Origin of the sequence: Sulfitobacter sp. 1A13368, from assembly GCF_043557275.1 — a bacterium.
In the GTDB taxonomy this organism is placed as follows: domain Bacteria; phylum Pseudomonadota; class Alphaproteobacteria; order Rhodobacterales; family Rhodobacteraceae; genus Sulfitobacter; species Sulfitobacter faviae.
This window is the reverse complement of record NZ_JBIFFR010000004.1, coordinates 109,193-331,623: the sequence shown is the minus strand read 5'-3', so window position 1 is coordinate 331,623 and position 222,431 is coordinate 109,193. Positions and strand designations below refer to the sequence as shown.

Annotated in this window: 225 protein-coding genes and 2 tRNA genes (1 of these 227 cut by a window edge); 119 read left to right on the top strand and 108 right to left on the bottom strand. The window is 62.8% G+C overall.

All coding sequences use genetic code 11. The features are described 5' to 3' along the window. Position 1 precedes the first annotated feature (1 nt). The 3 genes from ACGYK4_RS11050 (at position 2) to ACGYK4_RS11040 (ending at position 2,855) form a co-directional block, all read left to right on the top strand. Complete coding sequence (locus tag ACGYK4_RS11050) at positions 2-697, top strand: c-type cytochrome (protein WP_394456502.1); 696 nt, start codon at positions 2-4, stop codon at positions 695-697. Positions 698-781: 84 nt separating this feature from the next. Next, complete coding sequence (locus ACGYK4_RS11045) at positions 782-2,203, top strand: TrkH family potassium uptake protein (protein WP_394456500.1); 1,422 nt, start codon at positions 782-784, stop codon at positions 2,201-2,203. 10 nt (positions 2,204-2,213) lie between these two features. Continuing rightward, positions 2,214-2,855 carry a potassium channel family protein gene (locus ACGYK4_RS11040; RefSeq protein ID WP_394456498.1) on the top strand — a complete coding sequence of 214 codons (642 nt, stop codon included), beginning with the start codon at positions 2,214-2,216 and terminating at the stop codon, positions 2,853-2,855. Positions 2,856-2,861: 6 nt separating this feature from the next. Here ACGYK4_RS11040 and ACGYK4_RS11035 read toward each other — a convergent pair whose 3' ends face one another. Genes ACGYK4_RS11035 through ACGYK4_RS11000 form a run of 8 tightly spaced genes read right to left on the bottom strand, consistent with a single transcriptional unit; the run spans position 2,862 to position 11,138 of the window. Then, positions 2,862-3,578, bottom strand: a complete 717-nt coding sequence (locus ACGYK4_RS11035; protein WP_394456496.1) for a cytochrome c oxidase assembly protein — start codon at positions 3,576-3,578, stop codon at positions 2,862-2,864. Positions 3,579-3,594: 16 nt separating this feature from the next. Further along, on the bottom strand, positions 3,595-3,924 hold the full coding sequence (locus ACGYK4_RS11030; RefSeq protein ID WP_067267230.1) for a hypothetical protein: 330 nt from the start codon (positions 3,922-3,924) through the stop codon (positions 3,595-3,597). After that, positions 3,921-6,458, bottom strand: a complete 2,538-nt coding sequence (gene ctaD, locus ACGYK4_RS11025) for a cytochrome c oxidase subunit I (protein WP_394456493.1) — start codon at positions 6,456-6,458, stop codon at positions 3,921-3,923. The genes ACGYK4_RS11030 and ctaD overlap by 4 nt, the downstream gene beginning before the upstream one ends. After that, positions 6,455-7,396 carry a cytochrome c oxidase subunit II gene (coxB, locus tag ACGYK4_RS11020; RefSeq protein ID WP_394448885.1) on the bottom strand — a complete coding sequence of 314 codons (942 nt, stop codon included), beginning with the start codon at positions 7,394-7,396 and terminating at the stop codon, positions 6,455-6,457. The genes ctaD and coxB overlap by 4 nt, the downstream gene beginning before the upstream one ends. Next, entirely contained in the window at positions 7,393-7,893 is a 501-nt protein-coding gene (locus ACGYK4_RS11015) for a c-type cytochrome (protein WP_394456491.1), read from the bottom strand. The genes coxB and ACGYK4_RS11015 overlap by 4 nt, the downstream gene beginning before the upstream one ends. An 8-nt stretch (positions 7,894-7,901) precedes the next feature. Then, the gene (locus ACGYK4_RS11010) at positions 7,902-8,720 is read right to left on the bottom strand and encodes a c-type cytochrome (protein ID WP_394456489.1); all 819 of its coding nucleotides are present in this window, start codon (positions 8,718-8,720) and stop codon (positions 7,902-7,904) included. A 22-nt stretch (positions 8,721-8,742) separates the two neighbouring features. Further along, positions 8,743-10,527 (bottom strand): GMC family oxidoreductase, encoded by a 1,785-nt coding sequence (locus ACGYK4_RS11005; protein WP_394456487.1) that lies wholly within the window; start codon positions 10,525-10,527, stop codon positions 8,743-8,745. Beyond that, positions 10,527-11,138 carry a gluconate 2-dehydrogenase subunit 3 family protein gene (locus ACGYK4_RS11000; protein ID WP_231886308.1) on the bottom strand — a complete coding sequence of 204 codons (612 nt, stop codon included), beginning with the start codon at positions 11,136-11,138 and terminating at the stop codon, positions 10,527-10,529. Before ACGYK4_RS11000 ends, ACGYK4_RS11005 begins: the two co-directional genes overlap by 1 nt. Before the next feature lie 207 nt (positions 11,139-11,345). On the opposite strand from ACGYK4_RS11000, the gene ACGYK4_RS10995 reads away from it, so the two are divergent. The 9 genes from ACGYK4_RS10995 (at position 11,346) to ACGYK4_RS10955 (ending at position 23,137) form a co-directional block, all read left to right on the top strand. Continuing rightward, complete coding sequence (locus ACGYK4_RS10995; RefSeq protein WP_394456485.1) at positions 11,346-12,362, top strand: sodium:calcium antiporter; 1,017 nt, start codon at positions 11,346-11,348, stop codon at positions 12,360-12,362. Positions 12,363-12,454: 92 nt separating this feature from the next. After that, the gene (locus ACGYK4_RS10990) at positions 12,455-13,222 is read left to right on the top strand and encodes a PRC-barrel domain-containing protein (RefSeq protein WP_394456483.1); all 768 of its coding nucleotides are present in this window, start codon (positions 12,455-12,457) and stop codon (positions 13,220-13,222) included. Between the two features lie 60 nt (positions 13,223-13,282). After that, positions 13,283-14,884, top strand: a complete 1,602-nt coding sequence (locus ACGYK4_RS10985) for a sodium:solute symporter (protein ID WP_394456481.1) — start codon at positions 13,283-13,285, stop codon at positions 14,882-14,884. Between the two features lie 3 nt (positions 14,885-14,887). Beyond that, a complete protein-coding gene (locus ACGYK4_RS10980) occupies positions 14,888-16,015 on the top strand; it encodes a mechanosensitive ion channel family protein (protein ID WP_394456479.1) in 1,128 nt (375 codons plus the stop codon). 48 nt (positions 16,016-16,063) lie between these two features. After that, positions 16,064-17,674, top strand: a complete 1,611-nt coding sequence (locus ACGYK4_RS10975; protein WP_394456477.1) for a BCCT family transporter — start codon at positions 16,064-16,066, stop codon at positions 17,672-17,674. A 395-nt stretch (positions 17,675-18,069) separates the two neighbouring features. After that, positions 18,070-19,641, top strand: a complete 1,572-nt coding sequence (locus tag ACGYK4_RS10970; protein ID WP_394456475.1) for an ABC transporter substrate-binding protein — start codon at positions 18,070-18,072, stop codon at positions 19,639-19,641. Between the two features lie 82 nt (positions 19,642-19,723). Beyond that, positions 19,724-20,680 (top strand): ABC transporter permease, encoded by a 957-nt coding sequence (locus ACGYK4_RS10965; RefSeq protein ID WP_067268104.1) that lies wholly within the window; start codon positions 19,724-19,726, stop codon positions 20,678-20,680. Positions 20,681-20,682: 2 nt separating this feature from the next. Beyond that, the gene (locus ACGYK4_RS10960; RefSeq protein ID WP_394456473.1) at positions 20,683-21,501 is read left to right on the top strand and encodes an ABC transporter permease; all 819 of its coding nucleotides are present in this window, start codon (positions 20,683-20,685) and stop codon (positions 21,499-21,501) included. A 19-nt stretch (positions 21,502-21,520) separates the two neighbouring features. Further along, entirely contained in the window at positions 21,521-23,137 is a 1,617-nt protein-coding gene (locus ACGYK4_RS10955; protein ID WP_394456471.1) for an ABC transporter ATP-binding protein, read from the top strand. Between the two features lie 10 nt (positions 23,138-23,147). Here the strand turns inward: ACGYK4_RS10955 and ACGYK4_RS10950 are convergent, their stop codons facing one another. Genes ACGYK4_RS10950 through ACGYK4_RS10930 form a run of 5 tightly spaced genes read right to left on the bottom strand, consistent with a single transcriptional unit; the run spans position 23,148 to position 29,472 of the window. Then, on the bottom strand, positions 23,148-24,479 hold the full coding sequence (locus ACGYK4_RS10950; protein WP_394456469.1) for an aspartate aminotransferase family protein: 1,332 nt from the start codon (positions 24,477-24,479) through the stop codon (positions 23,148-23,150). Positions 24,480-24,482: 3 nt separating this feature from the next. Continuing rightward, positions 24,483-25,595: a phosphotransferase gene (locus ACGYK4_RS10945; RefSeq protein ID WP_394456467.1), complete on the bottom strand. Its 1,113-nt coding sequence runs from the start codon at positions 25,593-25,595 to the stop codon at positions 24,483-24,485. Next, positions 25,592-26,881, bottom strand: a complete 1,290-nt coding sequence (locus ACGYK4_RS10940) for an ArgE/DapE family deacylase (protein ID WP_394433967.1) — start codon at positions 26,879-26,881, stop codon at positions 25,592-25,594. The genes ACGYK4_RS10945 and ACGYK4_RS10940 overlap by 4 nt, the downstream gene beginning before the upstream one ends. A gap of 17 nt (positions 26,882-26,898) precedes the next feature. Further along, positions 26,899-28,461, bottom strand: coding sequence for an acetolactate synthase large subunit (locus tag ACGYK4_RS10935; protein ID WP_394456465.1), 1,563 nt, complete (start codon positions 28,459-28,461; stop codon positions 26,899-26,901). Between the two features lie 39 nt (positions 28,462-28,500). Continuing rightward, complete coding sequence (locus tag ACGYK4_RS10930; protein WP_394456463.1) at positions 28,501-29,472, bottom strand: histone deacetylase family protein; 972 nt, start codon at positions 29,470-29,472, stop codon at positions 28,501-28,503. On the opposite strand from ACGYK4_RS10930, the gene ACGYK4_RS10925 reads away from it, so the two are divergent. From ACGYK4_RS10925 to ACGYK4_RS10850, 16 genes are all read left to right on the top strand, one after another. Further along, a complete protein-coding gene (locus tag ACGYK4_RS10925; protein WP_394456461.1) occupies positions 29,437-30,255 on the top strand; it encodes a GntR family transcriptional regulator in 819 nt (272 codons plus the stop codon). The two genes, ACGYK4_RS10930 and ACGYK4_RS10925, sit on opposite strands and share 36 nt — an antisense overlap. Before the next feature lie 99 nt (positions 30,256-30,354). Further along, a complete protein-coding gene (locus ACGYK4_RS10920; protein WP_394433959.1) occupies positions 30,355-31,929 on the top strand; it encodes an ABC transporter substrate-binding protein in 1,575 nt (524 codons plus the stop codon). A 75-nt stretch (positions 31,930-32,004) separates the two neighbouring features. After that, a complete protein-coding gene (locus tag ACGYK4_RS10915) occupies positions 32,005-32,976 on the top strand; it encodes an ABC transporter permease (protein WP_271689234.1) in 972 nt (323 codons plus the stop codon). Beyond that, on the top strand, positions 32,973-33,812 hold the full coding sequence (locus ACGYK4_RS10910) for an ABC transporter permease (RefSeq protein WP_271689235.1): 840 nt from the start codon (positions 32,973-32,975) through the stop codon (positions 33,810-33,812). The genes ACGYK4_RS10915 and ACGYK4_RS10910 overlap by 4 nt, the downstream gene beginning before the upstream one ends. Then, positions 33,809-35,431, top strand: coding sequence for an ABC transporter ATP-binding protein (locus tag ACGYK4_RS10905; protein ID WP_394456459.1), 1,623 nt, complete (start codon positions 33,809-33,811; stop codon positions 35,429-35,431). The genes ACGYK4_RS10910 and ACGYK4_RS10905 overlap by 4 nt, the downstream gene beginning before the upstream one ends. Positions 35,432-35,470: 39 nt before the next feature. Next, positions 35,471-36,217 (top strand): SDR family NAD(P)-dependent oxidoreductase, encoded by a 747-nt coding sequence (locus ACGYK4_RS10900; RefSeq protein WP_394456457.1) that lies wholly within the window; start codon positions 35,471-35,473, stop codon positions 36,215-36,217. 155 nt (positions 36,218-36,372) lie between these two features. Then, positions 36,373-36,843: a (2Fe-2S)-binding protein gene (locus tag ACGYK4_RS10895; RefSeq protein WP_394456455.1), complete on the top strand. Its 471-nt coding sequence runs from the start codon at positions 36,373-36,375 to the stop codon at positions 36,841-36,843. A 4-nt stretch (positions 36,844-36,847) separates the two neighbouring features. After that, complete coding sequence (locus tag ACGYK4_RS10890) at positions 36,848-39,148, top strand: molybdopterin cofactor-binding domain-containing protein (RefSeq protein WP_394456453.1); 2,301 nt, start codon at positions 36,848-36,850, stop codon at positions 39,146-39,148. Between the two features lie 244 nt (positions 39,149-39,392). Further along, a complete protein-coding gene (locus ACGYK4_RS10885) occupies positions 39,393-39,728 on the top strand; it encodes an Hpt domain-containing protein (RefSeq protein WP_394456451.1) in 336 nt (111 codons plus the stop codon). A 12-nt stretch (positions 39,729-39,740) separates the two neighbouring features. Further along, complete coding sequence (locus tag ACGYK4_RS10880; protein ID WP_394456448.1) at positions 39,741-41,684, top strand: cellulose biosynthesis cyclic di-GMP-binding regulatory protein BcsB; 1,944 nt, start codon at positions 39,741-39,743, stop codon at positions 41,682-41,684. A gap of 6 nt (positions 41,685-41,690) precedes the next feature. Beyond that, positions 41,691-43,583, top strand: coding sequence for a glycosyltransferase family 2 protein (locus tag ACGYK4_RS10875; protein WP_394456446.1), 1,893 nt, complete (start codon positions 41,691-41,693; stop codon positions 43,581-43,583). Then, complete coding sequence (locus ACGYK4_RS10870; RefSeq protein ID WP_394456444.1) at positions 43,580-44,995, top strand: hypothetical protein; 1,416 nt, start codon at positions 43,580-43,582, stop codon at positions 44,993-44,995. Before ACGYK4_RS10875 ends, ACGYK4_RS10870 begins: the two co-directional genes overlap by 4 nt. 4 nt (positions 44,996-44,999) lie before the next feature. Beyond that, positions 45,000-45,965: a PleD family two-component system response regulator gene (locus ACGYK4_RS10865; protein ID WP_271692089.1), complete on the top strand. Its 966-nt coding sequence runs from the start codon at positions 45,000-45,002 to the stop codon at positions 45,963-45,965. Then, entirely contained in the window at positions 45,952-47,955 is a 2,004-nt protein-coding gene (locus tag ACGYK4_RS10860; RefSeq protein WP_394456442.1) for an ATP-binding protein, read from the top strand. Before ACGYK4_RS10865 ends, ACGYK4_RS10860 begins: the two co-directional genes overlap by 14 nt. After that, a complete protein-coding gene (locus tag ACGYK4_RS10855; RefSeq protein WP_394456440.1) occupies positions 47,952-48,311 on the top strand; it encodes a response regulator in 360 nt (119 codons plus the stop codon). Before ACGYK4_RS10860 ends, ACGYK4_RS10855 begins: the two co-directional genes overlap by 4 nt. A 47-nt stretch (positions 48,312-48,358) precedes the next feature. Beyond that, complete coding sequence (locus tag ACGYK4_RS10850) at positions 48,359-49,072, top strand: hypothetical protein (protein ID WP_394432671.1); 714 nt, start codon at positions 48,359-48,361, stop codon at positions 49,070-49,072. A 16-nt stretch (positions 49,073-49,088) separates the two neighbouring features. On the opposite strand, the gene ACGYK4_RS10845 is transcribed toward ACGYK4_RS10850, so the two are convergent. Then, positions 49,089-49,994, bottom strand: coding sequence for a LysR family transcriptional regulator (locus ACGYK4_RS10845; protein ID WP_394432669.1), 906 nt, complete (start codon positions 49,992-49,994; stop codon positions 49,089-49,091). A 157-nt stretch (positions 49,995-50,151) separates the two neighbouring features. Here ACGYK4_RS10845 and ACGYK4_RS10840 point away from each other — a divergent pair, with 157 nt between their 5' ends. From ACGYK4_RS10840 to ACGYK4_RS10790, 11 genes are all read left to right on the top strand, one after another. After that, positions 50,152-51,138, top strand: a complete 987-nt coding sequence (locus ACGYK4_RS10840; RefSeq protein WP_394432667.1) for a zinc-dependent alcohol dehydrogenase family protein — start codon at positions 50,152-50,154, stop codon at positions 51,136-51,138. A gap of 288 nt (positions 51,139-51,426) precedes the next feature. Beyond that, positions 51,427-52,407: a TAXI family TRAP transporter solute-binding subunit gene (locus ACGYK4_RS10835; protein ID WP_394411033.1), complete on the top strand. Its 981-nt coding sequence runs from the start codon at positions 51,427-51,429 to the stop codon at positions 52,405-52,407. Between the two features lie 111 nt (positions 52,408-52,518). After that, complete coding sequence (locus tag ACGYK4_RS10830) at positions 52,519-54,762, top strand: TRAP transporter permease (protein WP_394456438.1); 2,244 nt, start codon at positions 52,519-52,521, stop codon at positions 54,760-54,762. A gap of 120 nt (positions 54,763-54,882) precedes the next feature. Next, the gene (locus tag ACGYK4_RS10825; RefSeq protein WP_394456436.1) at positions 54,883-55,794 is read left to right on the top strand and encodes an AEC family transporter; all 912 of its coding nucleotides are present in this window, start codon (positions 54,883-54,885) and stop codon (positions 55,792-55,794) included. Between the two features lie 120 nt (positions 55,795-55,914). Next, on the top strand, positions 55,915-56,505 hold the full coding sequence (locus ACGYK4_RS10820; RefSeq protein ID WP_394456434.1) for a TetR/AcrR family transcriptional regulator: 591 nt from the start codon (positions 55,915-55,917) through the stop codon (positions 56,503-56,505). A gap of 2 nt (positions 56,506-56,507) precedes the next feature. Continuing rightward, entirely contained in the window at positions 56,508-57,587 is a 1,080-nt protein-coding gene (locus ACGYK4_RS10815; RefSeq protein WP_394456432.1) for an efflux RND transporter periplasmic adaptor subunit, read from the top strand. Positions 57,588-57,591: 4 nt separating this feature from the next. Then, on the top strand, positions 57,592-60,642 hold the full coding sequence (locus ACGYK4_RS10810) for an efflux RND transporter permease subunit (RefSeq protein ID WP_322329152.1): 3,051 nt from the start codon (positions 57,592-57,594) through the stop codon (positions 60,640-60,642). 186 nt (positions 60,643-60,828) lie between these two features. After that, positions 60,829-61,743 carry an ABC transporter substrate-binding protein gene (locus tag ACGYK4_RS10805; RefSeq protein ID WP_271692077.1) on the top strand — a complete coding sequence of 305 codons (915 nt, stop codon included), beginning with the start codon at positions 60,829-60,831 and terminating at the stop codon, positions 61,741-61,743. A gap of 98 nt (positions 61,744-61,841) precedes the next feature. Further along, positions 61,842-62,927 (top strand): ABC transporter permease, encoded by a 1,086-nt coding sequence (locus tag ACGYK4_RS10800; protein ID WP_394432681.1) that lies wholly within the window; start codon positions 61,842-61,844, stop codon positions 62,925-62,927. Continuing rightward, positions 62,924-63,859 (top strand): ABC transporter ATP-binding protein, encoded by a 936-nt coding sequence (locus ACGYK4_RS10795; protein ID WP_394432658.1) that lies wholly within the window; start codon positions 62,924-62,926, stop codon positions 63,857-63,859. Before ACGYK4_RS10800 ends, ACGYK4_RS10795 begins: the two co-directional genes overlap by 4 nt. Then, entirely contained in the window at positions 63,856-64,590 is a 735-nt protein-coding gene (locus ACGYK4_RS10790; protein ID WP_394432656.1) for an ABC transporter permease, read from the top strand. Before ACGYK4_RS10795 ends, ACGYK4_RS10790 begins: the two co-directional genes overlap by 4 nt. 3 nt (positions 64,591-64,593) lie before the next feature. Here ACGYK4_RS10790 and ACGYK4_RS10785 read toward each other — a convergent pair whose 3' ends face one another. The 3 genes from ACGYK4_RS10785 to ACGYK4_RS10775 form a co-directional block, all read right to left on the bottom strand. Next, positions 64,594-65,289 (bottom strand): haloacid dehalogenase type II, encoded by a 696-nt coding sequence (locus ACGYK4_RS10785; RefSeq protein WP_394456429.1) that lies wholly within the window; start codon positions 65,287-65,289, stop codon positions 64,594-64,596. Between the two features lie 71 nt (positions 65,290-65,360). Continuing rightward, positions 65,361-66,665 (bottom strand): NAD(P)/FAD-dependent oxidoreductase, encoded by a 1,305-nt coding sequence (locus ACGYK4_RS10780; protein WP_394456427.1) that lies wholly within the window; start codon positions 66,663-66,665, stop codon positions 65,361-65,363. Then, positions 66,665-68,014, bottom strand: a complete 1,350-nt coding sequence (locus tag ACGYK4_RS10775; protein ID WP_394456425.1) for a glutamine synthetase family protein — start codon at positions 68,012-68,014, stop codon at positions 66,665-66,667. The genes ACGYK4_RS10780 and ACGYK4_RS10775 overlap by 1 nt, the downstream gene beginning before the upstream one ends. Positions 68,015-68,138: 124 nt before the next feature. On the opposite strand from ACGYK4_RS10775, the gene ACGYK4_RS10770 reads away from it, so the two are divergent. The 3 genes from ACGYK4_RS10770 (at position 68,139) to ACGYK4_RS10760 (ending at position 71,050) form a co-directional block, all read left to right on the top strand. Further along, a complete protein-coding gene (locus ACGYK4_RS10770; protein ID WP_394456423.1) occupies positions 68,139-68,855 on the top strand; it encodes a GntR family transcriptional regulator in 717 nt (238 codons plus the stop codon). A gap of 104 nt (positions 68,856-68,959) precedes the next feature. Next, positions 68,960-70,042 carry an alpha/beta hydrolase gene (locus ACGYK4_RS10765; RefSeq protein ID WP_394432646.1) on the top strand — a complete coding sequence of 361 codons (1,083 nt, stop codon included), beginning with the start codon at positions 68,960-68,962 and terminating at the stop codon, positions 70,040-70,042. Between the two features lie 90 nt (positions 70,043-70,132). Further along, positions 70,133-71,050, top strand: a complete 918-nt coding sequence (locus tag ACGYK4_RS10760) for an MYG1 family protein (protein WP_394456421.1) — start codon at positions 70,133-70,135, stop codon at positions 71,048-71,050. Between the two features lie 30 nt (positions 71,051-71,080). Here ACGYK4_RS10760 and ACGYK4_RS10755 read toward each other — a convergent pair whose 3' ends face one another. From ACGYK4_RS10755 to motA, 4 genes are all read right to left on the bottom strand, one after another. Beyond that, positions 71,081-71,419 (bottom strand): peptidoglycan-binding protein, encoded by a 339-nt coding sequence (locus ACGYK4_RS10755; RefSeq protein ID WP_067262423.1) that lies wholly within the window; start codon positions 71,417-71,419, stop codon positions 71,081-71,083. Positions 71,420-71,602: 183 nt separating this feature from the next. Then, positions 71,603-72,028: a hypothetical protein gene (locus ACGYK4_RS10750; RefSeq protein WP_394432642.1), complete on the bottom strand. Its 426-nt coding sequence runs from the start codon at positions 72,026-72,028 to the stop codon at positions 71,603-71,605. Beyond that, positions 72,025-72,282 (bottom strand): hypothetical protein, encoded by a 258-nt coding sequence (locus ACGYK4_RS10745; RefSeq protein ID WP_394456419.1) that lies wholly within the window; start codon positions 72,280-72,282, stop codon positions 72,025-72,027. Before ACGYK4_RS10745 ends, ACGYK4_RS10750 begins: the two co-directional genes overlap by 4 nt. After that, positions 72,279-73,145, bottom strand: coding sequence for a flagellar motor stator protein MotA (gene motA / locus ACGYK4_RS10740; protein ID WP_067262415.1), 867 nt, complete (start codon positions 73,143-73,145; stop codon positions 72,279-72,281). Before motA ends, ACGYK4_RS10745 begins: the two co-directional genes overlap by 4 nt. A 93-nt stretch (positions 73,146-73,238) precedes the next feature. On the opposite strand from motA, the gene ACGYK4_RS10735 reads away from it, so the two are divergent. The 6 genes from ACGYK4_RS10735 (at position 73,239) to ACGYK4_RS10710 (ending at position 78,925) form a co-directional block, all read left to right on the top strand. Beyond that, positions 73,239-74,339 (top strand): hypothetical protein, encoded by a 1,101-nt coding sequence (locus ACGYK4_RS10735; protein ID WP_394456417.1) that lies wholly within the window; start codon positions 73,239-73,241, stop codon positions 74,337-74,339. Between the two features lie 186 nt (positions 74,340-74,525). Then, positions 74,526-74,996: a MucR family transcriptional regulator gene (locus tag ACGYK4_RS10730; protein ID WP_394432636.1), complete on the top strand. Its 471-nt coding sequence runs from the start codon at positions 74,526-74,528 to the stop codon at positions 74,994-74,996. Between the two features lie 43 nt (positions 74,997-75,039). Further along, positions 75,040-75,969 (top strand): flagellar motor protein MotB, encoded by a 930-nt coding sequence (locus ACGYK4_RS10725; protein WP_394456415.1) that lies wholly within the window; start codon positions 75,040-75,042, stop codon positions 75,967-75,969. A gap of 276 nt (positions 75,970-76,245) precedes the next feature. After that, complete coding sequence (locus ACGYK4_RS10720; RefSeq protein ID WP_209217519.1) at positions 76,246-76,875, top strand: hypothetical protein; 630 nt, start codon at positions 76,246-76,248, stop codon at positions 76,873-76,875. 53 nt (positions 76,876-76,928) lie between these two features. After that, the gene (locus ACGYK4_RS10715; RefSeq protein WP_394456413.1) at positions 76,929-78,245 is read left to right on the top strand and encodes a flagellar hook-length control protein FliK; all 1,317 of its coding nucleotides are present in this window, start codon (positions 76,929-76,931) and stop codon (positions 78,243-78,245) included. An 11-nt stretch (positions 78,246-78,256) separates the two neighbouring features. Then, entirely contained in the window at positions 78,257-78,925 is a 669-nt protein-coding gene (locus ACGYK4_RS10710; RefSeq protein WP_067262400.1) for a flagellar hook assembly protein FlgD, read from the top strand. Between the two features lie 19 nt (positions 78,926-78,944). On the opposite strand, the gene ACGYK4_RS10705 is transcribed toward ACGYK4_RS10710, so the two are convergent. The 5 genes from ACGYK4_RS10705 to flgF all read right to left on the bottom strand — a co-directional run bounded on the left by ACGYK4_RS10705 (position 78,945) and on the right by flgF (position 82,591). Further along, positions 78,945-79,523 (bottom strand): hypothetical protein, encoded by a 579-nt coding sequence (locus tag ACGYK4_RS10705; RefSeq protein ID WP_394456411.1) that lies wholly within the window; start codon positions 79,521-79,523, stop codon positions 78,945-78,947. Positions 79,524-79,603: 80 nt separating this feature from the next. After that, positions 79,604-80,374, bottom strand: coding sequence for a flagellar basal body L-ring protein FlgH (locus tag ACGYK4_RS10700; protein ID WP_394456410.1), 771 nt, complete (start codon positions 80,372-80,374; stop codon positions 79,604-79,606). Next, positions 80,371-81,030, bottom strand: coding sequence for a flagellar basal body P-ring formation chaperone FlgA (gene flgA / locus ACGYK4_RS10695; RefSeq protein ID WP_271689274.1), 660 nt, complete (start codon positions 81,028-81,030; stop codon positions 80,371-80,373). The genes ACGYK4_RS10700 and flgA overlap by 4 nt, the downstream gene beginning before the upstream one ends. Continuing rightward, the gene (flgG, locus tag ACGYK4_RS10690; RefSeq protein WP_067262392.1) at positions 81,030-81,815 is read right to left on the bottom strand and encodes a flagellar basal-body rod protein FlgG; all 786 of its coding nucleotides are present in this window, start codon (positions 81,813-81,815) and stop codon (positions 81,030-81,032) included. Before flgG ends, flgA begins: the two co-directional genes overlap by 1 nt. 32 nt (positions 81,816-81,847) lie before the next feature. Beyond that, complete coding sequence (gene flgF, locus ACGYK4_RS10685) at positions 81,848-82,591, bottom strand: flagellar basal-body rod protein FlgF (RefSeq protein ID WP_067262389.1); 744 nt, start codon at positions 82,589-82,591, stop codon at positions 81,848-81,850. Between the two features lie 134 nt (positions 82,592-82,725). Between flgF and ACGYK4_RS10680 the strand changes: the two genes are divergently transcribed. The 11 genes from ACGYK4_RS10680 (at position 82,726) to ACGYK4_RS10630 (ending at position 93,037) form a co-directional block, all read left to right on the top strand. Continuing rightward, the gene (locus ACGYK4_RS10680; RefSeq protein WP_394456408.1) at positions 82,726-84,450 is read left to right on the top strand and encodes a hypothetical protein; all 1,725 of its coding nucleotides are present in this window, start codon (positions 82,726-82,728) and stop codon (positions 84,448-84,450) included. A 98-nt stretch (positions 84,451-84,548) separates the two neighbouring features. Then, positions 84,549-85,817, top strand: coding sequence for a flagellar hook protein FlgE (locus ACGYK4_RS10675; RefSeq protein ID WP_394456407.1), 1,269 nt, complete (start codon positions 84,549-84,551; stop codon positions 85,815-85,817). A 12-nt stretch (positions 85,818-85,829) separates the two neighbouring features. Further along, on the top strand, positions 85,830-87,245 hold the full coding sequence (flgK, locus tag ACGYK4_RS10670; protein ID WP_394456405.1) for a flagellar hook-associated protein FlgK: 1,416 nt from the start codon (positions 85,830-85,832) through the stop codon (positions 87,243-87,245). A gap of 7 nt (positions 87,246-87,252) precedes the next feature. Next, positions 87,253-88,314 carry a flagellin gene (locus ACGYK4_RS10665; RefSeq protein WP_394456403.1) on the top strand — a complete coding sequence of 354 codons (1,062 nt, stop codon included), beginning with the start codon at positions 87,253-87,255 and terminating at the stop codon, positions 88,312-88,314. 15 nt (positions 88,315-88,329) lie between these two features. Further along, a complete protein-coding gene (locus tag ACGYK4_RS10660) occupies positions 88,330-89,430 on the top strand; it encodes a flagellar basal body P-ring protein FlgI (protein ID WP_394456401.1) in 1,101 nt (366 codons plus the stop codon). A gap of 9 nt (positions 89,431-89,439) precedes the next feature. Further along, positions 89,440-89,742, top strand: a complete 303-nt coding sequence (locus tag ACGYK4_RS10655) for a rod-binding protein (RefSeq protein WP_394456399.1) — start codon at positions 89,440-89,442, stop codon at positions 89,740-89,742. Continuing rightward, entirely contained in the window at positions 89,739-90,116 is a 378-nt protein-coding gene (locus ACGYK4_RS10650) for a hypothetical protein (RefSeq protein WP_394456398.1), read from the top strand. The genes ACGYK4_RS10655 and ACGYK4_RS10650 overlap by 4 nt, the downstream gene beginning before the upstream one ends. Positions 90,117-90,223: 107 nt before the next feature. Continuing rightward, on the top strand, positions 90,224-91,270 hold the full coding sequence (locus tag ACGYK4_RS10645; protein WP_394432613.1) for a flagellin: 1,047 nt from the start codon (positions 90,224-90,226) through the stop codon (positions 91,268-91,270). A gap of 105 nt (positions 91,271-91,375) precedes the next feature. Continuing rightward, a complete protein-coding gene (flaF, locus tag ACGYK4_RS10640; RefSeq protein ID WP_067262368.1) occupies positions 91,376-91,780 on the top strand; it encodes a flagellar biosynthesis regulator FlaF in 405 nt (134 codons plus the stop codon). A gap of 1 nt (position 91,781) precedes the next feature. Beyond that, the gene (locus ACGYK4_RS10635; protein WP_243261237.1) at positions 91,782-92,207 is read left to right on the top strand and encodes a flagellar biosynthesis repressor FlbT; all 426 of its coding nucleotides are present in this window, start codon (positions 91,782-91,784) and stop codon (positions 92,205-92,207) included. Further along, positions 92,204-93,037 (top strand): DUF1217 domain-containing protein, encoded by an 834-nt coding sequence (locus ACGYK4_RS10630; protein WP_168612842.1) that lies wholly within the window; start codon positions 92,204-92,206, stop codon positions 93,035-93,037. Before ACGYK4_RS10635 ends, ACGYK4_RS10630 begins: the two co-directional genes overlap by 4 nt. A gap of 6 nt (positions 93,038-93,043) precedes the next feature. Here the strand turns inward: ACGYK4_RS10630 and ACGYK4_RS10625 are convergent, their stop codons facing one another. Genes ACGYK4_RS10625 through fliF form a run of 5 tightly spaced genes read right to left on the bottom strand, consistent with a single transcriptional unit; the run spans position 93,044 to position 97,737 of the window. After that, on the bottom strand, positions 93,044-94,093 hold the full coding sequence (locus ACGYK4_RS10625) for a flagellar motor switch protein FliG (protein WP_168612843.1): 1,050 nt from the start codon (positions 94,091-94,093) through the stop codon (positions 93,044-93,046). A 22-nt stretch (positions 94,094-94,115) separates the two neighbouring features. Then, a complete protein-coding gene (fliP, locus tag ACGYK4_RS10620) occupies positions 94,116-94,952 on the bottom strand; it encodes a flagellar type III secretion system pore protein FliP (protein WP_394432610.1) in 837 nt (278 codons plus the stop codon). After that, positions 94,939-95,388, bottom strand: a complete 450-nt coding sequence (locus tag ACGYK4_RS10615) for a FliM/FliN family flagellar motor switch protein (protein ID WP_394456396.1) — start codon at positions 95,386-95,388, stop codon at positions 94,939-94,941. Before ACGYK4_RS10615 ends, fliP begins: the two co-directional genes overlap by 14 nt. Beyond that, the gene (locus ACGYK4_RS10610; protein ID WP_394456394.1) at positions 95,375-96,037 is read right to left on the bottom strand and encodes a FliH/SctL family protein; all 663 of its coding nucleotides are present in this window, start codon (positions 96,035-96,037) and stop codon (positions 95,375-95,377) included. Before ACGYK4_RS10610 ends, ACGYK4_RS10615 begins: the two co-directional genes overlap by 14 nt. Further along, a complete protein-coding gene (gene fliF / locus ACGYK4_RS10605) occupies positions 96,034-97,737 on the bottom strand; it encodes a flagellar basal-body MS-ring/collar protein FliF (RefSeq protein ID WP_394456392.1) in 1,704 nt (567 codons plus the stop codon). The genes ACGYK4_RS10610 and fliF overlap by 4 nt, the downstream gene beginning before the upstream one ends. A 182-nt stretch (positions 97,738-97,919) precedes the next feature. Between fliF and fliL the strand changes: the two genes are divergently transcribed. The 4 genes from fliL to ACGYK4_RS10585 are packed head-to-tail and all read left to right on the top strand — an operon-like array spanning position 97,920 to position 100,405. Beyond that, a complete protein-coding gene (fliL, locus tag ACGYK4_RS10600; protein ID WP_394456390.1) occupies positions 97,920-98,453 on the top strand; it encodes a flagellar basal body-associated protein FliL in 534 nt (177 codons plus the stop codon). Continuing rightward, positions 98,450-99,397, top strand: coding sequence for a FliM/FliN family flagellar motor switch protein (locus ACGYK4_RS10595; RefSeq protein ID WP_168612849.1), 948 nt, complete (start codon positions 98,450-98,452; stop codon positions 99,395-99,397). Before fliL ends, ACGYK4_RS10595 begins: the two co-directional genes overlap by 4 nt. Beyond that, positions 99,381-99,779 (top strand): flagellar motor switch protein, encoded by a 399-nt coding sequence (locus ACGYK4_RS10590; protein WP_394456388.1) that lies wholly within the window; start codon positions 99,381-99,383, stop codon positions 99,777-99,779. Before ACGYK4_RS10595 ends, ACGYK4_RS10590 begins: the two co-directional genes overlap by 17 nt. Beyond that, entirely contained in the window at positions 99,776-100,405 is a 630-nt protein-coding gene (locus ACGYK4_RS10585) for a MotE family protein (protein WP_394456387.1), read from the top strand. The genes ACGYK4_RS10590 and ACGYK4_RS10585 overlap by 4 nt, the downstream gene beginning before the upstream one ends. 7 nt (positions 100,406-100,412) lie before the next feature. Here the strand turns inward: ACGYK4_RS10585 and flhB are convergent, their stop codons facing one another. The 8 genes from flhB to flgB are packed head-to-tail and all read right to left on the bottom strand — an operon-like array spanning position 100,413 to position 106,646. Next, positions 100,413-101,531 (bottom strand): flagellar biosynthesis protein FlhB, encoded by a 1,119-nt coding sequence (gene flhB, locus ACGYK4_RS10580; RefSeq protein WP_394456385.1) that lies wholly within the window; start codon positions 101,529-101,531, stop codon positions 100,413-100,415. A gap of 3 nt (positions 101,532-101,534) precedes the next feature. After that, positions 101,535-102,290 (bottom strand): flagellar biosynthetic protein FliR, encoded by a 756-nt coding sequence (locus tag ACGYK4_RS10575; RefSeq protein WP_168613101.1) that lies wholly within the window; start codon positions 102,288-102,290, stop codon positions 101,535-101,537. A 2-nt stretch (positions 102,291-102,292) separates the two neighbouring features. Continuing rightward, on the bottom strand, positions 102,293-104,377 hold the full coding sequence (gene flhA, locus ACGYK4_RS10570; RefSeq protein ID WP_394456383.1) for a flagellar biosynthesis protein FlhA: 2,085 nt from the start codon (positions 104,375-104,377) through the stop codon (positions 102,293-102,295). Next, positions 104,374-105,189, bottom strand: coding sequence for a lytic transglycosylase domain-containing protein (locus tag ACGYK4_RS10565; protein WP_394456381.1), 816 nt, complete (start codon positions 105,187-105,189; stop codon positions 104,374-104,376). The genes flhA and ACGYK4_RS10565 overlap by 4 nt, the downstream gene beginning before the upstream one ends. A gap of 14 nt (positions 105,190-105,203) precedes the next feature. Beyond that, positions 105,204-105,473 (bottom strand): flagellar biosynthesis protein FliQ, encoded by a 270-nt coding sequence (gene fliQ / locus ACGYK4_RS10560; RefSeq protein WP_067630399.1) that lies wholly within the window; start codon positions 105,471-105,473, stop codon positions 105,204-105,206. 3 nt (positions 105,474-105,476) lie between these two features. Next, positions 105,477-105,809, bottom strand: a complete 333-nt coding sequence (locus ACGYK4_RS10555; RefSeq protein ID WP_067261033.1) for a flagellar hook-basal body complex protein FliE — start codon at positions 105,807-105,809, stop codon at positions 105,477-105,479. Positions 105,810-105,821: 12 nt separating this feature from the next. Next, on the bottom strand, positions 105,822-106,232 hold the full coding sequence (flgC, locus tag ACGYK4_RS10550; protein WP_067261031.1) for a flagellar basal body rod protein FlgC: 411 nt from the start codon (positions 106,230-106,232) through the stop codon (positions 105,822-105,824). Positions 106,233-106,241: 9 nt separating this feature from the next. Continuing rightward, positions 106,242-106,646 carry a flagellar basal body rod protein FlgB gene (gene flgB / locus ACGYK4_RS10545; RefSeq protein ID WP_067261029.1) on the bottom strand — a complete coding sequence of 135 codons (405 nt, stop codon included), beginning with the start codon at positions 106,644-106,646 and terminating at the stop codon, positions 106,242-106,244. 70 nt (positions 106,647-106,716) lie between these two features. Between flgB and ACGYK4_RS10540 the strand changes: the two genes are divergently transcribed. Next, the gene (locus ACGYK4_RS10540; RefSeq protein ID WP_209217492.1) at positions 106,717-108,057 is read left to right on the top strand and encodes a FliI/YscN family ATPase; all 1,341 of its coding nucleotides are present in this window, start codon (positions 106,717-106,719) and stop codon (positions 108,055-108,057) included. A gap of 189 nt (positions 108,058-108,246) precedes the next feature. Here ACGYK4_RS10540 and ACGYK4_RS10535 read toward each other — a convergent pair whose 3' ends face one another. The 6 genes from ACGYK4_RS10535 to ACGYK4_RS10510 form a co-directional block, all read right to left on the bottom strand. Next, positions 108,247-109,395, bottom strand: coding sequence for a lytic murein transglycosylase (locus tag ACGYK4_RS10535; RefSeq protein WP_394456379.1), 1,149 nt, complete (start codon positions 109,393-109,395; stop codon positions 108,247-108,249). 117 nt (positions 109,396-109,512) lie between these two features. Continuing rightward, complete coding sequence (locus tag ACGYK4_RS10530) at positions 109,513-109,977, bottom strand: CreA family protein (protein ID WP_394456377.1); 465 nt, start codon at positions 109,975-109,977, stop codon at positions 109,513-109,515. A 53-nt stretch (positions 109,978-110,030) separates the two neighbouring features. Next, positions 110,031-111,755 (bottom strand): SulP family inorganic anion transporter, encoded by a 1,725-nt coding sequence (locus ACGYK4_RS10525; protein WP_394456374.1) that lies wholly within the window; start codon positions 111,753-111,755, stop codon positions 110,031-110,033. A gap of 49 nt (positions 111,756-111,804) precedes the next feature. Further along, a complete protein-coding gene (locus ACGYK4_RS10520) occupies positions 111,805-112,722 on the bottom strand; it encodes an MBL fold metallo-hydrolase (protein WP_394456372.1) in 918 nt (305 codons plus the stop codon). Then, complete coding sequence (locus ACGYK4_RS10515) at positions 112,722-113,162, bottom strand: DUF6691 family protein (protein ID WP_394456370.1); 441 nt, start codon at positions 113,160-113,162, stop codon at positions 112,722-112,724. The genes ACGYK4_RS10520 and ACGYK4_RS10515 overlap by 1 nt, the downstream gene beginning before the upstream one ends. Before the next feature lies 1 nt (position 113,163). Continuing rightward, entirely contained in the window at positions 113,164-113,598 is a 435-nt protein-coding gene (locus ACGYK4_RS10510; RefSeq protein WP_394456368.1) for a YeeE/YedE family protein, read from the bottom strand. A gap of 92 nt (positions 113,599-113,690) precedes the next feature. Here ACGYK4_RS10510 and ACGYK4_RS10505 point away from each other — a divergent pair, with 92 nt between their 5' ends. Continuing rightward, positions 113,691-113,996 carry an ArsR/SmtB family transcription factor gene (locus ACGYK4_RS10505; protein ID WP_394456366.1) on the top strand — a complete coding sequence of 102 codons (306 nt, stop codon included), beginning with the start codon at positions 113,691-113,693 and terminating at the stop codon, positions 113,994-113,996. A 27-nt stretch (positions 113,997-114,023) separates the two neighbouring features. On the opposite strand, the gene ACGYK4_RS10500 is transcribed toward ACGYK4_RS10505, so the two are convergent. Further along, positions 114,024-114,482: a beta-lactamase hydrolase domain-containing protein gene (locus ACGYK4_RS10500; protein WP_394456364.1), complete on the bottom strand. Its 459-nt coding sequence runs from the start codon at positions 114,480-114,482 to the stop codon at positions 114,024-114,026. 279 nt (positions 114,483-114,761) lie between these two features. Between ACGYK4_RS10500 and ACGYK4_RS10495 the strand changes: the two genes are divergently transcribed. Genes ACGYK4_RS10495 through ACGYK4_RS10475 form a run of 5 tightly spaced genes read left to right on the top strand, consistent with a single transcriptional unit; the run spans position 114,762 to position 117,621 of the window. Further along, complete coding sequence (locus tag ACGYK4_RS10495) at positions 114,762-115,208, top strand: hypothetical protein (protein ID WP_394456363.1); 447 nt, start codon at positions 114,762-114,764, stop codon at positions 115,206-115,208. Then, entirely contained in the window at positions 115,208-115,894 is a 687-nt protein-coding gene (locus ACGYK4_RS10490) for a MotA/TolQ/ExbB proton channel family protein (protein ID WP_067264877.1), read from the top strand. Before ACGYK4_RS10495 ends, ACGYK4_RS10490 begins: the two co-directional genes overlap by 1 nt. Then, positions 115,887-116,264, top strand: coding sequence for a biopolymer transporter ExbD (locus ACGYK4_RS10485; RefSeq protein WP_394456360.1), 378 nt, complete (start codon positions 115,887-115,889; stop codon positions 116,262-116,264). The genes ACGYK4_RS10490 and ACGYK4_RS10485 overlap by 8 nt, the downstream gene beginning before the upstream one ends. 2 nt (positions 116,265-116,266) lie before the next feature. Beyond that, positions 116,267-116,656: an ExbD/TolR family protein gene (locus tag ACGYK4_RS10480; RefSeq protein ID WP_394456358.1), complete on the top strand. Its 390-nt coding sequence runs from the start codon at positions 116,267-116,269 to the stop codon at positions 116,654-116,656. After that, a complete protein-coding gene (locus ACGYK4_RS10475; protein WP_394413677.1) occupies positions 116,653-117,621 on the top strand; it encodes a TonB family protein in 969 nt (322 codons plus the stop codon). The genes ACGYK4_RS10480 and ACGYK4_RS10475 overlap by 4 nt, the downstream gene beginning before the upstream one ends. 16 nt (positions 117,622-117,637) lie before the next feature. Here ACGYK4_RS10475 and ACGYK4_RS10470 read toward each other — a convergent pair whose 3' ends face one another. Next, positions 117,638-118,972 (bottom strand): aspartate aminotransferase family protein, encoded by a 1,335-nt coding sequence (locus tag ACGYK4_RS10470; RefSeq protein ID WP_394456356.1) that lies wholly within the window; start codon positions 118,970-118,972, stop codon positions 117,638-117,640. A gap of 173 nt (positions 118,973-119,145) precedes the next feature. On the opposite strand from ACGYK4_RS10470, the gene ACGYK4_RS10465 reads away from it, so the two are divergent. From ACGYK4_RS10465 to gap, 6 genes are all read left to right on the top strand, one after another. Beyond that, entirely contained in the window at positions 119,146-120,153 is a 1,008-nt protein-coding gene (locus ACGYK4_RS10465; protein ID WP_394432568.1) for a BMP family protein, read from the top strand. Further along, positions 120,154-121,701 carry an ABC transporter ATP-binding protein gene (locus tag ACGYK4_RS10460; protein WP_394432566.1) on the top strand — a complete coding sequence of 516 codons (1,548 nt, stop codon included), beginning with the start codon at positions 120,154-120,156 and terminating at the stop codon, positions 121,699-121,701. It begins immediately after the preceding gene. After that, positions 121,691-122,740 carry an ABC transporter permease gene (locus ACGYK4_RS10455; RefSeq protein ID WP_394456354.1) on the top strand — a complete coding sequence of 350 codons (1,050 nt, stop codon included), beginning with the start codon at positions 121,691-121,693 and terminating at the stop codon, positions 122,738-122,740. Before ACGYK4_RS10460 ends, ACGYK4_RS10455 begins: the two co-directional genes overlap by 11 nt. Then, entirely contained in the window at positions 122,740-123,684 is a 945-nt protein-coding gene (locus tag ACGYK4_RS10450; RefSeq protein WP_394432562.1) for an ABC transporter permease, read from the top strand. Before ACGYK4_RS10455 ends, ACGYK4_RS10450 begins: the two co-directional genes overlap by 1 nt. 127 nt (positions 123,685-123,811) lie before the next feature. Then, positions 123,812-125,092 carry an amidohydrolase family protein gene (locus ACGYK4_RS10445; RefSeq protein ID WP_394456352.1) on the top strand — a complete coding sequence of 427 codons (1,281 nt, stop codon included), beginning with the start codon at positions 123,812-123,814 and terminating at the stop codon, positions 125,090-125,092. A gap of 147 nt (positions 125,093-125,239) precedes the next feature. Continuing rightward, a complete protein-coding gene (gene gap / locus ACGYK4_RS10440) occupies positions 125,240-126,241 on the top strand; it encodes a type I glyceraldehyde-3-phosphate dehydrogenase (RefSeq protein WP_394456350.1) in 1,002 nt (333 codons plus the stop codon). A gap of 39 nt (positions 126,242-126,280) precedes the next feature. Here gap and ACGYK4_RS10435 read toward each other — a convergent pair whose 3' ends face one another. Beyond that, on the bottom strand, positions 126,281-126,808 hold the full coding sequence (locus ACGYK4_RS10435) for a winged helix DNA-binding protein (RefSeq protein WP_394432556.1): 528 nt from the start codon (positions 126,806-126,808) through the stop codon (positions 126,281-126,283). Between the two features lie 198 nt (positions 126,809-127,006). Here ACGYK4_RS10435 and ACGYK4_RS10430 point away from each other — a divergent pair, with 198 nt between their 5' ends. After that, positions 127,007-128,074, top strand: coding sequence for a Hint domain-containing protein (locus tag ACGYK4_RS10430; RefSeq protein WP_394456348.1), 1,068 nt, complete (start codon positions 127,007-127,009; stop codon positions 128,072-128,074). A 36-nt stretch (positions 128,075-128,110) separates the two neighbouring features. Here the strand turns inward: ACGYK4_RS10430 and ACGYK4_RS10425 are convergent, their stop codons facing one another. Beyond that, the gene (locus ACGYK4_RS10425) at positions 128,111-128,680 is read right to left on the bottom strand and encodes a TlpA family protein disulfide reductase (protein ID WP_394432552.1); all 570 of its coding nucleotides are present in this window, start codon (positions 128,678-128,680) and stop codon (positions 128,111-128,113) included. Positions 128,681-128,703: 23 nt separating this feature from the next. Between ACGYK4_RS10425 and argH the strand changes: the two genes are divergently transcribed. From argH to ACGYK4_RS10395, 6 genes are read left to right on the top strand one after another with little or no spacing between them, the layout of a single operon-like run. Beyond that, positions 128,704-130,095, top strand: coding sequence for an argininosuccinate lyase (argH, locus tag ACGYK4_RS10420; protein ID WP_394456346.1), 1,392 nt, complete (start codon positions 128,704-128,706; stop codon positions 130,093-130,095). Beyond that, a complete protein-coding gene (locus tag ACGYK4_RS10415) occupies positions 130,092-130,271 on the top strand; it encodes a hypothetical protein (RefSeq protein WP_271689320.1) in 180 nt (59 codons plus the stop codon). Before argH ends, ACGYK4_RS10415 begins: the two co-directional genes overlap by 4 nt. Before the next feature lie 8 nt (positions 130,272-130,279). Next, positions 130,280-130,429 (top strand): hypothetical protein, encoded by a 150-nt coding sequence (locus tag ACGYK4_RS10410; RefSeq protein WP_156505620.1) that lies wholly within the window; start codon positions 130,280-130,282, stop codon positions 130,427-130,429. Continuing rightward, on the top strand, positions 130,429-130,746 hold the full coding sequence (locus ACGYK4_RS10405) for a DUF2834 domain-containing protein (RefSeq protein WP_394456344.1): 318 nt from the start codon (positions 130,429-130,431) through the stop codon (positions 130,744-130,746). Before ACGYK4_RS10410 ends, ACGYK4_RS10405 begins: the two co-directional genes overlap by 1 nt. A 27-nt stretch (positions 130,747-130,773) precedes the next feature. Then, positions 130,774-132,039 carry a diaminopimelate decarboxylase gene (lysA, locus tag ACGYK4_RS10400; RefSeq protein WP_394456343.1) on the top strand — a complete coding sequence of 422 codons (1,266 nt, stop codon included), beginning with the start codon at positions 130,774-130,776 and terminating at the stop codon, positions 132,037-132,039. Between the two features lie 35 nt (positions 132,040-132,074). After that, positions 132,075-134,618 (top strand): DUF4175 domain-containing protein, encoded by a 2,544-nt coding sequence (locus ACGYK4_RS10395; RefSeq protein ID WP_394456342.1) that lies wholly within the window; start codon positions 132,075-132,077, stop codon positions 134,616-134,618. Between the two features lie 6 nt (positions 134,619-134,624). Here the strand turns inward: ACGYK4_RS10395 and ACGYK4_RS10390 are convergent, their stop codons facing one another. Next, positions 134,625-135,581, bottom strand: a complete 957-nt coding sequence (locus ACGYK4_RS10390) for a zinc-ribbon domain-containing protein (RefSeq protein WP_394456340.1) — start codon at positions 135,579-135,581, stop codon at positions 134,625-134,627. 162 nt (positions 135,582-135,743) lie between these two features. Between ACGYK4_RS10390 and ACGYK4_RS10385 the strand changes: the two genes are divergently transcribed. From ACGYK4_RS10385 to ACGYK4_RS10375, 3 genes are read left to right on the top strand one after another with little or no spacing between them, the layout of a single operon-like run. Beyond that, positions 135,744-136,421, top strand: a complete 678-nt coding sequence (locus ACGYK4_RS10385) for a cell division ATP-binding protein FtsE (RefSeq protein ID WP_067261931.1) — start codon at positions 135,744-135,746, stop codon at positions 136,419-136,421. Continuing rightward, entirely contained in the window at positions 136,418-137,326 is a 909-nt protein-coding gene (locus ACGYK4_RS10380; protein WP_394456339.1) for a cell division protein FtsX, read from the top strand. Before ACGYK4_RS10385 ends, ACGYK4_RS10380 begins: the two co-directional genes overlap by 4 nt. Further along, positions 137,323-138,060 (top strand): lysophospholipid acyltransferase family protein, encoded by a 738-nt coding sequence (locus tag ACGYK4_RS10375; RefSeq protein WP_394456337.1) that lies wholly within the window; start codon positions 137,323-137,325, stop codon positions 138,058-138,060. The genes ACGYK4_RS10380 and ACGYK4_RS10375 overlap by 4 nt, the downstream gene beginning before the upstream one ends. A 415-nt stretch (positions 138,061-138,475) precedes the next feature. On the opposite strand, the gene lpdA is transcribed toward ACGYK4_RS10375, so the two are convergent. The 15 genes from lpdA to ACGYK4_RS10300 form a co-directional block, all read right to left on the bottom strand. After that, positions 138,476-139,864 (bottom strand): dihydrolipoyl dehydrogenase, encoded by a 1,389-nt coding sequence (lpdA, locus tag ACGYK4_RS10370; RefSeq protein ID WP_394456335.1) that lies wholly within the window; start codon positions 139,862-139,864, stop codon positions 138,476-138,478. 94 nt (positions 139,865-139,958) lie between these two features. Continuing rightward, on the bottom strand, positions 139,959-140,354 hold the full coding sequence (locus tag ACGYK4_RS10365; RefSeq protein ID WP_394456333.1) for an MAPEG family protein: 396 nt from the start codon (positions 140,352-140,354) through the stop codon (positions 139,959-139,961). After that, positions 140,351-140,614 carry a hypothetical protein gene (locus ACGYK4_RS10360; protein WP_271691988.1) on the bottom strand — a complete coding sequence of 88 codons (264 nt, stop codon included), beginning with the start codon at positions 140,612-140,614 and terminating at the stop codon, positions 140,351-140,353. The genes ACGYK4_RS10365 and ACGYK4_RS10360 overlap by 4 nt, the downstream gene beginning before the upstream one ends. 11 nt (positions 140,615-140,625) lie before the next feature. Continuing rightward, the gene (locus ACGYK4_RS10355) at positions 140,626-141,009 is read right to left on the bottom strand and encodes an MAPEG family protein (protein WP_271691987.1); all 384 of its coding nucleotides are present in this window, start codon (positions 141,007-141,009) and stop codon (positions 140,626-140,628) included. Between the two features lie 79 nt (positions 141,010-141,088). Next, positions 141,089-142,672, bottom strand: coding sequence for a 2-oxoglutarate dehydrogenase complex dihydrolipoyllysine-residue succinyltransferase (gene odhB / locus ACGYK4_RS10350; protein WP_394456331.1), 1,584 nt, complete (start codon positions 142,670-142,672; stop codon positions 141,089-141,091). Positions 142,673-142,675: 3 nt separating this feature from the next. After that, positions 142,676-145,636 (bottom strand): 2-oxoglutarate dehydrogenase E1 component, encoded by a 2,961-nt coding sequence (locus tag ACGYK4_RS10345; RefSeq protein WP_271691985.1) that lies wholly within the window; start codon positions 145,634-145,636, stop codon positions 142,676-142,678. A 305-nt stretch (positions 145,637-145,941) separates the two neighbouring features. Further along, entirely contained in the window at positions 145,942-146,829 is an 888-nt protein-coding gene (sucD, locus tag ACGYK4_RS10340; protein WP_067261915.1) for a succinate--CoA ligase subunit alpha, read from the bottom strand. Positions 146,830-146,881: 52 nt separating this feature from the next. Continuing rightward, positions 146,882-147,568 carry a hypothetical protein gene (locus ACGYK4_RS10335; RefSeq protein WP_394456330.1) on the bottom strand — a complete coding sequence of 229 codons (687 nt, stop codon included), beginning with the start codon at positions 147,566-147,568 and terminating at the stop codon, positions 146,882-146,884. Between the two features lie 73 nt (positions 147,569-147,641). Next, entirely contained in the window at positions 147,642-147,935 is a 294-nt protein-coding gene (locus ACGYK4_RS10330) for a hypothetical protein (protein ID WP_322329219.1), read from the bottom strand. Positions 147,936-148,068: 133 nt separating this feature from the next. Continuing rightward, positions 148,069-149,262 carry an ADP-forming succinate--CoA ligase subunit beta gene (sucC, locus tag ACGYK4_RS10325; protein WP_067261910.1) on the bottom strand — a complete coding sequence of 398 codons (1,194 nt, stop codon included), beginning with the start codon at positions 149,260-149,262 and terminating at the stop codon, positions 148,069-148,071. A 223-nt stretch (positions 149,263-149,485) separates the two neighbouring features. Beyond that, positions 149,486-150,517, bottom strand: coding sequence for a MaoC family dehydratase (locus ACGYK4_RS10320; protein ID WP_394456328.1), 1,032 nt, complete (start codon positions 150,515-150,517; stop codon positions 149,486-149,488). Then, a complete protein-coding gene (locus ACGYK4_RS10315) occupies positions 150,517-150,720 on the bottom strand; it encodes a DUF1737 domain-containing protein (RefSeq protein ID WP_394456327.1) in 204 nt (67 codons plus the stop codon). The genes ACGYK4_RS10320 and ACGYK4_RS10315 overlap by 1 nt, the downstream gene beginning before the upstream one ends. 14 nt (positions 150,721-150,734) lie before the next feature. Next, positions 150,735-151,292 (bottom strand): NnrU family protein, encoded by a 558-nt coding sequence (locus tag ACGYK4_RS10310; protein WP_067261905.1) that lies wholly within the window; start codon positions 151,290-151,292, stop codon positions 150,735-150,737. After that, entirely contained in the window at positions 151,289-152,155 is an 867-nt protein-coding gene (locus ACGYK4_RS10305; RefSeq protein WP_394456325.1) for an HpcH/HpaI aldolase/citrate lyase family protein, read from the bottom strand. The genes ACGYK4_RS10310 and ACGYK4_RS10305 overlap by 4 nt, the downstream gene beginning before the upstream one ends. A 77-nt stretch (positions 152,156-152,232) precedes the next feature. Then, on the bottom strand, positions 152,233-152,427 hold the full coding sequence (locus ACGYK4_RS10300; protein WP_394456323.1) for a hypothetical protein: 195 nt from the start codon (positions 152,425-152,427) through the stop codon (positions 152,233-152,235). Positions 152,428-152,459: 32 nt separating this feature from the next. On the opposite strand from ACGYK4_RS10300, the gene ACGYK4_RS10295 reads away from it, so the two are divergent. The 10 genes from ACGYK4_RS10295 to ACGYK4_RS10250 all read left to right on the top strand — a co-directional run bounded on the left by ACGYK4_RS10295 (position 152,460) and on the right by ACGYK4_RS10250 (position 161,144). Beyond that, on the top strand, positions 152,460-152,786 hold the full coding sequence (locus tag ACGYK4_RS10295; protein ID WP_394456322.1) for a hypothetical protein: 327 nt from the start codon (positions 152,460-152,462) through the stop codon (positions 152,784-152,786). 177 nt (positions 152,787-152,963) lie between these two features. Next, positions 152,964-154,079 carry a PRC-barrel domain-containing protein gene (locus ACGYK4_RS10290; RefSeq protein ID WP_394456320.1) on the top strand — a complete coding sequence of 372 codons (1,116 nt, stop codon included), beginning with the start codon at positions 152,964-152,966 and terminating at the stop codon, positions 154,077-154,079. Positions 154,080-154,233: 154 nt separating this feature from the next. Further along, positions 154,234-155,196: a malate dehydrogenase gene (mdh, locus tag ACGYK4_RS10285; protein ID WP_394456318.1), complete on the top strand. Its 963-nt coding sequence runs from the start codon at positions 154,234-154,236 to the stop codon at positions 155,194-155,196. Between the two features lie 251 nt (positions 155,197-155,447). Continuing rightward, entirely contained in the window at positions 155,448-155,831 is a 384-nt protein-coding gene (sdhC, locus tag ACGYK4_RS10280; protein ID WP_394456316.1) for a succinate dehydrogenase, cytochrome b556 subunit, read from the top strand. A gap of 11 nt (positions 155,832-155,842) precedes the next feature. Continuing rightward, positions 155,843-156,214, top strand: a complete 372-nt coding sequence (gene sdhD, locus ACGYK4_RS10275) for a succinate dehydrogenase, hydrophobic membrane anchor protein (RefSeq protein WP_132446572.1) — start codon at positions 155,843-155,845, stop codon at positions 156,212-156,214. A gap of 28 nt (positions 156,215-156,242) precedes the next feature. Then, the gene (gene sdhA / locus ACGYK4_RS10270; RefSeq protein ID WP_322329225.1) at positions 156,243-158,048 is read left to right on the top strand and encodes a succinate dehydrogenase flavoprotein subunit; all 1,806 of its coding nucleotides are present in this window, start codon (positions 156,243-156,245) and stop codon (positions 158,046-158,048) included. Then, a complete protein-coding gene (locus tag ACGYK4_RS10265; RefSeq protein WP_067261893.1) occupies positions 158,048-158,383 on the top strand; it encodes a hypothetical protein in 336 nt (111 codons plus the stop codon). Before sdhA ends, ACGYK4_RS10265 begins: the two co-directional genes overlap by 1 nt. Before the next feature lie 10 nt (positions 158,384-158,393). Then, the gene (locus ACGYK4_RS10260) at positions 158,394-159,173 is read left to right on the top strand and encodes a succinate dehydrogenase iron-sulfur subunit (protein ID WP_067261891.1); all 780 of its coding nucleotides are present in this window, start codon (positions 158,394-158,396) and stop codon (positions 159,171-159,173) included. 53 nt (positions 159,174-159,226) lie between these two features. After that, positions 159,227-159,442: a hypothetical protein gene (locus ACGYK4_RS10255; protein ID WP_067261889.1), complete on the top strand. Its 216-nt coding sequence runs from the start codon at positions 159,227-159,229 to the stop codon at positions 159,440-159,442. 52 nt (positions 159,443-159,494) lie between these two features. Then, on the top strand, positions 159,495-161,144 hold the full coding sequence (locus ACGYK4_RS10250; protein WP_394456314.1) for an FAD-binding dehydrogenase: 1,650 nt from the start codon (positions 159,495-159,497) through the stop codon (positions 161,142-161,144). A 191-nt stretch (positions 161,145-161,335) separates the two neighbouring features. On the opposite strand, the gene deoD is transcribed toward ACGYK4_RS10250, so the two are convergent. The 3 genes from deoD to ACGYK4_RS10235 form a co-directional block, all read right to left on the bottom strand. Then, positions 161,336-162,040, bottom strand: coding sequence for a purine-nucleoside phosphorylase (gene deoD / locus ACGYK4_RS10245; protein ID WP_394434297.1), 705 nt, complete (start codon positions 162,038-162,040; stop codon positions 161,336-161,338). A gap of 199 nt (positions 162,041-162,239) precedes the next feature. Further along, positions 162,240-162,563: an H-NS family nucleoid-associated regulatory protein gene (locus tag ACGYK4_RS10240; RefSeq protein ID WP_394456312.1), complete on the bottom strand. Its 324-nt coding sequence runs from the start codon at positions 162,561-162,563 to the stop codon at positions 162,240-162,242. 103 nt (positions 162,564-162,666) lie between these two features. Then, the gene (locus ACGYK4_RS10235) at positions 162,667-164,634 is read right to left on the bottom strand and encodes a methylmalonyl-CoA mutase family protein (protein ID WP_394434293.1); all 1,968 of its coding nucleotides are present in this window, start codon (positions 164,632-164,634) and stop codon (positions 162,667-162,669) included. Positions 164,635-164,799: 165 nt separating this feature from the next. Here ACGYK4_RS10235 and ACGYK4_RS10230 point away from each other — a divergent pair, with 165 nt between their 5' ends. The 4 genes from ACGYK4_RS10230 (at position 164,800) to ACGYK4_RS10215 (ending at position 170,286) form a co-directional block, all read left to right on the top strand. Next, complete coding sequence (locus tag ACGYK4_RS10230) at positions 164,800-166,197, top strand: 1-acyl-sn-glycerol-3-phosphate acyltransferase (protein WP_394434291.1); 1,398 nt, start codon at positions 164,800-164,802, stop codon at positions 166,195-166,197. Positions 166,198-166,322: 125 nt separating this feature from the next. Beyond that, positions 166,323-167,603, top strand: coding sequence for a crotonyl-CoA carboxylase/reductase (gene ccrA / locus ACGYK4_RS10225; protein WP_209217441.1), 1,281 nt, complete (start codon positions 166,323-166,325; stop codon positions 167,601-167,603). Between the two features lie 344 nt (positions 167,604-167,947). Beyond that, positions 167,948-168,667, top strand: coding sequence for an autoinducer binding domain-containing protein (locus tag ACGYK4_RS10220; protein ID WP_394456311.1), 720 nt, complete (start codon positions 167,948-167,950; stop codon positions 168,665-168,667). An 80-nt stretch (positions 168,668-168,747) separates the two neighbouring features. Further along, a complete protein-coding gene (locus ACGYK4_RS10215) occupies positions 168,748-170,286 on the top strand; it encodes an ATP-dependent RecD-like DNA helicase (protein WP_067261876.1) in 1,539 nt (512 codons plus the stop codon). Here the strand turns inward: ACGYK4_RS10215 and ACGYK4_RS10210 are convergent. The 12 genes from ACGYK4_RS10210 to ACGYK4_RS10155 form a co-directional block, all read right to left on the bottom strand. After that, the gene (locus ACGYK4_RS10210) at positions 170,283-171,050 is read right to left on the bottom strand and encodes a TIGR02186 family protein (RefSeq protein WP_271689357.1); all 768 of its coding nucleotides are present in this window, start codon (positions 171,048-171,050) and stop codon (positions 170,283-170,285) included. The two genes, ACGYK4_RS10215 and ACGYK4_RS10210, sit on opposite strands and share 4 nt — an antisense overlap. Then, positions 171,047-171,961: a sulfite exporter TauE/SafE family protein gene (locus ACGYK4_RS10205; RefSeq protein WP_394456310.1), complete on the bottom strand. Its 915-nt coding sequence runs from the start codon at positions 171,959-171,961 to the stop codon at positions 171,047-171,049. The genes ACGYK4_RS10210 and ACGYK4_RS10205 overlap by 4 nt, the downstream gene beginning before the upstream one ends. 114 nt (positions 171,962-172,075) lie before the next feature. Continuing rightward, positions 172,076-173,044, bottom strand: coding sequence for an ABC transporter permease (locus ACGYK4_RS10200; RefSeq protein ID WP_394413137.1), 969 nt, complete (start codon positions 173,042-173,044; stop codon positions 172,076-172,078). Positions 173,045-173,079: 35 nt separating this feature from the next. Continuing rightward, positions 173,080-174,216, bottom strand: coding sequence for an ABC transporter permease (locus tag ACGYK4_RS10195; protein ID WP_394419152.1), 1,137 nt, complete (start codon positions 174,214-174,216; stop codon positions 173,080-173,082). A gap of 1 nt (position 174,217) precedes the next feature. Beyond that, positions 174,218-175,819, bottom strand: a complete 1,602-nt coding sequence (locus ACGYK4_RS10190; RefSeq protein ID WP_394456308.1) for an ABC transporter ATP-binding protein — start codon at positions 175,817-175,819, stop codon at positions 174,218-174,220. Positions 175,820-175,955: 136 nt separating this feature from the next. Continuing rightward, positions 175,956-176,957: a BMP family protein gene (locus ACGYK4_RS10185; protein ID WP_271689361.1), complete on the bottom strand. Its 1,002-nt coding sequence runs from the start codon at positions 176,955-176,957 to the stop codon at positions 175,956-175,958. 107 nt (positions 176,958-177,064) lie between these two features. Beyond that, positions 177,065-177,520, bottom strand: coding sequence for a GNAT family N-acetyltransferase (locus tag ACGYK4_RS10180; RefSeq protein WP_394456306.1), 456 nt, complete (start codon positions 177,518-177,520; stop codon positions 177,065-177,067). Then, positions 177,517-178,140, bottom strand: a complete 624-nt coding sequence (gene tsaB, locus ACGYK4_RS10175) for a tRNA (adenosine(37)-N6)-threonylcarbamoyltransferase complex dimerization subunit type 1 TsaB (protein WP_394456304.1) — start codon at positions 178,138-178,140, stop codon at positions 177,517-177,519. Before tsaB ends, ACGYK4_RS10180 begins: the two co-directional genes overlap by 4 nt. Continuing rightward, the gene (locus tag ACGYK4_RS10170) at positions 178,133-178,693 is read right to left on the bottom strand and encodes a NifU family protein (protein WP_067261530.1); all 561 of its coding nucleotides are present in this window, start codon (positions 178,691-178,693) and stop codon (positions 178,133-178,135) included. Before ACGYK4_RS10170 ends, tsaB begins: the two co-directional genes overlap by 8 nt. 114 nt (positions 178,694-178,807) lie before the next feature. Next, complete coding sequence (locus ACGYK4_RS10165; RefSeq protein ID WP_040700546.1) at positions 178,808-179,266, bottom strand: universal stress protein; 459 nt, start codon at positions 179,264-179,266, stop codon at positions 178,808-178,810. Positions 179,267-179,363: 97 nt separating this feature from the next. Then, on the bottom strand, positions 179,364-180,242 hold the full coding sequence (locus tag ACGYK4_RS10160; RefSeq protein WP_394402573.1) for a branched-chain amino acid aminotransferase: 879 nt from the start codon (positions 180,240-180,242) through the stop codon (positions 179,364-179,366). A gap of 10 nt (positions 180,243-180,252) precedes the next feature. Further along, positions 180,253-180,483, bottom strand: coding sequence for a hypothetical protein (locus ACGYK4_RS10155; RefSeq protein ID WP_067261534.1), 231 nt, complete (start codon positions 180,481-180,483; stop codon positions 180,253-180,255). 132 nt (positions 180,484-180,615) lie between these two features. On the opposite strand from ACGYK4_RS10155, the gene ACGYK4_RS10150 reads away from it, so the two are divergent. Together ACGYK4_RS10150 and ACGYK4_RS10145 are read left to right on the top strand one after the other, a co-directional pair. Further along, positions 180,616-181,341 carry a M48 family metallopeptidase gene (locus tag ACGYK4_RS10150; RefSeq protein ID WP_394413156.1) on the top strand — a complete coding sequence of 242 codons (726 nt, stop codon included), beginning with the start codon at positions 180,616-180,618 and terminating at the stop codon, positions 181,339-181,341. A gap of 4 nt (positions 181,342-181,345) precedes the next feature. Beyond that, positions 181,346-181,702 carry a YigZ family protein gene (locus tag ACGYK4_RS10145; RefSeq protein ID WP_394419157.1) on the top strand — a complete coding sequence of 119 codons (357 nt, stop codon included), beginning with the start codon at positions 181,346-181,348 and terminating at the stop codon, positions 181,700-181,702. On the opposite strand, the gene ACGYK4_RS10140 is transcribed toward ACGYK4_RS10145, so the two are convergent. The 3 genes from ACGYK4_RS10140 to ACGYK4_RS10130 all read right to left on the bottom strand — a co-directional run bounded on the left by ACGYK4_RS10140 (position 181,699) and on the right by ACGYK4_RS10130 (position 183,801). Beyond that, on the bottom strand, positions 181,699-182,319 hold the full coding sequence (locus ACGYK4_RS10140) for a hemolysin III family protein (protein WP_209217431.1): 621 nt from the start codon (positions 182,317-182,319) through the stop codon (positions 181,699-181,701). The two genes, ACGYK4_RS10145 and ACGYK4_RS10140, sit on opposite strands and share 4 nt — an antisense overlap. A 69-nt stretch (positions 182,320-182,388) precedes the next feature. Further along, on the bottom strand, positions 182,389-182,772 hold the full coding sequence (locus ACGYK4_RS10135; RefSeq protein WP_394456302.1) for a hypothetical protein: 384 nt from the start codon (positions 182,770-182,772) through the stop codon (positions 182,389-182,391). Positions 182,773-182,910: 138 nt separating this feature from the next. After that, positions 182,911-183,801 (bottom strand): LysR family transcriptional regulator, encoded by an 891-nt coding sequence (locus tag ACGYK4_RS10130; RefSeq protein WP_394456300.1) that lies wholly within the window; start codon positions 183,799-183,801, stop codon positions 182,911-182,913. 95 nt (positions 183,802-183,896) lie between these two features. Here ACGYK4_RS10130 and ACGYK4_RS10125 point away from each other — a divergent pair, with 95 nt between their 5' ends. Next, positions 183,897-184,391, top strand: coding sequence for a lactoylglutathione lyase family protein (locus tag ACGYK4_RS10125; RefSeq protein ID WP_067261541.1), 495 nt, complete (start codon positions 183,897-183,899; stop codon positions 184,389-184,391). An 18-nt stretch (positions 184,392-184,409) separates the two neighbouring features. Here ACGYK4_RS10125 and rimO read toward each other — a convergent pair whose 3' ends face one another. Continuing rightward, a complete protein-coding gene (gene rimO / locus ACGYK4_RS10120) occupies positions 184,410-185,783 on the bottom strand; it encodes a 30S ribosomal protein S12 methylthiotransferase RimO (RefSeq protein ID WP_394434267.1) in 1,374 nt (457 codons plus the stop codon). Positions 185,784-185,845: 62 nt separating this feature from the next. Here rimO and ACGYK4_RS10115 point away from each other — a divergent pair, with 62 nt between their 5' ends. From ACGYK4_RS10115 to ACGYK4_RS10090, 6 genes are all read left to right on the top strand, one after another. After that, positions 185,846-187,783: an AsmA family protein gene (locus tag ACGYK4_RS10115; RefSeq protein WP_394456299.1), complete on the top strand. Its 1,938-nt coding sequence runs from the start codon at positions 185,846-185,848 to the stop codon at positions 187,781-187,783. A gap of 96 nt (positions 187,784-187,879) precedes the next feature. Beyond that, entirely contained in the window at positions 187,880-189,112 is a 1,233-nt protein-coding gene (gene trpB / locus ACGYK4_RS10110; RefSeq protein WP_067263216.1) for a tryptophan synthase subunit beta, read from the top strand. Between the two features lie 434 nt (positions 189,113-189,546). Continuing rightward, positions 189,547-189,795 (top strand): tryptophan synthase subunit beta, encoded by a 249-nt coding sequence (locus ACGYK4_RS10105; RefSeq protein ID WP_394456297.1) that lies wholly within the window; start codon positions 189,547-189,549, stop codon positions 189,793-189,795. A gap of 51 nt (positions 189,796-189,846) precedes the next feature. Continuing rightward, complete coding sequence (locus ACGYK4_RS10100) at positions 189,847-190,113, top strand: hypothetical protein (protein ID WP_067263221.1); 267 nt, start codon at positions 189,847-189,849, stop codon at positions 190,111-190,113. Between the two features lie 39 nt (positions 190,114-190,152). Continuing rightward, positions 190,153-190,419, top strand: a complete 267-nt coding sequence (locus tag ACGYK4_RS10095; RefSeq protein ID WP_394456296.1) for a tryptophan synthase subunit beta — start codon at positions 190,153-190,155, stop codon at positions 190,417-190,419. A 202-nt stretch (positions 190,420-190,621) separates the two neighbouring features. Continuing rightward, complete coding sequence (locus tag ACGYK4_RS10090; RefSeq protein WP_209217422.1) at positions 190,622-191,155, top strand: LuxR C-terminal-related transcriptional regulator; 534 nt, start codon at positions 190,622-190,624, stop codon at positions 191,153-191,155. A 15-nt stretch (positions 191,156-191,170) separates the two neighbouring features. On the opposite strand, the gene ACGYK4_RS10085 is transcribed toward ACGYK4_RS10090, so the two are convergent. The 8 genes from ACGYK4_RS10085 to trpA form a co-directional block, all read right to left on the bottom strand. Continuing rightward, positions 191,171-191,749, bottom strand: a complete 579-nt coding sequence (locus ACGYK4_RS10085; RefSeq protein WP_394456294.1) for a DUF4893 domain-containing protein — start codon at positions 191,747-191,749, stop codon at positions 191,171-191,173. A gap of 2 nt (positions 191,750-191,751) precedes the next feature. After that, the gene (locus ACGYK4_RS10080) at positions 191,752-192,135 is read right to left on the bottom strand and encodes a DUF2237 family protein (protein WP_394434257.1); all 384 of its coding nucleotides are present in this window, start codon (positions 192,133-192,135) and stop codon (positions 191,752-191,754) included. 16 nt (positions 192,136-192,151) lie between these two features. Beyond that, positions 192,152-193,327, bottom strand: a complete 1,176-nt coding sequence (locus ACGYK4_RS10075) for a serine hydrolase domain-containing protein (RefSeq protein WP_394456292.1) — start codon at positions 193,325-193,327, stop codon at positions 192,152-192,154. Positions 193,328-193,429: 102 nt separating this feature from the next. Next, the gene (gene pth, locus ACGYK4_RS10070; protein ID WP_394456290.1) at positions 193,430-194,128 is read right to left on the bottom strand and encodes an aminoacyl-tRNA hydrolase; all 699 of its coding nucleotides are present in this window, start codon (positions 194,126-194,128) and stop codon (positions 193,430-193,432) included. Between the two features lie 175 nt (positions 194,129-194,303). Further along, on the bottom strand, positions 194,304-194,957 hold the full coding sequence (locus ACGYK4_RS10065) for a 50S ribosomal protein L25/general stress protein Ctc (RefSeq protein ID WP_271689377.1): 654 nt from the start codon (positions 194,955-194,957) through the stop codon (positions 194,304-194,306). Positions 194,958-195,070: 113 nt separating this feature from the next. Beyond that, complete coding sequence (locus ACGYK4_RS10060) at positions 195,071-195,691, bottom strand: hypothetical protein (protein WP_394456288.1); 621 nt, start codon at positions 195,689-195,691, stop codon at positions 195,071-195,073. Next, complete coding sequence (locus ACGYK4_RS10055; protein WP_394456287.1) at positions 195,685-196,875, bottom strand: L-lactate dehydrogenase; 1,191 nt, start codon at positions 196,873-196,875, stop codon at positions 195,685-195,687. Before ACGYK4_RS10055 ends, ACGYK4_RS10060 begins: the two co-directional genes overlap by 7 nt. 139 nt (positions 196,876-197,014) lie before the next feature. Continuing rightward, positions 197,015-197,806 carry a tryptophan synthase subunit alpha gene (trpA, locus tag ACGYK4_RS10050; protein WP_394434247.1) on the bottom strand — a complete coding sequence of 264 codons (792 nt, stop codon included), beginning with the start codon at positions 197,804-197,806 and terminating at the stop codon, positions 197,015-197,017. A gap of 156 nt (positions 197,807-197,962) precedes the next feature. Between trpA and ACGYK4_RS10045 the strand changes: the two genes are divergently transcribed. Continuing rightward, the gene (locus ACGYK4_RS10045; protein ID WP_067261693.1) at positions 197,963-198,154 is read left to right on the top strand and encodes a hypothetical protein; all 192 of its coding nucleotides are present in this window, start codon (positions 197,963-197,965) and stop codon (positions 198,152-198,154) included. A 59-nt stretch (positions 198,155-198,213) separates the two neighbouring features. Further along, positions 198,214-199,311 (top strand): redox-regulated ATPase YchF, encoded by a 1,098-nt coding sequence (gene ychF, locus ACGYK4_RS10040; RefSeq protein ID WP_271689380.1) that lies wholly within the window; start codon positions 198,214-198,216, stop codon positions 199,309-199,311. 86 nt (positions 199,312-199,397) lie between these two features. On the opposite strand, the gene ACGYK4_RS10035 is transcribed toward ychF, so the two are convergent. Next, a complete protein-coding gene (locus tag ACGYK4_RS10035) occupies positions 199,398-199,700 on the bottom strand; it encodes a hypothetical protein (RefSeq protein WP_394410728.1) in 303 nt (100 codons plus the stop codon). A gap of 434 nt (positions 199,701-200,134) precedes the next feature. Between ACGYK4_RS10035 and ACGYK4_RS10030 the strand changes: the two genes are divergently transcribed. The 3 genes from ACGYK4_RS10030 to ACGYK4_RS10020 all read left to right on the top strand — a co-directional run bounded on the left by ACGYK4_RS10030 (position 200,135) and on the right by ACGYK4_RS10020 (position 202,398). Next, positions 200,135-200,224: transfer RNA gene (locus ACGYK4_RS10030), tRNA-Ser, on the top strand. A gap of 222 nt (positions 200,225-200,446) precedes the next feature. Continuing rightward, on the top strand, positions 200,447-200,668 hold the full coding sequence (locus tag ACGYK4_RS10025; protein ID WP_209217413.1) for a hypothetical protein: 222 nt from the start codon (positions 200,447-200,449) through the stop codon (positions 200,666-200,668). 143 nt (positions 200,669-200,811) lie between these two features. Further along, positions 200,812-202,398 carry a gamma-glutamyltransferase family protein gene (locus ACGYK4_RS10020; RefSeq protein ID WP_394456285.1) on the top strand — a complete coding sequence of 529 codons (1,587 nt, stop codon included), beginning with the start codon at positions 200,812-200,814 and terminating at the stop codon, positions 202,396-202,398. A gap of 60 nt (positions 202,399-202,458) precedes the next feature. Here the strand turns inward: ACGYK4_RS10020 and ACGYK4_RS10015 are convergent, their stop codons facing one another. Next, positions 202,459-202,848 carry a DoxX family protein gene (locus ACGYK4_RS10015; RefSeq protein WP_271689384.1) on the bottom strand — a complete coding sequence of 130 codons (390 nt, stop codon included), beginning with the start codon at positions 202,846-202,848 and terminating at the stop codon, positions 202,459-202,461. 276 nt (positions 202,849-203,124) lie between these two features. Here ACGYK4_RS10015 and ACGYK4_RS10010 point away from each other — a divergent pair. After that, a tRNA-Asn gene (locus ACGYK4_RS10010) sits at positions 203,125-203,199 on the top strand. Between the two features lie 516 nt (positions 203,200-203,715). Here ACGYK4_RS10010 and ACGYK4_RS10005 read toward each other — a convergent pair. The 13 genes from ACGYK4_RS10005 to ACGYK4_RS09945 form a co-directional block, all read right to left on the bottom strand. Continuing rightward, a complete protein-coding gene (locus ACGYK4_RS10005; RefSeq protein ID WP_394456283.1) occupies positions 203,716-204,771 on the bottom strand; it encodes a phage portal protein in 1,056 nt (351 codons plus the stop codon). Positions 204,772-205,305: 534 nt separating this feature from the next. After that, the gene (locus ACGYK4_RS10000; RefSeq protein WP_394456282.1) at positions 205,306-205,821 is read right to left on the bottom strand and encodes an HK97 family phage prohead protease; all 516 of its coding nucleotides are present in this window, start codon (positions 205,819-205,821) and stop codon (positions 205,306-205,308) included. 97 nt (positions 205,822-205,918) lie between these two features. Continuing rightward, positions 205,919-207,160, bottom strand: coding sequence for a phage major capsid protein (locus ACGYK4_RS09995; protein WP_394456280.1), 1,242 nt, complete (start codon positions 207,158-207,160; stop codon positions 205,919-205,921). Positions 207,161-207,229: 69 nt separating this feature from the next. Beyond that, positions 207,230-207,517: an HNH endonuclease gene (locus ACGYK4_RS09990; protein ID WP_394456278.1), complete on the bottom strand. Its 288-nt coding sequence runs from the start codon at positions 207,515-207,517 to the stop codon at positions 207,230-207,232. Next, positions 207,514-209,109: a terminase large subunit domain-containing protein gene (locus ACGYK4_RS09985; protein WP_394456276.1), complete on the bottom strand. Its 1,596-nt coding sequence runs from the start codon at positions 209,107-209,109 to the stop codon at positions 207,514-207,516. Before ACGYK4_RS09985 ends, ACGYK4_RS09990 begins: the two co-directional genes overlap by 4 nt. Positions 209,110-209,175: 66 nt before the next feature. Then, positions 209,176-209,640: a hypothetical protein gene (locus ACGYK4_RS09980; protein WP_394456275.1), complete on the bottom strand. Its 465-nt coding sequence runs from the start codon at positions 209,638-209,640 to the stop codon at positions 209,176-209,178. An 82-nt stretch (positions 209,641-209,722) separates the two neighbouring features. Then, complete coding sequence (locus ACGYK4_RS09975) at positions 209,723-210,070, bottom strand: hypothetical protein (protein ID WP_394456274.1); 348 nt, start codon at positions 210,068-210,070, stop codon at positions 209,723-209,725. A gap of 237 nt (positions 210,071-210,307) precedes the next feature. After that, complete coding sequence (locus ACGYK4_RS09970) at positions 210,308-211,405, bottom strand: AAA family ATPase (RefSeq protein WP_394456273.1); 1,098 nt, start codon at positions 211,403-211,405, stop codon at positions 210,308-210,310. Positions 211,406-212,038: 633 nt separating this feature from the next. Next, entirely contained in the window at positions 212,039-213,274 is a 1,236-nt protein-coding gene (locus ACGYK4_RS09965; protein ID WP_394456272.1) for a tyrosine-type recombinase/integrase, read from the bottom strand. A 357-nt stretch (positions 213,275-213,631) separates the two neighbouring features. Then, positions 213,632-214,384: an ABC transporter ATP-binding protein gene (locus ACGYK4_RS09960; protein ID WP_394456270.1), complete on the bottom strand. Its 753-nt coding sequence runs from the start codon at positions 214,382-214,384 to the stop codon at positions 213,632-213,634. Beyond that, positions 214,381-215,325 (bottom strand): iron chelate uptake ABC transporter family permease subunit, encoded by a 945-nt coding sequence (locus ACGYK4_RS09955; protein WP_394456269.1) that lies wholly within the window; start codon positions 215,323-215,325, stop codon positions 214,381-214,383. The genes ACGYK4_RS09960 and ACGYK4_RS09955 overlap by 4 nt, the downstream gene beginning before the upstream one ends. Next, positions 215,315-216,262, bottom strand: a complete 948-nt coding sequence (locus ACGYK4_RS09950; RefSeq protein ID WP_394456267.1) for an ABC transporter permease — start codon at positions 216,260-216,262, stop codon at positions 215,315-215,317. The genes ACGYK4_RS09955 and ACGYK4_RS09950 overlap by 11 nt, the downstream gene beginning before the upstream one ends. A 4-nt stretch (positions 216,263-216,266) precedes the next feature. Then, a complete protein-coding gene (locus tag ACGYK4_RS09945; protein WP_394456266.1) occupies positions 216,267-217,157 on the bottom strand; it encodes a siderophore ABC transporter substrate-binding protein in 891 nt (296 codons plus the stop codon). 104 nt (positions 217,158-217,261) lie between these two features. Here ACGYK4_RS09945 and ACGYK4_RS09940 point away from each other — a divergent pair, with 104 nt between their 5' ends. Continuing rightward, positions 217,262-217,549, top strand: coding sequence for a DUF2218 domain-containing protein (locus ACGYK4_RS09940; protein ID WP_271691913.1), 288 nt, complete (start codon positions 217,262-217,264; stop codon positions 217,547-217,549). 83 nt (positions 217,550-217,632) lie between these two features. Here ACGYK4_RS09940 and ACGYK4_RS09935 read toward each other — a convergent pair whose 3' ends face one another. Beyond that, complete coding sequence (locus ACGYK4_RS09935) at positions 217,633-219,612, bottom strand: TonB-dependent receptor domain-containing protein (RefSeq protein ID WP_394456264.1); 1,980 nt, start codon at positions 219,610-219,612, stop codon at positions 217,633-217,635. Between the two features lie 448 nt (positions 219,613-220,060). Here ACGYK4_RS09935 and ACGYK4_RS09930 point away from each other — a divergent pair, with 448 nt between their 5' ends. The 3 genes from ACGYK4_RS09930 to ACGYK4_RS09920 form a co-directional block, all read left to right on the top strand. Then, entirely contained in the window at positions 220,061-221,122 is a 1,062-nt protein-coding gene (locus tag ACGYK4_RS09930) for an extracellular solute-binding protein (protein ID WP_394419725.1), read from the top strand. Between the two features lie 61 nt (positions 221,123-221,183). Beyond that, complete coding sequence (locus ACGYK4_RS09925; protein WP_394456262.1) at positions 221,184-222,269, top strand: ABC transporter ATP-binding protein; 1,086 nt, start codon at positions 221,184-221,186, stop codon at positions 222,267-222,269. Continuing rightward, positions 222,269-222,431, top strand: the 5' end (the start) of a protein-coding gene (locus ACGYK4_RS09920) for an ABC transporter permease (RefSeq protein ID WP_209217402.1). Its footprint extends 695 nt past the window's final position; 163 of the gene's 858 nt are visible here — the first part of the coding sequence; the start codon lies at positions 222,269-222,271; its stop codon lies beyond the right edge, outside the window. Before ACGYK4_RS09925 ends, ACGYK4_RS09920 begins: the two co-directional genes overlap by 1 nt.

Sequence of the window (222,431 nt, the reverse complement as noted above, 5' to 3'; positions counted from 1 at the left end):
CATGCGACTCTCAATTCTTGTTCCCTTTGCCACCTTCATCGCCTGTGCCGCTGCGGCGCAATCTCCGCCACCGCTCTTTGACGATGCCGATGATGGCGGCGTGGAACGTGCCCCGGATACCGCTTTGGGCCGCACCGTCGCCTCGGGTGGCGCGCAGCAGGGCGGCGTCGGCATGAAATGCATGGCCTGCCACGGGCTGGATGACGCAGGCGCAGGCTTGGGCGAAATGCCCGGTCTGGCCGGGCTGCCCGCCGAGTATATCGAAGCGCAGCTTCAGGCCTTCATGGCGGGTGAACGGTTTTCCCCGATCATGGTGCCCATCGCCACGCAGTTGACCGAAGAAGAGCGTTTGGCCGTGGCGGATTACTACGCCTCCGTCGCGCCGAAACTGTCCAAGTTCGATCACGGTGCCCCGACCGATGTGGTGCAACAGGGCGGCGCGCTTGCGGCTTCTGGCAGTGACAGCGTGCCAGCCTGCAACCAATGTCACGGTGGCAGCGACACAAGCGGCGCGGCGATCCCGCGTTTGGCGGGGCAATCGGCGCAGTATATCGCCGATCAACTGGTGGCTTGGCAGAACGGCGACCGGGCGAATGGGCCGCTTAACGTCATGGAAGACATCGCCAAATCGCTTAGCGATGAGGAAATCCGCGCGGTTGCCCTATACTACCAGCAGACGCCGCCTGATGCGGAATAAAGCTACACCACAACGGATACAGATGGCCCCAAGCTGATGGCAATTCGCCCGGCCTCTTTCTTCCGGTCGGGATCCTCGACCGTGATGACCGTCGCGCGGCCGCGTGTGATTGCGCTGACCCTCGGCAAACACGCGCCGATTTTTGGCGCGCTGTGCCTGCCACCCGGCGCTTGGGCATTGGCCGAGGGGGATTTGCTGCTGGCGCTGGTCCTGCTCGCGCCTGTTGTCTTCTCGGGCGTGGTGCATGTCGCGGTGCGGTCGCGCCCGCTGCCCGATGATCTGCGCGGGATGGAAGCGATGATGACCGTGGCTTTGGTCTTTCTCATTGCCGCGCTGTTGACCACACCCGCTTTCGTCACCCTTGGTATGCCCCCCATAGATGCGTTTTTCGAGGCGGTGAGCGGCATCACCACCACCGGCCTTACGGTCGCGCAGGAGGCGGAAAGCTGGCCCTTCGCGGGGCACGTCCTGCGCGGCTGGATGCAATGGTGCGGCGGTCTGGTGATCGCTACGGCGGTGCTTGCCTTGCTGCTGCCGCGGGGGCGACCTGCGCGGCGTCTGGGGCGGGTCGATATCCAGCAGGGGGATCGCATTTCCTCAACCCGAGAGCAGGCGCGGCAGCTTCTGACCGTCTATAGCGCGCTGACCTTGGTCATGGTGCTGCTGACCATGCTGGTGATCCCCGATTGGCGCGAGGCTCTGGTGCTGACCCTCGCCGCCATCTCGACCGCAGGATTTTCGCCGCGCGCCGACAGTCTGGCGAGCTATTCTCCGCTGGGGCAGGGCATGGTTATCCTGTCCTGCGTCTTGGGCGCGATATCGCTGCTGGTCTTTGTCTTTGTCGGCCAAGGGCGGCACCGTGAGGCTTGGAAGCTCGGCTCGGTCCAGCGCGTGCTCGTGGCGATTGCACTGGCCTTGGTCATTTACCTTGCTGCGGTGCTGACCACCTCCCAAGATCGTGAGCTTACGCTCTACGCCCATGCGCTGAACCTGATTTCGGGGCTGACGACGGCGGGGTTTTCCACCGGGCCGGTCTATGATGCCGGTCCGGCCTTGCTGATCCTGTTGCTGGCGATGCTCTGGGGCGGAGATGCCGGATCGACGGCGGGGGGGCTTAAGCTCAGCCGTCTGCATGTCTGTATCGGCGCAGTGGTCCATGCGGTGCAGCATGTGCGGCTCACCGAACATGCCATCGCCCCCCTGCGCCACAGTGGCCAGCCCGTCTCGACCGAAGCGGTCGTGTCGCTTTTGGCGCTGGTGCTCATCTATTTCAGCTTTGCGGGGCTCTTGTGGTTTCACTTCGTGGCCCATGGCTACCCCCCGTTGCCCGCTTTGTTCGACACGATTTCAGCGCTTTCGACTGTGGGCCTCTCGACCGGGGCGGTGGGGGCGGACATGCCCGGCGATCTGAAGCTGTCCGTCGCCTTCGCCATGTGGCTGGGCCGGTTGGAATTCATCGCGGTGCTGGCGCTTTTGCTGCCACGCAGTTGGACTCGTCCAAGTTAGGAGATTACCCATGCGTATCGTCATCATCGGCGCGTCGAGCTTTGGCCTCGCCATTGCGGAGGAGTTGATCGAAACCGACCGCGAAGTCGTGTTGATCGACAAGTCGCGCGAGTTCTTGGAGCAGGCGGCAGAGCGGATCGACTGCGGAATGATAGAGGGTGATGGCAGCAACCCAGACGTGCTGCGCGAAGCTTTTCGCGACGAAGACGACGTGTGCATCGCCGTCACCAACGCCTCCGAGATTAACATCCTCGCGGCGCTCATTGGCCGCTCTATCGGCTATGGGCGTGTGATCCCGCAGATCACCTCGAATGCGCTGCTGCGGGTCTGTTGCGAATTGGGTTTAGACGATGTGATCAACCCCCATGCCAAGGTCGCCGAAGACATCGTGGATATGCTGACCGGCGATGACGACGCGATGAAAGAGCCGCTGCTACAGGACGATCTGCTGCTGACCCGTGTCACCGTGCCCGAGCGTTTGGCCGGGGAGCGGTTGGACCTGCCGGGCCAAGGCCGCCTTGTCGCGCTGATCCGGGATGGGGAAGAGCAGTTGCCGGGGCGGGATGTCACCCTGCAAGAGGGCGACGTTCTGATCGTGGTGCTGCCGCGCGACAGGCAGGAAGACCTGACCAAAGCCTTCGCGGCAGGCTAACCCCGCTCAGCCCGCGCTTTGGGCCAGTGTATCTTGCCGCAACAGTTGCCGCACCTGTAACGCCACCAGCACCATGAACAGGCCGCCGCCCGCGACCCACATCAACGCGCCCGCCAGTTGCTGATCGGCCAAGGCGGAAAGCCCATAGGGCAGGGCGGTCAGCTCGTGCCAGCCATGCCACGCCGTGGGGGCGAGGGTGAGGGTCACCGCAAAAGCCGTCAACTGTGCTGCGGTAAAGACCGCAGGCACCGCCGCCTGCGCCCCGGCACCGCGAAACCCCATGAAGAGCGCAATCGCGCAGCCCGTCAGCGACAGATGCATCGCCCAATAGACAAGGTCGGACTGCAGGGTCGCCGCATAGGGCGTCGGGCTGTGCCACCCCCAAAACAGCAGGGCGAAGACCAAGGCGAGGGGCCAGAGCGGCAGCCGTACTTTCGGCAGCGCCGCCGCGATCATCGGTGCGGCAATCAGCGTGAGCAGAATATGCTGCCCCACCCGGGCCGAGAACAGCGCCATCGAGGCCGCGCAGAGCGGGGAGATGAACAAGAAGGCCACCAGCGCCGCACCGCTCAGCGCTTGGCCCCGCCGCTCGGCCCGCATACAGAGCAGGGCCGCAAATGCCACCAGCCCGACCAGCAGAAAGGGGTCGAGGGTCCAGCGGGTCAAAAGCTCTCCGGGGAGGGGCGGTGTGCCGCAGAATGGGGTATAGGCGTCCTGTTGCATGAGGGGTCTCCTCTCTCTATCCGTGGCAGCCGGGCAGGATCAGCACCGGGGTTAGATTGGCCAGCGTGGCGATGAGCGAGATCAGCCCGGTCCACCATCCCGCGCGCAGAAGGGCGGTCTCATCCCGGTTCAGGTCCGACCGCCGACCGCTATGCGCGCCCCGCCACATCCAAAAGATTTGCACCATTGCCATGGCAAGCGTCAGCACGACGGCGGTGATCAGCAGATGGTCCTGCCCCAGCAGCGCGCGCGGCGCGCAGGCGGCCGAGATCAGCGCGTAGATCAGCGTGAAATGCAGTGCCCAGAGCAGGGCCGGTTTGGCGATGCCTTTGGTCAGACCTCTCATATCGCGCCTCCTGCCAGCAGATAGGCCGCCGCGGTGACGCCGCCCATGATGGCCACCACCTTGGCGAATGTGGCGATGAGGAGGTTGGGCAGCATCTGCCCCGGCTGGACCGCGCCCACGGCTTTGCGCAGCGCATTGATGAGCGACCAGTAAAGCACCACGGCAAGGTATCCCGCCACGAAGGCGAAGAGCGCCCAGCCCACGGCGGCATAGGCCGACCCATAGGGATCGACCTCTTGGATCGACAGGAACAACAGCGCGCCCAAGGCGATGGCCCCCACGGCCAGTCCCAGATCGACGGCGATGACCGATTTGACCTTGGCCCCATAGGCCGCCCGGCGGCTGGCCCAGCTGAACAGCAGCAGGCCCAGAGCGGCGAGGGCTGCCAGACCCGCCATGAGCGGATCAGCGGCGGGTGTCGTCTCGGCCCAATGGGGCTGGGTGTTCCACAGGTAAAGCCCGGCAAAGAGCAGTGAGGCAAAGAGCGCGGCGGAGATTAGCATCGTGCCCACCACCGCCAAATGCAGGTGACTGCGCGGGTCGACGATATTGACCGGCAGGCGCAGTTTGCCCAAGCCGCTGTCGCGCAGCACGCCGCTGTCCGACGGCTCCCAAATCCACGCGGTGATCCCCGCCAGCGCGATGGTGAAACCGACCGCCACCAGCCAATAGGCCGAAGCCAGCGTCGCGCCAAAGCCAAGCGCCAGACCGAAGGCGGTGATTAGCGGCACCCATGTCGGATGCGGCAGGCGCACGATCTGCATCGGCGCGCCGGTCACGGGGTCATTGCCCATAGTCTCGCGCCGGTGGTCGGTGGTGGGGCGCAGCGCGCCTTCCACCTTATGCGCCGGGCGGTCCAGCAGCTCGGGCTGATCCCAAAGCGGCTCACGCGAGCGGACGGTGGGAATGGCGTGAAAGTTGAACCCCGGCGGGATCGGCGGATAGAGCCATTCCAGCGTGCCCGCGCCCCAAGGGTTGCGCCGCGCGCGTAGCCCGTTGCGCTGGTGCCAGAAGAAGTCGAAGACAAAAAGCACCACGCCCGCGGCCAGAATATAGGAGCCGATCGACGACAGCATGTTAAGCCGGTCCCAGCCCAGCCCCTCGGGGTAGCTGGCGATCCGCCGCGGCATGCCACGCATGCCCGTGAGATGCATCATGAAGAAGGTCACGTTGAACCCGATGAACATCAGCCAAAAGACCCAGCGGCCCAGCGTGTCCGACATCATCCGCCCGGTGAAATGCGGCATCCAGTAGTAGAGCGCGCCGAACATCGGGAAGACGAAGCCGCCGATCAGCACATAGTGCAGATGCGCCACCACGAAGTAGCTGTCATGGGCCTGAAGGTTGAAGGGTACCGCGGCCACCATCACGCCGGTGAGGCCCCCCAGCACGAAGATGAACAGGAACCCGAGGATGAAAAGCATCGGCACCTCCATCCGCGGCTTTCCCTGTGCCAGCGTGGCGAGGAAGCAGAAAATCTGTACCCCCGTCGGGATCGCCACCATCGTAGAGGCGGCGGAGAACAGCGTCAGCGACATCACCGGCAGGCCCGTGGCGAACATGTGGTGCGCCCAGAGGCCGAAGCTGAGGAAACCCATCGTCACCACCGCCGCCACGGCAAACCCATAGCCGAAAAGCGGCTTGCCCACGAAGGTCGGCAGCATCGTGGCCACCATGCCCGCGGCGGGCAGGAAGATGATGTAGACCTCAGGGTGACCGAAAAGCCAGAACAGGTGCTGCCAGAGCAGGGGATCGCCGCCAAGCGCGATGTCGAAGAACGGCAGGCCCAGAAGGCGCTCGGCCTCTAGAAGGATCGAGCCGATGATCAGCGGCGGGAAGCCCACGGCGATCATGAAGGCGGTGATCAGCAGATACCACATCAGGATCGGCATCTTGGTCAGGCTCATCCCCGGCGCGCGGGTACAGAGGATCGCGGCGATGATCTCCACCGCCGCGGTCACGCTGGCGATCTCGGCGAAAGTGATGCCGATGAGCCAGAAATCCGCCGAGAGGTCCTGCGTATAGGCGCTGGTCGAGAGCGGTACATACATGAACCAGCCCCCCGCGGGGGCGGCGTCAAAGACGAAGGACGACAGCACGATGATGCCGCCAAACAGGTAGCAGTAATAGCCAAAGGCCCCGAGCCGCGGAAACACAAGGTCGCGCGCGCCCACCATGAGCGGGATGAGATGCACCGCGAAGCCCTCCAGCATGGGGATCGCGAAAAGGAACATCATGATCGTGCCATGCATCGTGAAGACCTGATTGTAGGTCTCGGAATCGAGGAAAGTATTGTCCGGCACGATAAGCTGGGTGCGCACCAGAAGGGCGAGGAAACCAGCGATCAGGAAAAAGACGAAGCCGGTGACGAGGAAGCGTTTGCCCACCACCCGGTGGCTGACCGAGGACAGATAGCGGATGCCCGGCGGGGCGTCCCAGATCCGCTCGAACCCTTTGTCCGGCGCGCCCTTGGCGCTGCCGGAATAGGTCTGATCCTCGGGCAGATCCACGACATATGCTTTACGGTCCGTCATTTAAGGCTCGCCAGATAGGCCGAGAGCGCGCGCAGGTCGGGCCCCGGCAGATGGTTGTAAGAAGGCATCTTGGCCCCCGGTTTCATCGCGGTCGGGTCCGCGATCCAGCCCGCTAGCGTGCCTTGGTTCATGCGGTACATCCCCGCGCCAAGACTGCCGCGCGCGCCCACGCGGGTCAGGTCAGGCCCAAGCGTTCCGGTCTCAGCCACGCCGCGGATGGTATGGCAGGCGGGGCATCCCGCCTCGACAAAGACATCGCGCCCGCGGGTCAACTCCGTGGTGGCCGCGTCTCGCGCCTCGCCACTGCTGCGCTGCATCCAAGCGTCGAAGTCTTCGGGCTCCATCACGACGACCTCAAAGGCCATCTTGGGGTGCGACAGCCCGCAAAACTCAGCGCATTGCCCGCGGAAACGCCCTGTTTCGGTCGCCATGACCGGCAAGCTGTTCACCCGGCCCGGAATCATATCCATCTTGCCGGTAAGCTTGGGCACCCAGAAGGAATGGATTACGTCGCTCGATTTCAGCCGAAAGGTTACCGGGCGGCCTTTGGGAATGACGATCTCATTGGCGCCGCGCATGGCCCAGCCTTCGGGGTCATAGACCACGTCCCACCAGAATTGCTTGCCGGTCACTTCAATGACCAGCGCTTCTGGGTCTTCCAAGGTGATGCGTTGCAGAATGACGGTGGAAAAGCCCATCAGGATCAGAACCGAGACGAGCGGCAGGGCAATGCCCCCCGCCCAGATCCACCATTTGCGCGGCGCGAGCTTACCGGCCAGGACGCCCCAGACGAAGAGCAGCAGCAGCACGAAGACCACGCCGAAAGCGATCGTCATGCCGATGGTCAGCCCGTTGATCGCCGTGGCGCCGACTCCCTCTGGCGCCAGGGCGGATTGCACGCCGTATTCGCCAAGCGTGGACTGTGCGGTCTCGCTCATTCGCGCACCTCCGATCCCAGAAGATAGGCGGCAATGTCGCGCGCTTCGTCGCGTTTCAGACCAAGGTTCGGCATAGCGGTCTCAGGGCTATGGGCGGGCGGGTTCATCAACCAACGGGTCAGATCGCCGGGGCGGTTCGGCAGAACGCCCGCGACATAGGATTGTCGGGCGAAATCATGCAGGTCGGGGCCAACGGTGCCTTGGGCATCGCGCAGCCCCGGCACGCGGTGGCAAGCGCCGCAGCCATGAAGCCGGATCAGGGCAACCCCGCGCTGCGGGTCGGCATCCAGAAACCGGCGCGAGGCGGCTTCGTAATCCGGGGTCTTTTCCACCAGACCTTGGCGAATGTTGATCCGGGCCCAGTCCGACACCTGCCGCGAGGCTTCTCGGATCGGGCCTGACATAGCGGCGGCAAGGCTGCTTTGCGGCGGCAGGGCCGACCAGACCATCGCAAGGCCGGTCAGCAGCAGAACCGATATGACGGTGAAGACGCGCATGCCTCAGCTCACTGCGTCGGCGCCGTGGAAGGCTCCAACAGCGGTGATCTCTCGGGCGGCAGCGGCTGCGTCGGGCGGACACGGTTGTAATAGGCGCTGACGGCTTCGATGTCTTTCTGGGTCATCTTCTTGGCGATGGCGGACATGACATTGTCTACGTCATTGTCGCGCTTGCCCTCTTTCCACATCTGCAATTGATGCGCCATGTAGCTGGCATATTGCCCGGCAAGGTAGGGCACCGAAGGCGGGTTGCCGAGGCCGCTTGGTCCGTGACAATTCACACAAGCGGGCACGCCGCGCTCAGCCGAGCCGACAGCGCCAAGCTGGCCGCCCCATTGCAATGTCATGCCGTCCACATCGCCCAAGGGCGGGGTGTAGGGAGCCGAGATCGTGGCGTAGTAGGCCGCGACTGCCTCCATCTCTTCTTCGGTCAACTTCTTGGCGATGCCCGACATGACGCGGTTCTGACGGTCGCCCGAGGCATAGTCCTTGAGCTGCTTATAGGTGTACCACCCGGCCTGACCGGCCAGCCGTGGGAAGGCGCCCGAGCCGTCGCCCGCGCCATCGCCGCCGTGGCAGGTGATGCAGGCCATACCGCTGTCGCCCGCCTCGGATCCGCCCATGGCCACCAGCCGGCCAAGCTCCAGCACATCGTCGTCGACCTCGGTGTTCACCGTCGCGTTGAAGCGCAGAACGTCGTCTTGCAAACGTTGCTCCATCGCCGAAATGCCGGGGGCGGCCTCGTAATTCTGGGCGCGGATGAAACCGGCGGAAATGCCGAGAACGGCGATCGCGCTACAGGTCGTCAGAACGGTACGGAATGTCATAGGGCGGTCCTTTCGATCTGTCTTAGGCATCCATCAAGGGGCCGGGGTTCGGCAGGTAGTCGCGTTTCATGTGTTCAAGCGTCCAATAGGCGAGGCCCATCAGCGGCCCGGTGGGGTTGTAGCCAAGGTTCTGCGGGAACAGGCAGGCACCGAAGACGAAGACGTTGTGATGGTCCCACATCTGGCCATAGCGGTTGACCACGCTGGTTTCGGGGTCGGTGCCGATCACCGCGCCGCCGACGTTATGGGTGGTCTGATAGGGGACGATGTCATAGTGGCTGTCGATCGCCGCATTGTTGCTGCCGCTAACGGAAGTCACATTGTCCATCTCGCGGGCGACCTCCATCGCGCGCTGCATCACATAGTCCGACATCTTGCGGTCATTTTCGGGGAAATCGAAGGTCATGCGCAGCAGCGGGCGGCCGTAGGCATCGGTCCATGTCGGATCGAGGTCGAGGTAATTCTCGGGCGTCGAGACCGAAGAGCCATGCACCACCAGATCGGCGTGATGATTGTAATTCTCGCGCACCGCGCGTTTCCACTCCGCGCCCCATTTCGGCGTGCCTTCAGGCACCGGCTGATAGCCGATGGGCCGGCCATGGTATTGTTTGCAGGCGATATAGCCGCCGCCGACGAAGCCCAGATCGCTATGGTCGAAATTGTCGCCGTTGTAATCGTCGATCACCACCCCAAGCGCGCCCGCGCCCATATAGGGGTCGGTCTTCACACTATCGTCGAAGAAGGCATCGACCCCGGCGACGGTTTGATAGCTGTAATTGCGCCCAACGACGCCGGTGCGGGTCTCAGGGTCATAGGGTTTGCCCAAGCCCGAGACGAGCATCAGATGCACATTCCACAGGGCATAGGCATTCATGCAGATCGTATCGGCAGGCTGGAAGACCTCTTCGCCGTTCTCATCGAGATAGATCGCGCCGGTGGCGGTCTTGCCGTCTTCGCTTTTCTCGATCCGCAGCACCTGTGCGTTCAGGCGGATCTCGAAGTTCTCGTGGTCCTTGATCCTGTCATAGACGCAGATGATCGGGTCGGCCTTGGCATAGTAGCCGCAGCCGAACCTCTCGCAGAACCCGCAATAGGTGCAAGGGTGCAGCTGCGCGCCATAGGGGTTCACATAGGCTTTGGTCACATTGGCCGAAGGCATGGGGAACGGGTTCAACCCCATCCGCTCAGCCGCCTTGCCAAAAAGCGTGTTGGAGATGGGCTGGCGCATTGGCGGGTTGGGGTAATCCGCGCTGCGCGGCCCCTCAAAAACGTTCCCCCCGGCAAGCGCCTCGCCGTTTAGATTGCCAGCCTGCCCGGCGGCTCCGCAAATCCGTTCGAAGAAATCGAGATGGGGTTCAAGCTCGTCATAGGTGACGCCCCAGTCCTGAATGCTAAGCTCGGGGCCGATGAAATCCTTGCCGTAGCGCTCTTCGTAATGGCTGCGCATTTCAAGGTCAGAGGGCAGGGGTCGCCAAAGCTGGCCGTTCCAATGGATGCCTGCACCGCCCAAACCCGATCCGGGCAGGAACGACCCCAGCCGCCGCATTGGCAGTGCCTGTTGGTCACGGTTGTTGCGAAAGGTCAGCGTCTCTTTTTTGACGTCGACCATATGTTCGTAGCGGTGGGCGTATTTGAGTTCGTCATGTTCCTCGGGCGCGCCGAAGGATGTGGCGGTATGGCGCTGCTTGCCCCGCTCCAGCACGACGCAGCGCTGCCCGGCGTGGGCCAATTCGTAGGCGGCGGTCAGGCCGGTCCAGCCACCGCCGATGATCAAAACATCGGTTTTGGGAAGCTTTCTGGGTGCCATCAGTCAGACCCTCCGCCAATCGCGCGGGGCGGGTAGGGGGAGCCGCCACGATCATGGGCAATGCCGCGCGGCGGCGGCGTGACCGAACGTTCGTGTTCGTCCACCCGCTCAGTGTAATAGGCATGCGCCCCCGGGAACCCGACCATGCGCCAGCCGGCGTAATCATGATTGCCCAGATAGATCGGATCGGCGAAATACCCCTGCCGCGTCAGCTTCCACAATTCGGCGATCAGAGTGCCGATAAAATCGTCCCGGTTCGATAGTTCTTCGACATGATCGGCGCGGGCGGTGGCATCCATCGTGGCAAAGTCCCCCAATTGGCGCGCCTGTTCTATCCCTTGGCGGAGGAGTTGGGCCGGTGTGAATTCAAGCTGATATCCCTGTTCGGCCACGGCCCCATCGGGAAAAGGCGGCTCAAGGTAGAGCCCTTTCCCCGCGCCATAGGCCGTGGCCATCTGGTAATCGATAAAGTCGACCACACCGGCTTGCGAGGCCGAGGGAAACTCATCTTGGGGAATGAAAACATCGACCACGGCGGCCATCCACCGCGCTTCGTCATTCGTGAAAAACGCCCAAGGCCGGTCATCGCGGGCGGCGAAGGCGTGTTGCACCGGCAATCCGACAGTCGCGGCACCTGTACCAAGTGCGATTTGGGCTAAAATAGCTCGCCGTGAAAAGAGCTTTGCCATAAATTGCGGCTCCGCTTGAAATTTTGGTCTGCATCACATCAACGGTAAACTTCCCGTGGGGTTCCGGAACTTTGTGAACTTTTTCACTATCTCGGGCGAACGGATCGCCCCGTGGAGCGTTGAGCGGGCATGTTTGCCAGCTTTTCTACCCCGATCCTTTTCGCGCTTGGTGGCCTTGCCGGGCTTGTCATTCTTGTGACCGGCTACCGCATGACGGGGCTGAGCGACCAGATCGCCGACCGCACCGGCTGGGGCGAGGCGCTTGTCGGCGCGGCGCTGCTGGGGGCCGCGACCTCCATGTCCGGCACGGTCGTTTCTCTGACCTCGGCTTTGGATGGGCGGGCGTCTTTGGCTTTCTCAAACGGCATCGGAGGCATCGCGGCACAGACGGCATTTCTGGCCTTGGCCGATATGATCTACCGGCGGGCCAATCTGGAACATGCGGCAGCCGATCTGGCGAATGTCTTTCAGGCGGGGCTTTTGCTGCTGCTGCTAACGGTGCCGCTGATGGCCTTCACCGCGCCGGAGGTTGCCTTTTGGGGCATCCACCCGGCCAGCATCGCGCTGTTTGCGCTTTACGCCTATGGGATGCGCGCCACCGCTCGCCTGCGGGAAGAGCCGATGTGGCACCCAGTGTCCACCTCGGACACCCGCGCGGATGAGCCTGAGGACGACGAAGAGGCTGCAAAACCCGTCGGCGCTTTGGTCGTGCCGTTTTTGATCTTGCTGGTGCTGATGGGCCTCTCCGGTTTCGCCGTGGCACGGATTGCGGCGGAAATCTCGGACCGGTTTAACCTTTCTGATACAGTGGTTGGGGCGACTATGACGGCGGTGCTTACGTCTCTGCCTGAGCTTGTCACCACCTTGGTCGCGGTGCGGCGCGGGGCGCTGCAATTGGCCGTGGGCGGGATCATCGGCGGCAATACGTTCGACACGCTGTTCCTGACACTATCAGATATCGGCTATCGCGACGGATCGCTCTATCACGCGATCACGGCGGATGACCTGTTCTGGCTCACCGTGGCGATGATGATGACGGCGGTTCTGATCCTTGGCCTGATATTTCGCCAGCGCAAAGGGATCGGTTGGGAGAGCATCGGACTGTTGGTGACCTACGCGGGCGCGCTCGCGGTGCAGGTTCTGTAAATTCACGTAACAAGGGAACTATCTCATCAAAATCCCGTTATCCCCATGATGCTACCGGCCTTGCCCGCCCGAATTTTCAGCAGGAGATAATCATGAGAAACGCGCCGCTTTTAGCAATTACGCTGATTGGCAGCCTCGCCGCCACGACACTGCGATCCGAGACTGAGACACCGCAATTCATTCCCCAAGACACGATGATCGCCTTGTCGAGCCTGAATGGCCACAAGCTGTTTTTGCCCGCAAAGGATGAGCCGCTGGCCGAGATCGACCTCGAAGAATTGAAAGAACCCATGGAAGGCTGGACCATGGCCGGGCAGGTGTCCGAAGTCGTCATCAGCCGCGATGGGACACTACGCGGCATCATCGTCGATGCAGGCGGGTTTCTCGGCAAGGGGGCCACGCGGGTGCTGTCCCTTGATGATCTGCGTTTCCTGCCGGATGCGGATGAAGAGAACGAGTTCTTCCTGCTCTATACCGGGCAGAAAGAAGACCTGAAGGCCGCCCCGGAATACAACGAAGACGACGTGCGTCTGCGGGCCGCCGATATGCGCGAAGGTGGCGAAAAGATCGAGATCGTTAAATTGAGCGATCTGGATTCGGAAGAATTTCTAGGACTCGCGGCCTTTGGCCAGAACGACAATTGGATCGGTGAGATTTCGCAGGTCACCTTTAGCGAAGATGGCCAGATCAAAATGGTGATCCTCGACATCGGCGGCTTTCTTGGCTTGGGCGAAACGCAGGTCGCCGTACCGCTGGATATGATCGAGTTGCGCCGTTTGGGCGGGGACGATCTGCGGGCCTATGTCTCGGCGACGGAGAAGGAATTGCAGGAAATGGAGCCTTGGGAAGAGGATAACTGAGCCAGTGGCCGCGCGGGCCAATCTCAGAATTAGGCGCAAAGAATATTTTAGGAGAGCATGATGGAGAGCGCGAAATTTGACCTGCACCTGATCGACTATGCGATTGTGGTGGCCTATTTTATCGGTGTCGTTGCCCATGGCATTTACGTTTCGCGCAAACAATCCGGCGGGTCCGAGGATTACTTCCTCGCTGGGCGCTCCCTGCCTTGGTATCTGATCGGCTTCTCGCTTTTCGCCTCCAACATGTCCGGCTCCAGTTTTGTGGGGCTGATGGGCGGGGCCTATGCGAATGGCGTCGTGATCTTCAATTACGAATGGACTGCGGCGCTGGTCTTGATCCTATTCGCGATCTTCATTCTGCCGTCTTACCTGCGGGCCAAGATCTCGACCGTGCCGGGATTTCTGGAAGAGCGCTATGACGTTCGCTCGCGCCGGGCCTTTTCGCTTTTCACCATCCTCGCCATCATGTTCATCGACACGGCAGGCGCGCTATATGCGGGCGGGTTGGTGATCTCGAATGTCACCGGCTACCTCAACCTTTGGGCCGCCGTCGCCGTGCTGGCTTTGGTGGCGGGCATCTACACCATTCTGGGCGGTCTTTCGGCAGTGGTCGTGACCGATACGGTGCAGGCGATCTTGCTCATCATCGGGGCCGCCGCCCTGTTCTGGATCGGCCTTGATGAGATCGGCGGCTGGGAGGAACTGTTCACCGGCACGCCCGAAGATATGACCCATATGATCCTGCGGGCGGACGATGATTTCCTGCCGTGGACGGGGCTTTTGGGCGTTATCCTGCTCGGCTTTTACTATTGGACGATCAACCAGTTCGTCGTGCAGCGGACGCTGGGCGCGAAGGACCTGAAAGAAGGGCAGATTGGGGCCATCTTCGCCGGTTTCCTGAAACTGCCGAACATCTTTTTGATGGTGCTGCCAGGGGTGATCGCGCTCAAGCTCTACCCCGATCTTGAAACGCCTGACCTTGCTTTCCCCACGCTGGCGTTTGAGCTGATGCCGATTGGCGTGCGCGGCCTGATTATGGCGGCACTGATCGCGGCGATCATGTCTTCGCTCGACTCTGCCTTGAACTCTGCCTCGACCTTGGTGGTAAAGGACTTTGCCGAGCCGATGTTCAAGGTGAGCGAAGACCGTCAGGTCTGGATGGGCAAGCTGGTCACCGCGGGCGTCATGGTCTTCGGCGCGATCTATGCGCCGATGATTGCCGGGTTCGAGAGCCTGTTCAGCTATTTCCAATCTTCGCTGTCCTATATCGTGCCGACCATCGTGGTGGTCTATATCCTCGGCCTGATGTTCAAACGGTTGAACGGCAACGGCGCGTTTTGGACGATCATGTTCGGCCTCATCATCGGCATTCCGCTTTTCGTGCTGAAAGAGGTGACGAATTACTGGGCCTATATGGGGCTGCCGGAAATCCACTATACGGTGATGTCCTCGATCATGATGGCCATCGGGATCATCCTGCATTTCGGTATTTCCTACGCCACCTCGCCGAAGGAAAAAGAGAATATCGAAGACCTTGTCTGGCAGGGGGAAGAAGCCAAGGAGATCTTTACCCAATGGGAGAAACCGCTGTGGCAGGATCGCACCCTCTGGGCCGGGCTGCTTGTTGTGGCCACGCTGGCGATGGTGGTTTGGTGGGCCTAAGCGATGGAGACGCTGGACCGCATAGCGACAGGTGTTGCAACGCAGCTTGAGGCCGCGCCCGATTTCGTCAGCCCCCTTCTTGCCGTGCTTCTGGCCTGTGCGGCGGGGCTGGCGGTGCATTGGATCGGATACCGTATCCTCGACCGCGTAATCTCGGAAAAGAACATCACCGGGCGGTCCTTGCTGCGCCGGGCGCGTAGGCCGCTGCGCCTCGCCGCCGTGGTCGCAGCACTCGCTTGGGTTCTGCCCAATGTCCGGCTCTACGGCTGGCAGGACGGGGCGGCGCATCTGTTTCTGGTCTTGCTGATCATCCTCGTCGGCTGGACGCTGATCCTGCTGACCAATCATTTCGCGGAACGCGCCGTGCGGCGGCATCGGTTGGATGTCGAAGACAATCTTTCGGCCCGCAAGTTCGTGACCCAAGCGCGCGTGCTGCGCCGGACCGTGACCATCATCTTGGGGATTTTCACCGCCGCTGGGGTGCTGTTGACCTTTGAAAGCGTGCAGAAATACGGGGCCGGGCTTTTCGCCTCGGCCGGTGCGGCGGGGCTGGTCGTGGGGCTGGCGGCCCGCCCGGTGTTGACCAATCTGATCGCGGGGCTTCAGATCGCCATCACCCAGCCGATCAGGCTCGAAGATGTGGTGATCGTCGAAGACGAATGGGGCTGGGTCGAAGAGATTTTCGCGACCTATGTCGCCGTGCGTCTGTGGGATTGGCGGCGCATGGTGGTGCCGCTGTCTTATTTCATTGAAAAGCCGTTTCAGAATTGGACCCGCGAAAGCGCGTCGATCATCGGCACGGTGTTTTGGTATCTCGATTACACGGTCCCGATTGGCGAAATGCGCGCCAAGCTTGAGGAGCTGGCCAAAGCCTCGCCTCTATGGGACGGGCAGGTGGTCAACCTTCAGGTTTCTGAGACCGAGAAAGACAGTATCGCCGTGCGCGGTCTTGTTAGCGCCCGGACCTCACCACAGGCATGGGATCTGCGCTGTGAAATCCGCGAGAAGATGATCGACTGGCTTCAAAAAGAGCATCCCCAAGCCCTGCCGCGTCTGCGCGGGAATATGGAGATACGCAGCCATGATGAGCCGGGCATGTCATCCAAAGGCGAGGCTCCGGTCACGCCCTAGAGGGGGCGCAGAGCCGACCAAGGAAACGAACAATAAGGGGAAAAATAGGTGGAAAATCTCGCACGGCGTCTTGGTCTGAAAACGGACCCGGTCATCTTTTTCATTTCAGCCGGGCTCGCCGCGCTTTTCGTTCTGCTTTTGATCGCGGTCCCCGAACCCATCGGAGACATCTTTGCCGTGGGCCGGGCTTGGGTCGTGACCAATCTTGGCTGGTTCTTCATTTTGGGCGTGAATGTCTGGCTGGGTTTTCTGATCTGGGCCGCCGCGTCGCGCCACGGCCATATTCGATTGGGGCCGAAAGGGTCTGAGCCGGAGTATTCGAACCTGTCGTGGTTCACCATGCTTTTCGCCGGGGGCATCGGCACCGTTCTCATGTTCTGGGGCGTGGCCGAGCCGATCAGCCATTTTCAGAAACCACCCCTGCCGGGGGTGGAGCCCTATTCGGAACAGGCGGCGAAAGATGCGATTTCAATCGCGATTTATCACCTTGGGCTGCACACTTGGGCGATTTTCACGCTGCCCGGTCTGGCCTTCGCCTATTTCATCAACCGCTATGATCTGCCGGTGCGCGTCAGCTCGGTTTTTTATCCCCTGCTGCGTGAGGGTATTCACGGGCCGGTGGGCAAAGCCATTGATATCGTGGCCATCTTGGGCACGATCTTCGGCGTGGCGGTGTCCCTCGGTCTCGGCTCTTCGCAGATCGCGGCAGGGCTGTCCGAGCTTTTCGGCTGGGATGCTTCGACCTTTTTGAAGATCATGATCCTCGCCGTGCTGACCATGGTCGCCGTCGGCTCGATCGTGGCGGGGCTCGACAGCGGGGTGAAGCTCTTGTCGAATATCAACATCGGCATGGCGGTCCTCTTGATGCTCTTTGTGCTCGTGACCGGATCGACCCTGTTTCTCTTGCGCGGCATTGTCGAAACTGCGGGGCTTTATCTGCAAAACCTGCCGCGGCTGGCCTTTTGGAATGACATGCTGGCCAATCGGAACCCGTCAAACGGGGATTGGGGCTGGCAGGGGGATTGGACCGTCTTTTACTGGGCGTGGACCGTGACCTGGTCGCCCTTCATCGGGCTGTTCGTGGCGCGGATTTCGCGCGGCAGGACCATTCGCGAATTCGTCTTCGGCGTTCTGCTTGCGCCCACGGCCTTCACGCTGATCTGGTTCTCGATCTTCGGCTGGCAGGCCATCGGCTTTGACGGCATCGGCACGGCGGCGCGGGAAGCGATGGGCGATCAGGCGGGCGAGATCAGCCGGGCGGTGGCAGAGAGCATCCCCCTCGCGCTTTTCGTCTTCCTTGAGCATTTCCCCTTCACGCTCTTCGTCCAAGGCGTGGCGATCATCATCGTCGCGATCTTCTTTGCCACCTCGTCGGACTCGGCCTCTCTGGTCGTCGATATGCTCTGCACCGGCCATGCCAAACCCGGCCCTGTGCGCCAGCGGGTTTTTTGGGGCCTTGCCGAAGGGCTGGTGGCGGCAATGCTGATCCTGTTGACGGGCGACACTGGGCTGACCGCCTTGCAGCAGGTGATCACCGTGGTGGGGCTGCCGATCTTTGTGCTGGTCTGCATGATGATACCGTCCTTGGTACGCGGCTTTAAGCTTGAGGATATCGACAATGTTTCGGTCAACGGGCGGCCAAAGCTAAGGGATTTCTAAGGCGGCTTGTAGCCCCGACCGACCGCCGGTTTGCAGCGGTCGCGGGAGGGGGCGGCGGGGGAGGTCTCCCACCCGCCACCCCTTAACATCTTGATCTTCCCGTAAAACATCACTAGCCGTTACGTAACTTCGCGACAGGCGACCGGGGTATCTATACCCCGGCGTCGGAACCGGCTATGCCTATGGCCAAGATCGTTGCGGCGGGCGAAATGCCGCGACGGATCGCAGCGCAGAGGGGCGCGCGCCATCCTTTGGCCGCGTGTTTCGACAGCGCCTGCAGCTGGGCAGAGCGCCCACGCCAGTGCGAGGGCGGCGGCCAATGACGCGGCACCGCAGCAAGACGCCGAGCGCTTTGTCAGAGCGTTCGAGCAAGAAAACAAACAAAGGGGGATACAATGACCAATTTCACAAACCGTCAAACCGGCCCGAGCCGTCGCAGCTTTCTAGCCGGGACCGCCGCCGCCGTGGGGGCGGGGCTGATCCTGCCACGCGGGGTGCGGGCACAGGCGCAACCCAAGAAGGGCGGCACCCTGCGGGTGGGCTTTACCCAAGGCTCCACTTCCGACAGCCTTGATCCGGCGACCTTCAACAACGACTTTATGTTCGCCAGCGGCTATGCTGTCTTTAACACATTGACTGAGATCGCCCCCGACGGCACCGCCCAGCCCGACCTTGCCGAGAGCTTTGAGGCCAGCAGCGATGCGGCCACATGGACCTTCCGCCTGCGCGACAATGCGCAATTCTCGGACGGCAAGACGGCCACGGCGAATGACGTGATCGCTTCGATCCGTCACCACATGGGGCCCGAGTCCAAATCCGGTATCAAACCGCTGCTTGAGCAGATCACCGATATCCGCGCCGATGGCGATAAGGTCGTGATCTTTGAACTGGCTGCGGGCAACGCGGACTTCCCGTTCATCTTCAATGATTACCACCTCGGCATTCGCCAAGACACCGGCGATGGTACGATCGACCCCAACAGCCGCATCGGCACCGGCGGCTATGTGATCGATGTCTTCGAGCCGGGCGTGCGGGTCGAACTCTCGCGCCGCGATGACTACTGGAAAGAAGGCCGCGCGCACTTCGACAAGGTCGTGATCCTGAAAGTCGGCGATCCGGCTGCCCGGATGAACGCGCTGATGACAGGGGAAGTAGACCTTATCGACCGGCCCGACCTCAAGACGATCAACCTGCTGGGCCGCGCGCCCAATGTGAAAATCCACACCCAAGACGGCACGTTGCATTACATCATGCCGATGCAGACCAACACAGCCCCGTTCGATGACATGAACGTGCGCATGGCGCTGAAATACGGCATCAACCGCGAAGACATGATTGAGAAGGTTCTGCGCGGCTATGGCACCGTGGGCAATGACCAACCGATCTCGCGTTCCATGCCTTATTACAACGACGATCTGGAGCAGATCACCTATGATCCGGAACGGGCGAAGTACCATCTGAAACAGGCGGGACTGGAAAGCCTCGACGTGACGCTCTCGACCTCAGATGCGGCGTTCAACGGGGCGGTGGATGCCTCCGTGCTCTTTGCCGAAAGCGCGCGGCCTGCTGGCCTGAACATCGAAGTGAAGCGCGAGCCGGATGACGGCTATTGGTCGAACGTTTGGCTGCAAAAGCCCTTCTGCTGCTCCTATTGGGGTGGCCGCCCGACGCCTGACCTCATGTTCTCGACCGGTTATGCCGCCGATGCGGAGTGGAACGAGACCAAATGGGACAATGAGCGCTTCAATGAGCTGCTGTTGCAGGCCCGGCCCGAGCTGGACCAGACCCGCCGCGCCGAGATGTACGGCGAGATGCAGAAGATCGTGAAAGAGCAGGGCGGCGCGCTGATCCCGGCCTTTGGTCAATATGTCTCGGCCATGAGCGAAAGCGTTCAGATGCCCGAGGAAGTGTCCGAGATGTGGGATCTCGACAGCCAGCGCTTCATCGAACGCTGGTGGATGTCCTAAGCCACAGCTTCACGCGGGCGGCCCCCAAGGGCCGTCCGTTTCCCGCACCAATGGCCCGCCCCGGGCCGGAGAAAACCTTAAAATGTCCCGGCTTCAGAAGCTTGTTATCGGCCGAGTGTCCCTCGGCATTCTGACCCTCTTTGTCGTATCCGCCCTCATGTTCGTTGGCATCGAACTCTTGCCCGGTGATCTGGCGCAGCAGATCCTTGGCCAATCGGCGACTGAATCGACCCTCGCGGCCTTTCGCGCCGAGCTTGGCCTCGATCAGCCTGCGCATCTTCGGTATTTCGATTGGCTCGGCGGTGTGCTGCGCGGCGATTTCGGCACCTCTCTGGCCTCGGGGCGCGAGGTGTCTGAGCTGTTGGGCCCGCGGCTTGCCAATACCATGTTTCTGGCCGTCTATGCCGCCGTCATCGCCGCCCCGCTTGCGGTGATCCTTGGGCTGCTGGCGGCGCTGTGGCGCAACACGCTGTTTGACCGCGGCGTCAACCTGACCGCGCTTTCCGCGATCTCCATGCCCGAGTTCTTCGTGGGCTACGTTCTGATCCTGTTTCTGTCGATCAAGGCGGGCGTCTTTCCCACGCTGGCACGGATCGATAGCGCCACCGGGCTTTGGGACGCGCTCTATCGCAGCTTTCTGCCCGCGCTGACCCTTATTCTGGTGGTCGTGGCGCATATGATGCGGATGACACGGGCGGCCATCATCAACGTTCTGGCCTCGCCTTATATCGAGATGGCGCGCCTTAAGGGGGTGCCGCGCTGGCGTATCATCCTGCAGCACGCACTGCCCAATGCGCTGGCGCCGATCGTCAATGTGGTGGCGCTGAACCTTGCCTATCTGGTGGTCGGCGTGGTGGTGGTCGAGGTCGTCTTTTCCTACCCCGGTCTGGGCCAGTTATTGGTCGATGCGGTTTCCAGCCGGGATTTCCCGGTGGTGCAGGCCGTGGGGCTGTTCTTCGCCGCTGTCTATATCACGCTGAACGTTCTGGCCGACATCATCTCGATCATGTCGAACCCGCGTCTGCGGCACGGGAGATAACGATGAAATCTTTGCTGAAATCCGCGCCCCCTTCGGCGATCTTTGGCATGGTGGTGCTGGTCCTGGTGGCGATTACCGGGCTTTTCGCCCCGTGGATCGCGCCCTATGGCGAGACGGAGGTGGTGGGCGACGCCTATCTGCCGTGGAGTGGTGCGCATCCGCTTGGCACCGACAATCTTGGCCGCGATATGCTGTCACGCATGATCTTTGGCGCGCGCAATACGGTCGGGCTGGCGCTGCTGACCACGGCCATTTCCTTTTCGGTCGGGGCCACGCTGGGGATGCTGGCCGCGCTCAAAGGGGGTTGGCTGGATGAAGTCCTGTCGCGGCTCGTCGACGTGTTGATGGCCGTGCCGCCGCTGATCTTGGCGCTGATGCTCTTGGCCATTGTCGGCCCCTCGATCCCCAATATGGTCGGGGTGATCGCGGTGATCTATGTGGCGCCGGTCTACCGCCTGTCGCGCGCGGCGGCGATGAATGTGGTGGGCCTCGATTTTGTCGAGGCCGCCAAGCTGCGCGGAGAGCGCACGCCGCGGCTGCTCTGGCGTGAGATTTTGCCCAATATCTGGTCCACCCTAATCGCTGAATTCGGCGTGCGCTTTTGCTTTGTGTTTCTCTTTATCGCGGCGCTGTCCTTTCTTGGCATCGGGATTCAGCCGCCCACGGCGGATTGGGGATCGATGGTGAAAGAGAACGCCACCTTGATCAGCTTTGGCGATATCACCCCGCTGATCCCGGCGGCTGCCATCGCCTTGCTGACCGTCGCGATCAACCTGATCGTCGATTGGATGCTGCATCGCGCCAGCGGTCTGAAAAGTTAACCGAGCAGGGGCCAAGCATATGGGAAATCTTCTGAATATTCGCGGTCTCCGGCTTGAGGCAGGCAGCCGCGCGCGGCCCAATGTGATCATCAAAGGGCTCGATCTGGAACTGGACCGTGGTGAGGTGCTGGGCCTTGTCGGCGAAAGCGGGGCGGGCAAAAGTTCCGCCGGCTTGGCGGCGATGGGCTATGTCCGCGACGGGGTGCGCTTTGCCGGGGGCAGCGTTCAATTCGACGGGACCGAGTTGATTGGCATGGGGCGCGGGCAATTGCGCCGGTTGCACGGCAAGCGGATTGCCTATGTCGCACAGTCTGCGGCGGCGAGCTTTAACCCCGCCAAGACGCTGATCGACCAATATACCGAAGCACCCCGTCTGCACGGTGTCTCGGGCCGCACGGCGGCAGAGCAGGACGCCGTCGCGCTCTACCGTCAGATGCAATTGCCCAACCCCGAAGAGATCGGCTTTCGCTACCCCCACCAAGTGTCGGGCGGCCAGTTGCAGCGGGCGATGACGGCGATGGCCATGGCCTGCCGCCCCGACCTGATCATCTTTGACGAGCCGACGACCGCCCTAGACGTCACCACCCAGATCGAAGTGCTGGGCGCGATCCGCGATATTGTGGAGCAATATGACACGGCGGCGATCTATATCACCCATGATCTGGCGGTGGTGAGCCAGATGGCCGACCGCATCTGCGTGATGAAGGATGGCGCGGCGGTGGAGACCGCGCCGACCAAGACCATGCTCGACGCCCCGCAAGAGGATTATACCCGCTCGCTCTGGGCCGTGCGCTCCTTCCGCCGCCCCGATGCAGAGGCGGGGGAGGCTCCGGCGCTGATCCGCTGCGAGGGGGTTTCGGCGGCCTATGGGCCGATGACCGTGCTGGATAATCTCAACTTCACCTTTCCGCGCGGCCAGACCACGGCGGTGGTGGGGGAAAGCGGGTCGGGTAAATCAACCCTCGCCCGGGTCATCGCAGGCCTGTTGCCCCCCGTCGCCGGGCAGTTTTTCTGGAACGACGCGCCGCTTGAGCCGCAACTGGCCAAACGCGGGGCCGAGACGCTGCGCAATATCCAGATGATCTATCAATCGGCGGATACCTCGCTGAACCCGCGCCACAGTATCCGCGAGATTTTGGCCCGCCCAGTGCGCAAGTTCACGGGCCGCAGGGGGCACGAGCTTCAAGCCCGGGTGGCGGAACTGATGGATTTGGTCGATCTCGACCGCGCTTTCCTTGACCGCAAACCCAGCGAACTTTCGGGCGGACAGAAGCAGCGCGTGGGCATCGCGCGGGCGCTGGCAGCCGAGCCGGAGTTCATCATCTGTGACGAGGTCACCAGCGCGCTGGACCAATTGGTGGCCGAAGGGATCCTGCGGCTTTTGGTGCGTTTGCAGACCGAGCTGGACCTGACCTTCATGTTCATCACCCATGACTTGGCCACGGTAGAGGCGATTGCCCATAAGGTGATCGTGCTTAAGGATGGCCAGATCGTAGAGCAGGGCGGGCGTGATGAGATCTTTGGCGACCCAAAGCAGGCCTATACCAAGCGGCTGCTGACATCGGTGCCGCAGATGGACCCGGAATGGCTGACCGAGGCCCGCGCGCGGGAGCGGTCCCTGCGCGAGGCGCAGTAGGGTCGCAGGGTTAAACCCCCTCGGCCCGCGCGGCGGCGAAGGCGGCTTCTGTCGCGTCGAGGAACAAAGTCGCCTCGGCCTGCTGCAAGACAAGCGGGGGGCGGATTTTCAGCACGTTGGCCCCCGGCCCGGTGGCGCTGATCAAGACGCCATTCTGGCGCAGATGGTTGACCACGAATTTGGCGCGGGCGGCATCGGGGGCGTTGGTCTCGCGCGCGGTGACGCATTCGACCGCCAGAAACAGCCCCGCGCCGCGCACATGGCCGATCTCGGGGTAGCGGGTGGCGATGTCTTGCAAGCCTCTCTTGAGGAAATCGCCGACGGCTGTGGCATTGTCCTGAAATCCCTCATCCGCGATCACGTCGAGCACCGCCATGCCTGCGGCGGCGGCCACGGGGTTGCCGCCAAAGGTGTTGAAATACCGCGCCTTTTCGCCAAATTCTTGCACCAGCTCTGGCCGCATCGCGGTGCCGGAAAGGGGGAAGCCATTGCCCATCGGCTTGCCCATCGTGACCATGTCAGGCACCAGCCCGTGGCGCTGGAACCCCCAGAAGGCATCGCCGGTGCGGGCAAAGCCAGGTTGCACTTCGTCGGCGATGAAAAGCCCCCCCTCGGCGCGGATCAGATCGACCGCCGGTTGCAGGAACCCCGCCGGATCGGGATGCAGCCCGTCACTGGAAAAGATCGTATCGACGATGAAGGCCGCAGGCTCGATCCCATCGGCGCGCATCTCGGCAATCGCTTGGGCGAGATCGGCGGCGAGTTTGGCACCCTGTTGCGCCTCGGGGATGCGCAGCGTGTCGGGCGCGTCGATCAGCCGGATGCGCGGGCTGCGCGGGGTGAATTCGCCCAGAGAGGGGGAGAGTTCGGCCACCGCTTCGGTCAACCCGTGATAGGCAAGGCGGGTGACGATGACGCCCTCGCGCCGAGTATAGCTGCGGGCGATGCGCAGGGCGATGTCATTCGCCTCGGACCCGGTGCAGGTGAACATGACATGACCAAGCGCCTCGGGCATGGTGGCGAGCAGCCGTTCGGCGTAAATGACAACGTTTTCATGCAGATAGCGGGTGTGAGTGTTCAGCACGCCCAACTGCTGGGTGATCGCCTCGACCACGCGGGGGTGGCAATGGCCGACCGATGCGACGTTGTTATAAGCATCGAGATATCTGCGTCCGTCCTTATCCCAAAGCCAGACACCCTCGCTGCGCGTGATATGCAGCGGCTGGTCGTAGAACAGCCGGTAGGCGGGGCCAAGCGCCTTGGCGCGGCGGTCGATCAGGGCGCGGTCTGCGGGGCTGAGGGCCTCGGCCTGGGCGCTGTGATAGGCGTTGATCATGGTCATCGGTCACTCCGTTCCCGCAGCATGATGCAGGGCTTTGATCGCGGCGGCGTCGCCCACATGGTCGAGCGCGGCAAGCCCGCGTTGCGAGGCGGCGGCGTTGCGCAGGATATAGGGGGCATTGTCGGGATAGCGCCGCGCGCGGGAGGCGCCGATCGCTAGGGTGGTGGCATGGCGCAGGCGGATCAGACTGGGCAGAAGCGCGACCTCTTCGGCCTCCAGCGGCAGCCGTGCGGCGAAGCCCGCGACCATCTCGCAAATGGCGGCCAGCGGGTCTGTGCCTTGGCCGAGTTGATAGGAGCAGGCCACCGCCAGATCACAGGCCAGCGGCGTATGCACCATATCGCCGAAGTCGATCAGCCCGATGGGGTGCTGCGCCTGTGGCGCGTCGACCAGAATGTTATGGGGGTTGAAGTCATTATGCACGATCTGCGCCCGCAGATGCGGCAATCGAGGGGCGGTTTCCGCGTCGAACTGGTCAAGCCTATGCTGCAACTGCTGGCGCAGCGCGGCGTCCTGCACATCTGCCAAGAGGGGGCGCAGGTGGCTCGCTTGTTTGATGTCCCACTGCAAAAAATGCCCGCCCGCAGGGTGAAAGAAGCCGCGCAGCCCAAGGGTGACCCGCGCGTGAAAATCGCCCAAGGCGTGGTAGAGGCCGGGCTGCGGGGTCGCATTGCTGAGCACCGTGCCGCCGAGGAAGGACATCAGGCGGACGACATGGGGCTGCCCATCGGCGGCGGTGGCGACCTCGGCAGCTTTGCCGTTCAGGCTGGCGCAGATGCGTTGCACGGGCAGTTCGGGATCGGCGGCAGCCAGATGCATCAGTGCCGCGGTCTGCATGTCGGTTACCGCACGGTCTTCGGCGGCGTTGGTGATCTTTAGCAGGGCCTTTTCGCCCGTGGTCAGGGTGATCAGGAAGTTCGCGTCTTTCTCGGCGGCAAGCGGTTCGATCTCTCCCGAGATACCATAGAAACGCAGCGCGACCTCTGCCGCGCGGGCCGCGTCAACGGCAGGCGGGTCTTGTGCCAGCAGGTCGGTCTGGGCCCCGGCCTCTTCGGCCAGCACACCGCTGAGGAAGGGGGGCAGGCCGCCATGGGGCGTGATCCCGGCCTCGGTCATGGGGCGGTGCCTTCGGTCCCGCACCATTCGGCGATGAAAAGCGCCATGGCTTGGGTGATCTTCTTGACCGAACTGAGGCTGACGGATTCGTTGATCCCGTGAATGTTGCGCGATTTCGGCCCGTAGCAGAGCGCGGGGATCTTGTTGTACAGCGCATAGACCCGCGTATCGAGGTAGCCCGCCGTCATGAAGGACTGCAGCGGCGCGCCGATGGCCTCTTCATGGGCGCGTTCCAAGACGGCTTCGGCCTCGCTGCCCGGCTCCAGCACATAGCCTTCGGCGTGGAAACCGTTGAAGACCACCTGGGGCGGGTTGTTCGACAGGAAGTTGTCGCTTTGGGCGAAGGCCTTGACCCGCTCCGTGATCTCCCGCGCGGCATCCTCGGCGCTGCGGCCCGGGTAGATGGAAACGCGGCAATCGATGTTGCACCATGACGGCACCGATGACGCCCAATCGCCGCCTTCGATCTTGCCGATGTTAAGGTTGATCGGATGGGCTTCGTCTTCGAAATGCGGATGCTGGCCCTTTTCCGCGTTCCAATCCTCCTCCATCTCGCGCAGGGCGGTGATGACGCGGGTGGCGGCATCAATGGCATTGGCCCCTTCGCCCATTTCGCGCACATGGACCGGCACGCCGCGCAACTGCACCTGAAACCAGATGACGCCGGTGTTGGCGCGGACCAGCATTTCCTCTTCGGGTTCGGGGATGAAGACCGCATCGGCGGTGTAGCCTTGCAGAAAAGTCTGCAAAGCGCCGTTGCCGGTGGATTCCTCCTCGACCACGGATTGCACATAGACGGTCGCCGCCGGTTGCAGCCCGATGCGGCGCAGCGCGTCGAGCGCAAAGATATTCGCAGCCGCGCCTGCCTTCATATCGCCCGCGCCCCGGCCATACATCCAATCGCCGTCGATCTTGGCCGAATAGGGCGGATCGTCCCACATGTCGTGCAAGCCTTCGGGCACCACGTCGAGATGCGATTGCAGAATCAGCGAGCGGCCCCGCTCATCGCGCGGGCGGTGGATGCCCACGACGATGGGCGCGTCGGAATGATCGTCGGAGTATTTCGACCCGCCGGGATGCGCCTCGATCGCAGCGCGGTCCATCTTGAAGCGGTCCATCGCGTAGCCACGGCTTTGCAGGCTGCGAAACAACAGGTCTTGGATCGCATGTTCATGGCCGCGCAAGGAGGGCATTTGCACGAGCTTTTGGGTAAAGCTCACCTGTTCGGCAAATCCGTCTTCGACAGCCTGAAGGATGCGAGACTTGAGGTCAGGATCAAGGGGCATGGCGTGTCCTTTCGGGGTTACAGCATCGCTTCGATGAGGAAGGGACCGGGCTCTTTCGCGGCCTCTTCGATGGTGCGCATCAAGTCGGCGATGTCTTCGACCCGTTTGCCGGGCACGCCCATGCCCTTGGCCATGGCCACGAAATCCAGTTGCGGGCGGTCGAGGTTCAGCATGCTCAGCGCATCGGGGCCGGGCTGCGCGCCGACGTTGTGCAGCTCGCCCTTGAGGATCTCGTAGGATTGGTTAGCTAGAATGATGGTGGTGACGTTGGAGTTCTCACGCGCTTGGGTCCAGAGCGCCTGAATGGTGTACATGGCCGAGCCATCGGCTTGCAGCGTGATCACCGGGCGGTCGGGGCAGGCGATGGCGGCCCCGGCGGAAAGGGGGATGCCAATGCCGATCGACCCTCCGGTCAGCGCGAGCCAAGTGTTCGGCGCGGCACTGTCGCCCGCCGGGAAAGTGGCCCCGCCGGAAGAGACGGCCTCATCCACCACGATTGCGTCTTCGGGCAGCGCATTGGCCAAGGCCGCGCCGAGGTTTTGCAGGCTGATGCCTCCCGCCTGTGGTGCCGCGGGCCGTGCGTGGTCGCGCGGGGTGGCGGGTTTCGCACCGATGCGGTCCGCCAGCGCGGCCAATGCGGTGGCGCCATCCGCATCGACGGGGGCGAGCGTCACGTTATGGCAATCGACCGGCAACAGCAGGCTCGGCTTTTCGGGGTAGGCGAAAAAGGCGACCGGCGGCGGCGTTTCGATCAGGATGGCGCGGCGGTAGGGGGCAAGGCATTCGAGCGCCGCGTTGATCGGATAGGGGATTTTGTTGACGGCAAACCGCCCCTGTCCGCGCTCCAACCGGCGGTTCGAAGTCGGGGCGAGGATATCGGCCCCGGTCTTTTCCGCTATACCATGCAGCAAGGCCATCGCCTCTTGGTTTTCCAGCACACCGCTGCCGACCAGAAGCACGGTCTTCTCACCGCTTTCCAAGGCTTTGACCGCGGCATCAAGCGCGGCTTCGTCCAGCGGGGCAGGGGCTGCGGGGGGCACGACCTCGGCCATCTGGCCGCCCGCGTCCCAGCCGATGTCGGCGGGTGCGATCAGCGTGGCGACCTTGCCCGGCTTGCCTTGGGCGACCGCGAGGGCGGTCATCGCATCGGCGGCAAAGCTGCCCGCGTCACGGCCCGAACGTACCCAATCGCTGAAGGGCGCACAGGCGCCTTCGACATCCGCCGACAGAGGCGCGTCGTATTTCTGATGCCGCAGCGCGTGATCGCCCACAAGGTTGACCATGGGCACCCGCGCCTTGCGGGCGTTGTGCAGGTTGGCGGCGGCATTGGCGAAACCGGGGGCAAGGTGCAGCAAGGTCACCGCCGGTTTGCCCGCCATGCGCGCATAGCCATCGGCGGCGCCGGTCACCACCCCCTCGAACAGGCCCAGAACGCAGCGCATCAGTTTGGTGCGGTCCAGCGCGTCGACGAATTGCATCTCGGAGGTGCCGGGATTGGCGAAACAGACCTCCACCCCGCCCGCATGCAGGCTGCGCACAACGCTTTCCGCGCCGTTCATTTCTTTGGGGGTCTTGTTCATGCTGTGGCCTCGCGGAATGTTGTGAGAAATGATTTTGCGTTATCGGCAAGGGAGGGGCCAAGGTAGCCGCCCTCTTGGAAGGTTCAGCGCCGCCAAGCGCCGTGCCATTAGGGCAAAGCCGTCAGGGTAGACCTTCACGGCTGCAAGCGGATCGTCGGCGGCCATGTCAAAGCCCAGCGAGACGACCAGCGCCTCGGCTCCGAAATCACGGATCGCGGCGATGCCCTTGTCGAGCAGGGCCAGCACCTCATCTTGGCTCGCGCCCTGCTCCAGCAGCAAGTTCAGCGATTTGCCCGCCCCGTCGCCTTCGCCCGTCTCATCGGCATGGCCAAGGTAGAAGGTGGGGTAGGTGGCCGGATCGGGATGCAGCGAGCAAAAGAAGATGTCGCCGCGTTCATAGAGGATGTCGAGCGAGCCATTGCCGGTGTGCACGTCGATGTCGATCAGCGCGACCTTTTTGAAGGTCTGGGTCAGGTGCTCTGCCGCGATACAGGCGTTGTTGAAAAAGCAAAACCCGTTCGAGCAATCGCGCATTGCGTGGTGGCCGGGCGGACGGCAGAGCGCATAGGCCGCGCGGGCACCCGTCGCCACCGTTTGGGCCGTCTCAATGGCGGTTTGGGCGGACCAATAGGCCGCATCCCATGACCCTTCGGTCAGCGGGGTCGAAGTGTCGGTCATCCACCAGCCCAATTGACCGTGAATGTCCTTGGGCTCTTTCCCGCGCCGCACGCCGGGGTGCATTGTAGGGATGGCCAGCGCATCCGGCCCCGCGCTTTCGACGAAACGGGCATGGGCATCGGGTAGGAAGTCAACGTAATCGGGGTTGTGCACCGCCTTGATCGGCGCCAGCCCGTGGTCTTGGGGTTTGCTGATCTCAAACCCTTCGCCGATTAACATATCGCGTAGAATTTCAGCACGTTGTGGCTGTTCTTGATGCGGCATCGCCGCGCCGCGCCGAAAGTAATGTGTCGGCGCATGGCCAAGCTGGCGTTCGTCGAAAAAGACTTTCATCACATTCCCTGTGGTCTGATGTCGTTGTGGCGGAGCATTGCAGTTTTAATTTGCAGGCTCAATAGAAATGATGCATCATGCATCAAAACTGGCAGCAAGTCGGCCAGTAAGGATGAGGGCGCGATGGCCGAGATCAATCAAGTTTCATTGGGCGATGCGATCTATGATCGGGTCTGTCAGGACTTGGTGGAAGGCAGGCTGCGCCCGAATGAAAAGGTCACCATTCGCGGCTTGGCAGAGCGGTTGGGCACCAGTTCGACCCCTGTGCGCGACGCGGTGCAGCGGCTCTTGCGGGATGAGGCTTTGGTCCAGCGCAGCGTGCGCGATGTGCGCGTGCCGGTGCTGACAGAGGCGCAGTATCTTGAAATTGCGAGCATCCGGCGCGAGCTGGAGGGCTTTGCCGCCGGTCGCGCCGCTGAGATGGTCGGCCCCAAGGAAATCCGCCGCCTGAAAAAGATCGTGGAACGGAACGAGGCCGCAGCGGTGGCCGGGCGCTGGCCGCAGGCGGTGAAGTATAATCAAGAGTTCCATTTCGCGCTGGTCGAGGCGGCAGAGATGCCGATCCTGCTGGCCATCCTCAGCGGGCTATGGCTCCGCATGGGGCCGCTAATCGCCGGGTACTATGCGCAAGAGCAGATGGGGCTGGTTCGACATCATCAGGCAATTATTGCAGCCTGTGAGAATCGCGATCCCGCGGCCGCGGCTGCGGAAATGCGCGCAGACATCGATGACGCAAAGGAGGGGATCATAAGATACATCCAATCATTCACCACAAGTGAATGAGCCACCAAGACGCCGCCTATCGCGCGGCGACCACCCAAGCGACTGCAAAAAGCCGACGTCAGATCGGACGCTGCCCTTGGGCGAGTTTCAGCAAAACCAATGGGGATTTACATGCTAAAAACCACTAAATTAACCGCAGCCGTTCTGGCGCTGGCGATGGCCGGGCCTTTGGCCGCGCAGGATGGTGAGCCGAAGTCCGGCGGCACGCTTAACGTCGTGATCCAGCCCGAGCCGCCCAGCCTGATGATCGGCCTTGTGCAGAACGGCCCGACACAGATGGTCGGCGGCGATATCTACGAAAGCCTGCTGCGCTATGATTTCGACCTCCAGCCCGAAGGGCAGTTGGCTGAATCATGGGAGATTTCCGAAGACGGCAAGACCTATACCTTCAAGCTGCGCGAGGGCGTGGTGTTCCATGACGGTGAGCCCTTCACCTCGGAGGATGTCGAATTCTCCATGGACAAGTTCCTGCGCGAGAGCCACTCGCGGATGCGCACCTATATGGAACATGTCGAAAGCATCGAGACGCCCGACGATCACACGGTGGTCTTCAACCTCAAACAGCCCTTCGGCCCCTTCATCGGTATTTTTGAGCCCGGCACCGCGCCGATGATCCCAAAGCACATCTATGAAGGCACGGATTTCGCCAATAACGAGGCGAACAATACGCCCATCGGCACCGGCCCCTTCAAGTTCGACAAATGGGAAAAGGGCAGCTTCATCCATCTGGTGAAGAACGAAGACTACTATATGGAGGGGAAACCCTACGTTGACGAAGTCTATTACCATGTGATCCCCGATGCGGCCTCCCGCGCCGTGGCCTATGAGACCGGCAAGGTCGACGTGCTGCCCGGCGGCTCAGTCGAGAATTTCGACGTGGCGCGCATTCAGGCAATGGAAAACACCTGCATCACCGACAAGGGCTGGGAATACTTCGGCCCGCTGTCTTGGATGTGGGTGAACAACGACAACAAACCGCTCGACGATGTGAAGGTGCGCAAGGCGATTATGCATGGCGTCGACCGCGAGTTCGCCAAGGACGCGCTGTGGAACGGTCTGGGCAAAGTTTCGACCGGGCCGCTGTCCTCCTCTACGCGTTTCTATGACGGCGACACGCCGGATATCTCCTATGATCCGGAAAAGGCCAAAGCCCTGCTGGAAGAGAGCAGCTATGACGGCGAGACCATCCGCATCTTGGGCCTGCCTTACGGTGAGACTTGGCAGCGCTGGGCCGAGGCGGTCAAACAGAACCTGAGCGAGATCGGCATGAAGTCCGAGATCGTGCCCTCGGATGTGGCGGGCTGGAACCAGAAGGTTGCCGACCGCGACTTCGACCTCGCCTTTACTTATCTCTACCAATACGGCGATCCGGCGCTTGGCGTTTCGCGGACCTATATGGGCGACAATGCCGCCCCCGGTTCGCCTTGGAACAACGTGGCGAACTACCAAAACCCCGAGACCGACAAGCTCTTTGCCGAAGCGGCCCTGATGGCCAGCCCGGAAGAGCGCAAGGCCGCCTATAAGGAGATCCAAGACGCGATCGTCGAGGATGTGCCGAACATCTGGCTTTTGGAACTGGGCTTCCCCACCATCTACCGCTGCGACGTGAAGAACCCGGTCAACACCGCCTTCGGCGTGAACGACGGTTTCCGCGACGTATGGCTCGATAAGTAACAAGAGCGACAACGCTCATGGCCCAAGCCGCCACGGCGGCTCGGGCATCTAACAGAACAACACGGGGCGGATAGCGTGATACGTTTCATATTGGGCAGGTTAGTCAAGGCAGTGTTTATCCTGCTGGCGATCCTTGTCTTCAATTTCCTGCTGATCCATGCGGCACCGGGTGACCCTGCGGCGGTCATGGCGGGCGAAGCCGGGGCGGCGGACGAGAAATTTCTTGCAGACCTGCGGGCGCGTTTCGGCTTGGACCAGCCGCTCTACATGCAGTTGTGGATTTACATCAAAGGCGCGGTGCAGCTCGACCTTGGCTATTCCTTCCGCCAGCAGATGCCAGTGGCCGAGATGATCGGCGACCGCCTGCCCGCGACGCTTTTGCTGACCGGCGTGGCCTTCGTGCTGTCGCTGGTGCTGGGCGTGACCGCCGGTGTTGCGGCCTCTGCCCGGCAGGGGCGGTGGGGTGACACGATCATTTCGACCTTCGCGCTGCTGTTCTATGCAACCCCGCTCTTTTGGGTGGCGCTGATGGCGACGCTGGTGTTCTCGGTCTGGCTCGAATGGTTGCCGGGCTTTGGCTATTCCACCATCGGCGCGGGTTATACGGGCCTCGCCCATGTGTTGGATGTGGCGAAACATTTGATCTTGCCGGCTTCGACGCTGGGGCTGTTCTTCACGGCGATCTACATGCGCATGACGCGGGCCTCGATGCTCGAAGTCTCGCGGCTGGATTTCGTGAAAACCGCCCGCGCCAAGGGGCTGAACCGCGGCGTGATCCAGCGGCGGCACATCCTGCGCAATGCGCTCTTGCCGGTGATCACGCTGGCCGGGCTTCAGGCCGGGCAAATCTTTGGCGGGGCCATCCTGACCGAGACCGTCTTTGCATGGCCCGGCATCGGGCGGCTGATGTTCGAGGCGATCAACCAGCGGGATTACAACGTGATCCTCGGGGTCTTTTACATTTCGGCGGCCATGGTGCTGCTGTTCAACCTGATCACGGATGTCATCTATGTCATTGTTGATCCGCGGATAAGGCTGACGACATGATGAGTTTTTGGAAACGTTTCAGCTATAACCGTGGCGCGGTAATCGGCTTGGTCATCCTGACCTTCGTCATAGCCGCCGCCATCCTTGCGCCCATCCTCTTTCCGCAGAGCCCGTGGAAAATGGTGCAACGCCCCTTCCTGCCGCCCTTCACCCAAGACGGGCTGCTTCTGGGCACCGATGCGCTTGGTCGCGATGTCATGGCGGGGCTTGCCCATGGCGCTTATGTGAGCCTGCTGGTCGGGCTGGTCTCGACCATCGTGGCGCTGGCCATCGGCGTGCCGGTGGGAGCCGCAGCGGGGTATTTCGCAGGCCGGATCGACGACGCGCTCATGCGCTTTACCGAGTTCTTTCAGACCATCCCGAGCTTTGCGTTGGCGATCGTGCTGTTGGCGATCTTCCAGCCCAGCCTGACCTTTGTGATCATCGCGATTTCCATCGTGTCATGGCCCCCGGTCGCGCGTCTGGTGCGGGGCGAGGTGTTGTCGCTCAGAACCCGTGAGTTCGTCGAGGCGGCGAGCCTGTCGGGCCTCGGCAACCTTCAGATCATCACCCGCCACATCCTGCCCAACGCACTACCGCCAATCATCGTGCTGGCCTCGCTCATGGTGGCGCAGGCGATCCTGCTGGAAAGTTCGCTGTCCTTTCTGGGGCTGGGCGATCCGAACATCATGTCTTGGGGCTATATGATCGGGGCTGCACGCACCGTGATCCGCACCGCATGGTGGCTGTCCTTCTTGCCGGGCATGGCGATCCTGTTGACCGTGCTGGCGCTGAACCTGATCGGCGAAGGTCTGAACGACGCGCTGAACCCGCGATTGACGAGGAAATCCGAATGACCCTGCTTAGCATCCGTGACCTGTCTATCGCTCTGCCCATGGGGGCGGATCGGCTCTATGCCGCTAAGGACATCAACTTTGACCTCGCCCCGGGGGAGATCCTTTGCATCGTGGGCGAAAGCGGATCGGGCAAATCCATGTCGGCCAATGCGGTGATGGGGCTGTTGCCGCAGGGGGTTCTGCCCGACAAGGGCAGCATCACCTTTGACGGGCAGTCGATCCTTGGGTTGTCTGAGAAAGAGATGCTGAGACTGCGCGGCAGCCGCATTTCGATGATTTTTCAAGAACCCCTGAGCGCGCTGAACCCGCTGATGCGCATCGGCGCGCAAATCGCCGAGGTGTTCGAGGCCCACGGCGCGCTCACCGGGGCCGAACGCCGCGCGCGGGCGCTCAAGCTGTTGGAGGAGGTCGGCATTCCCGACCCCGAAGCAGCGATCCGGGCCTATCCCTTCCAGCTTTCGGGCGGGCAGCGGCAGCGGGTGATGATCGCGATGGCCTTGGCGTTGGAGCCTGACATCCTGATCGCGGATGAGCCGACCACCGCGCTTGATGTGACCACGCAGGCGCAGATCCTCAAGCTGATCGAAGACCTGCGGCGCAAACGCGGTATGGCGGTGATCTTCATCACCCATGACTTTGGCGTGGTGGCCGATATCGCCGACCGGGTGATCGTCATGAAAAAGGGGGAGATCGTCGAGGCTGGCCCGGCCCAAGAGGTGCTGCTGAAGCCCCAACACCCCTATACCCGCGACCTCATCGACGCGATCCCCCGGCTGACCAAGACCGAAGCTGCGGCAGAAGTCGAACGCAGCCCACTTTTGAAAGTCGAGGGTCTGCAAAAGACCTTCTCCACCGGTTCTGGCACGCTTTTTGGTAAACGTCGGGTGGTGAAGGCCGTGCAGGACGTGAGTTTCGAGCTTTATGCCGGCGAAACCATCGGCATCGTGGGGGAGTCCGGCTCGGGCAAATCCACCGTCGGGCGCTGTCTGGTGCGGCTGCTCGACCCGGACGGGGGGCGCGTGTTGATGGACGGTGTCGACATCGCCGAGATGTCGGGGTCAGAACTGCGGGCGCAGCGGCGCAAGTTGCAGATGATCTTTCAAGACCCGTTCTCGTCACTCAACCCCCGCGCGCGGGTGTCGCGCATCCTTACCGAGGGGCTGGTTGCCTATGGCACGCCGGATAAGGAGGCCAAGGCCAAGGCGCGCGAGTTGCTGGAACTGGTCGGGCTGGACGAAAGCGCGATGAAACGTTTCCCGCATGAGTTTTCGGGCGGGCAACGGCAGCGGATCGGCATCGCCCGTGCATTGGCGCTGGACCCGTCGATCATCATCGCGGATGAGGCCGTCTCGGCCCTCGACGTCTCCATTCAGGCCCAAGTGCTCGACCTCTTGGCCGAGTTGAAAACCCGGCTGCATCTGTCGATGCTTTTCATCACCCACGACCTGCGCGTCGCGGCGCGGATTTGCGACCGGATCATCGTGATGCAAAAGGGCCAGATCGTTGAGGCGGGGCCGGTCAGCAAAGTGCTGCACGACCCCGATACCGCCTATACGCGCAGCCTGCTCGACGCTATTCCGGGGCAGGACTATGAACGCGCGCTGGCGGCGGCCGATTAGGGCGCTACCTCAGCCGCTGCGCCCAAGATGGATCAGACAATGAAACCTGCGGAAAACGACCAAAAGACGCTGCTACTGACCGGTGCCAGCCGGGGCATCGGTCATGCCACGGCCAAGGCTTTCGCCGACAAGGGCTGGCGGGTGATCGGCTGCTCGCGGCAGGCGTTTTCACCCGAATGCCCTTGGCCGGGCGGGGCGCAGGACCATGTGCAGGTCGATCTGAGTGACCCGAACCAGACGATAGAGGCGGTCGCGCAGGTCAAAAGGCTGTTGGGCGGTAACCCTTTGCATGCTCTGGTGAACAACGCGGGCGTCTCGCCCAAGGGTGAGGATGGCGCCCGGCTCAGCACGCTCGACACCGATTTGCGGACGTGGGGCGAGGTGTTTCATGTGAATTTCTTCGCCTCCGTGGTGCTGGCGCGCGGGCTTCAGGATGAGCTTTCCGCCGGGCGCGGGTCAGTGGTGAATGTCACCTCCATCGCCGGGTCGCGGGTGCATCCCTTTGCCGGGGCCGCCTATGCGACCTCAAAGGCGGCGCTCGCCGCACTGACGCGCGAGATGGCTCATGATTTCGGCCCGCTTGGCGTCAGGGTCAACGCCATTGCACCGGGCGAGGTTGAGACGGCGATCCTCAGCGAGGGCACCGACAAGATCGTACGCGACATCCCCATGCGCCGCCTCGGCCAGCCTGATGAGGTCGCGCGGGCGATCTATTTCCTGTGCAGCGAGGAAAGCTCTTACGTCTCTGGGACCGAGATTGAGGTGAACGGCGGGCAGCACGTCTGAGGCCACACGCGCGCGCCTTCGTTCTGACAATTCCGTGATGACGTCAATCTGGCGCTGTGCCTGCGCTGCATTAAACCTATGTACAGCTCCTCATGTCAGGGCAGCTATACGCGCGCTCCCCTCAGGCAAATCATACCCCAAGGGACAACCACTTCATGATAAAATTCGAATTGAACGGGCGGCAGATCTCTGTCGACGCAGACCCGGACATGCCCCTACTGTGGGCGATCCGCGATGAAATCGGTCTTACCGGCACCAAGTTTGGCTGCGGCATCGGCGCATGCGGCGCTTGCACCGTGCATATCGACGGCACCGCCACACGGTCCTGCATCACCTATCTCGCGGATGTAGAGGGCCTGTCGGTCACCACGATTGAAGGGCTGGACGAAGAGGGCAAGCACCCGGTTCAAGAAGCATGGCGCAACCTGCGCGTGCCGCAATGCGGCTACTGCCAGTCGGGCCAGATCATGCAGGCGGCGTCTTTGTTGAAAGACACGCCCAACCCCAGTGACGAAGACATCGACGCGGTGATGACCGGCAACCTTTGCCGTTGCATGACCTATCCCCGTATCCGCCAAGCCGTGCGCGACGCCGCCACCGCAATGGGAGGCTCCGACAATGGCTAATCTGATGTCCCGCCTGAAAGGCTCCGACGCGCAACCGCAGATGACCCGCCGCGGGTTTCTGGTGTCGATGACCGCCGCGGGCGTTGCCTTTGGCTTCCCGCAAGCGTCGGATGCCGCGATGAACCCTGCCGTGCCCGATGGCACGCCGATCGCGCCCAATGGTCAGCCCTTTGAGCCGTCTATGTGGTACTGGATTGATGCCGAAGGTCAGGTCAACGTCAACATCATCCGCGCTGAGATGGGTCAGCACGTCGGCACCGCCATCGCCCGCATTCTGGCCGATGAGTTAGAAGTCGCTTGGGAAGATGTGCATATCACCCATGTCGACACGGCTGAGAAATGGGGCCTGATGGTCACCGGCGGCAGCTGGTCGATCTGGCAAAGCTGGCCGGTCTACCGTCAGGCGGGTGCTGCCGGGCGCACCGCGCTGATCGAAGCGGCGGCGGCCAAATGGGGCGTCGATGCCGCCGGTCTGACCGCGCGCGACGGGGCCGTGACCGATGGCACGCAGAGCATCAGCTACGGCGATCTGGTGGCCGAAGGCCTTGACCGCAGCTTTACCGAAGACGAATTGGCGGCCCTGCCGCTGAAACCCCATGCCGATCTGCGGCTTGTGGGGCAGGACGTGCATCCGCTTGATCTGGATACGAAAACCACGGGGCAGGCGATCTATGGTCTGGATGCCAAGGTCGATGGCATGGTCTACGGCGTGCCGATGCTGCCGCCAACGCGCTATGGCGCCAAGGTGAATTCCGTCGATGACAGCGCCGCGAAAGAGGTCAAAGGCTACCTTGAGACCGTGGTGCTGGATGATCCCTCGGGCACCGTGCCGGGCTGGGTCGTGGTGTTGGGCAAAACGCTCCACGCCGCGCGGATGGCCACCTATGAGATCAGCGTCGATTGGACGGCGGGCGAGACGGCGGATGTCTCAGAAGACGATATCCAAGCCCGCTCACGCGAATTGATCGACAGCGATGCCGGGTCGATCCTGCATACCGAGCAGCCCGAGACCCGCGCCGCTTTCGATGCCGCCGCCGAGACGCTAGAGGCTGAATACACCACGCAATCCGTGCTGCACTTCCAGATGGAGCCGGTCAACGCGACCGTCTTCCAAAACACCGATGGCGTTTGGGAGACCCATGCAGGCAACCAGTGGCAATCACTGATCCTGCCGACGCTGGCCGCCGCGCTGGAGGTGCCTGCCGACAAGATCGTGATGCGCAGCTATATGCTGGGCGGTGGCTTTGGCCGCCGGTTGAACGGGGATTACATCGTGCCCGCCGCGCTGGCCTCCAAGGCCGTGGGCAAGCCGGTGAAACTGGTCTTCTCCCGCGAGGAAGACGCCCAGTTCGACAGCATCCGCTCACCTTCGGTGCAAAAGCTGCGCATGGCTTTCGATGAGGGCAAGGCCATCACCGGGATGGAGCATCACGCCGCCGCCGGTTGGCCGACGCAGGTAATGGCACCAGGCTTCATGCCCAAGGGCGTTAACGAGGAGCCCTATGACCCCTTTGCCATCGACGGCGCGGACCACTGGTATTCGGTCGGGGCCCATCGCGTGCGGGCGATTTCGAACGATCTGGCCAATGCGACCTTCCGCCCCGGTTGGCTGCGCTCGGTCGGGCCGGGCTGGACCAACTTCGCCGTGGAAAGTTTCATGGATGAGGCGGCGCATAAGGTCGGCGCCGATCCGTTGCAGTTCCGTCTGGATCACCTGAAGGCCGAGGGTCTCAACGCAGGTTCCGCCCCCAATGCGGTGGGCGGGGCGTCGCGGCAAGCCGCTGTTTTGCAGCGCGTGGCCGAGATGTCAGGCTATGGCCAGACAGAGTTGCCCGAAGGCACGGCAATCGGGATCGCCACCACCTTTGGCCAATCGCGCACCATGCCGACTTGGACCGCCGCCGCCGTGAAACTGGCGGTGGATGCCGAAACCGGTGACGTCGCGGTCGAGAAGATGTGGCTGGCCTTCGATTGCGGCACTGTGGTCGACCCCGACGGCGCGCGCGCGCAATGCGAAGGCGCGGCGCTTTGGGGTCTGTCGATGGCTCTGCATGAGGGCACGCGGATCGAAGGCGGCAATGTCGTCGACCTGAACCTTGGGTCTTACACGCCGCTGCGGATGGTCGATGTGCCTCAGATCGAGGTCGCTTTCGTCGAGAGCACGGAAGTGCCCGTGGGTCTTGGAGAGCCGGGGACCACGGTCATCGCCCCGGCGATTGCCAATGCGATCTTCAACGCCACCGGGGCGCGGGTGCGTCATCTGCCGATCACTGGCGATGCGGTTCTTGCGGCGCTGGAAAGCTGATAGGAGAAGGCGGGCGCGGCATGTCGCGCCCGCCTTTCATTTGGTCTGAGGGCGCCGACTAGTGAGGCGGGCTGCGCATTCGCTGGGCAGCGCGGCGGTTGCCTAATTTCAACGGCTCAAATTTTGGGCATTCACGCTTAAAAACTTAGAAAATCGCCCATTGCGCCATAATTCTGACAGGTTTCGAACAATAATCTAAACGAGCTATCTGGGCTTCTTTGCGGGCGGGTACGAAGGACGATCTGTGGCACCTACCGAGACATATGAACAACGCGTCGCCGCGACGCGAAAGCGCTTTATCGAAGGGATGCCGGAGCGGTTGCAGGCCGTGGCCGATGCGCTGCGCGAGACGGATGGCGCTGACCCGCGCGAGACCAAGGCGCGCAAGGTCCACCGCATGCTGCACGATCTGGCTGGCAATGCCGCGATGTTGGAATATGCTGAGATTGAAGGCTGCCTGCGCAAGGGGTTGCGCGTTGCCGAAGATGCCGATGAATCCTCTTCGCCGTTGTCGACTGACGATATTCGTATAATTAAGATGGCTCTGTCTGATGCCCGCAGCGTCGCTGAAAAAATTTAAGAAAGCCTCTCCATGAAGTATCCCGCAATCGGTTTGTTGGCGGCTCTGCTGCCGTTTCAAGTTCACGGCCAAACAACCACGGGTGAGGGCGCGGTGAGCGTCCCTGCTGAGCAGACTCAGGAGGGGCTGATCGCGCGGACCTTCGATCTGGCGGAGCTTGGCTTTCAAAACGGTCTGTCCTTCCGGCAGCTTTCGGGCAATGCGACGATCTATATCCCGCTGCCCAACCCGGATGCGCTGAGTTCGGGCAGCTTGCAGCTTGAGCTTGAACATGCCTCCACCACCGAGGTGGACCGCTATTTGCAAGTCTCGGTCGCGGGCCGTCCGGTGACCTCGCAGGCGTTGCCCGATGGGGCAGGGCGGCTGAGCGTTCCGGTCCCGCTTAGCCCCGAGGACGTGTCGGGCGGGTTTATCGCCGTGGGCCTGTCCTATTCCGGGGCTTTCAGCGATCGGGTCTGCGTGGACGAACGCGCTTCGGGCGATTTTCTTGAGATCACGGCGGCTTCTTCCGTGACCTTGCAATTGGACCCGTCTGAGATCGACACATCGGCGGCATTCGCCGGGCTGCGCCCTGCGGACACGCGTCTGGCCATCGGGGGCAACGACTCCCTCGCCGCCTTGGCCGCTGCGACCCGCGCCGCAGCGCTGTTTGACGCTGAGGCCGGGCGGCTGACCTTTGGCGGTGACGGGGTCAGCACATCGGGTGCATGGTCCGAAGGGGTCATCGAACTGGACGTGACCACCTCGGGCGCGGCGAGCGAGATGGCCGTGGACAATGTAGCCGGGCTGCCCGTCTTGAACCTGCGCGGCAGCGATCCGCAGGTGGGGCTGTGGCAACTGGTCTCGGAATGGTCCGCCCTGTCGAACGAAGGCGCGACCGTTGTCGATGTGGCCGGGGGACCGGCCCGCTTTGACGACCGTTTGCCGCTGTCGGCGCTGGAGGGCGACCTCACCCCGCGTCCCGTGGTCTCGACCGAAGACTTCTTCGTGCCGTTCCAATCCTCCGACCTTCCGGCGGGCAAGGGTGTGTCTGGCGTGAGCCTGCATGTCGCCGCAGCGCTTGACCCCGAAGGGCGGGGGGCGACGGCTTCGGTCTTTCTGAATGACACGCTGTTGGGCAACCGCCCCCTTGGCAGCGGCAAGCCCGAGCAGCTGACCTTTTCGGTTCCGAACGGCCTGCTGGGCCGGGATAACCTGCTGCGCGTGTCGATCCAGCGCCAGCCCTCGGGCGGCGAATGTCGTTTCAAACCGCAGGGCTATCCGGCGCAAATCCTGCCCGGCAGCGCCCTGCTGCTTTCGGATTCCACAGCGCAGGATCGGGACTTCTTTACCCTGAGACAAGAATTCGCCGATGGCGTTCAAGTCGTGCTCGACCCCGCGCTTTCGCTTGATTTCGCGCAGACCCTGCCGTGGCTGGCAGGTGTCGCGGGCAGTGTGATCCCGGACCGCGCCCCTATTCTGCCGCGCGCCTCTGTCGAGGCGCTTGAGGGGGATGAGCCTTTCTTTGTGATCTCTGACCAGAACCCCGGCGATGCAGAGCCACTGATCACCTTCAATCAGGGCCGGATCGAGGTGCGCGACCGTCAAGACAACCTGATCTATTCGGGCGAAGACCTGTCGCGGCTTGGCGTTGTGCAGATCGTCACCCGGGGCGACACCCGTGGCCTGTGGCTGCGTCCGGGCAATGGCCCTGCACCAGAGCTGACGCCCGAACGCCCCATGATGTTGGACCGCGGCGATCTGGCGCTGATCGGGCAGGAGGGGGTGATCCTTGCCACCGCCACCGACCGCAGCCCGCTCGTTGATGTCGTCTACCCCGACCGCACCAGCCTTGCACAGATGTTGGCCAAGTACCGACCCTGGATCGTGGGGGCCATCTGGGTGCTGGTGACGCTGCTTGTGCTGATCGTGTTCCAGCGCGTCTACCGCGCCCGTCGCGGCAAAGACGAGACGTAAGCCACCGTGCCGTTGGATGCCGAAAGCGAAGCCATTGGTTCGCTGCTGCTTGACCGTGGCGCGCTGACGGCGGAACAGCTCGACGCGGCAGAGGATTTGGCCGAGGAGTGGAATGTCTCCTTGGTCAAGGTTCTTCTGTCGCGGCGCTGGCTGACCACGCAGACACTCTACCGCGAGATCGCCTTTTACCACGGGCTGACGCTGGTCGATCTAATCGAAGATCGCGCCGATGACGATCTGATCCGCCAGTATGATCCGGTGGTGATGAACCAATTCATGACGGTGCCGATTGGCCGGGCAGAGGATGGCACGCTGACGGTCGCCACCTCGCGCCCCGGCCCGCGCACGCTGCTGCACATCCGCGAGGTCTATGGCTCTGGCGTGACCATCGTCGTAGCCTCGCATTTCGATGTATCATGGCAGCTACAGCGCGCCTTCCGCGAGAAACACTCGCATGAGGCGGTCTTTGCACTGGCCGAGCTTGACCCCGACATGTCGGCGCAGAACGTCGTCACGCCGCCGCAGATACTGGTGATCTACCTCATGATCTCGGCGCTGCTGCTGGGGCTGGCCTTTGCGCCCGTGGTCACGCTGATCGTGCTGAACGTCCTGCTGACGGTGTTCTACACCGGCAACTTCCTGTTCAAAGCGCTGCTGGTCTGGCTCGGCGGCGCTGCACAAGAGACTTCATCGCGGGCCATCGCGGCCGAGGCATCGCTGCTGCGCGACGAAGACCTGCCGATCTATACCGTGCTGGTGCCGATGTTCCGCGAGCCCGAGGTGCTGCCGATCCTTGCCCAAGCGCTGCGCAACCTCGACTATCCGTTGGCCAAGCTCGACATCAAGATCGTGCTGGAAGAGGGCGATCACGAGACCATCGACGCGGCGCGCAAGCTCGACCTTGAAGGCGTGTTCGAGATCATCCGCGTGCCGGCCTCCCATCCGCAGACCAAGCCCAAAGCCTGCAACTTTGCGCTGCGCTATGCGCAGGGTGATTTCCTCGTGATCTTCGACGCCGAGGATAAGCCCGAACCGGATCAGCTGAAAAAGGTCATCGCCGCCTTCAACCAATCCGCGCCCAATACCGCCTGCATTCAATGCCGTTTGAACTATTACAACGCGCGGGAGAACTGGCTGACGCGGATGTTCACGCTGGACTATTCGCTGTGGTTCGACCTGATGCTGCCTGGGTTGGAGCGTTTGGGCGTGCCGATCCCGCTGGGCGGCACTTCGAACCACTTCCGCATGGACGTGCTGCGCGAATTGAACGCATGGGATCCCTTCAACGTGACCGAGGACGCCGATCTGGGCATTCGTCTGACGCAGAAGGGCTACCGCGTGGGCGTCATCGATTCCACGACCTTTGAAGAGGCCAATGTCTCGATCCCGAACTGGGTGCGCCAGCGCTCGCGCTGGATCAAAGGCTATATGCAGACCTTCCTCGTCCACAGCCGCAGACCCATTCACCTGTGGCAATCGGTCGGGGCGGCGGGCGTCTTTGGCTTTGTCTTCTTCATCGGGGGCACTGTGCTCTCGGGCCTGTTGAACCCGGTCTTTTGGTCGATCTTTGCCATTTGGCTGATCTTCGGGACCGAGGTGATCACCCCCTATTTCCCGCTGCCGGTGCTCTATCTGTCGTTAGTGAACCTCTTGGCGGGCAATGGGCTGCTGATCTATCTCACGATGGTCGCACCCTTCCGGCGCAGGTGGACCGATCTGGCCCCTTGGGGGATCACCGTGGTAGGCTATTGGGTGCTGATGACCGTGGCCTCTTACAAGGCGCTGTCGCAGTTGATCTTTAACCCGTTCTATTGGGAAAAGACCCAGCACGGCCTGTCCAAACACACCGCCAATGAGGTGGCCGAAGCCAGTGCCGAAGCGACGGAGGCCGCGCAATGATCCGCGCCGCCTCATGGTCTTTCGGCTTTGTCGCGCTGGCGCTGGTGCTTTTGCTCACCCTCGGCTGGACCGAGGCGCATGGCTTCCTGTCGATGGACGTGACCGACCTTTGGGCCAAGTCCATCGTGCAGATCGAGGGGCCGGCGCAGTTCAAGGCAAGCGATGCTTTCTACCCGCCCGTGCCCTATGCGCTGTCGCTTTTGGGGCAGGCGGTCTTGCCCGATACGCAGGTGCCGGTGCCCTTCGTGCTTTCCGCGCTGGTGGGGGCAGGGCTGCTGGTCTTGTGGTTCCTCAACCTGCGCGATACGGGCGGCTTTTCGGGCATAACCTCGGCGCTGGTGGTACTGCTTTTGGCGCTGAACCCGTTTTTCCTGCGCGCCTTGGCCGATGGGCCAGAGACGATGTTTTGCATCTTGGGCACATGGCTTTTCGCGCGCGGGATCGTCAATCTGCGCCTCACGGGCAACGCGCCGGATATGATGAAAGTGGCCGTGGGGCTTTTGGTGGTGGCCCTATCGGACAGCTATGGCCTGATGCTCTGCCTCGGGGCGATGCCCTTCATGATCGTCGCGGCACGGCCCAGCATGATCGCGGTCTCCTCGACCGGCTATCTGGTGGCGATGTTCTATCCCGTGGCCGCCGCCGTGGGGGCGCTGATGTTCGTCAGCATGATCTTCGACAGCCGCCTGATCCCGCTTTTGTCGGAAAGTGCCACGCCGCTGACCTTGGGGGAGCATCTGCTCATTCTGGCCGGGCTGGGCCCGGCGGCCCTTATCGCGATCCTGCGCAATATCATGGTGCCGCGTCTGTTCATGCCGCTCTTGGCAGCGGTCGGGGCGGTGCTGGGCGGCTATACGCTTAACGTCTTTTTCCATGTCGAAGGCGACCCGGCCATGGCGCTGGCGCCCATGTTGGGGGTCTTGGTCGCCGCGATCCGCTTTTGGCCGAACCTGTCCTTGCGTGAGCCGATTGCCATCGCGTTGATGGCGCTGTCGCTGCTGACCTCGGCGGTTGTGATGCGCCATGTCGCCCATGACGAGACCCGCGCTTGGACCAACGCGATGCTCGGCGCGGAAAACGCAGCGTCCCGCCCCGCGCGAGAGGTCGTTTCATTCTTGCGCGACAAGTCTGATATAATGGTAGATGTTGAGAGAAACCCCGAGATCGTCGTCGGTCTGGGGAATATCGACCGGCTGGTGATCGCCGGAGAGCCTGCCTACGACTGGGCGCTTGAGGGGGGCGTGCCGCGCACAAGGTACATCGTGGTCCCGCAACAGGCGGAAGGGCAGGCCACAGCAGACAGAATTCTGCGCAGGTTCCCGCAGCTGAAGCAATCGCAGATGCCGGGGTATGAGGAGGTTTTTCAAAACAGCCGATGGCGTGTTTTTGAAAGAGTTAACGAGTGGAATTAAAATCATGAGCCCACGAATTATCGCAGTCGACGACTCGGATATCGCGCAGGATTTCATCAGCGCGACGCTTTCTGAGCTTGGCTTTGACGATGTCGTCAGTTTCATCGATCCGCGCAGTGCACTCGACGCGATCGAAAGCGATGAGGCCACGGCGGACCTAATCCTGATGGACATAATGATGCCCGATATCGATGGTATCGAGCTTTGCGCCCGTATCCGTGCCTTGGACAGATGGAGCGATGTGCCGATCATTATGCTGACCAGCCGAACAGACATGGGGTCTCTCTCCGAAGCCTTCATGGCGGGGGCCAACGACTATGTCACGAAACCCTTCAACCGGATCGAGCTTCAGGCCCGTATGCGCAGTTGCCTGCGGCTGAAATCCGAGTTGGACCGCCGCCGTTCGGGCGAAAACCGCAGCGCGCGCCGCCGTGCCGCGCCGAGCGTGTCAGAGGCCACGGTGCCCAGCCTTTTGGGCAGCAAATCGGGGTTTCAGGGGCATCTCATGTCGCTGTCGCCCGCGATGCAAAAAGACCTTGGCCTGATCGTCTTCCGCATTGATGGCGACCGTGACCAATCCGACGCGGCGCGCGCGCAACGGCAAGAGCTTCAGCGCCGCGTGGCGGGGCTTTTCGGCAAGGTCGAAATCCCCGCGCAAGACGGGTTCGCCCATTGGGAGGATGATCTTTTCGTCTATGGCGCGCTCCACGCGGATCGCGCCCAGCTTGAAGCGCGGGCGCATCAGTTTATCTCAGCCGTGGCTGAGGCCTCGGCCACCGTGAAAGAAGGCTGGACCTCGCGGCCCTTGAGCGTCAGCGCTTGTGTCGTGCCGCCCTCGGATGCGGCTGTCGCCACCTCGCTTGCGCGGGGCATTCAAGGCGTCGAAAGTGCTGGAATAACAAGCGCGCCGGGCAGCATTTGCCTTGCCGCCAATGACATAGGACACCAAGCCGAGAATGGTCAGCACTGAGCCCACCAACAAAGCTGATGCGGAACCGTCTTCGCGCGCGCAGACCCTGTTCTGGGCGCTGATTTCGGCTGCCGTGCTGATCTATTTCGTGGGGCTCGCGGTCCTGACCTGGTCGGACTACAAACGCGCCACGACCCGGGCAGAGGTGGAGCTTGAGCATTTCGCAGAGCTTTACGAGCAGGCGGTCGATGCCTCCCTCTCGGTTGCGAATGTGCGGATGTGGGGGCTGATCGATGAACTGTCTACCGCGCGTCTGAGCAACCCTGAGCAGTTCGAGGCGCAATACGGTGATCTATTGAACGCCGCCGTGCGAGAGACCGAGCAGGTCGATGCGCTTGTGCTGATCGGCGCCGATGGGATCGTGCTTTGGGCCACGATCAAACCCCTGATGGGGCAGTACCTTGGGGACCGGGCCTATTTTCAGGCGGCGATTGGCCTTGATGTCGATGAATACACGGTCGGGGTGCCTATCGTGTCGCGTGCCGGTGGGCGGCGGCTCACTCCGATTGCATGGCCCTTGATCGGCATCGATGGCCGGGCAAGGGGGGTCTTGGCTTCCTCCTTGGGCGAAGATTACTACTCGGAACTGCTTGCGATAGATGGGCTGCAACAGGACATGTATGTCGAGGTGGTGACCTCCAACGGAGAGCGGGCCTTTGTTTCGGGGCGGCCTCCACGCGACCCCGATACGCCCGTGTTCCGCGCCCGCAAGGAGATCCCGGCGCTGGACCTCTATATCGACGTGACGCGCAGCAAGCCGGCGGTGCTGCAAAATTACTGGCAGCGCACCTTGGTTTTCGTGGGGCTTGCCACGATCCTGTTCCTGACGGTGATCAACGCGGCGATCCGCGCGCGGCGGCAGTCGACCCAATTGGCGCAGGCCCTGCGCACTTCCGAACGGCACCGCGAACGGATCCGCGTGGCGCAGAGCGAATTTGACGCGATCTTTGAAAATGTCGGCGACGGGCTGATCGTCTATAACGACAACAACAAGCTGCACCGCTCCAACCGCAAGGCGCGTGAGTTGATGGGCGTGTCCTCAGATATCGAAGCCGTGCAAAAGCTGCGCGGCATGGTCCCGCCCTTTTCGCAGATGGACGAAGACGTCGCCGTTCACCGTATTCAGATCACCACCGCCGAGAACGAGAGCGTTGCGGTGCAATGCCGGGTGATGAAGCTGCATCTGCATGGGGATTACATCGCCTATAACGTGCTTCAGGACATTTCTGCCGAAGAGCGGCTGGTGGCGGCGCGCACGGCCTTTGTCACCTCGGTCAATCACGAGCTGCGCACGCCGCTCACGTCCCTCGCCGGGTCGCTCGAAATCCTGCATGACCGCTTTGGCGACAGCATGCCAAAGAACGCGGGCAAGCTGTTGTCGATGGCCACCCGCAATGCCGACCGGCTGTTGGTACTGGTCAACGATATCTTGACCCTTCAGGCGATCGACCAACGCCAACTCAGCATCCAGACTGAGCGGGTCGCGGTGTCGGAGGTGCTGTCGGAAGCCATCGCGGCCAACACCGGCTATGGGGTAAACCGCGACGTGCAACTCGACATCCACACAGGCCCCGACGCGGCGCAGGAGGCCTATGTGCGGGTCGATACCGTGCGCATGCAGCAAATCTTCTCCAACCTCATTTCCAACGCGGTGAAATATACCCCGCGCGGCGGTACGGTAAAAATCGGTGCCGAGGTGGACGACCAATGGGTCACGTTCTATGTCTGCGATGCAGGGCCGGGCATACCCAGAGCCGCCCATGATCGTATGTTCAAAAGGTTCGCTGACCCCGTGCATTCCCGTGAAAATCAAGCGAATGGGACGGGGCTGGGGCTGGCCATCACGCGGGAGTTGGTGTTGCGACAAGATGGCGATGTGAGCTTTGAGACACGCTCGGAAGAAGACGGCGATGAGAACCCCGGCACCACGTTCTATGTGCGTTTCGCCCGGGATACAGACGCCGCGCCCAAGCAGGGGGCATCGGCATGAGAGTGTTGTTCGTCGATGACGAGGATGACATCCGCGAGTTGATCGAGTTTGCGATCATGACCGAAGATGACATCGAACCGACCTTTGCGGCGACCGGGCTCGACGCGATTGCTACGATGGAAACGCAGGCGTTCGACGAGATCATGCTGGATGTAATGATGCCACCCCCCGACGGCATGGAGGTGCTGCGCTGTGCGCGGGCCAATGCGGATTTGGACGACACGAAGATCGTGATGTGCACCGCCAAAACCTCGCCCGAGTCGGAGAAGAAGTTTCGCGACCTCGGGGCAGATCACATTCTGCACAAACCGTTCAAACCGCTGAAGCTCGCGGATTTCATTCGGTCGATCGTTTAATACCTCATCGCTCAGCCTCTCGCGGCTCTGAACACGCGGAACTTACCATGCGCAAAACAGCGAAAATGCCTTCTGACCTCACGCGGCGGTTCTTACCCCGCCTTGTTGTCCTCTCGGCCATCGGTACCATCGCCCTCCCGGCAAGTGAGGTGGCATCGGCGGCGTGGCCGCGGGGCGAAGACAAAAGCTTTGTCACCCTGTCCTATGAGACCACCGCAGACGGCCCCGACTTTGGTAATTTCGGTGCGTTTTACTACGAATACGGGGTGACCGAGAAACTGACTTTTGGCCTCGACATCGGCAAGAGTCAAAGTGGGGGGCAGGTCAGCGCCATCGCCTTTCTGCGCTATCCGCTTGAGCTCTCTGGCGGGGACAATGTTTTCGCCGCCGAAGTCGGTCTTGGCTGGGCCGAACGGGATGGCAGCGCGGTGGCGGCTCTGCGGCCCGGCCTGTCTTGGGGGCGTCCGGTATCGGGGGCTTGGGGCAGCGGCTGGCTGGGGGTGGAAAGCACCTTTGCCATTTACGAGGACGGCGAAACACTGGGCAAGATCGACAGCACCTTCGGCATCAACCACGAGAATGGCAACCTGTCGATTTTCAAGCTGGAGTTCGCGGCCCCGTCAGACGGAGATGAGACATTGGCCTTTGCGCCGTCGCATGTGATCAAGGTCTCGGAAAACAGCTTTCTGGAACTGGGTCTTTCGCATGAATTCACCGACGCTGTGACCAAGGTCAAAGTCGGGGTCTGGCACAGCTTCTGACGCGCTTCGGGTCTGCTTAATCCCGCCAATCGGGGCGGTTGCCGAGGTGGGCAATCAGAAAGTCGATGAAATACCGCGTCTTGGGTGTCAGCACGTTCGAGCGCGGATAGACCAGCCAAAGCACCGACCGGTCGTTCATCCGCCAGCCCGGCAACAGCCGCAGCAATCGGCCCGAGGCAAGCTCGTCCGACACGCTCCAAAGCGAGTTGATCGAGATGCCAGCCCCCGCGATGGTCGCTTCGCGTTGCGCATCGCCATCGTCCATGATCACGCGGCAGGTCATCTCATGCGGGTTGAGCGTGGCGGCTTCGCCCTCCGGCCCGATCAGCGCGCGGGGCTCAAGATCGCCCCAAGCGATCAGGTGATGATCCCGCAGCGCAGCGGGGGTCTTGGGCAAACCGTGGGCCTCCACATAAGACGGCGCGGCGCAAAGAACGCGGGTGTCATCGGCCAGCTTGCGCCCCCGCAGGCTGCTGTCGGTCAAGGGCGCGCTGCGCAGGGCAAGGTCAAAACTGCCTTCGATCGCGTCGAACCGGGTGTCGGAGAGGCGCAGATCAAGCGTGAGCTCGGGGTAGGTCTCGTGGAATTCCGGCAGCAGCGGCATGATGTGACGCTGCGCAAAACTGCTGGGGGCGGCGAAGCGCAGGATGCCCTTGGGCCCCGCCTTGGTCCCGCCCAGAATGGCCCGCGCGGCATCGGCTTGGGCCAATATCTCGCGCGCATAGGGCAGAAAGTCAGACCCATCGAGCGATAGCGAGACCTTCCGCGTCGTGCGCCGCAAAAGCTCAACCCCAAGTTCTTGTTCCAGCTTGGCCAAACGCGCGCTGGCGACTGCCGGGGCCATCCCCAAAGCGCGCCCGGCGGCTGAAATGTTCAGCCGTTCGGCAGCCATGACGAAAAGGCGAAGGTTGTCGATATCCATGGGCCGCGGTCCTTGCTGCGGATCATCCGCCGGGGCAGTATATAGGGCTTGGTATTATATTCAATAACGAGAAACTGAACTCAAGTTTCATCCGATTATCTGGCACGCCATGTTGGCCTATCTCTGTCTCAACGCAATGTTAACGGGAGATAGACCGATGAAATCCATGACCCTCACCAGCTATGGCGCAGAGGCGCCTTTTGTCGAAGCCGATTTGCCACGCCCCTTGGCCACCCCCGGCCATGTGGTGCTGCGCGTCAAGGCGACCAGCGTGAACACCATCGACACGATGATCAAGAACGCGGGCAAAGACCTGCCTCTGTCGCCTGACCTGCCTGCCGTTCTGGGCATGGATTTCGCCGGGGTGATCGAAGAGATTGGCGAAGGTGTCACCGGTTTCGCCGTGGGTGACGAAGTCTACGGCTGCGCCGGTGGTCTGGCCGATTTGCAAGGGGCTTTGGCTGAATTCATGCGCGCCGACGCGCGGCTCATTGCCCATAAACCCAAGTCGCTGTCGATGCGCGAGGCGGCGGCCCTGCCGCTGGTAGGCATCACCGCTTGGGAAGGGCTGCACCGCGCGGGCGTCGCAGGGGGCCAGAAGGTGCTGGTCCAAGGCGGCGCGGGCGGCGTGGGCCATTTGGCGGTGCAACTGGCAAAGCACATGGGGGCCGAGGTCTCCTCGACCGGCACCGGGGGTGACCAAATGGCGGTGATCGAAGGCTATGGCGCGCGGGCCATCGACTTCAAAGCCGAGAAGATCGAAGACTATGTGGCCGCCCATACCGCAGGCCGCGGTTTCGATGCTGTTTTCGACACTGTGGGCGGGGCCAATCTGCCGAACTCTTTTGCCGCCGCTGCGCTGAACGGCCATGTGGTCACGACCGTGGCCCTGTCGGCGATCGACCTGACCCCGGCGCATTTCAGCGGGCTGTCCTTACATGTGGTCTTCATGCTCTTGCCGATGCTGCATGACGTGAACCGCGCGGTTCATGGGGAAATCCTTAGCAATCTCGCCACGCTGGTCGACGAGGGGGCGGTGAAGCCGCTGCTCGACGAAAAGACCTTTGATCTGAGCGCGGTTGGCGATGCCTATGCGCGGCTGCAAAGCGGGCAGGCGATCGGCAAGGTTGTGGTCGACGTCTAAGTCAGGCCGAACACTGATTAATATCACGCCCCGCTGCGCCTCCCGCGCGGCGGGGCTTTTAACGGCCTGCGCCTTCCCTCAACAACTGCCGCTGGCGCGCAACTGCCAAAGAATGCGCCATTGACCCAACGGTAGGCTGCCTCTTTCTCTCTCATCCCCGGTTTCACGGCAAATTCGGACTTGCCTCTGCCTGTCAGTGTACAGTTAATTGGCCGGACAAGCTGAATACAGCGGCGGCGCGCGGCACCCTGTGCCGACGCCCGTTAAGAGCAACCAAGGGAGAGAGACATGAAATTCACCGCAATCCTCGCCGCAAGCACCATTCTGGCAGGCGCTGCCGTCGCTCAGGACATGGATAAATCCGACTGGCCGAGCAGCTTCACCGTGGGCACGGCCAGCCAAGGCGGCACCTACTTCGCCTATGGTTCGGGCTGGGCGAACCTTGTGGCCAAGGAACTGGGCCTGACCGGTGGTGGCGAAGTCACCGGCGGCCCGATGCAGAACATGGCGCTGGTCCACACCGGCGAGGCGGCCTTCGGCATGACCACAATGGGCCCGGCGGCGGAATCGCTGGCTGGCACCAACCCCATCGCCCCCGGTTTGGAAATGACCCAAGCCTGCGCGATGTTCCCGATGTATCAGACACCCTTCTCCGTGACCGCGCTGTCGTCCTCGGGTATCTCCTCGGTCGCCGACATTCCGGCAGGTGCAAAGATCGGCTTTGGTCCGGCGGGCTCCACCTCAGACACCTATTTCCCGCGCATGATGGACACGCTCGGCGTCGAGTATGAGCGCCGCAACGGCGGTTGGACCGATCTGGGCGGCCAGTTGCAGGACGGTCTGCTGGACGTGATCGCCTTTGCTGCCGGTGTGCCGGTGCCTGCGGTCAGCCAGCTTGAGGTGCAGACGGATGTGAACATCATCGAGTTCACCGAGGAAGAGCAGGCCAAACTGCTCGAAGAATTCCCGGTGTCCGAGTTCACCATCGACGCAAGCACCTACACCACGCTGGAAGAGGGCGCGCGCTCGGTCTCCATGTGGAACTTCGCGATTGCCAACTGCGATCTGCCGGAATCCTTCGTCAAAGCGGCTGTGGATGTCGTCATGTCCGACAATGAGCGGATGAAAGGCATTCACAAGGCGGCGGCCTCGACCCTGCCTGAGAACTGGGAGAAGAACACCGTTCTGAAATGGCATCCCGGTGCGGCAGCTTGGTTCAAAGAGAACGCGGATGCCGATATTTCCGACGATATGATCTACGGCAACTAAGCGAACGCCTAGACAAACTTGCATGCCGTCCCTAATCGGGGCGGCATCTTGCCATCATCCCGCCTGATTGTCGGGACAGATCCCGCGCAGATATCGGGAAAGGAAGCCTCCATGACAGACCAGCATAGCGCCGCCGATCCGCAGGGCCCGATTGTCGCCGAAGGGGTGGATGACGAACCGGTAGAAAGCAATCGCCGCATATTCACCGGGCGCACCTATCTGGTCGTTGCGGCCATGTCGGCGATCTATGCCTTCTTTCACATGGCGGCACTCAACGGCATGTCCATCGGTGAGTTGACAGGCATCCGCATCCCGCTGTTGCCGACCTTCCCGATGGAGACATGGAATTTCCGCATCGTGCACATCGCGGGCGCGCTGATTCTTGGCTTTACCCTCTATTCCGCCCGCGCCTTTGTGGATGAGGGCGCAGGGCAGGGCCGTCACCCGCTGGATTTCGTAGCATGGGCTGCAATGATCCCGGCGCTTTATTCGATTTGGACCGCGTGGAGCATCGCCAGCCAGATCAATTCCGGGGTGCAGTGGAACGGCATGAGCCCCGAGTTCAAGAACCTCGAAATTTACCACTACGGCTTGCCGCTGGTGGCGGCCACGGCCATCGGCATCGTCGTGGGCTGGCTGCGCGGGCGTGAGCGGGGGCAGGTTTCCCCTGCGGACCTGCTGCTGTCCATCTGCGGGGTGGCCGTGGCGATCTACCTGATCACCATGTACGGCACCTTGATGCGCAACTCGACGGGCACGCCCTTTGCGCCCATCGGTATCTCCATCGCCGCAGTTGCAGGCACCGCGCTGATCATGGAGCTGACGCGCCGCGTGGCGGGGCTTGCGCTCATCGTGATCTCGGGTGTCTTTCTGGTCTATGTCTTCGTCGGGGACATGCTGCCGGGCTTCCTGAACGCGCCCAACATCCAGTGGACCCGCTTCTTTAGCCAAGTCTACACCGATGCGGGCATTCTGGGGCCGACCACGGCGGTGTCATCGACCTATATCATCCTCTTCATCATCTTCGCGGCCTTCCTTCAGGCGTCGAAGGTGGGGGACTATTTCGTCAACTTCGCCTTTGCCGCGGCGGGCCGCTCGCGCGGGGGGCCAGCCAAGGTCGCGATCTTTGCCTCGGGTCTTATGGGGATGATCAATGGCACCTCGGCGGGCAATGTGGTGGCGACAGGCTCGCTGACCATTCCGCTGATGAAAAAGGTGGGCTACCCGGCCCGGACCGCAGGCGCGGTCGAAGCCGCCGCCTCGACCGGGGGGCAGATCATGCCGCCGATCATGGGGGCGGGTGCCTTCATCATGGCCGAGATCACGGGCATCCCCTATACCGATATCGCCGTGGCGGCGATCATCCCGGCGGTGCTCTACTTCGTGTCGATCTACTTCATGGTGGATTTCGAAGCGGCCAAGCTGGGCATGCGCGGGATGCGTTCCGAGGAACTGCCCAAGCTCAAGGACATGCTGCGGCGGGTGTTCCTGTTCATCCCGATCATCATCCTGATCTACGCGCTGTTCATGGGCTATTCGATCATCCGGGCGGGCACGCTGGCGACGGCGGCAGCGGCGGTTGTGTCGTGGTTCACCCCCTTCCGCATGGGGCCGCGCAGCATTGTCAAAGCCTTTGACCTTGCAGGGATCATGTCGATCCAGATCATCGCGGTCTGCGCCTGCGCGGGCATCATCGTGGGCGTGATCAGCCTCACCGGCGTCGGGGCGCGCTTCTCCTCGGTCCTTCTCGGGCTGGCGGAGGCGAGCCAGTTCCTCGCCCTATTCTTCGCCATGTGTATCGCCATCCTTCTGGGCATGGGTATGCCCACGACAGCGGCCTATGCGGTGGCGGCCTCGGTCGTGGCCCCGGGTCTGGTGCAACTGGGCATTCCACTGCTGACGGCGCATTTCTTCGTCTTCTACTTCGCCGTCGTCTCGGCCATCACGCCACCCGTGGCGCTGGCGAGCTATGCCGCGGCGGGGATTTCGGGCGCCAACCCGATGGAGACTTCGGTGGCCTCCTTCAAGATCGGCATCTCGGCCTTCATCGTGCCCTTCATGTTCTTCTACAACGGCGCGATCCTGATGGACGGCACGTGGTTCGAGGTGATCCGCGCGGGCGTCACGGCGATCTTTGGGGTCTATCTGCTGTCTTCGGGTATGCAGGGCTGGTTCGCGGGCAGCGGTGCGGCTTGGTTCATCCGGCTGGGCCTGATCCTCGCGGCGCTTTGCATGATCGCGGGTGGTCTGATGACCGACCTCATCGGCATCGCAGTGGCGGCGGTGATCTTTGCGGTGCAGTGGAAGTTCCGCCCCGCACCCGACGCCCAAATCGCAGTGCACGGCAGCGATTGATCCGTGATTGATCCATGTCCCGGCCCTTTGGGGCCGGGGCCGCCCGTTTGAGGCAAGGCTCCCTGTTGCATCTGGGCCAAGCCGCGCCTAGGGTCCGCGCGATCCTTCCGGGCGGTTAATATGTTCACTATCTTTCTGGCCATCGCGCCGGTCTTCGCGCTGATCCTCATGGGCTATGGCCTGCGCCGGGGCGGTATCCCTTCGACCAAGTTCTGGAACCTGAATGACCGGCTGGTCTATTGGGTGCTGATGCCCGCGCTGTTCTTTGCCAAGATCTCGGCGGCGGACCTCAGCGGCGGCTTGGGCGACTATGCGCTGCTGCTCTACGCCGGGTTCTTTGCAGCGATCTTTTGCGGCTGGCTGTTCGGTCGGGCCTATGCCGCGCCGCAGGGCAGTTCGCTGATGCAGGGCAGCGCAAGGTTCAACACATTCATCGGCCTCGCGATTGCCGAAGCCGTCTTTGGCACGGCGGGGCTACAGATTGCCGTGCTCGGTTCGGCCCTGCTGGTGCCGGTGGTGAATGTGACGGTGGTGACGCTGATGACCCGGCAGTTGGGCGGCGGCGGCAAATCTATCGTCAAAGGCTTGGTCAAGAACCCGCTGATCCTCGGCATTCTGGCGGGGGTGCTCTTCAACTTCGCGGGGCTGCACCATGTGCCCGTCTTGCATGAAAGCGCGCGCATCTTGGGGGATGCGGCGCTGCCGATCATGCTGCTTTGCGTCGGCGCCAACCTGCGGCTGCGCGGGTTGTCGGGCTCGGTCTCGGTGATCGGCCTGTCGATCATCGGCAAACATCTGGTGAACCCGCTGGCGGTGCTGCTGGCCGCGCTGGTGCTGAACCCTGCGCCGCTGACGCTGCAAATCGCGCTGATCTTCGCGGCCCTGCCAACCGGGGTGGCCAGCTATACGCTGGCGCGTGAGATGCGCGGCGATGCGCCCTTGATGGCCGCGATCATCACCACGCAGACGCTGCTCAGCTTTTTCACCCTGCCGCTCACGCTCTATCTCGGCAGTCTGATCTCCGCGCCCTAGACCCCGTTCCATGTGCAAAACGCGATTGTGATCTGCGCAGGCCGCATGGCGGCGGATTTACAGGTTGACATATTTGGTTCGAATGTCCAATTGCGCCTTGACCAATGCCAAGGAGCCCGCATGACCGAACTTGAAAAGACCGTGCTGGACGCTGCGCTGCATGTCTTTTCCCGCTATGGGGTCAAGCGCACCAGCATGGGCGATCTCTGCGAAGAGGCCGGTGTTTCGCGCCAGACCCTCTACAATCGGTTTCGCAACAAGGACGACATTCTTCGCGGGCTCATCGCGCGCTATACCGAACTGGCGCTGGAAGAGATTGCCGAAGAGATGCCCAATGCGCCCGATCTGGCGGCGCAGCTCGATCTTATTTTCGATCGGATGGTGGTGCGCGGCTATGACACGATGCAGGCGATGCCCAATGCGCAGGATTTCATCGCCGGGGCCAATGCTGTCAGCCAAGAGGCGCTGCAATGTTCCGCCGGGCGCTTTCGCGACGTGATCGCTAAGGTGCTGATGCCCTATGAGGCGTCGATCACCCGCAATGGCTTGAGTGTCGAGGCGCTGGCCGATTTCATCCAACGTTCTGCCAAGGCCGCTGGCATGCATGCGCTAGACCGTGACCACTTTCTCGCGCAGTTGCGCACCCTCAAACAACTTAGTCTGACCGCCGCCCTTGGGCCCGTGCCGGATGCTATTCATAAGGAAGACTGACCATGGCCAAGTGGCTTGTTGAGACGACGCGCGGGACCGGCGCGGGGCGGGTGTTGGGATTTGCGCTGGCCTTGGTCGGCGGTATCGCCGCGCCGATGGCCGCTGCCGCCGAAATGCCGGTGGTGAAGCTGCAAACGGTCAAGGCCAGCGATGCCGAGATGGAGCGTGTGTTCTTTGGCAAGGTGGTTGCACGTGAAACCGTGGACCTTGCCTTTCAAGTCGGCGGTCAGATCGAGGAATTCCCCGTCGAAGAGGGGGCCACGGTCAGTGAAGATACGGTCGTCGCCCGGATGGATCTGGAGCCGTTTCAACTGGCGCTAGAGCAGGCGCAGGCCAATGACGCGCAGGCGCGCCGGACGATGGAACGTTATCAAAAGCTCGCCGGGTCTTCGGTGGCCGAGGTCAATCTGCAAGATGCGGAAACCGCCGTGACGGTCAACGATATCGCCGTGCGCAACGCCGAGCGCGACCTTGAGAACGCAACCCTCCATGCGCCCTTCGATGCGATCGTCGCCTCGCGGCTGGTGCCCAATTACTCGACCGTCAGCGCGGGCACGCCGGTGGTGCGTCTGCATGACATGTCCGAGTTGCGGGTCGAGATCGACGTGCCCGAAACCCTGTTTCTGCGCGCAGGGCGCGACCCCAGCGTGCGGTTCATGGCCAAGTTTCCGGCCAACGCCAATACCTACCCGATGCAAATACGCGAATACAACGCCGAGACGGCGGATGTCGGTCAGACCTATAGCATCACCCTTGGGGCGGAATTGCCCGAAGATTTCGTGCCGCTGCCCGGCGCCTCGGTCGAGGTGCGCGCCACGCTGAACATCGGCGGTTCGAGCATCATCGTGCCCGACACCGCCATCGTGGTCGGCAATGACCGTGGCACCTATGTCATGGTCTTCGACCCCACCGGCGCGCGCGAAGGCACCGTGACCCGCACCGCGGTTGAGATCACCCCCACCGCGCGCGGCGATGTCAAAGTCGAAGCCGGGCTTTCCGATGGGCAAGAGATCGTGGTGAGCGGCGCAAGTCAGCTTGAAGACGGTGCCGCCGTGCGCCGCTTCGTCGGTTTCGGAGACTGAGCGCATGGATATCGCACGTCTGTCGATCAACCGCCCGATCTATACTTGGATCATCATGCTGACCTGTCTTTTGGGCGGCATCTGGGGGTTTGCCACCCTTGGCCGTCTCGAAGATCCGGCATTTACCATCAAAACCGCCGTGGTCGTGACCCAATACCCCGGTGCCTCTGCCGAAGAGGTCGCCCTTGAGGTCACCGAACCGCTGGAATCGCAAATCCAGAAGATGTCCGAGATCAAGGACATCGAATCCATGAACCAGCCCGGCCTTTCGTGGATCACGGTCAATATGCAGGACACCTTTGACGGGTCGGAACTGCCGGAAATCTGGACCAAACTGCGCAACCGCGTCAATGAGGCGGCCCTGCCGAGCGGGGCCACGCAGCCCTATGTGAACGACGGTTTCGGCGATGTTTACGGGCTTTACTATGCCGTGACGGCTGAGGGCTATTCCGACGCCGAGGTCAACGAACTCTCCAGCTATCTGCGGCGCGAATTGCTGCTGGTCGATGGTGTGTCGGATGTGGCGCTTTCGGGCCTGCCCAATGAGGTCATTTATGTCGAGCCGCAGCTTGCGCTGAGCACCACGCTCGGCATTCCGCCCTCGGCCATTGTCGGCGCGGTTTCGAGCGCGAATGAGATCGTCGACGGCGGCGCCATTCAAGACGCGGACGGGCGCACGCTGATCCAGCGGCCCGAAGGCTCTGACAGCGTGTCCGAGATCGCCGCCTTGTCGGTGGGGGTTGGCGGTCAGGTGATCAACCTTGCCGATGTGACCAACATCTACCGCACCCGGGAGGCAAACCCCGATCTGGTGATCCGCCACAACGGGCAGGAGGCCTTTACCCTCGGGGTGGCCGGGATCGCGACCGAGAATATCGTCGATATCGGCAAGCGGGTGGACGACAAGCTTGCGCAGCTGCGCGAAACGCTGCCCTTGGGCATCTCGATCGAGTCCATCTACCGCCAGCACGCGGTGGTCGAAGAGGCGTCGAACGCCTTTTTGCTGAACCTCGCCATGTCGGTCGCCATCGTTGTGGCCGTGCTGGCCGTCTTCATGGGCTGGCGCGCGGCGGTGGTCGTGGGCTCGACCCTGTTGCTGACGGTGGTGGGGACGCTCTTTTTCATGGCGCTCGGCGCGATTGAGATGGAGCGTATCTCACTCGGGGCGTTGATCATCGCGATGGGGATGCTGGTCGATAACGCCATCGTTGTGGCCGAGGGGATGCAGATCTCCATGCAGCAGGGCAAAAGCTCGCGCGAAGCGGCGACCGAGGCGGCGAGCAAGACGCAGATCCCGCTTTTGGGGGCGACCGTCATCGGCATCATGGCTTTCGCCGGGATCGGGCTGAGCCCCGATGCCACGGGCGAATTCCTCTTCTCGCTCTTTGCCGTGATCGCGATTTCGTTGTTGCTGTCTTGGGTGCTGGCCATCACCGCCACGCCGCTTTTGGGGCACTACTTTTTCAAACGCGGAGTCGAAGGCGGGGCTGGCGGCTATGATGGCGCGATCTTCAAGGGCTATGCCGCCGTGCTGCGTGCCTCGCTCAAGCTGCGCTGGCTGGTGATCGTGGCGCTGATTGCCGGGACGGCGGTGTGCTATGCCCTCTTTGGTCAGATCAAGCAGCAGTTCTTCCCCGACAGCAACACGCCGCTTTACTTCGTGCATTACAAACTGCCCCAAGGGTCGTCGATCCATCAGACATCCAACGATCTGGCCGTGCTCGAAGACTGGCTGGTGGCGCGGGACAATGTCGAAGACGTGACCTCCTACGCGGGGCAGGGGGCTGCGCGTTTCATGCTGACCTATCAGGCCGAAGACCCTAACCCCAGCTATGGGCATCTGATCGTCCGGGTGTCTTCGCTTGAGGTGATCCAAGACGAGATGAACGCGCTTGAGGCTTTCGCCGCAGATGCGGTGCCGCAAGGGGAGTTCCGGGCCAAGCGCTTGGCCTTTGGCCCCGGCGGCGGTGCCCCGATCGAGGTGCGCTTCTCGGGCCGCGATCCCAATGTGCTGCGCGATCTCGCGGATGAGGCGATGGACCGGATGCAGGCGGCGTCGGACAATATCATCACCCCGCGTCAGGACTGGCGCGAGCGTGAATTGGTGCTGCGTCCGATCTATGCCGAAGAACGCGCGCAGGACGCCGGCATCTCGCGGACCGAGATCACGGAGACCCTCAAATTCGCCACCGAAGGCACCAGCGGCGGCACCTTCCGCGAGCGGGATCGTCAGATCCCCATCGTGATCCGCGCTCCGCAGGATGCCGATTTGGCGCTGACGGATCATGTGATCTATGCCCAAAACACCAATGCGCTGGTCCCGATGGAGCAGGTGATCGACGGTTTCCGGTTCGAGCCGCAGGACACGCTGCTCTACCGCCGCGACCGGGCCGATGTGATCACCGTGGGCGCGGATATCCCGCGCGGCGTCACGGCGGCACAGGTGCAGGCCGAGGTGCAGGAAACCATCGAGGCGATGGAAATTCCCGAAGGCTATGCCATGGAATGGGGGGGCGAGTTGGAAAGCGCGGGCGAGGCGCAGGCCGCCTTGGGCAAGCAATTGCCCTTCAGCATCATCATCATGGTTCTGATCTCGGTCCTGCTGTTCAACGCGCTGAAACAGCCGATCATCATCTGGCTCTTGGTGCCGATGGCGGTGAATGGGGTCAGTCTGGCGCTTTTGGGGACGGGTCTGCCCTTCACCTTTACCGCGCTTCTGGGGCTCTTGTCGCTCTCGGGGATGTTGATCAAGAACGGCATCGTGCTGGTAGAAGAGATCGACCTCACCCGCGCCGCCGATCCGACGCTTGACCTGAAAGAGGCTATCGTCACCGCCTCGACCTCGCGTTTGCGCCCGGTCTTCTTGGCCGCCGCGACGACCATTCTGGGGATGCTGCCGCTGTTGTCGGATGCCTTCTTCCAGTCGATGGCCGCGACGATCATGGGCGGGTTGGCCTTTGCCTCGGTCCTGACGCTGATCGCGGCACCGGTGCTCTACTTCCTCTTCTTCAAGCGCAGCGCCGCGCGGGAGGCGGAGGCTGCCCGCGCCGCCTGACCGGCGCGTGGCGGCAAGGCAAAGGGCGCGTCCGGCCACTCCGGGCGCGCCCTTTGTCGTACCCGGGCGGTAAAAATTCCGCGCCGCCGTGCAATCCCGCCTTGGTTTCGCGAAATGGCCAGCTACCTTACCGTTTTCAAACGGCATGTCGCCGTGTCAGGCCATTGTTTCAAGGAGTTCTCGCCCATGGGTCCCCGCATTCTTTCCACTGCCGCCGCCGCTGGCCTTGCCGCCACTCTGGCCTCTGCCGCCTCGGCTGAGATCACCGTATCGTCGAAGATCGACACCGAAGGCGGCCTGTTGGGCAACGTCATCGCACTGGCGCTCGAAGATGCGGGCCTGCCGGTAGAGCGGCGTCTGCAACTCGGCGGCACGCAGGTCGTGCGCGAAGCGATCCTGTCGGACCAGATCGACATTTACCCCGAATACACCGGCAACGCGGCCTTCTTCTTTAACGAAGCGGAAAGCGATGTTTGGAAAGACGCGGCCAAGGCCCATGCTCGTGCCAAGGAATTGGACGGCGGTGAGAATAACGTCACATGGCTCGACTCCGCACCGGCCAACAACACTTGGGCCATCGCCGTGACCGGCCCGGTGGCCGAGGAAAATGACCTCACCACCATGTCCGATTTCGGCGCATGGGTGGCCGAGGGCGGTGAGGTGAAGCTCGCCGCCTCGACCGAGTTCGTGTCCTCTCCGGCTGTCTTGCCCGCGATGCAGGAGACCTATGGCTTCGAGCTCAGCCAAGATCAGACCGTAATCCTGTCGGGCGGCGACACGGCTGCGACCATTCAGGCGGCGGCGCGTGGCACATCGGGCGTGAACGCGGCGATGGTCTACGGCACCGATGGCGGCGTGGGGGCCACGGGTCTGGTCGTGATGGAAGACGACAAGGGCGTGCAGCCGGTCTATGAACCCGCCCCCATCGTCCGCGCCGAGGTGTTGGAGGAATACCCCCAGATCGCCGAAGTGCTGAACCCGATCTTCTCCGGGCTCGACATGGCGACGCTGCAAAAGCTGAACGGTCGGATTCAAGTCGGCGGGGAGCCGGCGGAAGCCGTGGCACGCTCCTATCTGACCGAGACCGGGGTGCTGGACTGATCTCCGCCGCCCGCACAATAACTGGCCCCGGCGCAGGGATTTCTGCGCCGGGGCTTTTGTTCGCTGTGCTGGGCGCGGCAGCGCTTTGCGTGCCTTTCATGACCCTTGCCGCCAACCGGATCGTGGCGGGCGAAGGGGTGATGGCATGGGGCGTGGCCAGCCTGCCGGTGGTGCTGCCGGGGCTTGCGGCGATCGGGGCGGGGCTGCTGATGGGGCTGCCTGCGGGCCGTAATGGTCTGCGTATTGCCGGGGCGGCTTTGGGCTTGGGCGGGCTGTTGTGGCTGTTGACCCAAGGCGCCTCCGGCCTGCTGGCCGAAGCGGGTGACTATGCCCGTGTCTCGCCCTCAGTAGGCTTTTGGTGTCTGCTGGTTGTCTTCATGTTGCTCATGGCAGATGCGCTTGCCGCAATGGCACCGGGGCCGCTGATGCGCGGGGCCGTGCTGGCGGGCGTGCTTGCGGTGCTTGGCGCGATCCTGTGGTCGGGGGCGCTGTCGGAGCTTTCGGTGATGCAGGAATACGCCAGCCGGGCCGATGCCTTTGGCCGGGAGTTCCTGCGCCATCTCGGGCTGGCCTTCGGCTCTCTCGCCGCGGCGGCGGTGATTGGCTTCCCGCTTGGCGTGCTCTGTCACCGTCTTGTCGGGCTGCGCGGCGCCACCTTGCCAGTACTGAGCTTTTTGCAAACCATTCCCTCGCTGGCCATGTTCGGGCTGATGATCCCAATCCTCGGCTGGGTGGGGGCCAATTTGCCGGGCGCGCGTGCGCTTGGCATCGCTGGCATCGGCTTTGCGCCCGCCTTTCTGGCGCTGGTGCTCTATTCACTGCTGCCCGTGGTCGGCAATACCGTGGCGGGTTTGGCCTCTGCCCCGCCTGCGGCGCTTGAAGCCGCGCGGGGCATGGGGATGACGCCGCTGCAACGCCTGTTGCGGGTGGAACTGCCGCTGGGCCTGCCGATCATCCTCACCGGGCTGCGCATCGTCTTGGTACAGAACATCGGGCTGGCCGTCATCGCCGGGCTGATCGGCGGCGGCGGGTTCGGCACGTTCGTCTTTCAGGGGCTGAACCAAACGGCGACCGACCTGATCCTGCTGGGTGCCCTGCCAACCGTGGTGCTGGCCCTGACGGCGGCCATCGTGATGGACATATTGGTCGAACTGACCCGCAAGACCCCAAAGGACAGCGCATGATCGAGATCGACCGCATTACCAAGACCTATGGCGACATCCGCGCGGTGGATTCCGTGTCGATGACGGTTGAGACGGGCACGATCACGGTGATCGTCGGCACCTCAGGCTCAGGCAAGACCACGCTGTTGCGGATGATCAACCGGTTGGAGGAACCGACCTCGGGCGAGGTGCGGATCAACGGCGACTCCACGCTGTCGGTCAAGCCGCATGTCCTGCGGCGGCGCATCGGCTATGCCATTCAGGGCCACGGGCTGTTCCCGCATCACAAGGTGGGGCGCAATATCGGCGCGGTGCCGCAATTGTTGGGCTGGCCGCGCGAGAAGATCGCGGCGCGGGTGGATGAGCTGCTTGCGCTTTTCTCGATGGACCCCGCGCAATTCCGCGACCGTTATCCGGCGGAGCTTTCGGGCGGACAGCAGCAGCGGGTTGGCGTGGCGCGAGCCTTGGCCTCAAGGCCCGATCTGTTGCTGATGGACGAACCCTTTGGCGCGCTCGACCCAATCATTCGCACCCGCGCGCAGGAAGACCTGCGGCACATCCAGCAGCGGCTGGGGTCGACCATCATGCTGGTGACCCACGACATGGAAGAGGCGATCCGGCTGGGCGACCGGGTGGCAGTCATGGACGGGGGGCATCTGGTGCAGCACGGCACCCCCGCCGAGATCATCGCCGCACCCGCAACGGATTTCGTGGCGGATATGGTGGGCGATGTGGAGCGGCCCCTGCGGCTTCTTTCACTGATCCCCGTCGCCGAATTGGTGGAAGAGGGCAGCGCCGAAGGCGAAGCGCTGCCCGCCGATGCCAGCCTGCGCGACGCGCTCTCGGCCTGCCTGTGGACAGGGCGCGCGGCGGTGCCGGTGGCGAAAGACGGGGTGCCGATGGGCCGGGTGACCCTTGATGCAATCCGCGCCCGGGCCGGGCAGCACGCATGAGGATCGGCTGGATCCTGCGGCCGCTTCTGGTGGCGGTGCTGCTGGCGCTGGTCCTGCGGCCTGAGTGGTTCACGCCGCTGCTGGCCCCCTTGGCCCCGGCGAATGGCCCGGTGATCTACACCCGAGCCTCGCTCTTGTCGCTGTCGCTAAGCCATCTGGCGCTGGTGGCCATGGCCTCGGCTGCAGCGACGGTGGTGGCGGTGACGCTGGCGGTCCTTGTCACCCGGCCTGCGGGGGCGGCGTTCCGCCCGTTGTCACGCACCATCACCAACATGGGGCAGACCTTTCCGCCCGTCGCTGTTCTGGCGTTGGCCGTTCCCGCCTTGGGCTTTGGCGCAGGGCCAACGCTGGTGGCGCTGTTTCTCTATGGCCTGCTGCCGATCTTCGAGAATGCGGTCACGGGCCTCACCAACCTGCCGCCCGCCACGATGGAGGCCGCGCGCGGCATCGGGCTCAGCCGTTGGCAGCGGCTCTGGCGGGTGGAGCTGCCGCTGGCCCTGCCGGTGACGCTGACGGGCATTCGGCTGTCGGTGGTCATCGCGCTTGGGACGGCGACCATCGGCTCGACCGTGGCAGCGCGGACCTTGGGCGAGGTAATTATCGCGGGGCTTTTGACCAATAACACCGCCTTTGTGGTGCAGGGCGGGCTGGCGGTCGGCCTGTTTGCGGTTCTGATCTATGACGCCATGGTCCAGCTTGAAACGCGGCTGGCGCGGCGCATGGGCGGCTGAGGATCAGCGCCCGTTCGCGGCGATGATCTGCTCGGCCAAATCGTCCAGGTCGTCCGAGAGGTAGTGCGGCTGCGGCACGTTTTCGGCCTCGATCAGATTGTTGTTGGGGCGGGTCAGAAAAGCCCCCTGACAGCCCGCCGCCTGCGCGCCGATGGTGTCCCACAGGTGGCAGGCCACCATGCAGAGATCATCGGTTTGCAGATCAAGCGCCTCGGCCACCATCTGATAGGTCGCGGGATGAGGTTTGAATTTTGCGACCGCGTCGATGCTAAAGCTCCGCTCGAAGAAATCGGCGATCCCGGCTTTCTTCAGCGGGGTCGGGGCCGGGGACGGGGGCGAATTGGTCAGCGTGACCAGCCGAAACCCCGCCTCTTGCAGCCTGCGCAGGGCAGGGGCGACATCCGCGTGGGCGGGCATGGAGCCGATGCGGGATTTCAACTCGGCCAGGTCCTCCTCCGTCACCGCCACGCCTTTGTTCGCGCCGACCATTCGCAAGACGCCACCCGCCAGCGCGCCGAAGGGCGCGTAGCGGCCTGAGAGGGTCATGGTCTGGGAATAGAGGATCAGCTCGGCGAACCATTCGCGCAGCACCGAGGCGTCGCCGAAGAGGCGCGTGAAGAGCGGCTCCAACGTGGTGATGTCGAGCAGGGTCTCATTCACGTCGAAGACGATCACGGACGCGGGCTTTTGATCGGGCATGGGGGTCCTTCCACTCATGACGTGCGCCGTGCCCGCCACTGTGAAGAAACCCCCAGCCCTGTCAAAAGGTTTCAGACACCCAAACGGTCGCGCAGCCCGTACCACCACGACCCCACGACCGAATAGGGCACGCGGAACATGCGCCCGCCGGGGAAGGGGAACCATGGCACATTGGCGAAAACGTCAAAGCGGGTGAGGTCGCCGTCGATCGCCTCGGAAAGGATACGCCCGAAGGTATGCGATCCGGTCACGCCGTGGCCGCTGTAGCCATGGGCGAAATAGGTGTTGTCACCGATCCGGCCCATCTGCGGCACGCGGCTGAAGGAGAGGGCGAAATTCCCGCTCCAAGCATAGTCGATCTTCACGTCTTTCAACTGGGGGAAGACCTTGTCCATATTGCGTTTGAGCTTGACCTTGATGTCGCGCGGGTCCGCGCCGCCATAGACGGTGCCGCCGCCAAAGAGCATCCGTTTGTCACCCGACAGGCGGTAGTAGTCGAGGATATAGCGAATGTCTTCGACGCAGGCATCGGTGGGCAGCAGCGCATGGGCCTGCGCCTCGCTCAGCGGTTCGGTGGCCATTACTTGGGTCGAGACGGGCATCACCCGCGGGGCCAGCGTGGGCACCACGTGGCCGAGGTAGGCATTGCCGCAGAGCACCAGTGTCTTGCAGGTCATCGTCCCCTTGGCCGTGCGGACCACAGGGCGGGCAGCCTCGTGATCGACATGGGTGACCGGGGACATCTCATAGATCGTGCCGCCGTTCTTCTCAAATGCAGCCGCTTCGCCGAGGGCGAGGTTCAGGGGGTGCATATGGCCGCCCGAATGGTCGATCAGCCCGCCCTCGTAGAGGTCGGAATTGACGTGGGCGCGCAGCTGGTCCTTGTCCAGCATCTCTTGATTGTCGATGCCGTAGCTTTGCCAGAGCTTCTGCCGCTCCTCCAACTCGCGCATATGCGCCGTGGTGAGGCCGGTGAAGATGTTCTTGTCCTTGAGGTCGCATTGGATGTCATAGGTGCGAACCCGCTCGCGGATGATCTCGCCGCCCTCTTGCACCAGACCGGCGACGAAGGTCGCAGTGTCCTGCCCATAGCGGCGCTTGATCGTTTGGAGGCTCGCGTTCAGCCCGTTGACGATCTGTCCGCCATTGCGCCCCGAGGCCCCCCAGCCCACGCGCGCGCCTTCGATGATGGAGACCTTATAGCCCTTTTCGGCCAGATGCAGGCCGGTCGACAGCCCGCTGTAGCCCGCGCCGACGATGCAGACGTCGATCTCGTGATCGCCCTGCAATTCGGGGCGCGCGGGGGCGGGGTTGGCCGAGGCGGCGTAGTAGCTTGACGTATGGCTGCCGTCTCCGGCGTAGGGATGGCGCGACATCAGACGATCTCCAGATAGGTGTCATATTCGAAATGGGTCACTTGCCGCGCGAATTTGCGCAACTCCTGCGTCTTGCATTCGACCATCATGGTCTGCAACCGGGCAGAGAAGAGGCCGGGCACATCCGGCCCCTTGCGGAAGGCGTCGATGGCCGTGGCCCAGTCGAGCGGCAGGTTGTCGAGCTTCATTGTATAGGCGTCGCCGGTGATCGGGGCGACGGGCTGCATGTCTTGCTCGATCCCCAACAGCGCGCCGCCCAAGATGCTGGTCAGCACCAGATAGGGGTTGGCGTCGGCCCCGGCGACGCGATGCTCGATGCGGCGGGCCTTGGGGTCGCCGCCCGGGATGCGGATTGCCGCGGTGCGGTTCTCATAGCCCCAAGCGACATTGGTTGGCGCATGGGCACCCGGCAGCAGGCGGCGGTAGGAGTTTTCATGCGGCGCGAAGGTCAGCGTGTTTTGCTGCATTGTGGCCAGCAGACCGGCGACGGCGTTGAGCATCAGGGGTGTGCCTTCCTCCCCGCCGTTGTCGAAGACATTGACGCCGTTTTCATCCACCAAGGAAAAGTGAACGTGAAAGCCGCTGCCCGCCAGATCGCCATAGGGTTTGGCCATGAAGGTGGCGGCGAAGCCGTGTTTGCGGGCGATGCCGCGCACCAGACGTTTGAACAGCACCGCGTCATCGGCGGCGCGCAGCGGGTCGTCCACATGGCGCATGTTGATCTCGAACTGCCCCGCCCCGTTTTCCGAAATGGCCGCATCCGCCGGGATGCCCTGCAATTCGCAGGCGTCATAGACCTCGTTCAGGAACTCGTCGAAATGCTGCAACTCGTCCAGCGACAGCGCGCCGTCGGAATCCAGCCGTTTGCCCGTGACCGGAGAGCAGGGGGCCTGCGGGTGATCCTCGGTCGGGTCGAAAAGGTAGAACTCCAGTTCCGTGGCGACCACGGGGGTCAGACCGCGTGCCCTGAACTTGGCCGCCACTTCGGCCAGCGCGCGGCGGGGATCGCCGGGGAAGGGCTTGCCGTTTTCCTGACGCATCCAAAGCATGGCCAGCGCCGTGGGGCGCGTGGTCCATGTGATCGGCATCAGGGGCCGCCCGGTGAAATCGCAGAGCCCGTCGGAATCCCCGGTCTCGAACACCAACTCGCTATTTTCGACATCCTCGCCCCAGATATCCATGCCGACGATGGACAGCGGCAGGCGGAGCCCGCCTTCGACGACTTTGGACACCTGATCGGCGGGCACCCGTTTGCCGCGCATGGTGCCGTTGAGGTCACAAACGCAGGCAAAGATCGATTCGATCTTGGGATGTTGCGCCAACCACGCTTCGGCTTTGCTCTCGGACATGGGGTTCCTTTCGATATCGAACCTAAAAATGTGATACCATTTATTGTAATGTCATATCACTATCCGCTTGTCTGTCAATTGTCCCCGCGCGTATGGTCAGCGGCGAAAGACCAAAGGCGGCCAGATGATCGACACCGATAACGATGCGCTCAACATTCCCGAAATCCCCGAAATCCCGGGCGGGACGACGCAGGAATATGTCTATGAGCGGCTGCGCAACGCGATCATGCTGGGCGCGATCACGCCCGGCACCTCGCTGACCATGCGCGGCATTGCGGAGCGGCTCGGCCTCAGCCCGACCCCGGTGCGCGAGGCGGTGCGGCGGCTGAGTTCGGAACATGCCATCCAGATCAAGGACAACCGCCGCTTGACCGTGCCGCTGATGACCCCCGAGCGGTTTGAGGAACTGGTCGCCCTGCGCATCGCGGTTGAGACCCACGCCGCCCTGCGCGCCTTGCCCTATATCTCGGACATCGTGATCGACCGGCTGACCGAGATCGACGGCAGCATGGACCGCTTTGTGGCCGAGAGGGACGCAGATCAACTGACGCTGCTGAACCAAGCCTTCCACCGGATGCTCTATTCCGTGAACCCCGCGCAAGCGTCCTTGCCGATGATCGAAAGCATCTGGCTGCAACTCGGCCCTTTCCAGCGGCAGGTCATCACCGAGGTGGCGGAATACTATCAGATCGACCGCCACAAAGAGGTGTTGGCGGCCTTGTCCGCGCGCGATGGCGCGGCGCTGAACGCCGCGATTGCCAATGACATCGTCGACGGGGTGCTCGACACGGGCCGCAAGCTGCTGGCGGCAGAGGGGGGCAGAGAGATGGGGCTTCCGTAGGTGAAAAGCGGGGCTGTTTCGTCGCAGACGCAGGGGCCTTTCGTCTATGACTTTATGCGCCGATTGGGCTAGAACTGCGCCGAACGAAGGGCCGGGGGGGCGTTATGCAGGGACATGGGATTGGGGGCCGGGGGCTACAGACGCTCTGCGCGGTTGCGGTGGTCTTGCTGTCGGCCTGCGCACCGCGCCCGGGCGGGGAGACTTTGACCGTGGTGCCCGAGGCCGAAGCTGCGCAGAGTTTGGCGATCACCGTGGCCTCGACCCGCGGGCGCGATCCGCAGACCGGCACCTATACCGACGCCCGCGCGCGGGCGCTGAATTACGAGCGGTTCACCATCGCCATCCCGCCCGACCATGAGGCCAGCAAGATCGAATGGCCCAATGAGAAGCCAGACCCGAACCGCAGCTTTGCGGTGACCGCCCGCGATCCGCTGCCCGCGCTCGATATCCACCGCAGCGGGCGGGGGCGGCAGGATGTGATGGTCTTTGTCCACGGCTATAACCAGACCTTTCCGGAATCTCTGTTCCGTCTGGCGCAGGTGACGGCGGATGGGCATTTGCCCGAGCAGCCGATCCTGTTTGCTTGGCCCTCTGCGGGGACCGTGGTGGGCTACGTCGCCGATAAGGACGCGGCGGCCTATTCGCGCGATGAACTGGCCGCCATGCTTGCCACCCTCGCCGCCGATCCCGACGTGGGGGAGATCACGCTTTTTGGTCACAGCATGGGCGGCTGGCTGGTGGTAGAGGCGTTGCGGCAGTTGCGCCTGTCGGGGCAGGACAGGGTGATCGCACGGCTGAGCGATGTGGTGCTCGCGGCCCCCGATATTGACGTGGATGTCTTTCGCAAACAGGTCGAGGTGATCGGGCCGCTTGATCCCCCCATGGCCATCCTTGTCGCGCCGGATGATCGGGCGCTGCGCATCTCGGCGGGGCTTGCCGGGGCGCGGCCTCGGATCGGGCGCACCAGTGCCAGCTCCCCCGCGGTGCAGGCGCTGGCCAAACGCTATGGCGTCTTGCTGGTCGATATCTCGGCCATTGGCGCGGTGGACGGCACCCATCACAACCGCTTTGCCTCTCTCGTGCAGTTGATGCCCGAGCGGCGCGATGGGTTGGCGCAGGCCCGGGCGCAGGTGGGGGCCTTCATCCTCGACCCCGTCTCGGCCACGCTGGTCGCGCTGTCGCGCTAGGGCGGGCGGCTTGCACTTGGCCCGCGCCGCGCAGTATGGGGGCGCAAGCCACCATTGACCGATTTCCCCAGCCGCAGCGGAGCCAGCCCCATGACCATCACCCATCTCGTTACCCATTCGGGCGGCTTTCACGCGGATGAGCTTTTGTCCTCCGTCATTCTGACGCGGCTCTACCCGGAGGCGACGCTGGTGCGCAGCCGCGATGCCCAGTGGATCACCCCCGGCGCGGGGCGGATCATCTATGACGTGGGCCGCGACTATGACGCCGACGCGCTGATTTTCGACCACCACCAACGCCCCGGCCCGCTGCGCGAAGATGGCCAGCCCTTCAGCTCTTTCGGGCTGATCTGGCAGCATTATGGCCGCGACTATCTGCGCAGCTTTGACGTGCCCGAGGCGGATGTGGGTGATATCCACCAGAGTTTCGACCAAGGCTTCGTGTTGCCGGTCGACCTGATCGATAATGGCGCGCTTGAACCCTCGGTCGCGGGGCCGCTGGCGGGCATGACCCTGCCGGTGCTCTTGGAGACGCTAAAGCCCGTTTTCGACGAACGTGGTGAGGATGCCGACGACCGCGCCTTCATGGCCGCCCTGCCTGTCGCGCGGGCCTTTGTGGAGGCCGCGATCAAGGGCAAAGCCGCCAAACGCCGGGCCGAGGCGATGGTGATGCAGGCGATCGCGGCGGCAGGCAGCGGGTGCGTCTTGGAACTGCCCTCGGGCATGCCCTTCCGCTCGGCGGTGGAAAAGGCCGGGGCCGATCACCTGCTCTTCGTCGTGCATCCGCGCGGGGACGATTGGGCCCTGACCACGATCCGCAAAAGCGGTGATAGCTTTGAGGCCCGCGCCGATCTGCCCGAGGCTTGGGCCGGGCTAACGGATGCCGATTTGGAGGCCGCAAGCGGCGTGCCGGGGGCGAAATTCTGTCACAACGCGCGGTTCATCGCCGTGGCGGCAAGCCGCGACGCGGCGCTGCGCATGGCCGAACTGGCGGTCGCGGAGGCGGGGTAAGGCCGAGGCCCGAAAGGGCCTCGGGCGCAGTCACATATAGGCGTCGGAGGTCAGGAAAAACATCGTTTCGCTGACCTGAACCTCATGGGCAAACGTCCATGTCGGCGCGTGGCGTTGGTAGCGGTCGGAGGCCATGAGCGCGCGAAAGGCGGCTTCGGTCCCCGGCCCCCATGCGCCGTCGATGGCCCCCTTGTAATAGCCCTCGTGTTTCAGGCTGTCCTGTACCATCCGGCGCGCGCCAAGGTCGCGGCTTTGGAACAGGGCGCGCACCTCGGCAAGGGTCACCTCCGCCGATTGCGCGCAGAGCGGGCTGACGCTCAAAGACGCGGCACCGATCGCGGCGGCGGTGAAAAATCCTCTTCGCTTCATCGTAAATCCTCACAAACTATGCCGAAGCCGGAATAAAAACGCGGTGGCCTCGGCGCCCCCCTCCCCTGGGCGGCATTTTCAATGGGGCTTTGATGGAATCGAATTGCGGTTTTTTCTTGTCCGGTATTCGCTATTTAGGGGAATTTTTGGAAATAGTTCCCGTAAATGGATATGGCCGTGTAATTATCGTTGATCGTCCAGCCAGATCGACAGAAACCCTTCGGCTTGGGCGGCGGTCTCGGCTTTTTGCAGGGCATGCCTGCGGGCCTCGGCCCGGCGGTTGCGGATCAGGTCGATGCGCTTGGCCTCGGCAAAAAGCCCGTTCAGCCTGTCGTGGATGCCTGCGCTGTCGGCGCGCAGGCGCTCGGCCTCGGCCTCTTTGCGATGGATGGTTTCCGAGACGTTGCGGATAAAGGCCGAAACCACCCGCGTTGATTCCACCGCATCAGGATCGCCCCGGTCGTTGAGCTGTTCCATCAGGCTGTGGCGTTCGTTCTCGATCTGGGTCAGCGCGCGGTTGACCTCGGCCATCTCCAGCGCGACATTCTCCATCTCAAAGCGTTTCAGCCGCGAGAGTACCGCCAGCCCGTCGCCGCGCTTTGGCTTCACTGCTCTGCGGCCTGTGACAGAACGATGAGCCGCTCACGCATCCGTTCCAGAACCTCGGCGTCGAGCAGCGGAAGCCCCTCCATTGGGGGGACATGGCCGATGACACCGTGGCGGCGCATGGAATTGGGCAGCCGGGCCTCTGCTTCGGCGGTCTTGTCGACCTCTTTCGCGTCTTTTTCCTTGGTCGGTCCCGCCGCCAGCCCCGGCCCGGCAAGGAGCGCGATCAGCGCGATCAGGGGCAGGGGGCGCATCATACCGCGGGCAGTTCGCGCTGCGAGGCCTCCACGGCGGAGAAGTTCGGCTGTTTCGTCGTGGGAATGTTGCCGCGGCCCAATTCGATGCAGATGCTGGGCGGATGGCCCGCCACGATGGCCACGATGACATCACGGATCACCGTATACATCGCGCCGTCTTCTTCCTCGATCTGCTCCAACCGGCCTGCGATGGGCTGCACCATGCAATAGGCAAGGAAAACCCCAAGGAAAGTGCCGACCAAGGCACCGCCGATCATCGCGCCAAGGATCTCTGGCGGCTTGTCGATCGACGACATGGTTTTGATCACCCCCAGAACAGCCGCGACGATGCCGATGGCGGGCAGGCCGTCCGCCATGCTCTGGATCGCGCGGGCCGAAACGAGCGCCTCATGGTGGTGCTTTTTGATCTTTCGGTTCAACACGTCTTCCATCTGGAAGCGGTCGTCAAATTGCATCGACATCATGCGAAAGCTATCGGCGATGAGGTCGGTCAGGAAGTGGTCTTTCATCAGCTTGGGGTAGCGCTGAAAGATCGGGCTGGCCTCGGGGTTTTCGATATGCTCGTCCATCGCGACGATGCCCTTGGTCTTATAAAGACGTGCCAGTTCGAACATCAGCGCCAGCAGATCGTTGTAATCCGCCGCCTTCCAGCGCGGCCCCTTGATCACACGCATCACCCCGGCCAGCGATGACTTCACCACCGAGAAGGAGTTGGCGATCACGAAGGCCCCCAGAGAAGCGCCGCCGATCATCATGCCCTCGTAGGGGAGGGCGTGCAGGACGATGTCCATATTGCCCCCCGACAGCATGAAACCGCCAAAGACCAGACCGAAGACCATTACAAGACCAAGCAAGAGTGTCATTGCTGCACACGCCTCCAAAAAGAAACTATTCTTACTTTATCCTTGAGTGGATGGGCCTATACAAGTATTATCTAGGAAAGAACTTGGGTTTCTATGATGAATAGTGGTTTTTCGGTCAAAGAAGAGTTGAAGGGTGATATCGACGCTCTGCAAGAGCCCGATGCCTTCGCCTATTTCGTCGATCCCTCCGAGCTTTCGGTGCTCGTGCCGGGCTGGCCCGAAGAGATGCGGCTGCTGCTGTGCATGGATGCCGCCGGTCTTTGCGAGTTCGTGGTCTTTCACAATGACGAAGAACATGCAGTTTTCGATCGGGTGGCGGATATCCTCGACCGTCCCGTGGGCAGCTTTGCCGTCAGCCCCGAGGTTGAGGGACACCCCTGCCGTAGGCTGTTGTTTTCTGAGGAAAATGCGCTGTTGAAGGCCATTCAAGACAGCAAAACGCTTGAGGAAACGGCGGCGGATTATCTGATCAACTACAATTTCGCCCGCGAAGAGGGGCTGGATTTCGACGAGTTGATGCGCCAGCGGCCCGAATTGGACCAGTTCCAACGCGTCAGCACCAACAAGATCTTTCCCATCGGCAACCGCAAGCGCCGCAAGCTGCGCTCGGGCCCGCCCGAAGGCTATATGCCCTCTGCCGAGGTTCAGCCGGGGGAGTGTTTCTATGTCCGTCTTGAGATGTGGCTCGCCGGGGGGCGGATGCGAATCGCCTCCAACCCGGAGCAGCCGCTGCCCATGGTGCCGACCTTGGTGCGTGACATCGCTTTTCGGGATGATTTCGCCTCGGTCTATATCCCCCGTGACACGCTGGCGGCAGAGTGGCGGCCCAAGGATGACATGGTGATCGACATTCCGGCCGAACTCTTCCCTGCGGGCTTCAGCGACAGCTGTGCGCGGCGCGAGGTGAAGGTCGCGGTCATGCCGCGCGGCATCTTTGTGGAGTTCGGCGCGCCGATCGAGGTGCCCCCGGCGCCCGAGCCGGAGTTGCTCGACCCCGCCGCATTGGCACCGCAGCCGCCCGCGCCCCGCAAGAGCCTGTGGAAGTCCCTGCATGTGCCGCTGATCGCGGTGGCAGGGCTGGGGGTGACCGGTCTGTTCAGCACAATCATCGCCCAGACCACCGGAAATGACGTGGCCCCCGATCCGGCCCCGAAAAGCGCGATCTTCAAAACTGTCGCGCAGATGGAGCCGTGATGCATTCCGCACGATATGGCGAAAAAGTGCTTGCCAATGCTTGCGCGGGTTCCAAATACAATTCGAATCGTGATAAGAATAAACGGCGAAGAATTATTTATCTTTGCTGCGTCCCTTGCGAAGCGCTCTTTGAATGCTTCGCGAACCTTGCAGAAGGCAAGATTAACTTAACAAGGAAGTTGCTTCATGCCTAATGTACCCCCCAAGCAGAATCTGAGCGATACCGCGATTGCGACCATCGTTTCGGGGTTCGCCAGCCGCAACGACGTGACCATCGACGATATCCTGACCTTGGTCGAGCGTCTGCGCGCGACCCCCGCTGAGGCTCCCGCCACCGCATTGGCCAATATCCCCGCCGCCGCCGTGGCCCCCGTCGCGCCCAAGGCGCAGGGCATGACCGCCGCACCGGGCGAGCAGCCGATGACCGAAGACACGATTTTTTGCCTGTGCTGCGGCAAGGGGTTCAAGATGCTGAAACGTCACCTCGGGGCCGAACATGGGCTGACCGAAGCGGAATACCGCGTGATGTTCAACCTGCCTGCCGACACGCCGCTGGTCGCGCCAAGCTATTCCAAGCGCAAGGCCGAATACGCCAAACGCGCAGGGCTGGGCAAATACAGCCGCGACAAATCGGACAACAACGCAGAGCTTTCCTGATCTGGCCCCCGTGCCCGGTCTTGCGTAATCGGGAGGCCGCGTGATGGCTGACAAGAAGAACGCGATGATCATCATCAAGCGCTACGACGCGGAGGGCGGCCACGCCCACCACGGCGGCGGTTGGAAGGTGGCCTATGCGGACTTCATGACCGCGATGATGGCGTTTTTCCTGCTGCTGTGGATCCTCGCCGCCTCGGATGAGGAAAAGCTGCGCGGGCTGGCCAATTACTTTACCCCCACGGTGTCGGACGGCGGATCCTCTTCGGATGCGGCGGCGGACCTGCGCCCGCTGATGGCCGCAGGGGTGATGACCGGCGCGGTCGACAACACCGGCAATGTGCAAAAGCCGACCTTTGGCCGCGACAATCCGATGATGGTCTTCGACAGCCGCCTGCGTGACAAGCCCGCCGCCGTGGTCGTGGAATATGCCGAAGCGCCCGAGCCCGCGGCGCCCGCCGATCCCGCCACACTCGCCGCGATCGAGGAAACCGAGCGCCGCCAGTCCGAGATCGACCGCATGGCGGAGGACATCGCCGAGCGGATCACCTCTGACAGCACCCTGAATGATCTGGCGCGCAATGTCCGGCTGGAGAAATCGAACGGGGCGCTAACGGTTCAGGTCTTGGACCAAGATGAACGGTCGCTCTTTGCGCGGGGCAGTGCCGAAGTGACCCCGAAGACCCGCGAGCTGTTGCTGGCCATCGGCGATGTGATTGCCGAACAGAACCAGCCGGTCGAGATTGTGGGCCATACCGATGCCGCCGCTTTTGGCGCGAACAATGGCTACACGAATTGGGAGCTTTCGGCAGACCGCGCCAATGCCACGCGCCGCACGTTGATGGCCGCAGGCATCGCAGGCGCGCGCTTTATGCGGGTGTCGGGTGTGGCCGACACGCAACCGATCAACACGGTCGATCCCTTGGCCCCGGAAAACCGTCGCATCTCGATTCGCTTGGTCTATCAAGCCGAGTAGACCTTGTTTTCAAGGCTCTATCGGCCCGGTTGTGCGAGATTTCCATCCTAGGCAAAAGTGCGACATCCCTGCCGCTGATTCCCAAAAAAATGGCACGGTCTTGTAAAATTGTTGACGGTCAAGGTCTTGCGATCTAGACCTTATGTAATAATCGAGCACCGGGCACCTAAAAAACTCTTAAAAATCGCCCGGATAAACCATGGACAGAACGTCCTGAACGAGGCGGAAATGCAGGTAAACTCACTTATAGGTGGCATCTGGAAGGGTGCCTGCCACATGGATTCATCGGCCGATGGCCGTCATTTCAACATGCTGATCCGGGCGCTGATTCCGGTTCAAGCTTCGGTCTTCGAGATGCAGGATTGGGCCGGTCATCCGGTTGCAATGCCAGATTGCATCGAACCGATCCCGGGCATTTGCCTTGGCGATATCCTTGCCGAAGAACTCGACGCCGATGTGCCGTATGGCTCGCTCGTCGTTATTCGCAAAAGCGACAATTTCACCAATATCTCCCAAGCCGCCGGTGCGCTGGTGGGCGAAGTGCTGATCGGGATCATCGGGCGCGGCCTGTTCCCGATGATGGACGAAGACAGCGTTCTGCACGCTTTGGGGCAGGCCTACCATCACGCCGCTGAGGCGGATGAGCTGCTCAAGCTGGGGCTTGAGCCTGCGGCCTTCCGCATGGGGCTGAGCGCGGTTTTGGGGCAGTACTGGGGCCGTCCGGTCGACAGTCATTCGGTCTTTGCAGCCCCCGCGGAGGGCGCGCAGATCTCGCTTCGTGCGCTGACCGGGACAGAGACGCCCGTGACCCTTAACCAGTGGACCCTACGGCTGAAAGCCCTCGTCGAGGCCCGCAGCGCACGCCGCGCCTTTGAAGATCAGCGCGGGAACGTGCGGATCTCCTGATCCTACAAGAGCCTTCGGAATCCCGCCGTGGATCCCAAGTTGGAGGACGTCAGATGATCGCTCAACTTCAGGCAGCACCTGCGGTGCCGAATGCCGCAGGTCTCGGGCAGCCCTCGGAGAAGGGGGCTGCCGAAGGTTTTGCCGCCCTGATGCAGGGGTTGGCCGGGCAGGGGGCCGCGTCGGAGGCGCAGGGCCAAGACGTGCAAGCCGCCGCGCCAGAGGTGGAAGCCGCTCCCGATCCGCTGCCCGAGGACATCGACCTTGAGACGGCAGAGGGGCTGATGGCCCTGATGGATCACACCCTCGCGGGGTTGGAGGAGACCAGCCAGCAAATCACCCCGAAAGCTGCCCTCGCCGCATTTGCCGAAGCCTTGGGCGAAGCGCCGCCTGAAAACCTCGGCGCGCTGGAGGCGGTGGCGCAGTTGGATGATCCTAGCCTTGAAGCCGCATTGGAGGAGAGGATCGCCGGTGCCCTGCGCCTGCCCACCCCGGCGAGCCAATTGAGCATCGCCTCGGCCGCGCTGCCGGTTGTGGGACGTATGGCCATGGGGCAGGCTCAGCTGGGCGCGCGCGTGATTGCCTCCGAAGGGGCCGCGCCAGTGTTGCAGGCCGAAGGCCCTGCCGAACAGAGCGGGTTTAAAACGGTCCTGCCGAGTGAGGGACCGGCCCCGAGAGCCGCCACCGTAGGGGCGACAGAACCGCCCCTCACAGCGAAGGTGGACTTGAGCATTGAAGCCGCGGACCCGCGCCTCACCGCTGCCGCCGAGCGTTTCAGCGCCGCTGTCGATGCCGCCAAGGTAGCCCAGCCCGGCACAAATGCCCCGGCAGCAGAGGCCGTCCTGCGCGAGGTCGCCGCTTTGACCGCGCCGCAGGCACCGCAGAGCGAGGGGCTACGCCTCAGCCCGCCGCAGCCCACACCGGCCCCCGCGCCGAACCCTGCCGCCGCGCCGGAAGAACAGCTTCGCCAACACGTCAGCCAACAGATCCGCAGCCTTGATACGGCGGACAACAAGCTGCGTTTCTCGCTCTCCCCCTACGGTATGGGAGAGATCGAGATCGAGGTGGTGCGCAGTGAGGCGGGGCGCATGCAAATCGCCATGACCACCGAAAGCGCCTCGGTCCTGAACATGCTGCGGCAAGACCGTGAGCAACTGCTGGACGCGCTGCAATCGCGCGGCATCAGCGCCGAGAATGCGGACCTCGATTTCCAGACTTTCGGCGACCGCGGCCGCAATGGCGGACAGCAACAGGGCCCGGCGTTCACCCAGACCACAGCACAGGCCGATGATGCGCAGGGCGGTGACGCCGCGCCCACGGCCCAGACCCCCAGCCCGCGCCTTGGCGCCGGGCAGCTAGATATCCTCACCTGAAAGGCGAGACCATGATCGACGCGACCACAGCAAGCACCCTGAGCACCGCCAACACTTCGGCGGCGGCGACCTCTTCAGCCGAGCTTCAGGAAAGCTACAACAGCTTTCTCACCCTGCTGACGGCGCAGATTTCGAACCAAGACCCTCTAAACCCGGTGGATTCGACGCAGTTCGTCTCGCAATTGGCGCAGTTGACCCAAGTGGAGCAGAGCATCGCCACCAACGCGAGCCTTGAGCAAATCTCGACCATGCTTTCCACCGTGGGCGCAATGTCGGACCTGCAATTGATCGGGCGCGACGTGCTGGTGCCCTCGACCCAAGTGCGCATGACCGAAGATGAATTCCCGCTGAGCTACCAGCTCAACGCCGGGGCGGAGGAGGTGACCGTTCGGATCTTCTCCGAAGACGGCACCCTGATCCGCGAGATGCCCGGCCCCTCCACCGCCGAAGGGGAGGTGATCGACGTGGAGTGGAACCGCCTCGATTCCGTGGGCCTGCCGGTGCCGCCCGATACCTTCCGGGTTGAGATCACGGCAACGGATGCCGAGGGCAACGATGTGGGCGTTACCCCGCTGACCCGGTCCGAAGTGACGCGGGTGAACTTCACCGCCTACGGGCCGGAGTTGGAACTGGATAACGGGGAATCCGTGCTGTCGAACGTGGTGCGTTCGGTTCTTTAAGCCTGCGCTGTGGCGCGTGTCAGAGCCGCGCCACATCTTGTTTGTAGAGCGATACGAACATCACATCATCGACGCCCTTATGCTCTTTGCTGATCAGATCCCGCAGCAGCCGCGACAGGGCTTCGCTGTCGATCGCCACGCCGCGCAGCACGGCGCTTTCGGCGGCTAGGTTCATCGCCTGCAAGAGCGAATCGCGCATCCGCGTCGCGTCTTCCACGCGGCGGTAGCGTTCGGCCAATTCCAGTGACCCCATCTTGAGCGCGAAATCCGCGACCACATAAGAGACGCTGTTGGTCTTCTCCACCGGGATCGTCATCTGCCCAAGACGCACCACCGTGCGGTCCTTGGCCAGTTCATAACTGTCCAGCGGCGCGTGATCATCACCCTTGGCGGATTTCTCACCTTTCTCGCCATGGGCGTCTTTCTCGGGCGCATGGGCGGCGTCCTTTGCCGTCTCCTTTGCGTCATAAGCGGTCTTGTCATCACTCTTTGTCCCCGCCGCTTCGGCTGGGGCAGGGGCGAGGGCCAGACCGGCGCCATAGCCCGCACCCATGCAAAGCAAGGGGAGTGCTATAAATGCGATTGCTGCCTTTTTCATGTTCGACCTTTCCTGAGCTTTCGTCAGGTTTAACGGTCGATTGCGACGGCAATGGTCTCACTTTGTGACCAAGTCAGGAATTAATAGGGCAGGATCACATCCATCGCGTCTTCGCCGTAGCTGCGCTCTTGCGCGCGCGACAGCGTGCCTCTGCCGCCATAGGCGATGCGGGCCTCGGCGATCTTGTCGTAAGAAATGGTGTTGTCATCGCGGATGTCGGCAGGGCGCACGATCCCGGCCATGCGCAGCTCGCGCAGCTCCTGATTAACCAGTATTTCTTGACGTCCGGCGACGACGAGCGTGCCGTTTGGCAGCTTGTCGATCACCAAAGCGGCGACTTTCAGCTCGATCCGTTCATTGCGCGAAATGGCACCCGACCCGCTGGCCTCAGAGGCCGATCCCACCTCGACGATATCGCCACTCGGCAGATCGGCGGCGCTGATTCCGGGCAGAATTGCGGCAATTTTCGCGCCATAGCCAAAGAATGTCGGGAATCCGACCGAGCTTGCCCCCTCGCGCTCACGGTCCGTCGAATTGCGCAGCTGTGCGCGGTCGTCGATGGAGATCACGACCGTAACGATATCGCCGATGTCATCGGCGCGTTGGTCGGAAAACAACGGCTGGCTGCGCGCGGTAAAGAGCGAGGCTTTCGCACTGCCGCGCCGGGGCGGCTCCATCGCGACGGCGGGCATCGGCACCTGCACGCGGGAGACCTCGGGGATGGCTTGGCCATCCACCACGATTGGGGAGGGCTGTGGATCGCGGTCGAAATGATCGGCGGTATCGCAGGCGGACAGGGCAAGGGCGGCGCCGAGCATCAAGACAGAGGGGCGCGCGAAAGCGGTGGTCATCGAATGATCTCCACGGTCCCTTCGCCGGTGGCGATGCCGGTGACCGTTTTGTTGCTGACAAGGTTCACGATACGGATTTCCTGCCCCTCATGCGCGTCATCAAGCGCGCGCCCGGGTGAGGAAAGGGCCAGAAGCCCGTCGCTGAAATAGATCTCCACCCGCTCGCCCCGGTTGATAACCAGCGGCTGGATGATGGACTGCGTCTGAATGGGCCGCCCCGGCGTCAGCACGCGGCGCACCTGTTTGCCGACGACCTCTTCCATGTCCGTCATCACATAGGCGCCGATCCTGCCCACGGGCAGGCGCATCACGGTCAGGTCGTCTTCCATGATGATGTCATCGGGCAGCAGGCGGGTGATGGGCACAGGGACCGGCATGGTGACAAGGGCGTAGCCCGCGATGCGCTGCACCTCGCCCGTCTCAAGCACCGCATTGGCCAGAAACTTGCCGCTGCGCGGGTCCATCCAGAACTCGGCCAGCGTCAGCACCTCTTCGGCGGGGGCGTCCTTGACCGTGATCTCGAAGGCACCCTCTTGCGGCAGGCTGTCGGCGTAGTCCACCCGCGCGCGTTCCTCGACCAATACGCCGATGGGCGCCGAAAGGGCGGGGCCCGTCAGCGCCATCAGGCCAAGGAAGAGGGCGGCGAGCCGTCGCATTAGCGGATTTGGTTCGCAGCCGAGAGCATCTGGTCTGCGGTCTCGATTGATTTGGAGTTCATCTCATAGGCGCGCTGTGCCGAGATCAGATCGGTGATCTGCTGGATGACGTTCACGTTGGACGCCTCAAGATAGCCCTGACGGATCATCCCCGCGCCCGGATCGCCGGGGTTCACCACCTGCGCTTCGCCCGAGGCTTCGGTCGCCAGTAGGAAGTTGTTGCCCACCGGACGCATCCCCGGCTCGTTAACGAAGGTGGTCAGGTTGAACTGGCCCAGTTCCACCGGCACGGGATCATTCTCAACATAGGCCATGACGACGCCCTGTTCGTTGATCTCGACCGCCGTGGTGTTCTCGGGCACGACCATGCCGGGCTCGACGCGGTAGCCCTGCATCGTCACGATCTCACCCTCGGGGGAGAGTTGGAACGACCCGTCGCGCGTATAGGCGGTACCGCCATCCGGCAGCGTGACCGAGAAATAGCCCCGCCCGTCAATGGCGACGTTAAGCTGGTTTTCCGTGGCCACCATGCCGCCTTGGGTGTTCAGCCGCACGGTGCCGGCGGTCTGCACGCCCATGCCGATGTCGATGCCCACGGGGCGGGTCGATCCGGCCTCCGATGTGACGGCGCCTTCGCGTTGCATGGATTGATAGATCAGGTCTTGAAAGGCGGCGCGGCTGGCCTTGAACCCGGTGGTATTCGCGTTGGCGATGTTGTTCGAGATCACATCGACATTGGTCTGCTGCGCCATCATGCCGGTCGCTGCGATGCTGAGTGCCTTCATTGTCTCGTTCCTTCCGTTCTACGGATGCCGGGTCAGACCGCCTGCGCGATCCGTTTGAGCGAGTCGCGGCGCAGGTCGTCCGCATTGCCCATCATGGTATTGGTGCGCTCATAGGCGCGCTGCACGTCGATCAGCCGCGTCATCTCGCGCACCGGGTTCACGTTGCTCAGCTCAAGCGTGCCTTGGCGCACCTGCACGGCTTCGGCCACGCCCGGTTTGGCGGCCCCCTCGGGTGCGACGAGCATGCCGCCACCAAGCCGTTTGTAGCTTTGAATCTCGGGGATATCGAAGACGCCGATCCGGCCCAGCGGGCCGGTCTCACTGCCCGAAATGGTGCCATCTTCGGATATGTTGATATCGCCCATGCCCGCAGGGGGCAGTTGGATCGGCGCACCGCCCGCGTCGAGCACTTTGGCCCCCGACAGCAGCGTCAGATTGCCCTCAGGGTCGATCGCAAAGCTGCCATCGCGGCCAAAGGCCTGCTGCCCGTCGGCGGTTTGATAGCTGAACCACCCCTCGCCATGCAGCGCCACGTCCAGCGGGTTACCGGTTTGCGACAGCGCGCCGGGGCGCGTGTCGATGTACGAGCCGGTATCGCTGACGAAAGCCGCCTGATCGTCGCCAAGCGCGGTGTTGTCCTGCAACAGCGCCTCGAACACCACATGTTCGCCCTTGTAGCCCGCGGTGCTGGCGTTGGCGATATTGTTGGCGGTGATGTCGAGTTGGCGCTGGAGGGAAGTCGCCAGCGACATGCTGATATGGCTGGTTTCCGTCATAACGGGCCTCAGTTTGGGCAAGGATGGCGTGACATTATGAAGATCAGTGTGAAATAAAGAATGGATCTTTACAAGAATAAAGTGCATCTATTCATATAATGAAGCATCTGCACAACATTGTTCTTGGCCTGTCTTTGCTCCTGGCCCCGGCCGCGACGGCGGAGGAGGGTGCTGTCTTTGCGCCTTTGACCTTGGCCGAGCAGGGGGAGCAGGACTTTCTCGCCGCGCGCGAAGGATTGATGACGCAGCTGGCAGAGGTCTCCCCACCGGAGGATCCTGCGCGGGCCGAGGTGTTGCTGGGGCTGGCGGAATTGCACCTTGCTTGGATGATGCGCCCCGAGGCGGCGGGCTTTCTTGAAGCCCTCGACGACGAAACCCTCACCGGCGATGCCGCGCGGCGGCATCGGACCCTAAGCCTCGCGCTCGCCCTGCTCGACGAGGGTGCGGGTGGCGATCTGGGGCAGGCGGTGTCATGGTCCGTCGGCTGGGGGCAGGGGCAGGCCCTGCGCGCAGCGGCCTTTGCCCGGCTGGGCGCGGTGGAGGAGGCGGCCCGCTTGATGCCGCGCACCTTGGAAAGCCTCGCCGACCTGCCGCCAGCCATTCAAGCCGCCGTCCTGCCCGATCTGCTCGAAGCGGCGCTGGAGGCCGAGGATTGGGAGGTGGCGCAGGCATTGGCCGCGCAATTCCCCGACCATGCCGAGCTGCGCGATGGCCCCGCCTATCGCTACCTTCTGGCCCGCGCCTCCGAAGTGTCGGGTGATCTTTTGATGGCTTTCGAAGGCTATGTCCAAGCCGCACAGGGCCGCGATGCCTATGCGCAACGGGCGCGACTCGCGCTGGTCCGGATGGGGCGCGAGACCGAGACCCTACTGGGACAAGACGCGCTGTCGCTATTGAAAACCGCGCGTTGGATGTGGAGCGGGGATGCCCTCGGGCGCGAAGGCGCGCAGCTTTTGGCAGAGGTCGCCGCAGAGCAGGGCGACACGGATACCGCCTTGTGGGCGCTGCATAATTTGCTGCGCACCGCCCCTGAAGAGGAGGCCGGGGGGCTACGCGTGCAGGCACGGGCGATCTACGGTGCCTTCTATGCCGCAGGGGCGGCGGGGGAGATCGACCTTGGGCCATTCCTTGAAGGGCACACCCGTGTCAGCGCCCGCTGGCGTTTCGATCCGGGTTTTGTCGGCCATGCCATGGCCGTGCCGCAACGCCTGCTGGATACCGGGATGACCGCCCTTGCCGCGCGGGAGTATCGCGCCCTGCGCGAAATGGCCCAGACCTTGGAGCGGGGCGGGGCGACTGCCCCCGATGCCAGTCTTATGGCCCGCTTGCGGCGCGGTGAGGCCCGCGCGCTTTTGGCAGGTGGGCAGGCGGATGCGGCAGTGGACCTGCTCAGCGGCTATGCCGACGATCAGGGCGCCGAGGCCGAAGCGCTTTTGGTCGAAGCCTTGGCGCAGGCGGGCCGGTCGGATGAACTCGCCGCCCTGCGCCTGCGCGCCCAAGACATGGACCTGCGCCGCAGCCGCGCCGTGGCCCTCTACGAGACCGGCAAATGGGGCGCTGCACGGCAGGCCTATCTTGAGATGTGGGAGGCGCACCCCCAGCAATTTGCCTTTGCCGATGCCACGCGCCTGACCCTTGCTGCCTATCAGGCGGGCGACAGTGCCACGGTCTCAAGGGCCGCCACGGCCTTTCCTGCGCTGGCCGACCTGCCCGGCTGGGCCGAGATCGCCACAGGGCTGGGCGCGCGCCCTGCCGAAGAGGGGCAGCTGGGGTCAGACGTGATGCGGCTGAGCATGGAGAGCGCGGACCGTATCCTAGATGCCGTGACCAAAGTGACGGACGTCAAGGAAAGTCAGTGACATAAATATCAAATAAAAATTTTATTCTTGCTTTAGTCATGAAGAATCGGCTTTCTCATGTATAAGTCAAGAATAACAAGAACGAGCAGGATCAAGTCATGAGCATTACAAGCGCCCTTCAGATCGGGGTCAGCGGGTTGCAGGCCAACTCCTCCCGCGTCCAGAATATTTCTAGCAATATCGCCAACGCCAATACCGTAGGCTACCGGCGGACCTTCTCGGAATTCGTGACACAGAACACCGGGTCGACGCAGGCGGGGGTGCTGACGGATGTGCGCGCCGATATCTCGGCCAATGGCAATATCATGGGCACGGGGCGCTCGACCGATCTTGCGGTGCAGGGTGACGGCTTCTTCGTCGTCTCGCGCAACCCCAACGATCCTGTCGAATCCAACTACTACCTGACCCGCGCCGGTTCCTTCACCCCGGATCAGAACGGCAACCTGCGCAACTCTGCGGGCTATTTCCTCTCGGGCTTCCCCACGGATGCCAGCGGCGCCACGGGCAGTGTCAGCAGCACCAGTTACAACGACCTCAGCACCGTCAATGTGGCGAGCTATCAGGTGCAGGGGACGCCCAGCACCCGCGTTGGCGTTTCGGGCAATGTCCCCGCGCAGGAGACCGGCGCTGGCACCACCGGCACGGCCTTTGAATCCACCCTGCGCTATGTGAACCAATTGGGCGGCAGCGATGCGCTGAACCTGTCTTGGACACCGGGGGCCACGGCCAACGAATGGACTGTCAGCATCAGCGATGAAGCGGGCAACAGCTACGGCGATGCGACGGTGAATTTCACCGACAGCGGCGTCAACGCGGGCAGCCCGGCGAGCTACACGCCCGGCAGCCTGCCGATTGATCCCGCGACCGGTGTGGTGACCCTGCAAATCAACAACGGCGGCACCCCACAACCGCTTGAGATCGACTTCGGCGCGCCCGGCACCTTTGAGGGGATGACCCAATTCTCGGGCGATTACACACCCCCGGCCTTTTCGGATGACGGCACCGAGACCGGCAGCCTCGAGCGGGCCGAGATGAGCGACAGCGGCATCCTTTACGGCGTCTTCGACAACGGCCAGCGCCGCGCGCTGTTCCAAGTGCCGCTTGCCAATGTCGCCAACCCCGACCAGATGCGCTCGGTCGACGGCAACGCCTATGTGGCGACCCGGGATTCCGGCGCGGTGAGCATCGGCAACCCGATGTTGAACGGTCTGGGCAGCATCAACAGCGGGGCGCTCGAAGGCTCCAACGTGGATATCGCGGAAGAGCTGACCGACCTGATCCAGACGCAGCGGGCATATTCCTCCAGCGCCAAGATCATCACCACCAGCGATGAGATGCTGAGTGAAACGCTAAGCATCAAACGCTAACCCGGTGCATGAATGAGCATCTCATCTGCCTTTAGCATTGCCCGCAGCGGGCTGAGCACGACAGAGGGTCGCGCCAACCTTGTTGCGGGCAATATCGCCAATGCGCAAACCGAAGGCTACGTCCGGCGCGAGGCCGCGCAGGTCACGACCAACGGTCAAAGTGGCACGGTAGAGTTGCGCATTGCGCGGCAAGTGGATGAACGCCTTGCAGGCATGTCGCGGAATGCTTCGGCTGAATTGGGCCGCGCCTCTGCCACCAGTGAGATACTCGGCAGCTATCTGATCACTCTGGGTGAGCCGGGCGATGAAGTCTCCCCCGCCGCCCGTCTGGCAGAGTTTCAGGCAGGGCTCGACCTTCTGGCCAACAACCCCTCCGACCCCGCCGCGCAGAACGACCTTTTGTCGCGCAGCGAGACCTTGGTGCACAGCATCAACGAGGCCGCCATCGGGCTTGAGGCCAGCCGCGCGCAGGCTGGTGACAGCCTTGTGGCGAGCGTGGCCGAGGTGAACGCGGCGCTCTCGGATATCGCCGCCTTGAACGAACGTCTGGCCCTTGCCGGGACCGATCCCACCGGCACCAGCGGGCTGATGGATGAGATGAACCGCCGCCTTGATGCTTTGGGCAGTCAGATGGATTTCCAAAGCCGTTGGGAAGCGGATGGAACGCTGACGCTGCACACCACCGGCGGCACGGAATTGGTCCATGGCGAAACCGCCGTGCCGCTCAGCGCCAACCCCGAGACGGGGCGGCTGATGGCAGGGGACATCGACATCACGCCAAACAGCGCCACCGCGCGCGGGTCCGACAGTGGCCGCCTTGCGGGGCTGAGCGGGTTGATCGCCAATGACCTGCCGCAGATGAAGCTGCAATTGGATGAACTCGCCCGCGGGCTGGTGCAGAGTTTCGAGGCCGCAGATGCCTCCCTCGGGGCCGGGCAGCCGGGGCTCTTCTCTGATGCAGGCGGGGCTTTCGATCCGGCGCAGTTGGACGGGCTGGCCGGGCGACTTGCGCTCAATGACAGCGTCCAGCCCGACAAGGGCGGTGCGCTTTGGCGTCTGCGCGACGGTGCCGGAGCCACATTCCCCGGAGAGCCGGGCGACACCACGCAATTGAACGCCTTTGTCGACGTGCTTGAAACGGGCATGGCTTTTGACGCGGCCACGGGCCTCAGCACCAATGCGCGTTTGGGGGATTACGCCGCCGATCTGGTCAGTCAGCAAAATGTGCTGCGGGTCGGGGCGGACGGGCAGGCCGAGACGGCCCGCGTGCGGCTCATCACCTTCGAGGACAACCGCAGCAGCATCGAGGGCGTGAACGTCGATACCGAATTGCAAAAGCTTCTGGAAATCGAACAGGCCTATGGCGCGAATTCGCAGGTGCTCACCAGCCTGAGCGATATGCTCGACACCCTTTTGGCCAGCGTGTGAGGATAGGATGACCGAGATTTCCCGCACCGTCTCCACCGCCTTGCAAAGCCTGCGCCAGCGCGAACAGACCAGCCGCCTCGCCGCCGAGATCTCGGACGTGTCGAAAGAGGTGACAACCGGGCTGAAGGCCAACCCCTATGACGATCTGGGCCACCGCTCTGCCGATGCCATCGCCATTCGCATGCAGATCACCCGCAACGATGGTTTCTTGACCTCCAATGCGCTTTTGGACCGCCGTTTCCTCGCCGTCGAAACATCGCTTGGTGCCATGCGCGACGTCGGTCAGAGTGTGCTTGAGCAAGCCTTCACCACCGACAACGCGGGCGGGCTTTCGGCGACCTATCTGTCGCAGGCGGCACGCACGGCGCTTGACCGGGTGTTGGAGCGTGCGGCGGTCAGCGACAGTTCGGGCTTCCTGATGTCCGGTACCCGCAGCGACACCAACCCGCTGCAAGCATGGGACGAGGTCAACCCGCGCACCGGCGAATCCCCGGCGATTGCGGTCGATCACATGATCGGCGGCCCTCTGACCGATGTGGCGGATGTGCAGCGCGCCATCGATGACCTCAAGGCGGGCTTTGGCGACAGTTCGGTGTTTCCCAACCATAATTTCGAGAACACTTTTTACAACGGCGCGCCGTCGGGCAATCCGCCGCTGACCTCGCGCACTTCTGAGACCCAGACCCTGACCCAAACCGCCCAAGCCAATGATCCGGCAATCCGCGATCTGGTCCGCGGTCTGGCCATGCTGAGCGCGTTTAACCCCAGCGACATTCCCGATGAGGCCGCCCGCGATGCGTGGCTAACCGAGGCGCGCAGCGCCATCGGGGCGGGGCTTGAAGGGCTGACCGATCTGGAAACCCAGACCGGCCTGAAACGCGCACAGCTGGCCGATACGATCGCGGCTCAAGAAAGCCGGGCGCTGTTTCTGGATGGGGAGGTGATGAACCTCGAAGGGGTCGACCAATATGACGCGGCCACCCGTCTGACCCAATTGCAGAACCAACTCGACTCCAGCTTTGCTATCACCGCGCGGCTCTCGCGCCTGTCCTTCCTGAACTACCTCTAACCGGAACCGCAACCCATGAACGCCTTGTTTAAACTTTTGCTGATCGGCCTCACCTTCGCGCTCGCCGCGCCGGCGGCAGCACAGGTGCGGATCAAGGATATCGTCACCGTCGAGGGCGTGCGGTCGAACCAATTGGTCGGCTACGGGCTGGTCGTGGGGCTGAACGGCACGGGCGACAGCCTGCGCAATGCGCCTTTCACTGAACGCGCCATCGAAGGCATGTTGGAGCGTCTCGGCATCGGCAACCTGACCGAAGACCAGATGCGCACGGCCAATACCGCCGCCGTCATGGTCACCGCCTCCCTGCCGCCCTTCGCGCGGGCCGGTAGCACCATCGACGTGGTGGTCTCTTCGCTGGGTGATGCGTCTTCGCTGCGCGGCGGTACGCTGATCGTCACCCCGCTGACCGCGGCCGATGGTGAGATCTACGCCGTGGCCCAAGGCCCGATTGCCGTCGCCGGTTTCGCGGCACAGGGGCTGAACGCCTCCATCGTCGAAGGCGTGCCGACAGGCGCGCGGATCGACAATGGCGCCATCGTCGAACGTGAGGTCGATTTCGACTTCAGCGAGATGAACAGCATCAAACTGGCCCTGCGCAACGCCGATTTCGTCACCGCACAGCGGGTCGAGGCCGCGATCAACCAAGCCATGGGCCCGATCGCCAAGGCCATCGATTCGCGCACCATCACCGTGTCGGCTTACGGCAAGGGATCGTTGATGGAGACGATGGCCCTGATCGAACCGCTGCAAGTTCAGCCTGATCAAGTCGCCAAAGTGGTGATCGACGCGCGCTCCGGCACCATCGTCATCGGCGCCAATGTTCGCATCGACCGCGTCGCGGTCAGCCAAGGCGGGCTGACCGTCACCGTCCGCGATGATTTCAACGTCAGCCAGCCCGAATCGCTGTCCATCGGCGGGACGACTGTGGTGGTCCCGAACTCCTCGGTCGGCGTGGAAGAGAAAGACGCGAAATTCGCCGTCATCGACGGGTCGGTCAGCCTGCAACGGCTCGTCGACGGGCTGAACGCCATCGGCGTCGGCGCGACCGAGACGATTTCAATCCTTCAAGCCATCAAGGCGGCGGGCGCTCTGCATGCCGACCTTGAGATCATCTAGGGGCAGGTCATGGAATTCGCATCTTTCCCAATTCCCGTGCCGACCCCGGCGGCCAAACCGGCAGCCCCGCAGGCCGATGCCGTCACCGCCGAAAAGGCGCAGGAGTTCGAGGCGATGTTCCTCGGCCAGATGGTCGATGAAATGCTCTCGACCGTAGACATCGGCAGCTTCGGCGGCGGCCATGCCGAAGAGACTTGGCGCAGCTTTCTGTCCAACGCGATTGGCGAAAGCATCGCCGAGCAGAGCAGCACCGGAATCGCCCGTACAATTGAAACCGCCATGCAGCGCTATCAAACGGGGGCCGACCGATGAGTGATCCGCGCAAAGCACTCGCCGCCGTTGACGCATTGGGCAATCTGCTGCGCCGCGAAATCGCCGCGGTGGAGGGCGGGGCGTTCAACCAATTGGTCGAATTCGCCAGCGAAAAGGCCCGACTCACCGCCGTCTTGGAAGAGCAACTCAGCCACGACCCCGAGGCGGTCAGCAAAGATAAATTGCGCGATCTGAAAGATCTGATCGCGCGCGATCATGACCACCTGCAATTGGCCCGCCAAGCCACGTCTGAGATGATCTCACAGGTTTCTCAAATCCGGGAAAAGCACAGCATTGCAGGCATTTACGGCCGAAGCGGTGCGAAACGTGACAACCGCGCAACACTGATGGCAACCGTGGACAAAAGTTTCTGAATTGCCTCAATGTTGCCAGTTTTTCGCGTAAAAACGTAATTAAGCGGGTTCGCCCCGCAGTTGTCAGAAAGACGACATGACGAACTAGAATAGTCTGGAATAAGAATATGTCTTCGATCAATACAAACAACTCCGCAATGAATGCTCTCGCGACTCTGCGGAGTGTCAACTCGAACCTTAACCAAACGCAAGACCGCATTTCGACTGGCTTGAAGGTCAGCTCGGCAAAAGACAATGCATCCTATTTCGCGATTTCCGAAGGGATGAAAGGCGACAGCGGGATGACAAAAGCGGTCAACGAGGGGCTAACTCTCACAAAGAACTCCATCGCCACTGCCCGAGTAGGGGCCGATTCGTTCAAAGATCTCGCAGCACAATTTGCTGAGAAAGTTCTTACTGCAAAGAACAACAGCACAGGTCTGAGTGAAATCGAAACTGACCTAAAGGCTCTTGTTGCTTCGATGGAGACAACGATTACCCAGTCAACATTTGCCGGTGATGACTTGGTAAACGCGGCTGGAACTGCAAAACAATATAACGACGGTACAAATGACGTTGATGTTGTCGTTAAAATGACTGCTGCAGGTGAACTGCAGTATGAAGATCCCGCTGCAGCAGGTACCGCAGTTACACCCACTATCGAAACTACTGAAACTCGGTCCGTGACCACAGGGATTACGCGAACCGGTGGGAGCATCGGCACTACGTCTCTCGATGTGCAAACAGTCGATCTTTATGATATGATGAGCAAGTTCAAAGCCATCGCAGAGAACTTCGAAACGAATGCAAGCGCCGCATTTGCATATACTGAAGCGGGTGGGGATGCGAACGCCTTCGATGAAGGTATAGATACTGTAACCGCAGGCGGGGAGTATTTTCTGAATGGGGCATTGAAAGAAGCTGACGCGCTTGCCAGCTCCGCGATCGATGCTTCGACCAGCCTCGGTATCGCTGAAAAATCCATCGAGAACCAGCAAGAGTTCCTGACCAAGCTCTCCGACAACCTCGACTCCGGCGTTGGCGCGATGGTTGACGCCAACATGGAAGAAGAAGCCGCCCGTCTTCAGGCGCTTCAGGTTCAGCAGCAGCTGGCATCGCAGTCTCTGTCGATTGCCAACCAGGCGCCGCAGAACATCCTGAGCCTGTTCCGTTAAGGATTAGGGTTTTCGGGGCCGGAGCCTGGCGCTCTGGCCCCGATCCAACCGCCTCAGAATTTGCGGTTGGCAGGCAGCAAACGATAAAAACAAGGAAGAATTCCTATGGGGCTGGCAGCATACAAACGAACAATTCGCGAAAGCGAAACCCCGCGGCAGATCGAGCGCCGCATCCTGAGCCGCGTTACACATGACCTTGCCGAAAAGGGCCAAGGCTTCGATGCGACAGACGATAAGAGCGAACGGTTGAACATCCTCGCCTCCGGTCTGCGCGACGCGATCTACGAAAATCAACGGTTCTGGTCGGCCCTGCGCTTTGACCTGTCCGAGCCGGAAAACAAGATGCCCGACGGGTTGAAAGCCTCGCTCATTTCCATCGCGCTTTGGGTGGACCGTCATAGCACCGCGCTGATGGCCGGCGAAGGCCGCTTGGCGGGTCTCGTCGAGATCAACGGCAATATTGCCGCCGGTTTGGCCGGGCAGGCCGCGCCGCAGATGCAGGAGGTGTAAGATGCTGAAACTCACCCTCCGCCCCCGCGAACGCGTTGTTGTAAACGGCTGCGTCATCCGCAACGGCGACCGTCGCCAAGCGCTGACGGTCGAGAACCGCGCCGACATCGTGCGCGAGTCCGATCTGTTGAAGCCGGATGCGGAATCCACGCCTGTTTCCAAGGTCTATTTCTTGGTACAAACCGCGCTGATCCGTCCCGATACACGCGATCAAATACTGCCGATGATCCAGCAGGGCTTGGCCGATCTGGCCTGTTGCTTTGGCGCCGAGATGCGCAGCCGGATCATGGAAGCGGCGAATTTCGTCTCCATGGCCGATTTCTACAAGGCTATGAGCGAACTGCGCGCGGTCCTGAAATACGAGACCGAACTCATGCAGCTGCGCCCGGTGCCGCCCGCCTCTAGCCATGAGGCCGCGCACGCATGATTTCGCTGGGCGGCATGGGCACGCAGGTGGCGGTCAAACTGTTTGACGCAACGCGCGACAAACAGCTCGACCTTGCCGCCAGCAACGCCCTGAACGCCCGGCAGATCGAAGCCTTTGAAGAGCGTATCGGCAGCATCTCTTCCCCGGAGGAACTGATTGCCGATACGGAAGTCTATACTTTCGTCATGCGGGCCTTCGACCTTGAAGATCAGATCTTTGGCAAGGCGATGATCCGCAAGACGTTAGAGAGCGATATCACCGACAGTTCCGCGCTGGTGAACCGCCTCAGCGACCCCAAGATTCGCGAGATGTATCTCACTTTGGGCTTCACGCCCGGAGGGGGAAGCAGTGCGAACCTTGATAAGGTCGATTGGCAGGCCGAGATGATCGACCGTTTCAAGGAACGTTTCGTGCTGAACGAGGCCGGAGAGGACAACGAAGGCGCGCGCATCGCCTTGGAGTTCAAAGCTAAGGCGGCTGAGATCGACTCTTGGCTCGACGTGCTGAAGGACGAAGACCTCGGCAAATTCATGCGCCGCGCGCTTGGTGTGCCGGATGAGGCGATTCAGGTCGATCTCGACCGTCAGATCGCGCTCTTTGAGCAGAAGTTCGACATCGAAAAGCTGCAAGACCCGGCGGAGGTCGACAAGCTCGTCTCGCGGTTCTCGGCGATTTACGATGCGGTCGAAGGTGTCTCTTCGTCGTCGAGCACGGTGCTTTCGCTGATGCAGGGGGCTGTCTCGATCGGGCAGGGCGGCAGCTTTACGGCCGCGACCATTGACATCCCCACGATCACCGGCGGCTATAGCGCGTCGAGCGTCTACCGCTGACCCCCATTATTCGATGAATTCGTCGTCATCGGCTGCCGAGGGCAGTTCGATCACGCCTTGATCGGCAAGGCTTTTGGCATATTCCACCATGGCGGCCTGTGCCGCGCGCACGTCGCGGCCCCGGACCGGGCCGGTGGCGGCCATCTCGTCCATCAGCATTTGGCGCGAGCGTTGCGGCAGGCATTCCATCAGGTGGTCGCGCTGCTCTTTCTTGGCCCCGCGCATCGCCATCGGCAGGGTCGCCCCATCGAGCCCGCGCATGACCTGCGCCAAGTCCTGCATCGGCAGTTTGAACAGGTCGTCAAAGACGAACATGCGCTGTTTGATGGCTTGGAAAGCGTCCGGAATACGCGCGTCCAGCGCGCCGGAAAGCTCCTCAAAGGCCTGCACATCCAACTGGTTGAACAGATCCGCCATGCGCTGATGCGTCTCGACCGAATTGGTGTGCATCGCATTCGACAGGATATCTTGTTTCAACGTCTCTTCGATCTGCTGCATCATATGCAGTGGCACGGCCTCCATCGCGATCATGCGCTCGGCGATGTCTTGCATCCGCTCAGGGCCCAGCAGCGGCAGCACCTTGGCGGCCACGCCGGTATCGACGTTGTTGAGGATCGCCGCGGCGGTTTGGTCATGCTCGCCCTTAAGGTAATTGGCGATCACGGTCTCATCCAGCGCGCCAAAGCCGCGCCACATGGCGCTTTCGCGCTCGCTGTTCTTGAGGCCTTCCATGATGCTGGTCACCTGCTCTTCGGGCATGAATTTGCGCAACATGGATTCCGCCGTCGACAGCGACCCCACGACCGATCCGGTGCCGCTGACGACCTTTTGGGTGAACTCTTTGAGCACATGTTCCACCACCTCCGCCGGGATCGGGCCGAGGCGGCTCATGGCGCTGGTGATACGCTCGATCTCGGCGGTGCCGAGCTTTTGCATGAGTTCCGATCCGGTCTGCTCGCCGAGGCAGAGAAAGGTGATGGCGGCTTTGGTCGGACCGTTCAGATCCTCCACCGTGATGGGCTTTCTGCGGGATTTGGAAAGGGCATTGGTCGACATGGAGAGATCCTTTCAGTGCAGGTCAGCCACCGGCAAGCGGCACATAGCTTTCAATCAGCGATCCCGCCAGCATGTACCAACCGTCGATCAGCACGAAGAAGATCACCTTGAACGGCAAGGAGATCAGCACCGGGGGCAGCATCATCATCCCCGCGCTCATCAAGACCGAGGCGACGATGAGGTCGATGGCGACGAAGGGCAGGTAGATCAGAAAACCGATGGTAAAGGCGCGGCGCAGTTCCGAGATCATGAAGGCGGGCACCAGATGGCGGAAGGTGGCCTCTTCCGCCGAGGCGGGCAGGGGGCTTTCTTCGGCCTCTTCATCCGCGGGCGCGATGCGCAGGAACAGGGCGTAGTCTTCGGGCCGCGTGTTGACGTACATGAAGGTCTTAAAGGGCGCGGCGATCCGCTCCAGCGCCTGCTCTTCGGCGATGGCGTTTTCCAACAGCGGTTCCACCCCGGCCTCATAGGCGTCCTCAAACACCGGCTGCATGACGAAGAAGGTCATGAATAGCGCCAGCGAGGTCAGCACGATATTGGGCGGGGTCTGGTTCAGGCCAAGGGCCGAGCGCAGCATCGACAGGACGATGACAAAGCGGGTGAAGCTGGTCATCACCACCAAAAGCCCAGGCGCGATGCTGAGCACGGTGATCAGCGCGATAAACTGGACGATCCGGCCCGAAAGATTGGCGTTTTCGTCACTGCCGGGCGCGGTATCGCCGATCACATCCGACAGGGTGCTGAGAAACCCGCCGTCTTGGGCCACGGCCATGCCGCCGCTGGCGAGAAGCACCAGCAGGGCAAGGCCCATCCGGCCCGACGCATGGCTGCGCAGAGAGGGGCGGTCAGTCAGGGACATAGTCCTTGACGATCTGGGTCAGGGACACGCCCAGCCGGTCTTCACCGACCTTTACGAGATCACCGCGCGCCACCAGACGGTCCGAGACCATGAGATCCACCGGTGCGCCGATCTTGCGGTTTAACTCCACGATAGAGCCGCGGGTGAGTTCCAGCAGACGCGAGATCGGCATACGGGCTTGGCCCAGCACGATCTGCACGTCGAGGCCGACGTTCAGCATCGCGTTGATGCCCGCGCCGCCTGCATCGGGGCGGGGGGCCAGCGCGTTGCGCGAATCTTCGGTGTCAAGCTGCGGGAAGACGCCCGCATCATCGCCGCCTGCGCTGGCGGCGTTGCCAAAGGCATCGGCGCGCGGCTGCTCTGGCGTGGCGTCAGGCGCTTTGCCGTCTGTGGCTTTGTTGTCGTCTTGGGGGGATTGCAGGTCAGGCTTGTCCATTTCCGTCCTTCTCCTTTTGTGCTTTCAGCGCCCGCGCATGGGTGTCGCGCAATTCGGCGAGCAGGCGGTCGCAAATCTTTTTGAACCCGTAATCAAGGCTGCCGTGGTCCCATTCCATGCGCGCATCGCCATCGGGCAGGTCGGCATCGGCCCGCAGGTCCAAGACGCCATCGCATTTGTAATAGACCGCGCGTTGGCGCAGGTCGGGGCCGATCTGGTCCAGCGTGGCGGGCGACAGGCGCACTTTGATATGGCTCGACCCGATGGCCATTTTCAGCGATTGGGTCACGGTCTTTTTCACCCGCTCGGTCGACAGCCGTTCGATCACCTCGGGCAGGACGATCTCGCAGGTTTGCAGGGTAAAGCCTACGATCTGCGCCATCAGCGCGTCTTGATGGGCCTGCATCGCATCTGCCAGCCGCGCCAATTCCTGCGCGAGCTTTTCGGCCATGGCGGCGTGTTCGGCCTGCATGGTCTGATGCATCTCGGCGCGGCCCGCATCGGCCCCGGCCAGATAGCCTTCGATATGGCCCTGCTTATGGGCCTTCTTGATCTTCGCTTCGATCTCTTCGGGGGTGGGCAGCGCCGGGTCTTGCGGCTTGCTCTTGCCGTCTTCGTCGAAGTTCTGAAGCTTGAGGCTCGTGATCACAGATCATCCCCTTCCGACAGCCATTCGCCCAGAACGCGCAGGGCGTCATCGGTGTTGTCCTCGGCCAGTTCGGCCACGGCGCGCAATTGGCTGTGCTGAACCGCCCCCTCGACCGAGGCAAGGTGTACCATGTCGCGGGGCATCTCATCCATCGGGCCGAGCACCGCACCGGTCTGCGCCCCTGCCGGGGTGGGCAGGCGGTTCTGCGGGGTCTCTGTCTGGGTGCCGCCGGTCAGCGCCTTGGGCGCGTGATCGTCCTCAGGACCGCCCAACAGTGCGGCGTCAGCGCCAGCACCGGCCAGCGCGGGTTGGGGCAGGGTGGCATCCAGCACCATGCGCAGCGGGCGGGCGCCCAGCACCATGATGATTGCCACCAGCGCCAAGGCAAAGAGCGAACGCAGGATGGTCATGGCGTTATCCGCCAGCACCGCGCCCAAGCCACGGCTGGCGGGGTTGCTGAACTCGGAATCGAAATCGAGGAATTGCAGGCTGTCGACCTGCACCTGATCGCCCCGGGCCTGATCAAAGCCGATGGCCGTGCTGACCAGCTGCGTCAGGCGCGCCATCTCCTCGGGGCTGCGCTCGATATAGCCTTCGGAGCCATCGGGCAGGGTGCCATAGCTGCCGTTGACCAGAACCGCGACCGAGATACGCTCAATATCGCCCGGCTCGCGCACCAATTCGCTCTGAACCGAGCCGATCTCATAGTTGATGATCTCATCGTTTTCCGAGCGGGTGGACTGGCCTGCGGCCCCGCCCGCATCGTCGCGCAGCTCATCGGGGATGTTGTTGGCCACATCCACTGTGGCCGCCGCCGGGTCGGTCTCGTTCGAGTTGCGCACGCGGGTTTCGATCGACCGGGCGACCTGCTGGGCGGGATCGAAGCTGCGCGAGACGCGGACTTCGCGCTCGGTCGTCAGATCGACGCTGACCCGCACGCGGGCATTGCCCGGCCCAACCCGGGCGTTGAGGATCGATTCAACCTTTTGCGCCAATTGCTCTTCGATCATGCTGCGCTGCCCTTGCAGCGAGAAGTCGGAGCTGCCGCCCTCATCCTTGGCCAGGATCGTCTCGCCCGAGGCTGACAGGACGGTCACGTTCTGCGCTTCCAAATCCGCCACGGCGGAGGCCACCAGCGCTTGGATCGCCTGCGCCTGACGGCGGGTCATGCTGGTATTGGCCTGCGACCGCACGATGACAGAGCCGCTGGCCTCGGCCCGGCTGCGCGAAAAGGCGGCGCGTTCGGGCAGCACCAGATGCACCCGCGCGGCCTTGATGCCGCTGATCGTCTGGATCGACCGGGCCAGCTCACCTTCCAGCGCGCGCAGGCGGTTCACCTTTTGCATGAAGGAGTTCATCCCCATGCCGGACATATTGTCGAAAATCTCCCACCCCGGGACGCCTTCACCGGGCAGCCCCGCATCGGCCAGCGCCATGCGGGCGCGGGCGATGTCGGTCTCGGCGACCGAAATGGTATCGCCGTTGCGCGACAGATCGACCGTCAGCCCCGCCTGTTCCAGCGTCTGCATCATCTGCGAGGCGGTGCCGGGGCTCAACTGGCTGTAAACCGGGACATAGGTGGGGGCGAGGATGGTCCGCGCGCCGATAAAGATGGCCGCGGTGATCGCCAGACCGATGCCGCCGAGGAGAGCCAGCCGCTTTGGACCCAAATCCTTAAGGTTTTCAACGATCTGATTCACGGCCCCTCACTCGGTTGTATGGCCCGAGCATTCTCCACTCGGCCCTCACTATGCAAGCATATATCGATTTATACTTGGCCGATCCGAAAAATAAACAGGTTTCTGTTGCAATAAAGCTTGTTTGAAGATGTATTTGTTCTTGCATGTGGCGCTTCGCGCGGGATCCGATTAAGAGTGAAAGAATGAAAAAGCCTCTCGCTATCCTTGCTGTCGTCTTGCTCTGCCTTCTTGCGGGTCTGGGTGGGGTCACGCTGGCCATCGGCCCTTCGGGGCTGCTTGAAATGGCCGGGCTGGGGGGTGAGGAAACCGCCGAAGAGACCGTTGAGACGGCTGAGAACGATCACGGCGAGAAGGGCGGCGAAGACGGCCACGGCGCAAAGCCAAAGACCGAAGTCAAAATGCCGGTCATGCCTTTTCCTGAGATCATCGTGAACGTCACCGACACCGGCCCGCAGGGCGGGCAGACCAGCCGCTTTCTCAAGCTTAACATGCTGATGGTCTATGACGAAACCGCCGAGGGCGCGGACCGTTTGATCGCGCGCGAGATTTACCTGCGCGACAGTTTCCAGGATTTCCTGCGCCAGTTGCATGTCAGCGACCTGTCGGGCAGCTATGGGCTGGCGATGCTAAAGACCGAACTGCTGCGCCGGGCGCGGGCTGTGGGGCACACCGACGCGCCGCATGAAATCCTGATTGCCGATATGGTGGTGCAATGACGATAGCGGCCTCCCCCGATGCGCTGAGCCTCGAAGAGACGATGATCCGTCAGGCGCGCGAAAGCTTCCAGCGCCTGCCCACGCTTGAGATCATCATCGACCGTCTGCTGCTGGCGCTGGTGCCCGACCTCAAGTCCTATTGCACCGTCGCCCCCGAGATCGAGCTGAGCTCGCTTGAATACATGCCCTATGAGGACGCGATGGAGAGCATCCAGTCGCCCTCGCTCATCGCCATTGCCAATGCGGAAAGCTGGGGCAGCCAGATCGCCTGCGTGGTCGAGCCTGACCTGCTGTTTTCGGTGCTTGAGATCATGCTGGGTGGCCGTCGCGCCACCAGTCAGCAGTGGAAACCCCGCGGCTTGACCGCGATTGAGCAGAAACTGGGCCGCAGGCTGGCGGAATTGTCGCTCAAAGGTTTGGCGCATTGCCTGCATGATGTCAGCCCGGTGCAATTCGACATTCAATCGCTCGAATCCAACCCCCGCTCGGTCATGCTGGCCGCGCCGCGCACCGCGACGGTGCTGGTCCGCTTGCATATGCAATTCGAAGACCGCAGCGGCCATATGGCGCTGGTCTTGCCCTATGGCACGCTGGATGAGGTCAGCGCCCAGCTTGCGCAGCCCTTCCTTGGCGGGCGCTCGCCAACCGACAGCAACGCGCGCAAGGATATGAACAGCCAGATCTCCAGCACCACGGTCACCATTACCGGCGTGCTGCAGCAGGTGACGATCCCGCTGCATGAGGTGCTGGAATGGAAGCCCGGTCAGGTGATCGATCTGGGCATGACCGTCGATACCCCCGTGGTTGGCATGGTGAACGCCCAGCCGATGTTCCAAGCCGCCTTTGGTCAGCGCAGCAATGGCGCTTTGGCGCTGCGGGTGATCCAATCCCTGCTCCCTAAGGAAAATCAGGAGGACAGCGACGATGATGCCGGCCTTGATTGATATCCTCATCATCGTGCTGCTGGTCGGCACGTTGGTCTATGCCTTTATCCTCGACCGCCGCGTTCGCGCCCTGATGGCGACCCTGAAAGAGATGGAGCCGATGGTCGGGGCCTTTTCCAATGCGGTCGATCAATCGGCGAAATCGGTCGAAGACCTGCGTGACCTCAGCACCAAGGTACAGCGCCCCGAGCCGCCAGTGCAGCGCGAGGCGACGCCGTCCCGTCAAGCCGGGCCCGAGCCTGCTCCGGCAGGCCAGAGCCCTGCTCAGATGCGCGCCGCGCGGCTCAAGGGCCGTGCGCAGGTCCGGGGCCAAGCGGCGGTACAGGGCAAATCCGAACTGGTCCGCACCTTTTTCGACATCACCAAGGAGCGTAAGGAATGAGCCGTATTTCCCTGCCCAAGATCGCGCTTTTTGGCCTTGGCGTGGCTGGTGTGCTCAAACTCACGGTTGAGTTCATGCCGATGATGGCCATTGCCAAAACCCCCGATGACACGCCCCCGGTCCCTGTTGAGCTTGCCGCCGCCCCCGCGCCACCCAGCTATGACGCCAGCGCCCCGGGCGAGAGCGGCATGTGCGAGCCAAGCCATCTGATCGCCGAAGCCATCGCCGAAGAGCGGGCGCTGCTGAAAGAGCAACGCGACACGATTGCCGACCGCGAAGCCAAGCTTGCGCTGGCCGAACAGAGCCTCAAGGCCGAACAAACCCGCCTCGCCAGCCTGCGCGACGAGATCGGCGCGCAGCTTAAGGTGATCGAAGAGGCGAACAATCAGGACATGACCAAACTGGTCGAACTTTACCGCAACATGAAGCCGCAGGTGGCGGCAGGCATCATGGATGAGATCGACGTGGAAACCGCTGTGCAGGTCATCGGTGCCATGCCCGAACGGGACGCCGCGCAGATCATGGGCTCGTTCAGCCTTGTCCGGGCGCGGTTGATCACGAAAATCCTGCTGGAGCGCTCCAAACTCCCCGCCGACCGCAACCTCGAAGGGCTGCGCCTGCGCTGAACGCGCATCACTCCTCGCGGATTGACGACCCGGCAGGGGGCTTGCGGCGCACGTTGCGGCGCAGGTCCATGACAAAGCCGATAATCTCGGCCACGGCCTGCCAATGCTCCATCGGGATGCGGTCGTCGACCTCCACCGCCGCGTGGAGGGCGCGGGCCAGCGGGCGGTTCTCGATCATCGGAATGTCGTGTTCCTTGGCCAACTCGCGGATGCGGTGGGCCATGACATCGGCCCCTTTGGCCACGCAGACCGGCACGTCATCGACGCCCTGTTCATATTTCAGCGCCACGGCGTAATGGGTCGGGTTGGTCAGGATCACGCTGGCATTGGGGATGGCCTGCGCGATGCGCTGGCGGGCCCGGGCGCGGCGCAATTCGGCGCGGCGGCCCTTGATCTGCGGATCACCCTCGCTGTCTTTATGCTCGTCGCGGATCTCCTTAAGGCTCATCATCTGTTTCTTTTTCCACTGCGCCCGCTTCCAGATGATGTCGGCGATGGCGATGGGCACCAGAAGCACGGTGGTGACCAGAAAGATCCAGCGCACCTTTTGCAGGGTCGCTTGCAGCAGCGTCTCGGGAATGAAAGCCTGCGTCTGGCCCAGTGACTGCGCGATGTCACGCACGGGCCAGACGGTGATGAAACCGATCACCAGCACCTTGGCCGTATTCTTGGCAAACTCCACGAAAGCTTCGGCCGAGAACAGCCGCTTGAACCCCGACAGCGGGTTCAGCTTGGAGAACTTCGGTTTGATCCGCTCGGCCGAGACGACAGTCTCGCCTTGGATTAACACGCCGAAGAGGGCTGCCAGCACCATGATCCCGACCACCGGCATCATCGCCAGCCCAAGCGTAAAGCCAAGCGATTTCAACACCTGGCCCGCTTCTGCAACACCAGTGCCGCCGGTGCCGATGGCGGTGACACCCGCCCCCAAAAGGGGGCTTTGTAGCGCCGCCACGATCCCGTCGATCGAGGCGGGCAGCACGAAGATCAGGATCATCAGCAGGGCAAAGACCAGCATCGCGGTGCCGGTCTCGCGCGATTGCGGCACGTCGCCTTTCTTGCGCGCGTCGCGGAGCTTTTTCTCCGTCGGCTCTTCGGTCTTACTGCTCTTGTCCTCTTCCGACATGGGCTAGAATCCGTAGGTGGTAAGCCAATTCGCGAAAGGCTCAAGAAACCCGCGCATCATGGTCGGAACCGCCAGCACCATCAAGGCCAGCCCGGCGGCGATCAGCAAGGGCTGGGCGATAAAGAAGACCTGAAGGCTCGCCATCATGCGGTTGGCCAGACCCATCCCGACGTTCAGCACCAGACCGGCGACATAGAAGGGGGCTGCGATGGACAGGCCAAGATAGAGGCTCACCTGCGTCGCCCGCGCGAATTGGTCGGTCAGATCGGCCAGCATGAAGGTGCCGGGCACGAAGACCTGATAGGACATCAGCAGCGATTCAATGATGAGGTGGTGCAGGTCGGTGATGAAGATCAGCGCCGTGGCCCCGATCAACAGCATCGCCGCCATAGAGGTCGCCCCCTCGAAGGCGCCAATGTTCGGGGCCAAAGCATTGGCCAGCCCAGACATCAGGGCCATCTGATAGCCCGCGAATTGCAGCGCCGAAAGCAGCGTGCGCGCCACCAGTCCGATCCAAAGCCCCACGGTGATCTCAGAGCCAAAGATCAGCAGCAGCGCGGCGGGGCGATCCTCGGCCACCGGGCCGAGGCCGGTCACGGGATAGAGCGCGGCGCTCAGGATCAGGCCAAAGAACAACCGATGCCGCATCGGCACCGAGGTCTCCCCGAACCCCGGCATGAACACAAGCGCGCTGCCGATCCGGGCAAAAACGACGAAATACCCCATTAGGGCGTCGGTCAGGAGGGCCGAGAGGTCCATCCCTAGCCCCCGATGGTGGCGACGGTCCGCAGGGATACCTTGCGATGGATCTCGGCGTTGGAGATTACCGGCGTCATCGGGCTGACCCGTTCCAGCATGGAGCGCACATAGGACCGCGCCTCGGGGTTGACCATCAGCGCGGGCCAACTGTCTTCCGAGGCGAAGCGCTGGATCTGCTGGCGCGCTTGCAGCACGAATTCCTGCACCCGTTTGGGCGACATGACAAAGGTGCGGTCCTCACCTACGATCTTGACCGCCTCGATGAACTCCGCCTCCCATGAGGGCGATAGGGTGATGACCGGCACGAAGCCCTGCCCATCGGCCAGACCTTGGCAAATCTGGCTCGACAGGCGGCGGCGCACGTTCTCCAGCACCAGCGCGGGCTTGGAAGTCTGGCGCGTGGCCTCGGCCATCGCCTCGACGATCAGCGGCAGATTGCGGATCGAGACGCGTTCAAGCAGCAGTTCCTGCAAGACCTGCTGCACGAGGATCGCGGGGGAGGGGACGGGCAGGTCGTTGACCAGCTTTTGATAGTTCCGGTCCAACCCTTCGATCGCCTCTTTCGCCGAGCCGTAGGTGAGTAGTTCCGACATGTTCTCTTTGACGACTTCGGTCAGATGGGTGGTGATCACGCTTTCCGGGTCCACCACCGTATAGCCCTGCGCCTCGGCCTGATCGGCGACCTTGCTGTCGACCCAAAGCGCATCGAGCCCGAACGTCGGCTCGCGCGTCGCCTCACCCGGCAGTTGCAGCGGCGCGCCTTCGGGATTGATCACCATCATCTGGTTGGCCCGGATGTCACCCTTGGCCGCGTCGACGCCGTGGATTTGGAAGGCGTAGCTGTTGATCGGCAGGCTCACGTCATCCTTGATCCGCACCGAAGGCATGGGAAATCCGAACTCTTCGGCGAAATGCTTGCGCAGGGATTTGATCTTGCTCGGCAGTACCGCGTCGGGGCGGTTGGCCAGCGCCACCAGCCCTTCGCCCAGCACCAGCCGCAGCTCATCCAGATGCATCGGATTGTTGTCGACCTCTGGCAGGTCCTGCTGTTTCTGCGCCTCGGCATCGGCCTTCGCCTTGGCCTCTGCCGCCTCGGCCGCGCCGCGCTGGATCATCAGCCCCAAGCCCACCATGGCCGCGGCCAGAAGGGCAAAGACCAGCAGCGGGAAGCCGGGCAAAAGACCGATGCCAAAGAGCAGCAGAGCGGCCATGTAAAGCGCCTTGGGGAAGTTCGAGAGCTGATCGAATACCGCCTCATTGGCGGCCCCCCGCGTGCCGCCTTTTGTCACGATCAGACCGGCGGCGAGCGAGACGACAAGCGCCGGAATTTGGCTCACCAGCCCGTCGCCGATGGTCAGCGAGGTAAAGACGTTGAAGGCATCGCCCACGCCCATGCCGCGCTGCACGACGCCGATGAGGATGCCGCCGATCACATTGATCAGCGTGATGATCAGCCCCGCCACCGCATCGCCGCGCACGAATTTCGAGGCACCGTCCATCGCCCCGAAGAAAGCGCTTTCGTCCTCAAGCTCCTTGCGGCGGCGGCGGGCCTCATCCTCGTCGATCAGCCCCGCGCCCATGTCGGCGTCGATCGCCATCTGCTTGCCCGGCATCGCATCCAACGAGAACCGCGCGGCGACCTCGGCGATACGGGTCGAGCCCTTGGTAATCACGACGAAATTGATGATCACGAGGATGGCAAAGATCACCACACCGATGACGAAATTCCCCGCCACGATGAATTTGGAGAACCCTTGAATCACATCCCCCGCCGCATGCATCCCCGCATGGCCTTCGCTGAGGATCAGCCGGGTTGAGGCCACGTTCAGCGACAGCCGCAGCATGGTGGTGACGAGCAGCAGCGTCGGGAAAGAGTTGAACTGCAAGGGTGACGGAATCCAAAGCGCCACCATGAAGATCAGCACCGAGAGCGAGAGCGACAGCGCCAGCCCGAAATCCAAAAGGATCGGCGGCAGCGGCAGGAAGAGCACCGCCAGCACCAGCGCCATGCCGACGGCAAAGCTCACGTCCTTATTGGCGCCAAACATGCTCAATTGCGGCAGAAGGGTATTGGGTTTCGTGCTCATCCCGCATCCTCCGCAGGGACGGTGGTGAACTGCGGCAGGACCGGCTGCATCTCATGCGCCGAGTAAAGCGAGCGCCGCGCGTTCGCCGCCCCGCCGATCTGCGCGCCCCATGTGGCCTTGGCCGCCAGCCTGTCATAGCGGCCCGCCTCACGCCGCGCCGTTTTGCGCGGGCGGGCGGGGGATGGGCTGGCACTGGCCAGGGCCTGAAGCTCCGGCAGCCGCGCGTTGGCGGCGGAAATGTTCTTTTGCAAACGGTCGAGGTAGGTGTCGCGGTATTCCGGCTCAAAGGAATGATACGACCCAGCCGCCTGTAGCCAACTGCCCGTGCGCCTGTGCAACCGCTTAAGGAAGCGCGCCGCGTAATCGACATTCACCCGCGGATCGAACCCTTGGGCGGGGCTGTCAAAGGCATCCGGGTGCCAGCGCATGTTGATCTGCATACAGCCCACATCGATAGAGCGGATACCGCTTGCCTGACGCTCTGCAATCCAATCCAGCGCGGCAGTGCGGCTGTCAAACAGCCGCCCTTCGCCCGCGGCGTTGACCGCATAGGGCCAGACCGTGAAATGCCCGTTGTGGCGGGTGCCTGCCTCTTGCAGGCCGATGGCCAGCAGCAGATTGTCGGGGATGCCATGGCGGGTTTGGGCGGCGAGGATCTCGCGGATGCAGACGCCTTCGGGCCCGCCCTTGGCGGCCAGCGTCCGCGCAGTCTTGGTCACCGCTTTTTTCTGCGATGGCTCATAGAACGACCCCCAGCCTTGGGCGAGTGCAGGGGTGGCAAGCACCGCCCCCAGCAGCGCCGCGCGGGCCATATGCCAAAACACCCTCACAGCCCACCGTTCTGCACGAGGTCAAAGACTGTATCCGACAGGTTCTTCAGCGTGGCATACATAAACGGCGTCGCCGCCAGCAGGGTGACAAAGATCATCACAATCTTGGGCACGAAGGTCAGCGTCATTTCCTGAATCTGCGTCAAGGCTTGGAAAAACGCGATCACCAGACCAATCGCCAGCGCCACCCCCAACACCGGACCCGAGGCCAGAAGCACGGCCCAGACGGTAGCAGAGATGATGTCATAGGTCTGGGTTTCGGTCATGGCCTAGATCGGCATCCGCAGAATTTCCTGATAGGCTTCGACAAAGCGGTCGCGCACGGAGACGGCCACTTTGACGGTGGATTCCATCGCCAGCATGGCTTCGACCACCTGCTGGGTATCCGCCTCACCGCGCAGCCCGGCTTGGGCCACGGCTTCGCCCTCACGCACCGTTTCCAGCGCGCTTTCCGAGGCTTGCTGCACCATATTGGTGAAACTATTGGCGCTGGCGCCTGCCTCTTCGGCGATGGCTTCGCCCTTTTGCGCCGTCAGAGATTGCGAGGTGCGATAGGCACCGCGAACCGCGGCGGTCGAGATCAGGGAGGCGGGATCGCTCATCTCAGGTCAGCCTCACTTCAGCAGGTCGAGCATCTGACCGCGCATCCGGCGGCCCGACTCGAACATGTTCATATTGGCCTCATAATTGCGCGAGGCTTCGCGCATGTTGGCCATCTCGATGATCGGATCGACATTGGGGCGTTTGACATAGCCGGTTTCATCCGCCGCCGGATGCGCCGGGTCATAATCGCGCCGAAAGGGGGATTGGTCGCGCCCGATACGGTCGACCTCCACCAAGGAGCCGCCGCCATTGCGGTCAATCAACTCTGAGAAACTGATGGTCTTGCGGCGAAACGGATCGGCGCCGGGCGTGGTGCCCGTTGAATCGGCATTGGCCACGTTTTCCGAGATCACCCGCAAACGCGCGGTCTGCGCGGTCATCCCGCTGGCGGCGATTTTGGCGATGGACTGAAGCGGATCCATGGGCTTTCCTTACCTGTTTCCGGTGACGGCCATGGTCAGCATGTCATAGCTTTTGCGGTAAAGCTGTGCGGCCAACCTGTAGTGATCGCCGATCTCGGCGGCTTTCACGGCCTGTTCTTCAAGGTTCACGGTATTGCCATCCAAAGTGGTGCCCTTGGCGTGGCCATCCGTCACCTCGCGCACGCCGGGCGTGCCATGGGCGACGCCGGTGAAATGTTTGTCATGGGTGGTCACCAGCCCGGTGTCGCGCGACAACTCGCCGCTGAGCATCGATTCAAAGGACGATACATCGCGCGCCTTGTAGTTCGGGGTCGAGGCATTGGCGACGTTTTCAGACACGACCTTTTGCCGGGCCGAGAGCCACTGCATCCGGTCCGACGCAAGTCCAAGAATAGAAAGATTAGACAAGTTCATTCTTTTGCCTATAGCCTGTTTAATCCTTGTATAGTAAATATTGCCCCGCGCTCCTAGAGGAAATTTATCCATGCAGACACTCTTTTCCGAGCTGACCAGTTTCGCCCGCGAGGCAGGCGAGGCCGAGATCACCGGCGAAGTGCGCGCGATCACCGGCATCACGCTGACCGCCGTGGGGTTGGAGCGGGTCTTGGGCATCGGCGAGCGTTGCATCGTGCATGGCTCCGATGGGCCGGTCCATGCCGAGGTGGTGGGGCTGGGCAGCCACGGCACCGAATTGCTCCCCTTCGGCTCATGGCGCGGGGTGGCGGCGGGCGACCGGGTCGAGGTCGCGATTGGCCGCGATGTGATCCGCCCCGATGAAAGCTGGAAGGGCCGGGTGATCAGCGCCTCGGCTACGCCGCTCGACGGGAAGGGGCATCTGCCCGAGGGCAACGACCCCCGCCCGCTGCGCGCCGCCCCGCCGGGCGCTTTCGACCGCAAGCGCATCGGGCCGAAACTGGCGACCCATGTGCGCGCGCTGGATGTTTTCACGCCGCTTTGTCAGGGCCAGCGCTTGGGCATTTTTGCAGGCTCCGGCGTCGGGAAATCGACGCTCATGGCCATGCTGGCACGCTATACGGACTGCGATGTGGTGGTGATGGCACTGGTCGGCGAACGCGGACGCGAGGTGCAGGATTTCATCGCCTCCGACCTCGGCCCCGAGGGGATGGAGAAGGCGGTTCTCGTCGTCGCCACCGGGGACGAGCCGCCGCTCACCCGCCGCCAAGCCGCTTGGACCGCCATGGCCGTGGCCGAGCATTTCCGCGATCAGGGCCAGCATGTTCTGCTCTTGATGGACAGCGTTACCCGTTTCGCCATGGCGCAGCGCGAAATCGGCCTCGCCTCGCGCGAACCGCCCACCGCCAAGGGCTATCCGCCGACGGTTTTCTCGGAGCTTCCGCAGATGCTGGAGCGCGCCGGGCCGGGGCCGGTGGGCAAGGGGGATATTACCGCGATTTTCACCGTTTTGGTGGATGGCGACGACATGAACGACCCGATCGCCGACGCGGTGCGCGGGATCACCGACGGGCATATCGTGCTTGACCGCAAGATCGCCGAAAAGGGCCGCTACCCGGCGATTGACCTGCTGGCGAGCGTCTCGCGAACGTTGCCGGATTGCCACAGTGATGTGGAATATACGCTGCTCACTGCCGCCCATAAGGCGCTGGCGGCCCACGCGGATATGGAGGAATTGATCCGCATCGGGGCCTACCGCGCGGGCAGCAACCCCGAGCTTGACCGCGCCATCGCCTTTGCCGGGCCATGTGAGGCGTTTCTCAGCCAGCGCAAGGCCGAACACACCCCGCCACAATCCTCTTTTGCCGAGGTGGCAGGGATGCTCGACCGGGCAGGCATCAGCCCGGGCTGAGCTTTACCGCAGATTGAACTTCTAGGGTCGCCCGGCTGCAGGCCGGGCAGCGCCGACCCGCCCCCCTGGGGCGGCGCTTTCAGCACCACCCCGCGGGTCGGCGCTGCCCTTCGTGGTATAAAAAATCTCGCCCCGATTGCCTCGCCGCCACCCCCAGCGTGGAGGGTGGGAAAGGCCGACCTACGTCGCCTACTGCAACCGCCGCAGCAACTCGACCGAAGGTTCACCCGTCGCAGGCAGGCCCACGCTGGCCTGATAGGCGCTGATCGCCTTGCGGCTGTTCGGCCCGATCACCCCATCCGCGCCATCGGTATCGAACCCCCGCGCGGTCAGCCGTTGCTGCAACGCGATCCGGTCGTCCTTGGTCAGCCCATTGGCATCCGGCGGGAAGCTGCCGCGCAGCGGCCCGCCGCCCGCAATCCGGTCGGCCAGATGGCCCACGCCAATCGCATAGCTGTCGGAGTTGTTGTAGCGTTTCAGCGCGCGGAAATTGCTGGTCACCACGAACTGCGGCCCGCCTGCCTGCGGCTGGATCACTGACCCGGCGCTCGCGGGGATACTGCCCAACTCGCCGCCCCATTTCACGCCCCGCGTCCAACCGTTGCGCGACAGATAAGCGGCGGTCGAGGCCAGCGCATCGCTGGGGTCTTCCGACCAGATATCGCGCCGCCCGTCGCCGGTGAAATCCACCGCGAAGGCTTGGTAAGAGGTGGGAATGAACTGCGTATGTCCCATGGCCCCGGCCCATGACCCGGTCAGTCGGTCGGCAGTAATATCGCCGTTTTGCAGGATCTTCAGCGCCGCGATCAACTGCTTTTCGAAGAACGCCCCGCGCCGCCCATCATAGGCCAATGTCGAGGTGGCCGAGACGACAGGCACATTGCCGCGCCGCTCTCCGAAATAGCTCTCGAGCCCCCAGACCGCCGCGACGATCTCTGCCGCCACGCCGTAGCGGCTCTCAATCGCGTTCAAAGTGCTGCGGTGGCGGGCAAAGGCGGTGCGCCCCTTTGACACCCGCTCGTCCGAGGCGGCGATTGACAGGTAATCTTCCAAGCTGCGGCTGAATTCCGTCTGATTGCGGTCGCGTTTCACCACCCCGGGCAGATAGCCCGTGCCGCGGAATCCGCGGGCCAAAGTGCTGGCGGAAATCCCCTGCGCCGAGGCGCGGTTTTTGAAAGCCGCGACCCATGCGTCATAGCCCGCGTTGGGCACCGGGCGCAGATCGTCCGGCACCCCCGCCGCCGCCGCGGGGCCCAGCGCGCCGCCCCCGGTCGAACAGGCCGAGGTCAGGCCCAATGCGGCAAGGCCGAATGCGAATGTTCTGCGTGAATGTCTCATAAAACCTGCCTGTCGCTGCGTTGTTGCCTTTTGCGAGCATATCGCAGGCAGGTCGCCCGACAAGGCGGGATCGCCCCAATGGCAAGGCTTTGCCTAAGCGAACCTTGGCTTTCCGTCCTACTGACCCGGCTGGTACAGGGGCACCGTCGACATCGATGTTTTGGCCGAGCCGTCTTGCACCCGCTGGCTGTGGCTGATGTAGATCAGCGTGTTGTTCGCTTCGTCGTAAATACGCTTCACCTTCAATGTCTTGAAGATGATCGAACGGCGCTCGCTAAAGACGTTTTCGCCTTCGTCGCCACGGTCGATATCGCCGATCTCAATCGGGCCAGTCTGACGGCAGGAGATCGAAGAGTTCGACGGGTCTTCGAACCAGTTGCCCTTTTGCAGCCGGTCGATTAGCCCGCGTTCGAAAAAGGCCAGATGGCAGGTCACGCCCTTCACCTTGGGGTCGGCCACGGCTTCGACGATGATGTCATTGCCCAGCCAATCCACATCCACCTTGCCGACCTCTTCGGCGCTGGCAGCGGTGGCGAAAATACTGGCGGAGAGGGCGGCGGCGCGGGCAAATGTCTTATTCATGGCAAGCAAACGCGCAGCGGGCGGCGCGGTTCCCGAAATTTTGCACGGCGGCGTCACCGGGGGTGTTTGGCCAGCGCACAGGCCGCCTCATGCTGGCTGAGAAAGACCTCCCCGGTCAGCTCTTCCAGAAAATGACTACGCTTCAGCCGGTCCATCACCGGGCCTTTCACCTCGCTCAAGTGCAGGCGGATGTCGGCGTCCTTCAGCCGGGTGTTGATCGCCTCAAGCGATTCCAGCGCCGAAAGGTCAATCTCATTCACCGCAGGGAACATCAGCACCACATCCGTCAGGTCCGGCTTGTCGGCGGCATATTGGGCCAGTTGATCCTCCAAGAACCGCGCGTTGGGGAAATAGAGGCTCTCGTCCACCCGCAGGCTCAGCACATGGGGCTGGGTCTCGACCTCGTGGCGCAGCACGTTGCGGAAATGCTCGGTCCCCGGCACCCGGCCCACCACGGCCATATGCGGGCGGGAGGTCTTGTAAAGATGCACGAGGATCGAAGTCACGACGCCTGCGCTGACACCGGCCTCGACGCCGAAGATCAGCGTCAGAAGGATCGTCACGCTGACGGCGGCGAAATCGGCATGGCTGAAGGCCCATGCGCGTTTCAGGATAGAGAAATCGACGAGGCTCAGAACCGCGACGATGATCGTGGCGGCCAGCGTGGCCTTGGGCAGGTAGTGGATGAGCGGCGTGAGGAACAGTGCGGCAAGGGCCAGTCCAACGGCCGTAAATGCACCGGCGGCTGGGGTCTCTGCGCCCGCGTCGAAATTCACCACCGAGCGTGAGAACCCCCCGGTGACCGGAAAGCCGCCGGTAAAGGCCGCGCCAAGGTTGGCGCTGCCGAGACCGATCAACTCCTGATCCGGGTCGATCCGCTGGCGCTTCTTCGCCGCCAGGGTCTGCGCCACACTGATGCTCTCGACAAAACCGATGACGGAGATCAGCAGCGCCGGGACAAACAGTTGCGACAGCAGGTCAGGGGAAAAGGAGGGCAGGGTGAGCGGCGGCAGGCTCTGCGGCACTTCCCCCACGATCGCAACACCCCGCGCGCCCAGATCGAAGCCCCAGACCGCCAGCGTCGTGGCCAAGATCGCCAGCACCGGCCCGGTTTTGGCCCCGATATCCGCCATCCGCGGCCCCAGCCCCATGCGCCGCAGCAGCGGTTTCAGCCCGCCGCGCACCCAGAACAGGAAGGCCGTGACGGCCAAGCCCAAGCCGAGGGTGATGACATTGACCTCCCCCAGATGCGCCCAGAGGCTGGACAGGATCTGCGGCAGCGTGTGCCCCTCGGCCTCGATCCCGAGGATATGCCGCAACTGGCTGGCGGCGATCAGGATGCCGGAGGCGGTGATGAACCCCGCGATCACCGGGTGCGACAGGAAATTCGCCAGAAACCCCAGCCGAAACAGCCCAAGCGCCAGCAGCATCGCGCCCGACAGAAAGGCCAGCGTCAGCGCCGCCGTGACATAGCCCGCCGTGCCGCTTTGCGCGATCTCGCCCACCGCCGCCGCCGTCATCAGCGAGACCACCGCCACCGGCCCCACTGCCAGCGCCCGGCTGGTGCCGAAGATGGCGTAGAGCACGATGGGCGCGATAGAGGCATAGATGCCAGCCTCGGGCGGCATCCCCGCCAAAAGCGCATAGGCCAGCGATTGTGGGATCAGCATGATCGTGACGATCACCGCCGCGATCATATCCCCGGTGAATTGGCCGCGGTCATAGCGCCGCCCCCAGTCGAGGATTGGCAGGTAGCGCGAAAGCGAAGGGAAAGGCATGGGCGGCGATCCGTTAGAAAGGGGGGGCCCAAGGGGCCACCCGGTTGGCTCAGTCGAAACGGTTCACGGGCAGTTTCAGGTAGTGATGGCCGTCATCCTCCGCCGGAGGCAGCCGCCCGCCGCGCAGGTTGATCTGCAATGCCGCGAGGATGCGGTTGGGCAGCGACAGGGTCGCGTCGCGTTTCTGACGGCGCTCGATATAATCTTCGCGCTTGGTGCCATCCTTGACGTGGATGTTATGGGCGCGGTGCTCGTCCACCGTGGCCTCCCACCGCGGCTCGTCACGGTTATCGGTGCCGTAGTCATGGCCGATGTAAAGCCGCGTGTCGCCGGGCAGGGCGAGGATGTCTTGGATCGAGTCCCACAGCTCCTCAGTCGTGCCGCCGGGGAAATCAGAGCGCGAGGTGCCGGCATCGGGCTGCATCAGCGTGTCATGCACAAAAGCCGCATCGCCACAGACATAGGTGATCGACCCCAGCGTATGCCCGGGCGACAGCATCACCTTCGCGTCAAGCTCGCCAATCTTGAAGGTCTCGCCCTCCTGAAACAGGTGGTCAAAATCGCGGTCCGGGTCAAAGGCATCGGGCATGTTGTAAAGATCGGCCCAAATCTTGGCGATCTCGGGCACCAGTGCGCCGATGGCATTGGGCGCGCCGGTGCGCTCTTTCAACCGGGCCGAGGCCATGACGTGATCTGCATGGGGGTGGGTATCGAGCACCCATTCCACGGTGAGGCCATTTTCCTTAACCAGATCAAGCACCTGATCCATGCTTTCGGTCGTGAACTTGTAGTTCTTCGGGTCGAAGTTCCACACCACGTCGATTAGCGCGGCCTTCTTCGTTGCCGGATCGGCGCAGATGTACTGGATCGAGCCGGTGTCGGGTTCATAGATGCCCCAGACATCGGGGCTGCCCGCCCCTGTTGAGGGGGAGTGGCGCACGACGGGTGAATTGAGAGGGTCGCTCATCAGGCTGGTCCTTTCTTGGTTTTAGAGGTCAAATCAGGGCTGTGTCGGGCGATCCACATGCCGCCCAGCATAAAGGGGACAAAGATCAAAGTGCCGCTGACCGCGATGGGCAGGGCGGTCAATGCCGGGCCGGGGCAAAAGCCGCCCAAGCCCCAACCGATGCCGAAAATCGCGGCGCCGGTCAGCAGTTTCGGCTCAAGATCGTTGCGGGTGGGCAGGCGGAATTTATGGTCGAAAAAGGGGGTCTGACGGCTGCGGAACAGCCATGCGAACCCCGGTGCCGTCACCGCGATGGCGCCGCCCATGACAAAGGCAAGGCTGGGGTCCCATGTGCCAAAAACATCGAGGAAGTTCAGCACTTTGGCCGGGTCGGCCATGCCGGAAACGATCAGGCCTATGCCGAACAAAAGGCCGGAGAGGAGGGCGAAGAACTGTTTCATGTCACCCTCCGATCACATGGCGCATGACAAAGACGGTCACGAATGCCGTCGCCATGAAGGTCACCGTCGCCACGATCGACCGCACGGAGCCACGGCTGATCCCGCAGACCCCGTGGCCCGAGGTGCAGCCGTTGCCATAGGTCGCGCCAAAGCCGACGAGCAGCCCGGCCACCGCCATCAGGACGGGGTTCGAAGGCACCCATTGCTGCGGCCATCCGCCCGAGGTGATCAACCAAAGCGGCGCCGCGAGCAAAAGCCCCAACACGAAGAAAAACGACACACCCCGCGCTTCGCCGTCGCTGTCGCGGGCGAAAAGCCGAGAGGTCAGCCCGCTGATCCCCGCGATGCGCCCGTTCGTGGCCATCAACAGCACCGCCGAGGCCCCGATCATCGCGCCGCCGCCCAGCGACAGCCATGGTGTGAATTCGGTTTCCATCTCTCAACTCCTTACGGCCCGCCAAGCGGCTTGCTTGTGTCAGACTGTAAATCAGTATATATTACTCCATCATAATATTCAATGATGCTAATATGAAAAACGCGGACGACTTTCTGGATGGCGATATCGCCGGGGCTGCGGCGCTTATGACGATGCTTGCGTCAGAGGCGCGGTTGCAGATCCTGTGCCGTCTGATCGGTGGGGAGCGCTCGGTCGGGGATTTGGCGCAGGCCTGCGGTCTGTCGCAATCCACCATGTCGCAGCAGTTGAAAAAGTTGAAAGACGCCGGTCTGGTCGACAGCCGCCGCGCTGGGCAGACGATCTTTTACCGGGTAAAGGGGCAGGAGGCCGTGGCCGTTCTGGAAACGCTGCATGGCCTCTACTGCGCGCAAAAGTAAAACGCCCGGCAAAACCGGGCGCTTCTCTTACGCTTTGCTATCTGCGTAGGATTTGACCAACTGACCGATCTTCTCTTCGGTCAGGTCGATGCCGCGGGCCTTGCCCTCCTGCAGGGCCGTGTCACCGTCCCAACCCTTATCCGCCGCAAGGGCCATCAGGGTCATCGCCCCCGCACGTTTGCCCGAAGCGCAGTGCAAAAAGACCGGCTGGGGCAGGTCGTCTAGTGACTTGCGGAATTCATCCACCGTCTCGGGGCCAAGGGTGTCTGGCGTCACCGGATGGTGCAGGTAGTTCAACCCCAGCTTCTCGGCCACCAGCCGCTCTGCATCGGGGGAGAGGCCGCCTTTCTCATCCGAGGCGCGGAAGTTCACCACCGTTTTCATCCCGGCTGAGGCCGCTTGCTCCAGCGCTTTTGCGTCCGGCATGAACAGAGCCACGTTATGGGCAGGGTCGATGGTCGCGATCTTTTGGCTGTCGTCGGTCATTCTGGCCTCCTTCTCTGCGCGGATGCGGTCGCCCGCGCGTGGTGGTTTCAGCGGCCCAACCCCAACCCGGCGCAACTGTTCCCCGCTTAGCAGAACGGGCCGCGCTGCGCAGATATAATCCGAGTATTAAAGTCAGGATTGTCACCGCCGCCCGGTTTTGCTAGGCAGCAGACAGAAATTCCGCTTGGCGCAAGAGGTGCTGCGACGATTCTGCCCCGCTGTGGCAGGCGCCCCAGACCTGCGCCGTGATCAAAGACAAACCCATCGGGAGCCACCCCCATGCCGCATTTTCGTTCCGCGTTCCTCGCGGCCCTGTCCCTGACCATCGCCCAAGGCGCTGCCGCCGAGACGCCCGCCGCCACACCGGCAAGCGCGACACCCGCGCTCAAGGTTGAGTTGAACGCCGCCGACACCACGGATGCCAATTGCAAGCTGACCTTCCTCATCACCAACGAACTCTCCGCCCCGCTCGACAAGGCAGTCTATGAAACCGTGCTGTTCGACCGCGAAGGCACCGTGAACCGGCTGACACTTTTCGATTTCGGCGAACTGCCCGTTGGCCGCCCGCGCGTGCGTCAATTCGTGGTGCCGCAGACCACCTGCGAAAACCTTGGCCGCATCCTCTTTAACGGCGCGCAAAGCTGTGACGGCGCGGGGATCGAGGCGGGCACCTGCGAAAGCGCGCTGGCCCCGGCAACCCGGACCGAGATTGAGGTGCTGGGCTGATGGATCAACTTGACGCGCTGCTGACCCCGCTGCGGGGCATTGCCGAAACCGGTGGCCCGGTGGTGGTGATCCTGATGGCCGTGGCCGTGCTGACCCTTGCGGTCGCGCTTTATAAGACATGGCAGTTCCGCGCCGCCGCCGTGGGCCGCCACCGGGCGCTGTCCGAAGCGGTCAACGCATGGGAGCGTGGCGATGCCGCCGCCGCCCGCGCGGCGCTGGGCCGGTCGAAAAGCTACCTCGCCCCGGTGATCGAATTGGCCATGTCCGCGCCTGAGGCGGGTGCTTCTCGCTTGCAGGCCGAGGCCGAGATGCGTTTTGCCAAGCTAGAGCGCGGCTTCCGCCTCCTCGATTCCGTGGCGCAGCTTGCCCCGCTCTTGGGTCTCTTCGGCACGGTTCTGGGCATGATCGAAGCCTTCCGCGCCTTGCAGGATGCGGGCTCTCAGGTGGACCCGTCGATCCTCGCCGGTGGCATCTGGGTGGCGCTTCTGACCACTGCCGTGGGGCTTGTCGTGGCCATGCCGACCGCGCTGGTGCTCAGCTGGCTTGAGCAACGCATGGAGAACGAGCGCGTCATCGCCGACAAGGCGATCCTCACCGTGCTGCATCCCGGCCAGAACGCGGCCCCCGCCGCTGCGCCCGCCGCCACCCCCTTTGCCGCCGCCGCGCCCCGGCCAGCCCATGGCTAGGCCACGCCGGCGGCGCAACCGCCTCTCCATGACCTCCCTGATCGACGTGATCTTTTTGCTGTTGTTGTTCTTCATGCTGACCTCGACCTTCTCAAAATTTGCCGAGATCGAATTGGCAACAGCGACATCCGGGGCAGGGGCCGAGACGGGGGCGAAACCCTATTTCCTGCAACTGACCACCGAGGGGCTGCGCCTCAACGGCGATGCGCTGACGCTTGACGCGCTGACCGCCAGCCCCTTGGCCGAGGCCGAGGAGGGCACCCCGCTTCTGGTATCGCTCGGGGCCGAGGTCGAGGCGCAGGCGCTGGCCGATCTGCTTATCGCGCTGCGCGCCCTGCCGGGGCTCAGCGTCTCGGTTTTGGAGGGCTGACCATGCGACCCATCGCCAAGGCCAAACCGCAACGCGAACCGACCATCGCGCTGATCAACATCGTCTTTCTGATGCTGGTCTTCTTCATGGTCGCAGGCACCCTGTCGCAGCCGCTCGATTCCGATCTCAACCTCGTCGAAACCCGCGAGCTTGAGGGCCGCGCCCCGCCGAATGCGCTGGTGGTCCATGCCGATGGCCGCATGACCTACGCAGGCCAAGACCGCGCCAGCGTGGCCGATTTCATCGACGCGCTGCCCGAAGAAGAGCGCGGCACCGTGCGGCTTCTCCCCGACCGCGCGCTGCCCGCCCGCCGCCTTGTCGAACTGACCCGCGAATTGCGCGGGGCAGGGGCCGCGCGCGTCATGCTTGTCACCGAAAGGGCGCTGCAATGATCCCCCGTTCCGGTCTCGTCAAAACACTTTCCATCGGCGTCGCGGCCAGCCTCGTCGTGGGCGTGTCGCAACTCGCCCAGATCGACGACAGCGCCAAGATCGCAGGCGGCGGCGCGCCCGCCGCGGCCCAGCTTGGCACGCGGTTTGAGGATATGGCGGTCGGCACATTGGATGCCGAACCGGTGGAAGAGATCACCCCAACCCCCGAACCCGAACCGCTGGAGACCGCAGAGGCACTGCCGCCGACGCCTGCGCCCGAGCCCACGCTCACCCCCACGCCTGCGCCCGTCGCAGAGCCGGTGCAGACGGTTGAGGCCGAGCCCATGCCCGTGGCTCCGCCCGCCGCCGCGCCGACAGAGACGCCGGTCTTGCCCGCCTTGACCCCGGTCGAAACCCCGCCTGAGACGACTGAGGCCACGCCAACGATCACGGCTGCCGCCCCGGTGCCGCCGGTCGAAACCCTCACCGCCGAGGCCGAGGATGACGCGCCGCGCCTGTCGCAGCGCCCGCAGCGCCGCGACCCCGAACGCGCCGCCGAAGCGGCCAAGAAGGCCAAACCCAAGCCACAGCCGAAACCCAAGCCCAAACAGACCACGCGCGGCAATGCGAAGCGCAACAACACCAAGGGCGCGCAGACCGCCAGCCGCGCCGGCAACGCCGCGCAATCGGGCAGCCGCCAACGTGCCGCCGCGCCTGCGGGCAATGCGGCGGCCAGCAACTATCCCGGCAAGGTGATGAGCCGCATCGCCCGCGTCGGCAAGCCGCGCGTCCGTTCCCGCGGGACGGCTGTCATCGCCTTCTCGATCGGTGGGGGCGGGCAGTTGGCAGGGGTCCGCGTGGCCCGCAGTTCCGGGTCGGCGGCGCTGGATCAGGCGGCGCTTGGCATCATCCGCAAGGCCGCCCCATTCCCGCGCCCGCCCGCCGGGGCACGGCGCAACTTCTCGATCCAGATCAAAGGCCGGTAACGGGCAGGCGGAGGGCTCAGCCCTCCACGATCACCCCGTCGACCGCCGCGCCCAGCATCTCGACCGTCATCTCGATTTCCTCGGGCGGGGAGGTGAAGGCCGGGGCCAGCAGAACGTGATCCCCCGCCGTGCCATCGGCGCAGCCCTGCGAAGGGTAGCAGATCATCCCGGCCTCCATCGCCGCGCGCTGGATCTTGCCCGCGAGGTTGCGGCTGACGTCGAAGGGCGTCTTGCTGTCGCGCTCGGCCACCAGTTCGATGGACCAGAACAGCCCGCGCCCGCGGATGTCGCCGACATGGGGATGCTCGCCAAAGCGGTCGCGCAGTGCGGTTTCCAATTGCTGCCCCCGCGCGCGCACCGCGCCCAGCAGATCGCGGCACTCGACCTCTTGCAAAACGGCCAAGGCGCCGGCTGTGGCCACCGCATGCGACATATAGGTATGCCCGTTCCACAGGCTGCCGCTGCCCGCCATGATCGCGTCAATCACGCTTTCGCGCGCCATCACCGCCGCGATCGGCTGGTAGCCCGCGCCGAGGCCCTTGGCCATCGTGGTGATGTCGGCGCAGATCCCTTCCTGCTCCAACGCAAACAGGCTGCCGGTGCGCCCCATGCCGCACATCACCTCATCGGCGATGAGCAGCACGCCGTGGCGGTCGCAGATCTCGCGCACATGTTTGAAATACCCCTCGGGCGCGGGCTGCGAGCCGAGCGAGGCGCCGACCACCGGCTCGGCCACGAAGGCGGCGACCGTCTCTGGCCCAAGTTCAACGATACGGTCCTCCAGCTGATCCGCCAGCCGCCGCGCGAAATCCGCCGCGCTCTCGCCCTCGCGTTGCAGCCGGTAGGCATAGGCGGCGTCGATATGTTCCACCTCCATCAGCATCGGGGCAAAGGGCTTGCGGCGCCCGGCATGGCCGCCCACCGCCAAGGCGCCGAGCGTGTTGCCGTGATAGCTGGGCTTGCGCGCGATGATCTTGGCGCGCGCCGTGTCGCCGCGCTCCAGATGGTACTGCCGCGCCAGCTTCAGCGCCGCCTCCATCGCCTCGGACCCGCTGCCCAGATACATGACCCGGCCTTCGCCCGTACCCTCGGGCGCGCGGGCGATCAGATGGTCGGCCAGCGCCTCTGCCGGGGCGTTGGTGAAAAGGCCGGTATGGGCAAAGGCGAGCTTGTCCATCTGCGCGGCGACGGCGGCGCGCACGGCGGCATTGTCATGCCCAAGGCTTGATACAGCCGCACCGCCACAGGCGTCCAGATAGCGCTTCCCTTTGTCATCAATAAGGAAATTTCCTTCTCCGCGTACGATCACAGGTTGCGTGGCGCGCAGGTTACGGTGCAATACATGGCTCATCGTAGAATCCGATCCTTGGGGTCGACCCTATTTACCGCTTCGCTTGCTGACTGCCACATTAATCAGCACCACGCGCGTATTCGGAAAAGCTTGGGCTGACCTAGGGTCAGGAGAAGCTTGACAGGTAAAATATTTTATCAAACGGTAAAATACCTAACCAACGGGGGATAAAAATGACACAACGCAATTTCACACGCCGCTTCCTATTGGGCACGGCGGCCATGCTGGCGGGTGCCAGCCTTTTGCCGCAGGGCGCGCTGGCCGCCGAGCCGATCAAGGTTGCGGGCGTTTACACCGTGCCGGTGGAGCAGCAGTGGGTCAGCCGCATTCACAAGGCTGCCGAGGCGGCGCAGGCGCGCGGCGACATCGAGTATACCTTCACCGAGAATGTCTCCAACACCGACTACGCCCGCGTGCTGCGTGAATACGCCGAGGCCGGCAACCAGTTGATCGTGGGCGAAGTCTTTGGCGCCGAAGCTGAGGCGCGCGAAGTCGCCGCCGATTACCCCGAGGTCGCCTTCCTCATGGGCTCCAGCTTCAAGCAGGACGATGCGCTGCCGAATTTCGCGGTCTTCGACAACTATATTCAAGACGCGGCCTACCTGTCGGGCATCGTAGCAGGGTCGATGACCGAGAGCGGCAACATCGGCATGGTCGGCGGCTTCCCGATCCCGGAAGTGAACCGCCTGATGCACGCCTTCATGGCGGGCGCGCAGGAAATGAACCCCGACATCAAGTTCCAGGTGAGCTTCATCGGCTCCTGGTTCGACCCGCCCAAGGCCAAGGAAACCGCTTTCGCCATGGTCGAGCAGGGGGCCGATGTGCTCTATGCCGAGCGTTTCGGCGTCTCGGACGCGGCGCAGGAGAAGGGCGTGCTGGCCATCGGCAACGTGATCGACACGCAAGCCGAATACCCCGAGACGGTCGTCGCCTCTGCCCTGTGGCACTTCGAGCCGACGCTCGATGCCGCCATCGCCGCCGTGAAGGCCGGGGAGTTCAAGGCCGACGACTACGGCCGCTATTCCTTCATGGCCGAGGGCGGCTCCTCGCTCGCCCCTCTGGGCACCTTCGAGGGCAAAGTCCCGCAGGAGGCGATGGACCTCATCGAGGAGCGCGAGAAGGCGATCCGCGACGGGTCCTTCACGGTCGAGATCAACGACGAAGAGCCGAAGTCCAACTAAATGACCGATCAAAACCCCGAGGCGCAGGTGGTCCTGCGCCTCGATGGCATTACCAAGCGATTTGGCAAACTCACCGCCAATGACGCGATCAGCTTTGATCTGCGGCAGGGCGAAGTCATTGCCCTGCTGGGCGAGAACGGCGCGGGCAAGACCACGCTGATGAATATCCTCTTCGGCCACTACACGCCCGACGAGGGCCATGTGGAGGTTTTTGGCGAGCGTCTGCCCGCCGGTAACCCCCGCGCCGCGCTGGCCGCTGGCGTCGGCATGGTGCACCAACATTTCACGCTGGCCGACAACATGAGCGTGCTGGAGAACATCGTCCTCGGCACCCGCTCGATCTGGCGGCCGGGCTTTGGCAGGGCTCAGGCGCGGCAGCGGATCGTGACGCTCATGGACGACTACGGTCTGCGCGTCGATCCCGACGCACAGATCGGCAGCCTCAGCGTCGGCGAGCGGCAGCGGGTCGAGATCCTCAAAGCCCTCTACCGCGAGGCACGTATCCTGATTTTGGACGAGCCGACCGCCGTGCTGACCCCGCAGGAGACCGAAGACCTCTTTGCCACCATGCGCAAGGCCGTGGTACTTGGCCTCTCGGTCATCTTCATCTCCCACAAGCTGCATGAAGTCATGGCGATCTCCTCCCGCGTCGTCGTGCTGCGTCACGGCAAGCTGGTGGCCGAGGCCAAGACCGCCGAGACCGACCGCGCCGCAATGGCGCAGATGATGGTGGGCTCCGAAGTCGCCGCGCCGGTCGTGCGCCGCGCCGATCCGGGCGAGGCCTTGGTCACGCTTGCAGGCGTCTCCACGCCCGACAACGGTACTGCACCGGGGCTGAAGACCGTCGACCTCGATTTGCGCGCAGGCCAGATCACCGGGCTGGCCGGGGTCTCCGGCAACGGCCAAACCGCCCTTGCCGACCTGATCGGCGGGCTCATTCGCCCCGCCTCGGGTACGTTTCAAGTGAAAGGCGACGCGCCCCGCGGCTGGTCGCCCCATGCCGCCATCGGCGCAGGCATCGCCCGCATCCCCGAGGACCGGCACAAGACCGGCACCATCGCTGATTTCGACCTTACCGAGAACGCGGTGCTCGAGCTTTATTCCCGCCCCGGTTTTTCCCGCCACGGCTGGATGAACTGGCACACGGCGCGCGATTTCGCCGCGAAGATCATCCAAGGCTACGACGTGCGCTGCCTCGGCCCGGAAACCCGCATCCGCCTCCTGTCGGGCGGCAACATGCAAAAGCTGATCTTGGGCCGGGTGCTGGAAACCGCGCCTTCGGTGGTGCTGGCCAACCAACCGGTGCGTGGCCTCGACATCGGGGCGCTCACCTACGTGCACGAACAACTCTTGGCCGCCCGCGACCGGGGCGCAGCGGTGCTGCTGATCTCGGAAGATCTCGACGAGGTCACGGCGCTGTCGGACGTGATCCACGTGATCTCCGAAGGCCGCCTTTCGCCCGGTTTCGCCCGCGGCGCGCTCACCCCCGCCGAGCTGGGCGTCTGGATGGCGGGCGATGGATTCGAGGAGACCTCCCATGCGGCTTGAACCCGTCGCCAACCCCACATGGACCCGCTCGCTGGGCCTGCCTGCGCTGGCGCTCTTCGCCACGGTGGTCGTCGCCTCGCTCTTGGCGATGGTCGCGGGCGCGCAGCCCTTCTCGGTGCTGGGACTGATCGTCAAGGGCGCCTTCGGCTCCAAATTCGCGCTGCTGGAGACGCTCAACCGCGCCACGCCGTTGATCTTTACCGGCCTCGCCGTCGCCGTCGCTTTCCGGGCGAAGCTGTGGAACATTGGGGCCGAAGCGCAGCTCTACATGGGCGCGGTGGTGACGGTGGTATTGGGCACCGGCGCGTTGGCATGGCCCAGCTTCGCGCTGCTGCCGACGATTGCCCTTGCCGCGATGCTTGCCGGGGCCGTGGTGCTGCTGGTACCGACCTTCCTGAAAACCCGCTTCGGCGTTGATGAAGTGGTAACCACGCTGCTCTTGAATTTCGTCGTGCTGCTCTGGGTCTCCATGCTGCTCGAAGGCCCGCTGAAAGACCCGATGGGCCTCGGCTGGCCCAAATCCGCAAGGCTGATCGGCGAGGCGCGGCTACCCCGCATCGCCGAGGGGTTGCGCCTGCATTGGGGCTTCGGCCTCGCGCTGATCTCGGCGCTGGTCGTCTGGGTGATCCAGCGCCGCAGCACGCTGGGCTACGAGATGCGCGCCGTGGGGCTGAACCCTGCTGCCGCGCGTTTCGCGGGCATCCCGGTGAACGCAGTGCTGATTAAAACGGCGCTGCTCTCGGGTGGCCTCGCCGCGCTTGCGGGCTTTTCCGAGGTGGCGGGGCTCAAAGGCAGCCTCACCTTGGATATCTCGCCGGGCTTTGGCTACACCGGCATCATCGTCGCCATGCTGGCGCTGCTGAACCCGCTGGGCGTGGTCGTCGCCGCGCTCTTCGTCGCGGGCATCTTCGTGGGCGCCGACAGCATGAGCCGCGCCGCCGGGGTGCCCACCTACCTCGCCGATATCATGCTGGCGCTGGCGCTTTTGGCGATGGTGCTGGCGATCATGCTTACGAAATTCCGGGTAAGGCGCGACTGATGGATATTTTCGACATTCTCCTTCAGGCGAGCTTTTGGACCGCCGCCATCCGCATCGCCTCGCCGCTGATCTTCGCCGCCTTGGGCGAATTGATCTGCGAGCGCGCCGGGGTGCTGAACCTCGGCATCGAGGGCATCATGGTCGTCGGCGCCTTTGCCGGCTGGCTCACCGTCTACTTGGGCGGAGGGCTGTGGTTCGGGGTCGCCGTGGCGATGCTTTCGGGCATGGCCTTCGGGTTGGTGCATGGCGTGCTGACGGTGCCTTTCGGCCTCAGCCAGCATGTCGTCGGCCTCGGCATCACGCTTTTGGCGACCTCGCTCACCTACTATTGCTACCGTCTGGCGCTGCCCGAGGTGACCTCGCCGCCCAAGATCGAGGCTTTCCGCCCTTTGGAAATCCCGCTTCTGTCCGACATTCCGGTGATCGGTCCCGCGCTCTTTTACCAGACCCTGCTGACCTATCTGGCCTTCGCGCTGGTGCTGGTGGTGACGCTGGTGCTCTACCGCACGCCGATGGGCCTCGCCCTGCGCGCGGCGGGCGAGAATCCGGCGGCGGTCGAGGCGCAGGGGCTCAGCGTCTCGGCAATCCGCATCGGCGCGGTCATGGTTGGCAGCGGGCTGATGGCCGTGGGCGGGGCCTTCCTGACCATGTCGGCCTTCAACTCGTTCTTCTTCGAGATGGTCAACGGCCGCGGCTGGATCTGCATCGCGCTGGTGGTCTTTGGCTCGTGGAAACCGGGCAAGACGCTTCTGGGCGCGGTGCTGTTCGCGGCCTTCGACGCCCTTCAGATCCGCGTACAACAAACGCCGCTTGGAGCCGACATTCCCTACCAGATTTTCCTGATGGCGCCGTATATCCTGTCGATCCTCGCACTCGTCGTCATGTCACGTCGGGCGCAGGTACCCGCTGCCCTTATGGTGCCGTTTAACAAGGGTGAGCGCTAAACGTTTCGCTATAGATCGCTAAGGGCTGCTCCCGGCCGCGGGTGGCGGCGAAGCCCCCGCCCGGGGGGGGCGGCCGGGGGCTGCCCGGCCTGCGCCCGGGAGGGGCATAACTGAAAAGGACCAAACCATGTTCGACCTCATCATCAAAGGCGGCACACTTCCCGACGGCCGCACCTCCGACATCGGCATCAAGGGCGACAAGATCACCGCCATCGAAGACCTCTCCACGGCGCAGGCCCGCGAGACCATCGACGCCAGCGGCGACCTCGTCAGTCCGCCCTTCGTCGACCCGCATTTCCACATGGACGCCACGCTTAGCTACGGCACCCCGCGGATCAATGCCTCGGGCACGCTTCTGGAAGGCATCGGCCTCTGGGGCGAGTTGAAGGAGGTGATGACCCAGGACGAGGTCAAAGCCCGCGCACTGGAATACTGCGATTGGGCCGCCTCGCTGGGCCTTCTGGCGATCCGCAGCCATGTCGACACCTGCGACGACCGGCTTCTGGGCGTCGAAGCCCTGCTCGACGTGCGCGAGACGGTGAAGGACTACATCGACCTGCAACTCGTCGCCTTCCCCCAAGACGGCCTCTACCGCGACCCCACGGCCCATGAAAACACGATCCGCGCCCTCGACATGGGCGTCGACGTGGTCGGCGGCATCCCGCATTTCGAGCGCACCATGGCCGATGGCGCCCGTTCCGTCACCGCGCTCTGCGAACTCGCTGCCGAGCGCGGCCTCATGGTCGACCTCCATTGCGACGAGACCGACGACCCCAATTCGCGTCACATCGAGACGCTGGCCTACGAGACCCAACGCTTCGGGTTGCAGGGCAGGGTGGCTGGCTCGCACCTTACCTCGATGCATTCGATGGACAATTACTACGTCTCGAAACTGCTGCCGCTGATGGCCGAAGCGCAGGTCGCCGCGATCCCCAATCCGCTGATCAACATCACCCTGCAGGGCCGCCATGACACCTACCCGAAACGCCGCGGCCTGACGCGGGTGAAAGAGATGCAGGCCATGGGCATCGACGTCGGTTGGGGGCAGGACTGCGTCATGGACCCCTGGTATTCCATGGGCACCGGCGACATGCTCGACGTGGCCTTTATGGGGCTGCACGTGGCGCAGATGACCTCGCCCGAGGAGATGCGCCGCTGTTTTGACATGGTGACGAATGTGAACGCGCGGATCCTCGGCTTGCCGGACTACGGGCTGCGCGTTGGTGCGACGGCCTCGCTGGTGGTGCTGGACGCGGGCAACCCGATCGAGGCGTTGCGCCTGCGGCCCGACCGGCTCTGCGTCGTGGCCAAGGGCCGCGTGATCTCACAACAGGCGCGCAATGACGCGCGGCTCAGCCTGCCGGGGCGGCCCGACAGCGTGCGCCGCCGCCATAGCGCGCATTCGTAAACCCGGGCTGAAAGCAGGCCCAAAATCGGCGCCTTGAAACCGGGTGCCGATTTCCTACTTCTGGCCAATTGAACTCCGTCACACCCAGTGCTATGTTAGCGCTAACCGCGCCAATCCGCCCGAAACCGGGCCACCGGAGGACTCACCATGACCACTAAAATCGCCATCAACGGCTTTGGCCGCATCGGACGCTGCGTGCTGCGCGCGCTGATCGAGAACGGCTTTGACGGGATCGAAGTCGTTGCCATCAACGACCTGACCGATGCCGAAAACCTGCTGCACCTGCTGAAATACGACTCCGTCCATGGCCGCCTGCCGGTGGATGCGGAATTGAAGGACGGCACCCTGCATGTGGCGGGCCAGAGCATCCGCATGACGGCAGAGCGCGATCCGGCGAAGCTGCCTTGGGGCGACGTGGATGTGGCCTATGAATGCACCGGTTTCTTCACCGCCCGCGAGGCGGCGGCGAAACATCTGGAGAATGGCAGCAAACGCGTGTTGATCTCGGCCCCCGGCAAGGGTGTGGACCGCACCGTGGTCTACGGCGTCAACCATGATGAGTTGACCGGCGAAGACATGATCGTCTCCAACGCGTCCTGCACCACCAACTGCCTCGCCCCCGTGGCCAAGGTGCTGGACGATACTTTCGGGATCGAAACCGGCTATATGACCACGATCCACGCCTATACCGGCGACCAGCCGACCCACGACAGCCCGCACCGCGACCCGTATCGTGGCCGCGCCGCCGCCCTGTCGATGGTGCCCACCTCAACCGGGGCCGCCGCCGCGATTTCTGAGGTGATCCCGCACCTTAAAGGCGTGCTCGAAGGCTCCGCCGTGCGGGTGCCGACGGCCAATGTCTCGCTCGTGGACCTGTGCATCATGCCCAAGAAACCTGCCACGGCAGAGGCGGTGAACGCCGCGATGCAAGAGGCCGCCAATGGTGCATTGAAAGGCGTGTTGGCCTATGAGCCCGCGCCGCTGGTCTCGACCGATTTCAACCACGATCCGCATTCCTCGACCCTCGCGCCCGATCAGACGCGGGTGACCGATGGCGGCATGATCCGCGTGGTCAGCTGGTATGACAATGAATGGGGTTTCTCGAACCGCATGAACGACACTGCGCGCGCCATTGCCGCGCTGATCTAAGCTATTGCTGGCGCGGGGGGCAGCCCTTGCGCCCGCGCTCTACAGCGAGGCCGCCGCGCGGCTCGCTTGGTCATATTGCCCCGACATCGCCCGTAGCTGCGCCGCGATCTTGCGCAGTTCCTCGCCCGAGATATCGGTGCGCGGCAAGCCATCCAGAAAACACGCCTGACGGATCGCGCGATAGGCTTCGCACAGCTCGGCGCCCGCAGGCGAGGTGCGATAGAACACCTCCTTGCCGCGCTTCTCTGCGCTTAGCAATTCGGCCTTCACCAGCTTGCGAAGGGCGTAGTTCACCGTATGCGTGTCTTCGATGTTGAGCAGGAAGCAGATATCCGTCAGCCGCTTCTCCCGGCCCCGGTGGTTGGCGTTGTGCAGCACCAGGATTTCCAGCGGCGTCAGGTCGCCGTTCCCCGCCGCCGCCATGCAACGCGACATCCAGCGCGTGAAGGCGTTGTAGGCGATGATCATGCCGTATTCGAGTTCCGAGGCCTCCCAACCATCCCCTTCGGCAAGGTGCCGCGAAGAGACGATCCGGCGTGACGGGCTGGGGGGTACTTCTTCCGACATGCGGTGCCTCCGGCTGTTTGACCCCTCTGACGTTACCAAGACGCTGACAATTTACAAGCGTTTCGCGGCGCATCTCCGGTGCGGCAGGGGCAAAGATCAATTTGCAACAGGTTGCGCCGCCACATTCGCGCCATCTTTCGCGCGGCCCCCGGCTTTGCTAGGCTGCTTGCAATAATACACGAGGCAGGCAGAGCAGTTATGAAAACGGGCTTTCGGGGCACGTTTGTCATCAGCTGGTCGCAAACAGAGATCGACGGTCTGGAGGCCGCGCCGGTGCAGTCGCTCGAACTGGGCTCGGCCTGGGCGTGGCGCGGGGATACCATCCGGGTGGATGGGCCGAATGATGTGCTGCGGCTGGATATGGCGGATGGGGCAGAGCGGCTGCGCAAACGCGCGGCCCGCAAAGTGCAGCGCCTGATCGGGGCGGCACTAGAAGAGGGGGGCATGCTGCCGCCCGCGCCGCGGCGCGATCTGGGCACGGCCCCGCTGCCCGACGACAGCTTCATGGTCACCAATGGCGCGCGGACCTACACCGTCACCCTGATTGACGCAGGCCCGGGGCGGATGCCGCTGCTGATGTTCGTCGATGAGCTGCCCCCGCGCGACAGTGAGCTTTGGGTGATGCACAGCACCTTGACCCCCGCGCGCGCTGACCGGCCCGAGCGCGGCGGGGTGATCTGTTTCACCCCCGGCACCAGCATCCGCACGCCCAAGGGCAGCGCCCTGATCGAAGAGTTGCGCGAGGGCGATCTGATCCAGACCAAGGACAATGGGGCACAGCCGCTGGAGTGGATCGGCAGCCGCCGGATGACCGGCGCGCGGCTGCATGCCATGCCGCATCTGCGCCCCGTGCGCTTCCGCCCCGGTGCCTTGGGGATTGCCCGGCCTGATGCCCCGCTGCTGGTCTCCCCCGATCACCGGATCGTGCTGCAAGGTGCTCAGGCCCGTGATCTGTTCAACTGTGACGAAGTGCTGGTCGCCGCCAAGGATCTGATCAACGGCCACAGCGTGGCCAGCGATATGTCCCTGCGCGAGGTGACCTATGTCCATGTGCTGCTGGCCGAACATCAGGTGATGTGGGCCAATGGGGTCGAGACCGAGAGCTTTCATCCCGCCTCCGCCCCCCTGACCAGCCTTGGCACGCAGGACCGGGCGCGGCTGCTGGCGGCCTATCCGCAGCTTGAGACGGACCCGCACAGCTATGGCGGTTTCGCGCGGCGCAATCTCAGCACTTCGGAGGCGGCGATCCTGCGGCATGTGGCGTGAAGGCCGGGCCCGGGCGGCCGGCCTTGCGTTGGGCGCTTAGCTTTCGGCGCCTTCTTCGATCAGGGCCGCGATGATCGCCCGTGCGCTGTCGGAATCCCATTTCGCATCGCCCTGCAACCGTGCAATCTCGCGCCCTTCACGGTCTAGGATCACGCTGATCGGCAGGCCGAACACGCCCATCTGGCTGGCGAGCTTTTGTTTTGGGTCTTGGTGGCGGGGCAGGCTGTCGACGCCCGCTTCCTCGAAGAACCGTTTGATCCCTTCCTCAGAGTTGCGCCCCGTGGCGATGGTCAGCACCTGAAAATCATCGCCGCCGAATTCCTTTTGCAGGGCATTCAACTGCGGCATTTCCTTGCGACAGGGCGCGCACCATGTGGCCCAGAAATTCACCAACACGATCTTGCCTTCGTAATCCGCCAGCGACATCGCCTCGCCGTCGTCCTCACGCTCAAAGGTCACGTCAGACGCCGCCTGCGGCGCGTCATGGATCACGAGTTTCTTCATATCCCCGTCGCGCAGCCCCGCGATGTCAGCCGTTCCGGCAAGGGCGGGGTTTGCACCTGCGACAAGCAGCGTATAAACGAGGCCGAGCACAAGATTTTTCATACGTCCCTCCAAGGGTATTCAACATGACCGACACGACCTCGAACAAAATGTGGGGCGGGCGTTTCGCCGCCGGACCGGATGCGATCATGGAGGCGATCAACGCCTCGATCGGGTTCGACAAACGGATGGCCGCGCAAGACATCAAAGGGTCGCGTGCCCATGCCGCCATGCTGGCAGCCACAGGCATCCTGACTGATAACGACGCTGACGCGATACGGGAAGGGCTTCTCACAATCTTGTCAGAGATCGAAGAGGGCCGGTTCGAATTCTCCGCCGCGCTCGAAGACATCCACATGAACGTGGAGGCGCGGCTGAAAGACCTGATCGGAGAGCCCGCAGGCCGCCTGCACACGGGCCGCAGCCGTAATGACCAAGTCGCGACCGATTTCAAGCTCTGGGTGCGCGACCAGTTGGACGCCGCCGACGAGGGGCTGCAAGCCCTGATCCGCGCGCTTTTGTCTCAGGCCGAAGCGGGGGCCGATTGGGTCATGCCGGGCTTTACGCATTTGCAAACCGCCCAGCCGGTCACATGGGGGCATCACATGATGGCCTATGTCGAGATGTTTGGCCGTGACCTGTCGCGCATCCGCGATGCGCGGGCGCGGATGAACGAATGCCCGTTGGGGGCCGCCGCACTGGCTGGCACCTCCTTCCCGATCGACCGCGAGATGACGGCAGAGGCGCTTGGTTTCGACCGCCCCACCGCGAACTCCCTCGACGCGGTGAGCGACCGCGACTTCGCGCTGGAATTCATGTCAGCCGCCAGCATCTGCGCCATGCACCTGTCGCGCTTCGCCGAGGAACTGGTGATCTGGTCCTCCGCGCAGTTCCGTTTCGTGGCGCTGTCGGATCGCTTCTCGACCGGCTCCTCGATCATGCCGCAGAAGAAGAACCCCGATGCCGCCGAGCTCATCCGCGCCAAGGTAGGCCGCATCTTCGGCGCGAACACCGCGCTGATGATGGTGATGAAGGGGCTGCCGCTGGCCTATTCCAAGGACATGCAAGAGGACAAAGAGCAGGTCTTTGACGCTGCCGACAACCTGATGCTGGCGCTGGCCGCGATGACCGGCATGGTGGGCGACATGACCGCCGAGCGTGAGAACCTCGCCGCCGCCGCGGGCTCGGGCTTTTCCACCGCCACCGATCTGGCCGATTGGCTGGTGCGGGTCCCGAACCTGCCCTTCCGCGACGCGCATCACGTGACCGGCACGCTGGTCGCCATGGCCGAAGCGCAGGGTTGCGATTTGCCGGACCTGACGCTGGAGCAGATGCAATCGGTCCATGCCGAGATCACTGCGGATGTTTTTGATGTGCTTGGCGTCGAAAATTCGGTAAACTCGCGCATGTCCTACGGCGGCACCGCGCCTGCGCAGGTGCGTGCCCAGATCGCGCGTTGGAAGGAAATCCTGAAGTGAAACGCCTCCTTGCGGCCCTTTCCCTGTTAAGCCTTGCCGCCTGTGGCGCGGATGGCGAACCGGTGCGGCCCACGGCGAGCAGCAGCATCACCATGTCCTCGTCGGGCGTCTCGGTAGGGACGGCGGTTGGGCTGCGCCGGGGGCCGTTCTCCGTCTCGCTCGGGGCCGGGTCGTGAGGCCGCTGTTGCAGATCACACTGGTGGCCGGGGCGCTTGCCTTGGCCGCTTGCACCCCGCCGCAGCCCAGCCCACGGCAGGCCGCGCCGACACCGCCGACCGAGCCGGGGATCAGCCTGTCGGGCTATGCCACCGTCGGCGTGGTCAAGAGTTTCTGATGTCGCTTTTGCGGATGCTCTACCTCGCCCTCGCGGTCTGGGGCGCGGTGCATCCGATGTATTACTTCGTCACATGGTTCAACGCCGAAGGCTGGAGCCTGAGCGCCATGGTGGACGCATGGCACGCCAATGCCGCCACCAGCGGGCTGGTCTGGGATCTGACCATCGCTGCCGTCACTTTGACCATCTGGATCATTGCCGAGGTCGCCGTGCGGCGCAATTTCCTCAGCCTGATTGCCATTCCCGCCACGTTCTGTATTGGGGTGAGCTGTGGCCTGCCGCTCTATCTGTTCCTGCGGACAGCGCCCATCAGATAAGCGGCGACGACATGGGGCCAAGCGCAGATGGATCATTTTCTCTATAAAGACGGTGTGTTGCACGCCGAAGACGTAAGCCTGGCCGAGATTGCCGCCGCCGTGGGCACGCCCGTCTATGTCTATTCCACCGCCACGCTGCTGCGCCATTTCCACCTTTTTGACGACGCGCTGTCGGGGATGGACCATCTGGTCTGCTACGCGATGAAGGCGAACTCCAACCAAGCCGTCTTGCGCACGTTGGCGCAGGCGGGCGCGGGGATGGATGTGGTCTCGGGCGGGGAATACCGCCGGGCCAAGGCGGCGGGCGTGCCGGGCGACAGGATCGTCTTTTCCGGCGTTGGCAAGACCCGGGAAGAGATCGAATTGGCGCTGACGGGGGGCATCCGCCAGTTCAACGTCGAGAGCGAGCCAGAGATGATCCTGCTGGATGTCGTGGCGCGTGAATTGGGCAAAGTGGCCCCGATCACCATCCGCGTAAACCCGGATGTCGACGCGAAGACCCACGCCAAGATCGCCACCGGCAAGAGCGAGAATAAGTTCGGCATCCCCATCGCCCGCGCCCGCGAAGTCTATGCCATGGCGGCCAAACTGCCGGGGCTCAAGATCGTCGGCATCGACGTGCATATCGGCAGCCAGTTGACCGATCTTGCCCCCTTTGAGCAAGCCTACGGCAAGGTCGCGGAGCTGACCGAGGTCCTGCGCGCCGATGGCCATGAGATCCGGCGGCTCGACCTCGGCGGGGGGCTGGGCATTCCCTACGAGCGGTCCAATTCCGCCCCGCCGCTGCCCACGGATTACGGTGCGATGGTCCAGCGCACGCTGGGGCATCTGGGCTGCGAGGTCGAGATCGAGCCGGGCCGCCTGATCGCGGGCAACGCAGGTGTGCTGGTGAGCGAGGTGATCTATCTTAAATCCGGCGAGGGCCGCGATTTTCTGATCCTTGATGCCGCGATGAACGATCTGATCCGCCCCGCGATGTATGACGCATGGCATGACATCGTGCCGCTGAACGAACCCGCCCCGGGGGCCGAACCGCGCCCCGTCGATATCGTGGGCCCGGTCTGCGAATCCGGTGATACTTTTGCCAAACAGCGGATGATGCCGGTGCTCGGCTCAGGCGATCTGGTGGCCTTCCGTTCTGCCGGGGCTTATGGCGCGGTGATGAGCAGCGAGTATAATTCGCGACCCCTGATCCCCGAGGTGCTGGTGAATGGCGATCAATTCGCGGTTATCCGCCCACGGCCAAGCTTTGACGAAATGATAAACCGCGATACCATCCCTGAATGGCTTTGACGGCATCCCGCCGCCGGGCCACCGGAGCGTGACGCATGGAGAGATCCACTGACAGGACAGACGGGCTGCGCGCTTTGCGTTGGCCCCTGCGGCTGACCTGGGCGGGGATGCTGGCCGAGGCCATGGTGCAGGCGTTCTGGCCCATGCTGGCGCTGGTGCTGGCGGTGCTGATGATGGGGGCGCAGGATGCTTTGGCGGGCGGCGCGCTTTGGGCGGTGCTGGCCGTCATCAGTCTTGCGGCCCTCTTTACTCTGATCTTTGCGCTGCGCCGTTTCCGTCTGCCATCCCGCGCGGCGGCGCTGGCGCGCTTGGATGCCAGCCTGCCGGGGCGGCCCATTCGGGCGCTCTTGGACGATCAGGCGATTGGCGCAAGCGATGCCGCCTCGGCGGCGGTCTGGCAGGCGCATCAGCGGCGCATGGCTGCGCGGGCGGCTGCGGCCAAGCCGGTGAAGGGCGACCTTCGGGTCGCGCAGGCCGATCCCTATGCGCTGCGCTATGTGGCTTTGCTTGGGTTCATCGTGGCGCTTGTCTTCGGCTCCGTCTGGCGGTTGGGCGAGGTGACGCATCTGGCCCCCGGCGGGACGGGCGGCACGCTCGCCTCCGGCCCCGTTTGGGAAGGCTGGGCCGAGCCGCCGCGCCATACCGGCAAGCCGACGCTCTACCTCAACGATCTTGAGGCCGGGGCGCTGTCGCTGCCTGAGGGCACGCTGATCACCCTGCGGCTCTATGGCGAATTGGGCGCGTTGACGGTGGCGGAGAACGTCTCGGGCCGCGAGGTGGCGGCATCCTCGGAACCCGCGCAGGATTTCACCCTGCGCCAAAGCGGTGAGATCAGCATCGACGGGCCGGGGGCGCGGGCGTGGCAGATCACGCTTTTGCCCGATGCCGTGCCGCAGGTCGAACGGCTCGGCCCGCCTGAGGTGACCGCCTTGGGAGAGATGAGCCTGCCGTTCCTTGCGCGCGACGACTATGGCGTCGAAGCCGGAGAGGCGCGGATCAGCCTCGATCTGGCCTCCGTCGACCGACGCTATGGTCTGACCGTCGACCCCGAGCCGCGGCCTGAGATCGTCGTGCCGCTGCCCATGCCGATCAGCGGCGACCGGCGGGATTTCGAAGAGACGTTGATCGAGAATTTCTCGAAACACCCATGGGCCAATTTGCCGGTGTCGCTGCAACTTTCGGTCTTGGACGCCTCCGAACAGCAGGCCGTGACCGAGTGGACCCAGTTGACCTTGCCGGGGCGGCGCTTTTTCGATCCGGCGGCAGCAGCGGTGATTGAGATGCGGCGCGATCTTTTGTGGTCGCGCGCCAATGCACCGCGCATCGCGCAGGTGCTGCGCGCCGTGACCTACGCCCCCGGGGATGACCTGCGCTCGGAGGTGACAGCACTGCGGCTCAAGCAGGTAATCCGGCGATTGGAACTGCGGGCGCGCTACGGGCTGGATGAAGAGGTGCAGACCGATCTGGCCGAAGACCTCTGGGCGCTGGCGATTGAGTTGGAAGAAGGCGTGTTGGCCGATGCGCTTGAGCGGATGCGCCGCGCGCAGGACCGGCTGAACGAGGCGATGAAGAACGGTGCCTCTCAGGCCGAAATCGCCGAGTTGATGGACGAGTTGCGCCGCGCCACCGAAGACTACCTTGAGCAACTCCAGCGCCAGCAGGCGCAGGAGGGCGCGGGCGAAGACCAGCAGCCGCAGGGCGAGGCGATGCAGATGACCCAAGACGATCTGCAACGCATGATGGACCGCATTCAGGAGTTGATGGAGCAGGGCCGCATGGCCGAGGCCGCCGAGGCGCTGCGCCAGTTGCAGGAAATGATGGAGAACATGCGCGTCACCGAAGGCCAGCCGGGTCAGGGCGGCAATTCGCCCGGTGAGCAGGCGATGGAGGGGCTGTCGGACACGCTGCGTGAGCAACAGGGGCTGAGCGATCAGGCCTTCCGCGACCTGCAAGAGCAGTTCAACCCCGGCACCGGCGCGGGCGAGAGTGACGGCAACGAAGGGCGCAACGGCGGGCAGGGGCGCGGCGAGAGCCATGAAGGCCAGCGCGGGCAGGGCGGCCCCTCTGGTGAAGAAGGGGGCGAGGAAGGGCTGGCCGGACGCCAGCAAGCACTGCGCGACGAGCTGCGCCGCCAGCAAGGGCGTTTGCCCGGGCAGGGCACGGCTGAGGGGGACGTGGCCCGCGACGCGCTGGACCGCGCGGGCGAGGCGATGGACCGCGCCGGAGAGGCGCTGCGCCGCGATGAACTGGCCGAGGCGATCGACAATCAGGCGCAGGCGATGGAAGCGCTGCGCGAGGGCATGCGCGCCCTCGGTGAAGCGATGGAACAGGAGCAACGCGCAGGCCAGCCGGGCCAAGGCACGGCAGAGGGCGGCGATCAGCGCGGCGAGGGGCGCGATCCGCTTGGGCGTGAGCAGGGCGGCAGCGGAGCCAATAGCTCGGACGCGCCGCTGGCGCAGGGGCCGGACGATCAGGGCCGCGCGCGGCGGTTGCTGGACGAAATCCGCCGCCGCTCGGGCGAGGCGGAGCGGCCCGAAGTGGAGCGGGATTACCTCAACAGGCTGTTGGATCGGTTCTGATCGGGCCTAGCCCTGCGACTGGGTCGCCACGGTGTCGAGCCAGACCAGCAGGTCTTGCAACTGCCCGTCGAGCCAGAGCCGCGCATCGTCCATCCATGCCACATAGGACGACAAATAGGGATCGGCCTGCGGCAGGGATTGCGCGATCTCGGGCGCGTAGACATAGACCGCCGCGAGCAGGGCCGCCAAGACGATCATTATGGTGAACCCCCGCATGAACCCGCCGGATTTCTGCGGCTTTTCGGGGCGGTCGAGCGCGGCGGTGGGGGTGGGCCCGGCCTGCGCGCCCTCTTGCCCGTCATGGCGCAGGGTCGAGTTAATCTCTTCGATATCGGGCAGAAGATCGCGGCGCGAGGCGCTGCCATAGGCGTCAACTTCGCTTTCCGGGACCGGCTCTCCGCGCATCTTGGCCATGCGCAGCCGGGCCTCATGGGCGCGGCGGGCGTCTTCATCCTCGGGCACATGGTCTTCTGCCGCAATCTCAGCCCTTTGCTGCGGCTGGGGCCGGGGCGCGTCTTCTAGGCCGAGGTCCGGCTGGCTTTCCAGCGGTTCCGACTGGCGACGGCGGCGGGCTTCTTGCTCTGCCGCGGCCTCTTGGCGGAGGATCTCGGCGATGGCGGGGTCGAGGGGGCGGCGCACCGGCGCGGCGGGGGCGGGTTGGGGCGTTTCCTCCTCGGGGTCGAATTCGTCTTCGAAGGGCGCGTCTTCCTCTTCATCGCCGAAGGGCTGCAAATCGGGCAGGCTGGCCGCTGCGGCGGCTTCCGTGTCCTCATCCGGGCCGCGCTGCTTCATCCGCATCACGTCGTCGGCGAAATCATCCTCTTCGGCCTCCGGCGCGTTGTCGGGGTGATGCTGGAACCACGTCTGCCCACAGTTGGAACATTGCACGTCACGCCCTGCAGCCGGCATCACATCGTCGGGGACTTCGTATTGCGCGTCGCAGTTGGGGCAGATCAGCCGCATGGTCATTCCTGGGTTCGTTCGGTGCTCTGAGATCGTAACGGGCAGCATATGTCCTAGAATAACGTAGGAAAAGTGATATCTGGGCAGGGTGCTGGGGTTCTGAGTGATTGAATCCTTTCCGGTGCTGAGGCACAACAGGTCGAAGTTTTTTAAGGTGGATGCGTGATAGAGCTCGAAAATGTGGCCTACAGCTATGGCGGGGGCGAATTGCTGTCCGACATCACGCTGAAACTCGCCCCCGGATCCTTCCATTTTCTGACCGGCCCCTCGGGCGCGGGCAAGACCACCTTGATGAAGCTCTGCTACGGGGCGCTTTTGCCCACGGCGGGGCATCTGCGGATGTTCGGGCAAGACGTGCGCGGGCTGGGACGCGATGACATCGCGCTGATGCGCCGCCGCGTCGGCGTGGTGCATCAGGACGTGAAATTCCTCGACCACCTCCCGCTGACCGAGAATGTGGCCCTGCCGCTGAATGTCTCGGGCCGTGGGGCCGAGGCGGGGGGCACCGATCTGGAAGAATTGATGTCTTGGGTTGGCCTTACCAACCGCGCCGACGCCCTGCCGCCTGAGCTTTCGGGCGGGGAGCGGCAGCGGGCCGCATTGGCGCGCGCGGTGATCATGTCCCCCGATGTGATCTTGGCGGATGAGCCGACGGGGAACATTGACTGGGAGATGTCCCAGCGGCTGCTGCGCCTGCTGATCGAGTTGAACCGCATGGGCAAGACCGTGTTGATCGCCACCCATGATCTGGGCCTCATCCGCGCCACCAAGGCGCATGTGCAGGCCCGCGTGCTGCGTATCGCGAACCGGCGCATCCAACTGGCGGGGGCGGATCTGTGAAGCGCTTCGATCTGGGCGCCCTGCGCGCGATTTTCAAAGGTGATCGGCAGGCCGACCGCGTGGTGCCGCCTTCAGGGTTCACCGCGCAACTGACGCTTTTCGCAGCGGGGGCGATGGCCTTTCTGGCGGTCTTTGCCTTGGCGCTGTCGCTGGCATCGGGCCGTTTGGCGCAGGTCTGGGGGCAGGAGTTGGCGCAGTCGGCGACGGTGCGGATCGTGGCGCCGCTGGACCAACGTGCGGCCCAGACGGAGGCGGCTTTGAAGGTGTTGCAGACGACCAAGGGTGTGGCTTCGGCCCGTGCCCTGACGGATGCGGAGCAAGAAGTGCTGCTCGCCCCGTGGTTTGGCCCGGAATTGGCGATGGAGAACCTGCCGGTGCCGCGCCTGATCGAAGTGGTCGAGGAGGGCGAGGGGTTGGACCCCGTGGGCCTGCGCCTGCGTCTCTCGGCTGAGGTGCCGGGCGCGGTGTTGGACGATCACAGCCGTTGGCGCGCGCCGCTGGTGGCGGCAGCGAGCCGTCTGCGCCTCTTGGGCTGGATTTCGACGCTGTTGATCGGGGCTGCGGTGGCCGCGATGGTGACGCTTGCCGCGCAAGCGGCGCTTGCGGCCAATGCGCAGGTGATCGCGGTGCTGCGGCTGGTGGGGGCGACCGATGACTATATCGCGCGGGCCTTCATCCGCCGTTTCACCCTGCGCGCGCTGCTGGGTGCGGCGGCGGGCGCGACTTTGGGCATGATCGCGGTGGTGTTGCTGCCTGACGCGGGCGAGGCGGGCGGATTTCTGACCGGCTTGGGCTTCCAGGGCTGGCATTGGGCCGTGCCGCTGATGGTGCCGCTTCTCGTCGGCGCGGTCGCCTTTGCCGCCACCGGGGCCGCCGCGCGGCGTACATTGAGGGAGTTGACATGAAGCTGCTGCAGTGGGTCCGCTCGATCCTTTATATCGTGCAGGTGACCGTGGCGATGCCGGTGATCGGGCTGGCCTTCGCGCCTTGGGCGATGTTTTCCAAACGCGGGGCCTATGCGGGCTGCAAAGCCTATGCCGCTTGGGCCATGTGGACGGCGCGTTGGCTGATCGGGCTGCGCTGCGAAGTGCGCGGCCAAATCCCCGAGGGTGAGGTTCTGATCGCGGCCAAACATCAATCGTTCCTCGATATCATCATGATCTTCCACGCCCTGCCGCGGGCCAAGTTCATCATGAAGCGCGAGGTGCTTTGGACGCCGGTGATCGGGCAATACACCAAGCGGATGCAAATGATCGCCGTGAACCGGGGCAAGCGCGGGCAGGCGATTACCAAGATGATGGAAGACGTGAACGCGGGCCGGGTGGAGCCGGGGCAGATCGTGATCTATTCCCAAGGCACCCGTGTCGCCCCGGGGCTCAGCGCGCCTTACAAGGTCGGCACGGCGGTGCTTTACGATCAACTGGGACAGGTCTGCGTGCCTGCGGCGACAAATGCGGGCTACTTCTGGCCGCGCCGGGGGCTCTACCGCCGCCCGGGCTTGGCCGTGGTGGAGTTTCTGGAGCCGATCGAGCCGGGGCTGGACAAGCGCGCCTTCATGGCGCGGTTGGAGCAGGAGGTGGAGAGCCATTCCGACGCGCTGCTGCGCGAGGCGGGGTGGCGGCCTACGGAGGCGGAATAGGCGCGGCCCGCTCGCCTTTATTGGTCTTCGAGGGGCTCTCGGAATGACCCGCCCGGCCGCAGGCCGGGCAGCGCCGACCCGCCCCCCTGGGGGGCGCTTGCAGCACCATCCCGCGGGTCGGCGCTGCCCTTTGCGATTTGTCGGCATGCTGTAGTGCCCGCTGAAACGATGGTTTCGTGGGATGCAATCTCAGATATTTAGGAAGCCGTTGAAAGTAGCGGCGCCGCCGGGGGAGGTGGAAAAGACAGGCGTCACCCTGCATGTCTCTACGTATCGACATGACCCGCAAGGGGCCTCGTCTTCCGTGAATGTCGCGACGGGGGAGGTTGTAGGGCAGGGTGGTTAATGCGCGATAGCCGCAGCGTGCGCCGCCTGCGCAACGAAAAGGGGCGGACCCTTGGCCCGCCCCGTCGTCTTACATGTGGATCGGCCCGTCGCCGCAGGCCAGTGCGGCTTCGCGCACGGCTTCGGAATAGGTCGGATGCGCGTGGCAGGTCATCGCCAGATCCTGCGCCGAGGCACCGAATTCCATCGCCACGCAGACCTCGTGGATCAGATCGCCCGCGCCGGGGCCGATGATGTGGCAGCCGAGGATGCGGTCAGTCTCCTTATCCGCGATCAGCTTGACGAAACCGTCGCCGGCAAAGACCGCTTTGGCCCGCGCGTTGCCCATGAAGGAGAATTTGCCGACTTTATAGGCCCGGCCCGCTTCCTTCAGCGTTGCCTCGGTCTCGCCCACGCTGGCGACTTCCGGGTGGGTGTAGATCACGCCGGGGATCACGCCGTAGTTCACATGGCCATGCTTGCCCGCGATGACTTCGGCGGCGGCCATGCCTTCGTCCTCGGCCTTATGGGCCAGCATCGGGCCTTCGATCACGTCGCCGATGGCATAGACGCCTTTGACGGAGGTCTCCCACTGGTCGTTGACGGCGATCTGGCCGCGCTCGGTCATCTTGATGCCGAGATCGTCGAGCCCCATGCCTTTGATCACCGGCTTGCGGCCTGTGGCGACGAGCACGGCATCGGCTTCGATCTCATGTTCGCTGTCGTCCTTGCGCAGCTTGTAGCTGACCGTGGCCTTGCCTTTGGCGACTTCGGTTTTCTGCACGGCAGCGCCCATGACGAAGTTCAGCCCCTGCTTTTTCAGCATGCGCTGGAAGGTCTTTTGCACCTCGGGGTCCATGCCGGGGGTGATCACGTCGAGATATTCGACGACCGTAATCTCGGTGCCGAGACGGGCATAGACGCTGCCCAGTTCCAGCCCGATCACGCCTGCGCCGATCACCACCATCTTCTTGGGGATCTTGCCCAGTTCCAGCGCGCCGGTGGAGGTGACGACGGTTTTCTCGTCGACTTCGACGCCCGGCAGCCCTGCGGCTTCAGAGCCGGAGGCGATGATGATGTTCTTGGCCTCATGGACCTCATCGCCGACCTTGACCTTGCCCGCCTCGGGGATCGAACCCCAGCCCTTGAGCCAGTCAATCTTGTTCTTTTTGAACAGGAATTCGATGCCTTTGGTGTTGGTCTCGATGGTCTTGTCTTTGTAGGTCAGCATCTGCTTCCAATCGACGGTCGGCGCTTTCGCCTTGAGACCCATCTCTTCGAAATTATGCTCGGCCTCATGCAGCATATGCGTGGCGTGGAGCAGCGCCTTGGAGGGGATGCAGCCCACGTTGAGGCAGGTGCCGCCGAGGGTCTCACGGCCTTCGACACAGGCGGTTTTCAGGCCCAGTTGCGCGCAACGGATGGCGGCGACATAGCCGCCGGGGCCGGAGCCGATCACGATGACATCATAGCTCGACATGGGGGGTCTCCTTAGCAGTCGGGTGGTGCAGGCAAGGTATGAGGCGCGGGTTTCAGGTGCAAGCGCCGCTGCCTGCGGGTGTTTGGGGATAGGGTTAAACGAGGGCCGCCAGCAGCATCAGCATGGTCGCGGCGAAACCGATGATCCAGATGAACGACCGATGCGGGCGCAGGCCAAGCGCATAGGCGGGAATATAGAGCAGCCGGGCGATGAGATAGACCCAAGCGCAGGCGGCGGTGAAGGCGGTGTTCTGGCCCGACATCTGCACCACGCCCACGGCGATGCCGAAAAGGATCAGCCCTTCGAAATGGTTGTCGAGCGCGCGGCCCAGACGGGCGGTGCGGTCGCTCATCGCGCGCGACGGCTCACGGTCGCGCGCCGACATGGTGTAGCCGGGGCCAAGCTCCCGGTTGGCGGGCACGGCGTAGAGCACGAATTGCAGCCCCTGTAGCAGGGCCGCGAGGGTCAGGACGGTCAGCTCGGCGCTCATGCGGATTTCACGAAATAGGCGGTGGAACTGGTCACGGTGCCCTTGTCATCGCTGCTCAGCGCATCTGATCGGGCGAGCCAGTCATCGGCCTTTTTGCGGTCGTTCACATCCAACAGGACAGAGGCTTTCGTGCTGCTGTCGGCGTGTTGCCAGATTTGCAGCACCGAGAGCCCCGCATTGCGCCGCGCTTCGGCATCGGCGTCGAATGCGTCTTTCCAAGCGGCGAAATCGGTGACGTCGAAGTGGCAGATCATCTGCATGGGAATGCCTTTCAGAGCGCGTGGAAATAAAGAACGGCGGTGGCGGCATAGCCTGCGAGCCACGCCAGCGTGCGGATCGTCGGCACGCCGAGGGCGTAGACGATCAAATAGATGATCCGCGCCAGCAAAAAGACCTGTGCGGCGAGCAAGGTGGCGCTGTTGTTGCGGCCCATGATCTCGACCAGCAGCACGGCGGGGGCGAAGATCGCCATGGCCACGACAGAGTTATCAAGCGCGCGGCCCAGACGGGCGGTCATCCCGGTTGTGGTGCGCGTCTCGTCGCGCGAGGACATCAGGTAGCCCATCGAGAGTTGCCGGGTCGCGCCCAACACCTGCAAGAGGATCGTAAGCATGACCAGAAGGCCATAGGCGGCGAGGAGGGTGGTTTCACTCATGGTCTGTGTCCTTTCGCTATGTGGGAAAACCCACGGGTCCACAGGTAGATAGGGCGGGGGTCGCCCCCCGCCCATAGTATCACAGATCCATCAACAGACGGCGCGGATCTTCCAGCATCTCTTTGACGCGGACGAGGAAGGTCACAGCACCTTTGCCGTCGATCAGGCGGTGGTCGTAGCTGAGCGAGATATACATCATCGGACGGATCACGACCTCACCGTTGATCGCCATCGGGCGGTCCTGAATCTTGGCCATGCCGAGGATGCCGGACTGCGGCGGGTTCAGGATCGGCGCGGTCATCAGCGAGCCGTAGACACCGCCGTTGGAGATGGTGAAGGTGCCGCCGGTCATGTCGGCCATGGTCAGCTTGCCGTCACGGGCTTTCTTGCCCATGGCGTTCACGGCCTTCTCGATCTCGGCAAAGGACATCGCGTCGGCGTCCTTGATCACCGGCACCACGAGGCCCGTGGGCGTGCCTGCGGCGACGCCCATATGGACGTAGTTCTTGTAGATCACGTCGGTGCCGTCGATCTCGGCGTTGACCTCGGGGATCTCTTTCAGCGCGTGGCAGCAGGCCTTGGTGAAGAAGGACATGAAGCCCATCCGCACGCCGTGCTTCTTCTCGAAGTCGGCCTTGTAGGCGTTGCGCAGGGCCATGACCTCGGTCATGTCGACCTCGTTAAAGGTCGTCAGGATCGCGGCGGTGTTCTGCGCTTCCTTTAGGCGACGCGCCATGGTCTGCTTGAGGCGGGTCATCTTGACGCGCTCTTCGCGGGCGGCGTCATCGGGGGCGGAGGCGGCGCGCGGTGCTGCGGGTTTCGCCTCGGCTTTCGGCGCGGAGGCGCCTGCGGCCACGGCTTTGGCCACGTCTTCCTTCATCACGCGGCCATCGCGGCCCGAAGCTGTGACCTGATCGCGGCTGATGCCTGCTTCGGCCATCGCTTTCTTGGCGGAAGGCGCGTCTTCGACATCTTTGCCATCGGCGGGCTTGGTCTCAGGCGCGGCACCGGCACCGGATTGCGCGTCTTCACCCTTGGGGGCAGCAGCGCCTGCGCCGGTGGTCAGCGCGGCCAGTGTGGCGGATGCTTCGACTGTGCTGCCTTCTTCGGCAAAGATTTCGGCCAGCACGCCTGCGGCGGGGGCGGGGACTTCGACGCTAACTTTGTCGGTCTCCAACTCGCAGAGCATCTCATCGGCTTCGACCTTGTCGCCGACCTTTTTGAACCAAGTGCTCACGGTCGCTTCGGTCACCGACTCGCCCAAGGTGGGCACTTGCACGTCGATGCTTTGACCTTCGCGGGCGGCGACTTCGGTAGCGCCTGCGTCGATTGCTTTGGGCGCATCGCCGCCACGGTCGGACTGGGAGGCGGTGCCAGAGTCTTCGGCGGCTTCCTTGGCCTTGGGCGCGGCCGCCGAGCCGCTGTCGCCTTCGCTGACATTGGCCAGAAGGGCGTCGACGCCCACGGTGTCGCCTTCTTGGGCCACGATCTCGCTCAGGGTGCCTGCGACGGGGGAGGGCACCTCGACAGTCACCTTGTCGGTTTCCAACTCGCAGAGCATTTCATCCACCGCGACGGTATCACCGGGTTTCTTGAACCATGTGGCAACGGTGGCTTCTGTGACGGATTCGCCCAGCGTTGGGACGCGTACTTCGGTTGTCATGGTTTACTTTCCTTTGATGGTCAGCGCCTCGTCAACGAGGGCGGCTTGTTGTGCTTTGTGCTGGCTGGCCAGACCCGTGGCGGGCGAGGCCGAGGTGGCGCGGCCCACATAGGAGGCGCGGCCATGTTTCGCGTCGATGCGGCCCAGAACCCATTCGATATTGGGCTCGATGAAGGACCATGCACCTTGGTTCTTGGGCTCTTCCTGACACCAGATCATCTCGGCCCCTTTGAAGCGTTCCAGCTCCTTCACGGCGGATTGCGCGGGGAAGGGGTAGAACTGCTCGAAGCGCAGGAGGTAGATGTCGTCGATGCCGCGGGCGTCACGCTCTTCCAGCAGGTCGTAATAGACCTTGCCCGAACACATCACCACGCGCTTGATCTTGTCATCCGCGACCAGTTTGGTGTCGGAGTTGCCCTTTTCGGCGTCATCCCAAAGCACCCGGTGGAAGCTTGACCCAGTGGTGAATTCATCGGCCTTGCTGATGGCCAGCTTGTGGCGCAGCAGCGACTTGGGCGTCATCAACATCAGCGGCTTGCGGTAGCTGCGGTGCAGCTGGCGGCGCAGGATGTGGAAGTAGTTGGCGGGCGTGGTGCAGTTCGCCACGATCCAGTTGTCGCCACCGCACATGGTGAGGAAACGCTCCAGACGGGCCGAGGAGTGCTCGGGCCCCTGACCCTCATAGCCATGCGGCATCAGGCAGACGAGGCCCGACATGCGCAGCCATTTGCTTTCACCGCTTGAGATGAACTGGTCGAACATGATCTGCGCGCCATTGGCGAAGTCGCCGAACTGCGCCTCCCAAAGCGTCAGCGCATTGGGTTCGGCCAACGAGTAGCCGTATTCAAAGCCCAGCACCGCATATTCGCTGAGCATGGAGTCGATGACCTCATATTCGGCCTGACCTTCGCGGATGTGGTTCAGCGGGTAGTAACGGTCTTCGTTCTCTTGGTTGATGAAGGCCGAGTGCCGTTGGCTGAAGGTGCCGCGCGTGCTGTCCTGACCCGACAGACGGACCTTGTACCCCTCGGTCAGCAGGGAGCCGAAGGCGAGCGCCTCAGCCGTGGCCCAGTCAAAGCCCTCACCGCTTTCGAACATCTTCTTCTTCGCGTCGAGCAGGCGACCGATGGTTTTATGCAGGGGGAAGCCCTCGGGCGCGGTGGTGATCGCCTTACCGACGTCTTGCAGCGTCTCGGGGGCGATGGCGGTTTTGCCGCGCTGGTAGGACTTGTTCTTTTTGTCCATGCCGGACCATTTGCCGTCCAGCCAGTCGGCCTTGTTCGGGCGGTAGTCTTTTCCGGCTTCGAACTCATCATTCAGATGGTTCTGGAAGGCGGTCTTCATGTCTTCGATCTCACCCTCGGGGATCAGACCGTCGGCCACCAGACGCGAGGTATAAAGGCTCAGCGTGGTTTTCTGTTTCTTGACGCTCTTGTACATCACCGGGTTGGTGAACATCGGCTCGTCGCCTTCGTTGTGACCAAAGCGGCGGTAGCAGAAAATGTCGATGACCACGTCCTTGTGGAACTTCTGGCGGAACTCGGTCGCGACGCGGGCGGCGTGAACGACCGCTTCGGGATCATCGCCGTTGACGTGGAAGATCGGCGCCTCGACCACAAGCGCGTTGTCGGTCGGATAGGGGGAGGAGCGCGAGAAATGCGGCGCGGTGGTGAAGCCGATCTGGTTGTTCACCACGATATGCATGGTGCCGCCGGTCTTATGGCCCTTGAGGCCCGAAAGCGCGAAACATTCGGCCACGACGCCTTGGCCCGCAAAAGCCGCGTCACCGTGCAGGAGCACGGGCATGACGGCGGTGCGGTCTTCGTCGTTCAATTGGTCCTGCTTGGCGCGGACCTTGCCCAGCACCACGGGGTTCACCGCTTCAAGGTGGGAGGGGTTCGCGGTCAGCGACAGGTGCACGGAGTTGCCGTCAAACTCACGGTCGGACGACGCGCCGAGGTGGTATTTCACATCGCCCGAGCCATCCACATCGTCGGGTTTGAAGCTGCCGCCTTGGAATTCGTTAAAGATCGCGCGGTAGGGCTTTTGCATGACGTTGGCAAGGACCGAGAGGCGGCCCCGGTGGGGCATCCCGATGACGATGTCCTTGACGCCCAACTGGCCGCCGCGCTTGATGATCTGCTCCATCGCCGGGACAAGGCTTTCGCCGCCATCGAGGCCGAAACGTTTGGTGCCCATGTATTTGACGTGGAGGAATTTTTCGAAACCTTCGGCTTCGACCAGCTTGCTCAGGATTGCCTTGCGGCCTTCCTTGGTAAAGGCGATTTCCTTGCCGTAGCCTTCGATCCGCTCTTTCAACCAACCGGCCTGTTCGGGGTCGGAGATATGCATATATTGCAGCGCGAAGGTGCCGCAGTAGGTCGAGCGGACGATGCCGACGATCTGCTTCATGGTGGCCACTTCGAGGCCGAGCACATTGTCGATGAAGATCGGGCGGTCCATGTCGGCATCGGTGAAACCGTAGGACTTGGGGTCAAGCTCGGGCTGTTCGCCCATGTCGCGCATGCCCAGAGGGTCGAGCGTGGCGGCGAGGTGGCCACGAATGCGGTAGGCGCGGATCAGCATGAGCGCGCGGATACTGTCGAGCACGGCGGCGCGGATTTGATCGTCGGAAACGGGCACGCCCTTTTCCTCGGCCTTTTTCTTGATCTTCTCGCCTGCGGCCTTCGCCTCGGTCGGTTCGGGCCAGACGCCGGTCAGCGCGCCCATCACCTCGCTCTGCGGGGCGGGGGGCCAATCGGGGCGTGCCCAAGAGGGGCCAGCGGCCTCGGCTTGCGCGGTTTCGGCGTCATCGCCCATCGCCGCAAAGAACGTTTGCCATGCCTCGTCAACCGCGTTGGGATCGTTGGCATAGCGGGCGTACATCGCCTCAAGATATTCCGCGTTGTCGCCTTCCATAAAGGAAGAGGCGTGGAATTGTTCGTTGGCGGGTTGGTCGGTCATTGGGTCACCTTTGTTCGGCGGGGCAGACGGGACAGGGTCAGAATCAGGGTCGGTCTATAGTCAGGCCCGGGGCGGGGGGCCATAGGTATCGAAGGCGGAGGTGCAGGGCCCTGCGAGGCCGCCGGATCGGGCGTTTGCCCGCGGGCCGGCGCCGGGCGAAAGCGGGCAGAGATTGACCGCGGTCTGAATGTGCATCTTGCCCTCCTTCGCTGTCGGCGACGCCGGGTGGTTTTTATCAAGACCCCGCAAAACATAGTGCTTTGCGGAGTGGGTCAATGGGCGGGCCATGGCCCGCCCGGCAGGCATCAGCCTTTGTCGATCGCTTCTTTGACCGCTTCGCCCAGTGTGGCGGGGCTGTCGGCGACCACGATCCCGGCTTCTTTCATCGCTTCGATCTTGCTCTCCGCGTCGCCCTTGCCACCGGCGACGATCGCGCCTGCGTGGCCCATGCGGCGTCCGGGAGGGGCGGTCCGGCCTGCGATGAAACCAGCGGTGGGCTTCCAGCGGCCCTTCTTCTTCTCATCGGCGAGGAACTGTGCCGCTTCCTCTTCGGCGGAGCCGCCGATTTCGCCGATCATGATGATCGACTGTGTTTCGTCATCGGCAAGGAACATCTCCAGCACGTCGATATGCTCGGTCCCTTTGATCGGGTCGCCGCCGATGCCTACGGCGGAGGACTGGCCGAGGCCCATGTCGGTGGTCTGCTTCACGGCCTCATAGGTCAGCGTGCCCGAGCGGGACACGACGCCGACGGAGCCGCGACGGTGGATGTGGCCCGGCATGATGCCGATCTTGCAGGCGTCGGGTGTGATGACACCGGGGCAGTTCGGGCCGATGAGGCGCGACTTGGAACCTTCGAGCGCGCGGGCGACGCGGGCCATGTCGAGCACCGGGATGCCTTCGGTGATGCAGACGATCAGCTCCATCTCGGCGTCGATTGCCTCAAGGATCGAGTCGGCGGCGAAGGGGGGCGGGACGTAGATCACGGAGGCATTGGCCTCGGTCGCGTGTTTGGCTTCGTGCACGGAGTTGAAGACCGGCAGGTCGAGATGCGTTTGACCGCCTTTGCCCGGGGTCACGCCGCCGACCATCTTGGTGCCATAGGCGATGGCCTGTTCGGTGTGGAACGTCCCCTGAGAGCCGGTCAGACCCTGACAGATGACTTTGGTGTTTTCGTTGACTAGTACGGCCATGATTTCTTCCTTGGTCGGTGATGTTTAATCCCGGGGGCAGGCCCCGGGGGCGTCAGACGCGGTGCGCCCGGTTGGTGGGATGGGCCGTGGCAGGCGCAGGGCCGGGCCACAGCAGGATGGCGGCGAGGAACATGACCGGGATGCCAAGCTCCCCGATCTCCTCGACGACGAAGGCGGTGCGTTCGGCATCGGCGGAAATCTCGATCCCCAAGGGGGCGAGTTTGCGCGCGATGCCGTCGAGCAGTTTGTAAGCGACGGTGAAGCCGATCCCCAGCAGGACGGCCCCCGCCCAAGCGCGGCCCCGAAACAGGGCCGTGAGATAGGGCCGGGCGTGACGCCGAAGCATCAGCAGGATGGCGGTGACGATCAGCGCAAGGATCAGCGCGGCGATTAGCCGCTCGCCCAGCGGGACACCCTCACCGGTATACTGCCGGGCTTTAAACAGGCCGCGGGTGAACAGGCTTTTGTCGAGGTCCAATTCGCGCGCTGCCATGACCGCCAGCACCAGCGGCAGATACCAGACCCGCAGCACCGCGCCGCGCAGGGTCCAGGCCAATGCGAGAATGCAAAGGATGTAACCCACGACGGAGAGGCTTTCGTAAAAGCCGCCTTCGGCCAGCAGGGTGGTTTGGGTGGCGGCGGGCAGGCCGTTCACAACGACCATCTGCGCGGCAAAGGCCAGGATCAGGGCAAGGATCACCCACCAGCCCGCGCGGGAAGAGGCAAGCGCCTGTGTCATAGGCCCGCCTTTCGCGGGGCGCTGTCGGGCTTGGCCGCATGTTGAGTAAAGGGGGCGAGCGACAGCACGGGCATCAGTAAAGCTGCTCATCTTGATCGACCAGCAGGTCCAGCACCCGCAGGGTCAGCAGGCCCGCACCCATGATCATCAGGCTGCGGCCAATGGAGCCGGTGAGGTTCGACGGCAGGATCATCGCCAGCCCGTCACGGGATTTCCGCGCGGCGCGGCGCAATCCACGGTCATGGCGCCGGTGGTTGACCGGTTCGGGCAGGCGCAGGGCGCCGGGTTGCCATTGCCGGATCAGAATGCCCGCCCCCAATAGCGCAATACCCGTCAAAACGGGGGAGGATTTGGGAGATTGATCCATACTGACCTCATTGCGTGATCGGGTGGGCGCGGCGCGGTGTCGTCGCATCTGCCCCCGCCGCCGCAGGGCGGCGGGAACGGTGATATCGGCCATGCCCCCGGGCGCGAAGCCCTGCGGGCTTGGCCAAAAAGGCTTAGCCTTTGACCGCTTTCACGATCTTCTGCGCGCCATCCTTCAGGTCGTCGGCGGCGATGACGTCGAGACCGGAGTTGTTGATGATCGCCTTGCCTTCTTCGACGTTCGTGCCTTCGAGACGGACAACTAGCGGCACTTGCAGGCCGACTTCTTTCACCGCGGCGACAACGCCTTCGGCGATGACGTCACAGCGCATGATGCCGCCGAAGATGTTCACGAGGATGCCTTTGACGTTCTCATCGGAGGTGATGATCTTGAAGGCTTCGGTCACTTTCTCTTTGGTCGCGCCACCGCCCACGTCGAGGAAGTTGGCAGGCTCCGCACCGTAGAGCTTGATGATGTCCATGGTCGCCATCGCAAGGCCCGCGCCGTTCACCATGCAGCCGATCTCACCGTCGAGCGCGATGTAGTTCAGGTCATACTTGGAGGCTTCGAGTTCCTTAGCGTCTTCCTCGGTCTCGTCGCGCAGGTTGGCGATGTCGGGCTGGCGGTACATGGCGTTGCCGTCGAAACCGACCTTGGCGTCGAGCACCTTGAGTTCGTTGCCGGGCATGACGATCAGCGGGTTGATCTCCAGCATCTCCATGTCCTTCTCGATGAAGGCTTTGTAGAGCTGACCCATCAGCTTGACGCATTGCTTGACGGCGGCGCCCTCAAGACCCAGCGAGAAGGCAACGCGGCGGCCATGGTAGGGCTGGTAGCCGGTGGCCGGGTCGACGGAGAAGCTGAGGATTTTCTCAGGTGTCGCTTCAGCGACTTCTTCAATGTCCATGCCGCCTTCGGTGGAGCAGACAAAGGAGATGCGGCTGGTCTGACGGTCGACCAGCAGGGCGAGGTACAGCTCACGCTCGATGTCGGAACCGTCTTCGATGTAGATGCGGTTGACCTGCTTGCCTGCCGGGCCGGTCTGGTGCGTGACCAGTGTCTTGCCCAGCATCTTCTTGGCTTCCTCGGCCGCTTCTTCCACGGATTTGGCAAGGCGCACGCCGCCCTTTTCGCCAGCGGCGGCTTCTTTGAAGCTGCCCTTGCCGCGACCGCCTGCGTGAATCTGCGCTTTGACAACCCAGAGAGGCCCGTCCATTTCGCCGGCTGCGTTCTTGGCGTCTTCTGCCTTCAGCACAACGCGGCCGTCGGAGACAGGGGCGCCATAGCTGCGCAGGAGGGCTTTTGCCTGATATTCGTGGATGTTCATGAAAACGGTCCCGTTTCTGTTCCAGTTGCCCCGTAGTATGGGGATGACTTTCGTTCCTGTAAGGGTTTTTTCGGAGAAAGCCGGGTTTGACCAGCTAAAAATGAGTTTTGTGATCACACGATAAATACGTGTGATCACATTTCCGCTCAGCGGCTCCGAATCGGCTGATTTTTGCTTGAATAAGGGGGGATAGGCCGCCCCACCGAAGGGGCGGACCGGCTGTTTAGCGCGGCATGAGCGCCCAGTAATCGAGGTCAAGCAAAACCTCGGGGCGGTATTTCCCGGCCTCGTCGCGCATCTCGAAGGGGGCGCCGCCCTTGGTCGCCACAAGGCGCAGACGCAGCGCACCGACACCGGGGGCCGACGTCTCGGCCTTGTCGAGCACTTCGGTCCAGGCACGCACGGTATCGCCCGCAAGGCAGGGATTGGCATGGGCGCCGCCGTTCAGCCCCACGACCATCTGCGCATTGGCCAGCCCGTTGAAGGACAGCGCGCGGGCCATGGAGATCACATGACCGCCATAGATCAGCCGCGAGCCGTCGGGGCGGGCGGAGGTGTCAAAATGCACCTTGGCGGTGTTCTGCCACAGGCGCGTGGCCATCATGTGTTCGGCTTCCTCGATCGTGACACCGTCGACATGGTCGATCTTTTCGCCGACCTCATAATCGCCCCAGCGGTGCGGCTCCCCGGCGCGGGCGAAGTCGTAATTGGTAAAGTCGAGGCCCTGCGGGATGTGCAATTGATCCACGGTCAGCGCATCGGGCAGGTCCGGCAGGGTGGTCTCGGGCGCGGGGGCGTCGAGGTCGCCTTTGCGCACCATGACCCAGCGGACATAGTCCAGCACCGTTTCGTCATTCTGGTTCAGCCCGGTGGTGCGGACCCAGACGACGCCGGTCTTGCCGTTGGAGTTTTGCTTGAGGCCGATCACTTCGCTTTCGGCGCGCAGCGTGTCACCGGGCCAGACGGGGCGCAGCCAGCGGCCTTGGGCATAGCCCAGATTGGCCACGGCATTGAGCGAGACATCCGGCACGGTTTTGCCAAAGACGATGTGAAAGGCGATCATATCGTCGAGCGGGCTGGCCTTCAGCCCGCAGGACTGGGCGAAACTGTCGGCGGAATAGAGCGCGTGCCGGGCGGGGTAGAGCGCGTGATAAAGCGCGCGTTCGCCCGCGCCGACTGTGCGGGGCACCGCGTGATGCAGCACCGCGCCCAGTTTGTAGTCTTCGAAAAAGCGGCCCCGGTTGGTCTTGCTCATCACTGCGCGCCCAATTTGGTGTCGGGCGAATAGGTGCCGGGGGCGTCTTTCACCACGGCTTGGCCGCAGCGCATGACCCCGGCCTTGTGGTCCCATGTTTGGGTGGGGGAGCCGTAAAGCTCCCAGCCTTTGTTCAGCGCGTCGGTGACCTTGTGGCAAAAGGCGGATGTGTCTTCTTCGGAGAGGAAGCGGTAAACTTTCATGGAAGGCTCCGGGGTCAATGGGGGAAGGGGATGACGCCGAGCCATGTGTGAATGCCGGCGACGAGAACGAAGAGGATCGTTGAGATCACGATGAGGCGGATATAGGTGGCGCGGCCTGCGTGGGGCGGGGGTGTCCAGCCCGGCTCGGCGCGGTTGATCAGGATGACCTCGCTCACTGCCCAGCCGAGCATGGTGCCAAAGAGCAGGATGGAGGCGAGATCGCCGTTGACCAGAAGGTGTGCCGTGGCCCAGATCTTCACGGCCAGCAGTTGCGGGTGGCGGGTTTTATAGGCGGGCCATGCCTTGGCGCCCTTGGCCGCGCTGGAGCCGAAGACCCAAAAGGCCAGTACCATCAACAGGTTGTTGATGTGGATGAAGAAGCTCGGCGGGGTCCAGACCGGAATGAATTCCGCCGCGCGATAGCCCCAGATGATGAGGGCTAGCGCCACGACCAATGCGGCGGCCACCGCGCCTCGGCCTGCGGTGCCCATCTGCGCCCGTTGGGCGGGCATCAGGCGTTTGAAAAGATGGGCGCCGATCCAAAGGATCAGACCGAGGATAAGGATTGTCATGGCGAGGGCTCCGGGCTCATGGCTGCAATTGCCGCCAGTTTTGCCAGTGTTTCGCGGGCGGTGGCAACATGGAGATTTTCCACGATCTTGCCATCCACGACCGCCACACCTTGGCCTGCCGCCTGTGCCTCTTCATAGGCGTCGATCTGACGGCGGGCGAGGGCGGCTTCGTCTTCGGATGGGGTGAAGGCGGCATTGGCGATGTCGAGCTGCGCGGGGTGGATCAGGGTTTTGCCGTCAAACCCCATGTCGCGGCCCTGTGCGCATTCGGCGCGCAGCCCGTCTTCGTCTCTAAAGGCGTTGTACACCCCATCGATGATCGCCACGCCATGCGCTTTGGCGGCGAGCAGACAGAGGCCGAGCCCGGTAACCAGCGGCAGGCGGTCGGGGCGGAAGCGGGTTTGCAGGTCTTTCGCCAGATCGTTGGTGCCCATGACCATGGCCTGCAACTGGCGGTGCCCGGCGATGGCGGCGACGTTGAGCATGGCGCCGGGGGTTTCCATCATCGCCCAAAGGGGGATGTCGCCCACGATCTCGGCCAGCGCTTCGAGATCGGCGGGGGAGCCGACTTTGGGCAGGAGAATAGCATCGGGGTTCATTGCGGCGGCGGCGCGGGCGTCATCGGCGCCCCATTCGGTATCGAGCCCGTTGATCCGCACCACCCGCATCCGCGCGCCGTAGCCGCCCTCGGCCAGTGCCTCGGCCAATGTTTCACGTGCAGCGACCTTCTCATCGGGGGAGACGGCATCTTCGAGGTCGAAGATCACCGCGTCGCAGGCCAATCCGCGGGCCTTGTCCAAGGCACGGGGCTTGGAGCCGGGAATGTAGAGAACGGAACGCAGGGGGCGGGTTGTGGCGGTCATGGAAGGCTCCTCAGGCAGGGCGGCGCGCTGGCCGCCTAACATTGTTGCGCACAGAGGGGCATTTTTGTGCGAAAACTTCAAGGCAAAACATGCCGCGACGCAGCGAAGCTGTTGCGGTGATTTCCGAGCGGCGGATTAACCAGTCTTTCAGCCTTGGGACGCACTGTCAGTTGCATCGCATCTGCGGCAGTTTCCAGCGCAGCGGATGCAGTCATTTCAACCAAGGCTGCTTTGGGGGCCGGTGCGAAAGACGGCGCATTGCCATCCTCCAAGGATCACGCCTTTCGATACGAAGGCAGATGCTATGACAGGTTTCGTTAAATTTCTTCACCTCGCGGCGCTCACCGCCGCTTCGGCGATTGTGCTGGCCACCACGACCGAGGCGCAGACGCCGCGCAATTGCGCGCCGCGCGATCATGTGGTGCTGCGGTTGGCCGATGGCTATGGCGAGATGCGCCAGTCCATGGGGCTGGGCGGCGATAATGCGGTGGTTGAGGTTTTCGCCTCCGACCAGACGGGCAGTTGGACGATCACGGTCACCGGGGTCAACGGCATCACCTGTCTTGTCGCCTCGGGCCAAGGTTTCGAGGCGCTGGCGGAGGAGTTGCCCGCCAAGGGCGAAGACGTCTGAGGGCGGAATATATCGTGGAAGCGCGGGCGGCCTAGGGCCGCCTTTTCTATGTTTGGGGCTTGCCGCTGCTTGGGCGAAGTCCCGCCATTTATTTGTGCCGCCGTGGAACTGGAGAGGGCCATCCGGGTTGTGGTTCCAGAAGAGCAAGCAACGCTCATTTTTGGAAGGAGACCTACAATGAAACGTTTTCTGAGCACCACGGCCATCGTATTGACCATGACCGGCGCAGCCTTTGCTGACGCGCATTCCGAAGGCTTTGGCAACGTTGCCGTAGAGCAGACAGATTTCCTTGCATCCGACCTGATCGGCATGCGCATCTACAACTCCGAAGCCGAAGTTGACGCGGCTACCCCCATCGCCGATGGCGCCGAGCAGGAGTGGGATGATATTGGCGAGATTAACGACATCATCCTGTCGCAGGACGGCGAAGTGACTGCCGTGATCCTCGGCATCGGCGGCTTCCTTGGCATGGGCGAACGTGACGTTTCCATCTCCATGGACAAGATTCGCATCCTGAACGACGAAGGCGGCGAGCGCTTCCTCGTTGTGAACACCTCGAAAGAGATGTTGGAGCAGGCGCCTGAGTTCGAACGTCCCATGATGGATGGCGAGCAGATGGAAGGCGACGCCATGAACGAGACTGACGCGAACGTCACCGTCATCAACGGCGAGACCGAAGCCGAAGAGATGGCGAACGATGTCGAAGCCGAGACCGAGGAAATGGCCAATGACGTAGAGGCCGAGACCGAGGAACTGGTGCAAGACACCGAGAACACGGCCGAGAACCTTGAAGCCGAGACCGAAGAGATGGCCAATGACGTAGAGGCCGAATCCGAGGAAATGGCGCAAGAAGCCGAAACCATGATGGAGAACGCCGAAGCTGAGACAGAAGAAGCTGTCAACGAAGCCGAAGCCAACACCACCGTGATCACAGGTGACGAAACCGTTGAGCGTGAACTGCTGCCGCGCCCCGAAGTTGAGCGTGAAGGCTATGCCAATGCCGAAGCCGAGATGATCGAGCAGATGAGCGCCGAAGACCTCGAAGGCTCCTATGTCTATGGTGCCAACGATGAGACCGTCGGTGAAATCGACTCGCTCCTGATCGGCGACAACGGCCAGATTGACCGTGTTGTTATCAACGTGGGCGGTTTCCTTGGTCTGGGCGAAAAGCCGGTGGCCGTGACATTTGACGAACTTCAGGTTTTGCAAAACGTGGAAGGCGACGACGTGCGCATCTACATCGACAGCACCGAAGAGCGTCTGGAATCGCAGCCTGAGTACCAAGGCGACTAATTCTTCGCCTTAAAGTTCAGCAATTGGCCGCCCCTCGGGGCGGCCTTTTTCGTGGTGAGGGCAGGGGTTAGCCGCCCGCCAATGCTGCAACTTGCACGGGACCGTGCATTTCGGTATCTCCGGCGCAAATGAAACCTCTGTCGGAGACATGACCATGGCCAGACCCAAAATCGCGCTTATCGGCGCGGGGCAAATCGGCGGCACTCTCGCCCATCTCGCAGCGTTGAAGGAATTGGGCGATGTCGTCCTGTTCGACATTGCCGAGGGCACCCCTGAGGGCAAAGCTCTCGATATCGCGTCGTCGGGCCCCTCGGGGAAGTTCGACGCCACCATGTCGGGCACGCAAGACTACGCCGACATCGCCGGCGCGGACGTCTGCATCGTCACCGCCGGTGTGGCGCGCAAGCCGGGCATGAGCCGCGACGACCTCTTGGGCATCAACCTTAAGGTCATGAAATCCGTGGGCGAGGGCATTGCCAAACACGCCCCCGACGCCTTCGTGATCTGCATCACCAACCCGCTTGACGCGATGGTCTGGGCCCTGCGCGAATTCTCGGGCCTGCCGCACAACAAGGTTTGCGGCATGGCTGGCGTGCTCGACTCCGCGCGTTTCCGCCACTTCCTCGCGACCGAATTCAACGTGTCCATGAAAGACGTCACCGCCTTCGTTCTGGGCGGTCACGGCGACACGATGGTGCCGCTGGTACGTTATTCCACCGTCGCAGGCATCCCGCTGCCGGATCTGGTTAAGATGGGCTGGACCACGCAGGACAAGCTCGACGCCATCGTGCAGCGCACCCGTGACGGCGGCGCCGAGATCGTCGGCCTGCTGAAGACCGGTTCCGCCTTCTACGCGCCTGCTACCTCCGCGATTGAGATGGCCGAAGCCTACCTCAAGGACCAAAAGCGCGTGTTGCCCGCGGCGGCGTATGTCGATGGGGCCTACGGCTTGAACGGCTTCTATGTGGGCGTGCCCACCGTGATCGGCGCAGGCGGTGTTGAGCGTGTCGTCGAGATTTCGATGAACAAAGACGAGCAGGCGATGTTCGACAACTCCGTCAACGCGGTCAAAGGTCTGGTCGAAGCCTGCAAAGGCATCGACGAGAGCCTCGCCTAAGCCTCAAGGCATACGAGTTTTGAAGCGCGTCCCAATCGGGGCGCGCTTTTTCGTTCGGGGTGGAGTAGTTTTGTGATCACGCGATAATCTGCTGTGATCACAAAAGCGGGCAGGACCACATCACTCTGTCATTTTTCCACCGAAACACCGACCAAACCCCGCAGATTCCCCGCAGTTCCCCGTGACAGTCCTGTAAAAACCGCTATCAAGATGCAAAGCACAGGACAAAGCACAGGACAAAGGACCGCGCCATGGCCGATGTGAACCGGGGTAACCGCCCGCTTTCCCCGCATTTGACGATTTATCGCCCCCAATTGACTTCCATGACGTCGATTCTCACCCGGATCACCGGCAACGCGATGTTGATCACCGCGCTGCTGATCGCTTGGTGGTTCCTCGCCGCGGCCACGTCGCTTGAGTATTTCGACACGGTGAACGGGATCATGACCAGCTGGTTCGGTGATCTGGTCTTTACCCTGTCGCTCTTGGGCCTGTGGTATCACACGCTGGCCGGTGTGCGGCACCTGATCTGGGATACGGGCCGCATGCTCGATATCCCCACCGCGGAAAAGCTGGGCTGGACCGTGCTGATCGGATCGGTCGTGCTGACCATCCTGACCATCATCATCGTTTGAGGAGCGACACCATGGCATACATGACAGATCGCAAACGCGCCCGCGGCCTTGGCTCAGCGAAAACCGGCACAGCGCATTTCTGGGCGATGAAAGTCTCCTCGCTGGCGCTGTTGGTGCTGATCCCGCTGTTCGTCTTTACCTTCGGCAGCGCGCTTGGCGGCACATATGAAGAGATCCTTGCCTATTACGCGCGGCCCTTCCCGGCCATCGTGGCGGCGCTGACGCTGATCGTGGGCTTTAAACATTTCAATGACGGCGTGCAGGTGCTGATCGAGGACTATGTCCATGGGCTGGCCAACAAAGTCGCCCTCATCGTGATGACCATCATCAGCTACGGCGCAGCAGCGGTTGGCGTTTTCGCCATCGCCAAGCTCGCCCTGTAACAATACGCCCAAACGGGAGACCGATTAAATGGCAGCATATGAATACGAAACCCACGAATATGACGTTGTCGTGGTGGGGGCAGGCGGTGCTGGTCTGCGCGCGACTTTGGGCATGGCGGAGCAGGGGCTGCGCACGGCCTGTATCTCTAAGGTATTCCCCACCCGCAGCCACACCGTGGCCGCGCAGGGCGGCATCGCCGCGTCCTTGAGCAACATGGGCCCCGACAACTGGCAGTGGCATATGTATGACACGGTCAAGGGCTCGGACTGGCTGGGCGATACCGATGCGATGGAATACCTCGCCCGCGAAGCGCCCAAGGCGGTTTACGAGCTTGAGCATTACGGCGTGCCCTTCTCGCGCACCGAAGAGGGAAAAATCTATCAGCGTCCCTTCGGCGGCCACACCACGGAATTCGGCGAAGGCCCGCCTGTGCAGCGCACCTGTGCCGCCGCTGACCGGACCGGCCACGCGATCCTGCACACGCTTTACGGCCAGTCGCTGAAGCAAAGCGCGGAATTCTTTATCGAATATTTCGCCATCGACCTGATCATGTCGGACGACGGTGTCTGCCAAGGTGTGCTCTGCTGGAAACTCGACGACGGCACCATGCATCTGTTCAGCGCCAAGATGGTCGTGCTGGCGACAGGCGGCTATGGCCGCGCGTACTTCTCTGCCACCTCCGCACATACCTGCACCGGCGACGGCGGCGGCATGGCGGCCCGTGCGGGTCTGCCGCTGCAAGACATGGAGTTCGTCCAGTTCCACCCCACCGGCATCTACGGCGCGGGCTGCCTGATCACCGAAGGCGCGCGCGGCGAGGGGGGCTACCTCACCAACTCCGAGGGCGAGCGCTTCATGGAGCGCTATGCGCCGACCTATAAGGATCTGGCCAGCCGCGACGTGGTTTCGCGCTGCATGACGATGGAAATTCGTGAAGGCCGCGGCGTGGGTGAGAATAAGGATCACATCCACCTGCACCTCAACCACCTGCCGCCGGAAACGCTGGACCTGCGCCTGCCGGGCATCTCGGAATCCGCACGCATCTTTGCCGGTGTGGACCTCACGAAAGAGCCGATCCCGGTGCTGCCCACCGTGCACTACAACATGGGCGGCATCCCCACCAACTACTGGGGCGAGGTGCTGAACCCGACCGCCGACAACCCCGATGCCATCGCACCCGGCCTGATGGCCGTGGGTGAGGCGGGCTGTGCTTCGGTGCATGGTGCGAACCGTCTGGGCTCCAACTCGCTCATCGACCTCGTGGTCTTTGGCCGCGCCGCCGCAATCCGCGCGGCCAAGATCGTCGATGCCGACAGCCCGGTGCCCGCGCCGAACCTCAAATCGGTCGAGAAGGCTTTCGATCGCTTCGACGGTCTGCGCAATGCCAAGGGCGGCACGCCGACAGCCGAACTGCGCCTTGAGATGCAAAAGACCATGCAGGCCGATGCCGCCGTCTTCCGCACCGACAAGACGCTGGAGGAAGGCCGCAAGAAGATGATCGACGTGGCCGACAAGCTGAACGATCTGCATGTCACCGACCGCAGCCTCGTGTGGAACTCGGACCTGATGGAGACGCTGGAGCTGACCAACCTGATGCCCAACGCCACCGCCACGATCACCGCCGCCGCCGCGCGGAAAGAGAGCCGCGGCGCGCATGCGCATGAGGATTACCCGGACCGGAACGACGACGAATGGCGCAAACATTCGCTGGCGTGGTTCGACGGTAACGATGCCAAGCTGACCTACCGCGCCGTGCACCTTGATCCGCTGACCAAAGAGGATGAAGGCGGCATCGACATGAAAAAGATCGCCCCCAAGGCACGGGTGTATTGATGGTCCGCACAGCACTCATCGCGGCCACACTGCTCGGCCTGTCGGCCTGTGTCGAGGTTCAGCAGGCGGTGGATGACACCGCCCGCCAGACCTCCAAAGGCGTGGTGACCGAGGTTCTGGCCACCCGTTTCCCGCAGGTGCCGAAAGAGCTGATCACCCCCTTCACCGATTGCATCATCGACAATGCCGACGCGCTGGAGCTGCGCGAATTGGCCCGCGCCACCGTGGTTGGCGTGGATGACACAACAGCGGGCACCGTGCGCACCATCCTGTCGCGCCCCGAGACCCGTACCTGCCTGCTGGCCGCCGCGCCCGCAGCCGGTCTGACGCTTTAGGAGACGCATAATGGTTCAACTGACGCTTCCGAAAAACTCCCGCATGACCAGCGGTAAGACATGGCCTAAGCCCGAAGGGGCGACCAACCTGCGCGAGTTCCACATCTATCGCTGGAACCCCGACGACGGGAAGAACCCGGCGCTCGACACCTATTTCGTCGATATGGACGATTGCGGGCCGATGATTCTCGACGCGTTGATCAAGATCAAGAACGAGATCGACCCGACGCTGACCTTCCGCCGCTCCTGCCGCGAGGGCATCTGTGGCTCTTGCGCGATGAACATCGACGGGATCAACACGCTGGCCTGCACTTACGGCATGGAAGAGATCAACGGCGTGGTGAAGATCTACCCGCTGCCGCATATGCCGGTGGTTAAGGACCTGATCCCCGATCTGACCCACTTCTACGCCCAGCACGCCAGCATCCAGCCGTGGCTGGAGACCGATACGCCCGAGCCGCGCAAGGAGTGGAAACAGTCGATCGACGACCGCGCCAAGCTCGACGGTCTGTATGAGTGCATCATGTGCGCCTGTTGCTCGACTTCCTGCCCCAGCTACTGGTGGAACGGCGACCGCTACCTCGGGCCAGCGGCCCTGCTGCATGCCTACCGCTGGATCATCGACAGCCGGGACGAGGCGACGGGCGAGCGTCTGGATGACCTCGAAGACCCCTTCAAGCTCTACCGCTGCCACACAATCATGAACTGTGCCAAGACCTGCCCCAAGGGGCTGAACCCGGCGGCGGCGATCGCCAACATCAAGAAACTGATGGTCGAGCGCACCGTCTGATCCCCCAAGCTGACAGGAAGGCCCGGCCAAGCGCCGGGCCTTTGGTTTTTCCCATGATCCTGCCCTTTGTCATCGTTATCGTCTTTGTGATCGTGCTGATCTTTGCCCGTCGCAACGCGCCCACGCGGGACTGCCGCTGGCGCGAAGACCGGGCGGGGGACAAGGGCGCGCTGCGCAAATACCACTGCGTCGCCTGCGGGGCCGAAGCCTACCGCAGCGAAGGCCCGCCCGACCGCTGCCTCAAAGGGCTCGACACCCCGCGTCTGTGACTTGCTTTTGCCCCCAGCCCGCCGCAAGCTTGCGGGAACAGGGGAGGCAGCAATGGGTGAGCGTTTCAAAGCAGATGTGATCGTCGTGGGGGCGGGTCTGGTCGGCATGATCGCCGCCCATGAGGTCGTGCTACGCGGCCGCCGCGTGCTGCTCATGGACCAAGAAGGCCCGCAAAGCCTCGGCGGGCAGGCGTTCTGGTCGCTCGGCGGTCTCTTCATGGTCGACACGCCCGAACAGCGCCGCATGGGCATCCGCGACAGCGCGGAACTCGCCTATCGCGACTGGATGGGCTCGGCGCAGTTCGACCGGGCAGAGGACGCCAATCCCCGCAAGCTCGCGCAAGGGTTCATCGACTGGGCGGCAGGCGACATGCGCGCTTTGCTGCACCAGATCGGCCTGCGCTGGTTCCCGGTCGTCGGCTGGGCCGAGCGCGGCGGGGCAGGTGCCCATGGCCACGGCAATTCGGTGCCGCGCTTCCACATCACCTGGGGCACCGGCACCGGCGTCGTCGGCCCCTTCGCCCGGCTGATGCAGGAATACGCGGCAGCGGGCAGGCTGCGCCTTGCCTTCCGCCACCGCGTCACGAGGCTGGTCACAACGGATGGCGCGGTCACCGGCGTGGCGGGCGAGGTTCTGGAAGACAGCGACGCCCCGCGCGGTCAGAGCACATCACGAAATGTCACCGGCGACTTTGAGCATACCGCCGAGGCTGTCATCCTCACCACCGGCGGCATCGGCGCCAACCACGATCTGGTGCGGCAACACTGGCCCAAAGACCGACTCGGCCCCGCGCCGCGCCACATGGTCAGCGGCGTGCCCGACTATGTCGACGGCAAGATGCACGCCATCGCCGCCGACGCCGGGGCGGGGCTCATCAACGAAGACCGCATGTGGCACTATTGCGAGGGCGTCCAGAACTGGGACCCGATCTGGCCCAACCACGGCATCCGCATCCTGCCCGGTCCCTCGTCGATGTGGTTCGACGCGCAGGGCAATCGGATGGAGGCGCCCTGCTTGCCCGGCTTCGACACGCTCTCGACCCTCAAACGCATCCTGCAAGCAGGCGAACACAGCTGGTTCATCCTCACGCAAAAGATCATCGAAAAGGAATTCGCCCTCTCGGGATCCGAACAGAACCCCGATCTCACCTCCGGCAAATGGGGCGAAGTCCTGAAAGCACGGCTCGGCAAGGGGGGGACTGCCGCAGTCGAGGCCTTCAAAGAAAAAGGTGCGGACTTCATCGTCGCCGAGGATCTGGAAAACCTGGTTGCCCGCATGAACGCCCTCACACCCGCGGCCCCCGTCGCCCTAGAGCACATCCGCGCCCAGATCGAAGCCCGCGACGGCCAATTGGGCAACCCCTTCGCCAAAGACGCTCAGATCACCGCGATCCGCGGCGCCCGCAACTACCGTGGCGACCGTCTGATCCGCACCGCCAAACCCCACGCCATCCTCGACCCGGCCAACGGCCCGCTCATCGCCGTGCGGCTCAACATCCTCACCCGAAAATCCCTCGGCGGGTTACACAGCGACACCCAAGGCCGCGTGCTCACGCCTGCGGGCACCATCCTCCCCGGTCTCTTCGCCGCCGGAGAGGTCTGCGGCTTCGGCGGCGGCGGCTACCACGGCTACAACGCCCTCGAAGGCACCTTCTTGGGCGGCTGCCTCTACTCCGGCCGCCTCGCCGGCCAACACGCCTGAAAGACGCGCCACACCCCCTCCCTTCATCCTTTCCCAAATACCTTCCGCACTCTCCTCACACGCGAGCGCCAACCAACGAAGCACCCCCCTCGCTCACACCACCCGCCAAGCCACGAAAAAAGGCGCGACCCCCGCCGCGCCCCTTCATCCTTTTTCAAATACCAATCCCGCCCTCTCAGCAGGCGCCGCACTCAGGCAAAAGCCGCCTCCAGCGCAATCTCGACCATATCGCCAAAACTCTTTTCGCGGTCCTCCGATGGCAACGCCTCGCCGGTCTGCAAATGATCGCTCACCGTCAACACCGCCAAGGCACGCCGCTTGTGCCGCGCGGCCAGCGTGTAAAGCTCCGCCGCTTCCATCTCGACACCGAGGATGCCATGGCGCACCATCTGCTCATCGAGATCGGGGCGCTCCGCATAGAAAACATCTGAGGAATAGATTCCCCCCACATGGGTCTTGGCCTCCAGCTTTTCGGCGGCGGCCACGGCGGCGCTCAACAGGCCGTAATCGGCGCAGGGGGCGTAGTTCAATTCGCGGAAAATGCCGGAGGAGGGCGAGGTGATCGTGCTCGCCGTCATGGCGATGATCACGTCGCGGATGCCGACATGGGATTGCATCCCGCCACAAGAGCCGATGCGGATCAAGGTCTGCGCGCCATATTCGGTCATCAACTCATTGGCGTAGATCGACAGAGACGGCATGCCCATGCCCGAGCCTTGGATCGTCACCCGGTTGCCGCGCCATGTGCCGGTAAAGCCGAGCATGCCGCGCACTTCGTTGACCAGTTCGGGCCCTTCGAGAAAGGTCTCCGCCGCCCATCTTGCGCGGTAGGGGTCGCCGGGCATCAATACGGTTTCGGCGATATCGCCGGGTTTCGCGCCAATATGGACGGTCATTTCTGTCTCCTGATGTTTGGCGCATTTTGCCCGCGCAAGGCGGGCTTCACAAGGGCTGCAGTGGGGCAGGGGGCGTGACGTAAACTTCCGCTCGGCGCCGTGCAGGGGATGGGTGCCGAATTCACATTTCCGTTAGCAATAAAAAAGCGCCGGTGAATTGCTATTCAACCGGCGCGAAATTCCCGTATTTCGGGAAGTATTAAACCCGCATCGTTTCCGGATCGGCACCATTCTCTACTTGGGCGCGGAACCAATTTGGCTGGCGGCCTTTTCCAGTCCAAGTCTGGGACGGGTTTTCTGGATTGGCGAACTGAGGCTTCGATTTCGGACCGGCGGGCGCTTTGCGCGGCTTCTTGGCCTTCTTGGGCGCGGGGGACTCATCAGCTAACTCATTCAGGGAAAAGCCATATTCCGCCGCTGCCTTTTGTGCTGCCTTGCGTGCGGCGCGGCGTTCGCGCGCCTGTGCGGCCTGCAATGCCTTTTTGACATCCGACAGAAGTTTCTCCAGTTCCTTGCGGCTCATGGATTTCAGGTTTTTTCCATATCTGATATTCCCTTTCCAGATTGTGCTGGTAGAGGGAATTATAGAGGCAATAAGTTAATTGCACGATGTATTTTGTGTCAGCCTATTCCGCCGCCACCGCTTTGGGATCGGCAAGCGTAATAATATCCTGCATGATGACGTTCAATTCGAAGTCCTTCGGCGTATAGACCTGCGCCACCCCGGCGGCGCGCAAACGGGTGGCGTCGGCCTCGGGAATGATGCCGCCGACGATGACGGGAATATGGGTCAACCCGGCCTCGGCCATGCGTTTCATCAGGTCTTCGACCAGGGGCACGTGAGAGCCCGAGAGGATCGACAGGCCGACCACATGGGCGGCTTCCGTTTGTGCTGCTTCGACGATCTCCGCAGGCGTCAGACGGATGCCTTCATAGCTGATATCCATGCCGCAATCGCGGGCGCGGACGGCGATCTGCTCGGCCCCGTTTGAGTGGCCGTCGAGCCCTGGTTTGCCGACAAGGAATTTTAACCTGCGGCCCAATTTGTCGCTGACCGCGTCTACCGCATTGCGCAGGTCGTCCAGACCTTCGGTCTTGTTGGACTGGCCTGCGGAAACCCCTGTGGGGCCACGATATTCCCCGTGAACGGCGCGCATCTGCGCGGCCCATTCGCCGGTCGTCACCCCGGCTTTCGCGGCGGCGATGGAGGCGGGCATGATGTTCTCGCCCGCCTGCGCCGCTGCGCGCAGATCGGCCAGCGCCTGTTTCACGGCACCCTCGTCGCGCGCGCTGAGCCATGCGTCGAGCCGAGCGAGCTGGTCGGCCTCGGCGCCGGGGTCGGATTGCATGATATCGCCCGCGCCGGTCATCAGGGGCGAGGGCGCGCCTTGCTGCCATTTATTGACGCCAACCACGACGGTTTCGCCGCTTTCGATACGCCGCAGCCGGTCGGCATTGCTTTCTACCAAACGTCCTTTCATGTAATCGATCGCGGAAATCGCGCCGCCCATACCGTCGAGATTCGCCAATTCCGCCCGCGCGCCTTCTTTGAGCAATTCGACCTTGGCATCGACCGCCGGGTTGCCGTCGAATAGATCGTCGAATTCCAAAAGATCCGTTTCATGGGCCATGATCTGCTGCATCCGCATCGACCATTGTTGATCCCAGGGGCGGGGCAGGCCGAGGGCTTCGTTCCATGCGGGCAATTGCACGGCGCGGGCGCGGGCTTTTTTCGACAGGGTCACGGCCAGCATTTCGATGAGAATACGGTAGACGTTATTCTCGGGCTGTTGTTCGGTCAGCCCCAGCGAATTGACCTGCACCCCATAGCGGAAACGACGGAATTTTGGGTCTTCAACCCCATAGCGCGCGCGGCAAATCTCGTCCCAAAGATCTACAAAGGCGCGCATTTTGCACATTTCAGTGACGAAACGGATGCCTGCGTTCACGAAGAAGGAAATCCGGCCAACCAATTTCGGGAAATCCTCTGCCGGGACGCGGGGTTTCAGCGCGTCGAGCACGGCGGTGGCGGTGGCCAGTGCGAAGGCCAATTCCTGTTCCGGCGTCGCACCCGCCTCTTGCAGGTGGTAGGAACAGACGTTCATCGGGTTCCATTTCGGCACATTCGTATAGCAGAATTCGGCCACATCCGCGATCATCTTGAGCGATGGCGCGGGCGGGCAGATATAGGTGCCGCGGCTGAGGTATTCCTTGATCAGGTCGTTTTGCACCGTGCCTTGCAGCTTTGAGACATCCGCGCCCTGTTCCTCGGCCACCGCGATATAAAGCGCCAGCAGCCAAGGGGCCGTGGCGTTGATCGTCATCGAGGTATTCATCTGCTCCAACGGGATGCCGTCGAACAATGCGCGCATATCGCCGAGGTGATTCACCGGCACGCCCACCTTGCCAACCTCGCCCCGGCTGAGCACATGGTCGCTGTCATAGCCGGTCTGGGTCGGCAGGTCGAAGGCCACGGAAAGCCCGGTCTGCCCCCGCTCGAGATTCGAGCGGTAGAGCGCGTTAGACGCGGCGGCGGTGGAATGGCCCGCATAGGTGCGAATGAGCCAGGGGCGGTCTTTCTGCGGTTGAGTCATCGGGGCCTCTTGAATCTGGGTTGCAATAAAGTTGCGTCATGACGTTGATAGGGGAAATAATATGCCTCTGTCAATTCGCTGCGTTGCGGCATCACTCGGGCCGCTTGGGCGGGCGGGAAACAGATAAATATTGTCCTCTCGCCCCTGCACTGTAAGGGTTAAGCCATGACGCAGACTGTGCAATTGCCCCTTTGGCTGTTCATCCTCATCGTGGTTTTCGCAGCCGTCACGGCGCTGAGCCACTTTTTGCTGCCTTCGGTGCGTTGGTTCTTTCGCCGGCGGCTTGAGCGGGGAGTAGCACGGTTGAACAAGCGGCTGACGCGGCCCATCGAGCCCTTCAAACTGGCGCGGCGGCACGACATGATCCAACGGCTGATCTATGATCCGGAGGTCAGCCAAGAGATCGTCAACTATGCCCGCAGCAACGGCGTGCCGGAAAACGTGGCCTTTCAAAAGGCGCGGGAATATGCGCGCGAGATCGTGCCGCGGTTTTCGGCCTTCGCCTATTTCAGTTTCGGCATCCGCTTGGCGCGGCTGTTGACCAATACGGTCTACCGGGTCGAGACGGCGGTGAGTAACGAGACAACATTCGCCGCGCTGCCGCGGGATGCCACGGTGGTCTTTATCATGAACCACCGGTCGAACATGGATTACATGCTGGTGACCTATCTCGCCGCGCGGTCTTCGGCGCTGAGCTATGCAGTGGGGGAATGGGCGCGGGTTTGGCCGCTGAGCACGCTGATCCGCTCCATGGGGGCCTACTTCATCCGCCGCCGGTCGCGCGGGGCGCTCTATCGCAAGGTCTTGGCGCGCTACGTGCAGATGGCCACGACGGGCGGGGTGACGCAGGCCTTCTACCCCGAGGGCGGCTTGAGCCTGACCGGGGCCTTGCAGCCGCCGAAGGTCGGGCTTCTGTCCTATGTCGTGGATGGGTTCGACCCCGAGGGCGAGCGAGACATCATCTTCGTGCCCGTGGCGATTAACTATGACCGGGTGCTGGAAGACCGCGTGTTGATCGCCGCCGGGCAGCGCGGGGACCGGCGTTTCGGAGCGCGGATCACGGTGGTTGTAGGCTTCGTGCTGCGCAAGATGTGGCGGCGGCTGCGCGGGCGCGACACCCGTTTTGGCACGGCGGCGGTGACCTTTGGCGATCCGCTGTCGTTGCGTCGCACCGGGGCCGGGGTGCCGGTGTCGGAGTTGTCCGAAATGTTGATGGACCGGATCGCGCAGGCGATGCCGGTGCTGACCGTGCCGCTGATCGCGCGGGTGATGTTGCAGGCCGCCCGGCCGATGAAGGAGGCCGATCTGCTGGCCGAAGTGGCTGCCACTTTGGAGAAAATGCCACCGCGCAACCGGGTGCCGAAGCCGGACGTCCTGCCCGAACGGGTCGCCCGCGCCGTCGCGCGGCTCAAGAAACGTGGCGTCATTTCCGAAGGCCCGGAGGGGCTGGAGATCGTCGAGGGGCAGGAGCCTGTTTTGGCCTTCTACGCTAATTCCATTGCACATTTCCCCTCGAAGGATGCTGCACCTGCGGCAGAAATTGCTGCGACTGCTGGGTCATAAAATTACAAAAGGCGGCATCTAGGGGTTGCATTGTTGCGCGGTGGATCATATCCCGAAAGGGAGCCGCCGCGATTCTGCGGTGCGGCACAGACCTTGTAGACACCGATCACCGGCAGGAGGCCCACATGGCACTGGATACGAAACACGCCGAATATGACGCCCCGCAAAAGGACCTCTATGAAGTGGGCGAGATGCCCCCGATGGGGCATGTCCCGAAACAGATGTATGCCTGGGCGATCCGCCGCGAACGGCACGGCGACCCGGACAGCGCGATGCTGCAAGAGGTGGTCGACGTGCCTAAGCTCGACAGCCAAGACGTGCTGGTCCTCGTGATGGCGGCGGGCATCAACTACAACGGTGTCTGGGCCGCGCGCGGCGTGCCGATCAGCCCCTTCGACGGCCATGGTGAGCCTTACCACATCGCGGGCTCCGATGCCTCGGGCATCGTCTGGGCGGTGGGCGACAAGGTGACCCGTTGGAAGGTCGGCGACGAGGTGGTGATCCACTGCAACCAAGACGATGGCGACGACGAGGAATGCAACGGCGGCGACCCGATGTATTCTCCCAGCCAGCGGATCTGGGGCTACGAGACGCCCGACGGCTCTTTCGCGCAGTTCACCCGGGTGCAGAGCCAGCAGCTGATGCCGCGCCCCAAGCACCTGACATGGGAGGAAAGCGCCTGCTACACGCTGACGCTGGCCACCGCCTACCGGATGCTCTTTGGCCATGAGCCGCATGACCTGAAGCCGGGCCAGAACGTCTTGGTCTGGGGCGCCTCCGGTGGCCTCGGCTCCTATGCGATCCAGCTTATCAACACTGCGGGCGCAAATGCGATCGGCGTGATCTCGGACGAGAGCAAGCGCCAGTTCGTGATGGATCTGGGTGCGAAAGGCGTGCTGAACCGCAAGGACTTCAACTGCTGGGGCCAATTGCCCACCGTGAACACGCCGGAATATGCCGAGTGGTTCAAGGAGGCGCGGAAGTTCGGCAAGGCGATCTGGGACATCACCGGCAAGGGCGTGAACGTCGATATGGTGTTTGAGCACCCCGGCGAGGCGACCTTCCCGGTCTCCACTTTCGTTGTGAAAAAAGGCGGCATGGTCGTGATCTGCGCTGGCACCTCCGGCTTCAACCTGACCTTCGACGTACGCTATATGTGGATGCACCAGAAACGCTTGCAGGGCAGCCACTTCGCCCATCTGAAACAAGCAAGTGCCGCCAACAAGCTGATGATGGAGCGGCGGCTCGACCCCTGCATGTCAGAAGTCTTTAGCTGGGCCGACCTGCCCGAGGCGCATATGAAGATGATGCGTAATGAGCATAAGCCGGGGAATATGTCGGTACTGGTCCAAGCGCCGACGACCGGGCTGCGCACGTTGGAAGACACGCTGGTCGCCCGCGACTGAGCGACACGGATCGGCTAAGATGAAACCCCCGTGGCTTCGGCTGCGGGGGTTTTGCGTGGGCCCCGTCGAAACAGAGGCTTAGCGCCCGAAGCCCCGCTATTTATGGGGGGGCAGAAAGCGCGGATGGTGCAAAATTTCGTACATGCTATGGTTGTATTAATCTGCCATTAACCAAAGCTGGGCGACCCTCATGCGAGATGATTGGATATTGGACGTTTTGGCCGATCTCAGGGCTTTTGCCATGGCGAACCAACTGCCGCGCACGGCGGAACAGTTGGACGACGCGGCGCTGATCGCTCTGGCTGAGATGTCCTTGCAACGCGAAAGGGCCATAGGCCGGACGCATGAGGATAGAGCCGCATCTGGAACGGATTTGGGAAAGGCTGGCGCAGGCTGATGGCCAGCCCGCCCTTGGGCAGGCCTGCAAAGACCTGCGCGATCACTATGGCATTCTGCACGTCGTCTATCACTGGGTCGACACGGCGGGGGTGCAATATGGCTGCGGCACCTATGGCGCGCTTTGGTCTGAGCGCTATCAGGCGCATAACTACCTGCGCATCGATCCCGTGGTCGCGGGCTGCTATCGCCGGTTCGAGCCGGTGGATTGGAAAGACCTCGATTGGTCCTCTCGCGCGGCGCGGCAGTTTCGCCGGGATGCTTTGGACCATGGGGTTGGCGATCAGGGGTTCTCGGTCCCGATCCGGGGGCCGCATGGGCAATTCGCGCTTTTCACCACGAACCACAGTTGCACCGATCGGGTTTGGGCTGCTTTCACCGCGCGGCACCGGCGCGATCTGATCTGGGCGGCGCATTGCTTCAACGAAAAGGCGCTGGCGCTGGCCCCAGAGCGGGCGCCGGGTACGGTGCAGGCACTTTCCCCGCGCGAGGTGGATGCGATGACCCTGCTGGCGGTGGGCTATAGCCGCGCGCAGGTGGCAGACCGTCTGTCGATCTCGGAACATACGCTGCGGGCCTATGTGGAAAGCGCCCGCTTCAAACTGGGGGCGTCCAACACCACCCATGCGGTCGCCCGCGCGCTGAGCCGGGGGCTGATCGTCGTCTGAGGCGGATAATCCACCAGAATCGCAGGCGCGCGGGGCAAAGCCATCTGGCCCCCGGCGCGGGGCTCATTTAGGGTCGCCCAATGACATCTACCGCGCTCACCTATTCCGAAGACCAAGCCGCCGCCCATGACAAGGTGGCCGATATGCTGCGCTCTGCGGGCATCGATCTGGACGACTCGCTTTTGATGCCGCCTGCGGGCGGGCCGGATCAGGTGATGGCGGTGACCGGCAAGGCCGGATCGGGCAAGACCCTGCTGCTGGCCGAGCTTTACCGCGCGCTGGAAGGGGCCGGGGTCGAGATCGTCTCGGGAGATTACGAATCGCGCAAGAAGCGCGAGAAGCGCACCTTGGCGATCCTCGCGCCCACCAACAAGGCGGCGAGCGTGCTGCGCCTGCGCGGGGTGCCCGCGACGACGATCCACCGCATCCTCTATACGCCGGTCTATCACCCCGAGTACGAGCGCATCGCCGAATGGCTGACCGGCAACGGCGAGAAGCCAGAGATTGAGGGCCTCAGTGAAATGGCGCTGGACCGCGCGGCGGCGTTTTTCGCGAACAACAAGTCGGTGCCCGGTGCGCTGGCGGCGGCGGGGCTGCGTGGCAGCGACTTCATCACCGGCTGGAAGCGGCGGGAAGAGCCATTGGACATCGGCTTTGTCGACGAAAGTTCGATGCTGGACGACAAGCAGTTCGAGGATTTGAAAGAGATCTTCCCGACTCTGCTGTTGTTCGGCGACCCGGCGCAGTTGGCACCGGTGGGGCAATCGGGCACGATGGTCTTCGAGAAACTGCCCGAAAAGCGCGTCTTGAACCTCAACCGCATCCACCGGCAAGAGGCCGACAACCCGATCCTTGATCTCGCCCATGCGCTGGCCGATCCGCAGTTGGAGTTTCATGACTTTGAGCGGATGATCGAAGACGCGGCGCGCAAGGATGACCGGGTGGTCTGGGGCCAGCGTGTCGAAGTCGATCTCATGGCGCGCAGCCCGGTGCTGGTCTGGCGCAACGCGACGCGCATCCGGCTCATCAATGCGTTCCGCAGCGTACATGGCGCGCCTGAGGATGCGTTGCTGGCCGGTGAGCCGCTGATCTGCGACGGGATCGAACTGCCGCTGAAACACCGGAAGAAACGGCTGGACCTTGAAGCGCGCGGCCTGATCAAGGGCGCGCAGGTGGTCTATCTGGGCGAGGGGCGCAAGCCCGGCTTCAGCCGCTTGCATGTGATCGGCGCCGAAGACCCGCAGGTGAGTGCCGCCTCAATCGTGAAGATCGAGAAACCCGACGAAGAAGAACCCTTCATCCCTTTCGCCGCCCGCATGGGGGCGACTTTTCTGCACGGGGCGGCGGTGACGATCCACAAGGCCCAAGGCAGCCAGTGGGAGAATGTGCAGGTCTTCGCCCCCGATCTCTATGCCGCCGCGCGGATGGGGCGGAGCGAGGCGGGGCAGCCGCTGTGGAAGCGGCTGGCCTATGTCGCCATCACCCGCGCGCAGGAACGTCTGATCTGGGTGGTGCGCAACCGGCTGAGCAAGCCTTCGGGGCCGCTGCGGGTGGATGATCTGCGGGCCGCGCCAGCGGCGGCGCTGACGCTTGAAGCGACCGAGGATGGCGCGGCTTAGCGGCGCATGAGGCCGAAGACGGCAGAGGCGCCCCAGCCCGCGGCAACCGCGATAAAGAGCGACAGCAGCCCGTAGAGAAACGCCTGTTGATGGGCGAGGTTGAACAGCCAACGCTCCATCCCGACTTTGCGCACGTCGATGATCGTCTCATATTGCGCCACCACATCGCCGCCGCGCGTGAGGAAAATCCGCGTGTCATAGGCCCCTTCGGTGAGCGAGGCGGGCAGGGCGACGGCGGCGCGGAAGAGGGTTTGCTCATCCACCTTCACCCCGTCTTCGATAACTTGGTACAGGTTCGCATCCTTACGCACGCGGATCAGCGCATCGGTGAATTGGGTGGGGTCCGCGATCTCCATCGGGGCGCCGACCGACCGGATGGCGCGGGGGATGGAGATGCGGTGACGCAGGTCTTCGATGCGTTTGAGCACCTCGGCCAGCGGGCCGGAGGTGACCACGGCGTAGAAGCTCGGCGCGCGGTCGACCTCAACCGCGGCGGTGTTCACCCAAATGCCAAAGCGCCGCTCTTTCCGGCGCACCATGACCGGGGCCGAGGGGCCGGAGACGGTAATGACGACTTCGAGCGGCGCGCCATCGGGGATCGGGGTTTCGCGCTTGACGGCCCCGTAGACGAGGATCTCGGACCCGTCGAAATTGGTGGTGATGGAGACTTCGGCCTGGCTGAGGCCAAGCACGATTTCCTCTTCCGCCGTGGCGGTCAGGGCCGTGAAACACAGGCCAAGGAAGGCGATTAGCGCGCGCATCATTCCGCCGCCACCGGGTTGAGGGAATAGAGTTCTGCTGGTTCCAGCAACAGGTCGAGCGCTAGCTTGCCGCAGACCGCCAAGACCAGCACCGCCAGCAGAATGCGCAGCTGTTCGGCCTGCATCCGCACGCCGATCCGCGTGCCCACCTGCGCGCCGAGCACGCCGCCCACCAGCAGCAGCACCGCCAGCACGATGTCGACCGTCTGGTTGGTGGTGGCATGGAGCATGGTGGTGAAGCCGGTGACGAAGATGATCTGCAACAGCGAGGTGCCGATCACCACTTTGGTCGGCATGCCGAGCAGGTAGATCATTGCAGGGACCATGATGAAACCGCCGCCCACGCCCATGATCGCCGAAAGCATCCCGACCGCCGCGCCGACCAGCACCGGCGGGATCACCGAGATATAGAGGCCCGAAACCCGAAAGCGAATTTTGAACGGCAACCCATGCACCCAATAGTGCTTCTTGCGTTTGACCCGGCCCCCCTTGCGGGTGCGGCGGATGGCGCGGAGCGATTCCACGAACATCAGCCCGCCGATAATGCCAAGGAAGACGACATAGCAGAGCGTCACCAGCAGATCGACTTGGCCGAGCGATTTCAGGTAGTTAAAGATGGACATGCCGATGCCGGAGCCGATCAGGCCCCCGGCCAGCAGCACCCAGCCCATTCGGAAATCGACCGTCTTTCGCTTGAGATGCGCCAGAAGCGCCGAGAAGGAAGAGGCCACGATCTGATTGGTAGAGGTCGCCACCGCCACGGCGGGCGGGATGCCGACAAAGAACAGCAGCGGCGTGATCAGAAACCCGCCGCCGACGCCGAACATGCCCGACAGGATGCCCACGATGCCGCCCAAACCCAAAAGGAGGAAGGCGTTGACCGATACTTCGGCAATGGGCAGGTAGATTTGCATGACGTTTCCTAGCCCCGAACGGCCGCGCAGTTCAACATAGCTTGTCGCGGTGAGGCGACCACTTTGACAGGTTGCGCCGATCCGGCCCTCGGGTGCAAGGGCCGGAAGGAAGTGTCAGCGTTCTTTCACATAGGGCTCGCCACCCGCGCGCGGCGGGATCGCTTTTCCGACGAAACCGGCGAGGATCACCACGGTCATCAGGTAGGGCAGGGCGCCCAGAAGCTGGCCCTGCACCTTGATGCCGATGACCGATTGGATCACGTCCGGACGGGTCTCCAGCGCGCCGAAGAGGCCGAAGAGCAGCGTGGCCCAGAGCGCGTACCAAGGACGCCATTTGGCGAAGATCAATGCCGCCAGCGCGATGAAGCCACGGCCCGCCGACATGTCCTTGACGAAACCCGCCTGCAGCGCGGTGCTGAGGTAGGCCCCCGCCACGCCGCAGAGCAGCCCCGCGATGGCCACCGCGGCATAGCGCAGACCCACGACCGAGACACCGGCGGTGTCGACGGCGGCAGGGTTCTCGCCCACCGCGCGCAGGCGCAGGCCGAAGCGGGTGCGGAACAGGATCCACCATGTCAGCGGCACCGCGAGGAAGGCGGCGTAGACGAGGATCGAATGGCCCGAGATCAGCTCTTCGTAGAGCGGGCCGATGACGGGCACGCTCTCCATCGCCTCGGCGAAGGGCAGGGTGATCGGCTCGAACCGCGCGCCGCCAAAGAGCGAGGGCGTGCGGCCGCCTTGGGCGAACCAGTCCTGCGCGATCAGCACGGTCATGCCGGCGGCGAGGAAGTTGATCGCCACGCCGGAGATGAGCTGGTTGCCGCGGAAGGTGATCGAGGCAAGGCCATGCACCGCGCTGAGTGCCAGCGAGGAGGCGATGCCCGCGGCCAGACCCAGCCAGACCGACCCGGTGAGCGAGGCCAGCGCCGCCGAGAAGAAGGCCGCGGCCAGCATCTTGCCCTCGAGCCCGATGTCGAAGACGCCCGCGCGTTCGGAGAAAAGACCGGCAAGACAGGCCAAGAGCAGCGGCGTCGCGAGCCGAACGGTGCTGTCGAGCAATTGGATGAGCGTGATGTAGTCCATAGGTCAGACCCGCTTTCTCAGGGGGGTATAGGGGCTCATTCCGCGCTCTCCGACTGGGCGCTGCGGGGGCCGGGTTTGGGCGGGCCGGGGCGGCGGAACATCAAGAAGAGACGCTCCAGCGGCATCCGCACCATATTGTCGAGCGCCCCGGTGAAGAGGATCACGAGCGCTTGGATGACGACGATCAACTCGCGTGGGATCGAGGTCCAGAGCGCCAGTTCCGCGCCGCCTTGGTAGAGAAAGCCGAAGAGCAGCGCGGCAAAGAAGACGCCTACCGGGTGCGAGCGGCCCATCAGCGCCACGGCGATGCCGATAAAGCCCGCGCCTTCGGTCGCGTTCAGCACCAGACGTTCGCTTTCGCCCATGACGTTGTTGATCGCCATCAGACCCGCCAGCGCGCCCGAGATAATCATCGTGATCATGGTGATGCGCACGGGCGAGATGCCCGCGTATTTCGCGGCCGGCTGCGAATGGCCGTAGGCGCGGATTTCATAGCCCAGACGGGTGCGCCAGATCAGCATCCAGATCGCCACGCAGGCGCCGACGGCCACCAGCAGCGAGACGTTCGCGGGGGCGGATTTGGAGAAGGCGATGCCAAGGGGGGCAAGGAGTTCGTGCAAGGTCGGCAGATGCACGGCCTCGGGGAAGCGGGCGCTCGCCGGGTCCATGCTGCCGGGCGGGCGCATGACGTTGACCAGCACGTAGTTCAGCAGCGCCGCGGCGATGAAGTTGAACATGATCGTGGTGATGACGACGTGAGAGCCGCGCTTGGCCTGTAGCCAGCCGGGGATCGCGGCCCAGACCGCGCCCAGAAGACCGGCCATGACGCCGCAACCGATCAGTGCCAGCGTCCAATGCGGCCACGGGATGTAGAGCGCGGCCAGCGCCACGCCGAGGCCGCCGAGCATCGCTTGACCTTCACCACCGATGTTGAACAGCCGCGCGTGAAAGGCCACGGCGACGGCAAGGCCGGTGAAGATGAAGTTGGTGGCATAATACAGCGTGTAGCCCCAGCCATAGGTCGAGCCGAGCGCGCCCTTGACCATGAGGTTCACCGCCGCGACCGGGTCTTCGCCGATCGACAGGATCACCAGCGCCGAGAGCACGGCGGCCAGCAGCAATGAGATCAGCGGCACGAGGATCACCTCGGCCCATTTCGGCATCACGTCCATCTCAGACCTCCTTGCGCGCGTCGCCGCCCGCCCGGGCGAGATTGGCCTCGACCTCGGCCACGCTGTGTTCGTTCTCGGTATCGGTGATCCCGGCCATCAGCAGCCCAAGCTCCTTTTCGTCGGTCTGATCGGCGGCACGTTCGCCCATGATCTGCCCGTCGAACATCACCGCGATGCGGTCCGACAGGGCGAGGATTTCCTCGAGCTCGACCGAGACCAGCAGGATCGCCTTGCCCTGATCGCGCAGGGCGATGATCTGCTCGTGGATGAACTCGATCGCGCCGATGTCGACGCCGCGGGTGGGCTGGCCGATCAGCAAAAGATCGGGGTTGCGCTCGATCTCGCGGGCCAGAACGATCTTCTGCTGGTTGCCGCCCGAGAAATTCTTGGCCGCCAGCGTCGGATCGGGCGGGCGCACGTCGAAACGGGCCATCTTGTCTTCGGCATCGGCGCGGATCGCGGCATGGTCCATCAGCATGCCGCTGTTGAAGCGGTCGTCGTGGTGGTAGCCGAAGACGTTGTTCTCCCAAGCCTGAAAATCCATGATCAGGCCCTCGCGCTGGCGGTCTTCGGGCACATGGGCCACGCCGCGCGCGCGGCGCGACTGGCCGTCGCTCTTCTTGCCCGAGAGGTCCAGCGGCGTGCCGTTGAGCGTGACGCTGCCACTGCCGTCGGCATAGCCGCCCAGCACTTCCAAGAGTTCCGACTGGCCGTTGCCCGCGACGCCCGCGAGGCCCAGCACTTCGCCGGCGCGAATCTGCAGGTCAATCCCGCGCAGCCGCTCGACGCCCTTGTCGTCGACGACCCGCAGACCCTTGATGTCGAGGATCACCTCGCCCGGGGTGGCGGGCTCTTTGTTGACGCGCAAGAGCACCTTGCGCCCGACCATCAGCTCGGCCAGTTCTTGCGGCGAGGTCTCGGCGGTTTTCACGGTGGCGGTCATCTGGCCACGGCGCATGACCGACACGGTGTCGGTGATCTCCATGATCTCGCGCAGCTTGTGGGTGATCAGGATGATGGTTTTGCCCTCGGAGCGCAGACGCCCGAGAATGCGGAAGAGCTGGTCGGCCTCAGCGGGGGTCAGTACGCCCGTGGGCTCGTCGAGGATGAGGATGTCGGCCTGCCGGTAGAGCGCTTTCAGGATTTCCACGCGCTGCTGCATGCCCACGCCGATGTCTTGAATCTGTGCGTCGGGGTCGACGTTGAGGCCGTAGTCCTTCGACAGTTCGATCAGCGTCTTGCGCGCCTTCGACAGCGAGGGCTTCAAGAGGCGGCCGTCTTCGGCGCCGAGGATGATGTTCTCCAGAACGGTGAAGTTTTCCACCAGCTTGAAGTGCTGGAACACCATGCCGATGCCTGCGGCGATGGCGGCTTGACTGTCGGGGATCTCGGTCTTGCGGCCGCCGATGTAGATCTCGCCCGCATCGGCCTTGTAGAAGCCGTAGAGGATCGACATCAGCGTCGATTTACCGGCGCCGTTCTCGCCGATGATGCCGTGGATCGTGCCCGGCATGACGCGGATGGAGATATCTTTGTTGGCCTGTACCGGGCCGAAGGCCTTGGAGATGCCCTTGAGTTCGATCGCGGGGGCGGTATCGGTCATGTCAAAAGGTCCTGCGGGCGTTGCAGCCCTTGATCTGGCGTTGGTCCATCGCTGCCCCGGTCACGCTGTGGGGTTTTAAAAGGGGCCGCGCCGATGATCGGCGCGGCCCCGGGGGTCGATTGTGGATAAATTGGGCTCAGAAGTCCAGTGCCGGGCAGCTGTCGTTCTCGTAGTAGGAGACCACTTTGATCTCGCCGTCGATGATCTTCTGGCGCGCCTCGTCGACAGCGGCCTTCATCTCTTCGGTCACGAGATCTTGGTTATGCTCGTCGATGGCAACGCCAACACCTTCTTCGGCAAGGCCGAGGGTCACGACTTCGCCGACTTCAAGGTCTTCGCCCGCCATCATCGCGTCATAGACGGCGACATCGACGCGTTTCAGCATGGAAGTCAGGACCTTGCCCGGGTGCAGGTGGTTCTGGTTGCTGTCCACGCCGATCGACAGGATGCCTTCGTCGGCAGCGGTTTGCAGTACGCCCACGCCGGTGCCGCCCGCCGCGGCATAGACGACGTCAGCGCCCTGGTTGATTTGTGCCTTGGTGATCTCAGAACCCTTCACCGGGTCGTTCCACGCGGCAGGGGTGGTGCCGGTCATGTTGGCGATGACGGTTGCGTCGGGGTTGGTCGCCTTGACGCCTTGGGCATAGCCGCAGCCGAAGTGACGGATCAGCGGCACGTCCATGCCACCGACGAAGCCGACGGTGTCGCTCTCGGAGGCCATCGCGGCCATGACGCCGACGAGGTAGGAGCCTTCATGCTCGGCAAAGCTGACCTGACGGACGTTGGGCAGGTCAAGCCAGTTCACGTCGATCACGGCGAACTTGGTGTCGGGATAGTCGGGCGCGACGGTCGCCAGCGGATCGGCCATGGCAAAACCCATGGTGATGATCGGGTTGGCACCGGATTCGGCGAAGCGGCGCAAGGCCTGCTCACGCTGCGCTTCGGACTGCATTTCGATCTCGGCGAACTTGCCGCCGGTTTCTTCGGCCCAGCGGGAGGCACCGTTGAAGGCCGCTTCGTTGAAGCTCTTGTCGAACTTACCGCCGAGGTCGAAGATCAGCGCCGGTTCAGCCGCTGCCGCGCCCGCGGTGAGCGCGAGGCCCGCAGCAGCGCCGAGGAATTTCGTCATGAGGGTCATTTGGTGTCTCCCGGGTTGTGGTGTCGGGCGGTCAATCAGATGCTGCCGCCACGGCGTTTGTGGATCATGTGATCAGGTATAATCTAGGGCGCAGGCGGGGGGTAGGGTCAACCGCTTTTTGAGGGCAAGCCGCCCGGATCGCCAGCGTGACCATGGGTCAAGACGCGTTGCAGGATGCAGGCATCCACGGGTGGGACGCCGCTGCGCGCGTAATAGGCACGGCGGGTGGCGATTTGGGCAAAGCCTTGATTATCATAGAGCGCGCGGGCGGGTAGATTATCGGCTGCGACTTCGAGAAAGGCGCTTTCGCAGTCGGCGGGCAGGGCTGCCAGCCAGTCGCGCAGCAGGGCCCGGCCCAGCCCCCGGCGCTGCTGCGCAGGGTCAACGGCAAGGGTCAGCAATTCGGATTCGCCCGCGATGGTGCGGGTCAGGGCAAAGCCGCCGGGGCGGGTGAAAAGCTGCACGAAGGGGCTGTCGAGCAGGCTTGCAAATTCCGCCTCCTGCCACGGCCTGTCTTGGGTGAAGGCCGCAGCATGGAACGCGGCGAGGGCCGCCGGTGTCACGGCAGCAGAACCGGTGCCGCGTCGCGGGCGGTGGCGGCATCGGCGGGGCGCAGGTAAAGCGGCGCGGGGCGCGGCGGATTGCTGGCAAAGCGGCGCGCGGCGATGAGGGCGATGGCTTCGGCCACAGGCATCGCTGGCGGCTCTCCGCCCGCGCCGATCAGCGGGCCGGTGAAGGCCGGGAGGGCGGCGGCGTCGTGTAGTGCGGGTTCGGAAATGCCGGGGTTGTCAAAGCCTTGCAAGAAAACTTGATCACGGCGGGCATCCACCGCACAGGCACAGGGGCCATCATGGCCTTCGCGCAGCGCGTCAAAGGCATCGACCCCGACCGCTGGAATGCCAAGGCCAAGCGCCAGCCCGCGCGCGGCGGAGACGGCGATGCGGATGCCGGTGAAATTGCCCGGTCCGATGCCGACGCCAAGCGCGGTGAGGTCGGCATAGGCCAGCCCGGCCTCGCTCAACAATTCCTCGCAAAGGACCATGATCCGCTCGGCCTGACCCTTAGTCATCGGCTCGGTGCGGGAGGCCAAGATCCGGTCGCCCGACAGCAAAGCGGCCGCGCAATGCGCGGCCGATGTGTCAAAGGCCAGAATCAGCGGCCCGCTCGCGCCATGCTCAGGCAACCGGGCGCACCTCTGTGACCTCGGGGATGTAGTGGCGCAGCAGGTTCTCGATGCCCATTTTCAACGTCAGGGTCGAAGAGGGGCAACCGGCGCAGGCGCCCTGCATATGCAGATAGACGACGCCACGCTCAAAGCCGTGAAAGGTAATGTCACCGCCATCTTGGGCCACGGCGGGGCGCACGCGGCTGTCGAGCAACTCTTTAATTTGGCCGACGATTTCACCGTCTTCGCCGTCATGCGCGGCGTGGCCGGATGTGGGCTGGTGGTCAGAGGCCATGACCGGCTCGCCGGACTGGAAATGCTCCATGATGGCGCCGAGCAAAGCGGGTTTCACATGGTCCCATTCCACCGCGTCTTGCTTGGTCACGGTGACGAAATCGGTGCCGAAGAACACGCCGGTCACGCCTTCGACCGCAAAGAGCCGTTGGGCCAGCGGGGAGGTCGCCCCGGCTTCGGGGGAGGGGAAATCAGCGGTGCCCATCTCCAGCACGGTCTGACCCGGCAGGAACTTGAGCGTTGCGGGGTTCGGAGTGGATTCGGTCTGGATGAACATGGGGTGTACCTCGCTTTCGGCGTGGCTCCTGATATGCGCCTGCGCGGGCGGCAAGTCAAGGTTTAGAACCGTTCTAAATTGCGGCGCCGGGCATTGGGGCGGGCGGCAGAACGCTTAGGTGATCGCTTCGAGCCGTTCTTTGCTCAGATCGCCGGGCACGATGGTGATCGGCACGGGCAGGGCACCGGCAGAGCGCGACAATTGCGTGACCAGCGGGCCGGGGCCTTTCTTGCGGTCACCGCTGGCGCCGAGAACCAGAACGCCGATGTCGGGGTCGTCGGACAGCTGCTGGATGATCTCATCCGTGGGTTCGCCCTCGCGGATGATCAGCTCAGGATCGACGCCCTGTTTGTCGCGCATCCATTTGGCGAAAACCTCGAAATGCACCTCGATCCGTTCGCGGGCCTCTTCGCGCATCAGGTCGCCAACGCCGATCCAATGGTTGAACTCTTCGGGTGGGATCACCGACAGGACCGCCACGCCGCCGCCGGTGCGCGCCGCGCGCAGGGCGGCGAAACGCATGGCATTCAAACATTCGGTGCTATCGTCCAGCACCACTAGGAATTTCCGCATCAAACCCTCTCTCCGCACCTCCTCCCGGTGCGGTGCGATCATGGCGCGGGCGGGCGGCGCTGGCAATTGCTTTCGCGCGCCGCTGCCGTCCGGGCCTTCAGCCGCGCTGACTTGCGGCCCAATCCCAATACATTTCACGCACCCGGCGCGTGACCGGGTTCTGGTTGTCCCCGGTGCCATATTGCGTCTCGTCAAAGGCGCTGACAGGCGTGACCTTCATCATATTGCCCGACAGAAAGACCTCATCGGCGGCGTGGAAATCGACAAAGCTGAGGACGGTCTCATGCACCTTCATCCCGGCCTCGCGCATGTTCGACATATGCCGCGCGCGGGTGATCCCGGCAAGGAAGGTGCCGTTGGGGATGGGGGTGAAAACCTCACCATCCTTGACCATGAAGACATTGGCGCTAGCGCTTTCGGCGACATTGCCCATGGCATCGGCCACCAGCGCGTTGCCAAACCCTTTGGCGCGCGCCTCGACCATCATGCGGGCGTTGTTGGGGTAAAGGCAGCCTGCTTTGGCGTTAACGACGTTATCCTCCAGCACCGGGCGGCGGAAGCGGGTGCGGGTGAGGGTGGTCGCGGCCTCGGGCGGGGCCATGGGAATGGCCTCAAGGCTGATGGCAAAGCCGGTCGCACCTTCGCGCGGCACGATGCCCAACTCGTCGCCCGCCAGCGCCCAGTACATCGGGCGGATGTAGACGGCCTGATCGCGTGAATAGCTTTTCAGCCCTTCGCGGCACATCTCGATCATATCCTCGGTCTCAACCGTGGGGGTGATCATCAGCGCGCGGGCCGAGCGGTTGATCCGCGCGCAATGCGCCTCGAGGTCCGGGGCCAGCCCGTCGAACAGCCGCGCCCCGTCGAAAACGGTGGTGCCGAGCCATGCGCCGTGATCGGCGGCCTTGATGGTGGGCAGATCGCCGTCATGCCATGTGCCGTTGAAATAGGTCTTGATGTCTGTGCCGGTGGCCATGTGACGATCCTCAGGAATTGCTTCGGTAGATGCCCTCGGGCAGGTTCAGTGCCGCCGTCAGATCGCTCAGCTGCGCGGGGGACAGAGTGATCTTGGCCACACGGTCGGTCCGGGCGTCCCACTGCTCGATCGTGATTTGTCCCGCGAAGGCAGAGACGGTGACGTCCTCGCGCAGGGGCGCGTCGGATTCGTCGATCAGGGTGATGACGGTGGCGTCGAATTCATGCTCGATGGTAAACATGAGGGCACATTAGGCTTTGTGCTCGCGAGCGCAAGGCCGCCGTATGAGCGTCAAAGCGCCGTGAACGGGGGTGGCGGTGGCAGGGCGTCATGATAGACAGGTGGCTCAAGGACCCCCGAGCGAGGATCAGCCGTGAAATTGTTAAATGCCCTTGGCGCATTTGCCGTCATCGCCCTGCTTTCTGCCTGTGAGGTGGCACCGATCCAAACAGGCCCGATCCCGGCCGACAGGCCGCAGACCACGGGGCAGACAAGCCCGCGGCTGAGCGCAAGCGCGGCGGCGCGGAGCTTTGTTCAGGTGGTCCGCACGCTCGAACCTGTGGCCGAACGGGAGTGTCGCAATCGGACGACGGGGATGAACTGTGATTTCAATATCGTGGTCGACGACCGCCCCGGCCAACCGGCCAATGCATTCCAAACGCTTGATAAAAATGGCCGCCCCATCGTGGCGTTCACATTGGCGCTGATCGCCGATGCCCGCAACGAAGACGAGCTTGCCTTCGTGCTGGGCCATGAGGCCGCACATCACATCGCGGGCCATATTGAACGCCAGCAGCAAAACGCCATGGCGGGAGCGGTGATCTTTGCCGGTCTCGCCACGCTGAGCGGCGGCGATGCCAATGCCGTGCGCACGGCGCAGGAATTGGGGGCAGAGGTCGGCGCGCGGCGTTATTCCAAGGATTTCGAGCTTGAGGCCGACGCCCTTGGCACGATCATCACCGCGCGGGCGGGCTATGACCCGCTGCGCGGGGCCGAGTTCTTTACCCGCATTCCCGATCCCGGCGACCGTTTCCTTGGCACCCATCCGCCCAATAACGCCCGGATTGATATCGTGCGGCGCACAATGGCGGGACTGTAACGCTTTGCGCAAACTGGGGCAGGTGCTGAACGACCGCGGGTCGAAATATGCGGTGTCGGGCTGCCCTGCGCGCAACCGGGCCGAGGTCGATGCCGCGTTGAAAGACCTCAAACGCGACAAATCCTACGCCAAGGCCACGCATAACACTTGGGCGGTGCTGCTGTCGGATGGCGGCCCGCTCAAAGGCGACGATGGCGAATCCGGCGCGGGCATGGTGATCCTGCGGATGTTGGAGCGCGAGGGGCTGACCGACCATCTGATCGTCGTCACCCGCTGGTACGGCGGCAAACATCTGGGCGGCGACCGGTTTCGCCATGTGCAGACCTGCGTGCGGGCCTATCTGGATGCGCCCGCAGGCTAAAGGCTGAGCGCGATGGCGGCAAAGAAACAGGCCGTGGCGACCAGCACGAAGACATGCCAGATCGCGTTCTGATAGCGCATGCCGGGATGGGCATAGACCAAGGTGCCCGCCGAATAGGTCAGCCCGCCCGCGGCCACCAGCGCCAGTGCCGCCCCCGGCAGATTGTGCCACATCGGGTAGATCAGCAGCACCGAGAGCCAGCCCATACCGAGGTAGAGCGCGAGTGATCCGCGCGCATCGGTGCGCCAGAACCAGAGCTTGGCCACCGCGCCGATTACCGCCAGCGCCCAGACCACGCCGAGGATGCCATAGGCAAAGCCCGAGCCGATCACCATCACCAGCGGCGTATAAGTGCCCGCGATCTTAAAGTAGATCGCCGCATGATCGACCCGGCCTAGAAAGGCGCGGCTGCGGTCGAAGGGCAGCAGGTGATAGATGGCAGAGGCGGTGAAAGAAGCAAGGATGCAACCTGCGTAGATCGCCGTGGCGGTCAACTGCCCCTCTTGCCCGGCGGCATGGATCATCAAAAGGATGCTGGCGGGAATGGCGAAGCCGAGGCTCAGCACATGCACGGTGCCGTCGGCCAAAGTCTCAGCGATGGAGGTCGGATAGCCCATGACAGAAAGGTAGCAGCGAAACCGCCCTCTGCCATGGGTGACGAAAGGTAAAGCGCAGAGCCCGGTGGATCAGCGCGGTTTGTTGCCGTCGATCCAGCGCGACATCAGGGTTTTGTCGCGAAAACACTCCAGCGGGACATCGCGGCGTTTCAACCGCGCGATGCGTTCGGCAAAGGCGACTTGTTTGGCGGAAGGGTAGGCGGCAAAGGGCCCCTCCAACGCTTGCGGTTTATGGGCGTCGATCCATTCCGAGACCGCCGCGCGATCCGCTTCGATGCCTTTGGGAAGTTCTTCGCCCGTTCGCTTGGCGAGGGACTGGGCGTATTGCATCTGTTTTTCGGTCGCGGGCATGCGGCGGTCGGCCTGTTTGGGCTGTGCGCTGTCACTGCCCCGCGGCGGGCGGCCCTGCTGGTCAGGGTCGAAGATGCCGGGAAACTGAGGTTGAAAAGACATGTGGTCATTCCTCTGCTACTGCGTTCTACATATAGAACAGAAAGGGAACAGGTTCAAGTCTCTCCGTAATCTCGCCCTTCCATGGTGGTATATCTAGTAGCGGGGGTGTTTTGTTCCGCAATATCTGCGATGGGTGCGCTATCGCAGCTGTTCCGCCGCCTCTGCAATCAGTTCCGCCGTCTTCACCATCCGCGCGGGCAGGGGCCGCCCGCGCCGTGAGGCGAGCCAGAGGTCATGCCAACGCCGCTTGGGCAGAGGCAGCAGCCTGAGCCGGTCCTTGGCGTCAAAGGTTTCGACCCCGCTGCGGGGCAAAAGCGTATAGCCCACGCCCCGCGCCACTGCCGCTGGGATCTGGCCGATCTGGTTCACATAGCCACGCAGGCGCATCCGGTCGGCCCCCGGATAGCTGTCCGGGAAATTTAGCTGGAGCAGATCGTCGGCATAGGCGAAGCCATCGGGGTGGGCGATGAAGCCCCGGCTTTCGAGATCGGCAAAACTTTCTATCCGTTCCAATGCATTAACCGGCAGCACGAGGCAAAGTTCCTCGCGCCCCAGATGCCGGGCCTCGAGCCTTGCATGGGCAGGGTCATCGGCCAGCACGCCCAGATCGAAGCGCCCATCGAGCAGCCCGGCGCGGATGGTGGCTTGAGGGGCGGCTTCGAGGTGGAGAGAGAGGTCGGGCGCTTGGGCCATCCACTCCAGCAGGAGCGGCTGAAGCAGCATGGCGAAACTGCCGGAGCAGGCGATATGCACCACGCCCCGGTCGGGCAGGTCGGTCGCGATGCGTTCGCGCAGGCGCTGCTCTTCGCGGCGGCGGGCAAGGCCGGTTTCAAACAGCGCTTCGCCCGCCGGGGTCAGGGTGAAACTTTTGCCATCGCGCGCGATCAGCGGCTGGTCCAACTGGTCTTCCAGCTTACGCAGATGCTGCGACACCCCCGGCTGGGTCATATTGAGCCGCTGCGCCGTGCGGGTGAAATGGCCGGTCTCGCAAAGGGTGGTGAAGGTCTCAAGCCAGGTGGCGTTCAGCATGGCAAACAGTTCGTTATGATTTCGATGAGATTTGATAATTTCACATGTGAGGTGCGCCTGTCTATCTCAACCTCAACGCAAACAGGAGACCGCATATGACCACCCCCCGTACCTTTTCCCACATCGGCCTATCCGTGCCGGACCTCGACGCCGCCGTGAAGTTCTATTCCGAAGTTCTTGGGTTCTATGTCGTGATGCAGCCCACCGAAGCGGTGGAAGAAGACACCGCCATCGGCGTCATGTGCACCGATGTCTTCGGCCCCGGTTGGGGATCGCTGCGCATCGCCCATTTGGCGACAGCGGATGGCATCGGGATCGAAATCTTCGAGTTCCCCGGCAACTACGCCCCCGAAGAAAAGTTGGAGCATAAGCGCCACGGCACCTTCCACTTCGCCATCCAAGACCCTGATGTCGAAGGTCTGCTGGAGCGGATCATCGCGGCGGGCGGCAAGCAGCGGATGCCGGTACGGGAGTATTTCCCGGGCGAGAAACCCTACCGCATGGTCTATGTCGAAGACCCCTTCGGCATCGTCTTCGAGCTTTACAGCCACAGCTATGAGCTGACCTATTCGGCAGGCGCTTACGCCTGAGAGAAACCCGCGGGGGCGTCAGGTGATCTGACGCCCCCAAAGATCGTATTCGCCCGCCTCTTCGACTTCGACGGTGACGATATCGCCGACCTTGAGGTTCTGGAAATCCTCGTCGATGAAGAGATTGCCGTCGATCTCGGGCGCGTCGGATTTGGTGCGGCAGGTGGCGGCGTCTGCGTCGATCTCATCCACGATCACGTCGAGGTGTTTGCCGACCTTGGCGGCGAGCTTGGCCTCGGAAATGGCCTGCGCCTTTTCCATGAAGCGCTCCCAACGGTCTTGCTTGATCTCGGGCGCCACATGATCCGGCAGCGCGTTCGACCGCGCGCCTTCGACGTTTTCGTATTGGAAGCATCCGACCCGGTCGAGCTGCGCCTCGTCCAGCCAATCGAGCAGGGTCTGGAACTCCGCCTCCGTCTCACCCGGGTAGCCGACGATGAAGGTCGAGCGCAGGGTGATGTCGGGGCAGGTGGCGCGCCATGCGGCGATCTCATCGAGGGTTTTCGAGGCGGCGGCGGGGCGGGCCATGCGTTTCAGCACGTCCGGATGCGCGTGCTGGAATGGAATGTCGAGGTAGGGCAGCACCAGCCCCTCGGCCATCAGCGGGATCAGCTTGCGCACATGCGGGTAGGGGTAGACGTAGTGCAACCGCACCCATGCGCCGAGGGAGCCGAGATCCCGCGCCAGATCGGTGATATGGGCGCGGTGGCCGCGGTCCTCGGCGTGTTTGATGTCGACCCCGTAGGCCGAGGTGTCTTGGCTGATGACCAGCAGTTCCTTGACGCCGTTGTCGACAAGCCGCTCGGCCTCGCGCATCACCGCATGGGCGGGGCGCGATTGTAGGCGGCCCCGCATGTCGGGGATGATGCAGAACTTGCACTTGTGGTTACAGCCTTCGGAAATTTTCAGATAGCTGTAGTGCCGTGGGGTGAGCGAGACCTGCTGTGCGGGCAGAAGGTCGATGAAAGGATCGGGCGCGGGCGGCACCGCGCCATGCACCGCGTCGAGCACCTGTTCGTATTGATGCGGGCCGGTGACGGCGAGAATGCGGGGGTGATGTTCGCGGATGTAGTCCGGCTCGGCCCCCAGACAGCCGGTGACGATCACCTTGCCATTTTCGGTCAGCGCCTCGCCAATGGCATCGAGGCTTTCGGCCTTGGCGCTGTCGAGAAACCCGCAGGTGTTCACGATCACCGCATCGGCGCCCGCGTAATCGGGCGAAACGCCATAGCCCTCGGCGCGGAGCCGGGTCAGGATGCGTTCGGAATCGACCAATGCCTTGGGACAGCCGAGGCTGACCATGCCGATGGTCGGCTGGCCAGGGCGGGCGGGATCGCTGATCTTCGCCTGCGGGGCGAGGTCGGGGCGCAGATTGGGTGGGTTTGTGCTCATGGCTTGCGCTATAAGGCAAGCGGATGAGCGGGGAAAGAGCCGCCGGGCAGGAGGAGAGAGCCATGAGATGGATTATAAGGGTCATCGGCGCGCTGTTGCTGATCGTCGTGATCATGCTGGGGGCGCTGTTCCTGCTGCCCGGCGAACGGATCGCGCGGATCGCCAGTGAGCAACTCAGCCGGATGACCGGGCGGGAGGTGTCGATCACCGGCGATGTAGGCGTGACGCTCTGGCCGGTGCTGGGGGTGACCGCGGGCGGGCTTGAGGTCGGCAATGCCGATTGGACCGACAAGGGCGCGCTGCTGACGGCGGCCAACGCGGCGATTGGGGTGGATGCGGGCGCGCTTTTGCGCGGTGAGATACGCATCACCAATATCGCGGCGCAAAGCCCGGTGATCCGGTTGGAGCAACGTCTTGATGGGCGCGCAAGTTGGCAGTTCACCGACAGCGCCAGCGGCGCGCGGATCGAGACCGAGAGCGCGCCGAGCGCCAGCCGCCGCCCGCTGAGTATTCAGAAACTGACGGTGACCGATGCCACGCTGATCTATGACGCCGAAGGGGCGGATCTGCTGCGCTATGACGGTGTCAATCTGGCGCTGGACTGGCCCGAGCGGGGCGGGGCGGCGGAGATCACGGCCAGCATGGCGCCAGCGGGCGAGCCGGTTAAGCTTGCTGCGCGGATCGAAGGATTTGCGGATTTTCTGGAGGGCGGCGTGCAGCCGCTGCGGGCAGAGGTCACTACGGGCGGGGGTGAAGCCCTGTTCGACGGGCGCGGCGCGCTCAACGGGGCGCTGGCGGGCGACCTGCGGATCGACAGCGCCGATACGGCGCGGTTTCTGGCGTCCTTTGGCGCGGGCGGTGTCACGCTGCCGCGGGGCTTGGGCCAGTCGATCGATCTGCGCAGTGGGCTGACGCTGACGGCAGATCGGCGCTTGGCGCTGCGCAATATCGCAGTGGATTTGGGCGGCAACAGCCTGACCGGGCAAGCCGATCTGGCGCTGAACGGCACGCCGACGATCACCGCGAACCTGCGCACCGGGGCGCTGGACCTCTCGGCTCTGTCGGATGAAACCACAGAGACGGACAGCAGCGACAGCCCGACAGCGGCAGGTCTTGAGGGGTGGTCACGGCAAGAGATCAACGCGGATTGGCTTGCGGCTTTTGACGGCGACATCGCGCTGAGTGCTGAGAGCATCGATCTGGGTCAACTCGCGCTTGGGGCCACACGGGCCGTGCTGCGCAACGACCGCGCGCGGATGGTGTTCGATCTGCAGGATATGAGTGCCTATGGCGGCAAGGTCGCCGGTGAATTCGTGATGAATAACCGCAGCGGTCTGTCGGTGGGGGGCAAGCTGACGGCGCAGGGCGTGCAGATGCGCGATCTGTTGGAGGATACCGCCGGGGTGACGCGCTTTACCGGGGACGGAACTGCGGAAGTGTCGTTCCTCGGCTCCGGGCAATCGGTGGATGCGATCATGCGCTCGCTCAATGGGGCGGGGGTGCTGACCATGGGGCGCGGCACGATTGCGGGGATCGATTTGGATGCGCTGTTGGGATCGGTCGATGCTAAGGGAGGCAGTACGGTATTTGATTCCGTGGAGGCGACGTTCGATATCGCTCAGGGTATCCTGCGCAATGACGATCTGCTGATGCTGCTGCCGAACTTCAACGCGACCGGGGAGGGGCGGGTCAATCTGGGCGCACGGACGCTCGACTATACGGTCACGCCCAAGGCGCTGCGCGTCAATGCGTCGCGCGGCGGGCTTGCGGTGCCGGTGCGGATCAGGGGGCCTTGGGCCGACCCTGAGATCAAGGCCGACCTGCGCGCCGCGATTGATTTGAACTTTGCCGAGGAAAAGCAGCGGGCAGAGGATGTGGTGCGCCAGAAGATCCAAGAAGAGCTGAACATCGCGCCGGATGACAGCCGCTCGACCGAGGATATCGTGAAGGATGAGTTGGAGAATGCCTTGAAACGCGAGTTGTTCAAGCTTTTCGACTAGCGCGAAGCCTTGCCCGCCCGCCCTTTGTGCGAAACTCATGGTGGCGCAGGCGGGCGGGCTGCGGTAAGGCTGACGCGACATTCTAGGAGAGGCGCAATGGCCAACGATCTTTTCAACAGCTTCATGACCGGCCCCGACGAACAGGGCCGTTTCGGCGATTTCGGCGGGCGCTTTGTCTCGGAAACGCTGATGCCGCTCATTCTTGAGCTGGAAGAACAATATGAGAAGGCCAAGACCGACGACAGTTTCTGGGCCGAGATGCACGACCTCTGGACCCATTACGTTGGCCGCCCCAGCCCGCTCTACCACGCGGAGCGGCTGACCGAGCATCTGGGCGGCGCCAAGGTCTATATGAAGCGCGACGAGTTGAACCACACCGGCGCGCATAAGATCAACAACGTGCTGGGGCAGATCATCCTCGCCCGCCGCATGGGCAAGAAACGCATCATCGCCGAGACCGGGGCGGGCCAGCACGGCGTGGCCACGGCGACCGTCTGCGCCAAGTTCGGCCTGAAATGCGTGGTCTACATGGGCGCGCATGACGTCGAGCGACAGGCCCCCAACGTCTTCCGCATGCGCCTTTTGGGCGCCGAGGTGGTGCCGGTGACGAGCGGTCGCGGCACGCTGAAGGACGCGATGAACGACGCGCTGCGTGACTGGGTGACTAACGTGCGCGACACCTTCTATTGCATCGGCACCGTGGCCGGGCCGCACCCCTATCCGGCGATGGTTCGCGACTTCCAGTCGATCATCGGCAAGGAAGTCCGCACTCAGATGGAAGAGGCCGAGGGCCGTCTGCCCGACACGGTGATCGCCGCCATCGGTGGCGGCTCCAACGCGATGGGGCTGTTCTACCCCTTCCTCGACGACAAATCGGTGAACATCATCGGCGTCGAGGCCGGCGGCAAGGGCGTGGACGAGAAGATGGAGCATTGCGCCTCGCTCACCGGTGGGCGCCCGGGCGTGCTGCATGGCAACCGCACCTATCTGTTGCAGGACGACGACGGGCAGATCCTCGAAGGTTATTCGATCTCTGCCGGGCTGGACTATCCCGGCATTGGCCCCGAGCATTCCTGGCTGCATGACATCGGCCGGGCGCAATATGTCTCGATCACCGACCGCGAGGCGCTGGAGGCGTTCCAGCTGTGCTGCGCGCTGGAAGGGATCATCCCGGCGCTTGAGCCGAGCCACGCGCTGGCGCATGTACTCAAGATCGCGCCGGAACTGCCCAAGGATCACCTGCTGGTGATGAATATGTGTGGCCGGGGCGACAAGGACATCTTCACCGTTGCCCGCGCATTGGACTTCGACATGGGTGAATTCGCCTAAATTCCTATCCGAATCCGAGTCGAGTTTGACGGGCCCGCGTGAAAACGCGGGCCCGTTTTTTATGCGACAACGCGCGGTATGTGATTTGCGCATAAACTTTGGGCAGGGGGTGAACTTCTTTGCCGAAAAAGCACGAAAAAACTTTCACATCGCGAAAAGACCGGCTAGCCTTTCGTTGCAGCACGCGCGCCTGCCCGCGAAACCCCGTTTCGCCCTTGCAGGCTTGACGCTAAGGCAATCTACCCCCGTATTTCGCACCCAATTGGCTTCGTAAACCAAAGTTTATGACGCTCTTACAGGGGTTTAGATCGGACGATTTAAACCCGGGGCAGATAGCCAATCCCCCTTCGAATGCCCTTTTCCCTGTCATCCCAACGACGCCGCGTCACCGATGAGCGGCTCGCAACCCAACCCGGGACTGAAAGGAACACGATATGAAAAACGCATTCGCAACCGCCGCACTGATCCTTGCCACAGCAGGCACCGCCGCCTTCGCACAGGGCATGGAAGGCCAGCAGGTCGGCTATACTGCAGATCACGCAGATGCCGCCTATTCGACACGCAACGTCACTTCCGACGCTCTGAGCTTTGACGACCTGCGCGCCGAAACACCTGCCGAGGCGACAGCGACCGTATTCGTCACCACACAAGACGCACAAGAAGATGGCCGTTTCGTCCGCTAAACGCGGGCCACGGCTCCTCCCCCTAACTTTCTCCCCCGAAAGGCTAAGACGATGAAAAAGACACTCGCAACAACCGCACTGATCCTCGCCACCGCAAGCACCGCTGCTTTCGCTCAAGGCATGGAAGGCCAGCGCATCGGCTATAACGACAAGACCGACAATGGCGTTTCCTACTCCAGCCGCAGCGAAGCCGTGGATGAGACCAAGCTGGAAATCTTCCAAGACGGTATCCTGCGCGCCGAAGATCTCTCCGACGTGACCATCACCGTCTTCCCGACCGCGCAGAGCGACGCTTCGGTCAACCGTTTCCCGCGCTGATCGCTGCGCGACCCTAACTTTCCCCCGAAAGGACACGACATGAAAAAGACACTCGCAACTACCGCCCTGATCCTTGCCACCGCAGGCTCCGCCGCTTTCGCACAGGGCATGGAAGGCCAGCAAATCGGCTATAACGACAAAGCTGATGCAGGCGTTTCCTACTCCAGCCGCAACGACGCTGTCGACCATGTGAAACTGGACATCTTCAACAACGGCACCTTCCGCGCAGAAGACACATCCGACGTGACCGTCACCGTATTCCCCGCCGCGCAAGACGCCGAGAAAGTGAACCGTTTCCCGCGCTGATATCGGCCTGATGCCTGCTAAGGCATTGCGGTAAAACAGTCTTCCGGCCAGCCAAGCAACCCTGAACTGGCCTCAAGAGAATGCACTCGCCCCCCGGGGCGGGTGCCAAATCACTAAGGGTTGATCAAGGCGCATGTCCGCCATCCCTTGCACTTCGGTGCGCCGCGGTTAAATACGGCGAACACCAAGGCAAGGCTTCACCATGAATAATAAGAAAAAGATCGCACTGTGGGTTATCGCCGCTCTACAGTTCAACGCCACTGTCTATTTCGTGCTCGTTTTTGCACTGGAGGGGCGGGGCGTAACGCTTTTCGGCACCCCGCTGGCTGATATTGGTCCGAACAAGGGCATTCAGGTTTTGGGCCTGATTCTCGGGGTCGTTCTGGGCTGGATGGCACTGCGGATGAGCCTCCAGCGGGCCGAGCGGGCAGAGACGGCACTGCGTCATTGTACGGTGGAATTCGCCGATGTGCTCGAAGAACACTTTCGCGAATGGCACCTCACCCCGGCAGAGCGGGACGTGGCGATTTTCCTGACTAAGGGTTTGAATACACGCGATATTGCCGAGATGCGCGGCACTTCCGAAGGCACCGTAAAGGCGCAGACCAATGCGATTTACCGCAAGGCGGGCGTGACCGGGCGGACCCAGCTTCTCAGCACCTTTATCGAAGACTTGATGGACGATTCCCTGATGCCGCGTCCCAAGTCGAAACTGCATCTCTGCCACGCGGCCTAAGGGCGGCGTGGCGCCTTAGCGCGTCAGTTCCAGAATATCGAAATCGCTTTCCACTGCCGGTGACGGGAACAGCAGCCGTGCGCGTTTAGGGCCGACCCGCTGGAACACGGCCACGTCGCTTTGTACTTTGCCGCGTGAGGTGAAATCTTCGGGCAGATCGGCATAATCGGGCGGGGTTTCGCCCCGCACATAGCCCACCCCGGCATAGATCGCGCGGCCTTCGCGCAGGGTGATCTCCCCCTTGGTGAGCTGCGATCCGGTGAGCTTTTCAAAGGTGAAGCCACGATCACTGGCGGTAAAGCGACATTTGAACGGGCTATAGGCCACGAGCGGGCTGATCCCGCCCAGTTTGATCGTGCGGCAGGACCAATCGCCCTGCAAATCTGCGGAGAATGCGACCTGAGGTTTGCCGGAAAGCGCACGGGTCAGCGCCGCCACATCCCCGGCGTCGCCACCGTTCAGTGCTTGCATCATGGCATCGCCAAAAGCGGCATCGAAACCGTCGAGGCGCGCGCTGTCGGCGGGGCGAAGCGTGGTTTCTGCCCAAGCCGTGACGGGCAAAAGCAGCAGGAGGGGTAAGAGACGTAGGCGCATGGTTAATCCTCGCTCTGGTCGATGGCATGGTCGCGCAATACCTCCAGCGGCACGATATCAAGCGCGCGCAGATGCGTGGCGGCCAGATGCACCCGCGGGGCGCAGCCCTCATCCGCGGCTTGTAGGAACCGCGCGGCACAAAGGCACCATGCGTCGCCCGGTTTCAGCCCGGCAAAGCCGAACTCGGGGCGCGGGGTGCTGAGGTCATTGCCGACATATTTCGAATAGGCCAGAAATTCCGCCGTCATCACCGCGCAGACCGTATGGCTGCCCTGATCCTGCGCGCAGGTGTTGCAATGGCCATCGCGGAAGAACCCTGTCACCGGGTCCGCCCCGCAGATCACCAGCGGTTGGTTCAGGACGTTGATGCTGTCATCGGGTGTCATATCTTCCCTTTCTGCTTCAGGTCCCGCCCGAGACGGAGGCTGCGATCTCGCGGAAAATCTCTACGTTCTTCGCGGCGACCCCGGCCTCACGGAATTTTCGGTCGGCGGCATTGGTGGCGATGACCACATCGCGGGCGCTGTCGACATAGATGTACTGCCCATAGATGCCGCGCGCCATATATTCCCCCTCGGGCGCGCCCTGCGGGATCCACCATTGGTAGCCATAGCCGATGCGCCCCTCGGCGGTGGGGGCGGTGGGGCTGGTTGATTCTGTTACCCAGTCTTCGGGCACGATTTGCTGGCCGTTCCATTCCCCACCTTGGGCGAACATCTGGCCGAAACGGGCATAGTCGCGCGTGGTCATATTGAGGCCCCCGAGCACGAAGGCGGTGCCGGAGCCATCGACGATGTAATAGGGCGCATGTTCCAGCCCCAACGGCGCGATGACCTTCTCGCTCAGCAACTCGGGCACGCTGCCCCCGGTGGCACCGCGCACGACCATGCCGATCACATGGGTGTCGATCGACACATATTGCCACTGGCTGCCCGGCGTGGTGAAGGTCTCGGACAATTCGGCGGTGAAATCGTCGAGCTTGCCGCCAAGCGCTACCACCCGGCCCATGCGGTTGATGTCTGAATCGTAGTCCAGATAATCTTCGTCAAAGGTGACGCCGCTGGCCATATGCAGCACGTTGCGCAGGCTGGCCCCGTCATAGGCGCTGCCCTTCAGACTGGGGGCGTATTTGGTCACCGGATCGTCGAGGGATGCGATCTGGCCTTCCTCCAGCAGGATGCCCACCAGCGCCGAAAGATAGCTTTTCGCCACCGACCAGCTGATGCGGCGGTCCTCGGGGCCGGTGCCTTTGAAGTAGTTCTCATAGACGATGGCGCCATCTTTCAGCACCACCAGCGCGGTCACGTCACGGGCCGCGATCCAGTCGTCCACCGCCTCGGGCAGTTCGGTTTCGGGGCCATAGGGAAGCTCGCTCGTCAGCCCGTCCCCGCGCGAAACGGGGGCGGAGAGGAAAGCACCGTCCATATGGCTGAAGTTGTGCACGATCTTCTCTTCCGAGAAGAGAGAGTTCACGGCCAAGAGCCGTTCGATCTCTTCCCGCTTCCAAAGGCCGATGACGATGGCCGCCAGCAAAAGCGCCAGCAAGACCCGGCCCAGCCATTTTCCGAATGTACGCATGATATCCCCCCTGTTGTCCCGCAGTGAACCACGGCGCGGGGGCGGGGGCCAGCCCGACATTGCGTCAGGAGGGGCGTCAGCAGGGGCGTGAGGCCGAAAGCGTCAGCGGAAGCGGTCCATCAGCTTTTGCAGCGGCGATTGGGGCTCTGCCTCCGGCTCGGGCTTGCTGGGGGCGGGCTTTGGCTGGGCTTCGGTGGGTTTCTTAGGCCCCTTGCTGCCGGTGCCCGAGCGGGGTGGGGCCACGCGCAGCGCCACGGCGTTCATAAACCGCCCGGTGTCGCCCCGTGCAAGATCCGCCGCCCCGTCTGAGATGCCGCGCAGCACATCGTCCAGCCAGCCTTCGTCTGCTTTGGGAAAGTCGCGCAGCACATAGCCCGCCACCGCGTCCTTATGGCCGGGGTGGCCGATGCCCATGCGCACGCGGTCGTAGTCCGCCCCAATATGCGCGTGGATCGAACGCAGCCCGTTGTGGCCTGCATGGCCGCCGCCGGTCTTGCATTTGACCTTGCCGGGGGCGAGGTCCAATTCGTCATGAAAAACAATCACATCAGCGGGGTCGATCTTGTAGAACTTCATCGCCGCCTGCACCGACTGGCCGGAGTTGTTCATAAAGGTTTCGGGTTTGAGCAGCACCGCCCGGTCAGAGCCGAAACGCCCTTCGCTGACGCTGCCCTGAAACTTGCCCTTCCACGCAGAGAACCCGTGATCTTCGGCAATGCGGTCCAGCGCCATGAAGCCGATGTTGTGACGGTTGCGGGCATATTTCGCGCCCGGATTGCCGAGGCCGACGATCAGTTTCATGGGCGAGGTCTCCTTTGGTTTCGCCTATCTTAACAAGCGGGGCGGGAGAATGTCCCCAAGGTTGCCGGAATTTTTTAGAAATTCCGGGGCGATTTCTTTGAAAGAAATCGGGCCCCAAACGCAAAACGGGGCCGCGTGATGCGACCCCGTTTCAGCACTGCCTTGCGGCGCGCTATCATTCACCGTCGGGCGGGCCCATTTCGGTTGTCGGCACTTCGTCCGCTGCCGTGTCGTCATCGTCGTCATCCGACGCGGCCAGACCAGCAGGTGCAGAGATCGTGGCGACGACGAAGTCGCGGTCGATCGTGGGTTTCACACCTTCGGGCAGGTCGACGCGGCTGATGGTCGCGCTGTCGCCGATTTCGAGGCCGGTGATGTCGACGGTCACATGCTCGGGGATGTCCGCGGCGGTGACGACCAGTTCAACTTCCGGACGGACCAGAGTGAGCACGCCACCCTTTTTCAGGCCGGGGCATTCTTCTTCGCCTTTGACGTCGACGTTGATGAACAGGTTGATCTTGGTGGTCCGCTTGAGGCGCATCAGGTCGATGTGCGTGGGCAGGTCCTTGACAACGTGGCGCTGAACGTCGCGGCAGATCACACGAACGTCGTCGTGGCCTTCAACCTTGAGGTTGAACAGGGTCGCTTTGAAGCGGCCTGCGCGCAGCTTGGTCAGCAGCTTGTTGAAGGGGATGTTGATCGGCAGCGGCTCTTTGTCGCCACCAAATACGATACCAGGAACCATGCCGTCACGACGTGCTTGGCGAGCGGCGCCCTTGCCTGTCCCCGCGCGTACCTGGGCTTCAAGATCAGGAATCTCTCCGGCCATTTTAGTCTCCAAATTTGTTAGGGCGGGAATCCTCCAAGGCTGTATTCCCGCGTGAAGCCGCGCGTATAGACCGGTTTTGCCCGGCTGGAAAGGGCAAAAGGGCCGGGGCGGCGCTATTCCTGCGGCGTGCGCAGATAGCCATCCGCCGCCATGAGCCGGTCATAGAGGGCGAACTCCTTGGCCCGCGCGGCGCGCAGGCGGGATTCGACCTCACGCGACAGGGGCGCGGGGAGATCGGGGGAGACGTTCTTGGGCTTAAGCTTGACCTCCCGCCCCAGTCTTTCGGCCAGAAAATCGCGAAAGGCCGGTTGGCGTTCATAGGCGAAGAGGTGCTCGACCAGCAGATCGCCATGGTCAGAGGTCAGAAAGGAAAACTGGCTGCCGATCTGTGCGCGTGGCGGGGGCGTGTCGGAAATGACTTCAAGCGCGAAGTCCTCGAAACTTAGCCCCTTGGTGCTGAGCGGTTTGCCATCCAGCCGGGGCTGGCTGCGGTAGCGATACCAGCTTCGGATTTGCTCGACAGGGTTGCGCATCACCGCCAAAGCCTCGGGGGAGGCCGAGAAGGTTTCCTGCAAAAAGGGCAGAACGCGCCGCCGATAACGCAGGGCAGTCACATGTTTGCGCCCCCGCGAAAAGATGATCTCGGCCTCGGGTTTCAGCGCCATTTCGACAGCGGTGGTCCCGGTTTTTGGCGTGGCGAGAAAGGTAAGGTTGCGGCTGAGAAAGATCAGCATGTGCCCGGATCGCGTGGCCGTTCCTGCCAGTCACCGCCGAAATTGCGCGGAATCAGCAGGTTGTGCCGCCCGAGATTGGCGATTTGCGTCTCTCCGCAGAGCGCCACGGTCAGATCCAACTCGCGGTGAATCACCTCCAACGCGCGGGTCACGCCCTGCTGCCCCATCGCACCTAGCCCATAGATGAAGGCGCGCCCGATGTAGGTGCCTTTGGCGCCCATCGCCATGGCTTTGAGCACGTCCTGACCCGAGCGGATGCCGCCATCGAGATGCACTTCGATCTGGTCGCCCACCGCGTCGAGGATCTCTGGCAGCATGCGGATCGAACTTAGCGCCCCATCGAGCTGCCGCCCGCCGTGGTTGCTGACGATGATCGCATCGGCCCCAACTTTCAGCGCCATGCGCGCATCCTCGGCATCCAGAATGCCCTTTAGGATGACCTTGCCGCCCCATTGCTCTTTGATCTTGGCGATCTTGTCCCAATCGAGCGAGGGGTCGAACTGCTCTGCCGTCCAAGCGCCGAGGTCCGCGTTGTCGGTGACCCCATGCACATGGCCCACGATATTGCCGAAATGCCGCCGCTTCGCGCCCAGCATCTCGCGCCCCCAGCCCCATTTGGTGGCAAGGTTGGCAAGCGTTTTGACCGTCAGTTTGGGCGGGGCAGAGAGGCCGTTCTTCAGGTCTTTGTGCCGCTGTCCGAGGATTTGCAGATCAAGCGTGATGACGAGGGCCGAACAGTTCGCGTCCTTCGCGCGCTGGATCAGGCGGCTGACATAATCCTGATCGCGCATGGTATAGAGTTGAAACCAAAAGGGTTTCGTCGTCGCCTCTGCCACGTCTTCGATGGAATTGATCGACATGGTCGACAGGGTGAAGGGCACGCCAAAGGCTTCGGCTGCGCGCGCGGCTTTGATTTCCCCATCGGCGCATTGCATCCCCGTCAGGCCCACGGGGGCGAGGGCCACCGGCATGGCCACGTCCTCGCCGATCATCTGCGTCGCGGTGCTGCGCCCCGACATATCCACGGCGACCCTCTGGCGCAGGCGGATTTGGTCAAAATCGCTGCAATTCTCACGGAAAGTCTGCTCGGTCCAGCTGCCCGATTCCGCGTAGTCGTAGAACATCTGCGGGACGCGGCGTTTGTAGATACGTTTGAGATCGTCGATGCTGGTGATGACGGGCATGGGCCACCTGTGCTGAATGGGTTAACTTTTGGTAGCAACTGGCGGGTGGCTTGGCAATTGGGAAGGGTCGGGCAACGAAAAAGCCCGCGCGGCCAATGGGGCAGCGCGGGCTTGGGATCATTTCCTAAGGTGAGGGGGGTTACGCCGAATGCGCCCCGTCGGCCAGTGACTTCACAAAGCCCAGCACATCCTCTGCGCTGTCGCCATTGGCGATCCGGCTGACGATGGCCGAGCCGATCACCACACCGTCGGCCACTTCGGCGATGGCGCGGGCTTTCTCGGGCGTGTTCACGCCAAAGCCCACGATGACGGGCAGGCCGCTGGCCTTTTGGATGCGCGCCACCTCGGGCGAGACATCGGCGGCATTCGCCTCGGCCGAGCCGGTGATGCCGGTGATCGAGACATAATAGACGAAGCCGGAGGTGTTCTGCACCACGCGCGGCAGGCGCTTGTCGTCTGTCGTGGGTGTGGCAAGGCGGATGAAGTTCAACCCGGCGTCCTGCGCGGGCAGGCAAAGCTCGATGTCTTCTTCGGGCGGCAGGTCGACCACGATCAACCCGTCGATCCCGGCGTCTTTGGCCTCTTCCAGGAACGTCTCGACGCCCATGGAATAGATCGGGTTGTAATAGCCCATCAGCACGATCGGGGTCGTTTCGTCACTTTCGCGGAAGGCGCGGACCATTTCCAGCGTGCGGTTCAGCGTCATGCCCCCTTCGAGGGCGCGTTGACCGGCAAGCTGGATCGTCGGGCCATCGGCCATCGGATCGGTGAAGGGCAGGCCAAGTTCGATGATGTCGACCCCGGCAGCGGGCAGGCCGCGCACGATTTCCAGCGAACGGTCGAAATCCGGGTCGCCCGCCATCACATAGGAGACAAACGCCTTCTTGCCGCGGGCGCGGAGGTCTTCGAATTTGGCGTCGATACGGGTCATGTGGCTTGCCTCATTTGGTGCTTTCCTCGGCAATGCCGAATGTCGCGGTGAAAATCAATCCACCGCGGGGCAGGGGGCGGCAAAATTCGCCTCCCGTGGGCGCCTATGGCACGCCGCGCTCTTCCATTTTGCGCAAAGCCTCCTATCTGATGGGCCATGAATTATGTACTCGCCCTTTTCCTGCCGCCGCTGTCGATCCTGCTGATCGGACGGCCCATCCTGTCCATCGTGGTCTTCTTGATCTGGCTGCCCGCGATCATCTTCTCGGGCGGGTTGACGCATCCGATGTTCATCCTGCTGGCGTGGATTCTGATCTATCAGGCGCATCAGGACCGACGCGCGCGCTGAGCCTTGCGCTTTGCGGCCCTTACCCCTAACACACGCGCAGCTTTTATAGGGGTATCGTCATGGGTTTCAAAATGGGCATCGTCGGTCTGCCGAACGTAGGCAAATCGACCCTTTTCAACGCGCTGACCCGCACCGCTGCGGCGCAGGCGGCGAATTTTCCGTTCTGCACCATCGAGCCCAATGTCGGCGAGGTGGCGGTGCCCGATGCGCGGCTCGACAAGCTGGCCGAGATCGCGAGTTCGAAAAGCATCATCCCTACGCGCATGACCTTCGTCGACATCGCCGGTCTGGTGAAAGGCGCGTCGAAAGGCGAAGGTCTGGGCAACCAGTTCCTCGCCAACATCCGCGAAGTCGACGCCATCGCCCATGTGCTGCGCTGTTTTGAAGATGGCGACGTGACCCATGTCGAAGGCCGCGTTGACCCCGTGGCCGATGCCGAGACCATCGACACCGAGCTGATGCTCGCCGATATCGAGAGCATCGAAAAACGTTTGCAAAACATCGTTCGCAAGGTGCGGGGCGGTGACAAGGAAGCGGTCCAGCAAGAGCGTCTGATGCGCATGGCGCTGGAAGCGCTGGAAGACGGCAAGCCCGCCCGCGTGGTCGAGGTCGATGAAGATGACGCCAAGGCTTGGCGCATGCTGCAACTGCTGACCACCAAACCGGTGCTCTATGTCTGCAACGTGGGCGAATCCGAGGCCGCCGAGGGCAATGAACATTCCGCCAAAGTCGCCGAGATGGCCGCGGCACAGGGCAATTCCCATGTGGTGATCTCAGCCCAGATCGAGGAAGAGATCAGCCAGCTCGAAGCCGAAGAGGCCGAGATGTTCCTCGAAGAAATGGGTCTGAAGGAAGCCGGGCTCGACCGGTTGATCCGCGCGGGCTATGAGCTTTTGCACCTAGAGACCTATTTCACCGTCGGCCCCAAAGAAGCGCGTGCTTGGACCATCAAGTCCGGCACCTCCGCGCCCAAGGCGGCGGGGGTCATCCATGGTGATTTCGAAAAGGGTTTCATCCGCGCCGAGACCATCGCCTATGATGATTTCGTAAGCCTCGGCGGTGAGGGGCCTGCTAAAGAAGCAGGCAAGATGCGGGCTGAAGGCAAGGGCTATATCGTCAAAGACGGCGACGTGCTGCACTTTCTGTTCAACACCTGATCAGCGGGGCAGGGGCCGTGGCCTCCGCCCACATAAAAAGCCCGGCAGCGCGCGCTGCCGGGCTTTTTGTTTGTTAGGGCAACAACTTACTTGCTGTCGTTGCCCGGGCCAAAGCCACCGTAGACATAGCCTTCACCGGGGCTGCGCAGGGCGTTGCGCGTGCTCATCACGGTGTCGCGGTTCTTGTCGGTGTCGGCGGTGTTCAGCATGATGTCGTTCGCCTTGGTCGAGGCATGCGGGTTCCGCATACGGTCGCTGTTACCATAGACGTCGCTCGCGTCGGCGTTCACCGAAGTGTCGAGGAAAATGTCGTTGTGACGGGTGGAGTTGTCGGCAACGGCAGCGGTCGAGATCAAAGCGGCGGCGGCGGTGGTCATGATGAGTTTCATAGCGTGTTCCTTCAGGTTTCTGTTAAATCGCGTCATTGCGATGTCATCGTTTGTGGTGAAGTAACGGGCGCTCCGCCGTGAAAGTTTCGCTGCGGTTGCGAGTTTGGGGATAGGGCGGGGCGTTTTGCTTGTTCGAAGGAAAGCTGCGGTTTGTTTTTGTATATATATTCAGTTAGTTGCTATATCCCTCGCATTGTTTCACAAGTTATTCACGCTGCCGTGTAAGTTGCTACAGCCCCACCAAATGGCCGGGAAATGCCAGTGGTTGGGGCTGCTGGGATGGCTGCTTCTGCACAGCAGCACAGTTGATCACGCAGCATTCCGTCTCAGCGCAGCGGATCAGCGGGCGGAAAAAGAAACCCACCGCAAGAAATGCAGAATTTCCCACGAATTTCGCCTTGCCCCTCGGGCGCGACCTCTTTAGACGGGTCGACGGAGACGTGGCCGAGTGGTCGAAGGCGCTCCCCTGCTAAGGGAGTAGGCCCGGAAGGGTCTCGAGGGTTCGAATCCCTTCGTCTCCGCCACCCACACCTGCACGATAGCACCGCCCCCGACCGGGCCGTCATCGCATGCGCCCCCAGCGTACCCCCGCTTTGCAACTTTGTAACATTTGCCCGGCACGGTCTTACCAGCCCTCCGCCTTATTCTTGGCAGAATTTTCGGCCAGCATTCTAACCATCCGGGGGGACCAGATCCTTGGCGATGACGGCGAGACGCCCCATCGCTCAGCGAAAGGGAGGTTCCAGATGTTGGTTAACGTAAGAGACTGGTCTCGCATCCTGCATAATTGCATCTTCTCCGATGCCGATCAGTCGCTCTGTGCAAGGGCGTGGCAATACCGGGAGGAGAGCGTTCTTTGGGCGCTTTGGGTCATGATCTTCACCCCGGGCCATTGCGAGCGGAGTTTCCGCCACCATCGCAAGATGCTGCGCCTCAAGGCAGGCAGCTCCGCGGGCAGCGGCGGGTAACAAAGCCGCCAACAAGCACGTTATCCCAGCGGAATTCTCCCGCTGGGCAGTTGCATGCAGATGCATTCACGTTCACTTTGCCGGCAACGCCGCAGGCGGCCGGTTTGACCGCGCCGCTGGCCTTACCCAAGCAAAGGACAGCTATGCTTCGTCACGATCCCATTTACCCGTCCCACCGATCTCCTGTGGTTGCCGACAATGTCGTCGCGACCTCTCAGCCCTTGGCCACGCAGGCTGGTCTTTTGATGATGCAGCAGGGGGGCAATGCGGTGGATGCGGCGATCGCCACCGCCGCGGCGCTAACGGTGGTGGAGCCTACGGGCAATGGGCTGGGCTCTGACGCTTTCTGCATCCTGTGGGACGGGGAGAAGCTGCACGGGCTCAATGCCTCGGGCCGCGCGCCTGCCGCTTGGTCGCCTGAGCGGTTCCCTGAGGGCATGGTCGAGCATGGCTGGGACAGTGTCACCGTGCCGGGCGCGGTCAGCGCTTGGGTCGAATTGATGGAGAAGTTCGGCAAGCTGGATTTGGCGACCGTGCTGGCCCCGGCGATCCGCTATGCCGAAGAGGGCTTCCTCGTCTCGCCCACTATCGCGACACTTTGGGCGCGCGGGGCCGAGGTTCTGGGCAAACAGCCGGGATTTGCCGAGACCTTCCTCCCCGAGGGGCGCGCCCCGAAAGCGGGGGAGCGGTTCCGCAATCCCGGCGCGGCCCGCACCCTGCGGCTCATCGCCGAGACCAATGGCCGCGCCTTTTACGAGGGGGAGATCGCCGAAGAGATCGTCGCCCATGCCAAGGCCAATGGCGGCGCGATGACCATGGCGGATCTGGCGGCCAATAAGCCCGAATGGTGCGGCACGATCAGCCAGAGCTTCGATGATGTGGAACTGCATGAAATCCCGCCAAACGGGCAGGGGATCGCCGCGCTGATGGCGCTCGGCATTCTGGAGCATAGTGACATTCGCGCGCATGGTGCAGACGAGCTGATGGCGGTGCATTTGCAGATCGAAGCCTGCAAGCTCGCCTATAGTGATCTGCATGCCTATGTGGCAGATCGCACGGCCATGACGGAGGTCGACGAGAAGGCGCTGCTCGATCCCGCGTACCTCAAGTCCCGCGCCGCGCTGATCTCGACCGAGAAGGCGCAGGACTTTGGCGCGGGCGCGCCCAAGCAAGGCGGCACGGTTCTGATGAGCACGGCGGATGCCTCGGGCATGATGGTCAGCTTCATCCAGTCGAACTACGCGGGCTTCGGCTCGGGCGTGGTGGTGCCGGGGACGGGCGTGTCGATGCAGAACCGCGGCTTTGGCTTCACCACTGAGCCGGGGCATCAGAATATCGTGGCGGGGGGCAAACGGCCCTTCCATACGATCATCCCCGGCTTCGCGATGAAGAACGGCCAGCCCCTGATGGCCTATGGCATGATGGGGGGGCCGATTCAGGCCCAAGGCCATATGCAACTGTTGCTGCGCACGCAGCTTTGGGGGCAGGACGTTCAGGTCGCCGCCGATGCGCCGCGCTGGCGCATTCTGTCGGGGCTGGAAGTAGCTTGCGAGCCGGCGATGGCGCCCGAGCTTTTGCAAGGGCTGCGCGATCTGGGCCATGTCGTCCATGTCGAAGCGCCGGACAACGCTTTCGGCTTCGGCGGCGCGCAGCTGGTGCAGCGCTTGCCCGAGGGCGGATATTCCGCCGGGTCCGATCCGCGCAAAGACGGGCAGGCGGCGGGTTTCTAATTAGGGCCGCTACCCCTGTGAGTTTGGCATGGCCCGTTCCGGGGCCATGCCGTTTTGTTTTCAGCCTTGCCCGCGCATCGCGTCGACCGACCACGGCCCCGGCCCGGCGGCTGCGAGGTAGAGAAAGCCAAAGCTGTAAAGCGCCGCCAGTTCACCGCCATTCAGCAGCGGAAAGAACCCCTGCGGCATATGCGCGATGAAATAGGCCACCGCCGTCAAGCCGCTCAGGATAAAGGCTGACAGGCGCGAGAACAGGCCGATCACCAGCAAGACGCCAAAGACCAATTCGATCACGCCCGCGATTCCACCCATCGAGGCGATCGACACGCCGTTCATCGGCCCGGCTGGAAAGCTAAGGATCTTGGTCGTGCCATGTTGCAGCACCAAGAGCCCCGACATGATGCGGAAAAGCGAGAGTATCTGCGGCTGGTAGGGGGAGAGGAAGGTCATGTTTTCCCTTTCAGGACATTGAGTTGTTCATACGAGCCCAGTTTCAACCGCAGCCCGCGCAACCCGTCCAGCCCTAAGCGCCGGAGGAGGAGATGTGTCACGGACCTGTGATGCCGCCCCACGGTGCGGAACCGTGTCGCGGGGCGAATTTCACGGGTGTTTGCAGATAATCGAAAAAAATTCGCTTCAATCGGTCAATTGCTCTTGCGCACCCCGGACCGCCCGCGTTAAAGAGCCGCTGTCCGAGGGCGTTGCCCGAAAGACAGACATAGGCATTCCGGCGTAGCTCAGCGGTAGAGCAGTTGACTGTTAATCAATTGGTCGTAGGTTCGATCCCTACCGCCGGAGCCAAAGAATTCAAGGGCTTAGCGCAAAACGCCGCTAGGCCCTTTTTCGTTCCGGGGCACATCTGGGGCACATGGGTAACAGGCAGCGCCATTGACCCGATGCCGCCGTATCTCCACTATCTTCAGACATACTTGAGGAGATTGAATATGAAGTTCTTTGCGCTTGCTGCACTCGCGGCCCTTACAGCTTGTACCGTTCCGGATGATATGAAGGGTTCAGTCTACGAAATTACAGATCGAACAGTCACGATACGCGGGGCATACAACATGGATATGTCAGGCAAACCCGCAGCGCCAACGCCTGCAATGGTTCAGCAGGCCCGCGATATATGCCCATCAGCAGAGTACCTGTCAGCCAACCCATCCCCAACGGATGAATATACATTCCTGTACCTATTCCGCTGCAAATGAAAAACCCCCGCCTAGTAACCAACTAAACTAGGCGGGGGTATCAGGGCCGGAAGTTATGACAGAACAGGCCCCTGTGTCGCGCTATATCGACAAGACCAATATAGCCCGCTCAGTTATTCGGCGCAAAATTGACCAGCCGCGCGGCTACCTCAGGATCAACACCGGCTTCTTTCGCCAACGCCAAGGCTTCAATAATCTGCCCCATGGCTCTAGCACGCCCACCGGTGTCAAATGCCTGTAGTGGTCGCATCACATCCAGAGTGACAGCCCCGCCTAGTTTCTCAGTAGCCTCTTGAGCAATCAGCGCCGCCACGGGCTGCAAGGCCCATTGCGCTAGATGCCGTTGAGCCTCACGCACAAGCGGCCCCGTGGTGGTATCTTCCAGCAGTGAGGGCAGCACCCCATAGACGCCCAGAATGGACGCCCTAGCCGCGTTGAGTGATGCACCCGGCGCGATGCCTTGAATGTCTGGCGTCACGTTCTGGGGCTTCCAATCCATAGATGGTGCAGGGCCACCCGCCGCGCTTACCTGCACGCTTTCCCGCAGCATGGTACGCCCACGCTTGCCCCGGAATGATGCGCCAAGTTCGTATAGGTCTGTTCCACTAGCCTCAGGGAATGGTACCACCTGAGAGCCGATAGGCGCGTTCTGGTAAACCTCATTCAAAGCAACCTCGACCGCGCCCAGCATGTCAGCCGTGAGGCTCGACCGGCGCAGCGGTGACGTACCTTGCCATGGTGACGCGGCATCTGCCCCAATACGGAAGTGCAGCACCTCAGCAGCAAGCGCTGTTTCAGTGCGACCGCCACCAGCCTCAGCAATGCTGCACTGGTAAGCCCGTGGCCTGCCGTCCCGTGTGGTCAGCGACCAATCCGACACCGGCACCAGCCGGTCACGGATCAGGAATACAGCCTCACCACGCAACGCCAGAGCGCGACCAGCAAGGCCCAGAGATTGCACGTCCAGCAGGTCAGCCCCATCAACGTCAGCGATAGACAGTCCGCTTTCCCATAGCCCCACGCATGTCTGCACGCAGGCGGTAAGATCAGCGGCCCCGGTCTTGCCTTGGATATATGCCGCGCGGTGCATCATCAGATCGTGGGTATAGCCACCACCTGTTGCGCGTTCCTCTTGAGCGGGCTTTCTCTTGAACCAATCAAACATAAGCGCTGTTCCTCTTATATGGTCGCAACAGATCAGCCGCGCCGGATTGCTCCAATGCGCGGGCTTTCCATGCCCCTAAACGTGAATAAGACCGCGATGCCCCAGAGACTGACGTTTCGCTTGTACGCTTGGCCCCGTGGGCTTCATCGGCCTTACTGGCGACCATGTACCCATGCAGCCGCTCAAACGCCTCTAGAACCGCCTCAGGGACAGGCCCTGCACCTACCGTGGCGGTAATCCTGTAAGGGCCATCCGTCGCAAGACAAACGCCGCCCATAGGGCCGCTGGTGGTCGTATCTGCCGCGTAGGTGTCAGCGTTCCAGCGCTCAACGCTGGTGATCGTGGCAGGCTGCAACGGCGGGATAAATTCGCCATCACCTTCCACCAGCCAAATAACTTCACGCGCAGAAAAGCGCGTAGTGGTCCAGCTTTCAATCCGTTGCCAAACCACGTCAGCGGATACTTCGGTGAAGTCTAGCGCCGGTGGCGTAGGGTAAGGCCCCATAGCCTCAGTTTCAGATCGTACATATGCCATTAGCGATACCTCGCGCTTGCATGACGCTTTGGCAGCAGCAGGCCCTTGGGGCTTGGTTGCCAGTTGCGTTCCTCGACTTGGGCTTCGTCATAGGCGGGGCGGGTCACAATCGAGAGTTCGTACAGCAGCGCTTGAAAGATTGTGCGGATAAGTGCGATGCCCTCAGACGGGTCTTCTTCGGTAACCTCTTCGGCCTTTTCCACCGCACGCGGGGGCGGAATGCGAAAACCCGGCGAGATGCCCACGGTTAGCCCTGCGCGGATACTGCGCAAAATGTCCTGCACATATGAAACTGCCTGCATCTCTTCGGTGATCGTGGCTTCAAACGTCAAAGCGTCTTCGGTGTCTTCAAGAATGAGCGTTCCCGCCGATCTCGACGCTAGGGGCCGATCATAGGAATGCCCCACCAGCAAATGAATGTCCTCTTCTGGACGATCCACCCGGTATGCGAACGCGCGCGGGGCAATCACTTCTTTGCGCGGACGGCCACCATTGCGGCCACCATCCGACAGCACGGCGCGCTTCCCGTAGGGGAAACGGCCATGCAGGGCGAGACCCTGAGACGCGCGCTTGCGCACCTCAAGGCTACCCATTTCAAAGCTATGCAGCATATCAGGCAAAGTTCGTCAGAACCCGTGTCTGAGCCGCACGCGCTACCTGCACGTCGGCGGTAACAAGGCCGGTCAGCTTGAGCGCGCCAGAACCCGCAAGGCTATACGGGTCACGGATCATATCGACCGCGCCCCACAGCCCCACAAAGGCCGGAGCCACACCGCCCGCATTGGTGGTTATTACCACATCGCCAGAAGTGAATTGCGAAGACGTGACCACGTTGCCAGCCGGAACAGTTTTCATCATCCGATCAAGTTCGGTGACACCCGAACCCGCGTCAAAGATCAGACCTTCCAGCGCCGACCACAGATCAGCACCCCAGCCGATACGAACCGAACCCGGCGAATTGGCAGTGTTGCCATTGAGGAATTCGACAATCTCAGCGCGCAGGGTTGCCCAATCCAAAGCCGCAGCCGCGCCATCGGTAGACGTGATGCCGTAGGTAGCAGCGCCGGTCACAATGCCCAGAGGCTCACCAGCCGAACCACTGCCATAGAATACAGCGTTATCTAGTTCCGCGCCGATAGCCGCGTTCATGTCGCGCCGAATTGCAGCTTCCAGACCAGCGCCGGATTGTTTCAGCGCTTTGCGGGTAATGACCATCTGGCAACCTAGCGTCTGGTCAGGTGCAAGAGCGGGTTCATCCACCGCGAAGGGGGAAGGCCCACCAACGTCACCGGTTTCAGTTGCCTGCCAGCCGGTAACAGCGCCAGAAGTCGCAACAGGGAACACCACATCGCCTTGCGTGATATTCACCGATTGAACGCCCATGCGTGCCGCTACCGATTGCGGGAACAGCCGCTCAATAATGGGCCGCGTCATTTCCGGGGTAGTGCCGCCGCTGGCAATGGTTTCGCCTGCACGCTGTTCAAGCGCTGCATAGGGAACAGGTACACCGCGATAGCCGCCTTGGCTGCGCAGTTCCTGCACGATTTCAGCCGTCTGGCCAGACAGGGCCGCGCCTTCGTCTAGGGCAAGAGCAACTTGGCGCAGCTCGAATTTATCCACCAGCGCCGCATATTCACGATCAGAGCGGGTTTCGAGTTCGCCCTTTGCCTCTTGGCGGGTTTCATCCTCAGCAATCAGGGCCGCGCGATAGCGCTGTTCATTCTGGCCGTATTCCTTATCAAGGTCAGCCATCGAACGTGTTTCGTCATCGGTCGGGCTATCTTTCCCGGCGAGTGTCGCCAGTTCCTGCCGAATTTCCGACTGCCGTTTTTGTAGTTTTGCGCTTTGCAGCATTTAGATACCTCAATTGAGTTACGTATTACGTACCTCTAAAATACGGGTATTCCGTTCACCGGGCAAAATTCACAGACCAGCGTGCAATAGGTCGCGCCATTTCAATCTTTCGGGGTCCATTTCCCCAAAGATTTCCACGCGGGTTTTCTTAGCGTGGCAAGATATGCAAAGCGTTTGCAGGTTGGTTAGATCGAAGGGAGCGCCACCATCGCGCAGCCCTTTAATGTGATCGACTTCTAAACGGCCACGCGCGCCGCATTTAACGCACTTCCAGCCATCCCGGTCTTTCGCGGCTTTGCGGGCAGACTTCCATTCATTGGTTTTATAAATGGCTGTTCCGGCGCGCTGATACTTCATGCCCATACCGCGCGCGCTGGGCCAGACTTGGGACGTGCAGCCATACGCGCGCCCTCAGCTACCGCCAAGACAGACGCTGCCGCCGCATCAATCCTGCCGAGGGATCGCGCCTTTGCCAGCTTGTGGTTGCCTGCCGGGTCTACCAACGTGATCGCGTCAGAGAATGCAGACCGCAGCAACAGGCTAGGCACCGTCAGAACGCTACCCTCAAATAGCGCGCGCCTGAACCGCTCGATGTCCTCAGCCCCGTCGCGCCATCCGAACCCGCGATAGATAAAAGGCACACGATCCATTCCCGCAGCGCGCATGGCTTCCACAAACTCAGCATGGCGGAACCGGTCGCCCACAACGCAGGCAATCCCTTGCCCGTCTGTCATGGCCACCACCTCAGAGAGCCAACGCCCTACAGGCACCGTGGTATCGCCCATCGTGGTCAATTCGCCCCGTTCCTGCATCTGTATGTACCGATCAGACACACCGTCAGACGCCCCACGATCAGCAAGGCTAGGTGTAGCGGGAAACGTACCCACCGCCTCTAGACGCCCAGTCTCAGGCCAGTAGAGCGCTGCTGCTGACATTGAGCGACTGCCCCCAAGATCAACGCCTAAGACGCAAGGCCCTTCGCGGGCTGGTAGCTTATCGGGGTCAACCTCAGCCGCTAACCATTCATCAATCGTTACCAGCATTGAGCGGTCCTCAGTGCTGACACGCTCGTTTCTGTTGAGGTTACGGAAAGACGAAAGGGCAGAACCGCCACGCGATATTGCGCGCTTAGCCTGAGCGACCAGCCATTCAGGGGTTGAGCCGATACCCTCTTTCGCGCCGGGGTTGGCTTCTAACAGGCTTTCCAGATCGTCAGCAGGTAAGCCAAACGCTGGGCGGTGCTCTTGGATGTAGCAGCCGGGGGGCGGCTCATCTAACCAACGTGAAAAGGTGTTCGCATCGTCAGGCGCTGACGTGCTGATAATTAGAGCACGGCCATCACGTTTACCAAGTCCCGACAGAATGGCGTTCTCAAGGTTGTCACCCTTTTCACGTTCCCAAGCCGCCCTCTCATCTAGTATCGCAAGTGTGGGAGCGCCGCCGAGAATAGATTTACCATCAGCGGCGATACACCGGGCAAGGCCACCGCCGTTCCCGTGATACTCAATCTCTAGTTTGGCCCCGCGCCGGATCGTGAATAGTTCCTGTTCATCATCTGGCAGCCCTTCGACAAAGCCCACCATGAATTGAAAGGCAATCCGGGCTTGGTCACGGTTACGCGCTGCAAGGATCACTTCGCGCTTGGGTTGGTCAGTGAGTTCACCCATCACGTCAGCCAATGCCAGCCCAGCAGATAGAGCAGTTTTGCCATTACCACGGCCAATTGACAGGCACCCCACCATTACGCCCGGTTTCAGAGCCTCTTTGATGAATTTTCTCTGATATGTCGCCAGCTTAACCGGTTTCCCGGCCATCTTGCCTTCGGGAATGCGCAGTTTCTTAAAGAATGCGATTGCCGCAGACGCTTGTTTGCTTGGTCTACCGGTCATTTTTTCCCCGAATTTTTGGAAGAGAGAAGAGAACAGCCCGCCCTGCGTGAGCGCCCCCACCCACGCATCCTATCATTGGTACCTTTAAACCCATCACACAGCGCCACAGCGGCCCGTACAGCGCGCCTATGCATCTTGACGACCACCGCGAACCCACGTCAGGCCATACGCTACAGCACCGCTATGCATCGCTATATTAATCATCGTGCTATTGGCTTTGGGATGGCCGTTATCTCTGCACCATGCAGCCGCCGCATTACCGCTTGGGAACACCATGCCATTGCTTGCCTTGACCGGCTGGCCGGGGGGCTTGCCTTTAACCAGTGCCACGCGGTGAGGAATGGGCGGGGCAATACGATACCAGCTACCGGTCTCGATATACTTGCGCCAACCTTCGGGCAGCGGTGCAAACGTGCGCAATAGCTGGTGGATATAATCACGCGCCTCAACACCAGCACCACGCCCATGCTCAACAGCCAACGCACCAAGCGCCCCGGTCAATACCATGCGTCGAGCATGGGGATACCTGAGCGCAATGAACGCACGTAGGTCTTCCACCATACGGCCCGCCTGATAAGCCTCTACTTCCATGGGGTCGCCCTGTGTCGCCATATACTCGGTAGGCCCAAACCATCGGTTGAGCGGTTTGGTGTCGTGCTGGCCGATGTTATCCTTACCCACTGAGCACCGCCCAGTCAGGTAGATCGTCAGGGCTAAAGGTTTGATCGTTCCAGCCCTGCACCACGCGGATAGTCTCAGTATTGCTAGGCGGGTTGCCAGTATGCGTGCCAATAGCCATGCGCCAGCCAACCTTCGGCTGGGTGCCCTCAGCGGCTTCAAACCATACCGTTGTACCCGGCATAAACTCTTGCCCGTTGTCGTCGCGGGTCAGCTTACCGCCACGCCGGAATGAACAGGCAAACGTGACAGGCGCACCATAGCTAGGCTGGCCGTATGGGTCGGTCGTCTTGGACCAACAGGTAAACGTGTTTGTGTAATCGAAGTTTGAAAGCTTGGTCATGGCCTGAATATACCAAAGACCAAATCACCGCGCCAAAATTGAGTGCAAAGCTAAAAGTAACAGTCCCTGTTATTTCTGCTTGTGGGCGCGTTACCTACACCCTCCCTAAAGGGAGGGGGTGTGGGGTAACGCCCACGCAAAAATAGATAACAAGGGGGGGTGATGGGCAAGATATTGAAATAAAAGGAAGAATATAAGAGTAACGCCCCGGAGTTTGAATGGGGCGTTACATAGGCGTTACTTGGGAAATACAGCCGAGTTATCGGTCTTACCTTCCACCTGAATTACGTCGATACCCTCAAGGTGGGACAGTGCATCGGACATGGACTTGCGTATAGTCCCCGGTTGCTTACCCTCATTGAGATCAACGGTTTTCCAAGCGTCTCGTAATTCGCCGTAAGTCGTGCCGTCACCGATCAGCGCAAGCATCGCGGTTTGCGTCGACGTTAGACTATAACGCTGATAGTCAAGAACAAGGTTGGCTGCGTTCTCGCCGTCAGCATCCTTGCAGCCAAGGTCAACAACTCGCGCCGCAAGCTTGATATCATTAAACGGCTTAGCGTTTTTGACCTTCCCCTTACCTGCCCGCATGGTCAGGGTTACTTCATCACCGCGACGAACCGCCATAGCCATCATGTCGATATTGCCAAGTTTTGCTTGGCTACCCATCCATGTGCCGCCCTCTTTCGTAGTGTGGTCAATCACCAGAACGGCTAGACTCGGAAACCTCTTCGTCAGATCGACCAATGCCTTAGTATACGCCGTAACCGTGTTCTTATTATCGTCAGGCGCTGTTTGGGCATAGGTATCGAATATGACCAGTGCGGGATCGTCGCCAGTCGCGGCCTTCATCTCTTCCAGTTCGGCTACAATTGGATTTGGAATATAGTCGCCACCAGAAACGCCAAACATCAGACCTTCCAGTATCTCTGTTCTATGTCCCCTGAAGCCTTTCGTAATATCAGGGGCCATGGAAATGATTTTCAAATGTTCAGCCCTGATACCACGATCCCGCTCCCATGCGATACGACGCCCATGAAGACCTGAACCACCTTCTGCCGATACATAGAGCACGGGGCCTTTGCGGACATTCCTGCCGCACCAGCTTGAACCGGTCGCCACGCAACAGGCAATATCGAGCGCGACGTAGGACTTCATGCTGCCCGGTTCCCCGTAAATCCATGCGATACTGCTGGTCTCCATTAGCTTGGAAATAGTCCAAGGTTTGGCGACATAGCTTTCGAACACTGCATCGCTGGACCAATTCTTGATAGTATCTGCTTGAGGCATACCTTCACCGTCCGCCGGGGCGGTTTTCTGAGTTTGATTTTCCATGGTGATTACCCCCGCTGCCGCTCAATAAAGGCTTTGACAGCATCTGCCTCCCAATGATCGACACCTTCAATCATCAAGGGTTCTGGAAAGTCGAAATCGTTGTCGGGATTCGTCCATCTTTGCCATGTAGCTCGATGAATGGGAAAGCCAAGGTGGCCAGTTAGGCATTCATCTTTTGATAAGTAGAACTTGTCGTTAATCTCTCGCATATCAGTTACCCCGCTGGCTTTCGAGCCATGTTTCGACTTCGGCTATTGGGTAGAATTTTTTGCCTTGGACTCGCATTGGGGTAGGGAACCCCTTTTTGGGGTCTCTTTCAATTCGTGCCTGTGTCATGGCTGACCATGGAACAAGATAGGCTAGAAGTTCGGTTGTGCTCGCCCATTTCTGAGCTACTGGTTTGCTATTGAAATCGTCGGTTGCCATATTAGGGAGGCTCCTATACTATGGCCTTGTCGTAGGTAGATATTCGACATAAGGCCGTTTCTGTTTCGGGTGCTCCAACACCCGTTTCGGGCGGCCTTTCGTTTAGCCGCATGGACTATATAACATACCCCCTCAGGCGCGCGCAAAACGCCTAAACGCCATCAAATAAGGGGTTTTGGTGGAGATCACGGAATCGTGATAATTGCTTCAATCTTTTTTCTTGCAAATAGATGCGATTTCTGAATCCCACGCCTCAAGCGCTGCCTGCTTTTCTTCTGCAAAGTCGTGGTGGTCGTACACCGCAAGAATTCCCTGCGGTACGTGCCCTATAACCAATTCAGCAACATGCGGAGCCACCTTTAACGCTGACAGTCTTGTGCGCATGGTCCTGCGCAGGTCATGGGGTGTCCAGTGCCCCCATCGCGCGTCATCAGTGGCTCCTAGTGCTTCAGCATGGCGCATCACGGCACGCCATAGAGCAGAGTTCGACACTGGCATTCCCGGCGATGCCTCAAAGATATGTCCAGACGGCGGGGCGCTTCTGCGCTTTTGTAGCCGCCCCAGTTCCGCCTTGGCTGCATCTATCAAGCTGAGCGCCGTATCTGATAGGTACACTTCATGCGCTGTTTCAGTTTTTCCTCGTCTATCTGCTGGGATGGTCCAGAGCCGCCCGGTGATTTCATTATCGCGCATGCCTGCGACTTCGCCGGGGCGCTGACCGGTCAAAAGGATCATTTTGAGCGCAAGCGCCGATAGCTTGTGCATCCCGCATGCTTCGACGTTGGCCCAAAAGTATGCGATTTCGTCGTCGGTAAGAACGCGACCGCGCTTCACGGCTTTGAGGGGGTCTCTCTTACCTGCGACTTTAATTGACTTGGGTTTCAGGCCCGCCAAGGGGTTGGCAGGGATCATGTCACGATCAGTGGCATAGTCCATGAGCAGCCGTGAGTAGGTAAGTAGTTGCGCCGCTGCCCGTGGCGTTTTCTCGGCCTTTGCTTCAATTATTTCAATGAAGTCTCGCCGCCGTATGTCCGCGACCTTCATGTCACCTAGGCTGGGCACTACATCATTGCGCATGTAGCCGTTAATTGCGCTGAAACTCTTCAGGCCGGTGGCGTGCTTACCTAGCCACTCTTCCGCTAGTGTGGCGATTGTGGGGGCGTCACGCTTCTTTCTGCGGGCCAGCGCGGGGTCGTCGCCCTCAATCACACCCGATTGAATCTCGCGGGCTTTTTCTCGCGCTTCCTTAAGGGGTATAGCAGGATAATCGCCAAGCAGCATGCGGCGCTGCTTTCCCGCTGCTCGATAGCGCACAGTCCAAGATTTTTTCCCAGTCGGCTGGACGATCAGCGCTAGCCCCGGAAGCAGGGTATCTGCAATCTGCTGTCTTTTGTCGGAAGCCTTCAAGTTCTCGACTGTTCTCGGTGTAAGCTTAACGGCCATGAATTACCCCTTGCGAGCGCCCCAGAGTGGCGCGGGGGCACACTTTCGGGGCACAGAATACGTGATAACACACTATGCAGCTTGGTAGTGCTTGGCGCAAGTTTTTAGATTAAATCTAAAGATAACAATGGCATGAGTGTGCGTCTTGGTGGGGATTGGTTCGGCTTGATATGGTGATGCAATCGCCTGTTAATCAATTGGTCGTAGGTTCGATCCCTACCGCCGGAGCCAACTTCTCCTAGAGAAGAATTAGATTAAGCCGCCTACTTAGGCGGCTTTTCTCGTTCTCAGGAGGGGATAGAACGCTCCTTTCCTGCAGCGCAAAAATGGGATGCGGCATTAGCCAATCGCCCCCCCTCAAACAGCCACCACAACCGTATCCCCAATACGATGCACCCGAGCCGAGGTCCCATAAACCTCCGAAAGCATCGCATCCGTCACGACCTCGCGCGCTGCGCCGTGATGCGTGATCCGTCCGTCCTTCATCGCCACGATTTGATCGGCGTAGGCGGCGGCGTAATTGATATCGTGCAGCACGATCACGATGGTCCGGCCATGGGTGCGGGCGAGGTCTTGTAATGTGTGCATCAGGCCGCGCGAGGCCGCGATGTCGAGGTTGTTAAGCGGCTCGTCGAGCAGGATATAATCGGTCTCCTGCGCAAAGGTCAGGGCCACCTGCGCGCGCTGGCGTTGACCGCCTGACAGCGTGTCGAGGCGGCGTTCGGCGAGGGGGGCAAGGTCGAAGGTCGCCAGTGCTGCCTCTACCTTTTCGCGGTCTTTGGCGGTCGGACGGCCCTTGTGGTAAGGGTAGCGGCCAAAGCTTACCAACTCGCGAACCGTCAGCAGGGGGGCCGCATCGCTGGTTTGGGGCAGAATGGCCAAGCGTCGGGCCAATGCGTCGTTCGCGCAGGCGCCGATTTGCAGGTCATCGACCATGATCTGTCCGTGCTGAAGCGGGATCAGCCGGGCGATCAGCGACAGAAGCGTCGATTTCCCCGCGCCGTTGGGGCCGATCAGTGCGGTTATTCCGCCGCTCTGCAAGGTCAGATCAATCTCGCGCAGGGTCGGCTTGCCGTCCCGGTCGTGGTTCAGGTCACGGATGGTGATCATCTGGGTTTCCTCCGCAGCAGCAGGATTAGAAAGACAAGGCCGCCAAGCACATCGACGATGACGACAAGCGGGGTCGAAGAGCGCAGGGCGCGCTCCAGCACCATCTGCCCGCCGACCAGCGTGATGGCCGATACCAGTCCCGCCGAGGGCAGCATGACGCTATGAAACATCACCGGAGTGATCTGCCGCGCCACGCTGACCACCAAGAGGCCGAGAAAGGCCATCGGCCCCACCAGCGCGGTCGAGACCGAGACGAGGATCGACACGAGGACCAGCACTTGGAACATGCCGCGCTTCGGGTCTTCGCCGAGGTTGACGGCGCTTTCATCGCCCAGCGACAGCACGTCGAGCCGGTGGCGCATCCGCCAAGCGGCGATCAGCGCGCCGCCGGTCAAGAGGGCGGCGAGGGTGAGCAGCGGGGTATCGACCCGGCCAAAACGGGCAAAGGCATTGGCCTGCACGACCATGAATTCATTGGGGTCGATGACCCGTTGCAGAAAGCTTGAGACCGACCGGAACAGCCCGGCAAAGATGATGCCCGTCAGGATCATGCGAAACAGATCATGCCCGCCGCGGCGCAAGAGCGTGCCGAAAAGCGCCAGTGCGGCCCCCATCAGCAGGAGGCTGTTCACCAGAAACTGCGCGATTTCGGGCAATTGGGTAAAAGTCTGGCCGCCGATTACGAAGATCAGCACCGTCAGCGTCAGCAGATAAAGCGCATCGAACCCCATGACGGAAGGGGTCAGAATGTGATTGCGGGTGATGGTCTGGAACAGCACCGTGGCGGTCGAGACGGAGACGGCGACCAGCAGCAGGGCGATCAATTTATTGGCGCGAAACGATAGGACAAAGCCCCAGTTCCCCCGCGCCCCCAGCCCGAGGTAGAGCGCGATGCAAAGGCCCAGCAGCGCCAGAAGCCACCAAAGACGCTTAGGATACATGGCGTTTCGGCCCATGCAGCAACCACAGGAACAGCAGGGCGCCCACCACGCCGAATACCGTGCCCACGGGGATCTCATAAGGATAGCGGATCAGCCGCCCGAAAATGTCGCACAGCAGCACGAGGCTCGCGCCGGTCATCGCGGTGAGCGGCAGGCTCCGCCGTAGGTTGTCGCCTGCCAGCCGGGCCACGATATTGGGCACGACCAGCCCGACAAAGGGGATCAGACCCACTGTCACTACGGTTAGGGCGGTGACGATGGAAATGGCCAGCAGCCCCAGCACCATCGTCTGCCCATAATTCAGGCCAAGGTTGATGCTGGCCGTGCGGCCCATGCCGATGATCGCGAATTGATCGGCGGCGAGATAGGTCAGTGCCGCCACCAGAGCCACCAGCCAAAGCAACTCATACCGGCCCTGCAACACGCCGGAGAACTCACCGTTCATCCAAATCTCGACATATTGCAGCAGGTCTGCCTGATAGGCGATGAAGGTGACCGCCGCGCCGAGGATGCCGCCGTAGATCAGCCCCACCAGCGCCACCAGCAGGGGCTGGGTCGGGGGCAGGCGCTGCACGATGGCCAGAAACCCCGCGCCCGCCGCAAGGGCGGTGAGGGAGGCGAGAACCATCTTAACGAAGATGGAGGCCCCCGGCGCGAAGAGGGTGACCAAAAGAATGCCAAGCGCTGCGCCTTGGCCCGTGCCCGCGGTCATCGGTTCGACGAACCGGTTGCGCACCAGCATCTGCATGATGGCCCCGCTCACCGCCAAGGCCCCGCCCGAGATCACCACGGCGATGGTGCGCGGCGCGCGGCTGACCACCAGCAGCTCCAAGGCCGCCGGATCAGACCAAAGCGCCGCCCAAGACAGGTCGATCACCCCGACAAAAAGCGAGGCGACCGACAGGATCACGAGGAGACAGGCAAGGGCAAGCGCCACAGGCTTACTGCTCCGTCAGGGCGGCGTTGATCTCATCCAGCGTGCGGGTCATCGACTGGATGCCGCCGCCTGCGATGTAGATGGGCGCGGCGCTCAGATGCACGACTTGGCCAGTCTTCCATGCGGTCGTCTCATGCACCAATGCGTTGTCGAGCGTGGCACGCGCGCCTTCGCTTTCCTGACCGATGGCGGCCATCCGGTCGATCACCAGCAGGATGTCAGGGTTGGCCTCGCGGATGAATTCAAAGCTGATCGCCTCACCGTGGTTGGCCATCTCGACATCCTGCACCGCTTCGGGCAGGCCGAGCGCCTCATGCAGCCAGCCAAAGCGCCCGCCGATGCCATAGGCGCTGATCTTCGGCCCGTTGGTCATCACGATAAGCGCGCGGCCCTTGCCCGCCAGCGCGTCTTTGGTCTGGGCGAGTTTGTCCTCGAAGGCCGCCGTCAGAGCTGCGGCCTCTTCCTCTTTGTCGAAAACCTTGCCGTAGGCCTCCAGCCGGGCAAGCCCTTCGCCGATGGTGTCTTGCCAAATGGTCATGTCCAAGGTGGGCGCGATCCGCGCCAGCTCCGGTACCTGTTCGGAGCTCCGGCCCCCGGCGATGATCAGGTCGGGGTTCAGGGCGAAAAGCGCTTCGTAATCCGGCTCGAAAAGGGAGCCGATGACCTCAGTACCCGCTGCCGCGTCTTCGAGGTAGGGCAGATAGACCGGGCGCACCAAGCCCTGCGGTGTGACGCCGAGCGCGATAAGGCTGTCGAAGGCCGCCAGATCGTAGACCGCCACCGTGGCGGGGGTAAGCGGCGCTTCGGCAGGGCCACGGGCTGTGTCGACGGTCACGGTCTCGGCCAGCGCGGGCGTGGCGAAAAGCAGGGCCAAGAGGGCAAGGGGTTTGATCATAGCGGTAACTCTTTCATCAAAGGGGTGGGGGAGCCGGGCCGGTGTTTACCATTCCAAAAGCCCGGCTTAGGACTAAGGCAGAAAATGCATCCGGAGAGAGCGCCATGCCGACGACCACAGGATTTTACCAGACCGAGAACGGCTCGAAATACTTGCAGCAGCTGTGCAAGCATTTTGGCCACAAGATCGAGACATCTTACGACAGTGAGAAGGGCTGGGCCGCTTTCGAGATGGGCACGGCCTATATGACGGCGGACAGCAAGGGCCTCACGGTCACGGCGACGCTCGACGATCCTGAGATGGTGCCTGCGCTGCATAGTGTCATTGACCGGCATCTTGAAACTTTCGCCTTCCGGGAAGCAGAGAAGAACATGGTTTGGACGGTCGAATAGACCACCCTTCACAGAAAATCCCGGCGCCGTAATGGGCGCCGGGTAAAAGGCCGAACCGGGGTCCGACCAAGCCTAGCCTTTGATCAGAAGACGATCTCGGCGCTGAGGCGGATAGAGCGGCCGGGCTCGGTCAGCGGCTCCACTTCGCCCACGAACTCTTGGCCATAGGTTGCGCGGCTGCTGTATTGCTCATCGAAGAGGTTGTTCACCTCGGCGCGCAGGGTCAGGTTGTCCATCCGCTTGGGCGTGTATTCGGCAAAGACATTGGCGATCGTGTAGCCGTCCAACTCCGGCCCGCTGCCGCCTGTGGCGGCGTCATAAGTATCGTCAAAGTCGAAGGCCACCTGCACATCGCCACCCAAGAGAACCCCGTTGTTCAAACGATGCGCCACTTGGAAGGTCAGGAAATCGCCCATCGGCATGGTCAGGTAGTTGCCGTAGTAGGAGTCGGCAGACCGGCCATTGATCTCGGTGTCGATACGGGCAAAGCCAGCGCGGAAGAAACCATCTTCCCATGCGGTGCCTAGACCCAGTTCAAAGCCGCGCGATTGCACATCCGCCGTGAAGGCAGGGCCACCGCGATAGCTGGCGGCGCGGGCGTTGTCGATGTTGGTGGCGAAAAGCTTGCCGTCGACGACCCATGCGCCCATGGTGTAATTCGCGGCAAGGTAGAGGTTGTCGGCGGTGACTTCCTCGATGCCGGAACCATAGTCCCACGCGGGGTTGAGGATATAGTTCTCGGCCAGTTCCAGACCGCCCCAGACGTGGGAATAGCCCGCGCTGATCGTTAGGTCGTCCGAGACGTCATATTCGCCCGAGATATTGCCCGAGAGGCCCGATTCAGACTGCGAGGAACCGTCGGTTCCCTCGAAATCCTGAAAATCGGCCCGCGCCCCGAAGGACAGCCGCGTATTGCTTGTGGGCTCCATCCGCGCTTGGGCGAAAAGACCGATATTGCTGAGCTTCTCCGTCGCCGCCTCACGCGCGCCGGAGGAGAGGGCGAGATAGTCCAGATCGGCTTCGTCGGAGTAGAAGTCGAGACCTGCGTTCAACTCACCCCAGCTCAGTGCGAAACGGTTTGAGAATTCGCCACTCAGGCTCATCGTCTCACCGCTGGTGATCGAATTGGTCGAAAGCTCGGACTCGTCGTTAACCAGTTTGGTCCCGCTATAGGCCAGCCGCGCGGTGGGGTTCCACATCGCCGTCGGCGTGGTGTCGCTGTAGCTCAGGACGATATTGGTGCGTTCCAGATCATAGGGGCGGTCTGCGGGAAGCGGGCGGCCCCCGACGATGGCACCGAGGTTCGCCCGGTAGGGCCGGATTTCATCATCGACCACCCGTTCGTAAGACAACTCAACTCGGTCGCCGCTTTGCGCCTCATAGGCCAGTTTGCCCAGCCCGCTAAGCAGGTCAGTGCCCGAACCGATGATCTCGTCGCCATTGCCATCTTCGCGCAGCCCGCCTTCGGCGACCTTTGCAAAGCCGAGGTATTCAAACCCGCCCTCGCGGCCATAGACCGACAGGCTGTTCGAGAAGATGTCGCCGTTGCTGTCGTATTCCAGCTTGTAGCGCCCGCCAAAGGTCTCACCCGGGGCCAGCAGGTCGCTCGCGTCTTTGGTCTCATAGGCTAGCGCGCCGCCCAAGGCGCCGGGGCCGGCATCGGCCGGAGCCACGCCGGGGTCGACGCGGGCGGCTTTCAGCAGCGCGGGATCGATCAGCGTGGTGGTGTTGTGGTGAAACACCTTGTTGTTCTGCCGCGCGCCGTCGATAGAAATGGCGAGGTTGTTCTCCTCGATCCCGTTCACATAGACCTTCTGCGACATCGGGATCGAACTGCCGACCGCAATGGTGGGCTCGGCCACGAAAAGTTCGGACAGGTCCGCAGGATTGCTCAGCGCCAGCCCTTCGCTGGAAATTGAGATGTCATCGTCTTCCATCCCCGGAACGGCTGGCATCTCAAGGACGATGGTGCCCAGGAATGCTTCGTCGTTATTGCTCTGCGCATGGCCTGCGGCGGGAATCATCCCCGCGGCGAGGCAAGCAAATGCATGTGTCGGCTTCATTAAAGTTCCCCTTACTTAAAATGCCCGGAACCAGAAAATGACCCCTCAGACGGCTTTGCGGCGATTCCTTATAGAAACCGTCAGGAATCTCAAGAGGCTTGGTTTGAGCGTGGGATGACCTGTGTCTTTTGGGTAAATTTGGGAGAATGCCGGACGCGGCCGGGGCCACGTATCCCCCATAGAAAGTGGGGAAGAGCGGGCGGCTATGACTGTGAAGGGGGCTTGCCCACGCAGGCCCAAAAAGCACAGGCGGCTTCGTCAGCCGCCCGACCCATAGCCGCAGCCGTCCAAAGCAACCCTGCCAAAACAAACGGCATTTTCCGCCTCTGTCACAAATCTTTTGCATTCTCAGGCCACAAGGAGCCGCGATGCGTCGAAGTATAAATTGACCAACTGGTCTAACGCGCGCATTCTGCCGACAATGAGTACACTAGAAAGAGGATTTCCCATGACAAAAACCATTCTGCTGGCCGGCACCATGCTGGCGGGGCTCGCCTCCGTGGCCCAAGCCGACACGCTGCGCCTTTTGACATGGGGCGGCTACGCACCTGAGGACGTGGTCGCGAAATTCGAAGAAGAGACGGGCCATACCGTCGAAGTCACAAAATCCAACAACGAAGAGATGATCGCCAAGCTGCGCGCCACGGGCGGCGGTGGTTTCGATCTCGCCCAGCCTTCGCAAGACCGCATCATGGGCCCGCAGATGGAATTCGGCATCTACAAGCCGATTGATGTCTCCAAGCTGAACAAAGAGCTTTTCATCCCCTCCATGCTCGACGCGACCATGGCCAACACCACCGTGAACGGCGATGTCTATGGCGTGCCGCACGTCTGGGGCACCTCCGGTCTGGTGATGAACACCGCCGAAGCGGGTGACACCGTCAAGGATTACACCGACCTCTGCGCGCCCGAAGTGGCAGGCAAAGTCTCCTACCGCCTGAAGCGTCCGACGCTGATCGGTTTCGCCTTCGCCATGGGTGAAGACCCCTTTGCCGCCTACGACGACGAGGCGAAATATGCTGAGATCATGGGCAAGGTCGAAGAGAAGCTGATCGAATGCAAAGAGAACGTCAAAACCTACTGGGGCGGCGGCGATGAGCTGATGAATCTGCTGCGCTCGGGCGAGGTGACCGCCTCCATGGCATGGGACACCGGCGGCTGGAAGCTGAACGACGACAACGCCGACATCACCTTCGTGGCCCCGGCCTCGGGTGCGCTGGGCTGGATCGACACCTTCGTTCTGCCCGCCAAAGGGCAGGCCGATGATGTGGCTTATGAGTGGATCAACTTCGTCATGCAGCCGGAAATCGCGGCGATGATCACCGCAGCGGCGGGCAACTTCACCGCCTCCGCAGGGGCGGATGAGTTTGCCGAAGACAGCCTGAAGGCCAAGTATCAGAACAGCTTCCCGCAAGAAGCCGTCGACAATATCAAATGGTATCCGCCGGTGCCCGCCGGTCTGGAAACCATCGAAGGCGAAGTGCTGGACCGCGTCCAAGCTGCCAACTGATAACTGACCCTACGAGCGGCACCCTCATTTCGGGGGTGTCGCATCTTTATACGGAATTCACATGACCCCAGATCTGGAATGCGTCGACCTCGTTAAGCGGTTCGGCGATACCACCGCTGTTAACAACGTCTCCTTCACGGTGCCGCCCGGCAGTTTCTTCTCCATCCTCGGGCCTTCGGGCTGCGGCAAAACGACGATCATGCGGATGATCGCGGGGTTTCTCGACCCTAGTTCCGGTGACATTCGGATCAAAGGCGGCTCGGTGCTCGACACGCCGCCGAACAAGCGCCCGGTGAACATGGTGTTCCAGCATCTGGCGCTTTTCCCGATGATGACGATTGCCGAAAATATCGGCTACGGGCTGCGCCGTCGCGGCATGCCCAAGGCCGAGATCGCGCGCAAAGTCGACGAGGCGCTTGACCGGATCGGCCTGCCGGGCATCGGCGCACGCAAGGCGGATGAGCTTTCGGGCGGGCAGAAACAACGGGTCGCCATCGCGCGCTGCATGGTGTTGGAGCCTGACGTGCTGCTGCTGGATGAGCCGCTGGGGGCGCTGGACCTCAAGCTGCGCGAACATATGAAGGTTGAGCTTAAGGCCCTGCAAGCCGCCTTTGACACGACATTCGTCTATATCACCCACGACCAATCCGAAGCGCTCGTGATGTCCGACCAAATCGCGGTGATGAGCAATGGCCAGTTCGAGCAGGTGGGCCGGGGTCAAAACCTCTACTACCGCCCCGAAACGCCCTTCGTCGCCGGTTTCATCGGGGAATCGAACCGCTGGAAGGGCCGGATCGAACGGGTGGAGGGCGACGCCCTGCAACTGCGCACCGACAGCGGGCTTGCCATGCGCGCCACCGGCGTGGGCCTTGTCCAAGGGGCAAAGGCCGAGATTTTCGTGCGGCCCGAATCCATTCGGCTGGCTGCCAGTGCCGATGCGCTGTCGGGGTTCGACAATCAGCTAAAGGGCACCGTCACCAGCCTGTTGTTCAACGGCGCGGCTTCCCGCGTCTTGGTGCAGGATGATGTGGGCGAGACGCTCGAAGTCACGCTGCCGCAATCGGGGGAGTTCTCAAGCCTGAAACGCGGCGACGTGGTGCATATCGGCTGGGGCGCGGGGCAGGCGACCTGCTTTGGGGTCGCGTGATGCGCAGCCAATCTCGACTGACATTCTACCTGCTGCTGACGCCCTTGGTGCTGTGGCTGGGGCTTTTGATCATCATCCCGCATATCGACATGCTGCTGATCTCGCTGCGCGAGCGGATCAGCTTTGGCGTCTATGAAACCAGTCTGGCGCAATATGAAAAGG

What these genes read in the sequence shown, in the direction of transcription:
- ACGYK4_RS11050 (WP_394456502.1), top strand. Translation starts at nt 2, where the DNA reads ATGCGACTCTCAATTCTTGTTCCCTTTGCCACCTTCATCGCCTGTGCC.
- ACGYK4_RS11045 (WP_394456500.1), top strand. Translation starts at nt 782, where the DNA reads ATGACCGTCGCGCGGCCGCGTGTGATTGCGCTGACCCTCGGCAAACAC.
- ACGYK4_RS11040 (WP_394456498.1), top strand. Translation starts at nt 2,214, where the DNA reads ATGCGTATCGTCATCATCGGCGCGTCGAGCTTTGGCCTCGCCATTGCG.
- ACGYK4_RS11035 (WP_394456496.1), bottom strand. Translation starts at nt 3,578, where the DNA reads ATGCAACAGGACGCCTATACCCCATTCTGCGGCACACCGCCCCTCCCC.
- ACGYK4_RS11030 (WP_067267230.1), bottom strand. Translation starts at nt 3,924, where the DNA reads ATGAGAGGTCTGACCAAAGGCATCGCCAAACCGGCCCTGCTCTGGGCA.
- ctaD (WP_394456493.1), bottom strand. Translation starts at nt 6,458, where the DNA reads ATGACGGACCGTAAAGCATATGTCGTGGATCTGCCCGAGGATCAGACC.
- coxB (WP_394448885.1), bottom strand. Translation starts at nt 7,396, where the DNA reads ATGAGCGAGACCGCACAGTCCACGCTTGGCGAATACGGCGTGCAATCC.
- ACGYK4_RS11015 (WP_394456491.1), bottom strand. Translation starts at nt 7,893, where the DNA reads ATGCGCGTCTTCACCGTCATATCGGTTCTGCTGCTGACCGGCCTTGCG.
- ACGYK4_RS11010 (WP_394456489.1), bottom strand. Translation starts at nt 8,720, where the DNA reads ATGACATTCCGTACCGTTCTGACGACCTGTAGCGCGATCGCCGTTCTC.
- ACGYK4_RS11005 (WP_394456487.1), bottom strand. Translation starts at nt 10,527, where the DNA reads ATGGCACCCAGAAAGCTTCCCAAAACCGATGTTTTGATCATCGGCGGT.
- ACGYK4_RS10995 (WP_394456485.1), top strand. Translation starts at nt 11,346, where the DNA reads ATGTTTGCCAGCTTTTCTACCCCGATCCTTTTCGCGCTTGGTGGCCTT.
- ACGYK4_RS10990 (WP_394456483.1), top strand. Translation starts at nt 12,455, where the DNA reads ATGAGAAACGCGCCGCTTTTAGCAATTACGCTGATTGGCAGCCTCGCC.
- ACGYK4_RS10985 (WP_394456481.1), top strand. Translation starts at nt 13,283, where the DNA reads ATGGAGAGCGCGAAATTTGACCTGCACCTGATCGACTATGCGATTGTG.
- ACGYK4_RS10980 (WP_394456479.1), top strand. Translation starts at nt 14,888, where the DNA reads ATGGAGACGCTGGACCGCATAGCGACAGGTGTTGCAACGCAGCTTGAG.
- ACGYK4_RS10970 (WP_394456475.1), top strand. Translation starts at nt 18,070, where the DNA reads ATGACCAATTTCACAAACCGTCAAACCGGCCCGAGCCGTCGCAGCTTT.
- ACGYK4_RS10965 (WP_067268104.1), top strand. Translation starts at nt 19,724, where the DNA reads ATGTCCCGGCTTCAGAAGCTTGTTATCGGCCGAGTGTCCCTCGGCATT.
- ACGYK4_RS10960 (WP_394456473.1), top strand. Translation starts at nt 20,683, where the DNA reads ATGAAATCTTTGCTGAAATCCGCGCCCCCTTCGGCGATCTTTGGCATG.
- ACGYK4_RS10955 (WP_394456471.1), top strand. Translation starts at nt 21,521, where the DNA reads ATGGGAAATCTTCTGAATATTCGCGGTCTCCGGCTTGAGGCAGGCAGC.
- ACGYK4_RS10950 (WP_394456469.1), bottom strand. Translation starts at nt 24,479, where the DNA reads ATGACCATGATCAACGCCTATCACAGCGCCCAGGCCGAGGCCCTCAGC.
- ACGYK4_RS10945 (WP_394456467.1), bottom strand. Translation starts at nt 25,595, where the DNA reads ATGACCGAGGCCGGGATCACGCCCCATGGCGGCCTGCCCCCCTTCCTC.
- ACGYK4_RS10940 (WP_394433967.1), bottom strand. Translation starts at nt 26,881, where the DNA reads ATGCCCCTTGATCCTGACCTCAAGTCTCGCATCCTTCAGGCTGTCGAA.
- ACGYK4_RS10935 (WP_394456465.1), bottom strand. Translation starts at nt 28,461, where the DNA reads ATGAACAAGACCCCCAAAGAAATGAACGGCGCGGAAAGCGTTGTGCGC.
- ACGYK4_RS10925 (WP_394456461.1), top strand. Translation starts at nt 29,437, where the DNA reads ATGGCCAAGCTGGCGTTCGTCGAAAAAGACTTTCATCACATTCCCTGT.
- ACGYK4_RS10930 (WP_394456463.1), bottom strand. Translation starts at nt 29,472, where the DNA reads ATGAAAGTCTTTTTCGACGAACGCCAGCTTGGCCATGCGCCGACACAT.
- ACGYK4_RS10920 (WP_394433959.1), top strand. Translation starts at nt 30,355, where the DNA reads ATGGGGATTTACATGCTAAAAACCACTAAATTAACCGCAGCCGTTCTG.
- ACGYK4_RS10910 (WP_271689235.1), top strand. Translation starts at nt 32,973, where the DNA reads ATGATGAGTTTTTGGAAACGTTTCAGCTATAACCGTGGCGCGGTAATC.
- ACGYK4_RS10905 (WP_394456459.1), top strand. Translation starts at nt 33,809, where the DNA reads ATGACCCTGCTTAGCATCCGTGACCTGTCTATCGCTCTGCCCATGGGG.
- ACGYK4_RS10900 (WP_394456457.1), top strand. Translation starts at nt 35,471, where the DNA reads ATGAAACCTGCGGAAAACGACCAAAAGACGCTGCTACTGACCGGTGCC.
- ACGYK4_RS10895 (WP_394456455.1), top strand. Translation starts at nt 36,373, where the DNA reads ATGATAAAATTCGAATTGAACGGGCGGCAGATCTCTGTCGACGCAGAC.
- ACGYK4_RS10890 (WP_394456453.1), top strand. Translation starts at nt 36,848, where the DNA reads ATGTCCCGCCTGAAAGGCTCCGACGCGCAACCGCAGATGACCCGCCGC.
- ACGYK4_RS10880 (WP_394456448.1), top strand. Translation starts at nt 39,741, where the DNA reads ATGAAGTATCCCGCAATCGGTTTGTTGGCGGCTCTGCTGCCGTTTCAA.
- ACGYK4_RS10870 (WP_394456444.1), top strand. Translation starts at nt 43,580, where the DNA reads ATGATCCGCGCCGCCTCATGGTCTTTCGGCTTTGTCGCGCTGGCGCTG.
- ACGYK4_RS10865 (WP_271692089.1), top strand. Translation starts at nt 45,000, where the DNA reads ATGAGCCCACGAATTATCGCAGTCGACGACTCGGATATCGCGCAGGAT.
- ACGYK4_RS10860 (WP_394456442.1), top strand. Translation starts at nt 45,952, where the DNA reads ATGGTCAGCACTGAGCCCACCAACAAAGCTGATGCGGAACCGTCTTCG.
- ACGYK4_RS10855 (WP_394456440.1), top strand. Translation starts at nt 47,952, where the DNA reads ATGAGAGTGTTGTTCGTCGATGACGAGGATGACATCCGCGAGTTGATC.
- ACGYK4_RS10850 (WP_394432671.1), top strand. Translation starts at nt 48,359, where the DNA reads ATGCGCAAAACAGCGAAAATGCCTTCTGACCTCACGCGGCGGTTCTTA.
- ACGYK4_RS10845 (WP_394432669.1), bottom strand. Translation starts at nt 49,994, where the DNA reads ATGGATATCGACAACCTTCGCCTTTTCGTCATGGCTGCCGAACGGCTG.
- ACGYK4_RS10840 (WP_394432667.1), top strand. Translation starts at nt 50,152, where the DNA reads ATGAAATCCATGACCCTCACCAGCTATGGCGCAGAGGCGCCTTTTGTC.
- ACGYK4_RS10835 (WP_394411033.1), top strand. Translation starts at nt 51,427, where the DNA reads ATGAAATTCACCGCAATCCTCGCCGCAAGCACCATTCTGGCAGGCGCT.
- ACGYK4_RS10830 (WP_394456438.1), top strand. Translation starts at nt 52,519, where the DNA reads ATGACAGACCAGCATAGCGCCGCCGATCCGCAGGGCCCGATTGTCGCC.
- ACGYK4_RS10825 (WP_394456436.1), top strand. Translation starts at nt 54,883, where the DNA reads ATGTTCACTATCTTTCTGGCCATCGCGCCGGTCTTCGCGCTGATCCTC.
- ACGYK4_RS10820 (WP_394456434.1), top strand. Translation starts at nt 55,915, where the DNA reads ATGACCGAACTTGAAAAGACCGTGCTGGACGCTGCGCTGCATGTCTTT.
- ACGYK4_RS10815 (WP_394456432.1), top strand. Translation starts at nt 56,508, where the DNA reads ATGGCCAAGTGGCTTGTTGAGACGACGCGCGGGACCGGCGCGGGGCGG.
- ACGYK4_RS10810 (WP_322329152.1), top strand. Translation starts at nt 57,592, where the DNA reads ATGGATATCGCACGTCTGTCGATCAACCGCCCGATCTATACTTGGATC.
- ACGYK4_RS10805 (WP_271692077.1), top strand. Translation starts at nt 60,829, where the DNA reads ATGGGTCCCCGCATTCTTTCCACTGCCGCCGCCGCTGGCCTTGCCGCC.
- ACGYK4_RS10800 (WP_394432681.1), top strand. Translation starts at nt 61,842, where the DNA reads ATGACCCTTGCCGCCAACCGGATCGTGGCGGGCGAAGGGGTGATGGCA.
- ACGYK4_RS10795 (WP_394432658.1), top strand. Translation starts at nt 62,924, where the DNA reads ATGATCGAGATCGACCGCATTACCAAGACCTATGGCGACATCCGCGCG.
- ACGYK4_RS10790 (WP_394432656.1), top strand. Translation starts at nt 63,856, where the DNA reads ATGAGGATCGGCTGGATCCTGCGGCCGCTTCTGGTGGCGGTGCTGCTG.
- ACGYK4_RS10785 (WP_394456429.1), bottom strand. Translation starts at nt 65,289, where the DNA reads ATGCCCGATCAAAAGCCCGCGTCCGTGATCGTCTTCGACGTGAATGAG.
- ACGYK4_RS10780 (WP_394456427.1), bottom strand. Translation starts at nt 66,665, where the DNA reads ATGTCGCGCCATCCCTACGCCGGAGACGGCAGCCATACGTCAAGCTAC.
- ACGYK4_RS10775 (WP_394456425.1), bottom strand. Translation starts at nt 68,014, where the DNA reads ATGTCCGAGAGCAAAGCCGAAGCGTGGTTGGCGCAACATCCCAAGATC.
- ACGYK4_RS10770 (WP_394456423.1), top strand. Translation starts at nt 68,139, where the DNA reads ATGATCGACACCGATAACGATGCGCTCAACATTCCCGAAATCCCCGAA.
- ACGYK4_RS10765 (WP_394432646.1), top strand. Translation starts at nt 68,960, where the DNA reads ATGCAGGGACATGGGATTGGGGGCCGGGGGCTACAGACGCTCTGCGCG.
- ACGYK4_RS10760 (WP_394456421.1), top strand. Translation starts at nt 70,133, where the DNA reads ATGACCATCACCCATCTCGTTACCCATTCGGGCGGCTTTCACGCGGAT.
- ACGYK4_RS10755 (WP_067262423.1), bottom strand. Translation starts at nt 71,419, where the DNA reads ATGAAGCGAAGAGGATTTTTCACCGCCGCCGCGATCGGTGCCGCGTCT.
- ACGYK4_RS10745 (WP_394456419.1), bottom strand. Translation starts at nt 72,282, where the DNA reads ATGATGCGCCCCCTGCCCCTGATCGCGCTGATCGCGCTCCTTGCCGGG.
- motA (WP_067262415.1), bottom strand. Translation starts at nt 73,145, where the DNA reads ATGACACTCTTGCTTGGTCTTGTAATGGTCTTCGGTCTGGTCTTTGGC.
- ACGYK4_RS10735 (WP_394456417.1), top strand. Translation starts at nt 73,239, where the DNA reads ATGATGAATAGTGGTTTTTCGGTCAAAGAAGAGTTGAAGGGTGATATC.
- ACGYK4_RS10730 (WP_394432636.1), top strand. Translation starts at nt 74,526, where the DNA reads ATGCCTAATGTACCCCCCAAGCAGAATCTGAGCGATACCGCGATTGCG.
- ACGYK4_RS10725 (WP_394456415.1), top strand. Translation starts at nt 75,040, where the DNA reads ATGGCTGACAAGAAGAACGCGATGATCATCATCAAGCGCTACGACGCG.
- ACGYK4_RS10720 (WP_209217519.1), top strand. Translation starts at nt 76,246, where the DNA reads ATGGATTCATCGGCCGATGGCCGTCATTTCAACATGCTGATCCGGGCG.
- ACGYK4_RS10715 (WP_394456413.1), top strand. Translation starts at nt 76,929, where the DNA reads ATGATCGCTCAACTTCAGGCAGCACCTGCGGTGCCGAATGCCGCAGGT.
- ACGYK4_RS10710 (WP_067262400.1), top strand. Translation starts at nt 78,257, where the DNA reads ATGATCGACGCGACCACAGCAAGCACCCTGAGCACCGCCAACACTTCG.
- ACGYK4_RS10705 (WP_394456411.1), bottom strand. Translation starts at nt 79,523, where the DNA reads ATGAAAAAGGCAGCAATCGCATTTATAGCACTCCCCTTGCTTTGCATG.
- ACGYK4_RS10700 (WP_394456410.1), bottom strand. Translation starts at nt 80,374, where the DNA reads ATGACCACCGCTTTCGCGCGCCCCTCTGTCTTGATGCTCGGCGCCGCC.
- flgA (WP_271689274.1), bottom strand. Translation starts at nt 81,030, where the DNA reads ATGCGACGGCTCGCCGCCCTCTTCCTTGGCCTGATGGCGCTGACGGGC.
- flgG (WP_067262392.1), bottom strand. Translation starts at nt 81,815, where the DNA reads ATGAAGGCACTCAGCATCGCAGCGACCGGCATGATGGCGCAGCAGACC.
- flgF (WP_067262389.1), bottom strand. Translation starts at nt 82,591, where the DNA reads ATGACGGAAACCAGCCATATCAGCATGTCGCTGGCGACTTCCCTCCAG.
- ACGYK4_RS10675 (WP_394456407.1), top strand. Translation starts at nt 84,549, where the DNA reads ATGAGCATTACAAGCGCCCTTCAGATCGGGGTCAGCGGGTTGCAGGCC.
- flgK (WP_394456405.1), top strand. Translation starts at nt 85,830, where the DNA reads ATGAGCATCTCATCTGCCTTTAGCATTGCCCGCAGCGGGCTGAGCACG.
- ACGYK4_RS10665 (WP_394456403.1), top strand. Translation starts at nt 87,253, where the DNA reads ATGACCGAGATTTCCCGCACCGTCTCCACCGCCTTGCAAAGCCTGCGC.
- ACGYK4_RS10660 (WP_394456401.1), top strand. Translation starts at nt 88,330, where the DNA reads ATGAACGCCTTGTTTAAACTTTTGCTGATCGGCCTCACCTTCGCGCTC.
- ACGYK4_RS10655 (WP_394456399.1), top strand. Translation starts at nt 89,440, where the DNA reads ATGGAATTCGCATCTTTCCCAATTCCCGTGCCGACCCCGGCGGCCAAA.
- ACGYK4_RS10650 (WP_394456398.1), top strand. Translation starts at nt 89,739, where the DNA reads ATGAGTGATCCGCGCAAAGCACTCGCCGCCGTTGACGCATTGGGCAAT.
- ACGYK4_RS10645 (WP_394432613.1), top strand. Translation starts at nt 90,224, where the DNA reads ATGTCTTCGATCAATACAAACAACTCCGCAATGAATGCTCTCGCGACT.
- flaF (WP_067262368.1), top strand. Translation starts at nt 91,376, where the DNA reads ATGGGGCTGGCAGCATACAAACGAACAATTCGCGAAAGCGAAACCCCG.
- ACGYK4_RS10635 (WP_243261237.1), top strand. Translation starts at nt 91,782, where the DNA reads ATGCTGAAACTCACCCTCCGCCCCCGCGAACGCGTTGTTGTAAACGGC.
- ACGYK4_RS10630 (WP_168612842.1), top strand. Translation starts at nt 92,204, where the DNA reads ATGATTTCGCTGGGCGGCATGGGCACGCAGGTGGCGGTCAAACTGTTT.
- ACGYK4_RS10625 (WP_168612843.1), bottom strand. Translation starts at nt 94,093, where the DNA reads ATGTCGACCAATGCCCTTTCCAAATCCCGCAGAAAGCCCATCACGGTG.
- fliP (WP_394432610.1), bottom strand. Translation starts at nt 94,952, where the DNA reads ATGTCCCTGACTGACCGCCCCTCTCTGCGCAGCCATGCGTCGGGCCGG.
- ACGYK4_RS10615 (WP_394456396.1), bottom strand. Translation starts at nt 95,388, where the DNA reads ATGGACAAGCCTGACCTGCAATCCCCCCAAGACGACAACAAAGCCACA.
- fliL (WP_394456390.1), top strand. Translation starts at nt 97,920, where the DNA reads ATGAAAAAGCCTCTCGCTATCCTTGCTGTCGTCTTGCTCTGCCTTCTT.
- ACGYK4_RS10595 (WP_168612849.1), top strand. Translation starts at nt 98,450, where the DNA reads ATGACGATAGCGGCCTCCCCCGATGCGCTGAGCCTCGAAGAGACGATG.
- ACGYK4_RS10590 (WP_394456388.1), top strand. Translation starts at nt 99,381, where the DNA reads ATGCCGGCCTTGATTGATATCCTCATCATCGTGCTGCTGGTCGGCACG.
- ACGYK4_RS10585 (WP_394456387.1), top strand. Translation starts at nt 99,776, where the DNA reads ATGAGCCGTATTTCCCTGCCCAAGATCGCGCTTTTTGGCCTTGGCGTG.
- flhB (WP_394456385.1), bottom strand. Translation starts at nt 101,531, where the DNA reads ATGTCGGAAGAGGACAAGAGCAGTAAGACCGAAGAGCCGACGGAGAAA.
- ACGYK4_RS10575 (WP_168613101.1), bottom strand. Translation starts at nt 102,290, where the DNA reads ATGGACCTCTCGGCCCTCCTGACCGACGCCCTAATGGGGTATTTCGTC.
- flhA (WP_394456383.1), bottom strand. Translation starts at nt 104,377, where the DNA reads ATGAGCACGAAACCCAATACCCTTCTGCCGCAATTGAGCATGTTTGGC.
- ACGYK4_RS10565 (WP_394456381.1), bottom strand. Translation starts at nt 105,189, where the DNA reads ATGGCCCGCGCGGCGCTGCTGGGGGCGGTGCTTGCCACCCCTGCACTC.
- fliQ (WP_067630399.1), bottom strand. Translation starts at nt 105,473, where the DNA reads ATGACCGAAACCCAGACCTATGACATCATCTCTGCTACCGTCTGGGCC.
- ACGYK4_RS10555 (WP_067261033.1), bottom strand. Translation starts at nt 105,809, where the DNA reads ATGAGCGATCCCGCCTCCCTGATCTCGACCGCCGCGGTTCGCGGTGCC.
- flgC (WP_067261031.1), bottom strand. Translation starts at nt 106,232, where the DNA reads ATGGATCCGCTTCAGTCCATCGCCAAAATCGCCGCCAGCGGGATGACC.
- flgB (WP_067261029.1), bottom strand. Translation starts at nt 106,646, where the DNA reads ATGAACTTGTCTAATCTTTCTATTCTTGGACTTGCGTCGGACCGGATG.
- ACGYK4_RS10540 (WP_209217492.1), top strand. Translation starts at nt 106,717, where the DNA reads ATGCAGACACTCTTTTCCGAGCTGACCAGTTTCGCCCGCGAGGCAGGC.
- ACGYK4_RS10535 (WP_394456379.1), bottom strand. Translation starts at nt 109,395, where the DNA reads ATGAGACATTCACGCAGAACATTCGCATTCGGCCTTGCCGCATTGGGC.
- ACGYK4_RS10530 (WP_394456377.1), bottom strand. Translation starts at nt 109,977, where the DNA reads ATGAATAAGACATTTGCCCGCGCCGCCGCCCTCTCCGCCAGTATTTTC.
- ACGYK4_RS10525 (WP_394456374.1), bottom strand. Translation starts at nt 111,755, where the DNA reads ATGCCTTTCCCTTCGCTTTCGCGCTACCTGCCAATCCTCGACTGGGGG.
- ACGYK4_RS10520 (WP_394456372.1), bottom strand. Translation starts at nt 112,722, where the DNA reads ATGAGCGACCCTCTCAATTCACCCGTCGTGCGCCACTCCCCCTCAACA.
- ACGYK4_RS10515 (WP_394456370.1), bottom strand. Translation starts at nt 113,162, where the DNA reads ATGAAACAGTTCTTCGCCCTCCTCTCCGGCCTTTTGTTCGGCATAGGC.
- ACGYK4_RS10510 (WP_394456368.1), bottom strand. Translation starts at nt 113,598, where the DNA reads ATGGAAACCGAATTCACACCATGGCTGTCGCTGGGCGGCGGCGCGATG.
- ACGYK4_RS10505 (WP_394456366.1), top strand. Translation starts at nt 113,691, where the DNA reads ATGAAAAACGCGGACGACTTTCTGGATGGCGATATCGCCGGGGCTGCG.
- ACGYK4_RS10500 (WP_394456364.1), bottom strand. Translation starts at nt 114,482, where the DNA reads ATGACCGACGACAGCCAAAAGATCGCGACCATCGACCCTGCCCATAAC.
- ACGYK4_RS10495 (WP_394456363.1), top strand. Translation starts at nt 114,762, where the DNA reads ATGCCGCATTTTCGTTCCGCGTTCCTCGCGGCCCTGTCCCTGACCATC.
- ACGYK4_RS10490 (WP_067264877.1), top strand. Translation starts at nt 115,208, where the DNA reads ATGGATCAACTTGACGCGCTGCTGACCCCGCTGCGGGGCATTGCCGAA.
- ACGYK4_RS10485 (WP_394456360.1), top strand. Translation starts at nt 115,887, where the DNA reads ATGGCTAGGCCACGCCGGCGGCGCAACCGCCTCTCCATGACCTCCCTG.
- ACGYK4_RS10480 (WP_394456358.1), top strand. Translation starts at nt 116,267, where the DNA reads ATGCGACCCATCGCCAAGGCCAAACCGCAACGCGAACCGACCATCGCG.
- ACGYK4_RS10475 (WP_394413677.1), top strand. Translation starts at nt 116,653, where the DNA reads ATGATCCCCCGTTCCGGTCTCGTCAAAACACTTTCCATCGGCGTCGCG.
- ACGYK4_RS10470 (WP_394456356.1), bottom strand. Translation starts at nt 118,972, where the DNA reads ATGAGCCATGTATTGCACCGTAACCTGCGCGCCACGCAACCTGTGATC.
- ACGYK4_RS10465 (WP_394432568.1), top strand. Translation starts at nt 119,146, where the DNA reads ATGACACAACGCAATTTCACACGCCGCTTCCTATTGGGCACGGCGGCC.
- ACGYK4_RS10460 (WP_394432566.1), top strand. Translation starts at nt 120,154, where the DNA reads ATGACCGATCAAAACCCCGAGGCGCAGGTGGTCCTGCGCCTCGATGGC.
- ACGYK4_RS10455 (WP_394456354.1), top strand. Translation starts at nt 121,691, where the DNA reads ATGCGGCTTGAACCCGTCGCCAACCCCACATGGACCCGCTCGCTGGGC.
- ACGYK4_RS10450 (WP_394432562.1), top strand. Translation starts at nt 122,740, where the DNA reads ATGGATATTTTCGACATTCTCCTTCAGGCGAGCTTTTGGACCGCCGCC.
- ACGYK4_RS10445 (WP_394456352.1), top strand. Translation starts at nt 123,812, where the DNA reads ATGTTCGACCTCATCATCAAAGGCGGCACACTTCCCGACGGCCGCACC.
- gap (WP_394456350.1), top strand. Translation starts at nt 125,240, where the DNA reads ATGACCACTAAAATCGCCATCAACGGCTTTGGCCGCATCGGACGCTGC.
- ACGYK4_RS10435 (WP_394432556.1), bottom strand. Translation starts at nt 126,808, where the DNA reads ATGTCGGAAGAAGTACCCCCCAGCCCGTCACGCCGGATCGTCTCTTCG.
- ACGYK4_RS10430 (WP_394456348.1), top strand. Translation starts at nt 127,007, where the DNA reads ATGAAAACGGGCTTTCGGGGCACGTTTGTCATCAGCTGGTCGCAAACA.
- ACGYK4_RS10425 (WP_394432552.1), bottom strand. Translation starts at nt 128,680, where the DNA reads ATGAAAAATCTTGTGCTCGGCCTCGTTTATACGCTGCTTGTCGCAGGT.
- argH (WP_394456346.1), top strand. Translation starts at nt 128,704, where the DNA reads ATGACCGACACGACCTCGAACAAAATGTGGGGCGGGCGTTTCGCCGCC.
- ACGYK4_RS10405 (WP_394456344.1), top strand. Translation starts at nt 130,429, where the DNA reads ATGTCGCTTTTGCGGATGCTCTACCTCGCCCTCGCGGTCTGGGGCGCG.
- lysA (WP_394456343.1), top strand. Translation starts at nt 130,774, where the DNA reads ATGGATCATTTTCTCTATAAAGACGGTGTGTTGCACGCCGAAGACGTA.
- ACGYK4_RS10395 (WP_394456342.1), top strand. Translation starts at nt 132,075, where the DNA reads ATGGAGAGATCCACTGACAGGACAGACGGGCTGCGCGCTTTGCGTTGG.
- ACGYK4_RS10390 (WP_394456340.1), bottom strand. Translation starts at nt 135,581, where the DNA reads ATGCGGCTGATCTGCCCCAACTGCGACGCGCAATACGAAGTCCCCGAC.
- ACGYK4_RS10375 (WP_394456337.1), top strand. Translation starts at nt 137,323, where the DNA reads ATGAAGCTGCTGCAGTGGGTCCGCTCGATCCTTTATATCGTGCAGGTG.
- lpdA (WP_394456335.1), bottom strand. Translation starts at nt 139,864, where the DNA reads ATGTCGAGCTATGATGTCATCGTGATCGGCTCCGGCCCCGGCGGCTAT.
- ACGYK4_RS10365 (WP_394456333.1), bottom strand. Translation starts at nt 140,354, where the DNA reads ATGAGCGCCGAGCTGACCGTCCTGACCCTCGCGGCCCTGCTACAGGGG.
- ACGYK4_RS10360 (WP_271691988.1), bottom strand. Translation starts at nt 140,614, where the DNA reads ATGCAGATGATCTGCCACTTCGACGTCACCGATTTCGCCGCTTGGAAA.
- ACGYK4_RS10355 (WP_271691987.1), bottom strand. Translation starts at nt 141,009, where the DNA reads ATGAGTGAAACCACCCTCCTCGCCGCCTATGGCCTTCTGGTCATGCTT.
- odhB (WP_394456331.1), bottom strand. Translation starts at nt 142,672, where the DNA reads ATGACAACCGAAGTACGCGTCCCAACGCTGGGCGAATCCGTCACAGAA.
- ACGYK4_RS10345 (WP_271691985.1), bottom strand. Translation starts at nt 145,636, where the DNA reads ATGACCGACCAACCCGCCAACGAACAATTCCACGCCTCTTCCTTTATG.
- sucD (WP_067261915.1), bottom strand. Translation starts at nt 146,829, where the DNA reads ATGGCCGTACTAGTCAACGAAAACACCAAAGTCATCTGTCAGGGTCTG.
- ACGYK4_RS10335 (WP_394456330.1), bottom strand. Translation starts at nt 147,568, where the DNA reads ATGACACAGGCGCTTGCCTCTTCCCGCGCGGGCTGGTGGGTGATCCTT.
- ACGYK4_RS10330 (WP_322329219.1), bottom strand. Translation starts at nt 147,935, where the DNA reads ATGGATCAATCTCCCAAATCCTCCCCCGTTTTGACGGGTATTGCGCTA.
- sucC (WP_067261910.1), bottom strand. Translation starts at nt 149,262, where the DNA reads ATGAACATCCACGAATATCAGGCAAAAGCCCTCCTGCGCAGCTATGGC.
- ACGYK4_RS10320 (WP_394456328.1), bottom strand. Translation starts at nt 150,517, where the DNA reads ATGAGCAAGACCAACCGGGGCCGCTTTTTCGAAGACTACAAACTGGGC.
- ACGYK4_RS10315 (WP_394456327.1), bottom strand. Translation starts at nt 150,720, where the DNA reads ATGAAAGTTTACCGCTTCCTCTCCGAAGAAGACACATCCGCCTTTTGC.
- ACGYK4_RS10310 (WP_067261905.1), bottom strand. Translation starts at nt 151,292, where the DNA reads ATGACAATCCTTATCCTCGGTCTGATCCTTTGGATCGGCGCCCATCTT.
- ACGYK4_RS10305 (WP_394456325.1), bottom strand. Translation starts at nt 152,155, where the DNA reads ATGACCGCCACAACCCGCCCCCTGCGTTCCGTTCTCTACATTCCCGGC.
- ACGYK4_RS10295 (WP_394456322.1), top strand. Translation starts at nt 152,460, where the DNA reads ATGACAGGTTTCGTTAAATTTCTTCACCTCGCGGCGCTCACCGCCGCT.
- ACGYK4_RS10290 (WP_394456320.1), top strand. Translation starts at nt 152,964, where the DNA reads ATGAAACGTTTTCTGAGCACCACGGCCATCGTATTGACCATGACCGGC.
- mdh (WP_394456318.1), top strand. Translation starts at nt 154,234, where the DNA reads ATGGCCAGACCCAAAATCGCGCTTATCGGCGCGGGGCAAATCGGCGGC.
- sdhC (WP_394456316.1), top strand. Translation starts at nt 155,448, where the DNA reads ATGGCCGATGTGAACCGGGGTAACCGCCCGCTTTCCCCGCATTTGACG.
- sdhD (WP_132446572.1), top strand. Translation starts at nt 155,843, where the DNA reads ATGGCATACATGACAGATCGCAAACGCGCCCGCGGCCTTGGCTCAGCG.
- sdhA (WP_322329225.1), top strand. Translation starts at nt 156,243, where the DNA reads ATGGCAGCATATGAATACGAAACCCACGAATATGACGTTGTCGTGGTG.
- ACGYK4_RS10265 (WP_067261893.1), top strand. Translation starts at nt 158,048, where the DNA reads ATGGTCCGCACAGCACTCATCGCGGCCACACTGCTCGGCCTGTCGGCC.
- ACGYK4_RS10260 (WP_067261891.1), top strand. Translation starts at nt 158,394, where the DNA reads ATGGTTCAACTGACGCTTCCGAAAAACTCCCGCATGACCAGCGGTAAG.
- ACGYK4_RS10255 (WP_067261889.1), top strand. Translation starts at nt 159,227, where the DNA reads ATGATCCTGCCCTTTGTCATCGTTATCGTCTTTGTGATCGTGCTGATC.
- ACGYK4_RS10250 (WP_394456314.1), top strand. Translation starts at nt 159,495, where the DNA reads ATGGGTGAGCGTTTCAAAGCAGATGTGATCGTCGTGGGGGCGGGTCTG.
- deoD (WP_394434297.1), bottom strand. Translation starts at nt 162,040, where the DNA reads ATGACCGTCCATATTGGCGCGAAACCCGGCGATATCGCCGAAACCGTA.
- ACGYK4_RS10240 (WP_394456312.1), bottom strand. Translation starts at nt 162,563, where the DNA reads ATGAGCCGCAAGGAACTGGAGAAACTTCTGTCGGATGTCAAAAAGGCA.
- ACGYK4_RS10235 (WP_394434293.1), bottom strand. Translation starts at nt 164,634, where the DNA reads ATGACTCAACCGCAGAAAGACCGCCCCTGGCTCATTCGCACCTATGCG.
- ACGYK4_RS10230 (WP_394434291.1), top strand. Translation starts at nt 164,800, where the DNA reads ATGACGCAGACTGTGCAATTGCCCCTTTGGCTGTTCATCCTCATCGTG.
- ccrA (WP_209217441.1), top strand. Translation starts at nt 166,323, where the DNA reads ATGGCACTGGATACGAAACACGCCGAATATGACGCCCCGCAAAAGGAC.
- ACGYK4_RS10220 (WP_394456311.1), top strand. Translation starts at nt 167,948, where the DNA reads ATGAGGATAGAGCCGCATCTGGAACGGATTTGGGAAAGGCTGGCGCAG.
- ACGYK4_RS10215 (WP_067261876.1), top strand. Translation starts at nt 168,748, where the DNA reads ATGACATCTACCGCGCTCACCTATTCCGAAGACCAAGCCGCCGCCCAT.
- ACGYK4_RS10210 (WP_271689357.1), bottom strand. Translation starts at nt 171,050, where the DNA reads ATGATGCGCGCGCTAATCGCCTTCCTTGGCCTGTGTTTCACGGCCCTG.
- ACGYK4_RS10205 (WP_394456310.1), bottom strand. Translation starts at nt 171,961, where the DNA reads ATGCAAATCTACCTGCCCATTGCCGAAGTATCGGTCAACGCCTTCCTC.
- ACGYK4_RS10200 (WP_394413137.1), bottom strand. Translation starts at nt 173,044, where the DNA reads ATGGACTACATCACGCTCATCCAATTGCTCGACAGCACCGTTCGGCTC.
- ACGYK4_RS10195 (WP_394419152.1), bottom strand. Translation starts at nt 174,216, where the DNA reads ATGGACGTGATGCCGAAATGGGCCGAGGTGATCCTCGTGCCGCTGATC.
- ACGYK4_RS10190 (WP_394456308.1), bottom strand. Translation starts at nt 175,819, where the DNA reads ATGACCGATACCGCCCCCGCGATCGAACTCAAGGGCATCTCCAAGGCC.
- ACGYK4_RS10185 (WP_271689361.1), bottom strand. Translation starts at nt 176,957, where the DNA reads ATGACCCTCATGACGAAATTCCTCGGCGCTGCTGCGGGCCTCGCGCTC.
- ACGYK4_RS10170 (WP_067261530.1), bottom strand. Translation starts at nt 178,693, where the DNA reads ATGTTCATCCAGACCGAATCCACTCCGAACCCCGCAACGCTCAAGTTC.
- ACGYK4_RS10165 (WP_040700546.1), bottom strand. Translation starts at nt 179,266, where the DNA reads ATGCGGAAATTCCTAGTGGTGCTGGACGATAGCACCGAATGTTTGAAT.
- ACGYK4_RS10160 (WP_394402573.1), bottom strand. Translation starts at nt 180,242, where the DNA reads ATGGCCACCGGCACAGACATCAAGACCTATTTCAACGGCACATGGCAT.
- ACGYK4_RS10155 (WP_067261534.1), bottom strand. Translation starts at nt 180,483, where the DNA reads ATGTTTACCATCGAGCATGAATTCGACGCCACCGTCATCACCCTGATC.
- ACGYK4_RS10140 (WP_209217431.1), bottom strand. Translation starts at nt 182,319, where the DNA reads ATGGGCTATCCGACCTCCATCGCTGAGACTTTGGCCGACGGCACCGTG.
- ACGYK4_RS10135 (WP_394456302.1), bottom strand. Translation starts at nt 182,772, where the DNA reads ATGTCTTTTCAACCTCAGTTTCCCGGCATCTTCGACCCTGACCAGCAG.
- ACGYK4_RS10130 (WP_394456300.1), bottom strand. Translation starts at nt 183,801, where the DNA reads ATGCTGAACGCCACCTGGCTTGAGACCTTCACCACCCTTTGCGAGACC.
- ACGYK4_RS10125 (WP_067261541.1), top strand. Translation starts at nt 183,897, where the DNA reads ATGACCACCCCCCGTACCTTTTCCCACATCGGCCTATCCGTGCCGGAC.
- rimO (WP_394434267.1), bottom strand. Translation starts at nt 185,783, where the DNA reads ATGAGCACAAACCCACCCAATCTGCGCCCCGACCTCGCCCCGCAGGCG.
- ACGYK4_RS10115 (WP_394456299.1), top strand. Translation starts at nt 185,846, where the DNA reads ATGAGATGGATTATAAGGGTCATCGGCGCGCTGTTGCTGATCGTCGTG.
- trpB (WP_067263216.1), top strand. Translation starts at nt 187,880, where the DNA reads ATGGCCAACGATCTTTTCAACAGCTTCATGACCGGCCCCGACGAACAG.
- ACGYK4_RS10105 (WP_394456297.1), top strand. Translation starts at nt 189,547, where the DNA reads ATGAAAAACGCATTCGCAACCGCCGCACTGATCCTTGCCACAGCAGGC.
- ACGYK4_RS10100 (WP_067263221.1), top strand. Translation starts at nt 189,847, where the DNA reads ATGAAAAAGACACTCGCAACAACCGCACTGATCCTCGCCACCGCAAGC.
- ACGYK4_RS10095 (WP_394456296.1), top strand. Translation starts at nt 190,153, where the DNA reads ATGAAAAAGACACTCGCAACTACCGCCCTGATCCTTGCCACCGCAGGC.
- ACGYK4_RS10090 (WP_209217422.1), top strand. Translation starts at nt 190,622, where the DNA reads ATGAATAATAAGAAAAAGATCGCACTGTGGGTTATCGCCGCTCTACAG.
- ACGYK4_RS10085 (WP_394456294.1), bottom strand. Translation starts at nt 191,749, where the DNA reads ATGCGCCTACGTCTCTTACCCCTCCTGCTGCTTTTGCCCGTCACGGCT.
- ACGYK4_RS10080 (WP_394434257.1), bottom strand. Translation starts at nt 192,135, where the DNA reads ATGACACCCGATGACAGCATCAACGTCCTGAACCAACCGCTGGTGATC.
- ACGYK4_RS10075 (WP_394456292.1), bottom strand. Translation starts at nt 193,327, where the DNA reads ATGCGTACATTCGGAAAATGGCTGGGCCGGGTCTTGCTGGCGCTTTTG.
- pth (WP_394456290.1), bottom strand. Translation starts at nt 194,128, where the DNA reads ATGAAACTGATCGTCGGCCTCGGCAATCCGGGCGCGAAATATGCCCGC.
- ACGYK4_RS10065 (WP_271689377.1), bottom strand. Translation starts at nt 194,957, where the DNA reads ATGGCCGGAGAGATTCCTGATCTTGAAGCCCAGGTACGCGCGGGGACA.
- ACGYK4_RS10060 (WP_394456288.1), bottom strand. Translation starts at nt 195,691, where the DNA reads ATGCTGATCTTTCTCAGCCGCAACCTTACCTTTCTCGCCACGCCAAAA.
- ACGYK4_RS10055 (WP_394456287.1), bottom strand. Translation starts at nt 196,875, where the DNA reads ATGCCCGTCATCACCAGCATCGACGATCTCAAACGTATCTACAAACGC.
- trpA (WP_394434247.1), bottom strand. Translation starts at nt 197,806, where the DNA reads ATGACCCGTATCGACGCCAAATTCGAAGACCTCCGCGCCCGCGGCAAG.
- ACGYK4_RS10045 (WP_067261693.1), top strand. Translation starts at nt 197,963, where the DNA reads ATGAATTATGTACTCGCCCTTTTCCTGCCGCCGCTGTCGATCCTGCTG.
- ychF (WP_271689380.1), top strand. Translation starts at nt 198,214, where the DNA reads ATGGGTTTCAAAATGGGCATCGTCGGTCTGCCGAACGTAGGCAAATCG.
- ACGYK4_RS10035 (WP_394410728.1), bottom strand. Translation starts at nt 199,700, where the DNA reads ATGAAACTCATCATGACCACCGCCGCCGCCGCTTTGATCTCGACCGCT.
- ACGYK4_RS10025 (WP_209217413.1), top strand. Translation starts at nt 200,447, where the DNA reads ATGTTGGTTAACGTAAGAGACTGGTCTCGCATCCTGCATAATTGCATC.
- ACGYK4_RS10020 (WP_394456285.1), top strand. Translation starts at nt 200,812, where the DNA reads ATGCTTCGTCACGATCCCATTTACCCGTCCCACCGATCTCCTGTGGTT.
- ACGYK4_RS10015 (WP_271689384.1), bottom strand. Translation starts at nt 202,848, where the DNA reads ATGACCTTCCTCTCCCCCTACCAGCCGCAGATACTCTCGCTTTTCCGC.
- ACGYK4_RS10005 (WP_394456283.1), bottom strand. Translation starts at nt 204,771, where the DNA reads ATGTTTGATTGGTTCAAGAGAAAGCCCGCTCAAGAGGAACGCGCAACA.
- ACGYK4_RS09995 (WP_394456280.1), bottom strand. Translation starts at nt 207,160, where the DNA reads ATGCTGCAAAGCGCAAAACTACAAAAACGGCAGTCGGAAATTCGGCAG.
- ACGYK4_RS09990 (WP_394456278.1), bottom strand. Translation starts at nt 207,517, where the DNA reads ATGAAGTATCAGCGCGCCGGAACAGCCATTTATAAAACCAATGAATGG.
- ACGYK4_RS09980 (WP_394456275.1), bottom strand. Translation starts at nt 209,640, where the DNA reads ATGGAAGTAGAGGCTTATCAGGCGGGCCGTATGGTGGAAGACCTACGT.
- ACGYK4_RS09975 (WP_394456274.1), bottom strand. Translation starts at nt 210,070, where the DNA reads ATGACCAAGCTTTCAAACTTCGATTACACAAACACGTTTACCTGTTGG.
- ACGYK4_RS09970 (WP_394456273.1), bottom strand. Translation starts at nt 211,405, where the DNA reads ATGGAAAATCAAACTCAGAAAACCGCCCCGGCGGACGGTGAAGGTATG.
- ACGYK4_RS09965 (WP_394456272.1), bottom strand. Translation starts at nt 213,274, where the DNA reads ATGGCCGTTAAGCTTACACCGAGAACAGTCGAGAACTTGAAGGCTTCC.
- ACGYK4_RS09960 (WP_394456270.1), bottom strand. Translation starts at nt 214,384, where the DNA reads ATGATCACCATCCGTGACCTGAACCACGACCGGGACGGCAAGCCGACC.
- ACGYK4_RS09955 (WP_394456269.1), bottom strand. Translation starts at nt 215,325, where the DNA reads ATGTATCCTAAGCGTCTTTGGTGGCTTCTGGCGCTGCTGGGCCTTTGC.
- ACGYK4_RS09945 (WP_394456266.1), bottom strand. Translation starts at nt 217,157, where the DNA reads ATGATCAAACCCCTTGCCCTCTTGGCCCTGCTTTTCGCCACGCCCGCG.
- ACGYK4_RS09940 (WP_271691913.1), top strand. Translation starts at nt 217,262, where the DNA reads ATGCCGACGACCACAGGATTTTACCAGACCGAGAACGGCTCGAAATAC.
- ACGYK4_RS09935 (WP_394456264.1), bottom strand. Translation starts at nt 219,612, where the DNA reads ATGAAGCCGACACATGCATTTGCTTGCCTCGCCGCGGGGATGATTCCC.
- ACGYK4_RS09930 (WP_394419725.1), top strand. Translation starts at nt 220,061, where the DNA reads ATGACAAAAACCATTCTGCTGGCCGGCACCATGCTGGCGGGGCTCGCC.
- ACGYK4_RS09925 (WP_394456262.1), top strand. Translation starts at nt 221,184, where the DNA reads ATGACCCCAGATCTGGAATGCGTCGACCTCGTTAAGCGGTTCGGCGAT.